Source organism: Telluria sp. AZSoR62, assembly GCF_058111565.1.
The window spans coordinates 1-223,342 of sequence record NZ_JBYTST010000009.1 but is presented as its reverse complement, the minus strand read 5'-3'; the positions used below and the strand labels follow the sequence as shown (position 1 = coordinate 223,342).

The following is a 223,342-nucleotide window of genomic DNA, read 5'->3' as shown; positions in this document are numbered from 1 at the left end:
GGGCAGCGACAGCACCGACAGCAGCATGTGCAGGTTGTTGATACGGCCCGGATCGAGCCGCGTGAGCGCCTTGCCGAGGAAGTCGGCCTGCTTCTGGTTGTTGCCTTCCAGGCAGACGCGGTCGCCCGGCTCGAGCACCTGGTGCAGCAGCTCGACGATGTGCGAGGACGCGACGATCTTGCCGTCCAGCGCATCGCCCAGCGCCGCCCGGGCCCGTCCCAGGCGGTCGCTGCGGTTGCTTTGCTGGCTGGTCCAGCGGCCTTCAGCATGGTTCATGGTGTTTCCCGAAAAGTGATGGCGCCAGGTTGCCGGGGTGCCCGACGATCAGAACACCACGAACAGCAGCCAGACGACGACCGGCGCGACCAGCGTCACGATACCGCCATAAATCATCAGCTGGCGCAGGAAGACGTCGCGGTCGACGTGCTGGGCACTGGCCAGTACCAGGGCGCCATTGGTCGAGAACGGGCTGACGTCGACGATGGTGGAGGCTACCGCCATGGCGGCGATGAAGCCGATCGGGTCGACCCCGGTGCCCGAGGCCAAGAAAGGCACGGCCAGAGGGATGAGCGAGCCGAGCACCGCGGTCGACGAGGCAAAGGCCGAGACGATGGCGCCCACGAACAGCAGCAGCAGCGCCACGGTCAGGGGCGAAGTCAGGCTGGCGACGCTGTCGCCGACCCAGGTGATGGTGCCCATCTTCTGCATCACGCCGACATAGGTGGACACGCCGACGATCAGCATGATCTCGGGCCAGGACACCTGGCCGATGGCGCGTTTTTGCACCTGCGGCGACAGGATCGAGATCAGCAGGCCGATCGAGATGGCCACGAAGCCGATGTCGAGCTTGTACATCAGGGTCAGCACGGCCAGCGCGACCAGGCCCACCACCGTGACGATCTGGTGGAAGGTCGGGCCTTCGGCGGCCGCGGCGCCGCTGGCCCTGGCGCCCGCGGCCATGCTGCTACCCATCGCGCCGCCCAGGGTACCGGTAGCAGCGCCCCCTGCCGCCGCGCCCATGGCGCCGCCCGCGCCGCCCATGCTGCTCCCCATCGCGCCGACCGCCTTGCCAGACCCCTGCTGGGTGAGTTTTTCTTCGCTTGCCGCTTCGCTCTCGGCGTCGCCGTAGATCTGCGGTCCCTGCGCGGCCACCGCCACATTGGTGCCGAAGGGCCCGCCCGGCAGGCCCAGGCCCGATTTGGGCACCTGCTGCTTCATCAGCTTCAGGCCGCCGAAGGCGAAGAACAGCAGCACCGACACGGCCAGGTTCACGCCCAGGCTGGTGAAGGCCGTGGTCAAGGGGGAAATCGGCAGGCCGGCTTCGAGCACCACCTTGTTGGTGATGCCGCCGTAGATGCTGATCGGCGAGAAGCCGCCGCCCTGGGCGCCGTGGATGACCATCAGGCCCATCATGAGCGGGTTGATGTTGTACTTGGCGGCGAATCCGAGCGCGATCGGGGCGATGATCGCCACCGCCGCCGGGCTGACCGCGCCCACCGAGGTGAGCAGCGCGGTGATGGCGAACATCACCCACGGGATAGCCGCGATGCGCCCGCCCACCGCACGCACGGCCAGCCGCACTAGCCAGTCGATGGTGCCGTTGTTCTGGGCCTGGGCGAACAGGAAGGTGATGCCGACCAGGGTCAGGAAGAGTTCGGCCGGGAAACCGGCCATGATGGCCTTGGTTTGCATGCCGGCGACGACCGTGCCGACCAGGAAGGCCCCGACAAAGGCGATGACGCCCATGTTGATGGGCAGCGCGGTGGCCAGCACGAACATCAGGGCCAGCACGCAGATTGCAATCATGTGAGAGGACACGGCAGTGCTCCTTCAACGCGCGGATGCCGGCGCCAACCGTCTCCGCTGGTGATACGTCTCCAAAGCATCCCCGGCTCCACTCGCCACCGAACAGGCTGGCGAAGGTCGGGCATGCACTTTTGTTATGCTATTTTGTGAGGTAAAGGTAGCGTCGAATGCTGCCGCGATCAATTAGGCTCGGGGCTTGACGTTTACTTTCAGCGGAACTATTCGGGCCAAACCTGATACATCTACTTAGGCAGACTCGTGCTTGAGCATGCGGCAGACCGCGGCAAGGGCCAGCAGATTGGGGTCGCGCTCGCGCACCCGCAGGAAGCTCAGCCCGATGGTCTGGCGCATCCGGTAGTCGTGCTTGAGCGGGATGAGCTGGACCTTGTCGCCGAAGGCATGGCGCACCCGCCCCGGCAGCAGGGTGTAGCCGATCCCCGCCCCCACCAGGTTCATCAGCGAAAAGATGTCGCCCACCCGGGTCACGATGGTGGGCGCGAAGCCGGCGATGCGGAAGGCTTCCTGGAAGCCGCTGAAGGTGACGAAGCCGTCGCGCAGGCAGACGAACTTCTCGGCCGCGCAGTCGCGCAGGTCGACTTCGTCCAGGCCGGCATAGGGCGAGCCCGCGGGCGCGGCAAAGAACACCTCGTCCTCGAACAGCGCAATCGATTCGACGTCCGGATCGAGCTCGGGCAGCGCCATCAGGGCGGCGTCGACCGCGTTCTGCCTGAGCTTGTGCAGCAGCTCGTCGTTCGAGCCCAGCACCAGCTCGGTCTCGAGTTCGGGTTTGCGCAGCTTGATGCCGATGAGGACCTTGGGGATGACGCCGGTGGTGAGCGAATACAGCGAGCCGATCTTGAGGTGGTCGGCCGAATAGCCGGCCGCCGAGCGGGTCGCGGCGATGCCGTCGGCCATCAAGCGGATCACGTCGCGGCTGACGTCGGCCAGCACCTGCGCGGCTTCGTTCGGGATCAGGTTGCGGCCCTGCAGGCTGAACAGCTGGCAGCTCATCGCGTCTTCCAGCGAATGCAGGGCCCGGTGCACGCTCACCGCGCTGATGTCGAGCAGGCGCGCCGCGGCGTTCAGGTTGCCGCCTTCCATATAGGCCAGCAGGACCTCGAGTTTGCGGAAGGTGATGTCGTCGCTGATCCGGCTGCGCATGGATGTCCTCGGAATGAAGTCGGGTAAGGAGGCAGGCCCGTGCTAGGCGCGGGCGCCAATGCCCTGCACGAACAGGTCCGGATGACTCTCCGCGCACTCGCGCAGCAGGTCCCACACCACCTTCACCCGGCGCAGCCGGTACAGGTCGGTCGGCGCCGCCAGCCAGAACGAGCGCTCGGCCTGGAAGCCGGGCAGCACCCGCACCAGCCGGCCGTTCTCCGGCACCGCATAAGGCGGCGCCATCATCAGGCCCATGCCCAGCGAGGCTGCCTCGAGCTGGGCGGTCATGCCCGAGCAGCACATGCGCCGGCGCGGCGTGAAGCCCAGCTCGTTCAGGTAGGACAGCTCGCGGCTGGCCAGCCGGTCCTGCACATAGTCGACGAAGTCGTGGCCGGCCAGGTCGGCCTGGGTGCGGATCGGCGGGTGCTTGGCCAGGTAGATCGGCGAGGCGTACAAATAGAAATGAAAGGACGCCAGGCGCGTGACCATGTAGCGGCCGGTGGTGGGCGCGTCCATCATGACGCCGAGATCCGCCTCGCGGTTGGCCAGGTTGGCGAAGCTGGGCAGCGCCAGCAGGTCGATCGACAGGTCGGGATTCTGCTCCAGCAGCCGCGCCAGCAGGGGCGCGACCACCCGCACCCCGAACACTTCCGGCACCCCCAGCCGCACCACGCCGTGGGCCGCGACCTCGGCGCCGCCGATCTGCTCGGCCGCTGCCAGGGCCGCGCCTTCCATTGCCTCGGCATGCGGCAGCAGCGCCTGGCCGACCTCGGTCAGCTCATAGCCTTCGCGCGAGCGGTCGAACAAGGTGGTTTCCAGCTGCGACTCGAGCCGGTCGATGCGGCGCGCCACCGTGGTGTGCTCCACTTCCAGCCGGCGCGAGGCCCCGGACAAGGTGCCGGCGCGCGCCAGCTCCAGGAAGAAACGCAGGTCGGTCCACTCGGGCAGCGTATTCATCGGATCACTTGTTCATTATCAAGACTTCATATTGTGCACCAGTGCACATTCCCCCTGCAATCATTTGTCGCATCGCGCGCGCCGCTGCGCATTCTTCGTGCGCCACCTGCCGCTCCCGTCTGCTGCCCGCTCCGTGAATGACAGGAGCATGAACGCACAGCGCTGGTGCAGGCGCCTGTGCATTTTTGCACAAAGGGGTGGGCGATTGTTGACTATCTAACCAAACTCAACCGAGGCACACTGCTCGGCATGCGACAACCTGAACGCATGCCGCTATCAAAAATTAGGAGACAACGATGCGTCTGACCAAGAACAAAATGAAGCTGCTGAACCCTGCCATTCAATCCGCGATCGCGGTACTCGTCCTGTCGGGCGGTGCCACTGTCCACGCCCAGGAAACCGGCGGCGCCGCGCCTGTGGCCAATGCCTCCGAAGGCGGGGTCAACAAGGTGGTCGTGACCGCCCGCCGCCGCGAGGAAACCCTGCAGGACGTGCCGGTCTCGGTCACCGCCTTCAGCGCCGACCAGCTCTCGAAAGTGGCCACGCCGGACATCACCGCCCTGGCCACCGCCCTGCCGAATACCACCCTGAAGGCCTCGCGCGCCACCAATTCGACCTTGACGGCGTTCATCCGCGGCGTCGGCCAGGCCGATCCGCTGGCCGGCTTCGAAGCGGGCGTGGGCATTTATATCGATGACATCTACCTGGCCCGCCCGCAAGCCGCCGTGGCCGACATCTACGACGTCGAGCGTATCGAAGTGCTGCGCGGCCCGCAGGGCACGCTGTACGGCCGCAACACCATCGGCGGCGCCGTCAAGTACGTCACCCGCAAGCTGGCCCCGCAGACCGACGCCCGCCTGCGCGCCACTATCGGCCAGTACGGCCAGAAGGAAATCGTCGCTACCGCCAGCACCCCGGTGTCGGAGACCGCCCGCATCGGCGGCACCTTCGCCCGCTTCAAGCGCGACGGCTTCGGCAAGAACCTGACCACCGGCGGCGAGAACTACGACAAGGACGTGACGGCAGCGCGCCTGTCGGCCGAATTCACCCCGACCCCCGACCTGTTCATCCGCATCGCCGGCGACGCCACCCAGGACGATTCCAGCCCGAAGAACGGCCACCGCCTGATCGTCGGCCGCACCAGCGGCGCCCCGATCCTGGGCAACGTCTTCGACACCCGCGCCAACCTGATGAAGGCCCTGGGCCAGGACCAGGAAGTCAAGGCGCACGGCGTCTCGGCCACCGTCGAATACACCATCAACAACCAGTGGTCGATCAAGTCGATCACCGCTTCGCGCAAGGACAAGTCGTACGCACCGATCGACTTCGACTCGCTGGCGGTGACCGACATGGAAGTGCCGGCCCTGTACACCAACAAGCAGTTCAGCCAGGAATTCAACCTGACCTACTCGGGCGACCGCCTGCAGGGCGTGGCCGGCATCTACTACATCGATGCCAACGCCTTCAACAAGTTCGACACCATCCTGGCCGGCGCGGTTCCGACCTCGACCTTTACCAGCGGCGACATCGACACCAAGGCCTGGGCGATCTACGCCGACGGCAGCTATAGCATTACCGATGCCCTGAGCCTGTCGCTGGGCGGACGCTACACCGTCGACCAGCGCGACGCCGAAGTGCTGCGCCAGATCTACCTGGGCGCCAACGGCTCGCCAGGCCTGGGCAATGCCGGCGCGGTGCTGTTCCGCACCGATACCGACCTGCGTGGCGGCGTCCTGAGCCGCGAGGACAAGAAGTTCACCCCGCGCGTGGCCCTGAACTACAAGTTCAACCAGGACCACAACATCTACGCCTCGTATTCGGAAGGCTTCAAGGGCGGCGGCTTCGATCCGCGCCTGAACGTGGTCGGCACCCGCATCCCGCTGGCGGTCGCGCGCGCCGGCTATGCGCCGGAAACCATCGAGACCTATGAGCTGGGCCTCAAGTCCGCCTTCGCCGGCAACCGCATCACCACCAATGCCGCGGTGTTCTACAGCGACTACCAGGACGTGCAGATCCCGGGCTCGGTGGCGATCGACACCAACGGCGACGGCAAGGACGACAGCTTCGCCGGCGTGACCACCAATGCCGGCAAGGCCAAGATCAAGGGCGCGGAACTGGAAGCGGTGGCGAACATCACCCCGAACTTCATGGTCGCCGGCATGTACAGCTACATCGATGCCGAGTACAAGGAATACTTCGCCGCAGGCGTGAACGTGGCCGGCGCGCGCAAGTTCCAGAACACCCCGAAGAACTCGGCCAACCTGCGCGTGAACTACGACATCCCGCTGCCGATCATGGGCCGCGACGGCAAGCTCTCGCTGATCGGCAGCGCTTCGCACAAGGGCGCCACCGCGCAGTTCGAAACCGCATCGCTGATCGACCAGGAATCGTACAAGCTGTATGACGCCTCGATCGTCTGGACCCGCGCCGACGGCAAGGTCCGCGCCGGCCTGCACGGCAAGAACCTGGGCGACAAGCACTACAAGACCGGCGGCTACCTGTTCCCGACCCTGGGCAACGAAGGTACGCTGACCGCCTTCTACGGCAACCCACGCCAGGTTTCGGCCACGCTCGAGTACCGCTTCTAAGCGTTTCGTTTCACCAGGCAGCACCGCCTGGCTGGCGCCTTTTCGCCCGAAAAGTCGCCGGCCGGGCCGGTTGCAGCCTGTTTTTCCTGAACCACCCTATCTAGACCGACCCACAGGATAAGCCAGCGTGTCCACCTTCACACCAATCAGCTACACCAGCAGCGACGGGCTGGCGCTGTATGCGCGCGACTATCCGGCCGCGAAGGGGCCTGCGCGGCTGCCGGTCATCTGCATCCACGGCCTGACCCGCAATTCCGCCGATTTCGACGAGCTGGCCCCCGAGCTGGCCGGCATGGGCCGCCGCGTCATCGCGGTCGACGTGCGCGGGCGCGGCAATTCGGCGCGCGACCCGCATCCCGAGAACTACAACCCGGTGGTCTATGCCGGCGACATCGTCAAGCTGATGAACGACCTCGGGATCGCCCGGGCCGTCTTCGTGGGCACTTCGATGGGCGGCCTGATTACCATGACCCTGGCGGCGCGCCACCTCGACCTGATCGCGGCCGCCATCATCAACGACATCGGCCCGGTCATGTCGCTGCGGGGCCTGGCCCGCATCGCCGGCTATGCGGGCCGCTGCGGCCCGCTCGCCTCCTGGGACGAGGCCGCGGCCTACCTGCGCGACATCAATGCCTGCGCCTTCCCCGCCAACAGCGACGAAGAATGGGGCAAGTGGGCGCGCCGCGCGTTTGAACAGAAGGATGACGGCCAGCTGGCCCTGCGTTACGATCCGAATATCGCCACGGCGATCCAGACGGGCAAGCTGCGCCCGACCTCGCTGGCGGCGCGCATGGCGTTCCGCCGCCTGGCACGGCGCCGCCCTACCCTGTTGGTGCGCGGTGCGCTGTCCGACCTGGTCGAACCCGAACAGGCCAGCTGGATGCGCAAGGCGGCCCCCGAATTGCAGTATGCCGAAGTACCCGACGTCGGCCACGCGCCCATGCTCACCGAGCCTGCCGCACTGGACGCCATCCGCCAATTCCTGGCCAGGGTACCCTGAGGAACATAGAAGGAGACTACATGACACACCTGATCAAACCCCTTTCCGCCGCCATGCTGGCCGCTTTCGCGGCGCTCGCGGCACCGAACGCCCTGGCCCAGGGCAAGGACCTGAAGATCGCCCTCATCGCGGGCAAGACCGGCCCGCTCGAAGCCTATGCCAAGGAAACCGAGACGGGTTTCATGATGGGCCTCGAATACCTGACCGGCGGCACCATGACCGTCAACGGCCGGAAGATCAAGGTCATCGTCAAGGACGACCAGAGCAAGCCTGACCTGGGCCGCACCCTGCTGGCCGAAGCCTATGGCGACGACAAGGTCGACATCGCTGTGGGCACCTCGTCCTCCGGCTCGGCGATCGCCATGCTGCCGGTCGCAAAGGAATACAAGAAGGTGCTGATCGTGGAGCCGGCCGTGGCCGACGCGATCACCCAGGAAAAGTGGAACAAGTACATCTTCCGTACTGCGCGCAGCTCGATGCAGGATGCGCTGGCCGCGGCCAGCACCCTGAAAAGCGGCAGCGTGGGCTTCCTGGCCCAGGATTACGCCTTTGGCCGCGACGCCATCAAGGCCGGCAAGGAAGCCTTGGTCACCACCGGCAGCAAGGCGCGGGTGATCCACGAGGAATACGCACCGGCCACCACCACCGATTTCACCGCCTCGGCCCAGCGCCTGTTCGACGCCCTGAAGGACAAGCCGCAGCCGCGCATCCTGCAGATCGTCTGGGCCGGCCCGAACCCGCTGAACAAGATCGCCGACATGAAGCCGGAACGCTACGGGATCACGCTCGCCCCAGGCGGCAACATCCTGCCGGTGATGAAGACCTGGAAGCAGTACGCGGGCACCCAGGGCACCATCTATTACTACTACAGCTTCCCGAAGAACAAGATGAACGACTGGCTGGTGGCCGAGCACACCAAGCGCTACAAGATGCCACCCGATATGTTCACCGCCGGCGGCATGGCGGCGGCCGGCGCCGTCCACGCGGCCCTGCTGAAAGCCCCGAACGCGAAGAACGGCGACGAGATGGTGGCGGCGATGGAAGGCTTGAGCTTCGATACCCCGAAGGGCAAGATGAGCTTCCGCAAGGAAGACCACCAGGCGATCCAGCCGATGTACCACTTCCGCATCAAGAAGGACCAGAAGAGCGAATGGGACCTGCTGGAGCTGGTGCGCGAGATCCCGGCAGCCGAACTGCCGCTGCCGGTACGGAACACGCGCTGACATGCAGGGCTCCACGACGCAACAGCCGTCCCTGTCGACCCGCGACCTGACGATCCGCTTCGGCGGCCACGTCGCGGTGAACGCGGTCACGGCCGACTTCTATCCGGGCACCCTCACGGTCATCGTCGGCCCGAACGGCGCCGGCAAGACGACCTATTTCAACCTGGTGTCCGGCCAGCTGCCCGCCACCTCGGGCCAGGTGCTGGTCGACGGCCACGACATCACCCGCGCGGGCGCCGCCAGGCGTACCCGCCTGGGCGTGGGACGCGCCTTCCAGCTCACCAACCTGTTCCCCAACCTGACCGTGGTCGAGAACGTGCGCCTGGCGGTGCAAATCCGCGCCGGCATGGGCCTGAACTTCTTCTCGATCTGGTCCAGCCACAAGGAGCTGATCGAGCGCGCCGGGCATTACCTGGAGCGCGTGTCGCTGGCCGGCCGCCGCGATGCCCTTGTTGGCACCCTCTCGCACGGCGACCAGCGCAAGCTGGAAGTGGCGATCTTGTTGGCGCTGGAGCCGTCCATCATGATGTTCGACGAACCCACGGCCGGCATGAGCGTGGACGAGGTGCCGGTGGTGCTCGACCTGATCCAGTCGGTCAAGGCGGAGCGCAACAAGACCGTGCTGCTGGTCGAGCACAAGATGGACGTGGTGCGCGCGCTGGCCGACCGCATCATCGTGCTGCACAACGGCACCCTGGTCGCCGACGGCAATCCGGCGCAAGTCATGCAATCGAAGATCGTACAGGAAGCCTATCTTGGAACACCCGAAACCGAACATGCTTGAACCGCAGAACGCGGCGAGCCCGCTGCTCGCGATGTCCGGCGTGCACACTCACATCGGCCAGTACCACATCCTGCAGGGCGTGGACCTGGCGGTGCCGCGCGGCGGCCTGTCGGTGCTGCTGGGCCGTAACGGCGCCGGCAAGACCACGACGCTGCGCACCATCATGGGCCTGTGGAAGGCCAGCGCCGGGTCCATCACCTTCGACGGCCGCGACATCACGAAGATGGCCACGCCCGACATCGCCCGGCTGGGCATTGCCTATGTCCCGGAAAGCATGGCCGTGTTCTCCGACCTGACCGTGCGCGAAAACCTGTACCTCGCCGCGCGCAGCGGGCCGCTGGACCAGGCGCGCGTCGACTGGATCTGCGGCTTCTTCCCGGCCTTGCGCAAGTTCTGGAACTACCCGGCAGGGAACCTCTCGGGCGGCCAGAAGCAGATGGTGGCGATCGCCCGCGCGATCGTCGAGCCACGCAAGCTGCTGCTGGTGGACGAGCCGACCAAGGGCCTGGCGCCGGCCATCATCCAGAGCCTGATCGCGGCCTTCCGCGAACTGAAGGAAACCGACACCACCATCTTGCTGGTCGAGCAGAACTTCAATTTCGTCCGCTCGCTGGGCGACACCGTCAGCGTGATGGACGACGGGCGCGTCGTGCATGCCGGCTCGATGGATGAACTGGCGAACAACGAAGAGCTGCAACAGCGCCTGCTCGGGCTGTCGCTGGATTCACACCAATAGGAACGACTATGAGCGCAACCCTACCCCTGGCAGTCCAGGACACGCCGCTGCCCAGCGCGCCGCGCGACCTGGCGCCGCTGCTGCTGGTGCCCGCCTTGATGCTCTTGACGCTGCCGCTGGTCGGCAGCTTCCCTACCTGGATCACCCTCACCGTCGCCGGCCTGGCGATGGGCATGATGATCTTCATCATGGCCAGCGGCCTGACCCTCGTCTTCGGCCTGATGAGCGTGCTGAACTTCGGCCACGGCGCCTTCGTGTCGGTCGGCGCCTTTGCCGCGACCATGGTCCTGATCCCGATGCGCGGCTGGCTCGAAATGGATTCGCTGTTGATCAACCTGGGCGTGCTGGCGCTGGCGGTTACCTTGGCGATGCTGGTCACCGGCCTGATGGGCTGGGCTTTTGAACGCATCATCATCAAGCCGGTCTACGGCCAGCACCTCAAGCAGATCCTGATCACCATGGGCGGCATGATCGTGGCCGAACAGCTGATCCACGTGATCTGGGGCGCCGAGACCATCGCGCTGCCGCTGCCGACCGCGCTGCGCGGCGCGATCTTCCTGGGCGACGCCGCCATCGAGAAATACCGCCTGGTGGCGGTCGTGGTCGGGCTGGTGGTGTTCGTCGGGATGTTCCTGACCCTGAACCGCACCAAGATCGGCCTGCTCATTCGTGCCGGCGTGGAGAACGGCGAGATGGTCGAGAGCCTGGGCTACCGCATCGGCCGCCTGTTCGTGGCGGTGTTCGCTGCAGGGTCCGCGCTGGCGGGCCTGGGCGGCGTGCTCTGGGGCCTATACAAGGAGACGCTGACGGCGGCGATGGGCGGCGAGATCATGGTAATGATCTTCATCGTCATCATCATCGGCGGCCTGGGCTCGGTGGGCGGCTGCTTCATCGGCGCCCTGCTCATGGCGCTGGTGGCCAACTATGCCGGTTTCCTGGCCCCGAAGGTCGCGCTGGTCTCGAACATCATCCTGATGATCGCGATCCTGCTGTGGCGCCCGGCCGGCCTGTACTCGAAAATGCGGAGCTGACCCCATGCTGCATCGACTTCTTTCCGGCGACCTGCCGCGCAGCCGCGTCCTCACCGGCGTCCTGCTCCTGATTTTGCTGGGACTGGCGTTCGCGCCCTTCCTGACCACCGGCGCCCGCCCACTCAACACCGCCGCCACCATCTGCATCTACATCGTGCTGGTGGCGTCCTACGACCTGCTGCTGGGGTACACCGGCATCGTCTCGTTCGCCCACACGATGTTCTACGGGATCGGCGCCTACGGCATCGGCCTGGGGCTGGCGCGGGTCGACGACGCGACCTGGGGCGCGGCCCTCGGCGGCCTTGCCATCGCCCTGGTGCTGGCGCTGGCCCTCGCCCTGGTGGTCGGCCTGTTCGCGCTGCGGGTACGCGCCATCTTCTACGCCATGATCACGCTGGCCGTGGCGTCCTCGTTCGCGGTGCTGGCCTCGCAATTGTCGGACTTCACCGGCGGCGAAGACGGCGTGACCTTCAGCGTGCCGGAAGTACTCACCCCCGGCTATACCTTCATGGAAAACGAGGTCTTCGGGCGCTCGATGGACGGCAAGCTGCTCAGCTACTACCTGGTGTTCTTTGGCTGCCTGCTGCTCTTCCTGTTCCTGCTGCGCCTGGTGAACTCGCCTTTCGGGCGGGTGCTGCAGGCGATCCGCGAGAACGAGTTCCGCGCCGAGGCGCTGGGCTACCGCACCGTGGTCTACCGCATCTGGGCCAACTGCCTGGCCGCGCTGGTGGCGGCGCTGGCCGGCGCGCTGATGGCGCTGTGGCTGCGCTACGTGGGCCCCAAGACCTCGCTGGGCTTCGAGGTGATGACCGACATTTTGCTCATCGTCGTCATCGGCGGCATGGGCACCATGTACGGCGCGGTGGTCGGCGCGGCGCTGTTCATCATTGCGCAGAACTACCTGAAGGAGCTGATGGGCGCCGGCTCGAGCGCCCTGGAGGGCGCGCCGATCCTGGCGGCGGCCCTGCATCCGGACCGCTGGATGCTGTGGCTGGGCGTGCTGTTCATCCTGTCGATCTACTTCTTCCCGATCGGGATCGTGGGGAAGATGCGCTTGCGTGCTTACATGGCGCGGCAAAAAAAATAGTCGATCGCTGATCGAAGCGCGCATGCAAGACCCCACGGCCTCCCTTCGCGGAGGCCGTTTTATTTCCCCCAAGATTTCCACCCTCTTCCTCCCTTGCGCCGTGCTCAGCGCTCGTCTCCAGATATTGAACATACGTCAATATTTCTAATCTTCTTGCTCTTACCATAAAAACAACTATGGCCTCGTCGTCAGCCAGCGCGAGCGGACCGCCATCCTTCTGGCTAGCTTGAAAGGGGAATCATGAACCGACTTACCTCGCTCTCCGGCGCGGCGCTGCTTGCCGCGGCTGCCGTGGCGCCGCTGCCCAGCCACGCCGCCGACATCGTCGTACTCAACGAAGGCTTCCGCAATGTCGCCAACCTGTCGGACTGGGCGCAAATCAACCGCAGCGTCCCGCCCGGGACCGGCTGGTTCCAGGGCAATCCCGACGTCTTCACCTCGTACAACGGGCCGGACAACGCCTATATCGCCGCCAACTACCTCAATGCCCAGAACGGCATGGGCACGGTCGACAACTGGCTGATCACCCCGACCCTTACGCTGGGTGGCCTGACCACGCTGTCCTTCTTGACCAACCGCAGCGGCGAGCCGGGCTTCTTCGACCAGCTCGAGGTGCGCTTCGGCCTGGGCAGCAACACCAGTGCCGACGGCTTCGACACGCTGCTGCTCACCATCGGCGGCGACGCCACTTTTCCCAGCGACTGGGCGCGATGGACCACCAACCTCGATGTCCAAGGAGAAGGCCGCTTTGCCTTCCGCTACCTGGGCGAGGCCGCCACGCTCGACTATGTCGGCATCGATGCCGTCCGGGTCGTGACCGCGGTGCCGGAACCCTCGTCCTGGCTGATGCTGCTGGCCGGCCTCGGCGCGGTCGGGGCGACCGCCCGCCGCCTGCGCAAATAACCGCCCTCAGGAGAATGCCATGCCCAACCTGAAACTGATGCTCCTCCTCCCGCTCGCCGCGCTGGCCTTGCCGGCCAAGGCCGGCGGGCAGGCCGCCCCTGCGGCACCGGCCGCATCTGGCCAACAGGGAATGGTCGTCGTGCGCGATGCCGACACCGGCCAGTTGCGCGCCGCCACCCCGCTCGAAGCACGCGCCCTGCAGCCACGCCGCAGCGCCGCGGCGGCCGCGGCGGCCCCGCCCAAGGTAGTGGTCGGCCCCGGCGGCCGGCGCTCGGTACGCCTGGGCGAGCGCCACATGGTGTATTCGGTTGTGACCCGCGACGGCAGCGGCAAGCTGACCGAAGCCTGCGTCCACGGTGAGCAGGCCGCCGAGAGCACGCTGGCCAAGCCGGCCCCCGCCACCAAGCCAGAGGAGCACCGCCATGAAAGCCGTTAAGACCCTGTGCCGCAGCCTGGCGGCAGCGCTGGCCTTCACGCTGGCCGGCATCGGCGCCGCCCAGGCCGCGGCCAATATCGTCATCGTCAACCTGAACGAGCCGGGCGTGGGCTTCAACGACCCGACCCCGGCCGCGCCGGTGGGCGGCAATGCCGGCACCACGCTGGGCGAGCAGCGCTTGACCGCGTTCCGCCATGCCGCCGGCATCTGGGGCGCAACGCTCGACAGCAGCGTGACGATCCGGGTCGGCGCCGCCTTCGTGCCGCTGTCCTGCAACGCCACCGGCGCCGTACTCGGGTCGGCCGGCCCGACCGAAGTATGGACCGATTTCCCCAACGCGCCGCGCGCCGGCACCTGGTACGTGAATGCGCTGGCCTCCAAGCTGGCCGGCGAAGACCTGACCGCCCCAAGCGACCCGCATATCATCGCGCGCTTCAATTCGCGGCTCGGCCTGTTTCCCGACTGCCTGCCCGGCTCCCCCTTCTACCTGGGGCTGGACAACCGGGCCGGCGACCAGATCGACCTGGTCGCGGTGCTGCTGCATGAAATCGCGCACGGGCTCGGCTTCCTCTCGCTCACCGACGAGGAAACCGGGGAGCTCTTCCTGGGCATCCCTTCGGTCTGGGACTACCACCTCGTTGACAACCGCCGCAACATTCCCTGGGCGGCGCTCACCAATGCCCAGCGCGCGGCCTCGGCCGTCACCTGGCGCGGCGTGTCCTGGGACGGCCCCAACGTGAACGCGAACGTGTCGCGGGTGCTGGCGCCACGCTCGAACCTGGACATCGGCGGGGCCAACGCCGGCTCGGCCAGGGGCGACTACTACGTCGGCGACGCGAGCTTCGGCCCGCCGCTGGGCAGCACGCCTGTGAGCGGCCAGCTCATGCCCGTGGTCGACCAGCCCGACGGCACCGGCCTGGCCTGCACGCCCCTGAATGCGGTCAACGCGCTGGCGGTGCGCAACAACGTCGCCCTGGTCGACCGCGGCGCCTGCGATTTCGTGACCAAGGCGCGCAATGTGCAGGACGCAGGCGCCATTGCCATGGTGGTGGTGGACAATGCGCCGGGCGACGTCATCGGGCTCAGCGGGGACGATCCGTCGATCACGATTCCGGCGGTGCGCATCACCCGATCCGACGGCGTCGCGATCAAGGCCGCGCTGCAGCAGCGTTCGCGCACGAAATCCGGCGTGATCGCGACCCTGGGCCTGGACCCGACCCGTCTGGCGGGCACCGATGCAAGGCAGCGCATCCTGATGTACACGCCCAGCATCTATTCGCCCGGCTCCTCGGTGTCGCACTACACCACCGAAGCCAAGCCGAACCAGCTGATGGAACCGTCCATCAATTCCGACCTGGAGCACGAGGTCAAGCCGCCGCGCGACCTGACTTTCCCGCTGCTGGAAGACATCGGCTGGTAACGCTGACCCGGCGAACAGGCGAAAAAAAAGCCGGCGTCCCCACGAGGGGCGCCGGCTTTTGCTGAGGATCAGGCAATCAGGCCTGGGCCTTGTTCTTGAATGCCGCCACGCCGGCGACGATCTCTGCCTGGGCGGCTTCCTTGTCGGCCCAGCCTTCGATCTTGACCCACTTGCCCGGCTCCAGGTCTTTATAGTGCTCGAAGAAGTGCTGGATCTGCTGCAGGCGCAGCTCTTCCACGTCGTCCAGCGACTGGATCTTCTTGTACATCGGCAGGACCTTCTCGACCGGCACCGCGATCACCTTGGCGTCACCGCCGCCGTCGTCGGTCATCTTCAGCACGCCCAGCGCGCGGCAGCGCACCACGACGCCTGGCGGCAGCGGGAACGGTGTGATGACCAGCACGTCGCACGGGTCGCCGTCGTCGGCGATGGTCTGCGGCACGTAGCCGTAGTTGCACGGGTAATGCATGGCGGTACCCATGAAGCGGTCGACGAAGATCGCGCCGCTGTCCTTGTCGACCTCGTACTTGACCGGGTCGGCGTTCATCGGGATTTCGATGATGACGTTGAAGTCGTTCGGCACGTCTTTGCCGGCTGGGACGTTATTCAGGCTCATGGATGTTCCTTGGTTGCTGGGATTCGGTGAAAGTTTGACATTATAGCGAAAGGGACATCGGAATGGCGCGTGGGGAGGGCGTGCTGCGATACACCGTAGGTGGGCAGGTTTTTTGCCCACGCGTTCAACCGGAGGATGAACAGCCGCGCGGCCATTCTCGAGCTGGTTGGACGCGTGGGCAGAATCTGCCCACCCTACGATGATCGACGGATCAGAGGATGCTGGCCAGTGCGCACTGGCGATAATGATTGGCCGCTTCGGCTTCCTGTCCCAGCGCCTCATGCATCTGCGCCAGCTTCAGGTGCGCCTCGCGCACCATCGGCGCCTCGGTGGCGTCCGACAGCGCGCCTTCCAGGTGGCGCTGGGCCTTGCCCCACAGTTTCTGCTTCAGGCATAGCGAGCCCAGCGTCAGGGCCAGCCCGGCGTCGCGCGGACGCTCCTTGAGCCAGGCTTCGCAATGCTCGATCTGGGTGAGCAGGGTCGGCGAGCCGGCCGGACCCGCCGCTTCGCGGTAGGCGCGCACCACGCGGTCGTCCCAGTTGGCGCGCAGCGCGTCCTCGGCGATCGCACGCGCCTCGTCGTGCAGGCCGCGCGCATTGAAGGCGCCGGCCGCGCGCGCCGCGATGTAGGGCACGGTGCGGTCCTGCGACGGCACGCCGGCCCAGACGCGGCGGATCGATTCGGGGTCGTGGCCCTCGGCGCCGAGCAGCGCATCGTAGGCCAGTTCGCGCAGGCGCGTGGACAGCGCCGGGTGCAGGGCCTTGCGCTTGTCCAGGATGCGCACCAGGCGCAGCACTTCCGGCCAGTTGCGGGCCTGCTGGTTGGCCTTCATCGACCATTGCAGCGCGTGGATGTGGCGCTGGCCGCTGGCATTGAGTTCGGCCACGGCTTCGAGTGCAGCTTCCGGCTGGTGGTCGTCGACCAGCAGTTCGGTGACCGTCATCAGGCGCGCGACCTTCAGGCTGTTGTCGTGGACCACGCCGGCCAGCCAGGCATCGCGCCGGGCGGGTTCGCGCATGCGGTGCGCGGCCCGGGCGCCGATCAGCGCGGCCAGCCCGGTGTTCTCGGGCAGCTCGGCGGCGCGCATCGCGGCCTTTTCGGCATGGCCGAAGCGGCCCTCGAACAAGGCCTTGAGCGCATCGCGCAAGCCCTTGTTGCCTTCGCGCTCGCGCTTGCGCTGGCGGTAGGCGGCCACGCGCTGCGGCATCTTGCGGGTGGCGTTGAGCGCGCGCACCAGGCCGTACATGACCAGGAACAGCAGCGCGAGCAGCACCACGAACAGGTTGAGCGACATGTCGAGCCGGTGCGGCGGGTAGAACAGCACCACGTTGCCCGGATTGAAGCGCGCCGTCACGGCGATGCCGATGGCGGTGGCCATCAGGGCGACTAACCAGAGAAGAAGCCGCATCTCAGCCCTTCGCCTTGTAGTTGCGCACCGCGTTCAGGCTTTCCGACAGGGTCGGCATCTCGATGGTCAGGTTGTTGGCCTGCACCTGGCGCAGCGCGCTTTGCGCCGACTGGGTGACCCGGGCGCGGGTATCGAAATACTTGAGCATGATGTCCTGCGCGCTGTTGAGGTCATCGCGGAAGGCCACTTCGTTACGCGACAGCAGGGCCAGGCGGGCGTTGAGCAGGCGCAGTTTCAGGTTTTCGCGCACGAAGAAGGCTTCGCTCGGCGAGAGCATCAGCGCTTCCGGCGTGTCGACGCTGCGCACGCGCACCAGCTGGCGCACGTCGTCCCACATCTCCTGGCTCCAGTTGCGCCAGGTCTGGGTCACGCGCTCGCCCAGGCTGAGCGACTCGAGCGGCGCATCCTTCCTGCGCGTGTTGCGCACCGGGGCGGCCGGCAACAGCGGCTTTTCGTCCGACAGCATCGGCAGCGTGTCGACGTGGGCGATCACGCTGTCCAGGCGCAGGGCCACGCCGGCCAGGTCGACCGCCGGCATCGCCTTCAGGCGCTCGATGTCGGCGCCGATGGCGCGGCGGATGTTCAGGAATTGCGGCTTGTCCGAGCGCGACAGCGAGCGCTCGGCGTTCTGCAGCGCGATCAGGGCGCCCTGCACGTTCCCGGCCAGCTGCAGCTGCTGGCTGGCAGTGGTGAGCACCTGTTCGATCTCGGCCAGCGCCCACTCGTCGCGGTTCTTCGACAGGTCCTGGTAGAGCTGCTCGAGCGCCAGGGTCTGGGTCTGGGCTTCGGACTGCCGGCTTTCCAGCACGCCGACCTTGACCTGCAATTCTTTCGCGGTGTCGGCCACGTCGCGCGCCAGCAGCGCGGTCTCGGCATTCATGGCGTTGCCTTTTTGCAGGCTCTGCGCCATGTCGCGGCGCAGCGAATTGATGCGGCTGTGCGAACTCCAGGTCTGCAGGGCCAGCAGCACGGCCAGGACGGCGACCGCCGCCGGCAGCGGACGCTGCAGGGTCTGCAGCAGGCCCTGGGCCTGCGACGGGCGCAGCGGCGCCTTTTGGACCGCAGTGGCAGCCGGCGGGAGGTGTTCTTGGTTGTCTGGTATTTCGTTCATTCTTATGATTGTATCGCGGCAAGTAGGCGTGCGTCGCCAGATCCGGTGAGCGTGATGCGTTCGAACCCCAACGCGCGCGCGGTGTCGGCAATGCGGGCATGGGGCACGACCAGGTGCTGCGCGTGCAGGCGCGCCATGCCGCCCTGCGGGTCGAGCTCCCGTACCAGCGCGGCCAGCCCGCGCAATGCTTCCGAACTCGTGATTATCCAGTCGTTTGGCCCGGCCAGCAAGACGGACAACTGCCCGGCAAGCAGATCGTCAAGCGCCGGCACGGTGCGGCGGTAGGCGGCGACCGTCTCGACCCGCGCTCCGGCGGCGCGCAGGGTATCGGCCATCAGCTCGCGCCCGCTCTCGCCGCGCACGATCAGCACGCGCCGGCCCGCCAGCCGCGCCAGGTCGAGGCTGGCCAGCAGGTGTTCGGAATCGCTGTTGGCGGGATCAGGCGGGCAATGAATGACGGCGTTCTCCAGCGTGACGCCGTGGCGCGCCAGCGCCGCGCGGCTGCCTTCGCCGACGATGCCGATCGCCACCCCGGCCGGCCAGGCCTCGAGGTGGGCAAAGGCGGCGTCGACCGCGTTGGGCGAGACAAAGGCGACCAGCGCGTAATCGGCCAGGTGGGCCAGCGCGGCGCGCAGCGCGGACTGGTCTTCCAATGGCGCGATCTCCAGCAGCGGCAGCACGACCGGCCTGCGGCCGATGCCGGCGACGCCCTGCGCCAGCGCGTCGGCCTGGGCGCGCGGGCGGGTGATGACGACCAGCCGCTCAGGCATCCTGGCTGGTGGCCGGGGCGGCGTTGGCGTCCGCGGCGTCCTGCTTGCAGGCTGCCAGGATCGCGTGTGCGTCCTGGTCTTCGAGCAGGATCGCCACCTGCTCGCCGAGGAATTCCGGATGCTCCCACGAGCCGGCCACTTCGCCATGGGCGCTGCGCAGGCCGTCCGGGGTGGCGACCATCGCGCGCAGGCGCATGGTGCTGCCCTCGACGGTGGCGAAGGCGGCCAGCGGGATCTGGCAGCTGCCGCCGAAGATCTTCGAGACCTTGCGCTCGGCCGCGACCGCGCGCGCCGTGGCGTCGTGGTTCAGCGGCGCCAGCACCGCGCGCAGGTCGACGCCGTCGCTGCGCGCCGCGCCGAGGATCTCGATCGCCATCGCGCCCTGCCCGGCTGCCGGCAGGCTGTCTTCGGGTTCGAGCACGGCGCGGATGCGCTGGGGCAGGCCGAGGCGAATCAAACCTGCGGCGGCCAGGATGATGGCGGCATATTCGCCGCGGTCGAGTTTGCCCAGGCGGGTGTCGAGGTTGCCGCGCAGCGGCTTGATGACGAGCTGCGGATAACGCGCCGCGATCAGGGCCTGGCGGCGCAGGCTGCTGGTGCCGACCACGCTGCCCGCCGGCAGGTCGGCCAGGCTGGCGTAGTCGTTCGACACAAAGGCGTCGCGCGGGTCTTCGCGCTCGAGCACCGCGGCCAGCTCGAAGCCTTCGGGCAGGTCCATCGGCACGTCCTTGAGCGAATGCACGGCCAGGTCGGCGCGGCCTTCGGCCATTGCCACTTCGAGCTCTTTCACGAACAGGCCCTTGCCGCCGACCTTGGACAGCGCGCGGTCCAGGATCTGGTCGCCGCGTGTTGTCATTCCGAGAATTTCAACACTACACTGCGGATATAATTGGGCGAGACGATCGCGTACGTGCTCGGCCTGCCACATGGCCAGGCGGCTCTCGCGGGATGCGATAATAAGCTTGTGAGGCGTCAGCTTCGCGGGCGCTCCCTGCGCCGATTGGGTTGCATTCAACACGGATTCTTTCACTGTCATCTAACCCACCAGGACGATGCCGGTACCTGGCCCTTGCATAAGATCATAAATTTTAGCATGGGCCCTCTTGCAGACGATGGCCAACCGCCATGGCACAATCAATTTACATGTGGTCGATATGGATAATCCTGCTGCATCAGTTACTCCCGGCGCGTCTTCCCTTGACAAGGACGCGCCCCTGAAAGAAGACATCCGCCTGCTCGGCCGCCTGCTCGGCGACGTGCTGCGCGACCAGGAAGGCGATGACGTGTTCGAGGTGGTCGAGACCATCCGCCAGACCGCCGTGCGCTTCCGCCGCGAAGACGACGCCGAGGCCGGCCGTGAACTTACCGCCCTGCTGCACAAGCTCACGCGCGACCAGACCATCTCGGTGGTGCGCGCCTTCTCGTATTTCTCGCACCTGGCCAACATCGCCGAAGACCAGCACCACATCCGCCGCCGCCGCGCCCACATGCTCAAGGGTTCGGGCGCCCAGCAGGGCAGCGTGGGGTTCGCGGTCGGCAAGCTGGTCGATGCCGGCGTGCCGCGCGACCTGGTCGAGGGCTTTTTCAAGGACGCCCTGATTTCGCCGGTGCTCACCGCCCACCCAACCGAGGTGCAGCGCAAGAGCATCCTGGACGCCGAGCACGACATCGCCCGCCTGCTGGCCGAACGCGACCGAGGCCTGACGCCCAGGGAATTCCAGCGCAACGGCCAGCTGCTGCACGCGCGCATCGCCACGCTGTGGCAGACCCGCATGCTGCGCTATTCGAAGCTGACCGTGGCCGACGAGATCGACAACGCCCTGTCCTATTACCGCATTACTTTTCTGCGCGAAGTGCCGGCGCTGTACGACGACATCGAAGCCGAGATCGCCGCGCGGTACCAGGGCGGGGAAAGCACCGGCAAGTCCGGGCTGGGCGAGTCCCTCTACCTGCAGATGGGCAGCTGGATCGGCGGCGACCGCGACGGCAATCCGAACGTCAATGCCGACACCATGCGCCACGCGCTGGTGCGCCAGTCGACCACCATCCTCGATTTCTACCTCGATGAAGTGCACGCGCTGGGCGCGGAGCTGTCGATCTCGACCCTGATGGTGGAAGTCACGCCGAGCATGCAGGCGCTGGCCGATTCGTCCACCGACGCCTCGCCCCACCGCAGCGACGAGCCTTACCGGCGCGCCCTGATCGGCATCTATGCGCGCCTGGCCGCCACCGCGCGCGAGCTGGGCGTCGACCACATCCTGCGCAAGGAAGTCGGCCACGCCCCGCCCTATCTCGATGCCGGCCTGTTCGCGGCCGACCTGGAAGTGCTGGCCGATTCGCTGCGCAGCAACCATGGCGCCGTGCTGATCCAGCCGCGCCTGGCCGGCTTGATGCGCGCCGCGCGCATCTTCGGCTTCCACCTGGCTTCGCTCGACATGCGCCAGAGCTCGGACGTGCACGAGCGCGTGCTGGCCGAGCTGTTCGCGCGGGCCGGGGCGGAAAGCGACTACGCGGCCCTGCCCGAGGAAGGCAAGATCGCGCTGCTGCTGGCCGAACTGACCCAGCCGCGCCCCCTGTACTCGGCCTTCGAAGCCTATTCGGAAGAGACCAATTCCGAGCTGGCGATCCTGCGCACCGCGCGCGAGATCCGCCTGCGCTACGGCAGCCGCGCGATCCGCAACTACATCATCTCGCATACCGAAACCGTCTCCGACCTGCTGGAAGTGCTGCTGCTGCAAAAGGAAACCGGCCTGCTGCGCGCCTCCACCGGCGGCTGCGACGTGATGGTGATCCCCCTGTTCGAGACCATCCCCGACCTGCAGAGGGCCGCCGGCATCATGGACGAATGGATGTCGCTGCCGCTCGTCGACAAGGTGATCGAGCAGCAGGGCCGCCTGCAGGAAGTCATGCTGGGCTATTCGGATTCGAACAAGGATGGCGGCTTCCTGACCTCGAACTGGGAGCTGTACCAGGCCGAGCTGAAGCTGGTCGACGTGTTCGCGGCCAGGAACGTCAAGCTGCGCCTGTTCCACGGCCGCGGCGGCACGGTCGGGCGCGGCGGCGGCCCGAGCTACGACGCGATCCGCGCCCAGCCGCCCGGCACCGTCAATGGCCAGATCCGCCTGACCGAACAGGGCGAGATCATCGCCTCGAAATTCTCGAACGCCGAGATCGGCCGGCGCAACCTCGAGCTGCTGGTGGCCGCCACGCTGGAAGCGAGCCTGAGCCCGCGCGCCGCGGACGACGCGACCAATGCGCGCCTTTCACAGTTCGAAGCGGTGATGGCCGGGCTGTCCGAACGCGCCTACCGCGCCTACCGCAACCTGGTCTACGAGACCCCGGGCTTTACCGACTACTTCTTCGCGGCCACCCCGATTGCCGAGATCGCGGAGCTGAACCTGGGTTCGCGCCCGGCGTCGCGCAAGTCGACCCGCCGCATCGAAGACCTGCGCGCGATTCCCTGGGGCTTCTCCTGGGGCCAGTGCCGCCTGCTGCTGCCGGGCTGGTACGGTTTCGGCACGGCCGTGAGCGGCTGGCTGGCCGATGGCGACCCCGACCTGCGCGCCGCGCGCCTGGAGCAGCTGCAAACCATGTACCGCGAGTGGCCCTTCTTCGCGACCCTGCTGTCGAACATGGACATGGTGCTGGCCAAGACCGACCTGGCGATCGCCTCGCGCTATGCCGAGCTGGTGGCGGACGTGGAACTGCGCGAGCGGATCTTCCGCCGCATCACGGCCGAGCATGGGGAAACGCTGCGCTGCCTGGTGTCGATCACGGGCGCGAGCGAACGGCTGGCCGGCAATCCGCTGCTGGCGCGCTCGATCCAGAACCGGTTTGCCTATCTCGATCCGCTGAACCACCTGCAGGTGGAGCTGATCCACCGCCGCAGGTCGCTGGGCGACAACGAAGACCCGCGGGTGCACCGGGGAATTCATCTGTCGATCAATGGGGTGGCGGCGGGCTTGCGTAATACGGGGTGAGGAAGGCTTGCATGTCACGCTAGCGGTACGCGTGGAACTTGGGCCCCGGCCTTCGCCGGGGCGACCGTTTTCACGCTAACAATAAAAAACGTTGCCAGGTCAACTCAACCTGCACACGCCCCCAGCACGCTCCCCTTCTTCAACAAGGCCTTCACCGCGCTCGGCGCTACGCAGACCTGGGTCGATGGATTGCTTTCGCTGCCCGTCTTGTGGCACACCGCGACCTTGCCCTCGCCGCAGCTGGCGTCCACCACGTTCACCGTCACGGTGGCGGCAGCGAAGCAGCCTTCCGGGCTGGCCGCCTGCGCAGTGAAGCTGAACACGCCGGCACCAGTCGGCGCAAAGCTGGTCACCGCGCCCGTCGTCGCCGACAGGCCAGCCGCCGGGCTCCAGGTAAAGCTCGACGTCCCCGCCGCATCGCTGGCCGTGAGCTGCACGCTCTGCGGCCCGTAGCCCAGCGTGATCGTCGTGGCCGGCAAGCCGGTCGCCTCGCCTGCCGCCGGCAGCGCGGCGATCGACGGCTGCGGCACATGGCCCGCCACCGTCACCAATGCCTCGGCGCTGGCGCTGTTGCCGCCCTTGTCGACAGCCGTGAGCAGCACCTTCCGGGCGCCGATGTCCGCGCACGAGAAACTGCTGCGCGAGGCGGCCAGCGACTCCACGCCCCAGTTGTCGCTCGTGCCGCCATCGAGCTGGGCCGGCGTGACCGCGGCCGCGCCGCCGGCCAGCGTGACGGCCACGTCGCGGGTGCGCACGACGGGCGCCTCGAAGTCGTTGCTGACCGTGTTGGCGCGCGGGCCCTCCACGCTCAAGCGGTTCAGGCTCGTCACCGTGTAGTAGTAATACTGGCCGTTGGTGGCGGCGTCGACGAAGCCGGTGGTGGCGGTATCGGTCACGCCCAGCAGGTTGGCCGCCGATTCCAGGTCCATCTCGCGCTGCTGCGAGCGGTAGATGGCGTACTTGCGGGGCTTCTCGAATTCGTCCGCGCTGGCTGGCGCCGGCGTCCAGGCCAGCTGCACCGCGCCGTTGCTGCTGCTCGCGGCAAGGTTCGACGGCGCGCCCGGCGCCTGCAAGCCCTTCCAGCCCATCACCGGCAGCAGCGCCGGGCGCGCATAGGTGCTGTTCTTCAGCGAGGTGCGGTAGCCCAGCAGGTCGCCCTGCAGGAAGGCGTGGCGGAAGTGGACCTGGCCCGAGACCTTCGACTGCGCGCGGTTCAGCGCGATCTGGTTGTTGATCTGGTTGGGGTCAAGCCAGCCGGCGGTATTCATCTTGTAGTCGGCCAGGCCGATGTACATGTGGCGCTCGTAGGCATTGTCGTTCCACCACGGTACCAGCAGCTTGTAGTCCGAACCGGCCTGGCCGATATACCAGTAGACCTGGGGAATCAGGTAATCGACCCAGCCCTGCTCGATCCACTTGCGGCTGTCGGCGAACATGCTGCTGTAGTGCTGCGAGGCGCCGCTCGAGGTCGGCGAGCCGATCGCCGGGTCGGGACTGCTGCGGTAGATGCCCGAAGGCGAGACGCCGAACTTCACCCAGGGTTTCACGGCGCGGATGCTGTCGTTCACGCGCGCGATCAGCATGTTGACGTTGTCGCGCCGCCAGTCGGCGCGGCCGGCCGCGGTGTTCGGGAAGCCGCGCGGATCGGCGTTGTAGGCTTCGTCGTCGAGGATGGTGCCGGCCGGGTAGAAATAGTCGTCGAAGTGGATGCCGTCGACGTCGTAGCGGTTGACGATTTCCATGATCACGTTCACCACGTGGTCGCGCACGGCCGGCAGGCCCGGATTCAGGATCTTCACCGTGCCCACCGTCAGCATCCACTCCGGGCGGGTGCGCGAGACGTGGGTGGCCGCGTACTGCGCCGTATTGCCCTGGTTGGCGACGGTGGCCACCGCGCGGTAGGGATTGATCCAGGCGTGGAATTCCAGGCCGCGCTTGCGGGTTTCAAGAATCGCATAGTCCAGCGGATCCCAGGCCGGCGACGGCGCGCTGCCCTGGTTATTGGTCAGGTAATAGGACCAGGGCTCGTAGCTGCTCGGGTACATGGCGTCGGCCTGGCTGCGCACCTGCAGGAAGGCGGCGTTCATGCCGGTGGCCTTGTTGTGGTCGAGGATGGCCCTGAGCGCGGCCTGCTGCTGGGGCGGGGTCTGGGTGCGGTTCGGCCAGTCCAGGCTCAGGTGGGTGCTGATCCACACGCCGCGCAATTCGCGCTTGGGACTGATGCCCTGGGCATCGGCGGGGGAATGGGAAGCGACGAGCAGCGCGGCGGCCGCGGCAAGCAAAAGTTTATTCATGTTGTGGATTTTTTGCGGGTTGAGTGAACGCCCAGGCAGCAGCGCGCCGGTGGCAATGCGGGCGCCTCTCCAAGCACCGGTGCATTGCCATCCGCAAAAAAGGGTACGCCCGAGCAATTTTGACAACCAATGAATTTCAGGCTGTGCGGCATAACCCGGATGCATGGCGGCATCCGGCCAGCCATTGCCGGGCGAAGGACAGGTACAGCGTGGTGTTGCTGGAAAACCTCAGTGCAGCGCGAGTACCGGCGCGTGCGACGCCACCGGACGGTGCGCGGCCACGGTGTCGGCAGCGCCCAGCTTGAACACGCCCACCAGCTCGGCCAGCTTTTCGGCCTGCATCTGGAGCGACTCCGCCGCTGCCGCGGCCTCTTCCACCAACGCCGCGTTCTGCTGCGTGGCCGCGTCGATCTCGCCGATGGCCTGGTTGACCTGGCCGATCCCCGCTTCCTGTTCGCGGCTGGCGGCGCTGATCTCGGACATAATGTCGCTCACGCGCTGCACGCCGGCCACGACGTCGTGCATCGTGCCGCCGGCCTGGCCGACCAGGCGGTTGCCCTCGCCCACGGTGCCGGTGGTGGAGTCGATCAGCACCTTGATTTCCTTGGCGGCGGAATTGGAGCGCTGCGCCAGCGCACGCACCTCGCTGGCCACCACCGCGAAGCCCCTGCCCTGCTCGCCCGCGCGCGCCGCTTCGACGGCGGCGTTCAGGGCCAGGATATTGGTCTGGAAGGCGATGCCCTCGATGACGCCGATGATGTCGCCGATCTTGCGCGAGGCTTCGTCGATCGCGCCCATGGTCTGCACCACCTGGTTGACCACGACCCCGCCCCGGGTGGCGACTTCGGTGGCCGAGGCGGCCAGCTGGCTGGCCTGGCGCGCGTTGTCGGCGTTCTGGCGCACGGTGGCGGTCAGTTCTTCCATCGAGGACGCGGTTTCTTCCAGCGAGCCGGCCTGGGTTTCGGTGCGGCGCGACAGGTCGTGGTTGCCGGCCGCGATTTCCTGCGAGGCGGTGCCGATCGAGTCGGTGCCGTCGCGCACGGCGCTGACGATCCCGTGCAGGCTCGCGCGCATCGCCTCCAGCGCGCGGCGCAGGCGTCCGGTTTCGGTCTGATCGGCTTGGTCCACGGATGCGCCAGCACCGGACAGGTCGCCGCCGGCGATACGGTCGGCAAAGAGCACCGCCTGCTCGAGCGGACGCACGATGCCGCGGATCAGGAAGTAACCCATCGCGATGGTGGCGATCATGGCCGCCAGCGCGGTCAGCTCGATGCGCAGCAAGGCCGAGCCCACCACGGCGTCGCCATCGGCGCGCACGGCGTCGGAATCCTGTTCGATCAATTCGCTCAAGGCGCCCATCGTGTCTTCGAGCTTGCGAAAGCCATCCATGAAGCCGCCGAATGCCTGGCGTGCCGCGGGCTGGTCGGCGCCGGCCTGGGCCACGATGGCGGCGGCGCTTTTCAGGTAGGCGTCGACGTCCGGACGCACCTTGTCGACCGCGGCCTTGACGGCGGCGTTGGTGGCCTGGGCGTCGAGCGCGGCCAGCGTCTTGCGGAAGATGGCGGCATGCTCGTCGGCGTCGCGCCTGGCCGCGGTGTGTTCCTCCGGCGTGGCCGCCATCAGCGCGGCCAGCACGTCGGCGCGCAGCGCGTCGTGCATCATGTCGGCCTGCATCTGGTCGCGCAGCGCCGCGCCATTGACGCTGATCGCATCCATCGAGCGGTCCAGCGACTGCACGGACAGGTAGCCGATCAGGCCGACCACGCTGCAGAAGACCAGCGTGACGAGGTAGGACAGGCGCAGCTGGTGCTTGATGCTCAGTTTCATCGCTGACTCTTAAAGTTTGAACGACAGGCCGAGGGTAAAGGCCAGGTCGGGGGTACGGCTGTTCAGGCCGCGCGAGACCATCGCGTCGAGCTGGACAGTGTTGGACAGCAGGTAGGCGCCGCCCAGGTCGAAGCTGGCCTGGGTGCCGCCGTCGACGCTGCGCGCGATCTGCGGCATCGCTACTTCGACGAAACCGCGCAGGCGCTCGTTGATCGATTTGCCCAGCACCACGCCGAGGATGGCGTAGCGGTAGCGGCCGGCGTCGCCACGCTCGATGCCGACGCCCGGCATCACGCCCAGCGACATGTCGTTCGGCAGGTCCCACTCGCCGACCACGCGCAGCGACGGGCGCAGGCCCTGGCCGCGATAGGCGCGCGAGCCGCTGTCGAGGTCCGCGTGCAGCAGCACGCCGACCGACGGCAGGTTGCCGGCCGCATCCATGGCATGCCATTTCACGCCGAGCGAGGTGTCGGCATAACCCTTGTCGGTCGTGCGCAGGCCGCCTTCGGTATGGCGGGCGTTGATGCGTCCATCGGTCTCGGCGCGCAGCTCGAAGGTTTCGCCGATGCCATAGCGCAGCAGGGTCGGCGTGGACACGGAGCGGTCGCGCGCTGCGCCGCTGCGGTCGCGCTCGAGCAGCAGGCTGGTTTCGACCTGCAGGCGGCCGTGTCCTACGACGTTGCTGGACTCGACGAAATCGGGACGGTCAGTGGCGATCTCGTCCTGGGCGTGGACTGCCGGGGCGGCGCACAGGGCGAGCGTGGTGATGAGGGCGAAGTGCTTCATGGGCTTCCAAATAGACGGGGGCGCGAACGGTTTGCCGGGGAGCGACAAAAGTTGCATTGAAGAATAATCGGTTGTTTATTCCACCCGCGTCAACATATGCATGCCACATCGTTTGCAAACAACAAACGAAGCGTTGCTGCTGGGCTGCATCAGGCGAAAAAAAACCGCCCGGTCGTCGACCGCGCGGTTTTTTTTACCAACTGGCAAAACTTTTTTAGTGATTGTGCAGGAAGGTCTTGAGCTTGTCCGAGCGCGACGGCTGGCGCAGCTTGCTCATCGCCTTGGCTTCGATCTGGCGGATGCGCTCGCGGGTGACGTCGAACTGCTTGCCGACTTCTTCCAGCGTGTGGTCGTTCGACATCTCGACGCCGTAGCGCATGCGCAGCACCTTGGCTTCGCGCGGGGTCAGGGAGTCCAGCACTTCCTTGATGACGTTGCGCATCGAGGCGTGCAGCGCGGCGTCCAGCGGCGCCAGCGTGGTGTTGTCCTCGATGAAGTCGCCCAGCTGCGAATCGCCGTCCTCGCCCATCGGGGTTTCCATCGAAATCGGCTCTTTCGCGATCTTCATGATCTCGCGAACCTTGTTCTCTGGCATTTCCATCTTCAGGGCCAGGGTCGGCAGGTCCGGCTCGCTGCCGGTTTCCTGCATGATCTGGCGCGAGATGCGGTTCATCTTGTTGATGGTCTCGATCATGTGCACCGGCACGCGGATGGTCCGCGCCATGTCGGCGATCGAACGCGTGATCGCCTGGCGGATCCACCAGGTCGCATAGGTCGAGAACTTGTAGCCGCGGCGGTATTCGAACTTGTCCACGGCCTTGAGCAGGCCGATATTGCCTTCCTGGATCAGGTCGAGGAACTGCAGGCCGCGGTTGATGTATTTCTTGGCGATCGAGATCACCAGGCGCAGGTTGGCCACGGTCATCTCGCGCTTGGCCTGGCGGGCGCGCTTCTCGCCCGCCGCCATCTGCTTGTTGATGCGGCGCAGGTCGGCCAGCGGCAGCGCCACGCGCGCCTGCAGGTCGATCATGCGCTGCTGCAGTTCCTTGATGGCCGGCAGGTTACGGCTGAGCACGGCGCTGTAGGCGTAGGCGCAATCGACTTCGCGGTCGCCCCATTGCAGGTCGGTTTCGTTGCCCGGGAAGACCTTGATGAAGTGGGCGCGCGGCATGCCGCAGCGGTTCACGCAGATGTCCAGCACGGCGCGCTCGATGGCGCGCACTTCGTCCATCTGGTGGCGCAGCGTGTCGCACAGCTTTTCCACGATCTTGGCGGTGAAGCGGATGCCCAGCAGTTCGTTCGAGATGATGGCCTGCGCCTCTTCATACTCGTCCGAGCCGTAGCCGACGGTCTTGAAGGCGTGGCCCATGCGGTCGAACTGGGTTTCGATCAGCGCGAACTTTTCCAGCGCGCTCTTGCGCAGTTGCGCCAGCTGCTCGGTCGAATAGCCGGCCGCGCCGCCGCCGACGGCGCCGTCTTCTTCCTCTTCCTCGACTTCTTCCTCTTCCTCTTCCTCGTCGTCGCCGGCGCGCGTGCTGGCCGGCGCCGCCACCGGGGCCGGGGCCGAGGCGTTATGGTCGACGAAGCCGTCCACCACGTCGTCGATCTTCATGTCGTCGGCGGCGATCTTGTGCGACAGCGCGATGATTTCCGAGATCGTGGTCGGGCAGGCCGAAATTGCCTGCACCATGTCCTTCAGGCCGTCTTCGATGCGCTTGGCGATCTCGATCTCGCCTTCGCGGGTGAGCAGCGACACCGCGCCCATTTCACGCATGTACATGCGGACCGGGTCGGTGGTGCGGCCGAAGTCCGAATCCACGGTCGACAGCGCGGTCGCGGCGGCCGCTTCCACTTCGTCTTCGCTGGTCGCGGTCGGCACGTTGTCCGACAGCAGCATCATTTCCGCTTCCGGGGCGCGCTCGTAGATCGCGATGCCCATGTCGTTGAAGGTCGCGATGATGCCCTCGATCGCTTCCGGATCGACGATGTTTTCCGGCAGCTGGTCGTTGATCTGGGCGTGGGTCAGGTAGCCGCGCTCCTTGCCCATGTTGATCAGGTTCTTCAGCTGGGTGCGGCGCTTTTCCAGTTCCTCGGCAGAGAAATTGGCGGCGGTCGCGCCCGGCAAGCCCTTGGCGCGGCGCTCGCGCAGCTTCGATGCGGCCTTCAGTTCCGAACGCTCGATGGTGTTCAGCGCCGCGACTTCGTCGTTCTCCGGCACGAACTCGCTCGGCTTGCGCCCGCGGCGGCCCGGGACCTTGACCTGCGGCAGCAGGTAACCGGTGGTGTCGATCGCGGCCAGCTTGGCCGCGTCGGTGGTCGAGCTGACCGTGCCCACTGCCGTGGCAGGAGCCGCGGCGACCGGCGCATCGGTGCGGCGGCGGGCGCGCACGGCCTTCGGCGCGTCTTCCGCGGTGTCTGCAACGGCGACCGGCGCCGCGACGGCTTCAGGCGCCGGCGCCGCTTCGGCCTGGGCCGAGTCCGAGGCGGGCTCGGAAGCGGCTTTCAGGGCAGCCAGCTTCGAGGCGCGCTTGCGCACGATTACGGGCGGCGCAGCCGGCGTGGCGGCCGCGGCCGGCTGGTCGTCGCCGGCCGCATCGCTGGCCAAGACCGGCTCGGGAGCGGCCTGCACCGCTTCGACGGCTTCCACCTGCGCCACGACTTCTTCCACCGCCTCGTCCTGCTGGGGCTTGACCGAGGCCAGGCGCGAGCGGGTTTTCACCACCGTGACCTTGGCCGCCGCTTCCGTTTCGAGGAAGTAGGAGGTCGCGGTTTTCGGCACTGCCAGCTGGGCCGTTGCCTTGGCGGGCGTTTTCTTGGCGGTCAGTGTCAGTGTCTTGGCGGTGTTTTTCATAGTCAAACTCTCTCCAGTCGAGGCCGGTGGAAGGCCTGCGAGGTCAATAATCCAGCGGGACCCGCGTGCGGGTCGGATACGGGGAACGGAAGTGGCCCTAGCTGAGGGCAGGCAGGCGGACTTCAAGCACGCATTTCCTCAAGCCGCCCGCATTCGATCGGACGTGGCAGCAGGCAGGCAAGGCAGGTATGGTGTCTAAAATCACGGTATGCATGTCGAAACGAAAAAAAGCCCGTTCGGATCTAACGGGCTTGCTTCTATAGTTCAGGGAACATAGAGGGAAGCGAGATTATGCCGTATTGCAAGAATTGGTGATAATTGATATATCCCATAATGGATATCACCGTGTTGAATATGACACCGCCTGTCGACTTCCCGGCAGGTCTGCGACGGCGCAAGCCGTGCGCAAGGCAAGAGGCGGATCATACACGTTTTTCCGCCAGCACGCCGCGCGGCTGTGGCTGGGCTCGCAAGATTAATAGAAGAAGTACAATACGGCCGCGCTGGCGCACGGGCGCCGTGCTATCCTTCGCATTCCCGTTCTTACCATGAAGTCAATGAATACCATTACTGCAGCAGAGTCCGTCGATACCAACGCCCCCGCCACCCCTGACCTGCCTGCCGAGGCCAGCTCGCCATCCGCCGCTCCGGCCGCCGATGTCGCGGACGAAGCCGGTTCGGCCGACGGGACTGGCGCCGCACCGGTGGCCGAGGCCGTTTCCACCGACGCTGCCGCTCCCGCTGCCGCCGCCCCCGCAAGCGGCCAGCCGGGTTCGGCCCGCGCCCTGCTCAAGCAGCTTCAGCAAGCCTTCCCGGCCTTCCGCGACTGCCTGCCGCTGGCGATCGGCATCGACAAGCAGCTGCTGGCGCGCATGCCGGGCCTGGACCGCAAGACCATGCGTGCCGCCCTGGGCATCCACACCGGCTCGATGCGCTACCTGCGCGCAATGGAAAAAGCCAAGGTGCGCTTCGACCTCGACGGCGCTGCCGGCGCCGAAGTGACCGACACCCACCGCCTGCACGCGAAAGAACTGCTGCAGCAGCGCTTCAAGAAGGAGGCCGACCGCAAGAAGGCCGAGCGCGAAGCGGCTGCCGAAGAAGAAGCGAACCGCCAACGCCAGGAAAAGCTCAAAGCCCTTGCTTCCAAGTTCTCCAAGAATTGATCCGGCGCCGGTGAACGTCGACCCGGAGCTGCTGCCGCCCTACGACGGCATCCGGCTGGCGGACGTGCGCCTGGTGCGCACGCCGCTGGACGCCGCCGCCGCCCTGGCGGCCTTGTCCGCTGCCGACACGATCGGCTTCGACACCGAATCCAAGCCCACCTTCGCCAAGGGCGAAGTCTCGACCGGTCCGCACCTGGTGCAGCTGGCGACCGACGAACTGGCCTACCTGTTCCAGATCGGCAGCGCGGCCAGCGCGCAGACCGCCCTCGCCGTGCTCAAACCGGTGCTGGAATCGGAGGCTATCTTAAAAGTCGGATTCGGCCTGGGGGACGACCTCAAGCGCCTGCGCGCCAAGCTCGGCATCGACACCCGCAATGTGCTCGACCTGTCCACGGCCATGCGCCGCCGCGGCGAGCGCAATACCCTGGGCGCCAAGACGGCCGTGGCGCGCTTCTTCGGGCAAAAGCTCCAGAAGTCGAAACGCATCACCACCACCAACTGGGCCCTGCCCCAGCTGAGCGACAAGCAGGTGCTGTACGCTGCCGACGACGGACACGTGGCGCTGCGGGTGTACCGCCTGTGGAAAGCCAGTCCCGAGCAATAAGCCCGGCTGCGCTCACACGCTGCGTTTCCTCGCCACGAAATAGGCTTCCGGATTGGCCATCGTCCCCAGCAGCGGGAACGGGCTGGCGCTGGCCTTGACCAGCGAGAACCGCTCCGCGATCGCCTTGCGGAATACCCGGTGGTCGAACCCCATGTGCTCGTTGTGCACCTGGACGTCCGGCGGCAGGATCCCGACCGGGCGCTCTTTCGGCGGCATGCCCAGCGCCGCCAGCAGCACGTTTTTCGGCCGCGCATCGAAGGCGCCATAGCGCCGGCTCATGCGGAACATGCCCTTGTACAGCGCCGGCAGGCCCACTTCGACCGGCACCCCGAACACGACTTCCGCATCCGGCCGCAAGAGCGCGTCGACTTCGCCCAGCGACCTGGCGCGCATGGCCAGCGGGATGTGCTCGAAGACCTCGAGGCAGAACAGGACGTCGACCTGCCCTTTCGGCAGCGCGTCGTAGGACGCGTGGAAGGCGATGCGCGGCAGGCCGGCCAGCTCGCGCCTTGCTTCTTCCAGCAGGTCCGAACAGGGCTCGTAGCAGATGATGGTGGCGTTCGGGTAGGCCTGGACCAGGTGCTTGCACAGCTCCCCGCTGCCGGCGCCGAAATCGAGCACGCAACGAACCGCCTCGCGCTGTTTCTGCGTAAAACCCAGGGCGCTGACCAGGCGCTGGCGCTGCAGCCAGCGCTTGATGGGATTCTTGTCCCTGAAGACACCTTCCGTATAGCTCACGCCCATGCCGCACCCCAGTGGCCCAAAGGGGGGCGATTATAGCAAGGGCAAGCCCCGCCGGCCTTGATCCGCGTTATCATCACAGCATCCCCACAATCGGTGCATCCATGAGTGCTTCCCGCATGCGCGTTGCCGCCTTCCTGTCCTTCCTTGCCTGCGCAGCCCAGGCCGCGCCCCAGGCAGTGCCGGACACCCTGGCCCAGCGCCTGGTCGCCTGCACCAGCTGCCATGCGCGCGTCGACGCCGCAGGCAAGCCGGTCAACGACAGCTACTTCCCGCGCATCGGCGGCAAGCCGGCCGGCTACCTGTACAACCAGCTGCTGAATTTCCGCGAAGGCCGGCGCCAGTACCCGCTCATGACCTACCTGGTCGACCACCTGCCCGACGCCTACCTGCGCGAGATCGCCGGCTTCTACGCGGCCCAGGCCCCGAGCGCGCACGCCGCCGCGGCCTCGAACCTCACCCCGCAAGCGGCCGAGCGCGGCCGCCAGCTGGTCTTCGACGGCGACGCCGCGCGCAAGCTGCCGGCCTGCGTGGCCTGCCACGGCCAGCGCCTGCTGGGCGTCGAGCCAGGCATCCCCGGCCTGCTCGGCCTGCCGCGCGATTATGTCAACGCGCAGTTCGGCGCCTGGCGCAACAAGGCGCGCCGCGCCCACGCGCCGGACTGCATGGCCACCATCACCGCCCGCCTCTCGCTCGAGGACGTCGCCGCGGTCTCCGGCTGGCTCGCCGCCCAGCCGGTGCCGGGCGACCCGCGCCCTGCGTCCTCGATCGCGCGCCCACTGCCGATCGCCTGCGGCAGCGCCCCGGAGGCGCCATGAAGAAACGCATTGCATCCCTGGTGCTTGCCGCGATGGCCGCCGCCGCGCTGGCCATCGCCTGGCCGCGCGACGAATTCATCGCCTCGACCTCGCCCGCGGCCTGGGCCGCGACGCCCGACAACATCGCGCGCGGCGCCTATCTGGCGCGCGCCGGCGATTGCGTCGCCTGCCACACCGTGCGCGGCGGCCCCGCGTATGCCGGCGGGCGCGCGCTCGATACGCCCTTCGGCCGCCTGTACGGCCCCAACCTGACGCCGGACCGCGAGACCGGCATCGGCAACTGGAGCGCCGACGACTTCTGGAGCGCCCTGCACAACGGTAAGTCGCGCGACGGCCGCCTGCTCTACCCGGCCTTCCCCTACACGAACTACACGAAGGTCTCGCGCCCCGATTCGGACGCGCTGTTCGCCTATTTCCGCAGCCTGCCGCCAAGCCGCCGGCCCAACACCCCGCACGAACTGGACTTCCCCTACAACCAGCAAGCCATGCTGGCCGGCTGGCGCCTGCTCTATTTCAAGCCGGCCGGCTTCACGCCCCTGCCCACGCGCGGCGCCGAATGGAACCGCGGCGCCTACCTGGTCGAGGGGCTGGGCCACTGCAGCGCATGCCACAGCACCCGCAACCGCCTGGGCGCCGCGGGCGACACGCTGTCGGGCGGCCTGATTCCGACCATCGGCTGGTATGCGCCCTCCTTGACCTCCGGCGGGGAAGCGGGACTGAAAGACTGGGACAAGGAGCACATCGTGGCGCTGCTGCAGACCGGCGTCTCGCCGCGCGGCACCGCCACCGGCCCGATGGCCGAAGTGGTGGCGCGCAGCCTGCAGCACTTGTCGACCCAGGACGTGGGCGCGATGGCCAGCTACCTGCAGTCGCTGCCTGCGCAGGAAGCGCCGGCGCCAAGCGAGGTGCAGCGGCCGGGCGAAGCGCTGCTGGCCGAGGGCAAGCGGCTCTACGGCAGCCATTGCGTGGACTGCCACGGGGCCGACGGCAAGGGCAAGGCGCCGGCCTACCCGCCGCTGGCGGGCAACCGCGCGGTCACGCTCACGCCGGCCGTGAACGCGATCCGGATCGTGCTCAATGGCGGCTTCCCGCCTGGCACGAAAGGCAATCCACGTCCCTATGGCATGCCGCCCTACAGCCACGAGCTGAACGACGCCCAGGTGGCGGCGGTGCTGACCTATGTGCGCGCCAGCTGGGGCAATGCGGCGCCGCCGGTGGCCACGCCGGACGTGAACCGCTACCGCAGCGTGCCGCTGGACTGAGGCGCCCGCCAGGTGGCAGCTGCCGTCACCTGGCAGCGGATTTCCGCCGCCTTTGCTCCGGAGCTTGCCCTGATGTGACAGTTGTCGTATGATTGCGTCACCAGTCACAAAGGAGGCTATCATGTCCATCCCTTCCGTTACCGAACTGACGCTGCTGAAATGCCTGTGGCGCCAGCACCCCCTGTCCGCCCGCGAGCTGCACGAGCAGGCCGAGCCCGAGCTGCAGTGGTCGTATTCTTCCACCCGCAAGACGCTCGAGCGGATGGTGGAAAAGCAGATGGTCATCCTGGCCACCAGGCATGGCGTCAACGTCTATACGGCGGCGCTGGACAAGATCGAAACCCTGGCCGCCTTCACCCGCGATTTCGGGCGCCGCGTGATGGAGATGGACGCGCCGCTGCCGGTCAACATGTTCACCGGTTCGAAGCTGGTCAACCATACCGAGCTGGCCGAGCTCGAACAGCTGCTGCAAGACTGGCCCGAGGCCAAGGAGTGAACATGAGCTTGTCGAACTTCCCCTTGCTGTTCCTGCAGGCGAGCCTGACTACCCTGCTCGCGTCCAGCCTGGCCTGGGCGCTGCTGCAGCTGGCGCGCCGGCACTGGCCGGGCCTGGACGCCCGGCGCAGCCCCTGGCTGGCCGCGCTGCTGGCCGGCGTCCTCGCGCTGGTGCTGCTGCCCGGCGCCGCGCAACTGAGCCTGTTCGCGGCCGCGCCGCAGTCTTCCAGCGCGGGGCCGGCTTCGGCCAATCCGGCGCTGGCGGTCATGGACCTGCTGCCGGGCGGCGCCGACGACCTGGCCGCCGACGACAGCGTGAGCACGCTGGCCTGGTTCTGGCTGGCTATCTACCTGGCCGGCGGCGCCTGGCAGGCATGGCGCTGGCGGCGGGTGCGGCGCAAACTGACTGCGCTGCTCGGCCTGGCCGACCGCCTGGACGGCCCGGCCCTGTCGGCCCATCCCGCCTTCGCCCGCCATCGCGGCCTGCTTCCGCCGGTGCTGGAAATCGATGCGCCGGTGTCGCCGATGCTGGCGGGCCTGCTCCACCCTGTCCTGCTGCTGCCGCGCCATGTGCGCAGCTTGCCGCCGGCGCAGCAGGAACTGGTCGTGGCCCACGAACTGGCGCACCTGCGCCGCCGCGATCACCTGTGGCAGCACGTCGCCGGTTTGCTGCAGGCGGCGCTGTGGTTCGTCCCGGCCGCCCACGGCTTGCGGCGCCGCCTGCAGTGGTCGCTGGAACTGGGCTGCGACCGCGCCGTGCTGGCCGGCCGTTCGGCCGGCGAGCGCCGCCACTACGCCGCTGCCCTGCTGGCGCAACTGGGCGTGCAGGTCCGCGCGGGCCCCGGCCCTGCCTTCGGACTGCGCGGCGGCGAGGCCGTGGCCCAACGCATCGGCCTGATCCGCGACGCCAGGGCGGCGGCGCATGCACCCTGGGCCGGCACGGCCGCCCTGCTGCTCCTGCCCGGCCTGTGCGGCGCCAGCGTGCTGCTGCAGCCGCAGTTCGCGTGGAACCAGGCGGCGCCTGCCACGCCCTCGATGGCTGTCGGCACGCCAGCGCAGGCAAGCGCAGCAACATGGCAGGCGCCGCTGGCCACGCTGCGCGTGACCAGCCCCTTCGGCTCCGTCAACCGTCCCGGCGGCAAGCCGCATGGCGGCATGGACCTGGGCGCTGCCCGCGGTACGCCCGTCGTGGCGCCGGCCGCCGGCAGGGTCGCGGCCTCGACCGACCGCTACTCGGGCGGCGCGCGCTACGGCAAGGTCGTCGTGCTCGAGCACGGGGACGGCACCAGCAGCCTGTATGCCCACCTCGACGCCCGCCTGGTGCAGGCGGGCGACATGGTGCGCGCCGGCCAGCAAATCGCGCGCACCGGCGCCACCGGCAAGGTGACCGGTCCCCACCTGCATTTCGAGGTCGCGCGCCACGGCGCCAACATCGATCCGCAAGCCTTGCTCGGCAGCGCTCCCGACTGATCCCTGGACTGGATACCGATGCTTCGCACAACCAAGAAACGACTGCTGCTGGCGCTGCCGGCGGCCCTGGCGGCCTACCTCGCCCTTGTCGCCTGCTGGGCCTGGGCCAGCTTCGACCAGGCCATGGCCGGCGCAGGCGCCCCGGCGGCCGGCCAGCTCTCGGCGCGGCAGACCGCGATCCTGACCATGGTGGAAGATCCCAGCTTCTTCAGCCATCGGGGCGTGAGCCTGGCGCCGGGCCAGGGCCTGGCCACGATCTCCTCGGCCGTGGCGCGCGACGTCTACCTGTACGGCGCACCCTTCACCGGCGGCGCCGGCGCATTGCAGGGGCTCTACCGCGGCGTCTTCGATTGCTGCAGGAAGATCGATTTCGGACGCGACGTGATGGCCATGGTGCTCGACGCCAGACTGCCCAAGGAGCAGCAGCTGGCGCTGTACGTGTCCCAGGTCTACATGGGCACCCACGAAGGCCGCCAGATCCGGGGCCTGCCCCAGGCCGCCGAAAGCTACCTGGGCAAGCCGCTGGACGCCACGACGACGGACGAATTCATCGGCCTGGTCGCCATGATCAAGGCGCCCAACGCCTTCCATCCGCTCAAGCACCCTGGCGCCTACGACACCCGCGTGGCCCGGGTACGCGCCCTGGTCGCCGGCACCTGCCGTCCCGCCGGCTGGTTCGACACGAAGCTCGAACACTGCAGCCCGGCTGCACCGGGCTCTTCCACACCCACTCCTTAAATCACCATGCACACCATTCGAACCGGCAGCGCCTGCGCGCTGCTGCTGGCGGCGCACGCCTGTGCCTGCGCCCAGTCCATCCCGATCCAGCAGGTCGTCGTCACGGCCGACGCCGCCAACGGGCGCGCGCAGTCGACCACCACCAGCATCGTCGTCGGGCGCGACGAACTGCTGCGCCAGGGCGACACCAGCCTGGCCGACGTCCTGAAGCGCCAGCCCGGTATCACCATCGACGCCGGCGCCGGCAAGGCGCCGGAAGTGCGCATGCGCGGCATGGGCGCGGGTCATGTGGCGATCCTGCTGGGTGGCCTGCCCGCGCCCAGCGGCTTCTCGCTCGAATCGATCAGCCCCGACCTGGTCGAGCGCATCGAGGTCAAGCGTGTTGCCACCGCCGAGACGAGCAGCCAGGCGATGGCGGGCACCATCAACGTGATCCTGCGCCGCGCCGCCACGCCGCGCGGCGCCAGCGCCAACGAACTCAAGGCCGGCGGCGCGATGAACTCAGGGCGCCTGGCCCCGCAACTGGTGGTCCAGCACGGCGGCCGCGCCGGGTCGCTCGCCTATTCAGGCAGCGCCACCTTGCGGCGCCAGGTGAACCCGGTTGCCGCCCTCACCCTGGAGCAGGGCGGCAATCCGGCCCTGCTGCGCCGCACGCAATGGACCGACCGCCAGGTCGAAGACCTGCTGGAACTGGCGCCGCGCCTGTCCTGGCAGGCGACGGCGGCCGACACCGTCACCGCCAGCGGCTACCTGCGCACGCGCCATATCGACAACGCCAAGCGCGAAGAAGAAAGCACCGAGATCGGCGCGCCGACGGCCTTCCCGCACGCCGACCATCGCTACGAAACCCGCCCGCTCAACGCCTATGCCGACCTGGCCTGGACCCGCAGGCTGGACGCCGGCGCCAGGCTGGCCATGACCCTGTCGGGCTTCTACACGAAGCGCGACGCCGCATTCGCGTACCGCGGACAGGACCTGCAGGACCGCCTGCTCGAATCCCACCTGGTCGCCTCCGGTCCCATCGAGCGCGACCTGAGCTTCAGCGGCAGCTGGCGCCGCCCACTGTGGGGCAGCCATGCGCTGGCCGCGGGCTGGCAAGTCGGGCGCAAGGGCCGCAGCGAATACCGGCGCGAGCGCCACCTCGACCCTGGCGGCGCCCAGTTGCTCTTCAGCGACGAGTCCTACCGCGCCACCGTGGCGCGCAGCGCCTTCTTCATCCAGGACGAATGGGATATCGGCAGCAGCTGGTCCGCCTATGCCGGCCTGCGCCGCGAAGACCTGCATACCAGCGGCGAAGGCAATGCCGACGCCCCGGTGGACGTGGACGCGGGCGCCTGGAGCCCGGTGTTCCAGGCGCTGTTCAAGCCTGCCCGGCCAGACACCGACACCGGGCCGCGCGACCAATTCCGCCTGGCCGCGAGCCGCACCTACAAGGCGCCGAACATCGTCCAGCTGATGCCGCGCCGCTACACGGTCGACAACAACAACAGCGCCACCAACCCCGACCAGCAGGGCAATCCAGGCTTGCGTCCGGAACTGGCGCTGGGGATCGACCTGGCCTGGGAACGCTATTTCGGCAAAAGCGACATGGTGAGCGTCAGCGCCTTCCACAAGCGCATCGGCGACATCACGCTCACGCGGGTCGAGCAGAAGCAGGGAATATGGACCGCGACGCCGGTCAATGCGGGCGACGCCACCGTGAGCGGGATCGAGTTGGAGGGCCGCGCCACGCGCGGGGCGCTGGCGGGCCGCATCAACCTGGCGCGCAACTGGTCGCGCGTGGACAGCGTGCCGGGGCCGGATAACCGCATCGAGGGCCAGGCCGCCTTCAGCGGCAATCTTGGAGTGGACTACACCGCGCCGGCGGCCGGCGTCGACCTGGGCGGCAACTTCAGCTACCGCGGCCGGGTCGCGCAGCGCTCGAACGCCCTCTTCTTCAGCGACAAGGCCGCGGACCGCCAGCTCGACCTGTACGCCTTGTGGAAGCGCCCCGGCGGGTCGCGGCTGCGGCTGTCGGTCTCGAACCTGCTGCAGCGCGACTACAGCGAGCGGCTGCTGGTCGAGGGCGAGCGCGCGCTGGGCCGGACCACGCTCTACCGCCTGCGGCCGGTGTGGCGCCTGATGTAGGAACAGGCGCTGTAAGCCGGCCGGCTAGACCATGTCCGCGAACGACACCCGGTCGGTCGTGGCATTGCGCGCATCTTCGACCCGCACCTTGTGCGAGGCCAGCAGCTGCTCGAGCGACGCATTCATCGTGTGGCAGCCGGCGTCGCGCCCGGCATTCATGTGGGCGCGGATGCCGCCCACGTCGCCGCTTTCCAGCATGCGCATGATCGCCGGGCTCGGGGTCAGGCATTCGGTGGCCAGGTGATAGCGGTTGCCTTCGACGGATGGCAGCAGCGCCTGGCACAGCACGCCGCGCAGCGCGTGGGCCAGCGCCTGGGCCTGGGCTTCGGAATTACCCAGCAGGCGCAGCATCTTCTGCAGGCCCAGTTCCGTCGAGCGTGCATGCAAGGTGGCCAGCACCAGCGGGCCCGATTCGGCCAGGGCCAGCGCTTCCTGGGCCGTTTCGGCGTCGCGGATCTCGCCGATGACGATCACGTCCGGGCGCTCGCGCAGGGCGTCGAGGGCGCCGAGGTAGTAGCTTTCGACGTCGCCGTCCACGCCCACCTCGCGCTGGGTGATGATGCATTTGCGCTGCGGGATCAGGGTCTCGACCGGGTCTTCGATGGTGATGATGTGGCCCGAGCGGTGCTTGTTGATCTCGTCGATCATCGAGGCGATGGTGGTCGACTTGCCCTGGCAGGTGTCGCCGATGATCAAGACCAGGCCGCTGTTGAGGCGGGCGAATTCCTGCTCGTCCTTCCACAGGCCCAGCTCGGACAGCGCCACCGGCTCCTTCGGGAAGCGGCGGATCACGCAGCCCAGGCGCTTCTTGCCCTGGAACGAGAAGCAGTTGGCGCGGATGCGCGCCGTGTGCAGGTCGATCGAGCGGTCGAATGCGCGCACCTGGATGCGCTCGTTCCAGTTCGGCTCGATCACGTCGAAGAATTCTTCCAGCTCTTCCTTGGTGATCGGCGAATCGGTCACCGCCACCAGCCCTTTCGGCTGGCGCAGCATCAGCGGGCTGTTCTGGTGAATGATGATGTCCGAGAACACCAGGCGCGAATTGAGCAGGTGGAGGATCTGCTCGACCAGGGTGCCGAATACCGGATGGTCTTCGTTCTCGATATACGACAGGGTGGGGATCTGCGAGGACTGGTGATGTTCCATCTGGCCGGCACTTAGGAAAAGGTTAACTGGTGCCGGATATTATAGAACCATGCTTCGCCGAAAGATTGCAAAACTGAAAGAATAATTTCGGCGCGGCCGTCAGCGTCCCAAACTCGCAACGATGCGCTCGCCGAACAGGGTCACCGCCACGCCCAGCGCCACCACGCCGGCGCCCAGCATGCGAATGCCCGACACCTTCCTCGCGGCCATGTGGATCAGCCCGAAGTGGTCGATCGCCATCGAAGTCACCAGCTGGCCGGCGATCACCAGCACGATCAGGCTCAGCAGCCCGATCCGCGGCGCCAGGAACACCGTGCCGAAGACAAAGGCCGCGCCCAGGAAGCCTCCTGCGAACTTCCACGCAGGCTGGACGGCCAGAGCCGCTAAGGTCGGGCCCAGCCCGCCGCGCGAGATCGCCATGCCACCGAGCACGATGGTGCCGCAGGCAAAGGACACGAAGGCGGCGACCACGGAATTGGCGCCGATCGACGAGGCCAGCTGGGTATTGACGGCCGCCTGGACCGACATCGCGACGCCGACGCAGAAGGCCATCACTAACAGGATTACGTTCATGCTTGCTTCCTCCGGCATGGAACCGGGGCAAAAAGCGCACGATTCTAGTGCAAACCGGCCGTTCCGGATAGGGATGCCGTGCGCATGCCCAGGCTGCAGCCTGTCCCGCCACGGCGCATTCTGGGCCGTAAGCTGTGCAATTCGCGCATGGGGCATGCGCCAGGCCCGGCATTTGCCTAGGATGGCTTCATCGACAAACGCTTTTAACGGAGACCACCATGAACAAGACCACCTCGTCCGCCACCGGCCTGCGCGCCGTCGCCCTGGCCACCGCCCTCGTGGCCGCCATCGCCTGCGCCGCCACCCCGACCTACGCCGGGGAGTGGCCGTGGGGCGGCGAACAGGTGCAAGGCAGCGGCAGCATCAAGCGCCAGCAGCGCCAGGTCTCGCATTTCACCGGCCTGGCCTTCGAAGTGCCGGGCAAGCTCGAACTGCGCCTGGGCGACACGGAATCGGTCACCATCGAAACCGACGACAACCTGTTGCCGCTGGTCGAAACCGTGGTGGAGAACGGCACCCTGAAGATCCGTCCTTCCAAGCGCAACATGAACCTGAAGACCCGCAACCTCAAGATCGTGGTGCAGGCGCGCCAGATCGAGCGCCTGGCGCTGGGCGGCTCCGGTTCGGTCGATGCCGACGTGCTGCGCGCGCCGCGCCTGGACATCGACCTGGGCGGCTCGGGCGAAATCAACGTGCGCAGCCTGGAAAGCGAGGCCGTGGCGGTGAGCCTGGGCGGCAGCGGCGACTTCAAGGCCGCCGGCGGCAATGCGCGCAAGCTGTCGGTGTCGATCGGCGGCTCGGGCACGGTGGACATGGGGCGGGTGCAGTCCGACAGCGCCAGCATCAGCGTAGCCGGCTCCGGCGAAGCCACCGTCTGGGCGCGGCATGAACTGAGCATGACCATCGCCGGCTCGGGCGACGTCAATTACTACGGCGACCCGCGCGTGAGCAAGTCGGTCATCGGCTCGGGCGATGCGCGCCGGATCGCGGCGGCGCCGCGCTAAGCGGGCGCGCAACGAACATGGCCGGCAGATGCCGGCCATTTTTTTTGAGATCAGTGCCCCGCGTGGGCGCTGTGCGTCAGCGGCTTGACCGGCACCTTGACCGTCACGTCCTGGCGCTTGCCGGCTGCATCCTGCACGCTCAGGGTCAAGGCGACCGTCTCGCCCTCCTTCACCTGGCGCTTCAGGTCCATCAGCATGACATGGTAGCCGCCGCTGGCCAGGTTCACCGCTTTCCCCGCCGGCAGCTCGATGGCCTCGACGCGGCGCATGCGCATGGTCTGGCCGTCCATCGCCATCTCGTGCAGCTCGGCGCGGCCGGCCACCTCGGCCTGCACGCCCACCAGGCGCATCGGCTGGGCCGACTGCACCCGCATGAAGGCGCCGGTCACCTTCTGCTGCGGCACCGTGGCGCGGATCCAGGGATCGAGCACGCTCACCTGGGCGAGGGCGGAAGCGGAAATCAGGCTGCCTGCAAGCAGGGCGAGAAGCTGTCGGGTCATGTGCGGCACCAGGTAGTCATGGAAGGGGAATTAAATTATAGCGAGCCGCGCAGGTATTCGCGCTCGACCAGCACCGTGTCGGCGCCGTCGGTCAGCCAGATCTGGCTGTCCTGGATCGTGCACTGCAGCTGCATGTTGCGCTTGGCCATCTTCTCGAGCTGGCTGCTGGTCTCGCTCGGGATGTTGATCACCGAGACGTTGCGCGCGCGGTCGATCTTGTTGGCGATCCCCTTGAACCAGATGTCGCTGGTGGCGCTGTAGCTGTACACCACGACCTTGTCGGAACGCCCGGCCGCCTTCAGGATGCGCTTCTCGTCCGGCTGGCCGACTTCGATCCAGGTCTGGATCGCGCCGGTCAGGTCCTTCAGCCACAGGGCCGGCTCCTCGACGTCGAACAGGTCCTTGGTGAACGCCAGGGCCGGGTCGGCGTGCAGCGCAAAGGCCAGCACGCGGATCATCACGCGCTCGTCGGTTTCCGACGGGTGGCGCGCGATGGTCAGGGTGTGGTCGCCGTAGTAGTTGCGGTCCATGTCGGCAATCGACAGGTCGGCCTTGTAGATGGTTGCTTTGATAGCCATGGTGCCTGGTGAGTGGGGTAGCGGGTCTGGATTAACCCGCTATTGTCGCATGCGCCGCACGCCGGCGCGACCTTGGAGGTATAGTCTCGTTGCCAACATTGACCAGGAGACCAGCATGACCAACGCATTCCCGCCGAACCAGCAGTTCCGCCTTGCCGCCCGCCCGCTCGGCATGCCGCGCAGCGAAGACTGGCTGTTCCACGAAGAAGCCGTGGCGGAACCGGGCGACGGCGGGATCGTCGTCAAGGTGCTCTACCTGTCGCTGGACCCGGCCATGCGCGGCTGGATGAACGAAGGTAAATCCTATATCCGCCCGGTGGCCATCGGCGAAGTCATGCGCGCCGGCGGCCTCGGGATCGTGGTCGCATCGAGGTCCCCGCGCTTCGCCGTGGGCGACCATGTGGTCGGCGGCACCGGCGTGCAGCGCTACTGGTCCGGCCCGGCCGACGACAAGACCGCCGCGTTCACGAGGATCGACCCCACCCTTGCCCCGCTCACGGCCTGGCTCAACACCCTGGGCACGCCCGGCATGACGGCCTACTTCGGCCTGCGCGAAGTCGGCCAGCCCAAGGCCGGGGAGACCGTGGTGGTCTCGGGCGCGGCCGGCGCGGTCGGCATGACGGTCGGCCAGGTGGCGAAAAAGATGGGTTGCCGCGTGGTCGGCATCGCCGGGGGCGAAGACAAATGCCGCTACGTAGTCGAGCAGCTCGGTTTCGACGCCTGCATCGACTACAAGGCCGGCCCGGTCCACGCAGGACTGAAGCAGCACTGCCCGCAGGGCGTGGACGTCTATTTCGACAACGTCGGCGGCGACATCCTGGACGCGGTGCTCACCCGCATCAACATGAAGGCGCGCATCGTCATTTGCGGCGCCATCTCGCAGTACAACGCGACCGCCCAGGTCAAGGGCCCGGCCAACTACCTGTCGCTGCTGGTGAACCGGGCGCGCATGGAAGGCATGGTGGTGTTCGACTACGCGCCGCGCTATGCCGAAGGCGTCGCGGCGCTCGCAGGCTGGATGCAGGAAGGCAGCGTCAAGAGCCATGAACATGTGACCGAAGGCTTCGAGCGCTTCCCGGAAGCGCTGCTCATGCTTTTCGAAGGCAAGAACCTGGGCAAGCTGGTGCTGAAGGTGGCCGACGCCTGAGCGCCTGCCGATTGATACAGGAAGGCCGGTTTGCAAGCTCAACTGGCGTTCCTTTTGATCCATCGCATATTCAGGATGGATGGACTAAACTTGTTCTCCTAAGGCGCGTCTATATCGCTTTGGCGCGGCGCGCCAAATTCCTGATGCGAGGAGACCATGATTCCATTCCCCGAACCCGTCCGCGGGCCAGGCGCCGGCCGGGAGGCGCCATGCATCCGCTAGACGCGCCCGAGCCGCCCGACGGCATCCTGGCCCAACTGCGCGCCGACCATGCGCGCGTGCGCGCCATGTTCCACGAATTCGCCATGCTCGATGGCGAGGAAGAAGAGCGGCGCGAGCGCCTGGTCGACGACCTGTGCGACGAGCTCACGCTGCATGCCACGCTCGAAGAAGAGCTGTTCTACCCGGCGCTGCGCGCCGTGGTCGACGACAGCCTACTCGACAACGCGGAGCTCGAGCACGACAGCGCGCGCGAGCTCATCGCGCAGCTCGAGACCCTGTTCCCCGAAGACGACTTTTTCGACGCCACCGTCGCCGTGCTGGCCGAAGAAGTGGCGCACCACGTCGCGCAGGAAGAAACCCTGCTGTTCCCTGCCCTGGCGCGCGCCGGCGTCGACCAGGTCGCGCTCGGCCAGCGCCTGCGCGCGCGGCGCCTGCAGCTGCAGATGGACGCCGCCTCGCCGCCGCCGGCCATCGACGGCGCCGAACCGCGCGGGCTGCTGCGCGGCGCCCTGGGCCAGCTGCGCGAGCGGCGCGCGCGGCCGCGCTAGCGCCGGCCCGCGCAGGTTCAGTCCGACGGAACTAACGCCCAAGGCGTGCCTCTAAACGGCACGAGCGCAGCCATACAGGCGTTCGCGGGTTCCCACTTCGACAGCACACAGGCAGACAAGGAGAGCGACATGGCGACGAGTAAAGAGAACGGCAAGGGCGCGGGCAGCCAGTCCGGCAGCGTACAGAAAGCCGGCAGCGGCAGCGGCACCCCGGCCAAGCGCGGTTTCGCGGCGATGGACCAGAACCAGCAGCGTGAAATCGCCAGCAAGGGCGGCCAGGCGGCACACCAGAAAGGCACCGCCCACGAGTTCGATTCCGAAGAAGCACGCCGCGCCGGTCAGAAAGGCGGCGAGGCAGTAAGCCGCAACCGCGCCCACATGGCCGACATCGGGCGCAAGGGCGGCGAAAGCCGGCAATCCGCACAGCGCGCCGCGGCGGCAGCGAAGAATGCCGGCAACCGCCAGGGCGGCAAGGAAGGCTAGGCCCACGGCGCAATCCCATCCCCATGCGGTCTTTCTCCCTGACCGCCGATGCCACACCACGGCGCGCAGCCCGGCGCCGTGGCCCTCGGGACCGCAAGCGCACGCTGTGTTACATTGCGGCCCCTATGCACAAGCTTCCCTACCTCACGGCCTATCCCGACGCGCTGCGCACCCAGGTCGCCGCGCTGGTCGACGCCGGGCGGCTCGGCGAAGTGCTCCTGCAGCGCTATCCCGCGGCCCACGGCATCCGCACCGACAAGGCGCTCTACGCCTACGTGCAGGACCTCAAGGACAACTACCTGCGCCAGGCCGAGCCGGTCGCCAAGGTCGCCTTCGACAGCAAGATCCACGTGGTGCAGCATGCGCTCGGGCTGCACACGGCCATCTCGCGGGTGCAGGGCAGCCGTCTCAAGGCCAAGCACGAGATCCGCGTGGCCAGCGTGTTCCGCGACGCCCCGCTGCCCTTCCTGCGCATGATCGCGGTACACGAGCTGGCGCACCTGAAGGAAAAAGACCACGACAAGGCCTTCTACAAGTTGTGCTGCTGGATGGAGCCGGCATACCACCAGCTCGAATTCGACCTGCGGCTCTACCTCACCTGGCTGGACCTCGGCGGAAACCGCCTGTGGATGGCGGGCGAAGAGCGCGTTGCCATCTCACAACAAAGCTTGTCAGACTGATTCATTGCCACATGTAAAGATCTCGACTTTCCCATGTCCCTTGGGTAAAGTCTGAGGCGTCGCGTTCTCCGGTCGCGCATCCCTCAGCTCCCGTGCCGCCCGGCCGCAATATTAAACACGATGACGTACACAATTCTTCATGACGCCGCCTACCTGCCGGCCGTGCTGCGCGCTGGCATCCTCGGCTGCAGCCTGCTGGGCGCCGGCGCACAGGCGGCCGACGCCACGGCCTGGAAGTTCTCCGGTTTCGGCACCCTCGGCGCCGTGCACGCCAGCACCCGCACTGCCGACTACACCTCGACCATCCTGCGCGCCACCGGCGCCGGCGCCAGCGAGCGCTGGAGCCCGGACGTGGACAGCCGCCTCGGCGCCCAGCTCGACGTGTCCCGGGGCAGCTGGTCGGGCGTGGTGCAGCTGGTGAGCGAGCAAAGCATGACCGGCAGCTACCGCCCGCGCATCGAATGGGCCAACGTGAAATACCAGCTCACCCCGGACGTCGCCGTGCGCGTCGGCCGCATCGCGCTGCCGGTGTTCCTGGCCGCCGACTACCGCAAGGTCGGCTACACCCTGCCCTGGGTGCGCACCCCGGTGGAAGTCTACGGCGCCCTGCCGCTGTCGAGCAGCGACGGCGTCGACGCCACCTGGCGCTGGAGCACGGGCGACGTGCGCCATGCCACCCAGGCGTTCTACGGCCGCACCGACACCGAACTGTTCGACAACAACCGCCTGCGCGCGCGCGGTATTGCCGGGCTCTCGCACAGCATCGAACGCGGCGCCCTGAGCGCGCGTGCCTCGCTCCTGAGCGGCAAGCTGACCACCGGGGTCGCGGGCGAGGTGTTCAGCGCCCTGCGCGCCTTCGGCCCCCAGGGCGCCGCGATCGCGGAACGCTACGCAATCGACGACAAGCGCGTGGCCATGGTCAGCGCCGGCCTGAATTACGACCCGGGCCAGTGGTTCGTCAGCGCGGAAGTCGGCAGCAACTACACCCGGACACTGCTCGGGCGGACCACCTCGATGTACCTCGGCGGGGGTTACCGCTTCGACGCGCTGACGCCCTACCTTGGCTACGCCAAGGTGCGGGCCCACGGCGCCGTCAGCGATCCGGGCTTGCCGCTGGCCGCCCTGCCGCCGCGCTTGCGGCCCACCGCGGCCCTGGTCAACGCCGGCCTAAACTCCTACCTGGCGACTATCCCGGTGCAGAGCACCCTGAGCGCCGGCCTGCGCTGGGATGCGGTCGACAATGTCGCGTTCAAGGCCCAGTACGACCGGGTGCGCCCCACCGGCGGCTCGCGCGGCACCCTGATCAACCGGCAGGCCGATTTCCGCTCCGGCGAGACGGTTCATGTCGCGAGCGTCGCGCTCGACTTCGTGTTCTGAGGCGGCGCATGGGTATCCCACTCCACTCCCTGCTCGCCACCGCCGCGCTGCTGCTGGCCGTCTCTAGCAACGCCGCGGCCGAACTGGTGGTCATCGTGTCGGCGCGCAGCCCGGCCCCGGCGCTCTCGGGCGACCAGGTCGCCGCGATCTTCCTCGGCCAGGCCGGTCGCTTCCCCGACGGCGCCGAGGTCATGGCGCTGGACCAGCGTATCGGCTCGATCGAACGCAACCATTTCTACCAGCAGGTCGCCGGCAAGACCCCGGCCCTGCTCAAGGCGCACTGGTCGAAAATGGTCTTCACCGGCCGCGGCCAGCCGCCGCGCGAAGCCGCCGACAGCAGCGCGGTGCGGCGCATGGTGGCCGACAATCCGTCCCTGATCGGCTATATCGACCGCTCCGCCCTGGACGGCAGCGTGCGCCCGGTCCTGGTGCTGCGCTGAGGCGATGAAAGCCGTCCTGGCCGAACACCCGCTTCCGCGCCCGGCGCCGCCTGCCGCGCGCCGCACGGCCTTCGCGCGCCTGCTCGGGCGCGGGTTGGAAACCCATATCTCGCTGCCGCTGTTCGCACTGGTGCTGATCGTGGCCCTGTGGATCGCGACCCTGCAGGTGATCCGGGCCGATGAAACCGCCGCGCGCGAGGCCGCCCGCAACGCCACCCGCGAGCTGGTCGACACCTATGAAGCGCAGATGGCGCGCAGCCTGAGCAGCATCGACCAGACCCTGCGCGTGATGCAGTACGCGGTCGCCATGAACGGCCCGAACCAGGCGCTGGGCGCGATGAGCGCCAAGGGCCTGCTGCCGCCGGGGCTGGTGTTCCAGGTGGCGATCACCAACGACGCCGGCCGCGTCCTGGCCAGCAATCCGGGCACCACCATCGGCGGCGACGTCTCGCGCGCCCCCTGGTTCACTTTCCACCGCGACCGCGACAGCGATACGCCTTTCGTCAGCGAGACCATCGGGCGGGACGAGCCGCACGTGGTCTTCTCGCGCCGCATCGACGACGCCGACGGCCGTTTCGCCGGCGTCGCCACCCTGGCCGTGGACCCGGCGTATTTCACCAGTTCCTACGAATACTCGCGCCAGGGCCAGCGCGGCCTGCTCGGCGTGGCCGGACGCGACGGCGTGGTGCGCGCCGTACGCACCGGCGAGCAGGTCGGATGGGGCCAGCGCATCGCCGCCGGCAAGCCGGACCAGGTGCTGCTGGGCCCCAGTCCGCTCGACGGCGAACCACGCTATCGCAGCGTGCGCCCCCTGAACGGCTTCCCGCTGGTGGCGATGGTGGGCCTGTCCGAGGCCGAGCAGATGGCCGATTTCCACCAGCAGCGCCGCGCCTTGCTGCTGGGCGCCAGCGCCGGCAGCGCGCTGCTGGCGGTGGTGGTCCTGCTGGTCAGCGCCTGGTCCTGGCAGCTGGCCAAGGCGCGCCGGCGCGAGCGCCTGGCGCAGGAAACCTATGCCGCCGCCTCCGAGGCCAGCCTGGATGCCTTCTTCGTGCTGCGCACGCTGCCGGGCGCCTGCGGCGCGGTGGCCGACTTCATCATCGAGACCACCAATACCCGCGCGGAGCAGCTCACCGCGCTGCCCAAGGCGAAGATGGAAGGCCGGCCGATGTCGGTCATGCTCCCGGCCCACATCGGCGAGGGGATCTTCGGCGACCTGGCGGCGGTGGCCACCGACGGCGTCGCGCGCGAAGCCGAGTGGCTGGCCGAACTGCCGCACAACCCGGCCTGCTGGCTGCACCGCCAGGTGGTGCCGGTCGAAGGCGGCGTGGTCGTCATCGTGCGCGACATCACCGAGCGCAAGCTCGCAGAGCAGCGCATCCGCCACCTGGCCCACCACGACGAGCTCACCGGCCTGCCCAACCGCAGCCTGCTGCGCGACCGCCTCGGCCAGGCCATCCGCGACGCCGAGCGCAAGGGCGGCAGCGTGGGCCTGGCCTTCATCGACCTTGACGGCTTCAAGCTGGTCAACGATGGCCTCGGCCACAATGCCGGCGACGAGCTGCTCAAGGTGGTGGGCGCGCGCATGGGCCGCTGCCTGCGCCGCAACGACACGCTGGCGCGCTTCGGCGGCGACGAATTCGTGATCCTGCTGCCCGAGCTGTCGGGCGACCCGCTGGCCATCACCCCGTTGCTGGAAAAGGTGCGCCAGGCCGTGACCGAGCCGGTCGAGCTGGAAGGCCAGGAAGTACAGGTCAGCTGCAGCATGGGCGTGGTGCTCTACCCGCGCGACGGGCTCGATGCCAATGCGCTGATGATGAACGCCGATGCGGCCATGTACCGCGCCAAGGAACACAAGAACAGCTTCCAGTTCTACGCCAGCGAGATGAATGCCAGCGTCGAGGAAAAGCTGGTGCTGCTCGAAGGAATGCGCACCGCGCTGGAAACCTGCGCCGGCCCGTCCTGCCAGTTCCAGCTGCTGTACCAGCCCAAGGTCGACCTGCGTACCGGCCAGGTGTTCGGCGTCGAGGCGCTGATCCGCTGGAACCACCCCGAACACGGCCTGATCTCGCCGCTGCGCTTCATCGGCCTGGCCGAGGAAAGCGGCATGATCGTGGCGCTGGGCGAATGGGTGGTGCGCACCGCCTGTTTCCAGGCCCAGGCCTGGCGCGCCGCCGGCCTGCCGCCGCTGGCGGTGTCGGTCAACGTCTCGGCCAGGCAGTTCGAGGAAAAGCGCCTGGTCGAGCGCATCGCCGGCGCCCTGCGCGACAGCGGCCTGCCGCCGCAGGCGCTCGAAGTCGAAGTCACCGAAAGCTCGATCATGCGCGACCTGGCGCGCTCGGTGGACAAGATGCGCGAGCTCGAGGCGATGGGCGTGTCGCTCTCGATCGACGATTTCGGCACGGGTTACTCCAGCCTGTCGGCGCTGAAATCCTTCCCGATCAGCCGCCTGAAGATCGACAAGAGTTTTGTCAGCGACCTGGCCGAGAGCCTGGACGACCAGGCCATCGCGATGGCGGTAATCTCGCTCGGCCACAAATTGAACCTGCGCGTGATCGCCGAAGGCGTCGAGACCGCGCAGCAGCGCGACTTCCTGCGCGCCAATGACTGCGACGAGATGCAGGGCTACCTGTTCAGCCGCCCGGTGCCTGCCGAGCGCATTGCGGAGATGCTGGCCGCCCCGACGACTTGCGAGGAGTCTCCTTGACCCTGCTGCACCGTTTCACCCTCCTGCTGTGCGGTAGCGATCCGGGGATGCGCCGCATGCTCAAATACTGGGCCGCCACCTGCGTCCTCTACGTCGCCTGCATCGGCCTGCTGCTGGTGCAGGTCGAGCTGGGACTGAGCCGCCCTGCCGCGGCGAACGGCCTGATCGTCTTCGGCGGCTGCGGCGCCTTCCTGTTCTACCTGCTCATTCGCGCCAATGCCCGGGTCCAGCTCGCGGCCGACCAGCTGGCCGTCGCCCAGGCCGTGTTCTCGCTGGTGTGCGGCTGCTGGGCCTATGCGATCTCGGGCCCACTGCGCGCGGCCATGCTGATCATGACGGTGGTGATCATCGTGTTCTGCATGTTCGCCCTGCGCCCGCGCCAGACCCTGGTGCTCACGGGCGCGGCCATTGCCGGCATGGGCGCCACCATGTGGTGGCTGCAGGCGCACGACCCGCTGCGCTTCCCGCCGGCGAACGAAGCGCTGACCTTCGGCTACCTGGCAGGCGCGCTGGTCTCGACGGCGCTGCTGAGCGGCGAGATGAGCAAGCTGCGCTCGCGCCTGAAGCGCCAGAAGCGCGAGCTGACCGAAGCGCTTGGCACCATCCGCGTGCTGGCCACCGTCGACGAGCTCACTTCGCTGGTCAACCGCCGCCACATGAACGAAGTGCTGGAAGCGGAAGAGCGGCGCCATGCCGCGGGCGCCGCCACCTGCATCGCCCTGCTCGACATCGACTTCTTCAAGCAGGTCAACGACCGCCACGGCCACGCCGTCGGCGACGCCGTGCTGCGCTGCTTCTCAAGCGCCGCACGCGCCTGCCTGCGCGAAGGCGACGTGCTGGCGCGCTGGGGCGGCGAGGAATTCCTGCTGCTGCTGCCCAACGCTCAGCCAGCCGACGCGCGCGCCGTGCTCGAACGCATGGCCGAGCGCGTGCACACGATGCTGGTGCCGGGCCTGGACGAACGCCGCATCAGCTTCTCGGCGGGCCTGGCCACGCGCTGCGTGGGCGAACCCTTCGCCGACGCCATCAGCCGCGCCGACAAGGCGCTCTACCAGGCCAAGGAGGCCGGTCGCGACCGGATCGTGCTGGCCTGAAGCGCCGCCCGGCCCCTCAAGCCGGCGACGCCGCCCGCAGGCGCCGGATCAAGGACCCGGCATCCGCATCCACCTGCATCAGCCCCAGGTGCTCCGGCCTGACGAAGCCCTCCTCGCTCTGGTGGCGCACGAAATTCACCAGGCCGTCCCAGAAGCCGTTCGGGTTGTACAGCCCGATCGGCTTGGCGTGGATCCCCAGCTGGGCCCAGGTCACCATCTCGAACAGTTCTTCCAGCGTGCCCATCCCGCCGGGCATGGCGATGAAGCCTTCCGACAGGTCGGCCATCATGGCTTTGCGCTCGTGCATGTCCTTGACCACGAACAGGCGGGTCAGGCCGGCGTGGCCGACCTCGCGCTCGACCAGGGCCTTGGGGATCACGCCGGTGGCTTCGCCGCCCAGGCGCAGCACCTCGTCGGCGATCACGCCCATCAGGCCGACCTTGCCGCCGCCGTAGACCAGGCCGATGTTGTGCTCGACCAGCGCTGCCGCCAGCAGGCGCGCCGCGTCGGCATAGAGGGAATTGGCGCCGTGGGCGGCGCCGCAATACACGGCCAGTGTCTTCATCGTGAGCGCAGTAGGGTTACAGGAAATCGGCGCCGGGCCTGGCCTCGGCGGAGAGCTTCTTGAGGTATTCCTCGGACAGCTTTTCGAACAGCAGGCGGGTGTCGCCGCGCAGGTAGGGCCCCAGCATCGACAGCACCTGGTAGCAGCCGCGCGCGAGCGCATCGGCGATGGCCTGCTGCTCGCTGTACTTGCGCGGGTTGCGCACGTATTCGTAGGACAGCCAATAGGTCGCCACCACCACCATGTTGGTGGCCATGGCGCCGATCTGCTGGTCGCCCGCGTCGAGCGAGCCTTCGCTGCGCAGGTCTTCGCACAGCTGGCGCGCGACCTTGATCTTGTGGGCGAGGATGGCCTTGAAGTGCAGCTCGAGCTTGCGGTTGCGCGAGAGCAGGTCGTTCAGGTCGCGGTAGAAGAAGCGGTAGCGCCAGATCAGCTCGAACATCAGGTGCAGGTAGAGCCAGACGTCTTCCATGTTCGAGCGGCGTCCGGCCGGCACGGTGAGGATGCGCTCGATCTCCGCCTCGAACTGGACAAAGATCGAATTGACGATGTCGTCCTTGTTACGGAAGTGATAGTAGAGGTTGCCGGGCGAGATATTCATCTCCTCGGCAATGACGGTCGTCGTGATGTTCGGCTCGCCGAATTCGTTGAACAGCCTGAGCGAGAGCTCGAGGATGCGTTCACGGGTCCGGCGCGGAGCTTTTTGTTGCATGAAGGGCGAAGTTTATGGTGCCAGCCCGGAGAATAACACCAAATGATGCCATTGCGACAGCGCGGGAGGCCCCGTTTCAGGCCCCGTCGCCATCTTCCTGCACGATCGTGCCTTTTTGGCCGCGGCGGGGGCGCGGTCTGGGGGCCGGTGTCTGCAGTTGCGAGGCCAGGCCGGCCAGCATGCTCTCGAGTTCGTCGACGCGCCGGCGCAATGCCTCGACCTCGCTGGCGGCCGGCACGCCGATGGTGGCCAGGGCCCGCGCCACGCGCTCTTCGAACACCTGTTCCAGCTTGCCCCAGGAGCCCCCGCTGCGGCGGCTGGCGCGTTCGGCGGCGCGGGCCACGGTGCCGGTGGCTTCTTCCACTTCGCGTGCACGCTTTTGCAACGCGCTGCCGTCGCGCACCAGGCGGGTGAAGGAGCGGCCGCCCTCTTCCTGGGCCTTGGCAAAGGCGCCCAGGCCAGCCTGCCAGATCTGCTGGGCGGAGTCGCGCACGGCGCGCGCGAGCGCCTCGTCGTCGTCGGGTGCGGGGAGTTTCTTGGTCATGGCGAAGGCCTCCTGGAGCGGGTCCCGCCATTGTAGGCACGCACAGTAGAAACCGGCTTCTAAAGGGGCTGGCGCCGGCCCTTCAGGTGGCTGCGCGCCGCTGCTGCAGCGCGACGGCCTCGCGGATGCTCAGGCGCAGGCCCTGGGCCGACACCGGCTTGGCGTAATGGGCATCGGCGATGCCGGCGCGCAGTGCCGCGTCGATCGCGGCCAGGTCTTGCTGGCCGGTGAGCATCAGGCGCGCCGTGCGCGGATAGCGCTCGGCTACCTGGGCCAGCACCTCGGTGCCGCTCATGCCCGGCATCGACTGGTCGCACAGGATCACCTCGACCGGCTCGCGCGCCAGCACGGCCAGCGCCTCGGCGCCGGAAGCGGCGGTGAGCACGCGCCAGGGTTCGGCCTCGAGCATTTCTGCCAGCACGGCCAGCATGAAGGGGTCGTCGTCCACCAGCAGGACGGTGGCCGGGGCTGCCGCGGGCACCGTGTCGCCTGGCAGCAGGAAGGCTTCGAGCTCGGCGACGAAGCTGTCGGGCTCGATGGGTTTGCTGATATAGCCGTCGAAGCCGGCCGCCAGCACCTTTTCGCGGTCGCCCGCCATCGCCAGCGCGGTCACGGCCAGCACCGGCACCCCGGACAGCGCCGGCTCGGCCTTGAGCGCGGCCAGCACGGCGAAACCGTTCATGCCCGGCAGGTTGACGTCGCAGGCAACCAGGTCGGGCGGTTCGGCCCTGGCCAGGGCGATGCCGCGCGGGCCATCCGGTGCGGACAGCGCCGCGTGGCCGTAAGCGGTCAGCAGGAACGTCATCAGCTCGACGTTCGCTGGATTGTCTTCGATGATGAGGATGCGGGCCAAGACGGCGCTCCCAGTACGCGTTGTGGCTACTGTAGCATGGCCTTCGTAAATACGGCCAGCGCTACCCGCTGCGCATAGGAGAGAGCTCCCGCATGAGGGCCTCGAGCACGCGCCGGTTGCGTCCCAGGGCCACGTGGCCGACGCCGCCGAAGGCGATGTTGTGCGCACCCGGCAGTTCGCTCGAGGTCTGGGGCGAAATGATGTTGTCGTGGTGGGTATAGATCGACGTGACCACCGCCCGCGTGGCCGGGTGTTCGCTGGCCGCCAGGGCCCGCAGCCAGTCGCATTCGGGCAGCCCGGCAGGGTCGCCGGGATATGCACGGCGCATCTGCGCGGCGTTCAGGCCGATGCCGAAAGCGGCCAGGCAAGTGCCGTGGTGGGGCGTGCCGAGCGTGATGACGCGCGCCGCCTTGCTGGTGCCGCAGGCGCGCATCCAGGCGCGCGCCACCAGGCCGCCCATGCTGTGGGCGACGATCACCACCCGGTCGGCACCGGTGGCTGCGCGCAGCGCATCGACTGCCCGCTCGACCAGGGGCGCATAGGCATCGATGTCGGCGGTGAGCGGCTCCAGGTCGACCGCGGCATGGCTGATGCGGGCCGCGTCCAGCAAGGGCATCAGGCGCGACCAGTAGCCGCTGTTGCAGCCGTAGCCGTGCAGCAGCAGCACGGGCGCCGCCCTGGAGTCCGGATGGATGCGCGTGCAGGGCCGCGCGCGCGGCATGGTCCACGAGGACTGCAGCATGCTCGACGCGAATTCTTCGGCGAACATGCGCAGGCGCGCAGCCATGCCGAGCCGGTGCTGGCTCGGCGTCGGGCTGGCGTAGCGCGCGCTCATCAGGAAGTTGTTGGCGTTGATGAGCAAGCGCACCAGCAGCACGCTGCCCAGGCCCGCGGCACAGGCCTGCCAGCGCGTGGCGCCGAAGACTTCGATGGCGGCAGCGCCGATGCCGAGGGCCGCCAGGGCCTGCAGCACCAGGATCAGGCGCAGCAGCGAGCGCGCGCTCAAGGCCTTCATGCGAGCCGCGCGGCCGGGCGGCCGGTGAGCTCGGTGGCCAGGCCGCTTGCCAGCTTGGCCGTCAACGCGTAGATCGACAGTTGCGGGTTGGCGCCGAGCGAGGTCGGGAACAGCGAACCGTCGTGCACCGAGACGTTGGACAGGCCCCGGTAGCGGCCGTCCGAAGCAGTCACGCCGAGTGCTTCGTCGCCCGACATCGCGCAGCCGCCCATGACGTGGGCCGAGGCCACGCGCGTCAGATGCACCTGCTGCGGCAGCGCGGCGATTGCCGTCTTCGCTTCTTTCCAGGAGCGGTAGCGTCCCGCCATCTCGTGCGCCGGCAGCACCTCGCGCGCGCCGGCCGCGAACTGGATCTCGGCCATGGACAGCAGGGCGCGCCGGGCGCCGTCCCACAGGTAATCGGTCAGCGGGTAGTCGAGCTCCGGGCTGCCGTCGGAGCGCAGGCGCACCGCGCCGCCGGCCGCATCGTCATGGAAGCCGTCGCGCAGCAGCGCCAGCATGCCCTGCAAGTGCGGGAATTTGCGCATCACATGCGCATGCTGCGCCCCGAAGCCGTTCATGGTGGTGGCCAGCAGCAGCGGGTGCAGGGGCGGCGCTTCCAGCTTGTAGCCGATCGGGCCGTCCGGGCTGCCCTGCAGGAAGTGGTCGGAATAGACGGTCTGCGGCGCGCCGGCCCAGGCTTCGACGCGCTGCGGGAAGAAGGCGGCCGAGATCAGGGTGGGATGGAGGAAGGTGCGTCTTCCCAGTTGCCCGCTGGGGTCCGGCGCCTTGGAGCGCAGCAGCAGCGCGGGCGAATTGATGGCGCCGCCCGCGACCACGTAATGGCGGGCGCGCAAGGCCAGCGTGCGGCCGTTCGGGACGATGCCGGCCGCGTCGAGCGCATGGCAGAGCAGCATATCGGCTCGCTCGCCTTTGAATACGAGTTGGTGGGCGCGGGCGCGCGTGACCAGCGTGGCGCCGTGCTCCAGCGCGGCCGGGATGGTCGTGACCAGCATCGACTGCTTGGCATTGGTGGGGCAACCCATGCCGCAGTAGCCGAGGTTCCAGCAGCCCTTGACGTTGCGGCGGATCAGGCCAGTATCGATGCCGAGCTGCCGTGCGCCGCGGCGCAGAACGTCGTTGTTTTCGTTGGGCGCGCCGGCCCAGTCCCCGATGTGCAGCCGCGCTTCCATCATGGCGAACCATGGCGCGAGCGCTTCCGGCGTGGCCTCGGGCAGCGCATGGCGCCGGCGCCACCAGTCCAGCGTGACGGGCGGCGTGCGGAAACTCGAGGTCCAGTTGACGGTGGTGGAACCGCCCACGGTACGGCCCTGCAGGATGTTGATGCCCTTGTCCGCCGTCTTGCGCGCGGCCGATTCCTGGTACAGCGAAGGATAGGCGTCGGCCTCGCGCATCTTGAAATCGCTGGAGGACTTCAGCGCGCCCTCTTCCACGACGATGACCGACAGGCCCGAACGCGCCAGGATCTCGGCGGTGACGCCGCCGCCGGCGCCGCTGCCGACGATGACGACGTCCGCTTCCAGGGTGCGGTCGCTGGCGATGGTGGAAGCATCGACGATCTTCCAGCCTTTGGCCAGGCCTTCACGGATCGGATCGGGGATGATCGGTGCACTCATGCGAGTTCCTTCATCGGTCCCGGATAGCCGGTCGCCGCCCAGCTGGACGGCTGCGCATACCAGGCGCCCAGCACCAGGTCGTGCAGCGCGTGGTAGGCAGTGCGCAACAGGCCCAGGCGATGCAGGCGCCAGTCCTGCAGGAAGGCGCCGACGTCCTCGGTGCGGGCGCCTTCCCAGCCGCCGGCGATCCCGGTCAGGAGGCGCCGCGCCGGCGCCAGCGCAAGCAGCCCGAAGAGGTCCTGGATCTCGGCCTGGGTGCCCGGGGGCAGGCCGAGGATGGCGGCGTGCACGCCCTCGATCGTGGCCGACAGGGCGGCCGCGCGGCCGGCGTCCTGCGGCAAGGCGCCGGCCAGGATCGCGGGAACGATCGCATGCAGCGCGGCGCGCGCTTCGCCATCGAGTGCGAAGCGGTGCGGACTGGCTGTGTGCCCAGCCCGGTACCATGCACCGGCGGCGGCCAGCGCCAGCGCGGCAGCTCCCGTAGCGCTCAGGAAGGTCCGGCGCGTTGTCCCCATGTCGTTGCCCCGTGTGTTTCTTTTAGTGTACAACAAAGAGAAAACGGGGCGGCCGGTGCAATGACGGGGGTTCGCAGCGCCGTGCGATCAGCCGGGTTGGCTGCGGTAAAGAGGATTGGCGTCTGCCGGCGGAGGACGCAAGGCCTCGAGGGGATTGGGTTGGGCCAGGAAGGCCGGCAGCAATGCGGCGGCCGGCGCTTCGTTCCCCCTGGCGAACAGCGCCTGCCTGTGCGGGGCGAGCGCACGGGTCACGCGCGCCACGTTGGCGCCGTGGTGGTAGCCGGCCGCCAGCGCCTCATCGGTCAGCCAGAGCGGCTCGAGCTTGAGGCCGGCGCTCCGGCCAACCGGACCCCAGTGGCATCCGGCGACATCGGCGCCGGGCGTGGTCTTGGGCAGGGGAACAATGATCATCCCATTCGCGGCCATGGCCGCGAGCATGCCGAGCTGGCATTGCTCGGCGCCGGCGCCGGTGCCGCCATGCCCGCCTCCTACCGAGAATACGCCGCCGACCATGCCCACCATCGAATCGGTGAGCCACAAAGATTCGATCACGCGTTCGATGAAGAGCTTGACCCGGTGGTGCATATTGCGGTGACGCGTCGGCGTGCCAAGGATGAGCCCGTCGAAAGGCGCCATGTCGGCCGGGGTCAGGTCCTCGCCCGTTTCCAGCAGCGTGACCGTCAGGTCGATCCCATCGACCGAGCGGGCGCCGGCCGCCACGCTCTGCGCCATCTGCCGGGTCGAATTGGTATCGGTGGTGTACACCAGCAACAGCCTGCATGTCGTGTCGTTCATCGCATTCCTCCGTCACTTCCATCAGGGCGCGACGGGGACAGCTGTCCCATCTCGCCCGCCGCAAAACGGCGCTTAGCATCGATCAGCTGCTCGCGGTCGTTCATCACGAACGGCCCGGACACGGCGATCGGCTCGAGCAGCGCAGGACCGGCCAGCAGGACGGCCGTGGCCGGCGTTCCGCCCGCCTCGATACGCAACAGGTCGCCGTGGCCGAAGCCCAGCACCGAACCCAGGGGATGCCCGTCGCCTTCGACGCCCACCTGTCCGCCGGTGACCAGCAGGCTGGCATTCCAATCGGCCGGCAATGGAAGGTCCAGCCGGGCGCCGGCATCGAGTTCGATGGTCCACAGCGCCATCTCGGTACGCGGACGCGCCGCGCCGCGCCGCACGCCTGCGAAATCGCCGACGTAGCAGTGAACTCGCGCGCCCTCGAGCACAACCGGATCGATCTGTGCGCGCTCGACATGGTAGACCTGCGGGGCGGCGAGCTTGAACGCCGCGGGCAGGTTGACGAAGATTTGCAGGCCATGGCATTCGACGCCATCGACTTGCGGGACTTCTTCGTGCAGCAGGCCGCGCGCCGCTTCGGTCCAGTGCATCGTGCCGGGATCGATGCGCGAGGCGTTCGCCTGGCTGTCACGGTTCAGGAAGCCGCCGGCCGAATCGGGCAGCATGAGCGTGACCGCGGAAAATCCGGCATGGGGATGCGGAGGGAAAAAGGGCTTGCTCATCTTGAACCAGTCGATCTGCAGCACCGGATCGAGCTCCCAGCCCAGCGTGGCGGGATGCAGCTTGGCGATGCTCAGGCCGTCCCCCATCGCATGCCGTGCAGGCAGGCTGGCGCCGCGCAGCGGCCGCAGCGCCGGTCCGGTATCGGTCCGCGGCGCCATCATCCGGCCACGCCTGCCAGCACGTCCTCGAACAGCAGCTTCTGCAGCGCACCGCCCTCCTTTCCGCTCCAGTCATGCGCCAGTTCCGCGAACACCGTGATGGTGGCGGTCAGGACCACGCCCGCGTTTTCCATGCGCTGGCGGGCGGTCTGTTCCGACAAGGCGAACGGGGAGCCGGAGGCGTCCAGCACTGCCTGCACCTCGAAGCCTTCCTGCACAGCGCTAATGGCAGGAAACACCAGGCAGACATCGGTGGTGACGCCGGCCAGGATCAGCTGGCGCCGGCCCGTCGCGCGCACGGCGCCGGCAAATGCCGCGTCGTCCCAGGCGTTGACCAGGCCGCTGCGCTTGATGCGCGCGGCATGTGCCGCGGGCAGGATCGCTTCCAGTTCGGGCATGAGGGGGCCCTGGAACTGCTTTTCCTGCGACGTGGTGAGCACGGTCGGGATGTCGAGGATGCGCGCCATGCGCGCCAGTGCAAGCGTATTGCGCCTGACCAGCTCCAGCGAATGGTTGTGGATTAAACCCATGGTGCCGACCTGGTGGTCGATCAGGATCAGTGCGCAGGTGGAGGTACTGAAGTTGCTCATGATGGCGTCCGTTCGGATAAGGGAGCCGTCATGCTATGCTTGTTCGATCAAACTTACGCTGAACGAACATCATGTTCGCTCAGGCGAACAATGCCCACCAGTCCCCTGCACTTCCAGCTCGACCATATCCGCATCTTCGTCACGGTGGCCCACTACGCGAGCATCACCAAGGCCGCGCAGGCCCTGGGCATGGCCAAGTCGACGGTCAGCAACCAGGTACGCGAGCTCGAACTCCAGCTGGGATCGAAATTGATCAGCGCGACCACCCGCAAGCTCATCCTGACCGAAGCGGGACGCGCCTATTTCGAACGCTGCCGCGAGGTGCTGGCTGGACTCGAAACCGCCAACGCCGAAGTGATGTCGCTGCAGACGCGGGTGAGCGGCACGATCCGCGTGAGCGCCCCCGTCGAGCTGGCGGTACATGTCATCGGACCGGCCATCGAAGCGTTTCTCGCCTTGCATCCGGCGGTCAGCATTCATCTCGATCTCGATAGCAGGAACGTCGACTTGAGCGGTGAAGGATTCGACCTCGCCGTGCGCATGGGCGCCGTCCGCGACCAGCAGGTGGTCGTGCGCCGCATCTGCAGCATTGCGCGACGCGCCTTTGCGAGCAAGGACTATATCGCCGCACATGGCCTGGCGCGCAAGCCCGCGGACCTGGCCCGGCACCGCTGCATTCTGTTTCCACGCATCGCCGATCACGCCGAATGGCGCTTCATCGGCAAAAAAACCGAGCAGGCCGTGTCGGTCACGGGCGCCCTCTCGGTGAACAATATCGGCTTCGTCAGGGAGGCCGTGCTGGCCGGTGCGGGAATCGGCATCCTGCCGGGATTCCTGAGCGACTCCCTGGCCGCGAACGGCAGCATCGTACAGGTATGCAAGCAGTGGGAGTTCATGCCGATCGACGTCAGCCTCGTGACGCCGAGCCGGCACGTCCTGGCGAAAACGCGGGCATTGATGGAATTCGTTTCAAGGACGATCCTGGCCGCGGAAGGGGCGGCAAACGGCACGCGCCGGATCGACGCCTAGCACAGTGGGCAAGCCTGGTCCATGCCCGTTCAGGCAGGCGGCAGCCGCTTGAGGATGTGACTGGCGACGCCGCGCAGGATGTTGACTTCTTCGGTCTCCAGCCCGGTGCGCGAGAACAGGCGCTTCAGGCGCGGCATCAGCTTCTTCGGGTTGTCGGCATGGAGGAAGCCGATCGCCACCAGCGCCTGCTCCAGGTGCGCATACATGCCCTCGACCTGGGCCAGGCTGGCGGCGTCGCCATGGAAGCCCACGCCGCGCCCGTCGACCGCGCCGGCCGGGTCGACCAGGGTCGCCATCCGGCACTCGTAGGCCAGCACCTGGGCCGCCTGCGACAGGTTGAGCGACGAGTAATCGGGATTGGCCGGGATGTTGATCAAGACATTGCAGCCCTCGACGATCTCGTTGGGCAGGCCGACGCGCTCGTTGCCCAGGATGAGGGCGGGACGCAGGTCCTGCTGCCCGGCCACGTGGCCGGCGAAAGCGCGCGGGGTCCAGACCGGCGGCGAGAATTCACGCAGGCGGGCCGAGACGGCGGCCGCGAAATTGCAGCCCTCCAGGGCTTCCTGCATGCTGCCGACGATGCGCGCGCCCTGAAGCACGTCGATCGCGCCACTGGCAAAGGCCACCGCTTCCGGGTCGTGCAAGGGGTCCGCGCAGCGCGGCGTGACCAGCACCAGCTCGCTGAAACCCATCGTCTTCATGGCCCGCGCGACCGATCCGACATTGCCGGCGCGGCTGGTTTCGACCAGCACAAAACGCAGGCGTTTAAAAAGAGACGTGTTGATTTCGGTCGGGTTCATTTAAAATAGCGCTATCGCGCGGTGCGGACAAATGGAATGCATGGACACCAAGTCATGGATTTTAACGGGTTCGACACCGCTTTGCTCTTTGTCATCCTCTAATTAGCTGACCGTTCACGGCGCTTTCCTGCGTGGTGGGCGTTCGCGTTTTTCTCGGAAAGCCTCCATGCATCCAATGCTCAATACGGCCATCAAGGCCGCACGCCGCGCCGCCACCGTCATCAACCGGGCGTCCTTCGATATCGACCGCATTACCGTTTCTGAAAAACAACACAACGATTTCGTCACCGATATCGACCAGGCGGCCGAGCAGGCCATCGTGGAGACGCTGCTGAAGGCCTATCCGGGCCACGCCATCCTGGCGGAAGAAAGCGGTGCGTCGGCTAACCTGAATGACGAGAGCCAGTTCGTGTGGATCATCGACCCGATCGACGGCACCACCAACTTCCTGCACGGCTATCCCAACTATTGCATCTCCATCGCCCTGCAAGAGCGCGGCGTGACCACCAACGCCCTGGTCTACGACCCGGTGCGCAACGACCTGTTCACCGCCACCAAGGGCGCCGGCGCCTACCTGAACGACAAGCGCATCCGCGTGCGCAACCACGACCGCCTGGGCAAGGCCCTGCTGTCCTCGGGCCACGGTCCCGACCCGCGCGCGCTGGCAGAATACCTGCGCATGTACGAAGTCGTGGCCTCGCGCTGCCACGGCGTACGCAGCAGCGGCTCGGCCGCGCTGGAACTGGCCAACGTGGCCGCCGGCCGCATCGACGGCTTCTATGAAAAAGGCCTGAAAGTCTGGGACATCGCTGCCGGCGCCCTGCTCGTGACCGAAGCCGGCGGCATCGTCGGCGAGTTCAGCGGCGAGTCGGACTACCTGCACAAGGGCGACGTGGTGGCGGCCGGCCCGAAGGTTTTCGGCGCCATGATCCCGCTCCTCTCGCCTTTCGCGTAAAATACCAGCTGTGCTTCTGGGGCGTGCGCCGTATTTGCCTGCATCGCCCCGCTTCACCGGACGGAAAGTCCCGGTCAGAAACTTTCCACTGAGAAATAACTTCTCTATAATCCCGGCTGACTACGCTTGAATCTTCAGGTGTGGCAGCGTCCGGCGTTCCCGCGGTATCCACTGCGTCCCGCCTGCAATGACTAATCCGATTTTCCTGGACTGGCGCTGAGGCTAGCGGTGGGCCCACTTTTATATAAAGAATTCATGTCATTTTCTACTCTCGGTTTGTCCGACGCGATTGTTCGCGCCGTCACTGAACAAGGCTATACCACGCCGACCCCGATCCAGGCACAGGCGATTCCCGCCGTGCTGGGCGGCGGCGACCTGCTGGCCGGCGCACAGACCGGCACCGGCAAGACCGCCGGCTTTACCCTGCCGATCCTGCAGCGCCTGTCCACCGACAAGGTCGGCGCCGCACTTGCCAGCAAGACCGCCCCGCGCGCCATCCGCGCCCTGGTGCTGACCCCGACCCGCGAACTCGCGGCCCAGGTCGAGGAAAGCGTGCGCCTGTACGGCAAGTACACCAACCTCAATTCCGCCGTAATCTTCGGCGGCGTCGGCATCAACCCGCAGATCAAGCTGCTCAAGCATGGCGTCGACGTCCTGGTCGCCACGCCGGGCCGCCTGCTCGACCACGCCGGCCAGCGCACCGTCGACCTGTCGAAAGTGGAAATCCTGATCCTGGACGAAGCCGACCGCATGCTGGACATGGGCTTCATCCACGACATCAAGAAAGTGCTCGCCCTGCTGCCGCCGAAGCGCCAGAACCTGCTGTTCTCGGCAACCTTCTCGGACGACATCAAGGCCCTGGCCGACAAGCTGCTGGACAACCCGGCCTCGATCGAAGTCGCCCGCCGCAATTCGACCGTGGAAGTCATTTCGCAGAAGATCCACCCGGTCGACCGCGACAAGAAGCACCCGATGCTCTCGCACCTGATCAAGGAAAACGATTGGGAGCAAGTGCTGGTCTTCACCCGCACCAAGCACGGCGCCAACAAGCTGGTCGAGCAGCTGGGCAAGGACGGCATCGGCGCGATGGCGATCCACGGCAACAAGAGCCAGACCGCCCGTACCAAGGCCCTGGCCGAGTTCAAGGATGGCAGCCTGCAAGTGCTGGTCGCCACCGACATCGCGGCGCGCGGCATCGATATCGACCAGCTGCCGCACGTGGTGAACTACGACCTGCCGAACATCCCGGAAGACTACGTACACCGCATCGGCCGCACCGGCCGTGCCGGCGCCACTGGCGAAGCCGTGTCGCTGGTCTGCGTGGACGAGCACCAGATGTTGAAGGACATCGAAAAGCTGATCAAGCAGACCCTGCCACGCCACGTCATCCCCGGCTTCGAGCCTGACCTGAACGCCAAGGCCCAGCCGATCCAGCTGCGCAGCGGCGCACCTGGCCATGGCGGCCGCGGCGGTGGCGGCGGTGGCCGTGCTGCGGGCAACCGCGGCGCCGGCGGTGGTGGCGGCGCAGGCGGCAACCGCGGCGGCAACGGCGGCGGTGGCGGCAAGCCCCGCAGCCCAGGCGGCGTCCCCGCCTCGGCAGGCGCCAAGCGCCCGAGCGGCCCCCGTCCAGCCAGCGCTTCGCGCCCAGGCCGCGACCGCTAAGCGTTACTCCGTGGCTCTTACTGGAGCCCGTTAATGAGGGTCAGAGTCGAATTACCGAGCAACTTCCAAAAGTTGTCAAACAATTCGACTCTGACCCTCATTATTTTGCAACAGCCTCTGCCGCCAGCTAATTGGGGTCAGAGTGCAATTAATGGGAAAGATCGTTAAATTTCCCGATAATTGCACTCTGACCCTCATTGCTTTTCGAATGGCTGCTCATTTTTCGCTTGCACGCGAATCGAAGGAGGCATATAGTTGCAAGCTCAATGATCTATTGAGGACACCGAAAGGATAATGATGAGTTCCGCTCCCCTGCCCCCCGAGACCGAGTTCTGCCTGCGCATGGCGCGGGTCACGACTGCGCTGGTGCGCCGCTTCGATTCGGCGCTCGGCAGCCACCACGGCATCAGCTTTTCCGATTACCAGATTCTGCGCCACCTGAACCTGGCACCTGGCGGTCGGCTGCGCCGGGTCGACCTGGCCGAATGCCTGGGCCTGACGGCCTCGGCGGTGACGCGGGCGCTGCTGCCGCTCGAGAAGATCGGGCTGGTCGGGCGCGAAAGCGATCCGCGCGATGCGCGGGTCGGCTTTGCGATCATCACGCCGGTCGGTAGCGAACTGGTCGGCAATGCGGAGTCGGTGGTCAATGTCGTCAGCAATAACCTGGTGGGCAATGTGCGCGCCGAACTGCAGTCCTTGAACGCCGCGCTGGCGCAGATGTCGGGCAATCCGGGTGCAAGCATCTAGATGCGGCGACCTCGCAGGTTTCCTGCCCCGGGCGGCGGTTTGGTTTAGGATAGGACTCCGTTTCCCGACGAGTCCACGATGCCCAAATTCGCCGCCAACCTGAGCACCCTGTTTACCGAAGCCGCCTTCCTCGAGCGCTTTGGCCTGGCCAGGGCGGCTGGCTTCGATGCCGTCGAATTCCAGTTCCCGTACGCCTTTGAGCCGCGCCAGATCACCCAGCGCTTGCAGCGCTACGGCCTGGAGCTGGTGCTGCACAACCTGCCGGCGGGCGACTGGGCCGGCGGCGAGCGCGGCATGGCCTGCGACCCGCGCCGCGCGCGCGAATTCGAGGAAAGCGTCGCGCTGGGCCTCGAATACGCCACCGAACTGGGCGTGCGCCGCCTGCATTGCCCCGCCGGCAAGCTGCCGCCGCATGTCCCGCCAGAGCGCGCCCACGCCGCCTATGTCGACAACCTGCGCTACGCGGCGGCACAGTGCGCAGCGCACGGCATCGATCTCTTGATCGAGCCGATCAATGCCCGCGACATCCCGGGCTATTTCCTCACCGGGACGCGCCAGGCCGCGGCCGTCATTGCCGAATGCGCTGCGCCCAACCTTTTCCTGCAGTACGACATCTACCACGCCCAGCGCATGGAAGGCGAGCTAGCCGGCACCATCCGCGAATACCTGTCCCTGATCCGCCACATGCAGCTGGCCGATGTGCCGGGACGCCACCAGCCCGGCACTGGGGAGATCAATTTCCCCTACCTGTTCCGCCTGCTGGACGAGCTGGGCTACGAAGGCTGGATCGGCTGCGAATACAGCCCGCAGGGCGCGACCGCGGCCTCGTTCGGCTGGTTCGACGAAGTGCGCGGCCGTACGCCAGAGACGCTGGACACAGCGTGATCAGTCAGGCAACATCGACGCTTTCACCACACCAGGAGCCAGCATGATCCAGGGATTGCGCACCGTCATTTACCCCGTTACGAATTTGCCCGAGGCCACTGACTGGTATGAACAGGTCGTCGGGCACGCGCCCTATTTCAATGAAGTCTTCTATGTCGGTTTCCAGGTCGGCGGCTTCGAACTGGGCCTGATTCCGGACGGCGAACCCGGCGCCACCGGCGCCACCGCCTACTGGGGCACCGAGGACGCCGACGCCGAGCTCGCGCGCCTGGTGGCGCTGGGCGCGGAAGTCGACTCGCCCGTCACCGACGTCGGCAGCGGCATCCGCGTGGCCACCGTGCGCGACCCCTACGGCAACCTGTTCGGCGTGATCCAGAATCCACACTTCGACCTCGCCAAGGCCAGGTGATTGACCATAAGCAAGGTCGCTCCGGACGGAGTTTGAAACAATGGACCTTTCGGGCCGCCTCATGCGGCCAGGAAGGAGCCCATGCTGCGATATTGTTCACCCCGTCTGCTCCTGCTCTTCGTCCTGTGGCTGGGCGGCTGCGCCTCCACCGGCGGGCCGGTCAGCCTGCAGGAAGTCCGCGCATTCGCCGACGCCTCGGCCAAGCTGGGCGGCTATGCCGAACTGGCGCGCCGCTACCGCGACACCTACGAGCGCGAGCAACCCTACCTCTCGCCCGCCACCGACAAGCTCGGACGCGAGAACGACGCCAAGCGCAAGGCCGTGTACGAGGACTTCATCGCCATCCAGAAGACCCTCGTGCTCTACATGCAGACCCTGAGCCTGCTGGCCGGCGACACCCGCTACGATCTGTCGGCCCGGATCGATGACCTCGGCAATGGCCTGAAGGCGAATGCCGAATCTGGCCTGCAGCAGCGGCACATCACGGCCTACACCGGCATGACGCGGCTGCTCACGCGCGTGATTGCCTCCGGCTACCAGAATCGCAGCGTCGAAACGATGGTGCGCGACGGCGACGCCGATGTGCAGGTGCTGCTCGACGCCATGATCCAGCTCACCCGGCTCTACTACAAGACCAACGAGAATGAAAAGAAGACCATCCTGGGCATCTTCGATGTCGAGATCCCGTTTTCGACGCGTAACTCCGACCGCATGCTGGTGACGCTGGCCAAGGTGCATTACCTGAACAAGGCCACCGAGTACAAGCTGGTCGACCGCCGCTACGAGCTGGCGCTGCAGGGCCTGACCAAGGTCGCGCTGGGGCACCAGAAGATGCGCGAGAACCTCGGCAAGCTGTCCACGGATGAATTCCGGCGCCTGCTGGAAAACTACGGCCGCGACCTGCGCATGATCCGCGACGGCCTATCGGGCGAATGACAGGAGAGCACATGGCACCGACCCCACCCCGCACCGAAGCCGGCGCGCCCGCATCCGGCCCTGCACCGGACGATGCCGGCGCCGCCCTGGCCCCCGAACAGGCCCTCGATGCCGCCGAAACCGCCGCGTCCGCACCGTCCGCCGAAGCCAGGCTGGACGCAGCACCTGCGTCGGGCGGCGGCGGCCTGGCCACGCCCGGCCAGATCGTCGAGCTGGCCGACCAGCTCTCGGCCTGCGCCGACCAGATCCACGAGCGCGTCATGCGCGAGATCCGCGCCTATGCAGGCGGCCCGGTGCCGGAAAAAGTGCAGGCCACGGCGCGCGCCCTGCTCGAGGACGAAGTGCTGCTGCGCCAGCGCGCCAACGGCCTGTATGCGGACGCCGCCACCTTCATCGTGCGCGCCCTGGGCAAGCCGCAGGCGCAGCTGGTCAAGCTCACGGCGGACGCGGCCGAGAAGATCCGCCGCATCGGCGTCATCGGCGAAGTCACGGGCCTGGTCAGCGGCTTGCTGGCCCTGGCCGGCGCCGCAGCGACGGGCCAGGCCGTGCCGGTGCTGGTGGCCCTCGACAAGATCCACAAGCAGGTCAAGGCAATCGAAGCCCTGGCGCCGAAAAAACCGCCCGCCAAGGCGAGCTGACCACCCCGCGGCGCGTTCGCCGGCGAACACCAGCCTTGCCGGGCGCCCGCCCAGTCCCACGACTGGCCGGCCGCTGCCTCATCAAGACATGTGCTGTCCGCCATTGATCGCCAGGTTGGCGCCCGTCACGAAACCGGCCTCTTCCGACACCAGCCAGGCCACCATCCCCGCCACCTCCTCCGGCTGGCCGAGCCGGCCCATGGGGATCTGCGGCAGGATCTGCTCATGCAGCACGTCCGGCCGCAACGCGTGCATGCCGCGCGTGTCGAGCAGGCCCGGCGACACGGTGTTGACGGTGACGCCATGGCGCGCCATCTCCAGCGCCAGCGCGCGGGTCAAGCCGTGCATGCCCGCCTTGGCCGCCGCGAAATTGGCCTGGGCTAATCCGCCGCCCTGGGCGCTGGCCGCGGCGATGTTGACGATCCGCCCCCAACGCCGGGCGATCATCGGTTCCAGCACGTGCCGCGTCATGTTGAAGGCGCCGTCGAGGTTGACGCCCATCACCGCATGCCACTCGTCCAGTCCCATCTTGCGCATGCTGGCGTCGCGCTGCAGGCCGGCATTGTTGACCAGCACGTCGATGCGCCCGGCCTGGGCCAGCAACCGTTCGACGGCGCGCCCGCAGGCGGCGAAGTCGGCCACGTCGGTCTCGACGGCGATGAACTCCATGCCGTCGCGCCGGTGGCGGGCCAGCCAGGCTTCGTGGTGATGGTTGGAGGGAGAAAAGGTGGCGGCGACGGTATAGCCGTCGAGGTGCAGGCGGCGGCACAGCGCGGTGCCGAGTCCGCCCATGCCCCCGGTAACGAGGGCAACGCGATTGGTCATGAAGTATCCCCTGAACGTGGTTGTCCGCGTTCATCGGAAATAGCTTGGCCGCCGAGCGCGAGCTACCGAGTGTAGGGAAGCGGCCGGCGTGACTTATTGATTAAAATCAAGCCCGCCGGCGGGTGTTGCAGCGCCGTCAGGCGATCAGCTGGGGAAGGCTGCTCGGGTCGAAATCGGCCCAGTCGCCATTGACGATGTTGCCGTTGGCGCGCTCGAGATGGTGGGCGCCGAGACCGCGCAGCACGTCGACCGCACGGTCGGCCATGCCGGCATCGTCGAAGGCGACCGCCACCAGCATGCCGGCTTCGCGCGGCGGAATGCGGTTCTCGCCGCCCTCTTCCGGCTCGCCGCGCTCCTTCATCTTGGAAAAGCTGAACAGCGAGCCGACGTGGCCGCCGACCAGGCCGCCGACGATCGGGCCCAGCGGTCCGGTCACCGGGGACGTGGCGGCGCCAATGGCGACACCGACGGCGCCGCCGGTGGCGACACCCTTGACCACGCCCTCCGGCGTTTCCTTGGCGCCCGGCGACTGGATGTTGTCGCCGCCGATCGGGGTCTGGTTGTGCTGGCCCGGCTGGCTCAGGTAAAAGCCGCTGATGCGGTTGTTGTCGAAGCCGGCTTCGGCCAGTGCCTGGCGGGCGCGGTCGATGTCTTCCTGAAGCTGGAAGCGCCCTGCGATGATTGTGGACATATCGATTTCTCCTTGATCGTTGTAGCTCGACTATGCGCCCTGCGTGCCGCGCCCTCTGTACGCGGACGCACGCAGCTTACCGCCACTGCCCGTAGACCACCTGCTCGCCGAACCCCTCGTCCACCAGCACGGCGGGCTCCGGCATCCAGGCGCGCGGATCGAGCCGGTAATACTTCAGGAATTCCCCGTACAGCTCGGGATGGCGGCCGGCCAGCGCATGCGGCTGCTCGAAGAAGCTTTCGGTGGCCACGGCAAAGAACTCGGCCGGGCTGCTCGCGCCGTAATGGTCGAGCACGCCCTGCTGGCCCCACATCGCATCGCGCCGCAGGTTGGCGTAGTCGCGCGACAGGACTTGCGACCAGCTGCGGTAGCGCTCGGTGCTGCCGAGGTAAGGCGCCCCATTCGTGCTGCCGGACTCGCTGTCGAGCTGGTGGGCGAACTCGTGCAGCACCACGTTGTGCGAAGGCGCGTCCATCATGCCGGCGCGGCGCACATGGTCCCAGGACAAAATCACGCGGCCATCGCCCCAGGATTCGCCCAGCAGGTCCTGGCGCTGCTCGGAGACGACCCCAGCGGCATCGACCTCGCGCCGCGGCACCAGGAAGGCGCCCGGGTAGACCAGCACCGCATGCAGCGAGGGGTAGACCTTGGCCGGGACCGCGTCGCCGGCCCGTCCCAACACCAGCAGGCAGGCCTGGGCGGCAATCGTCAGGCGCATCTCGTCGGTGACCTCCAGGCCGGCGCAGCCGACGAAGGTCTTTTCGTGCAGGAATTGCTGGACCAGGCGCTGCAAGCGGGCTTGCCCGGCGCCGTCCATGCCGCCGTACTGGGCGACATTGCGCTCGATGACGGCCAGCTGGGCCGGCGCGAGCGGACGCGCCAGCGCCCGCCGCAGCCGCCAGCGGGGCAGCTGCCAGGCCGCCAGCAGGCCCGCTGCCAGCAGGCCGACGATGATGCCTTCCATTAGCGCCCCTTGGTAGCGAGATAATCCTGCAGGTCGTCCGCGCCGCCGATCAGGCGCCCGCCAATGAAGACCTGCGGCCACGTAAGGCTGCCGGTCACGGCGCGCAGCACGTTGGTGGTGATTTTCTGGTCTTCCGAAATATCGGTAAACACGATGCCATTGTCGCTTAGCGCCGCCTTGGCGCGCGCGCAATGCGGGCAGCCGGGACGCGAAAACACCACCACCGCTTCCGGCACCTTCGCGTCCGGGTTGATATAGCGGAGCATGGTGTCGGCGTCGGACACCTCGAACGGATCGCCTTCGCGGTCGGGCTCGATGAAGACCTTGTCGATGATGCCGTCCTTGACCAGCATCGCATAGCGCCAGGAGCGTTTGCCGAAGCCGAGGTCGCGCTTGTCGACCAGCATGCCCATGCCTTCGGTAAAGTCGCCGTTGCCGTCCGGGATCACCGTGATATTGGTCGCGTCCTGGCCGGCCTTCCACTGGTTCATGACAAAGGCGTCGTTGACCGAGATACACAGGATGTCGTCGACCCCGTTCTCGCGCAGCACCGGCGCCAGCTCGTTATAGCGCGGCAGGTGGGTCGAGGAACAGGTGGGCGTGAACGCCCCGGGCAGCGAGAACACGACCACGGTCTTGCCCTTGAACAGTTCGTCGGTGCTCAGGTCCTGCCACTGGTCGTCGGGGCGAGCCTTGAAGGTGACGCGCGGGACCGGCTTGCCCTGGAGGGTTTCCGGGGTCGGCAGGGTCATGGAGGGGGTCGCTTGCATGGGTCTTCCTTTCCTGTGAGCGGCAGGCGGACGCCGCGGTGAAAGGGAGGTAAGGCTCATTGACGGGATTTCAACGCACGGACCGCAAATAATTGTTCAACTGAAAAAACAAAGCCGCGCCATTAGGCGCGGCATGAAGGACGACAGCGATCGTCGGACCGGCAGCTGCCGCGGGTCTCGGCCGCGGCGTACCGGGTCGCGCACTGGGGCGCGTCGGTCGGACGATTACTTGGCGGCGGTCTGGCCTGGCGGTGGGCCGAACAGCGCTGCGACCAGCGGATCGCGGGTGACCGGGCTGCGGTTCACGCGGATGGCGTAATGGGTGTCGTCCGCCAGGATGTGGAAGTGGCGGCCGCTGCCGGCCATGTTCTGCTCGCGCAGGCCTGGACGTTCCTTGCGCGGGGCGGCGCCTTCGCGCTTGGGCTGGCAGATCGCTGCCAGGAAGGCTTTCACGCGGTCCTGGTCGGGGCAGATCTGGTACACGGCCTTGCCCAGGTAGGTGGCGGTGCCTTCGATGTAGCGTGCCAGCTCGATGACGCCGGCTTCGCGCAGGTCGCGGATGTACTTGCGGGCGCCCGATGGCGAGAACTTCAGGAACCAGGCGATTTCGTCGGCCAGCATTTCGTGGGTCGAGAGCTCGTTGATCAGCTTCTGCATGTTCTCGATCCGGCGCTGCGTGGCCGAGGTGGAGCGGACACGTTCGATCGGCGCCAGGGAGATGGGCGCGCGTTCGGTAGGCTGCGGCGGGACGCGCTCGATCAGCGCCGAGTTGCTGGAAGTGTGTACTGCGCCGATGTCGCCTTGCACCGCGTTGTGATGAGTCGTTGCATGCATATTGGTGAGCTCCAATGAAAGAGAGAGACTGTGTGGTCCGGGTCGCTGTGTGTCGTTTGACACCCTGACAACACCTCGGTTCCGCTTAACTGGGCTCAAGATTGCCTGCGTCACCCCCTCTTGGTCTGTGCGCCATCCCACATTCGAGATCATTCCCGCAAGCATTTCTGACAAGCAAGCTTGCCAGTGCAATTTTTCATTGAAGAACTAGACCCTACCGGTTTGCGCCAACACGGTGCGCACGGGAGGGATTTTTGTAGTATTTTTGCCACTGTTGTAAATCCGCACAGCATAAATCGCATTGGTGCGGTACCGCACGAAAGCTGCGGAACTTGGACTGTTATTCTTTATCCAACACCTGCGCTTAAGCTTGCGATGTCAACAACCCTTCACCTTATGGGAGTTACCTGTGAATAATACGAAGAAGATCGCCCTGGCCGTGGCCATCCTGTGCTCGGCTGGCACCACCATGGCCCAAGAGATCAACCCATCGTGGTACATCCAGCCAAACGTCATCCACGCCAAGCCGGACAGCGACTTTGGCGTGCGCGACCGTGACTGGGGTGGTGGCCTGAAGTTCGGCAAGGCAGTCTCGCCAATGTGGGACATCCAGTTCGGCGCCAGCCAGGTGCGCTTCGAAGACGGTGCGGCAAATTATCGCCAGACCCTGCTGGGCGCGGACGCCCTCCTGATGTTCTCGCGCGACCGCTTCCGTCCATTCGTGCTGTTCGGCGTGGGCCTCGAGCGCGACAAGGTGGAAAACCCACTGCGCCGCGTCGGCAAGAATTCGCCTTACCTGACCGCCGGCATCGGCTTCCAGGCTTCCCTGACCCCGCAATGGTCGCTGCAGGCCGACCTGCGCAGCGTGCGCGGCCACCTGCGCGACGAAGAGCAGTTCGGCTTCCAGCGCAGCAACAACAAATACTTCACCCTGGGCCTGAACTACGCGTTCAACCCGCCGCCGGCCGCCGCCGTGGTCACCCCGGCAGCCGCACCGGCCCCGATGGCCGAAGCCCCGGCAGCCGCCCCAGCGCCGGCGCCGGCGCCTGCGCCGCAGGCCCGCTTCGAGAAAGTCACCCTGGAAGCGACCAAGCTGTTCGAGTTCGACAAGGCCGACATCATCATGCCGTCGCCGAAGCTCGACGAGATCGCCGCCGCCTTGACGGCCGACACCAGCATCACCGATGTCGACATCACCGGCTACACCGACCGCCTGGGTTCGGAACAATACAACCTGAAGCTGTCGGAGCGCCGCGCCAACGCCGTGCGTGACTATCTGGTCAGCAAGGGCGTCGACGGCAACCGCCTGAAGGCCTACGGCAAGGGCGAAGCCAACCCGCTGGTCCAGTGCACCGAGAAGAACCGCAAGGCCCTGATCGACTGCCTCGAGCCGAACCGCCGCGTCGAAGTCGAGCAGATCACCGTCGAAAAGCGCGTGCAGTAATGACCGGCCGGCCCTGCCCGGATGGTGGGCCGCCCGCGGCCCCGGCTAGCGGCAAGGCATGCTGATACAGGGGGCTTCGGCCCCCTTTTTTACTTGGAGGATGAAACATGGATGTCAAAAAGTGGCGACCGTATTCGCGTCAGCTGGTGGGCGTCCTGCGCTGCGCTGCCACCGAATGGCTGGCGCACCGCGCCGCCAGCAAGGGGGCCGCGCTGGCCTTCTATACCCTGTTCTCGCTGGCGCCGATCCTGGTGCTGGTGATCGCCGTGGCCGGCCTGTTCTACGGGCATGAAGCTGCCCAGGGCCAGCTGCTCGACGAATTGCGCGGCCTGGTCGGCACCCAGGGCGCCGAAACCATCCAGGCCATCCTGGCCGGGGCGCGCAACAAGGAAGACGGCCTGTGGGCCACCCTCGTGGCCGGCGCCCTGCTGCTGATCGGCGCCACCAGCGTGTTCGCCGAGCTCAAGGACAGCCTGGACGAGATCTGGGGCGTGCCCCCGCCCAAGGATGCCGGCTTCTGGGACCTGGTGCGCACCCGCCTGCTGTCGTTCGGGCTGATCCTGGTGCTGGGTTTCCTGCTGATGGTCTCGCTGGTGGTGAGCGCCGCGCTGGCGGTCGTCGAGAACTATATCGGCGGCATGTGGAAGGAAGCCGCGGTCGTCATGAGCTGGATTGCCCGGGGCATCAGCTTCCTCGTGATCGCGACCCTGTTCGGTGTGATCTACAAGCTGCTGCCGCGCATCAAGCTGTCCTGGCACGACGTGATCATCGGCGCCGTCGGCACCGCGGCCATGTTCACGCTGGGGAAATTCCTGATCGGCCTATACATCGGCAACAGCGGCGCGGCGGACAGCTTCGGCGCCGCAGGGTCCCTGATTGCGCTGCTGTTGTGGGTGTATTACTCGGCGCAGATCTTCTTCCTCGGCGCCGAGTTTGCGCGGCAGTATGCGCTCAAGCTGGGGAGCCTGAAGCACAAGCCGAAGGAAGAAACCGGCGATGTGCCGCGGGATCAGCCCGGGAAGAAAGCCGCGGTGCCGACAGGTACCTGGAAGGACGGCCGCGCCGTGTAAGTCACACGTGGCCGGGCGCGCTGCCCGGCCAACGAATCAAAGGTGGGCAGAAGTTTTACTCCCCCAACAACTCCGCCAGCACTTCCATCCCCTCTACCCGCTCCGCAATCACCTTCAGCACCACCACCACCGGTATCCCCAGCAGCAAACCCCACATTCCCCACAGCCAGCCCCAGAACAGCAGGCTGACGAACACCGCCGCCGGGTTCATCTTGGCGATCTTGCCGGTCATCCAGGTGGTGACCACCATGCCGACCAGGGTCGCGATGCCCAGCGAAGAGCCGGCCACCAGGATCACCATGCGCAGCGACTCGAACTGGAAGAAGGCCACGGCGCCGGTGGCCATGGTGATGAGCAGCGGCCCGAAATACGGGATCACGTGGGCCACGCCGGCAAAGGCGGCCCAGGCGCCGGCGTTTTCCAGGCCGATGGCGCGCAGCGCCGCCCAGGTCAGAAGCGCCAGCAGGATGTTCGTCACCAGCAGCATGAACATGTAGTTCTGGATCGAGCTATTGATGTCGTCCAGGATATGGACCGTGACTTTCTTGCGGGTCAGCGAGGGGCCGGTCAGCTTGACCAGCTTGCGCTTGAAGGTGTCGCCCGCCAGCAGCAGGAAGAACACGAGGAAGATCACCATGGTGGCTTGCGACAGGAAGGTCGCCAGGCTGACCGAGCCGGCCAGCACCCAGTCCATCACGCGGATGCCCGGGGCGGCCGTACCCGGCGCCGGCGGCACGCTTTGCGTGCGCTTCTGGATGACGCGGCGCTGCTCGCCGCTGCCGGCATTCGACGCGGCGCGTTCGATCTCGGCGGCGGCGGCCTGCACCTGCTGGATGGTCGAGCGCTCGCCCGGGGCCCCGCTGCTGGTCAGGATGCGCGTGATCTTGTGAGTGAGCGTGGGCAGCTCGTCGATGATGTTGAAGAATTCGTCCTGCAAGCGGTACAGGGTGCCGCCCATGGCGCCGAGGATGAGCACGGTCACCAGGGTTGCGCCGATGGCGCGCTTGACATGCCAGCGCTCGAGCCAGCGTACGACCGGATTGAGGGTATAGGCGATGAAGATGCCCAGCAGGAGCGGCACGAAGAATTTCTGTGCCCACTGCAGTGCAAAGATGGAAGCGATGGTGGCGAGGATGCCGAGCGAGAGTCCGCGTGCGTTGACGTGGATCGGCAGCCGCAGGCCGCCCACATGCATGGTGAGCTCGTCGCCTGCAGGGCCGGGCTCGGCGCCGGGCCCGCTTGGGGCCGGCGCCGCCGGGGCGGTATTGTCGGGCGCTATCGCGGCAGGTTGTGCCGGTTCAGGTGGTGCAAGCTGCATGGATGGTGCCTTGACAATGGAGCCGGGCCGCCCCGGCGCAGTACATTACTTGACGCGGATGTCGTTCTTCACCGAGGTTACACCTTTCACGCCGCGTGCGATTTCCACCGCGCGCTGGGCATCGCCAGGCTGGGCCACGAAGCCCGACAGCTGGACGTCGCCCTTGAAGGTTTCGACGTTGATTTCGGTGGCCTTGACGGTTGGGTCTGCAGCGAAGGCAGCCTTCACCTTGGTGGTGATGACGGCATCATCGACGTACTCGCCGGCGCTGGTGCTGGTCGCGGTCGAAGCGCAGCCAACCGAAGTGATGGCGATGACGGCAGCGAAGGAAGCGGTGACGAGGCGTTGTGCAATTTTCATGATAGCTCCTGGATAAAGGTGGTCAAACTACGGGTAAAACTACTGGACTAAGCCCATGCGGGCGGTGTGGGCGGTCCGGCACGCCGGACCGCTTGATTACTTCCGGAAGGCGGTCTTGGCGGTGCTGACGCACTGGTCCTTGACTGCCCCGGCATAGGCGTCGCATTTTTCAATGGCGACGCGGTATTCGGCGGCGAGCTTGTCTTCGCGCGCATCAAGGCGCGCTTCGATGCTCTTGCGGTCGGCCTTGGCATCGGCCTGGGCAGCGACCAGGGTGGCCTTGGCCTGCTCGAGGCAGACGTCGCGGTCGTTGCCGGTCACGGCTGCGCAGCGCACCTTGTCGCGGTCGAAGTTGGCCGACGCGATCTTCATGCGGGCCTGGGTATAGGCCGACAGGGTGTTCTTGTAGGCGGCCTCGGCTTCTTCGTCGATGCGGACGCGGGCAGCCTTGGCTTCGGCCATGCACAAATCGTGCGGATTGCCGGCGATCAGGTCGCAGCGGGCGCGGGCGCCCTTGTAATTGGCTTCGGCGGTGGCGCGCGCCTGTTCGTAGACAGCTTTCGGATCCTGCACAGCCTGGGCTTGTGCTGCATTGGCCCAGGCCAGCGCTGCACCGACCAGCAGGAAAGCATGGGTTGTTTTCATTTTTTATTCTCCATTTATCAACACGCTAAGGACGTTTTACACGTGGCGCCGGAGATCTTCTGTTCGCTGCCGAACACATGAGCATTTACACAACAATTGCATGAAAAACTATGAATGTTCGACAAACAAAACGTAGAGCAAGGACGGTTAGGCAACGCACAGACCCCAACCGTGGCAGTGCTATTCTGAACTCACACTTTTGTCAGGAGAACAACATGAAAGCAACCCGTACCCTTGCTGCTGCTGTACTCGCAACCTCGGCACTGCTCACCGGCTGCGCCAGCACCTCGTCGCCGCCGTATAACGACGGATACAACACCGGCTACAACAACAATGTGTCGATGGGCTATGGCACGATCGAATCGATCCAGGTGACCCAGGGCGCCAACCGCACCAGCGGCGCCGGCGCAATCCTGGGCGGCGTGGTCGGCGCACTGGCCGGCAACCAGGTCGGTAGCGGCAGCGGCCGTACCGCTGCCACCGTCGCAGGCGGCGTAGCCGGCGCGGCGATCGGCAACAATGTCGAGCGCAACCGCAATACCAACGGCGGCATGGAGCAGTATCAGATCAATGTGCGCATGGATAACGGCGAATACCGCGCCGTGACCCAGGACAGCGTGTACGACCTGCGCGTGGGCAACCGCGTGCGCATCGTCGACGGCCGCGTCTACCGCTATTGATCAAGCGCCCGGGTACGGGATGGCGCAAGTACGCGCCCTCCCCCAGCCCTGCTGCTGGCCCCGCCCGGTAAATGCCGCGCGGGCGCCACAGCCTTCCTCAGGCGTCAGCCCGGCAGGAAATCCGCTCGTTGCCGCGCCCGTCCTGGCCTTGCTGCCAGTCGCTACTGGCCGCGCAACCCTGGCCACCCCAGCGCCAGTTCATTCCTCCCTGGAGGCAAGCATGCGTTACCTCACTCCCCTATTCCGTGGCGCCTGCGCCTGCCTGCTCGGCACCGCCCTGTTCGCCCATGCACAGACCCAGGCACCGGCTTCTACGCCAACGCAAGCGCCAACGCAGACGCAGGGCGACACCCTGGTCGAGCCGATGGCGGCCCAAAAGCAGGCGCGCGAGATCGCACAAGGCGATCCGGCCCGCTGGTATCGCGAAGACGCCACCAGCCAGGCCCGAATGCGTACCCTGCACAAGGAACTCGGCGCGGCGCTGCAGGAAGCGAAGAATGCCTGCAAGCGCAGGCCTGCCGCGGAGCGCAGCAGCTGTCTGCAGGAAGCGCAGGCCGTGTATCGGCGCGATATGGCGCAGGCAAAGGCAGCTGCGGCTGGTCAGACGCCCGAATAGCCAAGCTTGGCGTTGCCGCACAGCGTAGGGTGGGCAGATTCTGCCCACGCGTTCAACGTACGCATGCGGTTCGCTATCCTCGCCCAACATGATCGCGACCGGCCGAGACCGGCTCCGATACCACGCGCGCCAAGCGCGCCGCTAACTACCTTGCCCATCCAACGGACCGGCGGCATATAAGGCCTGCCTCCGCTTCGAACAAAACCCTGGACGCAAAAAAAAACGGCGTCCAGTCCATGCGACGCCGCTCAAGCCCCACCATATTGATTTCAGGGCGATGTTCTCTCGCCCTTGTCTATCAGGTGCGCGCTCCCTGCTGGCGGCGCTTGTTGAGGTAATACCCGATCGCGCCCAGCACCAGGGCGGCGCCGGCGGCCTGCTTGCCCATGCGGCGCTGGCGGATGAAGTTATAGGCCGCCATACCGTAAGGCATCAGGGCCGACACGCTGGTGCCGGTCGGGCGCAGCAAGGCGTCCGCGCGTACCCGCAGCGCCGAGGTGGCGTGGTCGAGCACGCCGTGCAGCATGACCTCGGGATGCGCCGCGTGGCGGATCTGCGCCTTGGCGTGGGCGACATTGCTGCGGAAATATTCGCCCTCACGCAGCAGCTCCTGCTTGCGGATTGTCGGATCGGTGCTGTGCTTGTGTCCGGCCAGGCCGGTCTTTTCTTCATGATTGTGCATGGTTCCCCTCCTTCGTGGCGCCGCTCAACGCAGCATGTCGCGGTCGTTCTTGAGTTCTTTCATCGTGGCCGGCAGAGCGAGCTTGCCCTGCTTGATCAGCGCCAGGCCCTTGGCCACCAGCACGCCGGTAATGACGAGGAACACGAGGAACATGATCAAGAGGATCTTCCAGCCCATCTCGTCCCAGGCCAGCGCGACGATGGTCACGGTGCCGTAGGCGATGGCGAACCAGATGGCGAGCAGGGCCGCGCCGAAGATGGCGACCAGTTCGATGACGTGGTTGCGCACGTCGGCCAGCTCGAGCGAGGCCAGCTCGACCCGCGAGACGACCAGGCCGAACAGGCTCTTCATGAGGCTGGAGATCCCGCCCATGAGGCCGGGGTTATGCTGGACGGTATCGTCGTTTTGCATGGCAGTCCCCGGCGGCGCTTATTGCTTGCGGCTCAGCAGGACGCCGAGCAGCACGCCGACCCCGGCAGCCACGGCCATGGTGCGCCATGGGTTGTCCTTGACGTAGACGTCGGCTTCGTGGGCCAGCTCGCGGCCCTTTTCCATCGCCTGGCCCTGGTAGTGGCCGGCGCGGCCGAGGGCGCGGTCGAGCATTTCCATGCCGCGCTCGCGCAGCTCGTCGGCCTTCACCCCCGTCAGCGAGGCAGCGGCGGTCAGCATCGACTGGGCGTCGCGTACCAGCGCCTTGACGTCCGACTGGGCATCCTGCATGTTGCTGTCGAAGGATTGGGCGTGGGCCTGGGTCTTGATGGTGCGGGTGGTGTCGTACATGGTTTACTCCGTTGTTATTGATTGGTGAGTGAAATAGTTCCCCGGCCCAGGGCCGGGGGGGTGCGCAGCGTCAGGCCAGCAGGTCGGACATATCGTCGGCATGCTCTTCCTCGACGGCCATGATGTCGACCAGCATGGCGCGGGTGGTCGGATCCTTGTCGCCGATCGCGAGGATCATCTGGCGGTAGGATTCGATCGCCACGCGCTCGGCGATCAGGTCGGCGCGGATCATGGCTTGCACGTCGTCCGAATCGTCGTATTCGGCATGGCTGCGCGCAGTGAGCGTGGCCGGGTTGAAGTTCGGCGAGCCGTTGAGCTGCACGATGCGTTCGGCGATGCGGTCGGCGTGGTCTTGCTCCTGCTGTGCGTGCTCGAGGAACTCGGCCTTGATGTGGCCGGTATTCGGGCCGCTGACCGTGTAGTAGTGGCGCTTGTAGCGCAGCACGCACAGCAGTTCGGTCGCGAGCGCGTCGTTGAGCATGGCAATGACGGCTGCGCGGTCGGCCTGGTAGCCCTCGGTGACGGCGCCGTCATCGAGGTTGGCCGCCGCGCGGCGGATCGCCGCGATGTCGAAGCCATGCGCCAGGTGTTTCGTGTCTTCCATGATGTTTCCTTATGACTCGTATGTGCCGGCCTTAACGGGCGCCCGCGCGTGGCGGAATCTGCGCACCTTCGTTGGACAGCACGATCTCGACACGGCGGTTGCGCTGGCGGTTGCTGGCCGTATCGTTGGCGGCGACCGGGAACGCTTCGCCGTAGGCCTTCATGGCGATGCGCTCGCGCGGCACGCCCATTCCGCCCAGGGCCGAGGCCACTGCTTCGGCACGGCGCTGCGACAGTTCCTGGTTATACGAGGAGCTGCCGACGCTGTCCGTAAACCCTTCGACCAGCACGGTACGGTTCGGGTTCTGCGCCATCACGTCGGCAAGCTTGCGCAGGGTCGACATTCCGTTCGGGGTCAGGCTGGCCTGGTTGGTGGCGAACAGCACGTCGCCGATCGTCACGACATAGCCGCGCTCGGTCTTGACGGCCTGCAGCTCGACCAGGATGGCCTCCAGCATGGCGGCGCGCTGCTGCAGCGCGGCGTTCTGCTCCTGGGTGGCGGCGGCCTGCTGCTGGGCGGCCTGGGCCTGCTGCTGGGCCGACTGGGCCTGCATCTGGGCCTGGGCGGCCTGCGCCTGCGCGGCTTCGGCTTCGCGCTTGGCGCGGTCGGCCTCGGCGGTGCGTGCCTCCAGGCGCATTTCGGTGCGCTGGCGCGAGGCGTCCGCGATGTTCGCTTCCGCCGTCTTGGCCTTGGCCACCTCGATGGCGGTGGCGATGCGCTGCTTGGCCACATAGGCCAGGCGGTCGACATCGCTCAGGCTTTCGCGGCGGGCGGCCGCGGCATTGGCCTGGTCGAGCGCATCGCTGGCCTGCTTGAACTCGAGCGGCGCATATTGCGACACGTACGGGTTGTTGTTGGCGGCGACGAAATCGGCGCGCGCCTGGTCCAGGGTTGGCGTGCTCATCGGGGCGGTGGCGCAGGCTGTGGCGAGCACGGCGGCGGCCAGCAGCGACATCATGGAACGGGTTTTCATCTGCTTGTCCTTTATTCCTGGGCGCCGCGGGCTGCGGCGATCGGTGGATGGAACTTCTTCTTGGTTCGTCCTTGCCACATGCCAGCAGCAGGGACAGGGACGCTTACTTCTGCGAATTGGCGCGGTCGACTTCTTCCTGGAGGACGCGCAGGTCTTCGTTCAGCGCGTTCGAGGCGGCGCTGGCCTTGGCCGAGGTGGCCTTGCTCTGCGCCAGCTTGGCGTCGGCCTGGGCCTGGATCGCCAGTTCGCGCGCCAGCTTGTAGTCCTTGGCGGCAAGCGCCTGGTTGGCGCGCATCATCTTGGCGCGGGCCAGATTGATCTCTTCCGGCGCCAGCTCGGCGGCGCCCGCCGACACGGCGTTCTCGACTGCATTGCGCGACACGGCCACGTCGGCGGTCGCCGGGGCTTTCTGCGGGCTGGCGCAGCCGGCCAGCACCAGCAGGGCAAGGGTGGCGGCCGCCAGTGGGGTCATCGGGTGTTTCTGTTTCATCGCGTTCCTCCTGTGATGAGTCGGGTACTGCATGCGGATTAAAGTTCTATGGTTGAGGCAATGTCCTTGATAACGTTATAAACCTGTTATCGTTGTCCTTCGGTTCGGTGCCGCACATTGTCCATGCCACGGCCCCTGCTCAATGGCAGAGCGTTAGGCAGCGCACATTGACCGCGCTGCGCTTTGCGCTAAGCTGGACTGCACCACACCTCATAATGGAAGGACCGCCATGGCCGAGACCCACACGCCGGCGGCGCAGGGCCGGTCTCCGGCGCGCCGCAAGTCGAACAAGAAAATATTGATGAGCATCCTGGGCATCCTGGTGGCGCTGCCCATCATTGCCATCGTCATCATCGCCACCTTCGACTGGAACCGCGCGCGTCCCTGGATCAACAACAAGGTGAGCGACGCCATCGACCGCCCCTTTGCCATCCGCGGCAACCTGGACGTGGAATGGGAGCGCCCCGCCAAGACCATGCTGCCGGAAGAGCGCACCTGGCGCGACCACATCCCCTGGCCCCACCTGATCGCCAACGATGTCCATGTCGGCAACCCGGCCGGCATGCCCAGGCAGGACATGGCCAGCGTGCGCCAGTTCTCGTTCTCGCTCAATCCCTTCGGCCTGCTCAAGCGCACCATCGGCATTCCGCTGCTGCGCTTCGACGGCCCGCGCGTGGACCTGCTGCGTACCGATGCGACCCGCAACAACTGGACCTTCAAGCGCAACGAGGAAAAATCGCGCTGGAACCTCGACCTCGAGCGCGTGGTGCTGACCGAAGGCGTGGTGCACATCAAGGATGCAGTTACCAAGTCGGACGTCACGGCGCTGGTGCGCACGCTCGACAAGGACAAGCGCTACGGGGTCGGCTGGACCTTGGATGGCACCTATAACGGCGCCAAGGTGGTGGGCGGCGGCAAGGCTGGCGCGGTGCTCTCGCTCAAGCAGCAGGGCACGCCCTATCCGGTACAGGCCGAGATGCGCTCCGGCCGCACCCGCATCGCCGTGGAAGGCACGGTCACCCGGCCGTCGAAACTGGCGGCGATCGACCTGAAGCTGGAACTGGCCGGCGCCAGCATGGACCAGCTGTATAACTTTACCGGCGTGGTGCTGCCGACCACCGGGCCGTTCTCGACTTCGGGCCGCCTGACCGGCACGCTCGGAGAGGACCGCAGCCGCTGGGTCTACGACGGCTTCAAGGGCAAGGTTGGCGCCAGCGATATCGGCGGGCGCCTCGAATACGCCACCGGCTCGCCGCGGCCCAAGCTGTCGGGCAATGTGCGCTCCAAGCAGCTGGTGTTTACCGACCTGGCGCCGCTGATCGGCGCCGATTCCAACGCCGCCAAGAAAGAACGCAATGCCGAGGTGGTCCAGCCCACCGGCAAGGTACTGCCGGTCGAGGAGTTCAAGACCGAGCGCTGGAACAAGCTCGACGCCGACGTGCGCTACGCCGCCGACCGCATCATCCGCGACACCGCCTTCCCGATCAGCAAGCTGTCGACCCACCTGAAAATGGAGAACGCCGTGCTGACCCTCGAGCCGCTCGAATTCGCCATGGCCGGCGGCACGGTGCGCTCGAACATCCGGCTCGACGGCCGCGGACGCGAAGGCCCGAAAGCCATCAAGGCCCAGGCCAAGGTGGCGGCGCGCAACATCGAGATCGCCAAGCTGTTCCCCAAGATCGAGCAGATGAAGGCGACGGTCGGCAACATCGACGGTGAAGCCAACCTGACCGCGCAGGGCAATTCGGTGGCCAGCCTGCTGGCCGGCTCCAACGGCGAACTCAAGACCCTGATCAGCAAGGGACAGGTAAGCAAGATGCTGCTCGAGATGATGGGCCTGAACGTGGCCAATATCGTGATCACCAAGCTGTTCGGCGACAAGCAGGTGCAGCTCAACTGCATGGCCACCGATTTCGCGGTGACAGGCGGCATCGCGCGCACCCGTATCTTCGTCGTCGACACCCAGGAAGCCTTGATCACGGTGGCCGGCGCCATCAACCTGGCCGACGAGCAGATGGACCTGCGTATCGACCCGAAGACCAAGGCGGTGCGCATCTTCTCGCTGCGCTCGCCGCTGTACGTGCGCGGCCCGTTCAGCAATCCGGACGTGTCGATCGACAAGGGCGTGCTGGCCATGAAGGCCGGCGGCGCCGCCCTGCTGGCCGCCGTGGCCGCGCCGATCGCGGCACTCATCCCCCTCATCAATACGGGCCCGGGCCAGAGCACCGACTGCGCCCGCCTGCTGGCCGTGGCCCGCGAAAAGCCCCAGGCCCCGCCGCCGGGCAAGACCCAGCGCCGCTGAGCATTTCCTCGCCCTCGACGATCAATTTCGTTGAGGGCGAGAAATTTAGCTGGACTGTGTGTTGTCGAACAGATCAGTTCGCCTGGAAAACATATTCTGCATCCATGGACTCGACAAACACCTTGGCAGCATGAAACGACTTGTGAGCATCACCGCCCTGCTGGCCACCGTGGCCCTGGGCCAGGTCGCAGGGTGTGCGATGTCAGGCAGCGTTGGACCGGCGGCGCAAACCGTCGACGACGCCACCATCACCGCGGGTGTCAAGGCCGCCATCGTGCGCGATCCGGCACTGAAGGTGACCGAGATCGGTGTCGAGACCGCGCAGGGCGTAGTACAGCTGAGTGGCTTTGTAAGCTCGGCGGATAGCGTGGCAGCTGCAGCGTCGGTTGCCCGTACCGTTAAAGGCGTGAAATCGGTCAGGAATGACCTGCGCCTGAAATAACCCACCATTGAGGAGATTACTATGAAAACCATCAAACAACTGATCGTTACCGCATCGCTGGCAACCGTGGCCCTGGGCCTGACCGGCTGCGCCGGCATGTCGCAGCAGGACAAGAACACCGCCATCGGCGCCGGCGCCGGTGCAGTGGTCGGCGGCGTGCTGACCGGTGGCAGCCCAGTGGGCACCGTTGGCGGCGCAGCAGTCGGCGGCGTGATCGGCAACCAGGTCAACAAGACCAACTAAGCAGTACCCCCCAAGAGCGACACGAGAAAGCCCGGCTAGCCGGGCTTTTTTGTTTGCGATGCCGCCTTCGCGACTTCCAACTTCGGGGTCAGGTCTGACATTCGGACACGAGCCCAGCCGCAACCTGGTTGAGCCCGTGTCTGAATGTCAGACCTGACCCCGGTTTCACGCGGCGAGCCGGGCTCTTTTTGCTGGCGCGGATTCGTATTGTTTTCACACCGCACAGCCCTTCCTGCGGGGGGCACAATAAAAAACGCATATGCTTTCTATGAGCACATGCGTCGCGCCGCCTCATTCGATCGTTGAACGCGCGGGCGGTAGGCCCGCCCACCCTACATCACGCTCAGCGCTGGCTGCGCGCCCGCCTCCTTGACGATCTCGTAGCAGGTGCACGACGCGGCCGCCAGGCCTTCGGGATCGAGGATCTCGATATTGCCCCGGCTGTAGATGATCAGCCCCTGCTGCTGCAGCGCGCTGGCCGCCTTGGTCACGCCGACCCGCCGCACCCCGAGCGCGTGGGCCAGGAATTCATGCGTCAGGTGGAATTTATCCGACTCGAGCCGGTCGCGCGTGACGAGCAGCGACCTTGCCAGCCGCGCTTCGAGTACGTGGAAGCGGCTGCACACGGCGATCTGGATCGCCTGCGCCAGCTGGGTATCGGTGTAGCGATAGAGCACGCGCTGCAGGGCAGCGTTGCGCGCGACCTCGGCGCGAAAGCGCGCGCTGTCCATGCGGCTGGCGCTGCCGGCGCGTTGCACGACCGCGCGCACCTGCGTCGTGTCGTGGCCCAGCGCGACGGTGGCGCCGACCATGCCTTCGCGCCCGACCAGGCCCACCTCGAGCGTCATGCGGCCCTCGGCCACGCCCATCAGGGAAATCAGGCAGTCGTGGGGAAAATAGATGTAGTGCAGCGGGTCACCCGCTTCGCACAGCACGTCGCCGACATCGACCTTGACCGGGTCGAGCAGTGGCAGTACCTGCGCCAGTTCCTGCGGCGGCAGCGCGGCCAGCAGCAGGTTGCTGTTGTGCTCGACGATCTGCGGCGGTACGGCAAAATTCATTGGATCCTCGGAGTGGGACTGCATGGTGCAAACCGTTGATCGGTGTGATGGATACATTTGCAAACAATTTTAGTCAGCGTAACCGTAGCCCTGCGGGCGGGTATGTACGGTGACGCACGGAACCCCCTGTTGTTCCTGAGGACAATCGGGTCATGAACAGGCCGCCCGATGTTTGCACGCCGGGCCCACACAAGACGAACCCGAAAGGACGCACATGAACACTTCCCCTCACCCTCACGCACGGGGCCGCCTCCATCCCATGATGATCCTGGCCGCGCTCGCGGTACTGCTGTTCTGCCTCGTCGGCACGGCGGCGATCCTCGGCTGGATTCCCTCCTCGATCGGCGGCACCTCCGAGCGCCAGCTGAGCGACGCCGACCGCCTCGCCCTGGCGTCGACCCTGCCGCAGGGCGCGCCGCCGGCGCCGGGCACGATCGTTGCCGCGCCGGCCCAGCAACTGGCGCCGGGCTATGTGCAGGCCCAGCCTGCGCCATCGAACTACCAGCCACAGGCTGATGCGCCAGCGCCGGCCTACCCTGCCGCCCAGGCACTGGCCGCGGTGCCCGCTCCTGCCCCGGCGCCAGTGCGCGTGTATGACGAACCGGTACGCGAGCCGGCGAAGAAGACCATCCAGGTAGCGGCCGCCGACAACGGCCGCAACTGGTGCTCGAACTGCGGCAACGTGGAATCGGTGCGCACCATCAAGCACCGTGCGCAAGGCAGCGGCCTGGGCGCGGCTGGCGGCGCCGTGCTGGGCGGCCTGCTGGGCAACCAGGTCGGCAGCGGCTCCGGCCGCACCATCGCCACCGCGGCCGGCGCGATCGGCGGCGCCGTGGTCGGCAACCAGGTCGAAGGCAACATGAAGGCCACCACCACCTATGAAATCCGGGTCCGCCTGGACGACGGCAAGGTGCGTACCTTCAACCAGAGCAACCCGCCCGCATGGCGCAGCGGCGACCGCGTGAAGATCGTCAAGGGCCGCCTGCGTTCGGTTGCCTGATCCAGGTCGCAACTGCTGAATAAGGCCGGGTTTCCGCAAGGAGCCCGGCCTTTATTACTTTTGAATAATTTTCTCAAATGCAATGTGCGCCATCGCACGGAACTATTGCTGAGCTAACCCGACAATGGAAACACGCGAACAATGCGTGCGGTGCAGACAATAACCATTCAAGGGGGAACGCATCATGAACAGCATGGCGTGGATCGGCATCATCATTTGGGGCATGGTCGTGGCAGGTTTCGGTCTGCTGTCGGCGCCCCATCCCAGCGACATCCCGTCGGGCACGCTGCAAGCCCAGGACATCGTCTTCCTGGTGGCCGGCGGCCTCGTCACCTGCCTGATCGGTTTCACCGGGCTGCTCGGTTTCATGGGCTGGATTCCGGGACTGAGCAAGGACAAGCGTTGTGCCTAAATGTGCGGTGCGTTCGCCATCGAACAGAGGCCAGCAGTAAGGCTGTCCATACTGGAATCACGACGCCAATGCGCGTAATTCGAGTGAGGACACTGTCATGCTTTATACAATCGCTGTCATCCTGATCGTCCTGTGGCTGCTGGGCCTGGTGACCTCGTACACCATCGGCGGGTTCATCCATATCCTGCTGGTCGTGGCCGTGATCATGATCCTGGTGCGCCTGATCAGCGGACGGGGCATCTAGCCCTTGATGAACATTTCGTACTACCCGATCCGTTTCGCAGTCGCGCCCCGACGGGTGCGATTCCGAAACGGATTTTTGCTTGTTTTGTAAGGAGAACACTATGCATACCAAACTGACCAAATCGGCAATCGCCGCCACCATCGTCATCATGACCGCCACCGGTTGCGCGGACATGAGCCCGACACAGCGCGGCACCGCACAAGGCGCCGGCATCGGCGCAGGCCTGGGCGCCATTCTCGGCGCCACCACCAGCGGCGGCGGCAGCGGGCGTGCAACCCGCGGCGCCGTGATCGGCGGCGCGCTTGGCGCGGTCGCCGGCAACGTCTGGTCCAAGCGGATGGAGCAGCAGAAGCAGGCCATGGAACAGGCCACCCGCGGCACCGGCGTGCAGGTCAGCCAGACATCCGACAACCGCCTGAAGCTCGAGATCCCGAGCGACGTGTCGTTCGACACCGGCCGTTCGGACATCAAGTCCAACTTCCAGCCGGTGCTGCAACGCTTCGCCTCCACGCTGCAGGAAAACCCGGCCACCACGGTGGTGATCATCGGCCACACCGACAGCACTGGCACGCCGGACATCAACCAGCCGCTGTCGGTCGACCGCGCCGCGCGCACCCGCGACTACCTGGCCGGACGGGGCGTGAACCCGAACCGCATCACCATCGAAGGCCGCGGCGAGCGCGAGCCGATCGCCTCCAACAACGATGCATCGAGCCGCGCGCGCAACCGCCGCGTCGAGATCTACGTGGCCGAGCGCGGCCAGGGCTAAGCACCAGCCTGCCCGTTCGAACGATTGAAAGCCGCTTGGTGCCAACCGGGCGGCTTTTTTGTTGGGCGGCCGGTATAGTCGTCGCATGCAAGAGGACCCGATCCGCATCGTCCGCGAACAGACCATCTCGGACCAGTATTTCAAACTGAAGACGCTCACCTACCGGCAGCGCCGGGCAGATGGTAGCTGGCAGGAAGCCACGCGCGAGGTCTACGACAATGCCTCGGGCGCCGCCGTGCTGCTGTACAACCGCAGCAAGCACACGGTGCTGCTGGTGCGCCAGTTCCGCCCGGGGGCGCGCCTGGCCGGGCATGACGGCTTCCTGCTCGAAGTGCCGGGCGGGATGCTCGACGGCGCCGATCCCGAACAACGGGTGCGCGCCGAGCTGCGCGAAGAAACCGGGTTCGAAGTCGGGAAGCTGCGCAAGGTGATGACCTTGTTTGCCAGTCCGGCGTCCTTGACCGAGCAGGTGCATTACTTCATGGGCGAGTACGAGGAGCGCGACCGCACCGGTGACGGCGGCGGCAAGAAGGAAGAAGGGGAAAGCATCGAGGTCATCGAGATGGGTGTCGACGAGGCGCTGCAGATGGTGAAGGATGGCGGGATCTTGGACGCCAAGACGGTGATCCTTCTGCAATGCCTGCGTCAGGATTTGCCGTAGGGGCGGCTGCGCCGCCCTCCACTGGCCTTACGTGGTCTCGGTGAACGCCAGATACAGCTCGCGCGCACGGCGCGCCACCGGCCCGGCCTCCATCGTGTGCTCCTCGAAGCGCGTGCACGGCGTGACCTTGCCATAGTTCCCGGTGCTGAAAATCTCGCGCGCGGCCAGCAATTCTTCCGGCTTCACGACCCGCTCCTGTACCGTCACGCCTTCCTGCGCCAGCAGTGCGATGACGCGCGCGCGCGTGATCCCAGCCAAAAAGGTGCCGTTGAGCCGGGGCGTGACCACCGCCCCATCCTGCGCCACGATGAACAGGTTCGAGGACGCGAATTCAGCCACATTGCCCTCCGCATCGAGCACGATGGCCTGGTCGAAGCCGCGCGCCTTGGCTTCGCGCATGGCGCGGGTCGAGTTGGCGTACAGGGCCGAGGCCTTGGCGTCGGTCGGCGCCATGCTCGGCTGCGGGCGGCGCAGGGTCGACAGGCAGGCCGAGAAGCCGGCAAACGGCGGCAGCGGCGCATCGAACAGGGTCAGCGCAAACTGGCTGGCTTCGGGCACGGGAATCAGAAAACCGTCGGTACCGAACACCAGCGGGCGGATGTACAGCTCGGCATCCGCCGGGAATTTCGCCACGCCTTCGCGCACCAGCGCTTCCATCTCGTCGACGCTCAAGGGGCAGCGCAGGCCGAGCTTTTCGCTTGATGCAATGACGCGTTCCAGGTGCGGGCGCAGGTCCGGCAGCTTGCCGGCCATGGCACGGGCGCCGTCGAATACCGACGAGCCCAGCCAGAGGCTGTGGTCCATCGCGCCATAAAGCGGAACATTGCCTTCGTTCCAGTTTCCGTTGAAGTAGGTCAGGTACATGGATTCCCCAAAGCTCGTGTATTGCACAGTGCTCCAGTGTAACCGAGCCGCCAATCCATTGTTCGGTGGCGTACCAAGTTTCACTGATGACTCGCGTACACTGGGGCTTTCACGGTCAACCTTGCCTATGCTCGACATTCTCGAACGGATCGATCCCGACAGCGAACGGATTGACCTGCTGGTCGACCTGGTCGATTGCCTGCGTCCGCGCGACCGCTGGCTGTGGCAAAAACCGGACGATCCTGCCCAGGCCGTGCGTACGCTGACCCAGCTGCTCAAGGGGAATCCGGCACAGGCCTGGTCGCTGCGCCATTACATCACGGTGCTGCTCGAAAAACGCCGACATACCAGCCTGTACAGCGACATCGGCATCCTGTCCAACGACGGTTTCGTCACCGAACTCAAGCGCCGCATCACCTACCGCTTCCTGCCGCCGGCGCTCAACGACCTCTACCTGTCGGACGCGCTCAACCAGGTCCTGTACGCCGAGAACGACTACGAATGGATCCGTGCGGTGCCCAACGCCGATTGGATGGAACTGTTCGACGTCATCGCCGACGCCCCGCCACCACTGGACGCCACGCCCGACCGCGCGCGCTATGTCACCGTGATGGGCATCCTGGACGCGATCCGCACGCTGTCCTGCCGCATCTGCGCGCTGGGCCTGGAGCCGCGCCTGGTGCACAGCTACAGCGAGATCGAGGATTTCGACTCGCCCTTCCTGATGCAGAACATCGAGGTCAACCACTACCTCGACGAATACGGCCGCTTCCTCGACGGCAAGTGCAGCGAGCCGGAGCCGGCCCGCCACCTCCTGGTGATGCTGGACCAGTGCGAGGACGTGGTGCTCAAGATCCGGCGCGGCGCGCAAAGCAGCGGCACCAGCGTGGCCCTGACCTACCTGCTCGTCGCCCTGCAGCAGAGCATCGACCGCCTGCACAAGCTGCTCTACCTGGTCGACGTCAGCGGCGAGCTGCCCTCCGCCCCCACGGTCGATCTGGACGCGGTGGCCAGCTCGGTCGCCACGGCCGGCGGCACCGTGGCCAGCGACCGGCGCCTGGCGGCGATCGCCCTGGCCGAAGAATTGATCGAAGCCCACAACACCAAATACCAGGTGCGCGGCCTGATGCGCGACAACGTCGACCTGCTGGCCCGCAACGTCACCGAGAACGCCAGCCGCACCGGCGAGCACTACGTGGCCGAAACCCGGCGCGAGCTGCGCCACATGTTCACGGCGGCCGCCGGCGCCGGCTTCATCGTCGGCTTCATGGCGATGTTCAAGATCATGCTGGGCTATCTGCGCACCGCGCCGTTGGTCGAGGCCTTCCTGTTCAGCATGAATTATTCGGTCGGCTTCATCCTGATCTACGTGCTGCACTTCACGGTGGCGACCAAGCAGCCGGCCATGACCGCCCAGCACATCGCCGCTTCGCTGCAGAACGCCGAGAACGGGCGCGGGATCGATGTCGACAGCCTGGCCGTCCTGGTCAACAAGGTGTTCCGCACCCAGATCGTGGCCGTGCTCGGCAACGTGATGCTGGCCTTCCCGGTGGCTTGGGCGATCGCAGTCGGCTACAAGGCCATCAGCGGCCGGCACATGGTCGATCCAGCCAAGGCGCACCACCTGCTGGCGGACATCGATCCCTTTCATGGCCCGGCCCTGTTCTATGCGGCCATCGCCGGCGTCTGGCTGTTCGTGGCCGGCCTGATCTCGGGCTACTACGACAACAAGGCGCTCTACACCCGCGTCGGCCAGCGCGTGCGCCAGCTGCGCCGCCTGCGCCGCCTGCTGGGCGAGGCGCGCCTGGGCCGCTTTGGCGACTATGTCGAAGATAACCTGGGCGGCCTGATGGGTAATTTCTTCTTCGGTTTCATGCTCGGCATGACCGGCACCATCGGCTACCTGCTGGGCCTGCCGCTCGACATCCGCCACGTCACCTTCTCGACGGCCAATTTCGCCACCGCCCTGGTGGGCCTGGACTACCGGATGACGCCGGAGGCCATGCTCAACGCCGCGGCCGGGGTGGCGCTGATCGGCGCCGTCAACCTGTGCGTGAGCTTCGGGCTGGCGCTGTGGGTGGCCATGCGCGCCCGTAATATCCGTTTCAAGCGCGGCATCCTGCTGGTGCGCGCCCTGGGCAGGCGCCTGCTGGCGGCGCCGGTCGACTTTTTCCTCGGTCCAAAAGACCTTCCTCAAAGCATCGAACAACGCAGTGAACTCATCGTGAGGGACACGAAATGAACAACACCCGCCCGGGCAGCATCGTCGCCCTGCTCGCCTTCGTCTGCGCCCTTGTCTCGTGCAAGACGCTGCCCGATGCCGAATCCCTGCCGGATGCGCCCATCAAGCGCACGCCCACCGTAGCTACACAGCGAGGCATGCTCGACGCCAAGCAGGCCTCGCAGCTGCTGAGCAAACGCTGGTCGAACGCGACGGCCGACCTCAAGCAGCTGGCCGTGCTCGAGGAACAGGCCACCGGCGCGCCTCTGATCCCCGGCAACAAGGTCACGCTGCTGTTCGACGGCCCGGCCACCATGCGCGACATGATGGATGCGGCGCGCAATGCCAAGACCTCGATCAACCTGGAAACCTATATCTTCGACCAGGACCCGGTCGGCCTGGAATTTGCCGAGGTCCTGATCGAGAAGCGCCGCCAGGGCGTGGTGGTCAATATCATGGCCGACGGCGTGGGCACCCTGGGTACACCCAAGGAATTCTTCGAGCGCCTGCGCGCGGCCGGCATCACGGTCCTGATCTTCAACCCGGTCGATCCGACCAAGCGTCCCGGCAACTGGCAGCTGAACAACCGCGACCACCGCAAGATCATGATCGTCGACGGCAGGATCGGCTTCACCGGCGGCATCAACATCAGCGAGACCTACGCCAACAGCTCGCTGTTCCGTTCGAAGCAGAAGGCCAGTACGGCCGACAGCAAGAAGGTGGGCTGGCGCGACACCCATATCCGCATCGAGGGCCCGGCCGTGGCCACGCTGCAGTGGGCCTTCATCGACAACTGGGTGCGCCAGGACGCGGGCGAACTGCCCCAGGTCGACTACTTCCCGCGCCTGGCCCCGGTGGGCGACAAGGTGTTGCGCGTGCTGGCCACGACCCCGGACCGCGATTCGGAAATCTACAAGTCGCTGATGATCGCCATGAACGAGGCGAAAAAGTCGATCCACATCACCTCGGCCTATTTCGTCCCGGATCAGCAGATCGTCGACGCCCTGATCGCGGCCGCCCGGCGCGGCGTGGACGTCAAGCTGGTGCTGCCGGGGGTGTCGGACCACGACCTGATCAAGTATGCGGGCCAGGCCTTCTACGACCAGCTGCTCTCGGGCGGGGTGAAGATCTACCAGCTGCAGGTGGCGGTGCTGCATGCGAAAACCGCGGTCATCGACGGCATTTGGTCGACCATCGGCTCGGCCAATATCGACCGCCGCAGTTTCATCCACAACTATGAACTGAACGTGGTGGTGCTCGATCCGGCCTTCGGGCAGGACATGGAGAGCGCGTTCAACGAGGACTTGCGCGATTCGAAGGAGATCACGCTGGACCAGTGGAAGCACCGGCCGTGGAAGGACCGGCTCCGCGAGTGGATGGGGCGGCTGGCCGAGTACTGGATCTAAGCTGGACGCGCACAACCGGGGTCAGGTCTGACATTTGGACACGGGCTCGACCAGCGTAAGGCTGGGCTCGTGTCTGAATGTCAGACCTGACCCCGACGTTGGAACCCGTAAGGCTGGGCTCGTGTCCGAATGTCAGACCTGACCCCGAAGTTGGGGCTTTACAAGCCCGCGGCCATCAAGCCATCGTTATGCGCCGTCCACACGTTCCCGCTGCGCAGGAATTTGTCGGTATCGACCAGTTCGAAATGGCCGTGCACCGAGTCCCACCCATAGCGGTCGATCTCGACCTTCTCGGACTCCACCCGCAGCACGTTGAATGAATTGACCTCCCCGCGCCCGCGGGTGGAGGTGGCGGTGCCGGCCTGCACCACCAGCGCCGCGTATTCGCTGATCTGGTAGCGCCCCGCCGTGCTGCCGGCATGGCTGGCGTGCATGTGCCCGCCCATCAGGATGTCCACGCCGCTTTCCGCGAAGGCCTTCATTGCCCGCGGCGCCCGGTCCACCAGGTCGCGTTCCTCGAAGTGGTCGGGCAGGTCGAAGGGATGGTGGCCCACCACGATACGGGTGACGGAGGCCGGCACCCCCGCAAGCTGCTGCCGGATCACTGCCAGCTGCTCGCGGCTGACCCGGCCATCCTTGATGGTGAGCGAGCGCGCCGTGTTCACGCCCACCACCGCGATCTCGTCGTCGATATACACCGGGTCGAGGTCGTCGGTGATGTAGCGCTTGTAGCGCGCCAGGGGTTTCACGAAGCGGCGGAACACGTCGTACAGCGAGATGTCATGGTTGCCCGGCACGATGATCTGCGGCCCGGGCAAGGTGTCCAGGTAGGCCCGCGCCTCCTCGAACTGCTCCGCCTTGGCGCGCTGGGTCAGGTCGCCGGAGACCACCAGCACGTCCGGGTCGATCTGCTCGATGAGCGTGCGCAAGGGCGCGAGCAGCGTGGTATCGACGCGCCCGAAATGCAGGTCCGACAGGTGTACGAGTGTACGCATCCGTTTTCCTCAATGGTTCAAATGTCCTGGGGCTCGACCGGCTCCCCCTCGCGCCGCGCCCGCGCACGGCTGCGCCGGTTGAAGTGGGCGGCGCCGGCGATGCAGATCGCCAGCCATCCGCAGCCTTCGGCGGCGGCAGCCAGCACGTCGGACAGATAATGGACTCCAAGATACATCCTTGAGAACGCGACCGTCGCCACCATGAGCAGCGCCAGCACGAAGGGCAGCACCCTGCCCGCCCAGCCGCGCGCATGGCGCGACGCATAGCAGGCGACGAAGCCATACAGGACGGTGGCCGCCATCGAATGGCCGCTGGGGAAACTGTAGGTGCTTAACTCGAGCAGCGGCTCGACGAAATGCGGACGCGCGCGCTCGAAGGTGTGCTTGAGCAGGACATTGAGCACCAGCCCACCCGGGACGGCGCTGGCCAGCGCGATCACCCAGTAGCGATGGCCGCGCCGATGAAGCCAGATGCCGACCGCCAGCGCCATGGCCAGGATGCCCGGCGTGCTGTGGAGATGCGTCACGGCCATCAGGAACTGGCGCAGGCCGCCATTGGCGCGGGCATGCGCATGCAGCCAGTTGGCCATCTCCACGTCCAGCCGGGTGATGGGGGCGCCGGCCACCACGGCGCCGGCCAGCTGGGCGAAGACGGCGGTGGCGATGACCAGTATCGCGATGCCCAATGTCAGGTGCAGGCCGTATTCGCCCTCGGGTGAGAAGCGGTTGGCGGCGAAGCGGTGCAGGCGGGGAGGAAGTTTGTTTGGCATACGGGACGATATAGGGCCAGTTGGCGAAAAAACTACAGAAATAAATTTTTACTGTACATCCGAACAGTAACTGTGGATTCATACAGTAGTTGTGCTATTCTTTAGTTACTCCAACGAATTTAATAAAAGGAAAACGCAACATGACCACTCTGAACAGCTCCTTCGGCCTGGAATATGCCCCTATCCCTTTTATGCTGCGCATCGGCCAGCGTGAACTGCTCGTCACCCGCGACTTCCGCAAGCGCTTCTATGCGGTGAACCCGGTCATCGAATGCGATACCGGCGTCGAAGCTGGCCACGTGGAAATCCTGCTGTTCCGCCGCTGGCTGTTGATCCTGTCGAAGGCGCATTGAAGCGCGCTGTCTCGCAGGCCAAGGCGGACGAATCAGAATCCGCATATTGTTAAGCGAATAAATTCGTTCCTTCAGGGGGAACTGAGCCGTAGTCTACAGGTTCCAAACTGCCCTCTGAAAGAACGACATGCTCCGCAAAACTTTCCTGCACTCGCTGGCCGCAACTGCGCTGCTGGCGCCGCTCCTTGCTGCAAGCCCAGCCTTTGCCGCGGACGTCACCCTGCTCAACGTGTCCTACGACCCGACCCGTGAGCTCTACCAGGATGTCGACGCCGCCTTTGCCCGCCACTGGAAAGCCAAGACCGGCGACAACGTCACGGTCAAGCAATCGCACGGCGGTTCGGGCAAGCAGGCGCGCGCCGTGATCGACGGCCTGCCGGCCGACGTGGTCACCCTGGCGCTGGCCTACGACATCGACGCCATCAGCGAGAAAGGCCTGATCGCGCAAAACTGGCAACAGCGCCTGGCGCACCGCAGCTCGCCCTATACCTCGACCATCGTGTTCCTGGTGCGCAAGGGCAACCCGAAAGGCATCCGCGACTGGGGCGACCTGGTCAAGCCGGGCGTTGCCGTGATCACTCCGAACCCGAAGACCTCGGGCGGCGCACGCTGGAATCACCTCGCGGCCTACGGCTATGCCCTGCGCCAGCCGGGCGGCTCGCCGGCCACCGCCAAGGATTTCCTGGGCAAACTGTACAAGAACGTGCCGGTGCTCGATTCCGGCGCACGCGGCGCCACCACCACGTTCGTCGAGCGCGGCATCGGCGACGTGCTGCTGGCCTGGGAAAACGAAGCCCTGCTGGCCCTGCGCGAACTCGGTCCCGGCAAGTTCGAGATCGTCGCGCCTTCGCTGAGCATCCTGGCCGAGCCGCCGGTGGCCGTCGTCGACAAGACCGTGGACAAGCGCGGCACCCGCAAGGTGGCCCAGGCCTACCTCGAATTCCTGTACGGCGACGAGGGCCAGGAAATCGTCGCCAAGAACTACTACCGCCCGACGGTGGAGCGCTTCTCGAAAAAATACGCGTCGCAATTCCCGAACATCAAGCTGTTCCCGATCACCGAGCTCGGTGGCTGGACGCAGGCGCAGAAGGTGCACTTTGCGGACGGCGGGCTGTTCGACCAGATCTACGCGCCCGGGAAGTAGGCTTGTCGACGAAGCCCAGCGACATTCGCTTCGTCGCACCCCGTAGGGTGGGCAGGTTTTCTGCCCACGCATTCAACCAGCGCCAGAACGGCCCGACCCTCACGTCGGGCCGTTTTCGTTTTTGCTCCGTCCAATCAAGCATCGAGCCAGCGTCCCCAACCGAAATCCCCGTTTTTGCCAGCCGGGCTAGGATAGTCATCGTTCATTCCACCTGCCCTGCCGGCTGGACGCCGCGGGCAGTCCTCTTCACCCACCTTGAAAAGGATCACGTCATGGCAATCAGACTCCGGAAACTTCACGACCAGGTGATGGTCATCACCGGCGCCACCAGTGGCATCGGGCTCACCACCGCGCGCATGGCCGCCGAACGCGGCGCGCGCCTGGTGCTGGCCGCCCGCAGCAAGGACGCACTCGACGAACTGGCCGGCGAATTGCGCGGGCGCGGCGTGCAGGTCGAGACCGTGGCCGCCGACGTCGGCGAGATCGGCGACGTCGAGCGCATCGGCGAGAAAGCCATCCACCGCTTCGGCCGCATCGACACCTGGGTCAACAATGCCGGCATCTCGGTGTTCGGCCGCCTGGAAGAAGTCAAGCCGGAAGACCACCATCGCCTGTTTCAGACCAATTTCTGGGGCACCGTCAACGGCTCGCTGGAAGCGGTGCGCCGCATGAAACACCGCGGCGGGGGCGCCATCATCAACATCGGCAGCGAAGTGTCGGAGCGTTCGATCCCGATGCAGGGCATGTACGCCTCGTCCAAGCATGCGGTGAAGGGCTTCACCGATGCGCTGCGCATGGAGCTGGAAAAGGAAGGCGCGCCGCTGCAGGTCACCCTGGTCAAGCCGGCCGCGATCGACACGATGTTCGCGGTCCATGCGCGCAACTATATGGAGATGGAGCCTGCGCTGCCGGCGCCGATCTACGCACCCGAAGTGGTGGCCGACGCCATCCTGTACTGCGCCGAGCATCCGAAGCGCGACATCTTCGCCGGCGGCGCCGCCAAGATGATTTCGGCCGGCTCGAAGGCGATGCCGCGGCTGTTCGACCGCTACATGAACGCCACCATGTTCAAGCAGCAGAAATCGAACCGACCGACCGCGCCCAACCGCCGCGACGCGCTGTACAAGCCGGACGAAGCGAACGAGCTGCGCCAGCGCCAGGGCATGCCGCAGAAAGTGCACGAGCGCAGCGTCTATACCCAGACTTCGCTGCGCTCGTCGCCGCTGGTGACCGCCCTGGTGGGCGGCGGGGCCTTATTTGCGGCCTTCACCCTGTCCCGGCGGCTGGCTCGCTAGGAAGTCGGTGTCTTCCTCGGTCAGCGGCAGGTCGGGGATGGAGATGATCTGGTCGGTGTCGATATCGGCACCGTCCTTGGCGACGGTGTCGCGGCCGGCCGAAGCACGTTCGCCGGTGCCGCCCATGTCGCTGTCGCCCGAGAAGTTGGCGTCGCCGACGTCGGGGCCGGCGGTGCCGTCGGCGTGACTCGCTTCCATGTCGGACGTGGTGCCGCCATCGAAGTCGAGGATCTGGTCCGGGTCGAGCGCATCGGCAAAGCCGGGGCCGCCAACGACGTCGCTACCGGTATCGGAAATATCGCTCGGGCCCAGGGCGTCGATGCCATGTCCCTTGCCGAGACTGCGGTCCGGACCTTCCGGGAAGTTGTCCGGATCAAGTGTGCTGCTGCCTGTCATGTTGCCTCCAAAACGTTAAGTTGCCATGTCAGTCAGGCTACCGTTTTTTGCAACATTGCGTCGCCGCGCACGGCGGGCCAACGCGTCAGCCCTGCGCCTCAGAAACCGCGCCGCATCCCGACGTTGATCGCCCCGCCGCCCCCGGCGCGGATGGCGGCATCCTGCAGGCCGGCGGTATGCCGGATATGCGAATAGGCAGCGTAGAAATCCATCCGGCGCGAGACGGCATAGGTGGCGCCGATGGCGACCTGGCGCGCGTCGCGGTTGGCCGGGTCGCGGTCGTTCTTGCGGATGAAGGAGGCCAGCAGCGTGGTGGCGTGGCCCAGCGGGACGGCCACGCCCGCCAGCACGTCGCGGCTATTGGTCGACAAGGTGGTGGAGATCACGCCGGCGCCGTAGGGATTGTCCGGATTGAACAGCGGCGAGCTGCCCCAGCCGCGGTTGGCGCTGTAGGCGGCGTAGGCCGTGCCCCAGCCCAGGCGCAGGTTGGCGGCGATGATGGAATTCTTGGCCGCCATGGTGATGCCGGTCTGGTCGTAGCGGGTAATCTTGGCCACGTTGCGGTTCTGGTGGGCGGCGCGGATCGTGAAGGGGCCGGCGTTGAAACCGACCGTCATGCCCCAGGCGCGTCCGGAGGGCGAGCCGTCGATGTCGCCCTTGCCCCAGGACGAGCCGGCCGTGAAATTGCTGTACCGGCCTTCGTAGTTGACGCTGTCCTCCGTGCGGCGCGCGCCCGCGGCGCCGCTGGCGCTGCCTGCCAGGCCCCCATGGAAGGGGTCGCCCACATCGTTGAGCGCCTCGTAGTCGAGGGTGTACTGGCGCCCGACGCTCAGGACGGCCGCTTCGCCGGCGCGCCGCGCCTCGGCCTCCTTCGCCGTTTCCAGCATGAAAATCGCTGGCGCATCGCCCGGAATATTTCCCCCGCTCTGGGCAGGCAGGGTCTTGCTGCCGGCAGCAGCAGGCGGCGTGCACCCGGCGGTGCAATCGGCTTGCCTGGCGACCCCTGCCGCCGCACCCGCTTCAAGCGAGGCGGCATTCTGGGCCGAGGCGCAAGCCGCACTCGCTCCGAGTACGGCGCATGCAATGGACATCTTCATGGCGTCATTCCCTCTCTGAAGCTTCTTTATCCGCTTCTTCGACGAACTGATCTGTCTGATTACGCACATAAAACAGCACAGGCCAGGTAAACCGGTGCAGCGTGCATGGCTGAGCAGAACTTTCACGGCCATGCCTTGTTCTACACCGTAGAATGAGCGGGCACAAGAGGCTTTTACAAAATACGAGGAGACCGATGAACACACCTTCCCTTTCCCTGCCCGCCCTCGCGCTGGTGCTGTGCGCCGCGCTGGCCCCCCTGCCCTCGCTGGCCCAGCAGGCCGGCAAGGCTGCGCCGATGACGCATGTCGCCTGGTCCAAGAACGCCAACATCTACGAAGTCAACATCCGCCAGTACACGAAGGAAGGCACGTTCAATGCCTTTGCCGCCCACTTGCCGCGCCTGCGCAAGATGGGGGTCGATGTCCTGTGGCTGATGCCGGTGCAGCCGATCGGCATGAAGAACCGCAAGGGCACGCTCGGCAGCTATTACGCAGTGCGCGACTATACCGCCATCAATCCCGAATTCGGCACGATGGACGACTTCAAGCGCTTGGTGAAGCAGGCCCAGGGGTTGGGTATGCGCGTGATCATCGACTGGGTGGCGAACCACACGGCCTTCGACCACCCCTGGACCGTCCAGCACAATGACTGGTACCTGAAGGATGCAAAGGGCGAGATCTTCCCGGTGACCTATACGGAAGGCGCGGAGCCCGAGTACTGGACCGACGTCACGGGCCTGGACTGGAAGCAGCCGGGCCTGTGGAAAGGCATGCGCGATGCGATGGCCTTCTGGGTGCGCGAGACCGGGATCGACGGCTTCCGCGCCGACGTCGCGGCCAAGGTGCCGACCGCTTTCTGGGAACAGACCCGCGTGGAACTGGAGAAGATCAAGCCGGTCTTCATGCTGGCCGAGGCCTGGCAGCCCGAGCTGCACAACAAGGCCTTCGACATGAGCTATGGCTGGGACACGCTGACCATCTTCAAGGACATCGCCAAGGGCAAGGCCGACGGCAAGGCCCTGCGCGCGCTGCTCGACAAGCCGCCGGTGGCCTATCCGGAGCACGCCTACCGCATGCGCTTTACCAGCAACCACGACGAGAACTCCTGGCACGGCAGCGACAAGGAGCATTACGGTCCCGCCTTCAAGGCCATGGCCGTGCTGGCGGCGACGCTGCCGGGCATGCCCTTGATCTATGGCGGCCAGGAAGCGGGGCTGGACAAGCGCCTCGCGTTCTTCGAGAAGGATCCGATCGAGTGGAAGGGGTATCCGCTGGCGTCCTTCTATGCGGGCCTGCTCAAGCTCAAGCACGACAACCGCGCGCTGTGGAACGGCCAGTATGGCGGCAAGGCCGAGGTGCTCGATACCGGCAACGACAAGGTGTTCGCGTTCCGGCGCGAGAAGGATGGCAACCGGGTGCGGGTGACGGTCAATCTCACCGGGGCGACGCAGCAATATGGCTTGCCGGGAGGCGGCTCCAGGCGCGCGCTGGGGGCGTGGGAATATGTGATCGATGCCGGCGTGAAGTGACGCGCTTCGCTGCAGCTTGATGCGTCGTCTTCAGCGCCTCAAGCCTGCAAACGCCGCCGGCTCCCACTCCCGCAGCGCCAGCAGCAAGCCCATCCCGCGCCGCTGCGGCAAGGGCGCGGCCAGGCTCTCCTCGTGCAGCTGCGCAAAGCGCGCGCGCAACTGGCGCAGCTCCAGCTGCAGCTTGGCGCGCGCGCTCTCGGTCAGCATGCCGTGCGCGAAATCGAGCGCATCGCCCTCCTCCCCGAATCTGCTGTCGATGAATTCGGGCATGCCCTGCTCGCGGAAATAGCCGCGGATCGGACCGTCCGCCAGCCAGTCGAAATCGCGCGCCACGTTCAGGCGGATGCGGTTGCCCGGCAACAGGGTAATCAAGGCCAGGCGGTCCAGGCGCAGCAGCAGCTGCACGCATTCGGCCTCGGTGAGCCGGTAGGCCTGCAGCATCTCCGCCATCGTCCAGTGGTTCAGCGCGCACACCGCCACCAGCAGCAGGCGCGCATCCGAGACCAGCTCGCGCTCCTGGGGGGCCGTCAGGGTGCGCAGCCGCTGCTGGACCTGCCCTGCTTCCTGCGCCAGCTCGGCGAGCGTCAAGCCAAGCAGCGCGCAGATCTCGACCAGGCGCTCGAGGGTGAACTGCCCGCTGGCGAACAGGCGCTTGACGCTCGGCTCCGACAGCCCGAGCGCCGCGCCGACGTCGCGGTAGGTCTTGCCCTGCTGCTTGAGCTCGCGCTTGAGCGTGGTAATGAGTCGGGTGATCTCGGACATGCGGCGCCGGGGAAAGGGAGGTGCGCCGATGGTAGCAGCCGGGCCGGCCGGCGGGCAAGCGGCGGCTTACGCCGCCGAGGCCAGCGCCACGCCGTTCTTGCCGGTGCGCTTGACGGCATACATCGCGTGGTCGGCGCGCGCCAGCCAGGCGTCGAGGTCCGGCTTGTCCTGCGGCGCATGCAGCGCCACGCCGATGCTCGCGCCCACCGTCACCGTGGCGGTGCGCAGCACGAAGGGTTCCTTCAGGCGCGCCAGCAGCTTGCGCGCCGTGTCTTCGGCGTGCGCGGCGTCGGTCAGCATCTCCAGCACCACCACGAATTCGTCGCCGGCCAGGCGCGCCACCATGTCGGTCTTGCGCACGCCCTGCAGCAGGCGCTCGCCGAACTGGCGCAGCAGCTCGTCGCCCTCTTCGTGGCCATGGATGTCGTTGACGGCCTTGAAACCGTCCATGTCGAGGAACAGCAGCGCGCTCGGGCGCCCCACGCGGCGGGCGCGGCTCATGGTCTCGGGCAGCGCCTCGAGCAGCGCGCGCCGGTTCGGCAGGTTGGTGAGCACGTCGCGCAGCAGCAGTGCCTGCAATTCGGCGGTGCGTTCGGCCACGGCGGCTTCCAGCCGCTCGTTCAGGGCGATCAGGGCTTCGCGATGCGTGGTCTCGCTGCGCACCAGGTCGCGCATGGTGCTCGACAGGATCTGGGCTTCCAGGAAGCCGTCGATCCGCGGAATCGGCGGCGGCTCCTTGCCGGCATCGGTGGCCTCGGTCACGCGCTCGATCGCTTCGCGCAGCACCGCCATCGGACGCATCAGGCGGCGCGCCAGCACCACCGCGGCGCAGGCCAGCACGAGGCCCAGCAGCGCGCTCCAGCCGAGCATGCGCTGCTTCAGGTCGACCGCGCTTTCGAGCGCCTTGTCTTCGGTCTGGCGCACCAGCACGGTCCAGCGCAGCGACGCCGGGTCGAGCATGTCGCCGGTCTGGCTGTAGCCGGTCAGGTAGACGCGGCCGTCCGGCCAGACTTCGCGCAGCGAGCCGGTCATGCCCTTTTGCGCCAGGCGCAGGCTGGTGGTATTGAGCTTGTGTTCGACCAGCGACTGCGGTCCGAGCATGACGGTGCCGTCGTCGCGGATGACCAGGATCTCGGCGCCGTATTCGCGCAGCGCCGGCGTGAGCAGCGTGCGCGCATGGCGGCGCGCCCACTCCCAACTCAGGTGCATGCCCAGCACCCCGACCGTCTTGCCCTTGCGGTCGAGGATGGGGCCGGAGACGTCCACGAAGCGCCACGGATCGGGCGTCTTGGGCAGCATTTTTTCGAGCAGGACCGCCGGATGGTAGTCGCTGGCGTGCACGCCCTGGATGCCGGCCACGAACCAGGGACGCTTGCCGACGTTGGCGCCTTCGAGCATGCGGCCGGTGGAAGCCGTCACGGCGCCGTCGATGTCGGCGATGCCGATCCAGGCATAGTCGGGAAAGGTGCGCTGCAGGCTTTCCAGCACGGTGCGTGCTTCGTCGGGATTCCTGGCGTGCCGCACCTGCGGCAACTGGGTGAGCAGCCTGGCGTCGCCGATAGCCTGCTCGATCACGCGGTTGAGCGAGTCGCGCATCTGCCACGACAGCTGCTGCAGGCGCAGCTCGGCTTCCTCGGAAGACTGGCGCACGGCGAAGTGATTGACCAGCGCGAGCTGCAGCGCGACGGTCAGGACGACCGTCGCGCACACCGCCAGGGTCATCAGGCTGGACAGCCGCAGTTTGCCGAAGAGGCTGTTCATGGACGAAATTAACTCGGAAAGTCTAATTGTCGCACATTGTAACAAGCTTACTGGCTAGAAATAAATACACATAGGCATGAATTGTTGCCGAACTGGCCATTTTCGGCATGCTTACAACAGGGCGACTCCGACGGAGGGAGCAAGCCGCCCATATGAAGCCGGATCAGTTGCCGAAGTAGCGCCCCGGGCGGTGCCAGGCCATGACCATGCTGCTCATGGCGATCGCACTGAGCGAGGACCAGCCCACCAGTTCCGGCGTGACGATGGCCAGCGCCACAAGGAGGACGACGGCGTCGATCAGCACCTGGGTGCGGCCGGCATTGATGGCGTATTTCTTCTGCAGCCAGAGCGTGACGATGCCGGTGCCGCCCACGCCGGCGCCATGGCGCGCCAGGGCCAGGATGCCCATGCCGCAGAAGGTGCCGCCGCCCAGGGCCGCCAGCATCGGCTTGACGTGCCCGATGACCAGACCGTAGGGCACGAGCTTGAGCATGGCCATGATCAGGACGCTGACGGCGAGCGACTTGATGGTGAAGCGCGCGCCCATGAACAGGTAGCCGAACAGGAAGAACGGCAGGTTGATCAGCATGAACAGCATGCCGACCGGCAGGCCGGTGGTATAGGACAGCAGCAGCGCGATCCCGGCCACGCCACCCGTGATCAGGCCGGCGGCCTGCAGCAGCAGGACGCCCATGACGACAAACAGCACGCCCACCGCGATCCCGTAGAGATCGTCCAGGAAGGAATGCGGCTTGACGGACACCGGGCGGTTCGACTGCACGCGCGAGGATGGCAAGGCGCCCTGCATCATCGGGCCACCACTGCGGACAAGCACGCACGCAGGGCGTTGCTGGCGCAAGGGGAAGACAGCGGGCCGGACGGGAGACAGGGATTCATTTTCCTCATGGTTCACAAAGTAGCTGCCGCAGTGCCGGGAATGGCAGTTGCGATAACAAAAGACGGGAACGTGGATGGTACTGCTGGGTATAGCCGCTTATTATTACCCATGTTGCAGCGCAATGTAAGACGAGGAAACGATATGTCGGTCATTCGGGAAACGAATAACCGGAGGACTGCGGGGGGAGAACTTGGCCGGCTACGCGGCGAACCGTGTCGTATCGCCGGCAGGGATGTCCAAGGCGGGACGCCCCTACGGCAAGGAGGTGAAGCGGGTCAGGCCTGGCGGACGATCAGGGCGGGTGCCTGCAGCCGGACCGAATCCATCTGCATCTGTTTCGAGCGCACGGTGTAATCGTGGTAGGCCGGAATCGCGATGGCCGCAACGATGCCCAGGCCGCAGACGCCGAAGATCAGGACCACGGCCCACACGGACCAGCGCCGCTGCACGCGGTTGAAGTGCTCGACGCTGTCCCACTGCGCGTTCTTCCAGGCCATCTCGCGCCCTTTGACGCCGAGCCAGATGGCGACGAAGAAGCCGATATAGGGAACCAGCGCCAGCAGCCCGATCCAGGTGCGGTTGCCGAGCGCCCAGATCCAGCTCAGCAGGAAAGCGCCCCAGCTCCAGCCCTTCACGCCCTCGGGGATATCGCCGTCGAGCCGCGACGACATCATCGGCTGCTTCATCGGCGCGCCGTATGCCTGGGCCGCGGGACCGGCATGTGCCCCGCCTGTGACTGGCTTGCCGCAGTTGCTGCACAAGGCATCGGCCCCGGTGGCCGGGGTACCGCAGGATGTACAAAACATGGCTTCCTCACACAATGATTAGAATTCTTATCGACGCACGTGCTGCGTCAGGCGCGTATGCATGCGCAGATAGTCATTCTAATAAATGTTGGCGAGAGGAAATCTATTGAATAGTCACGACCTGCCCGGCACATACCGGGCAGGCCGTGAAACCGCAAATTACTTGTATAGCACGTTCGGCAGCCACAGGCCGATCGCCGGGAAGGCATACAGCAGCACGATGCCCAGCACCTGGATCGCCATGAAGGGCAGCATGCCCATGAAGATCTGGTTCAGGGTCACGTGCGGCGGCGCCACGCCCTTCAGGTAGAAGGCCGACATCGCCACCGGCGGCGACAGGAAGGCCGTCTGCAGGTTCATCGCCACCAGCAGGCCGAAGAACAGCGGATCGATATTGAAGTGGGCCAGCAGCGGCACGAAGATCGGCATGAAGATGACGATGATTTCGGTCCACTCCAGCGGCCAGCCGAGCAGGAAGATGATCACCTGCGCCAGCAGCATGAACTGCACCGGGGTCAGGTTCATCCCCAGCACCCAGGCATTGATGATTTCCTGCCCGCCCAGCAGCGCGAACGCGGCCGAGAAGATGCTCGAGCCGACGAACAGCCAGCACACCATGGCCGTCGTCTTGGCCGTCAGGTGGGCCGATTCGCGCAGCAGGTTCACGTTGAACCGCCGGTAGGCGATGGCCAGCACCATGCCGCCGAAGGCGCCCATGGCCGCCGCCTCGGTCGGCGTGGCCAGGCCGAACACGATACTGCCCAGCACCGCCATGATCATGATCGCCAGCGGGAACAGCGACCCGAGCAGCATCTTGAAGATCTCCAGGCGCGCGAAGCTGAAGAACGCATAGAACACCAGCAGCGCCGCGGCGCCCACTCCGAACACGGTCCAGTAGGTGGACGACGCAGGGCGGGCCACGGCTTCCCGGGCAGGCTCGGTCGCTGCCGCCTCCATGGCCTGCGGGCCGGCCGGCGCCGCGGGAGCGGCGACCGTCGGCGACGCAGCCGCACCCTCGGCGGCAGGCTCGACCGGCGGCGTCTCCAGCGCGCCTTCGCTCGGGGGTTCGGCCAGGCCGCCTTCGGCCGGCGGCTCCTGCAGCCCGCCGCTGTCGCCGCTGCCCGACAGCGCGCTGGTGTCTTCCTGGGCGCCCATCTCGACCAGCTCCGTGGGCGCGGCTTCAGGGGCGGTCACCATGCGGTAGCTCACGCCCATGATGGCGGCAAAGGCCAGCGCCGGCAGCAGGGCCACGAACAAATTCGTCAGCAGGGTCCGGCTCGGCACGCCGGCGGCGCGCGGGCCCTTGATCGCTCCCACCAGGCCCGGCACTGCGCTCTTGTGATAGGCGCCAGGGATGGACTGGGCAAAGGCGGGCAGCGCGACGATGCGCTCGGCGGCGGGCAGCGGCGGCGCCATCGAAGGCTTGAGCTTGGCGATGATCACCACATAGGCCACGTAGAGGGCGGCGAGCATGATGCCGGGGAACAGGGCTCCCGCATACAGCTTGACCACCGAGACGCCGGCCGTGGCGCCGTAGACGATCAGCAGCACCGAGGGCGGGATCAGGATGCCCAGGCACCCGCCGGCCGTGATGGCGCCGCTGGAGAGCTGGGTGCTGTAGCCGGCCTTGAGCATCGCCGGCAGCGCCAGCAGGCCCATCAGCGTGACCACCGCGCCGACGATGCCGGTGGCGGTGGCGAAAATCGCGCAGGTAACGATGGTGGCCACTGCCAGCGAACCGGGCACGCGCGCCATGGCCAGGTGCAGGCTCTTGAACAGGCGCTCGATCAGGTTGGCGCGTTCGACCAGGTAGCCCATGAACACGAACAGCGGGATCGAGATCAGCACGTCGTTGGCCATCACCGAATAGGCACGCTGCACCATCAGGTCCAGCGTGAGCTGGATTGCCTGGCTGGGGTCGGTGCTGTGGAAGGCGAACCACGCGAACATCATGCCCATGCCCATCAGGGTAAAGGCAGTGGGGAAGCCGAGCATGATGGCCACCACCACCAGCGCCAGCATCAGCAGGCCCAGGTGGCCGTTGGTCATGTCGGCCGGCGCCGGCATCAGCACGAACAGGCCGACCACGATGGCCAGCAGGATGGACAGGCCGAACCAGATTTCGCGCCTCATGTCGCCCTCCCCTCGTCCACATGCACCATGGCCTTGAGCTTGTCGACGTCGACTTCCTCGACATCCGGCTCGCGCGCGGGCCAGGCCCCGTTGCGCAGGCAAATCACGCAGCGCACGATCTCGACCAGGCCCTGCAGCAGCAGCAGGATGCCGGCAAACGGTATGACCATCTTGAAGGGGTACAGCGGCGGGCCGTTGGCGGTGAGCGTGGAATGCTCGCGGATCGCGAAGGATTCGGCGGCATAGGTGTAGCCCGCCCAGCACAGGGCGACCACGCCCGGAATGAAGAAGACGATATACAGCAGCAGGTCCAGACCGGCCTGCAGGCGCGGCGGGAAGAAGCTGTACAGCACGTCCCCGCGCACGTGGCCGTTCTTGGCCAGGGTGTAGGCGCCGGCCATCATGAAGGCGGCGCCGTACATCATGATCATCAGATCGAACGCCCAGGGATTGGGCTGGTTCAGCGCATAGCGCGAGAATACTTCCCAGGTAATGAGGAAGGTCAGCGCCACGATCAGCCAGGAAAAGGCCTGGCCGACCCAGCTGCTGACCCGGTCGACGAAAAACAAGACGTTCTGCATGGAGCTGCTCCCGGTCGCGAAAAAAGCGCCACCCTCGTCTGGCCGGGGGTGGCGCGCATGAAGCCCAAGACGTGCTTACGCCTTCTTTGCCGGGGGCGCCTTGCGGCCGAAGTAGTGGTTGTAGGCCATGCGGCGCGGGTTGTTGGTGTCCATGTCCCACTTCATCGCGCGCTCGGCAAAGGCGCGCATCGACGCCTCGACCTTCTTGAACAGCGGGTTGTCGGCCCCCTTCTTGGCCACCACCTGGTCCCAGATCGCGAGCTGCTGCTGCAGGATCGCGTCCGGCGTCTTGTAGAACTTGACGCCGTCCTTGGCCTGCATGTCGCGGTAATCCTTGGAATAGCGGTCGACCGCTTTCCAGGACATGTCGCTCGAAGCCGCTTCGACCGCGTTCTCGATGATCGACTTGAGCTTGGCCGGCAGCGCGTTGTACTTGGCCTTGTTGAAGGTGATCTCGAAGGTTTCGGAACTCTGGTGGAAGCTTTGCAGCATGCAGATCTTCGACACGTCCGGGAAGCCGAGCAGGCGGTCCGAGCTGGCGTTGTTGAATTCGGCGCCGTCGAGCAGGCCGCGGTCCATGGCCGGCACGATCTCGCCGCCCGGCAGCGCATTGACCGCCGCGCCCATGGCCGTGAACAGGTCGATCGCCAGGCCGTTGGTGCGGAACTTCATGCCCTTGAGGTCGTCCGCCTTGCTGATCGGCTTCTTGAACCAGCCCAGCGGCTGGGTCGGCATCGGGCCGGTGAGGAAGGACACGACATTGGCGCCGATGCCGTTGTACAGTTCGGCCAACAGCTCCTTGCCGCCGCCGTACTTGTGCCAGGCCAGGACCATGTTGGCGTCCATGCCGTAGGCCGGCCCCGAGGTCCAGAGCGCAATGGCGCTCTGCTTGCCGTAGTTGTAGCCCATCACGCCATGGCCGCCGTCGAGGGTGCCCTTGGAGACGGCGTCGAGCAGGCCAAAGGCAGGCACCACGGCGCCGGCCGGCAGCACCTCGATCTTGAGTTCGCCGCCGGTCATGTCGTTGACCTTCTTGGCGAAGTCCAGCGCGTACTCGTGGAAGATGTCCTTGCTCGGCCAGGTGCTCTGGAAGCGCATCTGCTTGGGCGTCTGCGCAGTGGCGATCATGGGAACGGCCAGCGCGGCCCCGGCGGTGCCGGCGGCTGCATTGCCCAGGAACTTACGACGGCTAGGAACTGACTGCTTCGACTCTTTGTCACCCTTCTTCATGCTTATGTCTCCTGTCTAGTTTTATTTACACGGACTGAATCGATACACGCACAAATTCTGGCTTCGAGAAAACACCCTCTCGATACGACGCCGCACATCCGTTCGCAGAATGTGCCTGTTTCCTTACGGATTGCTTACGGAGTACATACGGAGAATGGAATCGTTTTAATGTTGTGTCAAGGACATGTTTGCGGGTCAGTTCTGGCAGCGTGAACAGTACGGTCAGCGCGCCAGCAGGTGGGGACCGATCTCCGCTACCGACTGCACGCCGGTCAGGACCATGTTGGTGCGCAAGTCCTTTTCCATGATGGCCAGCAGCCGCTCGACGCCGGCCTGGCCCTGCGCCGCCAGCGCGTAGACGAAGGCGCGCCCGAGCAGCACGCCGTCGGCGCCCAGGGCCAGCATGCGGAACACGTCGGTGCCGGTGCGCACGCCGCCATCGGCGAAGATCGTCATCTTCCCTTTCACGGCATCGGCGATCGACGGCAGCGCCCCGGCGGTGGACAAGGCGCCATCGAGCTGGCGGCCGCCGTGGTTGGAAACGACGATGCCGTCGGCGCCGAAGCGCAGCGCGGCCTGTGCGTCCTCGGCATCGAGGATGCCCTTGAGGATGAGCTTACCCTTCCACTCGTCGCGGATCCACTGCAGGTCGTGCCAGGCGATGTCGGGATCGAAGTTCTCGCCCAGCCAGCCGATGTAGTCTTCCAGGCCGGTGGCGTGGCCGCGGTAGGCCGAGATATTCCCGAGGTCGTGGGGCCGGCCGTGCAGGCCGACATCCCAGGCCCAGTGCGGGTGCAGCATCGCCTGCACCATGCGGCGCAACGGGCCGTTCGGGCCGCTCATGCCGCTGTGGGCGTCGCGGTAGCGGTTGCCCGGCACCGGCATGTCGACCGTGAACACCAGCGTGGTGGCGCCCAGCTCCCAGGCCCGCCGCATCACGTCGCGCATGAAGGCGCGGTCCTTCAGGACGTAGAGCTGGAACCAGATCGGTTTCGATGCCTGGGCGGCGACTTCCGACAATGGACAGACCGAGACGGTGGACTGGATGAAGGGGATGTTCCGGTGGCAGGCGGCGCGCACGGCCTGCACTTCGCCGCGGCGCGCGAACATGCCGGTCAAGCCGATCGGCGCCAGCGCGATCGGCAGCGCGTAGCGCTCGCCGAACCACTCGGCGGCCAGGTCGAGCTGGGAAGAGCCGCGCAAGACCTTCTGGCGCAGCTTGACCATCTGCAGGTCGTCGACGTTGGCGCGCAGCGTTTGCTCGGCGCCGGCGCCGCCGTCGAGGTAGTGGAACAGGAAAGGCGGCAGGCGGCGCCGGGCCGCTTCGCGGAAATCAAGAGCGGACGAGATGATCATGGCTGTCCGATGCGGGCCAGGATCGCGGACAGCGCCTTGATGTCGACCGGCTTGACCAGGTGATGGTCGAAGCCCGCGGCCATCGACTGCTCGCGGTCCTTGTCGTGGCCGTACCCCGTGATGGCGACCAGCAGCGAGCCCGCGGTGGCCGGCAAGGCGCGCAGCTGCTGCGCCAGCGCGTTGCCGTCCATGTCGGGCAAGCCGATATCGAGCAGGCAGACCTGCGGCGCTTCCTGCGCGGCGCGCGCCAGGGCACGGCGGGCACCGTGCTCGACGGCGACACGGTGGCCGGACGCTTCCAGCAGCATGGCCAGCATGGCGGCGGCATCGACATTGTCGTCCACCACCATGATGCGCAAGCTGTCCGCCGGCGCGGCATGCAGCTCGGCGCCGGCCTGGCTGCCTGCGTGCGCGTCTTCCTGCGCCTGCAGGCGCGACAGGCAGATGGTGAAGGTGCTGCCCCGGCCCGGCCCTTCGCTCTCGCAGGAGACCGTGCCGTGGTGCAGCTCGACCAGGCTCCTGACCAGGGCCAGTCCCAGTCCCAGCCCGCCGAGGGAGCGGTCCGAAGAGCGCTCGGCCTGGGCGAACAGGTCGAAGGCGCGCGCCACCAGCTCGGGCGCCATGCCGATGCCGTTGTCCGACACTTCGATCAGCACCTGGCCGCCGCGCGCCAGGGTGCGCAGGGAAATGATGCCGCCTTCGTGCGTGTACTTGGCCGCGTTGTTGAGGATATTGGCCAGCACCTGCACCAGCCGCTTGCGGTCGCCCTCGACCAGCGTGGCCTCCGGCGCCAGGCGCAGCTCGAGCTGGTGGCCGCGCGCGCGGATCAGGGGATGGACCTGCTCGACGGCGTCGGCCACGATGTGATCGATGTCCAGCGGCGCGCGGTCGAGCTCCACCAGGCCGCGCGTGACCCGCGACACGTCGAGCAGGTCGTCCACCAGGCTGGTCATGTGCCGGACCTGGCGGCCGATGATCTGGCTGGTGCGGCTCACCCGCTCCTGGTCGAGCCGGCCCATCTGCAGCAGCTCGGCGGCGGCGCTGATCGGCGCCAGCGGATTGCGCAATTCGTGCGCCAGCATGGCCAGGAATTCGTCCTTCCTGCGGTCGGCCTGGCGCAGCCGCTCCTCGCTCTCGCGCAAGGCCTGTTCGGCCGCCTTGCGCTGGGTGATGTCGATGGCGCTGCCGATCACGCGGATGCACTCCCCCGCCTCGTTGAACAGGCCCCGGCCCTTGGCGGCGACCCAGCGCACCACGCCGTCTTCCTTGCCCACGGTGCGGTATTCCGCCTCGTACTGCACCCGCAGCGCCGGGTCGGCCGCGCGCGCGTAGGAGGCCAGCGTACGCTCGCGGTCCTCGGGATGCACGCCATTGTAATAATCGTCCAGCGTCACCGGGCGGTCGGCGCTGATGCCGAACATGGCCTTGACCCGCGGCGGCCAGTGCATCGCGCCGCTGGCCATGTCGACGTCCCATTCGCCGACATCGGCGGCATCGACGGCCAGTCGCAGCTGCTCTTCGCGCGCGCCCAGGGCGGCCTCGGCCAGCTTGCGGTCGTGCACGTCGGTGGAGGTGCCGAACCACATCGTGATCTTCCCCGACTCCGGATCGCGGTAGGCCTCGGCCCGCGCCAGGAACCAGCGGTATTCGCCGGCCGCGGAACGGATCCGGTGTTCGATGCTGAAATGGCCGCCGCCGGCCAGCGCGCGTTCCCACGCCCGCACGGTCGACGCGCGGTCGTCGGGATGCACGAAATCGTCGGAGACGTCCTGCGGCGTGGTGCTGTCGATCGGCACGCCGGTGTACGCAGCCCACTGCTTGTTGAAATACACGCCGCGGCCCTGGTCATCGATGACCCAGACGATCTGCGGGATCGAATCGGCCATCAGCCGGAACCGCAGTTCGCTGTCGCGCAGCCTGGTTTGGGTCTCGTGCTGCTCCCGGGTGCGCGCCTCGACCCGCTGCTCGAGCGTGTCCTTGGCCTCGCGCAGCCGCCGGTTGGCGACCTCGATCTCGAGCGCCTGTTCGTCGATCCTGGAGGCCATGCTGGCGCTGCCGCTGTGCGACTGGACGAAGCCGGTCACGTCCTCGGCCCGGTGGATGATGTAGTCCACTTCGCCATCCGCGCCGAGCACCGGCGCATTGACCGTGCTCCAGTAGCGCTCCTCGAATACCAGCCCGCCCGGGCTCATGACCGGCAGGTCGTAGCGCTGGATCCCCAGGGTGTCGGCGCAGCCGCCCTGCAGGACCCGATCGAGAGATGCCTTCACTGCCTCCATGCCGCTGGCGGCGGGGTCGCCAGGGTTGTCGGGGAAGACCTCGAACAGCGCGCGCCCGAGGATATCCCCGCGCTCGGTCAGGGTCGCGGACAGGTAGGCCTGGTTGACCGCCACGATGCGCAGGTCCGGCGCCAGCACCAGGCAAGGCGAAGGCATGGCCTCGAAGATCGCGGCGAAATCGGGCTGCGCGGGCGCGGGAAAATGTAGGGTCGAGGCCATCTGCGATTACCTGTTGTCTAGCGTGAAGTGCTTATCTTACAGATAGTCGGCATGTGGCCGATGTCCTAGAGGAGGCCGAGCGTCAGGCCCTTGAGCGTGGCGGCGGTCCGGGTGGAGCACCCCAGCTTGCGGAAAATGCTCTCGACATGGGTGCGCACCGTCGACGGACTGACCTCCAGCGCGCGCGCGACCTCCTTGTTGCTCTCGCCCAGGCTCAGGCGCCGCAGCACGGCGGTTTCGCGCTCGGACAGCAGTTTTTTCGCCGGCGCCGCCGTCATGGGTACGGCGCGCGCGCCGTCGGCCGCGGCCAGCACGGCGTCCACGGCCTGAGGATCGAAGCGCCCGGCCGCGGCATCGGCGGCCAGCAGGTCCGCCGATGCCGGCGCGGCAAGGGCGCCGCGCCAGGGACGCGGCATGCGCAGGGCGGCGTAAGCCGCGGCTGCGGCGAGGATGCGGTGCGGCAGCGCCAGCGCGGCGGCGTCGAGGTCGCGGAAATACCCGCTGCCGTCGCAGCGTTCGTAGACGTGCGAGGCCAGCAGCGCTTCCGCGCGCAGTGAAGGAATCTGCACCGCGGCCCGCGCCGTCCAGTAGGGCGCAAGGCGCACCTTCTCCCAGTCCGCCGCGCCCAGCTTGCCGTCGCGCTGCCAGACGCTGTTGGGCACGGAAGCACGTCCGATCCCGTGCAGCAGCGCCGCGCGCGCCAGGCAGCCCTGCTGTTCCGGCCCCAATCCCGCCAGCAGCGCGGCCCGTTCGGCCAGGGTAGCCACGCTGCGCGAATAACCGAGCAGCCAGGGGAGCTTTAGCTCGATCATGTCGGCCACGATGCTCAAGGGCACCCGCCGGTCCAGCGCCGGCACCACGGCCGGACAGGATGGCGCCTCGACCGCCTCCAGCCAGGCCCCGGCATGCGCGGCCAGCAGGCGCACCAGGGCCGCCGGATACTTGCGGTCGGCGCGCGCGCCCATCATGTCCAGGGCCTCGGGCAGGCCATGGGCCCGCGCCAGGATGTCCAGGTCGCTGCCCAGGTTGACGTAGTAGACCAGGCGCGGAATGTCCGGATCGGCCAGGCGCTCGGGCATGCCGCCGCCGTCGTAATGTTCCCAGACCCGGCGCAGGCCGGTCTCGACTTCGCCAGGCAAGCCGATTGCCTGGGCGATCGCGCCGGACACGTCGCAATGGATGCGCGCCAGCGGCGCCACGCTGGTAAAGCTCATGCGCGTGCCGGGCGGCAGCGTGTGCGTGAGCATGGCATCGCGCCCGCCCACGTCGTCGCCGAGCAATGCAGAAAATCCGCTGGCATTGGCGGTGCAGCCGGACCAGCGCAGCAGGGTGACCAGGCGCGCATGCGCGCAGGCGCCCTGCTCCGCCCCGTCGGCCAGCGCCAGCCGCTCGGCCAGGCGCGCGGCGCGGATTGAGCCGTCGGTCGGCTGGCCCATGCTCAAGTCACCCACCAGGGCCAGTACCTGGACGGCTTCCTCGACGGTGACAGTGTGGTCTAGTTGCATTTTTGCACTGTAATCGAGAAGCCCATGCCGGGCAAGACCGGCCGGCCTACAGTCCGTGGCTGGCCTTGATGAGGTCAGCAGCGCGCTCGCCGATCACCACGCAGGGCGCCATCGTGTTGCAGGTCGTGATGCGCGGCATGATCGAGGCATCGGCGATGCGCAGCCTGTCGATGCCGTAGACCTGCAGGCGGGCGTCCACCACCGACATCGCATCGCGCCCCATCTTGGCGGTACAGGACTGGTGCCAGTAGGTGACCGCCGCGCTGCGCACCCAGCTTTCCATCTGCTCGCGCCCCAGCTTGCCGGGCATGACCTCGCCCTTGACCAAATGGCGGAAAGCGCCGGCATTGCCCAGGTCCCGGCACATCTCGACGCTGGCCAGGGCCGCGCGCATGTCGTCCGGATCCGACAGCGTATTGGCGCGGATGACCATGGCGTCGTGTACCCTGGACCCGGACAGCAGCAGCTCGCCGCGGCTCTTCGGGTGCGCCAGCCCGGCGAACATGGTCCAGCCGTGCGCAGGCACGCCGAGCGCCGCGGTTTCGGCGCTCGGCACCGGGAACTCGACCTGGCAATGCAGCATGTCAGGCGCGTCCAGCGAGGAATCGCTCTTCCAGTACAGCGTCGCCTCCGATCCGCCATTGCCCACCTGCTGGGGCTCGGCATACTCCCAGATGCAGCCGAAGGAGACGTGGTCCTGGTGGTTCCGGCCCACGCCCGGCAGGTGCTGGCGCACGGCGATGCCGTGCCGCGCGAGCTCCTGCTCGGGACCGATCCCCGACTGCATCAGGACCTTGGGCGTGTTCACCGCGCCCAGCGACAGGATCACTTCGCCCGTAGCGCCGAACCAGTGCCGCTGCCCGTCGACCAGGGCTTCGACGCCGGTCACCGCACGGCCGTCGAAAGTCAGCTTCGCCACCAGCGCGCCGGTGAGCACCGTCAGGTTGGGCTGCGCCATGCGCGGGTAGGTGTAGGAGCGGAACACCGAGAGCCGCTTGCCGTCGCGGATGCGCAGGTCGTTGATGGCGGCGCCGCCGTCGCCTTCCATCATGGCGCCGTTCGGGCTGTCGAAGGTCGGCACGCCCAGCGAACGCGCTGCCTCGAGCATCAGGGTGGCGGTTGGCTGCGGCGCGTGCGCCGGGGCCACATAGACCGGGCCGCCCTGCCCGCGCCGCGTCGGGTCGGAGGGGCCGTGCCAGTCCTCGATGCGGCGGTAGATCTTCAGGACTGATTCGTAGTTCCAGCCGTCGTCGCCGGCGTCGGCGGCGAAATAATTCCAGTCGCTGCGGTGACCGCGCGCCCACAGCATGACGTTGATGCTTGAGCCGCCACCAAGCACCCGGCCCATGTTCATCGGCAGCGCACGACCTCCCAGGTGCGCATTGGGCTCGGCCGTGAATCCCCAGTCGCGTTCGGTGCCGAAATTGAGCGGCCACTGCGCGGGATCGGTGACGCTGTCGGCCTCGTCGCTGCCGCCGGCTTCGAGCAGCAGGACCCGCACGTCCGGATTTTCCGCGAGCCTGGCGGCGACGACGCAGCCCGACGATCCGGCGCCGCAGACGATGAAGTCGTAATGGGTGTACAGGTTGGCGCGCAGGGCCGCCTGGTTGCGGCGCACGGCTTGCGCAAAGGCGTGTTCATTGGTGTGGGTGTCGTGCATGTGTCGGTTGTCTGAAGTTGAAAATGCCGCCGCCCGATGGACGGCGGCCGGTTGGAAAAGCTAGACGGTGGGCAGCGTGCCGCCGTCGATCACCAGCTCCGCGCCATGGATCGACGCCGCCAGCGGCGAGAGCAGGAAGGCCACCAGCTCGGCCACCTCTTCCGGCCGGCCGGGGCGCCCGATCGGGATACCGCCCAGTGAATCCATGAGCTGCTGCCTTGCTTCGTCCTCGCTGCCCTTGCGGTGCGCCGCCATGCGCTGGATCAGCGCCTGGGTGGCCGTGGTCTCGATGAAGCCCGGCGCGACGCTGTTGACGCGGATGCCGCGCGGCCCGAATTCGTTGGCCAGCGACTTGCTGTAGTTGGCCAGCGCCGCCTTCGCGGCGGCATAGGCCACGGTCGATTCGAACAGGGGCAGGCGGCGCTGGATCGAGGTGACATGGACGATGGCGCCGCTGCCGCGCGCGAGCATGGCCGGCAGGAAGGCGCGGTCCATCCGTACCGGCGACATCAGGTTGACCTGCAGCGCCGCCTCCCACATGGCGTCGTCCAGGGCAAGCGCCCCGCCGCTCGGTGCGGACGACGCCCCGACGTTGTTGACGAGGTAGTCGAGGTGGCCGAATTCGCGCCCCACGACCTCGGCCACATGCGCCGCGCCTTCCGGCGTGCCGATGTCCGCCTCGATGTAGCGCACCGCGGCGACCGGATCCTGCGGCAGGCTGCGCGCCGTCGCGATCACCGAGGCGCCGCGTGCGGCCAGCAGCTGCACGATCGCTTCGCCCATGCCCTTGGTGCCGCCGGTGACCAGCGCATGCTTGCCCGCGAATGCCGCGCCGCTCATGGCTTGATCTCCAGCGTAGCGATGGCGCCCGCGCGCAGCTGGAAGCGGAAGTTCAGGTCGATCGGGCTGCCCGGGAAGTTGCCGCTCACGGTGGCGCGCAACAGGTGCGCATCGTTTTCCATGCGCAGGCCGAGCGGCTCCATCGTGGCCTGGTAGCGCGCGCAGCTTGCGGCCGCCCATTCCTGGATCTGCGCGCGGCCCTCGTGCACATGGGCTTCGTCGACCACCTTTGCATCCGGATGGAAGCAGGCGGCGATCCGCTCCGGGGCTTGTTCGTTGCTGGCGTCGATATAGGCCGTGATGGCCTGCGGTAGTGTGCTCATTGCGTTTCTCCTTAAAAGTTGTGCAACCAGTGTAGGTTCAGGCATCATGTTGAAAAAGTATGGCAATGGACATGCGCTATGAACCAACAGTTCACAATGAGGTGACATGAGTTCGCTCGATCTGATCCGGCTGTTCCTGGCAGTAGCGGAGGAACGCAGCTTTACCCAGGCCGCCAGGCGCCTGAACATCACCCCGACCGCGGTAAGCAAGGGCGTGCGGGCCCTCGAAAAACAGCATGGCGTCCAGCTGCTGGTGCGCACGACCCGCAGCGTCTCGCTGACCGAAGCCGGCGCCGCCCTGCTGGGCGTGCTCAAGCCGGCGGTGAGCCAGATCGAGCAGGCCTTCTCCGATCTGGCGCACTACCAGACCCGCCCGTCGGGCCACCTGCGCATCACCGCGCCGCGCAGCTTCGGCTTCCTGCTGGCGCGCCTGCTGGTGCCACGCATGCGGGAGGCGTATCCGGAAGTGAGCTTCGACCTGTCGCTCGACGACGGCCTGGTCGACCTGGTCGCCTCCAGCTACGACGCCGGCATCCGGCTGGGACAGGCGATCGCACAGGACATGGTGGCCATTCGCCTGAGCCGGCCCCTGTCATGGTCGCTCGTGTCCGCCCCCGCCTACTTCGAGCGCGAAGGCGTCCCCGCGCACCCGCGGGACCTGCTGCGCCACCGCCTGCTCCGCTACCGCTTCTCGACCTCCGGCCTGCTGCCGCCTTTGCGCATGCGCAGCCCCGAGGGCGACCTCCTGCTCGACGCCAGGGCCGCCCTCACCGCCGACGACACCCAGATGCTGGCCGAATGGGCGCGCCAGGGCCTGGGCATCGCCTACCTCCCGGACCTGGAAATCGCCGATGACGTGCGCAGCGGGCGCTTGACGAGGGTGCTGGCGCAGTACGTGCCTGATACCTCGGCGCTGTTCCTGTACTTCCCGGTGCGCACCCAGAACCAGCCGAAGATGCGCGCCCTGATCGAGCAGGCGAACCGGCTGGCCGGGGAAGGCGCGCTCGATATCCGTTGCGGCGCTTAGCCCTCGCCAGCTTTGCTCAGCGGGTGGCGGCGACGGCGTCGAGGATCACCTTCGCCACCTCGGCCGGGCGCGACTGCTGCGGCACGTGGCTGGCCGGCAGTTCGGTGGTCTTGGCACCGATCCTGGCCGCCATCGCGCGCAGCAGGCCAGGATCGATCATGCGGTCGCGCGAGCTGACGATGAACCAGGACGGCTTGGTCTTCCAGGCCGCGACGCTGACCTTGTCGCTGAAGGCCTTGGCCTGGATCGGGCCCTGGGTGGCGGTCATGACGGCGGCTTGCGCTTTCGAGACATCCTGCGCGAAGTCTTCGCGCATCGCCGCTTCCGGCAGGCTCAGGAAGCCTTCGGCGTCGGCGACCAGGCGCTTGATGCCGGGCGCGGTCGGATAGCCCTCGCCCGTCTCGGCGGTCGATTTGCCGGCCTCCGGCGCGAACGCTGCCACGTACACCAGGCTGCCCACCTTGTCGTGCTGGCCCGCTTCCGTGATCACGGTGCCGCCCCACGAATGCCCCACCAGCACCACCTTGCCCGGCTGGGCCGCGATGGCGCGGCGGGTGGCGGCGACGTCGTCGGCCAGCGAGGTCAGCGGATTCTGGACGGCGGCAACCTGGATGCCCTTGGCCTGCAGCAGCGGGATCACCTTGGCCCAGTCGGAGCCGTCGGCGAAGGCGCCGTGGACGATGACCACGGACGGCTTGGCGCTTGGCTCGGCGGCCTGGACCTGGGGTGCGGTGGCGGCAGCTGCGAAGGCGGCGGCGGCGGCGATCTGGCGGAGCGAAGTCTTGGTTGCGGACATGGTGTTCTCCTTCTGGTGTGGTGGGTAAGTGAAACCAGTGTAGGGAGAACAGGGATGCGGCGGTATCGGTTGAATGACCGATACGGGAGCTTGGCGCGCCCTGCAAAAAAAAGGACGCCGAAGCGTCCTTTCCAGGGCAATCAGGCAGGGATTAGTTGCCGCAGCCCAGCGAGGCGATACGGTCGCGCGCCGCCTTTGCCTGCACCAGGCCAAAGCCGTACTTGGTGTCGCGCCCGGCGGTACCCAGGTCCTGCGCGCTCTTGCCCAGCGTGCTGCGGATCTGCGCAGCGGAGCAGGTCGGGTAGTAGCTCCAGACCAGCGCGGCAACGGCCGCCACGTGCGGCGTGGCCATCGAGGTGCCGCTCTTGTAGCCGTACTTGCCCCGGCTGGTCGGAATGGTCGAATACACGCTCACGCCAGGACCGGCCAGTTCGACCTTGCTGTTGTATTGCGAAAAGCTGGCCCACTGCTTGAACTCGTCGACCGCGCCCACCGACACCACGCTGCTGTAGCCGGCCGGGTAGGACATCGAGGTATTGCCCGCGTTGCCGGCGGCGGCGATGCTCAGGATGTTGGCGCTGGCCAGGGTGGCGAAGGCATTCGATTCGGTCGTGGTGCCGCTTGGGCCGCCAAGCGACATGCTGATGATGTTCGCACCCGCCGCACGGCACTTGTTGGCCGCGCTGGCCAGGTCGGACGAATAGGCCCAGCCGCTGGCGCCGAACACCTTCACGATGTGCAGTTTCAGGCGGCGGTTGGCGTTCACGCCGACCACGCCCAGTCCGCTGTTGTTGATGGCGGCGATGGTGCCGGCCACGTGGGTGCCGTGGCTGTTTTCGTCGGTGTACCAGTTGCCGGTGCCGGCATCGTATTCGCCCGTGTGGATATTGCCCGACAGGTCTTCGTGTGCACGGTCGTAGCCCGAATCGATGATGCAGACCTTGCGGTTGCCGACGTTGACGTCGCTGAGCAGGTCGGCCTGAACCTGCTTGATGCCGTAAGGGACAGCCTGGCCGCTTGCATACGGCGTGCCGGTGGACGGCGTGGTCAGGGCGATCGCATAGCGCTTCTGGTCTTCTTCGATGTACTCGACGTTGGGATTGTTCTCCAGGCCTTTCAGGGCAGTGCGCGGCACTTCCATCGCCACGGCATCCATGCCGAAAATGTCGTTTTTCACCGTGGCATTGGCGCTGGCGGCCACCGAGTTCATTGCTGCCTTCGCACCGGGCTTGAAGGCCACGATGACACGGGTAGTGTCTGCGGGGGCCGCGGCCGCCGAGCCGCACAGGATGCTGACGGCGGTGGCAACGACACACATGCGAAGGTTGTTTGCAGCTTGCTTGGTCATCTGTTTCTCCGTAAGTAAAACCTATAGGAGTGCCGCGAATTTTCCCTTCGCGTGCACGTATCGTGAAACGCTTGCTGGCCGCGGTAACGGCTGAGCCAGTGTAATTACGGAAACAGCAAATGACAATCGGTGTTTCCGATAGCTGGTGTTTCTGGTGGATTTACGCAACTAATTGCACTGCAAACAATAACAAGAAGGAAAAGTATTAACTTGGAAGAAAGTAGGGATACCCGGCGATCATCGCTTCCGAAGCGGGGCAAGCGATGCCGGACCGGATCAGGACGAAAAAAAGCCCCAGCATGTGGGGCATTTTTTTGGGCAAGCTGGCGGAAGCGGTGAGATTCGAACTCACGAACGGGTTCCCCCGTCGGCAGTTTTCAAGACTGCTGCCTTCAACCACTCGGCCACGCTTCCTTGAGGAACCGGCATTATACATAAATCATCCCCGCCGGACAGGACATTCCAGCGCGGGGGGCGGGCTACTTCAGCTCACCAACAGCCAGTTTTCCCGCAAGCTGCGCTCGAAGTCGAACGCCGGCACCGGCTTGCTGTACAAATAGCCCTGCACCTCGTCGCAGCCCGCCTCGCGCAGGAATTCGAGCTGTTCCAGCGTCTCGACGCCCTCGGCGATCACCCGCAAATTCAGCTGGCGCGCCATGCTGACGATGGTCCCGGCAATCGCGCAATCGCTCGGATCCGATGGGATCCCGGTCGTGAACGAGCGGTCGATCTTCAGGGTGTGGATCGGGAAGCGCTTCAGGTAGGACAAGCTCGAATAGCCGGTGCCGAAATCGTCCAGCGACAGCGACACGCCCAGCTGCGTGATGCGGTCCATGATGGTGGTCACGCGCTCGAAGTCGTGCATCAGGGTGCTCTCGGTGATCTCCAGCTCCAGCCACGATGCATCGAGCTGGTAGCGCTTGAGCGTATCGTCCACGCGCGCCGGCAGGGTCTGGGTGAACTCGCGCGCCGACACGTTCACGGCCAACCGGAACGGCGGCAGGCCGGCGCGCTGCCAGATCGCGGCCTGGGCGCAGGCCTGCTCCAGCACCCACTCGCCTACCTGCACGATCAGGCCGGTGGTTTCGGCCAGCGGGATGAAGTCGCCAGGCGGCACCAGGCCGCGGGTCGGATGCAGCCAGCGCACGAGCGCTTCGGCGCCGACGATGCGGCCACTGCCGATCTCGAATTTGGGCTGGTAGTACAGGATCAATTCACCGTTGCCCAGCGCCTGGCGCAGATCGGATTCGATGCGCATGCGCTCCTGCATGCCCTGGTTCATGTCCTGGCTGAAGAAGGCGACGCTGCGGTCCGGGTTGTCGGCGGCCTGCTTGGCGCGTTCCATCGCGATGTCGGCCAGGCCCAGCAGGGTCTCGGCGTCGCTGCCGTCCTGCGGGTAGACGCTGATGCCGATGCTGGCGCCCAGGCGCAGGTCGTGGCCGCCGATCAGGAAAGGCGCGTCGAGCGAGGCTTGCAGCTTTTGGGCGACCGTGGTGGCTTCGAAGTGCTGGCGGATGTCGAACAGGCCCACGGCGAATTCGTCGCCCGACAGGCGCGCCACCACGTCTTCGTCGCGCAGGGTCGCGCGCAGGCGCTGGGCAACCTGGCGCAGCAGCTCGTCGCCGATGCGGCGGCCCAGGGTGTCGTTGATGCGCTTGAAGCGGTTCAGGTCGACGAACAGCACGCAGCCGGTGGCTTCGTTGCGCTGAGCGACCATCAGGGCCTGGTCGACCAGGCGCGCGAACAGGGTGCGGTTGGGCAGGCCGGTGAGTTCGTCGTAATAGGCCAGGTGGTGCAGCTGTTCCTCGGCCTGCTTGCGTTCGGTGATGTCGGTGAGGTAGGCGATCAGGCCGACCGGGCGTTCGGCCATGTCGCGCAGCAGCGACAGCGACAGGCTGGCCCAGAACACCTCGCCCGACTTCTTGCGGCGCTTGACTTCCATCATGCGCCCGCCCTGCTCCGCGAATACGTCGTGGAAGCCCTCGTCTTCGTCGGCGTACAGGAACAGGATGTTGCGGCCGATGGCTTCCAGCGCCGTGTAGCCGAACAGCTGTTCGGCGCCGCGGTTCCAGCTGGTGATATAGCCCGTCTGGTCCATGGTCAGCACCGACTCGTGGATCTGGTCGAGGATCTGCGACTGGTGCGCGAGCTGGGCTTCCATCTGGGCATAGGCGTGGGTCGAACGCTGGGCCAGCGAGTGCACCTGCATCAGGGACGCGGTGAGCTGGGCCAGCGCGGCCAGCAGCTGCGCGTCCTGGGCGGAATAAGCGCCCTTGCCTGCCACCTCATAGATGCCGAACTGCTCCGAGACGCCCGCCACCGCCTGGCGCAGCGCCGGGGTGGCGCCGATCGGCGCGGCGACGCCGGCGCCGGGCAGGAAGCGGCCCAGGGGGCTGCCCAGCAGGCCGGCTGCGATCGCGCCTAGCGTCTCGTGCAGGGCCGCGCCGCGCAGGCGCAGCACGGCGTCGCAGACGGCGTTCGAGCCGCCGATGAAGTCGGGCGATGCGTCAAGGGAGAGGGCTTCGGGCATCTCAGACATTCCGGCCGACCTGGATGGCCCAGTGGTAGGCATTCAACTGGCTGGTCCACCAGTCGGCGGGGGCGATGCCCGCCGCATCGAGTTCGCTGCGCGACGGTTGGGATTCGGTCATGCGCAGCCAGGTTCCCAGTTTGCCGCTGCGCGCCAGCAGCGCGCCGGAGACGTGCTGCGGCAGGTGCAGTTCGGCGACGATGTCCGTCATCGGCATGTGCAGCAGCCGGTCGAGCAGCGAGAACACCCCGGTCATGAAGGCCAGGTCGCAGTCGTCGCGCTGGCCGCCGTCCATCTTGCACAAGGCTTCCAGCTGCGCGCCGCGGCGCGCGGCCAGGGGCAGCAGCAAATTCGGCAAGCCGTCGGGCTGCTGGCGTGCGTACAGCAGCAGTTGCAGCCAGCGCTGCAGCTGGCGGCGGCCGAGCAGGCTGATGGCCTGGTTGAAGCTGGTGATCTGGGTGCTGACCGCGAATGCCGCCGAGTTCACGAGCTTGAGCAGGTGGAAGGACAGCGCCGGGTCCTGCTTGAGCTGCAGTTCGATGTCGCGCGAATCGGCATCGCGCGACAACAGGCCAAGCAGGGTCAGGATGCGGCGGCGCGAGGTGCCGTCGTGGGCTTCGCTGCCGGCGAGCAGCGGGTCGTAGGGATAGTCGCCGCTGAACCAGTCGAAGCCGGCCGCCGCGCAGGCCTCGAAGCGCTGCGCGGTGTCGACGCGGCGCGCCAGGTGCGGGCCGAACAGCGCCATGAGCCGGCCAGGCGGCGGCGCGTCCAGCGCGCAGTCGCGCGCGCTGCTGCGCAAGGACGACGGCAGCGTCACGCCTTCCGGCGCCGCGCCGTCGAGCCAGATGCGGTAGCCGATTTCGTGCAGCTCGGCCAGGCGGCGCGGCACGCCCTCTTCCAGCAAGGCGCCGGCGGCGATGACGAAGCCGATACGGTTGGCCGGCATCAGCGCCAGCACCGGTGGCGTGAGCGCGGCAGGATGCTCGAGCATGACCAGGCCGTCGAGCGGCGCGATCGCGGCCAGCAGGTCGGGCGAGCCGAACAGGGTCTGCAGGCGCTGGGACGGGTCGGCTTCGCCTGAGACATGCAGGCACAGCGCGACCCATTCGTTCTGCCCATTGGCGACCGGATCGACTGCTACCAGCGGAAATGGGTGGGGGTCCAGCTCGGCCATTGTGTGAGGCTCTCAGTGATTATTCAGTCAATCTTATTGCACCGATTATCAGAAAGCAACACCTTTTGTTTCCATGCGGATACATTTGAGGCCAACTGCCCACATACTTATGCAGATTCGTCGAATCCGGCACGTTGGACCGCGAATCGAATCAGCTCCGCCTGCCCTTCGATGCCCAGTTTGCGCTTGATGTTCAGGCGGTGGGTTTCCACCGTTCGCACCGATAAATCGAGGTCGCGCGCGATCTGCTTGTTCGACTGGCCGGTGGCGATATGGCGCAGCACTTCCTGCTCGCGCAGGGTCAGGCTGCCGGGCGCGGAGCCCGGGGGCTGCGCCAGCGGGCCGGCCAGCTGGCGCGCCAGCGCGGCGCTGTAATAGATGCCCCCGCCCATCACGGTGTCGATCGCCAGCACGATGTCCTTGCCCGGCGCATCCTTGAGCACATAGCCGCGCGCGCCGGCCCCCATCGCCTGGGTCACGTATTCCGGCTTGTCGTGCATCGACAGGATCAGTACCGCGATGCCGGGATAGCGCGCGGTGAGCAGGGCGGTCGCTTCGATGCCGCTGCCGCCACGCATGTTCACGTCCATCAGCACCAGGTCCGGGCGGCACAGGCCGACCTGTTCGAGCGCTTCCTGGCTCGATCCGGCCTCGCCCACCACGCGCAGCTGCGGCGCCGCTTCCAGCCGGGCGCGCAGTCCGTCGCGCACCAGCGGGTGGTCGTCCACCAGCAGGATGGTCGTTTGTGCTCCGTTCATGCGTGCTCCTTCAGGTCGATGCTGGCCACCACGCGGGTGCCCTGGGGCGACGAGTCGATGGTCAACACGCCGCCGATCGCCTCCATCCTTTCCATCATGTTGCGCAGGCCGATGCCGCGCTGCGGATGCACGGCCACGCTGTCGGCATCGAAGCCAAGGCCGTCGTCCTCCACAGTGAGGCTCAAGCAGCGGCGCTTGCGGCTCAGGCTCATCTCGATGCTGCGCGCGCCGGCGTGGCGTTCGGCATTGGTCAAGGCTTCCTGCGCGATGCGAAACAGCACCGTGCCCGCCATCTCCGGCAGCACGTCGACCGCGCCTTCGGTGCGAAAGCGCACCGGGGTGCCGCCCTCGTCGCCGAATTCGCCGGCCAGGTGCTGCAGCGCCGGCGCCAGGCCCAGGTCGTCCAGCAGCGCCGGGCGCAGGTCGTGCGAGATGCGGCGCACTTCGCCCAGCACCGATTTCACCTGTTCCACCGTGCGGTCCAGGTTGGCGCGGGCGGCCTGCTGCTGCTCGGCGTTGCCGGCCAGCCGGATGATGCCCGCTTCCAGTTGCAGCTTGACCGAGACCAGCGCCTGGCTGATCCCGTCGTGCAGGTCGCGCGACAGGCGCGCGCGTTCGTCTTCCTGCGATTTGACCACGCGCTGCGCCAAAGCCTTGAGTTTGGCGTCGGCCACGCGCAGCTCGCGCAAATTCAGCGCCAGGCCGGCGCCGGCCACCGCGCATGATGCCAGGATCGCCAGCCCGGCAATCCACAGCAGGGTCTCTTCGATATTGCGCGACTGCTGGGCATCGACCTGGGCCAGCGCGCGCTCCACGTCGTCCAGGTAGATGCCGGTCCCCATCACCCAGCCCCAGTTCGCCACCGGCACCACGTAGCCGAGCTTGGGCGCCTGCTGGTTGGAAGACGGCTTGGCCCAGGTGTAGCGGTGGAAGCCTCCGCCGGCGCGGGCGCGCTCGATCAGGCGCTGGATGGTGGGCGTGCCGGAGGCGTCGACCCAGTTCCACATCTCGGTGCCCACCAGCTCGGGCTGGCGCGGGTGCATCAGGTTGCGCCCCTTTGTGTCGTAGACGAAGAAATACCCATCGTCGCCGAAGCTGAGCGACCCGAGGATGCGCTTGGCTTCGTCGAGCGTTGCCGCATCGTTGCGGCCGGAGCGCACCAGGTGGCCGATCGACTGGGTGGCCAGCGCCACGTAATGGCGCAGCTCGGCTTCCTTGCTGGCCAGGTAGGCGCGCTGGATGGTGGCGCGCTGCTGCTGGGCCAGTTCGGCAGCCTGCTGGCGCACGAACAGGGCGATTGCGCACAGGGCCACGATCAGCGGCGCGATCGCCAGCACGATGACTTTCTGCCTCAGCCGCATGTTCCTGACTCCCCTTACTCCAAGCCATCTATTCTAAGGCGTAACGGGCTCGGCAGCCTGCGTACTACTACGGAGCCGCTGCGTAATCATGCGCTTGTGGTGCTGATAGTCATGCAACATACTCCGCGGTACGCTGTCAAAAAACCGCTGGTAGTCGTGCTCCCTGGGGTCAGGCTGCCGGTCAAAACAAGAATCATCCCATCTTCGGAGGAGCACCATGAAACGAATGTCGAGCACGCTCGGCTGGGCCGCGCTTGCGGTCCTCGGCGCCTTTTCGCTCGGTTATATCGCAGTCAAGCGCGGTGAAACCATCAATGCGATCTGGATCGTCGCCGCCGCCGTCTGCGTCTACCTGATCGCCTACCGCTTCTATAGCCGCTTCATCGCCTACAAGGCGCTGGGCCTGGACGCCACGCGCCAGACCCCGGCCTACAAGTACAACGACGGCCTGGACTATGTCCCGACGAATAAATACGTGCTGTTCGGCCACCACTTCGCGGCCATCGCCGGCGCCGGCCCGCTGGTCGGCCCCGTGCTGGCCGCGCAAATGGGCTATTTGCCGGGCATGATGTGGATACTGGCAGGCGTCGTCTTTGCCGGCGCCGTCCAGGACTTCATCGTGCTGTTCATGTCGACCCGCCGCGACGGCCGCTCGCTGGGCGACCTGATCAAATCGGAAATGGGCGAGGTCCCGGGCCTGATCGCGCTGCTGGGCACCTTCATGATCATGGTGATCATCCTGGCCGTGCTCGCGCTCATCGTCGTCAAGGCGCTCACCGGCTCGCCCTGGGGTACCTTCACCGTGATGGCCACCATCCCGATCGCGCTGTTCATGGGCCTGTACTCGCGCTACGTGCGCGTGGGCCGCATCGGCGAGATCTCGATCATCGGCTTCGTGCTGCTCATGCTCGCCATTATCGGCGGCCAGTGGGTGCACGATTCGCCGACCCTGGGCCCGATGTTCACCTTCACCGGCACCGAGCTGACCTGGATGCTGATCGGCTACGGCTTCGTCGCCTCGGTCATTCCCGTGTGGCTGCTGCTGGCGCCGCGCGACTACCTGTCGACCTTCCTGAAGATCGGCACCATCGTGGCGCTGGCGATCGGCATCGTGATCGTCGCACCGGACCTGCGCATGCCGGCCATGACCAAGTTCATCGACGGCACCGGCCCGGTATGGTCGGGCAGCCTGTTCCCCTTCCTGTTCATCACCATCGCCTGCGGCGCGGTGTCGGGCTTCCACGCCCTGATTTCGTCGGGCACCACGCCCAAGATGATCGAGAACGAAACCCACGCTAGATTGATCGGCTACGGCGGCATGCTGATGGAATCGTTTGTGGCGATCATGGCGCTGGTGGCGGCTTCCACCATCGACCCGGGCATCTACTTCGCCATGAACAGCCCGGCCGCCGTGCTGGGCACCACCGCGCAGACCGCGGCCGCGGCCGTGTCGCAGATGGGCTTCGTCATCACCCCCGAATCGCTCGAGCAGATGGCGCGCGACGTCGGCGAGCACACCATCATCTCGCGCGCCGGCGGCGCACCGACCCTGGCGGTGGGCATGGCCCACATCCTGTCGAACGTGGTCGGTGGCCAGGCCATGATGGCCTTCTGGTACCACTTCGCGATCCTGTTCGAGGCGCTGTTCATCCTGACCGCGGTCGATGCCGGCACCCGCGCGGGCCGCTTCATGCTGCAGGACTTGCTGGGCGCCTTCGCTCCCTCGCTCAAGCGCACCGAGTCGCTGCCGGCCAACCTGCTGGCCACCGGCCTGTGCGTGGCGGCCTGGGGCTACTTCCTGTACCAGGGCGTGGTCGATCCGCTGGGCGGCATCAACACCCTGTGGCCGCTGTTCGGCATCGCCAACCAGATGCTGGCCGGTATCGCGCTGATGCTGGGCACCTGCGTGCTGTTCAAGATGAAGCGTGCGCAGTACGCCTGGATCACGATCGTGCCGACCCTGTGGCTGCTCGCCTGTACCCTCACCGCCGGCTGGCAGAAGATCTTCGACGCCAATCCGAAGGTCGGCTTCATGGCCCACGCCAACAAGTTCCAGGACGCGCACGATGCCGGCACGGTGCTGGCGCCGGCCAAGTCGCTCGAGCAGATGGAGCGCATCATCTTCAACGACTACGTCAACGCGACGCTGGCCGGCTTCTTCATGTTCGTGGTGCTGGCGGTGCTGGTCTACGGTATCCGTACCGTCATGGCCGCCCGCAACAACAACACCCCGACCGCGAAAGAAACCGCCTACGTCGCCATGAACCCGCAGGTGCAATGATGTTCAGCGACCTGGTAGATGCCGGACTTCAGGCAACCAAGCAGGCAGGCAAGTACCTTGGGCAGAGCATGCGCCTGATGGTCGGCCTGCCCGAATACGACACCTACCTGGCGCACATGGAACGTACCCATCCGGACCAGGCGCCGATGAGCTACGAGGAATTCTTCCGCGAGCGCCAGGAGGCCAGGTATGGGGGAAATCGGGGAACCTGTTGTTGAAGGTTGCTGATTGATCGACAGGAAGGGACGCTGCGGCGTCCCTTCCTGTTTGCCGTCCCGCCCCTGCCCCGCGCTTCACCTTCCCTATGTTGACTTCCATCAACGCCCCCCACCTCCCTTAAACGTATATTTTTTTCTTGCGGGAATTTGCATTCCGCAAAGGAGGTTCTGTTTCGTCCGAAGCAGGACCGCTCCGCCGTGCCTGCGGGATCAGAATGCCGAACTTCGAGCGCTCCAGCCTGAACCAGAAGCTGACCATCATCTCGCTGCTCTCGACGGCGACCGCGCTGCTGTGCGTGTTCGTTGCCTTTGCCGCGACCTCGGTGGCCAACCACCGCAAGGCCGAGGCCATGCAGCTGGCCACCTTTGCCAAGGTGATCGGCGCCACCAGTGCTGACGACCTGCTGCTGCGCGACCGCAAGCGCGCCGCAGCCGCCCTGGCCGCCCTGGGCGCCAAGCGCGAGATCTCCTCGGCCGTGCTCTACGACCGCCACGGCCAGCCCTTCGCCTGGTACCCGGTCGACAAGGATGTCAAACCGGATGCGCTGGACGGCGTCGACGACGCGGCGCTGGACGGCGCCAATGCCCAGGGCCAGCGCCTGGCGTCGCGCAGCCTCAGCCTGTACCAGCCTGTGCTCGACGGCGAGCTGCAGGTGGGCGTGATCATGATCGAGACCGACCTGGTCTCGACCTGGATCGACATCCTGGCAGGCCTGGCCATCATGGGCCTGGCCATGCTGGCCTCGCTCCTGGTGTCGATCGCCATGGCCGGCCGCTTCAAGCGCGCGATCGCCGAGCCGGTGACGAAACTGATCCAGGCGGCGCAAAAGGTCTCCACCAGCCAGAACTACAGCCTGCGCATCGCCCACCAGCGCACCGACGAGCTGGGCCAGCTCATCGACAGCTTCAACACCATGATGGCCCAGATCGAAGACCGCGGCGCGGCGCTGCTGCACCACCGCGACGAGCTGGAACGCCAGGTCGGCGTGCGTACCGAGCAGCTGGAAAAAGCGAAGAATGCCGCCGAAGCGGCCAGCCGCGCCAAGAGCGCATTCCTGGCCACCATGAGCCACGAGATCCGCACCCCGATGAACGGCGTGCTGGGGATGACGGAAATGCTGCTCGCAACAGGGCTCACCGAGGCCCAGCGCAACTACACCACCCTGGTCAAGCGCTCGGGCGAGCACCTGCTCGTGATCATCAACGACATCCTGGATTTCTCCAAGATCGAGGCCGGCAAGCTCACCATCGAGTACATCAACTTCAACCTGTGGGACCTGCTGGACGACATCCACAACGTCTACACGCCGCAGGCGGCCTCCAAGGGCATCGGCTTCGACTTCGACATCGCCAACGATATTCCCGTGGCGATCTGCGGCGACCCGAACCGGCTGCGCCAGATCATGGCCAATTTGCTGGGCAACGCCATCAAGTTCACCGACCAGGGCCGCATCCTGGCGCGGGTGCGCGTGGCCAGTGAAGACACCCAGTCGGTGGTGCTGCGCTTCGAAGTGCACGACACCGGCATCGGCATTTCGCGCGAGGCGCGCGCACGCCTGTTCGAAGCCTTCTCGCAGGCCGACGATTCCACCACCCGGCGCTACGGCGGCACGGGCCTCGGGCTGGCCATTTCCAAGCAGCTGGTCGAGCTCATGAAAGGCGCCATCGGCGTGGACAACGCGCCCACGCGCGGCTCGATCTTCTGGTTCACGGTCAGCTTCGACAAGCGCCGCGTCGATCCGGACGCACCCGGCCACCGCCAGCACACGCTGGACAACCTGCGCGTGCTGATCGTCGACGAGGACGAATCGAGCCGCCTGGACGTGGTCCAGCAGCTGCAGGCCTGGCGCGCCACCGTCGACGGCGCGGCCACCGCGGCCGGCGCCTACGAGCGCCTGCTCAATGCCGCCAAGGCCGGGCGGCCCTACGACGCGGCCGTGCTGGACATGGAGATGACCCATACCAGCGGCCTGGCGCTGGCCGCCTCGATCAAGGCCGAGGCGGCGGTGCGCGCCACCCACCTGGTGCTGATCAGTCCCGAACGGCTCGCGGCCGACCCGGGGCAGCGGCGCAATGCCGGCGTGGCCTACCAGCTGGTCAAGCCGGCCAGGGGCGCCGACCTGTATGCCTGCCTGGCGGCCTGCGCGGCGCGCCTGCACGCGCCGGCGCCCGCGCCGGCCGAAGGTCCGGCCTGGTCGGTGGCGCCCGCCACCAGCGCGCACCTGCAGCGCGCCGTGCCGGCGGGCGGCGCCGCGCCGCGCCCGGCCAAGCGCGCCCGCGCGCGGCGCGTGCTGCTGGCCGAGGACAACCCGGTCAACGTCGAAGTGGCGAAAGCCATGCTCGAGAGCCTTGGCATGGAAGCGCATTGCGCGCGCAACGGCCAGGAAGCGCTGCAGGCGGTGCGCGACGCCAGCTGGGATGCGGTGCTGATGGATTGCCAGATGCCGGTGATGGACGGCTTCGCCGCCACCGCCGCGATCCGCCGCCACGAACGCGAAGCGGGCCGCGCGCGCACGCTGCCGGTCATTGCGATTACCGCCAACGCCCTGCAGGGCGACCGCGAGGCCTGCCTGGCCGCCGGCATGGACGACTACCTGTCCAAGCCCTTCACCCAGCAGCAGCTGGCCGCCGTCATCGGGCGCTGGCTGGCGGTGCCGCTGGCCGCCACCGCCCACCACGGCGATGTTCCGCCGCGCCTGCCGCCGGAAACCGTCGAGGTGATCCAGCGCGAAGCGGTCAACCGCGCGGCGCTCGAGAACATCCGGGCGCTCAGCCGCGACGGCGGCGACGCCCTGGTGCAGAAAGTGGTTGCCGCCTACATGGGCGACACGCCCAGGCACCTGGCGACGCTGCGCCAGGCCGTTGCCGGGATCGATCCCGGCAGCGTGCGCCGCGTGGCCCATGGCCTGAAGTCGTCCAGCGCGAATATCGGCGCGGCGCGGCTGGCAACGCTGTGCAAGGAACTCGAACAGCTCGGACGCGCCGAGACCGTCGATGGGGCCGACCGCATCCTCGCCGACATGGAGCACGAATTCCAGTCGGTACGCCATTCGCTTCACGCCATGCTTGAAAAGGAAACCTGAGATGCGATCTTCCTCTCCCCTGAAGCGCGGAACGGTGCTGGTCGCGGACGACGATCCCGTCATGCGCCTCTTGATGCTCGAAATGCTGGCCCAGGTCGGGCTGGACGCGATCGAGGCGCTAGATGGCGCGGCGGCGGTCGAGCTGGCGCAAAGCCGTTCGCCCGACCTGATCCTGATGGACGTCGAGATGCCGCGCATGGACGGCTTTGCCGCCTGCGAAGCGATCCGCCGCAACGAAGCGGCCCAGGGCGGCGACGGCGCCAGCGTGCCGATCGTGATGGTCACCGGCGGCGACGACCTGGAAGCGGTCACGCGCGCCTACGAGATGGGCGCGACCGATTTCATCTCCAAGCCGATCAACTGGCCGATCCTCGGGCACCGCGTGCTCTACGTGCTGCGCGCGAGCGACGCCATCGCGCGCCTGCGCATCGCCGACGCCCAGAACCGCGCGGTGCTGGCCGCGATTCCCGACACCTTCTTCCGGCTCGACCGCGACGGTTTCTACCTCGATTACGAGCCGGGGCAGGAGCAGCCCGGCCGCGGGCGTACCGCGCCCAAGCCCCAGCCCTGCATCGGCAAGCATATCGGCGACGTGCTGCCGGCGGACATTGCCAGCCGCATGCTCGAGCAGATGCACGCCGTGCTCACCACCCAGCAGGTACGCTCGGTCGAATACGAACTGGAACATTGCGGCGAGTCCCAGCATTTCGAGGCGCGGCTGGTGGCCACCAGTACCTCGCAGGTGCTGGGCCTGGTGCGCGACATCAGCGAGCGCAAGCGCGCCGAAGAGCAGATCCGGCGCCTGGCCTATTGCGACAGCCTGACCGGCATCCCGAACCGCCAGGCCTTCCTCGAGACGCTCGAGCGCGAGCTGCAGCGCTCCAAGATCGGCAACAAGAAGTTCGCGGTGCTGTTCATGGACCTGGACGCATTCAAGCGCATCAACGACACGCTCGGTCACAATGCCGGCGACGCGCTGCTCAAGATGGTGTCCGAGCGCCTGCGCGAGACCACCCGCCCGAGCGACCTGGTCTCGCGCGGCGACGGCACGGGCGCCGGTACGGCCGACCACACCTCGAACCTGGCGCGGCTGGGCGGCGACGAATTCACCATCCTGATCCCCGACCTGGAACGGGTCGAGCATGCGCTGAACGTGGCGACCCGCGTCAAGGAAGCGATGCGGCGGCCCTTCCTCATCGAGGGCAACGAAATCTTCGTCACCGCCAGCATCGGCATCTCGCTGTTCCCGGAAGACGGCGACGACTGCGGCTCGCTGCTGAAATTTGCCGACACCGCCATGTACCACGCCAAGAACTGCGGCAAGAACAACGCCAAGTTGTACAGCTCTTCGCTGACGATGCAGATCATGAGCCACGTGAAGCTCGAAGTGGGGCTGCGCCGCGCGCTGCAGAACGACGAGCTTTACCTGGTCTACCAGCCGCAGCGCGACGTGCGCACCTCCGAGATCGTCGGTGTCGAAGCCTTGGTGCGCTGGCGCCATCCCGAGCGCGGCCTGGTGCCGCCCACCGAGTTCATCCCGCTGGCCGAGGAGACCGGCCTGATCGTGCCGATCGGCGAATGGGTGCTGCGCACCGCCTGCCGCCAGGCGCGCACCTGGCAGCGCCTGGCCCAGCGCACGCTGCGCATGGCCGTGAACCTGTCGGCGCGCCAGTTCAAGGACGAGAATTTGTCGCAGATGGTGCACTCGGCGCTGCTCGATGCGGGACTGGAACCGCGCCTGCTGGAACTGGAACTTACCGAAGGCACCCTGATGGACGACGCGCGCGCCACCATGGTCACGCTCGAGCGCCTGCGCGGGATCGGCGTCTACCTGTCGATCGACGACTTCGGCACCGGCTACTCGTCGATGAACTACCTGAAGCGCTTCGACGTGCGCGCGCTGAAGATCGACCGCAGCTTCATCAACGGCCTGCCCCAGGATTCAGAGAACGCGGCGATCACGCGCGCCATCATCGCGATGGCGCACGGGCTGAAGATGGTGGTGGTGGCCGAGGGCGTCGAGACCGGCGAGTAGCTCCTGATGCTGGAGCAGTATGGCTGCGATATGGTGCAGGGTTACTTCCTGGGGCATCCGTCGAATGCCGACGACATCACGGGGATGCTGAAGACGCCCCTCCTGCTGCCGGACCGGCTGGCGCTGCCGGCCAAATAGCTTACCGGGTGGGCGGCGCAGCCGCCCACGCTACGGCACGAGCCGCAAGGTATGGCGCGCCGCCCCCGGCAACAGCGGCACCGGCTTCCCCTGCGCCCACTCCTTGTGCCCCGCCAAAAAGAACGGCGACAGCGGATGCCCGCTCTGCCCGCCCGGCATGTTGTACAGCCCCTCCTCTTCGCGCCCCGGCGACACCGTCATGCGCTCGGACTGGCCGAAGTTCGGCCCGGCCACGCGCGGCATGTGGGCGTCTCCCGCCAGCTGGTCGGGCGGCGCCGACAGGAGCGACTTCAGGGCCGGCACCGCCATCCCGATCGGATGCCCGATCGCCGCCGTATTGCGCTTGCCCCAGGTGGCCTCGGCCAGCGGCTTGCCGTCCTTGCCCAGGTCGCGGATCACGCGGTCCACCGCCGCCAGCTCCACCGCGCGCCAGTCGGCGTAGCCCTGCGGCAGCCAGCCGGCGGGACGCGCTTCCAGCAGGCGCGCGATCACGTCCGGCCAGCGGCTCGATGCCGCGCCTGGTGTGACCGTGCGGCCAAGCGCGCGCATTTCCTTGCCGGCGCCGCCGTACAGCAGGTCGTGCAGCGCCCACATATAGCCGCGCGCCAGGCGGAAACCCACGGAATCGACGCTGGCGCGGCCGGTCCAGCTGGTTTCCAGCAGGCGGCGGAACTCGGCGCGGTCCGGATGGCCGGCCAGCGCCTTCCCGTCCAGCGCGGCCAGCGCCCGCTCGCGCCAGGGCGCCACGAACAGGGCGCGGTCGTCGAGCGCCGCGTCGAACACCTGGCGCACGCCGGTTGTCGGCCCGAGCGCGCGCAAGCCCTCGGCCAGCTGGCGGTTGCGGGCGCCGATGTCGAAGCCGCCGTCGCCGATCAGGGCCGCGCCCTCGTTCATCAACTGGCGGCTGTTGGCGGTCGAGAGCTGGCCGTCGGCGGGGTTCACCACGCGCGGGTAGCGCGCCGGCGGCAGCAAGGCAGTCCAGGTCGGGACGGGGCCATCGGCTGCCAGCGGGAAGGTGGCGTCGACCGGCGCGGTGGCGCGCTGCGGCAGCAGGCCGGCGATGGTCCAGCCGATATTGCCCGCGGCGTCGCCGGCCACGAAGTTCTGCGCCGGGATGCCGTCGGTGGCGGCGATCGCCAGCGCCTCGTCGACGCTGGCCGCGGTTTCCAGCTTGAGGTGGTTGAAGTTGAGCGCGGCCGGGTCGTGGGCGATCCAGTGCAGCGCGTACTGGCGCCCGCCCACCTCGCGGATGGGGCCGAGCGAGGTGTCGCGCACCTCGAAGCGCTCGCTTGCTGCGCCCTTCACCGCGATCGTCTCGGCATGGACGGCCGGGGTCTCCCAGCCGTTTGGCGTGCGCACCTGGCCTGGGCGCGCCGGGTCGAGGCCGAGCGCCACCAGGTCGACCAGGTCGGCATAGCTGTTGGTGAAGGACCAGGCGACCTGCCCGTTGCTGCCGACGATGATGGCCGGCGGCGCGCCCGCCAGGCTCACGCCCACGACGCGCCGCTGCCGGCCTTGCGCGTCCGGGTAGCGCAGCGCCAAGCGGTACCAGATGTTCGGCAATTGCAGCCCGAGATGCATGTCGTCGGAGACGATGGCCGCGCCGCTGGCGCTGCGGCTGCCCGCGACCGCATAGTTGTTGCTGCCGACCGAATCGACGTAGCTTGCGGACGCCAGCCGCTGGGCCGCGTCCGGCGCGGCGGCCTGTCCCCACCAGCCTGGGGCGCGCGCGGGAATCGGCTCCGGGGCCGGGGGTGCGCCGCCGTCGAGCGTGGCGTCCCAGCTGCTGGCCTCGGGCAGCAGGAAGGCCAATTGGGCCGCATCGCTGTGCTCGCGCAGCCAGCCGCGCGCCAGCTCGCGCGGCTCCTGGTTGTTCTGCAGGTCGAGGTACATCGCCCACACCACCAGCAGCGAATCGGCGGCGCTCCAGGGACGCAGCTCGGCGCCGGTCAGCGCGTATTCGAAGGGCTTGGCGCCCAGCGCCTTGACCCCGTCATTGACACCGGCGACGTAGCGCTCGAGCAAAGCACGCTCCCTCGCGGGCAGGCGCGCCAGGGCCAGCGCGGCGCGGGCGCGGAATCGGTGCAGGCGGTGGCCGCGGTCCATCGGCACGGCGCGCGGGCCGAACAGCTCGGCCAGTTCGCCCGCGGCGGTGCGGCGCAGCAGATCCATCTGGAAGAAGCGTTCCTGGGCGTGGACGAAGCCGGTGGCATAGGCCACGTCCTCACGGTTGGCGCCGCTGATCAGGGGCACGCCGGCGGCATCGCGCGCAATCGTTACCTGTGCTCCCAGGCTGGGTGCGCGGCGCTCGCCGTCGAGCTGGGCCAGACTGGCGCGCAGGTAGAGCCAGGCGCCCGCGGCCGCGAGCAGCGCGAGCAGTAGCAACCCGGCCAGGGTGCGCAGGGTCCAGGTCTTCCATCGGCGCTGACGCATGGGTGTGTCTCCTTTGTTTTTAGGGGGAATATCTTGCCAGAAAATCCCTTTGCTGGGCGGACAGACGGCGCTTGCAAGGCCGTGCACGATTGATTTACCCGCGACGGGTGGTGCTCCGCAGTTCTATACTGGCATCGCGACGCCAGGACGGCGGGCAAAGGAGGCAATCATGCGCATTTCGAGTATTCCCGTAGTGGCCTTGACGCTTGCGTTGGCGGCATGCACCACGCCGCAACAGCGTGCCGAACGCATGCAGGCGGAGATGGCCCAGATGATGGCGATTTATGGTCCGGCCTGTTCGGGCCTGGGCTATGCGCCCAACAGCGACCCGTGGCGCCAGTGCGTGCTGCAGCTCAGTACGCGCGAAGAATTGCGCCAGATCGGCAACAGTCCATCCTTCTATGGAGGCTGGGGCGCCCGTCACTGGCGTGGGGGCGGCTATTGGGGTCCGTACTGGTAAGCAGGGCCAGGGCGAAAGCGGCCTTGGTCAGGGCGGTGCGCGTCGCCGCCACCCGGCCCACGCTTGCCTGTGCGTGGCGCAGCAGGCGCGCATAGCGCAGGTCGGGCGGGTGCAGCCCCAGGCGCACCAGCGGCTGGCTGCCCAGGGCCATGGCCAGCAGGTCCGCCAGCACCGGCGAGGCCAGGCGTCCGCTGCGGTTGCGGGCCGCATACACCAGCGATGGCGACAGCACCGATGATGACCGCCCTGCCCCTGCGGCGCCGCCACGCCAATGCCGCAGCAGGTGGAAACGCCTGAAGGTCGTCGTGTAATCGAAGTCGAAACGGCCCAGGGCTTCCCAGGCCCCCTCCCCCATCAGCCAGGCCGGCGGCACGAAGCCGCGCACCGGCCAGCCGCGCTCGGCGAACCAGTCCAGTCCCATGTCGATGCGGCGCGCGGCTTCCCCTGCATCCAGGGCGGCAAACTCGCCTTCATGGGTGTAGGCGCCGCGAAAGAAGCGCTCGATCATGCCGCCTCCGCGCGGCGCCGTGTCGAGATGGGTGTAGCCGTGCAGCGCCAGCTCGTCGCCGCGCGCCAGCATTTGTTCCAGCCCCGCTTCCATGCGCGCCAGGTCGCCGCCGCCCCGGTGGTAATGCGGCACCACCAGCCAGGTCAGCGGAATGTCGGCGGCTGCGCGGATGGCGCCGGCCAGGCGGGCGCACTCCTCCCAGCTCGATGGCGCCACGTCATGGATCGACACGCACAGCGCGCGCAGGCCGGCGCCGCCCGCCGCACCCGTATGCGTGGTTGCACAGGATTGGCCGCCACCGGGCAACTTCATATGCGTGGGCGCAATCGCCTGCGGCGCCCCTGGCTCAGTCGCTGACACAGAACCGCTCCACTGCCCGCGGGGCGCCCGGGCGCGCCGCCAGCAGGCTGCCGTAGCGGTGCATCAGCTGCGGGAAGATCTGCTTCCAGTCGTAGTGCTCGTGCGCCTTGCGCCGTGCGTTGGCGCCGAGGCGCTCGCGGTCGCGGTCGCCGGCGTAGACGGCCTCGATCGCCCCGGCCAGGCTGGCGGCGTCGTTCGGGCGCGCCAGGATGCCGGTCTCGTCGTCCACCAGTTCGGCCACCCCACCCGCCTTGACCCCCACCACCGGCAAGCCGCAGGCCATGGCCTCGAGCACGATCAGGCCGAAGGTCTCGCAGTCGCCCGGATGCACCAGCAGGTCGCAGCTGGCCAGCACCCGCGCGAGCTCGCGCTGGTCGCGCTTGAAGGGCAGGATGCTCAGCTGCGGATGCGCCGGCAGCGGCGCCCCGCCCCCGACCAGCAGCAGGTGGTAGGGCTGGCCGAGCTTGCCCACTGCCTCGATCAGCAAGGGCAGCTTCTTGTCGGCGGTGAAACGGCCCGCATACACCAGCAGCCGCGTGTTCTCGGAAAGTCCCAGTTCGGCGCGCAGGGTCTCGCTGCGGCGCCTGGGATGGAAGATCGCGCTGTCGATGCCCAGCGGCTGGTGCATCGCATGGCCCACGCCCATGTCGGCCAGCTGGTGCACCATCAGGCGGCTGGGCGCGAGCACGGTATCGAATTCGCGGTACAGGTGGGCCAGGTATTTGCAGCTGCCCTGGGAAATAGCGTCGCCAAAACGGTTTTGCATCAGGCGCGGCAGGTCGGAATGGTAGAAGGCGATGGCCGGGATGCCGAGTTCCTGGCGCAGGCGCAGCGCGGCCCAGGCACTGTGGCCGGCGTCGCCCGCCTCGATCAGGTCTGGCCTGGCCGCGCGCAGGCGGCGCGCCGCGCTGGCGACCGAGACCGGCATGCGGTAGCCGTTGATGCCGGGCAGCGCCACGGCCGGCACCCGCACCAGCCTGGGCAGGCCGCTGCCATCCTCGTCTTCGTCGCAGACGTTGGGACTGAAGATGCTGTGCCGCGCCCAGCCGTAGCGCGACAGCCAGCGTGCCTTGGCATTCAGGTAGGTGCTGACGCCGCCGCCTTCGGCCGCGTAGAACATCGTGATGTCGACAAGATGCATGGTGGGTCCGCTGAAAGTGCCAAGATAGCAGCGGTCCGATGGCCAGGCTTGCGCGCACGCAGGCGCGCATTCAGGCTGCTCGCGTAGAGCAGCTGCAAGCAAGGTTCAGCGGTCCCTGCTACCGGGTCGTCATGCAGTGGATTATGCGCTGCGCCGATCGAGCATGGCGCGCGCTATCGTGCCGGCGTCGACATACTCGAGTTCGCCACCGACGGGCACGCCGCGGGCCAGGCGGCTGACCTTCAGGCCGCGCGCCTTGAGCATCTCGCTGATGTAATGGGCGGTCGCTTCGCCCTCGTTGGTGAAATTCGTGGCCAGCACCACTTCGCCCACCACGCCGTCCGTGGCGCGCCCGACCAGCTTGTCGAGGTGCAGGTCGCGCGGGCCGATGCCGTCGAGCGGCGAAAGCCGTCCCATCAGCACGAAGTAGAGGCCCTTGAAGGTCATGGTCTGCTCGATCATCAACTGGTCGGCAGGGGTTTCGACGACGCACAGCAGCGCACGGTCGCGCGCTTCGTCGGCGCACAGCTCGCACACTTCGGTGTCGGAGAAGGTATTGCACATGGCGCAGTGGTGCACTGTGTCCACTGCCTGGTAGAGCGCGCGCGACAGCATGGCCGCGCCTTCGCGGTCATGCTGCAGCAGGTGGAAAGCCATGCGCTGCGCCGACTTCGGACCGATGCCCGGCAGGCGCCGCAATGCCTCGGTCAGGAAGTCGAGCGACTTGGACATGGAGTGGTGGGTCCGCTCAGAACGGCATCTTGAAGCCCGGCGGCATCGGCATGCCGGCGGTCAGGCCGCTCATCTTCTCGCTGGAGGTTGCCTCGGCCTTGCGCACCGCATCGTTGAAGGCGGCCGCGACCAGGTCTTCCAGCATGTCGCGGTCGTCGCCCAGCAGCGACGGGTCGATGGTGACGCGCTTGACGTCGTTCTTGCAGGTCATGACGACCTTCACCAGGCCGGCGCCGGACTGGCCTTCGACTTCGATCAGGGCCAGCTGCTCCTGGGCTTTCTTCATGTTGTCCTGCATGGCCTGCGCCTGTTTCATCAAGCCTGCGAGCTGGTTTTTCATCATGGTCTGGGTCTCCAAAAAGTTCCGGATGGGTTGAATGGGGTAGATCTGGATCAGGTCAGGCTGCGGGCGCGGCCGGCTTCACCGAGCCGGGCACGACGAAGGCGCCGAAGGCCTGCTCCATGGCCTGCACGAAAGGCTCGGCGGCAACGATGGCCTCGGCCTGGCGCTGGCGCTCCTCGCGGTCGGCCTTGGCTTCGGCCGCGGCCGTGTACCAGGTCGGGCCGATTTCGGTATCGAGGGCCACGCGCACTTGCGGGAAATGTTCTTGCAGCGCGGCGGCCAGCTTCTCGCTGTTGCCGCTGGCGCGCAGGGTGTCGACCGGCACGCGCAGGCGGAAGGTCGCCGCATTGTCATGGGTGACGCATTCGATCAGTTCGGTCTGCAGCGCCAGTTGCTGCGACACGCCGCGCAGCGGCAGGCTGGCGGCCAGGGCCGGCCAGTTGCCGTCCCAGCCGATCGCCGGCACCGGCGTGATGACATAGGCGTGCGGCGGCCTGGCCGGGGCGCGCACCGGCGCGGCGGCCTGCACGGGGGCGGCGGCGACTGCCGGCGCATCGGCGGCGAGCGCCGTATCGTCGGAAAATTCGGTGACCCAGGACGGCGGCTCGTCTTCCGCGGGCGCCCCACCCATGCGCGCCTGCGGCTGCGCCGGCGCGGCTGCCTGCGGCTGGCCGCTGTCCCATGGCGGTGCGGCGCCCGGGACGGCATTCGCGGCCGGGGCTGGCGCCATGCCGGCCGACGGTCCGGGGGCCGACGGCGCGGCGGGCGCCGGCGCGGCAACAGGCGCCGGCGCTTCCGGCGCAGGACGGCGTGCGCCGCCACCGCCGCCACCCGGGCGTCCGGAGGCGGCGCGGGCCGCTTCCAGCGCCGCATTGATCGCGGCGCGGGCCGAGGTCATGGCCGGCGCCGGGCTGGCGCTCGGTGCAGGCGGCGCGGCTTGTGCTGCCGGGGCCGGGCGAACCGGCGCCGGGGCTGGCGCCGCGGGTGGCGCGAACGAAGCCGGCGCCGGCCGCGCGGGCGCTACCGCCGCATGGCTGGCCGCGGCCACGGCCGCCGCGCGCGCCGCAGGGGCTGGCGCAGCTGCGGCTACGCTGGGCGGCTCGGCGCCGCCCTGTCCGGGGCGAAAGGCAAGCATGCGCAGCAAGGTCATGGTGAAGCCCGCGTATTCGTCCGGCGCCAGGCCGATCTCGTTGCGGCCATGGACGGCGATCTGGTAGTACAGCTGCACTTCCTGCGCATCGAAGGCTTGCGCCAGGCGCAGGATGTCGCTGAGCTCCGGCAGGTCTTGCGGGACGGCCGCGGGCACCGATTGCGCCAGCGCGATCCGGTGCAGCAGGGTGCCGAGGTCTTGCAGCGCGCCGTTGTACGACAAGCTGCGGCTGGCCATCTCGTCGGCCACCGCCATCAGGTCTGCGCCGTCCTGGGCCAGCAGTGCGTCGAGCAGGCGCACCAGGTAGGACTGGTCGAGCGCGCCCAGCATGCCCTGCACGGCTTCCAGGGTCACCTGGCCGGCGGCGTAGGCAATCGCCTGGTCGGTCAGCGACAGCGCGTCGCGCATCGAGCCGTGCGCGCCTTGCGCCAGCAGGCGCAGGGCCGGCTGCTCGAAGCTCACGCCTTCCTGCCCCAGGATGTTCTCGAGGTGGCCGACGATATGGCCTGGCGGCATCTGCTTGAGGTTGAACTGCAGGCAGCGCGACAGCACCGTGACCGGGATTTTCTGCGGGTCGGTGGTAGCAAGGATAAATTTCACATGCGGCGGCGGTTCCTCGAGCGTCTTGAGCATCGAGTTGAACGCGTGGTTGGTGAGCATGTGCACCTCGTCGATCATGTAGACCTTGAAGCGTGCATTGCTCGGCGCATACACCGCCTGTTCCAGCAGCTGGGCCATCTCGTCGACGCCGCGGTTGGAGGCCGCATCCATCTCGATATAGTCCACGAAGCGCCCGGCATCGATCGCGCGGCAGGCTTCGCAGGCGCCGCAGGGCTCGGGCGTGATCCCGCCCTGCCCGTCCGGGCCTGTGCAATTGAGCGACTTGGCCAGGATGCGCGACAGCGTGGTCTTGCCGACCCCGCGCGTGCCCGTGAACAGGTAGGCGTGGTGCAGGCGGCCGGTCTGCAACGCATGGGTCAGGGCACGGACGACGTGCTCCTGGCCAACCAGCGTGTCGAAGTTCTTGGGACGGTATTTGCGGGCGAGGACTTGATAGGACATGCCGGGATTTTACCGCAGTTGGCGGCCGCCGCGGACAATCCGCGGCGTGCCCGGCAACAACATCAAGGGCGGCTCAGCGGATCGCCAGCACCGGCCGGCTGTCCAGGCCATTGAGGCGGAACACGCTGACCACCTCGGCCAGGTGGCGCGCCTGCTCTTCCAGCGAATCGGCCGAGCTGGCCGCCTGCTCGACCAGGCGCGCATTGTCGCGGGTCGAGGCATCCATCGCATTGATGGCTTCGCCAATGGCGGCGATGCCGCCGGCCTGCTCGCGGCTGGCGTTGCTGATGCCGGCGATCAGGGCCGAGACCTGGCGCACGCTGCCCACCACCTGCTCCATGGTGGCGCCGGCCTGACGCACCAGTTCGCTGCCCGCCTCGACTTCCGCCACCGACTGGCCGATCAGGGCCTTGATCTCGTGCGCCGCCGTGGCCGAGCGCTGGGCCAGGTTGCGCACTTCCCCGGCCACGACGGCAAAGCCGCGGCCCTGCTCGCCGGCGCGGGCTGCTTCCACGGCCGCGTTGAGCGCCAGGATATTGGTCTGGAAGGCAATGCCGTCGATCACGGCAATGATGTCGGCGATCTTGCGCGAGGATGCATCGACCGCTTCCATCTTGCGCACCGCCGCGGTGACGATGTCGCCGCCGCGCGCCGCGATATCGGCAGCGCTGCCGGCCAGCTCGTTGGCGGCGCTGGCGCTGTCGGCGTTCTGGCGCACGGTGCCGGTGAGTTCGGCCATCGAGCGCACGGTGGCGTGGATCGAGGACGCCTGGGCGGTCGTTCGCTGGGCCAGCTCGGCATTGCCGGCGGCGATCTGGGCCGAGGTGGCGCTGGTGCTCTGAACGCTGTGCTGCACGCTGGCCAGCGCGCCTTCGAGCAGGCGCACCACGTCGCGCAGCGCCCGGCCGCTCTGGCTGGCACCCGGCAGCTCGCCGGCGCGCAGGTCGATCTTGCCGCCCTGGTTGGCCACCGCGGCCACGCTTACCCGCAGTTCGGCCGACTGCAGCGCCTCGCGCCGCAGCACCTGGGCCAGGAAGCACAGCACCGCGCATTCGGCGCCGACATAGGCGACGTGGATCAGGACGACGCCAAAACCCGGCTCGCTCAGGCACAGGGTCGGATAGCCGAGTTCCTGCATGTAGCTGAAGCTGGCGTGGTGCAGCGCCACCACCCCGGCCGCCGCGACGATCACGGCCCAGTCGCGGTAGCACAACAGGAAGGCGAGCAGCACGAAAATGCCGAAATGCAGCTCGGTACGGGCGCCGGCCTGGTGGATGTGCAGGGCGCAGAACACCATCATGGACATCGCCACCAGGATGCGCGAGACGCGGCTGCCGCCATGGACGACCGCGGCCAGGGTCGGAATGAGTGCGGCCGGCAAGCCGACCACGAGCGCGAGCTGCAGGCTGTCGCGCATGCCGGACAGGCCCAGGGCCATGACGAACAGTCCCCAGAGGATCGCGCACATGAAGCGGTCTGCCTGCCGATAGCTGGCCTCCAGTACGCCATTGACACTCTGCTTTTCCACGCCTGTCTCCAGTTGATATATGCAAGGATGCACATTCAATCAGAAAACAAACTTGCCGACAGGAAATTCGATGAAATCGCCGATGCAACAGCGGTTCATGTGCCGCAATGGCAACGCGAGCAATCGATAGGCAGCTGAAATGCAAAAAGCCGCTTGCGCGGCTGGATGTCTATACGGGGAAAGATGAAAGAGGCGAGCCTGATCTGCGGCACTTGCGGTGAACGGCTTTGGCTGCTTCGTTCCCGACCTGACCAGGTTAACCATGCCACAATGCGCAGGGGCCCGCCAGCGGCCATTATACCGCACGGCGGCAAGAATGGGGACATGCCTTTGCAGGGCGGCCGGCGTCGCCGGCCACCCCATATCAAATCCCCAGTTCCCCCCACAACCCATCGATGCGCGCCTTCACCTCCGGCGTCATCACGATCGGCGTGCCCCACTCGCGGTTGGTCTCGCCCGGCCACTTGTTGGTGGCGTCGATGCCCATCTTGCTGCCCAGGCCGCTGATCGGCGAAGCGAAGTCGAGGTAGTCGATCGGGGTATTGTCGACCATGACCGTGTCGCGGGTCGGGTCGACCCGGGTCGTGATCGCCCAGATCACTTCCTTCCAGTCGCGCACGTCCACGTCCTCGTCGACCACGACGATGAACTTCGTATACATGAACTGGCGCAGGAAACTCCAGACCCCGAACATCACGCGCTTGGCATGGCCGGCGTACTGCTTCTTCATCTGCACCACCGCCATGCGGTAGCTGCAGCCTTCCGGCGGCAAATAGAAATCGGTGATCTCGCTGAACTGCTTCTGCAGCAGCGGGATGAAGACTTCGTTCAGCGCCACGCCCAGCACGGCCGGCTCATCCGGCGGCTTGCCGGTGTAAGTAGAGTGGTAGATCGGGTCGCGCCGCATGGTGATGCGGTCGACCGTGAACACCGGGAAGCTGTCCTGCTCGTTGTAGTAACCGGTATGGTCGCCGTAGGGGCCTTCCAGTGCGTGCTCGAAGCCGGAGGGGTGGTTCGCATCCGGATAGATATGCCCTTCCAGCACGATCTCGGCGGAGGCAGGCACCCGCAGCTCGCTGCCGATGGCTTTGGTGAGCACCGTGCGCTGGCCGCGCAGCAGGCCGGCGAACTGGTATTCGGACAAGGAGTCCGGCACCGGCGTGACCGCGCCCAGGATGGTGGCCGGATCGGCGCCCAGGGCGACCGCCACCGGATAAGGCTGGCCCGGGTTGGCCAGCGCATGCTCGCGGAAGTCGAGGGCGCCGCCGCGGTGGGCCAGCCAGCGCATGATCAGCTTGTTCGGCCCGAGCACCTGCTGGCGGTAGATGCCCAGGTTCTGGCGCTTCTTGTGCGGCCCCTTGGTGATCACCAGGCCCCAGGTGATGAGGGGGGCGACGTCGCCCGGCCAGCAGTGCTGGATCGGCAATCTGCCCAGGTCCACGTCCTGCCCTTCCCAGACGATCTCCTGGCAGGGCGCGCCGCGCACTTCTTTTGGGGCCATGTCCCATACGGCCTTGACGAGCGAACCCATGCCCATGATGTCCTTGAATCCCTTGGGAGGCTCCGGTTCCTTCAGGCGCGCCAGCACGTGGCCGATCTTGCGCAGTTCGCTGACGTCGTCCGCGCCCATTCCCAGCGCCACCCGGCCGGGCGTGCCGAACAGGTTGCCCAGTACGGGAATCGTGTGCCCGGTCGGTTTTTCGAACAGCAGCGCAGGCCCGCCGGCGCGCAAGGTGCGGTCGCAGACCTCGGTCATCTCGAGATGGGGCGATACCGAAATGCCAACACGCTTGAGCTCGCCCATTTTCTCGAGCTGAGCCATAAAGTCCCGCAAATCTGAATATTTCATCAAGTTTTGATCGTTATCTCGACCGTAGAAGGTTGTTCAAGGCACCATCACAAGTGACTGATTTGACAAGCCTTTTCAAAATTTCGGCCAGGCAATCAGATCTAAAAGTAATAAGAGCGGATCGTGCTAGGGTTGACTTGGTATAAGCCAGCCCCTACAATCCGTCCTACTTGATGAGGCAGGCAAAACGTTTCGACATGATTTTAGCTTGTTCTCATGCATTCACGGGGTCGGGGCCCCACATGACATTTTAAGGAGTGTTCTCACTGGGCGTCTGCCCAACCCCCGAGACAGTTGTTGAGCCACTGGATCCGCCACCCCCACTGGGCCTGGCGGCCAGCTGAAGCAAAGCAATGACGGCGTTAGTCGGCCGCTAGGCGGCGACCTACGATATTTCTGATGCACGGCGATCAGTCCAGACACAGCGCAAATTTTCCATGTGCGCCGTGACGGGAATCTTTTTGCCGCGACAAGGGGAATTCGATGATCCATCGTTTCATCACGAGCGCAAGGCTCGTGCAATCCATGGCCAACCAGCCGGTGAGCTGGTCTTCCATGGGCAAGGCAGTACGCGGCGCAGCAAATGCCGCACGTAACACCCTGACCGTCTTCGGTCTCTCGGCAATCGCGATGCTCGCGCTGCTCTATACCAACGAAGGCGTGGCCAAGCGCGTCTCGGACGTGCTGGATCCCCAGCCTGAAATCGTTGCCGTCGCCGCTGCCGCGCCGGTCGCACCCGTCGTCGCCGAAGTGGCGGTCGAAGAACCTGCCCCGGCCGGCGCCTACAACGCGGCCCGCAACAGCAAGCAGCAGCAATTCGTCACCTCCTGGCTGAGCAAGCGCTACCGTGTTGCCAGCGATGCCGCCAACATGCTGGTCTCGACGGCCTACAGCACGGCGCACGACGTCAAGATCGACCCGCTCCTGATCCTGGCAGTCATGGCGATCGAATCGGGCCTGAACCCGTTCGCGGAGAGCCAGGCAGGCGCCAAGGGCTTGATGCAGGTCATGGCCAAGGTCCACCACGACAAGTTCGAGCAGGTGGGCGGCCAGAAGGCAGCCCTGGACCCCGCCGCCAACATCCGCGTCGGCGCCCTGATCCTGAAGGATTACGTCAAGCGCACCGGTTCGGTCGAAGGCGGCCTCAAGACCTATGTCGGCGCCGCCGACATGGAGACCGACCAGGGCTACGGCTCCAAGGTGCTGGCCGAATACCACCGCCTCAAGCAAGTGGCGCGCGGCCAGAACGTGCCGACCCGCACCCCGCCGTCGCTGCCTGCGCCGATCATGGTGAAGCAGGCCCCGGCCGCCGCTCCGACGGCTGCTCCAGTGGAAGCGCCTGCCGCGGCGCCTGCCGCGGCCGAGAGCCACACGGCGGAGACGCTGGCGACGCTGTAAGACGTGTTGATGGATGAATGAAAAACCACCGTTGCTGCGGTGGTTTTTTTTCGCCGGTCGAAACCCGGGCGTCGTCGCTACCCCGTAGGGTGCGCAGATTCTGCCCACGCGGTCAACGACGATGTGCGCCGATTCACAAGACAACAAAAAAGCCACCGGACATCGTCACGGTGGCTTTTTTAAGACCCTCTACTATATATAGAGGAAAGTAACGTCAGCGGCGCGTATCGCCACCCACCTCATCCGGCCGCATGCTCGAGGCCAGCTTGTCCAGCACGCCATTGACATACTTGTGGCCGTCGATGCCGCCGAAGGACTTGGTCAGCTCGACCGCTTCGTTGATCACGACGCGGTACGGGATTTCCGGGTGGTTCTTCAGCTCGTAGGCGCCCAGCAGCAGGACGCCGTGCTCGATCGGCGACAGGTCGGCGACATTGCGGTCGATCAGCGGGGAGATCGATTCGCGCAGCTCGACCGAGGTGCTGATGGCGCCGTTGAGCAGGTCGGCAAAATACTCGCCGTCCGCCTTTTCGAAGCCATGCGCGCCGCGGATGTTGGTGACGATGGTGCGCGCCGCTTCGTTGTTGAGCAGCCACTGGTACAGCCCCTGCAGCGCGAACTCGCGCGCGCGGTGGCGCGGGGTGCGGTTCTTGCTCGGGTTGGCGTGCAAAGTCTTGTCGTTCATGTGCGTGTTTCCTTATTCTTCTTCGGCCTGCAGCTCTTCCAGCGCAAACAGCAGGTTCGCCATCTCGACCGCCGCGCGCGCCGCTTCCAGGCCCTTTTCAGCCATGCGGGCCTCGGCCTGCTCGTCGTTCTCGGTGGTGAGCACGGCATTGGCGACGGGGATGCCGTAGTCCAGGCCGATGCGGGTGATGCCGGCGCCCGACTCGTTCGAGACCAGCTCGAAGTGGTAGGTCTCGCCGCGGATCACGGCGCCCAGGGCGACCAGGGCGTCGAACTGCTGGGTCTCGGCCATCTTCTGCAGCGCCAGCGGGATTTCCAGCGCGCCCGGCACGGTGATGTGAAGGATGTCTTCGTCCGCCACGCCCAGGCGCTTGAGCTCGGCCAGGCAGGACGACAGCAGGCCGTGGCCCACGTCGGCGTTGAAACGCGCCTGCACGATGCCGATGCGCAGGCCTTCACCTGCCATATTGCTTTCAAAAGTTCCTACCGTCATGGCTGACCTCTTCTCTTTATGTATTGGTTCTATATTAGTGTGTGTTCGGATCGGGCGTCGCGTACCGCGGCGCCTTAACCGGCCGGCTGCGGCAGGTAGCCCGTCACTTCCAGGTCGAAGCCCGTCATCGACGGCATCTTGCGCGGATTGGCCAGCAGCTGCATCTTGCCCACGCCAAGGTTGCGCAGGATCTGCGCGCCGATGCCGTAGGTGCGCAGATCCATCGAGGCGGCGCGGGCGCTCTTCAAGCTGGCGTCGCGCGGGGCGAACTGCGCGAACAGTTCGTCGGCGGTCTCGCCGGCATTGAGCAGCACGATCACGCCGCAGTCGCTGCCCTGGACCGCCTTCATGGCCGAGGCCAGGTCCCAGGAGTGCGTCGAGGCGCAATTGCCCAGCACGTCGAGGATCGACACCGGCTGGTGCACGCGCACCAGGGCTTCGCGTTCGGGCGCCAGCTCGCCGTGCACCAGCGCCAGGTGGGCCGCGCCGCTCGGCTTGTCGCGGAAGGCAACCAGCTTGAACTCGCCGTAAGGCGTGGAAAGCGGACGCTCGGCCACGCGCTCGACCAGGCTTTCGTTCTGGCTGCGGTAATGGATCAGGTCGGCGATGGTGCCGATCTTGAGATTGTGTTCCTTGGCGAACTCGATCAGGTCCGGCAGGCGCGCCATGGTGCCGTCTTCCTTGATGATCTCGCAGATCACCGAGGCCGGGTGAAGTCCGGCCATCGCGGTCAGGTCGCAGCCGGCTTCGGTGTGGCCGGCGCGCATCAGGACGCCGCCGTTCTGGGCGCGCAGCGGGAAGATGTGGCCGGGCTGCACCAGGTCGTCCGGGGTCGTGCCCTTGTTCACGGCCACCTGGATGGTGCGCGCGCGGTCGGCCGCCGAGATGCCGGTGGTCACGCCCTCGGCCGCTTCAATCGAGACCGTGAAATTGGTGCCGAAGGAGGTGCCGTTTTTCGAGGTCATCATCGGCAGCGCCAGCTCGTCGCAGCGCGCTTCGGTCAGGGTCAGGCAGACCAGGCCGCGTGCGTGGCGGATCATGAAATTGATCGCTTCCGGGGTGACGAAGTCGGCGGCAAGCACCAGGTCGCCTTCGTTCTCGCGATCTTCTTCGTCGACGAGAATGACCATGCGCCCGGCGCGCAATTCGGCAACGATTTCTTCGGTGCTGGAAATAGACATGCGGATTCCTTGAAACGGGAGGAGTTTTGCGTAATCCGTTATTTTAAAGGATTTACCGCCTTTCAACCTGACTCCCTCAGCCGGTCCGGCTTACAGCCCGGCGCTGCGATATCGTCAATCATTGTTGCCGAATAGCAACGTGCAATAATTTGTGTACATGTGTAGAAACTAAATTGTTAAGCTTCACATTCCTGCACGCAACAAGACGGCATGTCCACGCTTGACTAGATTATGATTAACACATTGCGGCCATTGATGTCGCCGAGGGTTGTCCCCGGCTACGCCGGCCCCTTTTGCGGAGTTGCCATGGCGGTAGTTCCATCATCTTGTGGTCCATGCGGCGCTTTCCCGGGAAGGCGTTGCTGATGGCCACGATCCTGATCGTCGACGACCGGCCCAGCAACCGCGCCTTCCTCAATGCCCTGCTCGGCTATACCGGGCACCGCCTGCTCGAAGCCGAAGACGGCGCCCAGGCCCTGGCCCTGACCCGCGCCCACCATCCCGAACTGGTCATCACCGATATCCTGATGCCGATCATGGACGGCTACGAGCTGGTCCAGAGAATCCGCCAGGACCCTGACCTGCGCGCCACCCGCATCATCTTTTTCTCGGCCGTCTACGCCGAGCGCGAGACCCAGGCCATGGCGGCGCGCTGCGGCGTGGCCACCGTGCTGCCCAAGCCTTCCGACCCGCACCAGATCCTCGACGCCGTCAACGCCGAACTCGGCGTGATCGAAGGCAGCCCTCCGGCGCCGCAGGCCGCGCCCGAAGAACGCGACCGCGGCCTGCCCTTCGACCTGTCCGCGCGCCTGGGCGAACTCGAGCGCATGTGCCTGTCCCTGATCGGCGAGCGCCGGGTCGACACCCTGGCCGCCTCCTTCCTCGACGCCGCCCGCCGCGTGCTGCACGCCGACTGCGCCGCTCTCTGCCTGCTCGACCGGGGCGAGCGCAACGTGCGCCACCTTGCGGCCTGGGCGCTCGATCCGGAACTGCTGGCCGGCCATGCCCAGGACGAGACCCGGCTGCCCGGCATGCTGCTGCGTGCGCGTGCGCCGCTGCGCCTGGTCGAGGGCGACACCTACCTGGGCACCCTGCCGTCCTGCCATCCGGGTCTGGGCAGCTTCCTCGGCCTGCAGGTGCACGACCTGCAGCACCCGCACGGCTGGCTGTACTGCGCCCGCCATCCGGGCGCGCCGGCCTTTACCGAGGAAGAAGAGCGCTGGGCCACGGCCCTGGCCGCCCAGCTGGCGGTGGCCTATGAAAACCTGAATTTGTACGACGTGGTGCAGCGCCACGCAGCCCAGCTGCAGCTCGAAGCGCTGGCACGCGCCGACGCCGACGTTGCCCTGCGCGAGAGCCAGCACCGGCTCGAGCTGAACCGCCAGGTCTTCGACAGTACCCAGGAAGGCATCATGATGACGGACGCCGAGGCCAATATCGTGGCCGTGAACCCGGCCTTCGAGCAGATCACGGGCTACCGCGAAGCCGACGTGCTGGGCCTGAACCCGCGCATCCTGCGCTCCGGGCGGCACGACGCCACCTTCTACCGCAGCATGTGGCATTGCCTGGAAAACGACGGCCAGTGGCGCGGCGAGCTCTGGAACCGCCGCAAGAACGGCGAAGTCTATCCCGAGCGCACCAGCATCAGCGCGGTGCGCGACGAGGCCGGCCGGCTGACGGCCTACGTGTCGGTGTCGACCGACCTGTCGGCGCTGAAGGCTGCGCACCACCAGCTCGATTTCCTGTCCAACCACGACGCCCTGACCCTGCTGCCGAACCGCTCGCTGTTCAACGACCGCCTGCAGCAGGCGATCGCCGCGGCGCGCCAGGGCGACGGCCAGCTTGCGCTGCTGCTGTTCAACGTGGACCGCCTCTCGCGCATCAACGACAGCCTGGGCCATGCCGCAGGCGACGCCGTGCTGCGCGAGATCGCGCACCGGGTCGGCGGCATCGCCGGCCCCACCGATACATTGGCGCGCCTGTCGGGCGACGAATTCGTCCTGCTGCTCACCGCCTGCGACGACAACGACGACATCATCCTGGCCGCGCGCCGCCTGATCGACGCCATCGCCCAGCCGCATGCGGTGGGCGGGCACGACGTGGTGGTCACCGGCAGCGTGGGCATCAGCATCTTCCCACGCGACGGCGGTGCGGCGGGCGACCTGCTCAAGTCGGCCGACGCCGCCCTGACCGACATGAAGGAGTCGGGCCGCAACGGCTTCCGCTTCTTCAAGGGCGAGATGAACGTCCAGGCGCTGCGCTGGCTGGCGCTGGAAACCCGGCTGCGGCGCGCCATCGAGCGCGGCGAGCTGGCCCTGCACTACCAGCCGCAGATCTCGCGCCTGGACGGCACCGTGGTGGGCATGGAAGCCCTGCTGCGCTGGCGCAGCGAGGAAATCGGCATGGTGCCGCCGGGCGACTTCATCCCGCTGGCCGAAGACACCGGCCTGATCCACCCGATCGGCGAATGGGTGATCCGCCAGGCCTGCCTCCAGAACAAGGCCTGGCAAAGCGCCGGCCTGCCGCCGGTGCGGCTCGCCGTCAATGTCTCGGCCAACCAGTTCAAGGCCGGTTCGGTCAGCGGCATCGTGCGCGCCGCGCTGGAGGAAAGCGGGCTGGCGCCGCGCTACCTCGAGGTGGAACTGACCGAAAGCGTGATGATGGGCGACAGCGCGGTGGCCGAAGCCCAGATGGCCGAGTTGCGCGCCATGGGGGTGTCGCTGTCGCTGGACGACTTCGGCACCGGCTATTCCTCGCTCGGCTACCTGTCGCGCTTCCCGCTGGATAAACTCAAGATCGACCAGACCTTTGTGCGCAACATCACCACCGAGCAGCGCAGCGCCGCCATTGCCCAGGCTACCATCGCGCTGGCCCAGGGCCTGTCGCTGTCGGTCGTGGCCGAAGGCGTGGAAACGATCGGCCAGCGCGACTTCCTGGGCATGATCGGCTGCGACGTGATGCAGGGCTACCTGTACAGCCGTCCCCTGCCCTCCCATGACATGGCGCAATTGCTGGCCAAGGGGCGCGTTGCCGTCTAAATATTGCTGCCTGTACGCAACATCCGGCTGCCAACACGCGCCCGCGCGATATTTCGTGGGGCGCGCGCGGTAGAATGCGTGCTCTTCTATAAAAAAGTTCCCTAAATGAGCAACAATTTCGTGCGCGGCCTGATGTTGGCCGCCGTGCTGTGCGCGCACCTGGCGGCGAATGTTGCGCATGCGGCGGCTGCCGCCCCAGCGGCCAAGTCCCGGGACGCCGGCGCGCTGCGCCTGGACGCCCCGATCCCGGTCGGTCCCCAGGTCAAGGTCGGCAAGCTGGCCAATGGCCTGACCTACTACATCCAGCGCAATGCCCGCCCGGAACGCAAGCTCGAACTGCGCCTGGTGGTCAAGGCCGGTTCCATCCTCGAAGACGAGGACCAGCGCGGCCTGGCCCATTTCGTCGAGCACATGGCCTTCAATGGCTCGACCCATTTCCGCAAGCATGAGCTGGTGTCCTACCTGCAGTCGATCGGGGTGGGCTTCGGCGCCGACCTGAACGCCTATACGGCCTTCGACGAAACCGTCTACATCCTGCCGATCCCGACCGACAAGCCCGAGCACGTGGGAAAGGCCTTCCAGGTGCTGGAAGACTGGGCCCATGGCGTGCGTTTCGATCCGGCCGACATCGACAAGGAACGCGGCATCATCCTGGAAGAACTGCGCCTGGGCAAAGGCGCCTCGGACCGCATGAGCAAGCAGATCATGCCGAAGATCTTCAACGGCTCGAAATATGCCGAGCGCCTGCCGATCGGCACCGAAGAAGTCCTGCGTAATTTCACGCCGGACGCGCTGCGCCGTTTCTACCGCGACTGGTACCGTCCCGACCTGATGGCGGTCGTGGTGGTCGGCGACATCGACCCGGCGCGCGCCGAGCGGCTGGTCAAGCAGCATTTCGCCAAGCTGAAGAACCCGCAGCCGTCGCGTCCGCGCCCCTATGCCGAGATCCCGGCGCGCCAGGCCGACGAGGCCGTGGTCGTCCTTGACCAGGAAGCTACCGGTAACGACATCCTGATCCGCTACCCGGTCCAGCCGGTGCATGAAGCCGGCACCATCCGCGCCTACCGCGACGACCTGGTCCAGGCCCTGTTCTCGGCCATGCTCAACCAGCGCCTGCAGGAACTGGCCCAGCTGCCCGAGCCGCCTTTCATGGGCGCCAGCAGCTCGCTGGGCAAGCTGACCCCGCGCTACCGCTCGTACAACGCCTCGGCCGCGCTGGGCCCGCGCAGCGCCGACGCCGCGCTCACCGCCCTGGTCCAGGAAAACGAACGCGCCCGCCGCCACGGCTTCGGTGCGAACGAGCTCGAGCAGATGAAGAAGAACATGATGCGCACCTACGAAGCCGCCTGGAACGAGCGCGCCAAGAGCGATTCGGCCACCTATGCCGCCGAATACATCCGAGCTTTCCTGCAGCAGGAAGCCATTCCCGGCATCGATACCGAATACCGCTACGTCAAGCAGCTGGTGCCCGGCATTACGCTGGAAGAAATGAATGCCTACGCGCGCCGCACCATTCCCGCCGACTCGGGCAAGCTGGTGCTGTACACGGGCGTGACCCGCCCCGACACGCCGCGCGGCGAGCAGCTGCTGGCCACGGTGGCGGCGGCCCAGCGCGCCGACGTGCAGGCGCGCGACGAGAAAGCCGTAGCGGCGCGCCTGATGGAACGCCCCGCGAACCCCGGGACCATCGTGGCCCAGAGCCAGGACAAGGCGCTCGGCCTGACCCGCTTGACACTGTCGAACGGCGTCAAGGTGATCCTGAAACCGACCGACTTCCGCAACGACCAGGTGATGATGAGCGCGGCGCGTTTCGGCGGCCAGAGCCTGTTCCCGGACAAGGACGTGCTCAACGCGCGCTTTGCCAATGCCATCGTGGCCAGCATGGGCGTGAAGGATTTCACGCCGCTGGACATGAACAAGATCCTGGCCGGCAAGGCCGCCCAGGTGAACGTGGGCCTGGCCAACTACACCGACGTGGTGGTCGGCGCCTCGGGCGCGACCGACATCGAGACCATGCTGCAGCTGACCTGGCTGAAATTCCACGGCGTGCGCCGCGACGAAGCCCTGTTCCGCTCCTACGTCGGCAAGCAGGCCGAGCAGGCACGCAACCAGACCTCGCAGCCGGGCGCGCACTTCGGCGACGCCGTCATGGCGGCCCTGTACAACAACCACCCGCGCGCGCCGCGCACCCTGCGCGCGGAAGAATACGAACAGATCGACCTGGACCGCAGCATCGACATCTTCCAGCAGCGTTTTTCCAGCGCGAAGGACCTGACCTTCATCCTGGTCGGCAGCTTCGACGCGAATGCGATCAAGCCATTGCTGGCCGCCTACCTCGGCAGCCTGCCGACCCCGGACCTGCCGGTGGCCTACCGCGACGTCGGCATGCGCCCCGCCACGGGCGTGGTCAAGCGCGAAGTGCGCAGCGGCTCGGAGCCCAAGAGCACGATCTCGCTCACGTTTACCGGAGCGGCCGAATTCACCGAAGCCGAGCAGCTGCGCCTGTCGGCCCTGCTGGAAGTGACCAACCTGCGCATCATCGAGGTGCTGCGCGAGCAGATGGCCCTGATCTACGGCGGCGGCGCCAATGGCGTGCTGAGCAAGATCCCGTACGGGAATTACTCGATCGGCGTGACCCTGCCGACCGGGCCGGAACACGTGGACAAGGTGATTGCGACGACCTTCGCGGAAATCCGCCGCCTGCAGGCGCAGGGACCGGATGCGGCCGACCTGGAAAAGGTCAAGAGCAACTGGATCCAGAACCACCGCCGCTCGCTGCGCGAGAACGGTTACTGGCTGGGGCATTTGCAAACCGCGCTGAGCGAAGGCACCGACCCGGGCGCGATCCTGGAGATCGAGAAGCAGGTCGCGGCGCTCACCGCAGACGAGATCCGCACGGCGGCCAAGCGCTATTTCAACGACCAGAATTATGTGCAGGTGGTGCTCAATCCCGAGACGTCGGCGCCCAGCACGGTGGCGGCGTCTACTAGCAAGGCAGCCGCGCCGGGCGGCTAAGGTCAGCACGCGACGTATGACCGTCGTTCCGGCGAAGGCCGGAACCCACGTTTTCACGCATTACCCGACTCGACAAACCTTGGGCACCGGCCTTCGCCGGTGCGACGGTTTCGCAGCTGAGGGGACATCCTCAGGCGGCGTACTTCGGGGTCAGGTCTGACATTCGGACACGAGCTTAGCCTTAGCCAGGATGAGTCCGTGTCCAAATGTCAGACCTGACCCCGGTTTTACGGTTTTACGGTTTTGCGTTGCAAGACCGCCGCCAGGGGCTATTGCAGGCGCGGGAAGCCGGCCATGGCTAGCAGCTCGGCGCCCATCGGCGAGAGCAGCCAGGCCAGCCCGGCGATATTGAGGATGACCGTGGTCCAGAAGCCGGTGCGGAAGGCGAGTTTCTTGGATTTGTGGCGCAGCACCTGGCGCGCCACCAGCGCCCCCGGCCAGCCGCCGACCAGCCCGAGCAGGTGCAGGACCGATTCCTCGGTGCGCCAGCGCCCGTTGCGGGCTGCCGATTTGTCGTGGGCGTAGACCAGGAAGGCGAGCATGCTCAGGCCCAGGTAGGCATACAGGACCTGCAGCGGCAACTGCCCGGCCAGCACGCAGGCGCCCACGAAGGCCAGGAACAGCACCGCCACGGTCCAGGCCGTGGCAATCGAGGGGCGCATGCCCTTGCGGCGTACGAAACTGACGTTCTCGGCGCGGGGCTGGCCCTTGTCGGTCGTGAACAGCGCATAGGTGACGGTTTCGCCGCCTGTCGGCCGGCCGCCATGGCCGTTGAAGGACTTGATGTGCAGGAAAACCTCGGGGCCGCCACCGTTGGGCGTGATGAAGCCGAATCCCTGCTCGTCCTTCCAGCTGGTGATCTTGCCTTGGTACCGGGGCGGTTTGTGCACGCTCACCTCGCCATTCTCGTTGGTTTGTTGAGAATAGTGTAATGCGAGACTTACGGTGAGGCAACAACCCTTTCGCCGGGCAGGCGCGCGCGCGGGCATGCCTGCTACAAAACCGGGTCGCCGGTCTAGGCTTGCCTGGACAGCATGCGCTCGACGTAGCGCGCAATCAGGTCGATTTCCAGGTTCACTTTCGAACCGGCATGCAGGTGCTTGAGCGTGGTGACCTCGATCGTGTGCGGGATCAGGTTGATCGAGAAGCGGCATACCTTGCCGGCCTGCGTGTCGAGGTCTTCGACCCGGTTCACGGTCAGCGACACGCCGTTGACGACGACCGAACCTTTATAGGCCAGGAATTTCGCCAGCTCGGCCGGCGCGTCGATCACCAGTTCGCGCGATTCGCCCACCGGCTCGAAGCTGTGCACGGTGCCCAGGCCGTCGACGTGGCCGGACACCAGGTGCCCGCCCAGGCGCTCGGCCAGCGTCAGCGCCTTTTCCAGGTTGACCTCGCCCGTCGCATCCAGGCCGGCGGTCTTGCTCAGGCTCTCGCGCGACACGTCGACGCTGAAGCTGCCGGCAGTCTTGGCCACCACGGTCATGCAGGCGCCGTTGAGCGCGATCGAATCGCCCAGGCCGACGTCGCCGAGCGGCAGCGGGCCGGCGTCGACGTCCAGGCGCACGCCGGCGAACGAGCCGCCCTCGAGCGGAGTAACGGAAGTGATCTTGCCGACAGCGGCGACGATTCCAGTAAACATGGGGCTTATTCCTCAGTAGTATTCAATCTTGCCAGGATGCGGATGTCGTCGCCGACCCGCGTCACCTCGTGGAAGCGCAGTTGCCGCTTGTCGCCCAGCCGCGCCAGAGGCTGCAGGGCGAACATGCCCTGCCCCGGCCCGACCAGGCTCGGGGCCAGGTAGACCAGCAGCTCGTCGACGCAGCCTTCGCGCAGCATCGAGGCATTCAGCTTGGACCCTGCTTCGACATGCACTTCGTTGATCTCGCGCCGGCCCAGTTCGCGCATCAGCGCCGGCAGGTCGACCTTGCCGCCGGCGTTCGGCAGCAGGATCACGTCGTGGCCGGCCGCGCGCAGGGCCGCGGCTTTGTCCGGAACCTCGCTCGCCGCCACGATCCAGCACGATTCGCCTTGCAGGATACGCGCGTCGAGCCGGATCTCGAGCCGGCTGTCGACGATCACGCGGCGCGGCGGCAAGGGCGTGTCGATGCCGCGCACGGTCAGCTGCGGGTCGTCCGCCATGACCGTGCCGATGCCGGTCAGGATCGCCTGCGCCCTGGCGCGCCATGCGTGGCCGTCGGCGCGCGCCTGCGGCCCGGTGATCCACTGGCTTTCGCCGTTGGCCAAGGCGGTGGCGCCATCGAGGCTGGCGGCGACTTTCAGGCGCACCCAGGGCAGGCCGCGCCGCATGCGCGAGAAAAAGCCGATGTTCAGTTCATGGGCGGTGTCGGCCAGCACGCCGGAGGTCACCGCGATGCCCGCGGCTTCCAGCTGCGCCAGGCCGCGGCCGGCGACCAGCGGGTTGGGGTCGAGCATGGCCGCGACCACCCGTCCCAGGCCGGCTTCGACCAGCGCGTTCGAGCAGGGCGGCGTGCGGCCGTAGTGGCTGCACGGTTCCAGCGTCACATAGGCGGTGGCGCCGCGCACGTCATTGCCGCGCGCCTGAGCGTCGCGCATGGCCTGGATCTCGGCATGCGCCTGCCCGGCCGGCTGGGTGTGGCCGGCCCCGATCACGACGCCATCGCGCACGATCACGCAGCCGACCCGCGGGTTGGGCGCCGTGATGTACATGCCCTTCGCGGCCCAGGCCAGGGCCAGCGCCATGCCATCGGTATCGTTGAGAATATGCTCGCTGTCCTGTGCCAAAGTATGTCCTGCTGTTGTATGCTGCAGCCTGCTGCTGGCGCTACTGCGGCGCCTGCGCGCCCTCGCAGCCCTCGTCGCGCTCCGGATTGCACATCCGTACGCGCCCGAGCATGTTGATTTTAATACGGCGCACATGCTCGCCGTGAAACAGCGACAGCGTACCGAGCCGGGAAGCATTGGCATTCGTATCGCTGCAGCTGCGCCCGGCGCCATTGTAGGCGATGTATTGGGGCGGCGCTGACTGGGTGAAGGAATAGTCGACCCGCAGGCCCGGGGCCAGCGGCCCGTGCACCGACAGGATCTCGTCGCCTTCGCTGGGCGCGCGGTCGCCGTCGCGGTCGACGAAGATGGTCCAGCCCTGGGTCCAGTCGGCGCCCAGCGGGTCGCGCGGCATCAGCTTGACCCGCCCGTTGCGCGCGATGGCCTGGGCGCGGGTATGGGCGATCGCGCCCAGCAGCTCGCTGGACGCGGCGCGCATCTGCTGGGCCGTGACGAGTGCGTGCAGGTCGGGGCCGGCCGCGGCCAGCACGAGCGCCGAGATGCCGAGCACGACGACCAGTTCGGCGAGTGTGGCGCCCGCGTGGCCTGCTCGTCCGGCGCATGCGCCCCTGCCGGCTCGTGCATTGGCTCTCATGGCCAGCAGCGCGGGCCGTCCCCGCTCGCGCCTTGCGCCCCGGTGCTGTCGAAGGTGAGCGTGCCGCAGGCGGGGTCGTCGAAACCGGCATCGACATTGACCGTGCCTGGCTGGGCGCGCAGCTCGATGCACTGGCTGATGTCCCGGCCTTCGCAGGCATGGCCGTCGAGCTCGTAGGCGCTGGTGTCCGGCTGCGAACCGAGCCACCAGCGGAACTGGCGGCTGTCCGGGTCGTCGGTGTCGACCGAGAAGGCGACATAGGTATGGTGCTGGGCGCGGTAGGCTTCCTGGCGCTGCATGGCTTCGACCAGCGCCAGCTGCGCTTGGACACGCCGGGCCTTGACCCGGTGCGCCGCGTAGCCGGGATAGGCGATCGCGCCCAGGATGGCCACGATCGCGAGCACGACCATCAGCTCGACCAGGGTGAAGCCGCCGCGCGTCGAGAAGCGTGGCGCCTGCATGGTGCGCCTCATTCGGCCTCCGTTGCTGCGGCGGCGACGCCATCGTGCCAGTTGGCGATCTCGCGCCAGCCCACGCGTATGCCGCGGCCGCCGGGCGTGCCGGGTGCGGGTGGTGGCGTGGCTTCGGGGCTCTCCGGTTCCAGTGGCGGCGGCCCGGCAGGGTTGGGCGGCTCTCCCGGTGCAGCAGGATGCGCGGGCGGCGCAGCCACCACCAGCAGCTTGCGATAATAGGCCTGGACCCCGACCTGGGTCGTGCCGGCGCTGCCGAAGCCGAGCGCCGTGATCCGGTACAGCAGCGCGTCCGGCGCCGACGGCATGCGTTCGATCAGGTAGCGTGGCGGCCGCGCCGCCAGCGCCCCGGTTCCGGACGGGATCCGGGCGCCGGTGAAGGCGCCGAACACGATGCCCGGCCCGCCGCCGTCGGCCAGCGCAAAGTGAATGTCGTGCGCATTGGCGGCATGGGCGCACAGCCCCTGGTAGGGTGCGTCGCCGAGGCATCCGTCGCTGAAGGCAGCCGCGCCTGCGCTGGCCAGTGCAGCGGCGCGCGCGGAAGCCGGGTCGGCGCCGCCTTCGATGTCCTGCTCGGCGTCGGCGAGTGCGGCCATGGCGCCATGCAGGGCCAGCAGGCGGTCGCGTTCGTTGCTCGCTGCCAGCGCGCCATGCAGGGCGCTGCGGGCCGAGGCGATCCCCGTCAACAGGATGGCGAGCATCAGCAGCAAGGCGGTGAGCAGCGCTGCGCCGTGCTGCTTCAGCCGGACTCGCATCGGCGTGGTGGCCTGCATGCGGCCCTCACCCGCCGCGCGCGGGCAGCGCGATGGTGGTGGCGAACACCTTGCGGTGGCGCGGCGCCTCGCGCCCGGCCAGGCTTGCTTCCGGCAGGCGGGTGCCGGCGTCCAGCACGCCCGCCATGTCGCCGTACTGCGGCCCGAACAGGTCGTAGCTGGCGCTGCCCGCATTGGCCAGCCGGCTGGGCGCGCCGTGCAGCAGCAGGGCCACCCGCACGCTGGCCAGCTTCTTCCAGTGGGTGCGCCGGCGCAGGTCGGCGTCGCGCTCGGCGGGCGTTGCGCCCGCCAGCGCCAGGCCGGCGTCGAGCGCATGCAGGGCGCTGGCATGCAGGTAGCGCTCGGGCGCGCCGTCGGCGTCGAGATCGAGCCCGTACAACACTTGGAAGCTGTCCACTGCGCCGACCACGGCATCGGCCGACCAGCTGCTCGCGCCCCGGTACTTGCAGCGCAGCTCGGCCTGGCCCTGGGCATTCCGGGCGACATAGAAGATGCTCCAGCCCTCCTCGTTGCGGTGCACGGAAAAGCCCGCGCAGTCGAGCGTGGTGCCGTCCCCACTGGGCGGAGCGCCGCTGCCGGGATAGCGCACCGCCAGCACGTCGCTGCCATGCACCACCGCAGTGGCGATCGGGTTGTCGATGGCGAAACCGGTCTGCGCCACCCGCCGCGCGTCCAGGCCGGCGAGCGCCGCCGGCGCGGCCGCGTCCGGGCCGCTGCCGTGCGTTTCCCAGTCGACGGCGGCGGACTGCCGCACCGCGCGCGCCACGACCTCGAGCGCATAGCGTCCCGCATCGTCCATGGCCGCCGTTTCCACCTGCGCGGCAAAGGCGCGGGTGGACCAGACGAACAGGCTGCCGGCAGCCAGCAGCACGACCAGGCCGAGCGTCATGGCCACCAGCAGTTCGGCCATCGTCATGCCGCGCTGGCGGCAAGTGGACACCCTCATTGCAGCACCGTCACGTAGCCGGGCGCGCCGTCGGTGCCCTGCCAGCCCAGCTTGACGACCGGCAGCGCAGCGGGGTCGCCGTCGCAGCTCCAGCGAAAGCTGTTGGTCGCGCCATCCCAGGGCGAGCCGTCGCGGCAGACTTCGACCCGTCCGCCGGGAAAGTGCGCGTGCACCGCCTGGCGGATCTCGTGCAGGTCGAACTCGGCCAGTTGCTGGGGGCTGCATGCCGTGCTGCCGAAGCACGCCGGCGGCGCAAGCGGCGCGCCGTCGGCGGCGTCGTAGCGCAAGGCGAGATAGGGGTTGCCGGCGTCGGGCAGGCCGGCCACCGGCCCATTGGCCCGCATGCGCGCGGCCAGCGAGGCCGCCAGCTGCGCCGCTTCCGATGTGCGCGCCGCGTGCTGGCGCAGGCGCTCGGCCGTCAGCTGCGTGGCGCCGGCGCCGACGATGCCCACCGCCAGCACGAACAGCGCGGCCAGCACTTCGACCAGCGTGAATCCTTGCATTGCCCCATGCGAGCGCACACCCACCTCCTTCGTCAGCGTCGAGAAACCGGCAAGGGATGAGAAAACCCTGCCGTCTGCGAGCTGCGAAGTTATCAGGCGAGCACCTGCACGCCGTGAGATGGCGCAATCGTTTTCGGGGAACCGATGAGCGGTGTTACTTGCGCGGGTGGCCGACTTCGGCCAGCGCTTCCTGGAACTCGGCCAGGTCTTCGAAATTCTTGTAGACCGAAGCGAAGCGGATGTAGGCGATCTTGTCGAGGCGCTTGAGTTCCTGCATCACCAGCTCGCCCACATAGCCGGTATCGACTTCGCGGCGGCCGCTGGTCAGGAGCTTTTCCTCGATGGTGGCCACCGCCGTGTCGATGGCTTCGGCGGCCACCGGACGCTTGCGCAGGGCCAGCATCAGGCTGCCCCGCAGCTTGGCGGGCGCGTACTCGGTACGGCTGCCGTTCTTCTTGACCAGGATCGGCATCGACAGCTCGATGCGCTCGTAGGTGGTGAAGCGCTTGTCGCACTTGGCGCAGCGCCGGCGCCGGCGAATGGCGTCCCCTTCCTCGGACACGCGCGTGTCGAGGACCTGGGTATCTTCATGCTGGCAGAACGGACATTTCATGGGCGCCGGGGGTGCTAGCGGGACCGGCAAGCGCCGGCCCCAGGGTGGTTGCTGCTTTACGCGGCGTAGACCGGGTACTTGTCGGTCAGCTGCTTGACCTCGGCCTTCACGCGCTCGATGGTCGCCGCGTCGTGCGGGTTGTCCAGCACGTCGGCGATCAGGTGGCCGACCTTGACCGCATCTTCTTCCTTGAAGCCGCGGGTGGTGAAGGCCGGGCTGCCCAGGCGAATACCCGAGGTGACGAAAGGCTTCTGCGGGTCGTTCGGGATGCCGTTCTTGTTGCAGGTCATGTGCGCCTGGCCCAGGATCGCTTCGGCTTCCTTGCCGGTCAGGCCTTTCGAGCGCAGGTCGACCAGCATCACGTGCGATTCGGTACGGCCCGACACGATGCGCAGGCCGCGTTCGGTCAGGGTGTTGGCCAGCGCCGCGGCGTTCTTGACGACCTGCTTCTGGTACTCCTTGAACTCGGGCGTCAAGGCTTCCTTGAAGGCCACGGCCTTGCCGGCGATGACGTGCATCAGCGGACCGCCCTGGATGCCGGGGAAGATCGCCGAGTTGATCTGCTTCTCGAACTCGGCCTTCATCAGGATGATGCCGCCGCGCGGGCCGCGCAGCGACTTGTGCGTGGTCGAGGTCACGAAGTCGGCATGCGGCACCGGGTTCGGGTACTCGCCCGCGGCGATCAGGCCGGCGTAGTGGGCCATGTCGACCATGAAATAGGCGCCGACTTCCTTGGCGATCTTGGCGAAGCGCTCGAAGTCGATGCGCAGCGCGAAGGCCGAGGCGCCCGCGATGATCATCTTCGGCTTGTGCTCGCGGGCCAGGCGTTCCATGGCCTCGTAGTCGATGTCTTCCTGCTCGGTCAGGCCGTAGGAAACGACGTTGAACCACTTGCCCGACATGTTCAGGGCCATGCCGTGGGTCAGGTGGCCGCCTTCGGCCAGCGACATGCCCATGATGGTGTCGCCAGGCTTGAGCATGGCGAAGAACACGCCCTGGTTGGCCTGGGAACCGGAGTTCGGCTGCACGTTGGCCGCTTCCGCGCCGAACAGTTGCTTGAGGCGGTCGATCGCCAGCTGCTCGGCGACGTCGACGTATTCGCAGCCGCCGTAGTAGCGCTTGCCTGGATAGCCTTCGGCATACTTGTTGGTCAGCTGCGAGCCCTGCGCTTCCATGACCGCCGGCGAGGTGTAGTTCTCGGACGCGATCAGTTCGATGTGGTCCTGCTGGCGAACGTTTTCCTTCTGGATGGCATCCCACAGTTCCGGGTCGACATTGGCGAGCGTGTGATTCTTTGCAAACATGTAAAACTCCAATCGAGAGAAATACCAGGCAACGGGCCAGCGCAGGATGGGCGGCCGGGCGGGCGCAAGGCAGCCGCGAGGCCGCGCGCGACACGGCGCGGTCAGTTGGTGGCTGCCCAGGCGAACGGCGATGACATCTCACGTTCCCCGGTGGGTGCCCACCTTTGCCGTGCCTCGCGCATTCGGATGCGGCACGGTGTTTCGCCAGTTACGTGAGACGTAAATGACTCCAGATTGTATGTGATCCGAGCCCCTTAGGGCAAGGAAACTGCTGTCTTGATGACAAGTGACGGGGCCGCAGCAAGCTTGTAGCCATTTCGGCTACAATTTTCCCTTCCTTCCACTTCGCCGCCCCAGGACCCACCATGATCGTCTTCATCACCGGCGCCTCGGCCGGCTTCGGCGCCGCGATGGCCCGCGTGTTCGTCGCCAACGGCCACAAGGCCATCCTGGCGGCCCGCCGTACCGACCGCATCGCCGGCCTGGCAGCCGAACTGGGCGACGCCGCCCTGCCCGTCACCCTGGACGTGACCAGCCGCGCCTCGATCGATGCCGCGGTTGCCGGCCTGCCGGACGGCTGGCGCGACATCGACGTGCTCGTCAATAACGCGGGCCTGGCGCTCAACACCCTGCCCGCCCACGAAGTGCCGCTGGAAGACTGGGACACGATGATCGCTACCAATTGCCAGGGCCTGGTGACCATGACCCGCGCGGTGCTGCCCGGCATGGTGGCGCGTGGCAGTGGCCTCGTGATCAACCTGGGCTCGGTGGCCGGCCACTACCCTTACCCGGGCGGCAATGTGTATGGCGCGACCAAGGCTTTCGTCGAGCAGTTCACCCTGAATTTGCGCGCCGACCTGGTCGGCACCGGCGTGCGCGCGACCAACCTGGCGCCGGGGCTGTGCGGCGGGACCGAATTTTCGAACGTGCGCTTCAAGGGCGACGATGCGGCCGCGGCCAAGGTCTACGAAGGCACCACGCCGCTGAGCGCCGAGGACATCGCGAATACGGCGTACTGGATCGCGACCTTGCCGCCGCATGTGAACGTGAACAGTATCGAGCTGATGCCGACTTGCCAGGGCTTTTCGCCATTTACCATTAAGCGCACGTAATTCGGGGATGCCAGCGTTCACCGTGACGTTCGATTCGTGTCTGCTTGTAGGGTGGGCAAGAGACTTGCCCACCCTACCACTGCGAGCTGTACCGTATGCTTGGACTCGAGCCGTTGACTTCCCGTATCGCGCGCTCGGCAATTGTTAGAAAGTGTTACAGTCATTGGCCTTTCGGCTATGTTTCACGTCTACTACTGCCGCAGCGTAGTGCCTGAACGAAAGGCACGTCCGACCTTTTTCCGGCCCCTATGTTCTTAAGCGCACATAGGGTCGGCAAAAATCGCGTAAAATGTTTCCTATTTACATTTAAATGGCAGGGGAAATGCCTTCAGCTTTTGACTGGACAGTCAGGATCTATTACGAAGATACGGACGCCGGTGGCATCGTGTTTTACGCCAATTACCTGAAATTCTTTGAACGTGCCCGCACCGAATGGCTGCGCGCCCTGGGTGTCGGCCAGCAGGAGCTGCTCGACCTGGAGGGCGCCGCTTTCGTCGTCAAGAGCGCCTCCCTGGATTACCATGCGCCCGCCCGGCTCGACGACGTGCTGACCATTCGCACGACAATCGAGAAGCTCGGCCGCGCCTCCGTCCAGTTCGCCCAGCAAGCCTGGAAAGGCGAGCTGCTCCTGACCAGCGCCCACGTGAAGGTGGGCTGCGTCGATACCGCGACGATGCGCCCACGGTCGCTTCCCGACAGCGCTGCTGATAAAATGCGCGCCGCGTGAGTTGGCACAACGTTCGCCCATGCCTGCCTGAATAATCCGACAACAGAATCCACCCGATGACCGCAACCCAAGACCTCTCGTTTATCCACCTGATCAGCAATGCCCACATCCTGGTGCAGCTGATCATGGCCCTGCTGTTGATCCTGTCGGTGGTGAGCTGGACCTATATCTTCCGCAAGGTGTTCGCGCTGAAAGCCGCGCGTACCCAGACCGAGCAGTTCGAACGCAGCTTCTGGGCTGGCGGCAACCTCAATACCCTGCACCAGAGCGCCAGCGCACAGCGCGACCAGAGCGGCCCCCTGGCCCGCATCTTCGAGTCCGGCATGGGTGAATTCATCAAGGGCAAGCAGGCCGCGCGCGACGTCAACGACATGGGCCCGGTACTCGACGGCGCCCGCCGCGCGATGCGCGCCGCCTTCCAGCGCGAGCTCGACGCCCTCGACATCCACCTGAACTTCCTGGCCTCGGTCGGCTCGGTCTCCCCTTACATCGGCCTGCTCGGCACCGTGTGGGGCATCATGAACGCCTTCCGCGGCCTGGCCAGCGTCCAGCAAGCCACGCTCGCCATCGTCGCGCCCGGCATTGCCGAAGCCCTGATCGCCACCGCGATCGGCCTGTTCGCGGCAATCCCTGCCGTGGTGGCCTACAACCGCTTCACCCACGACATCGATCGCCTGGCGATCCGCTTCGAGAGCTTCGTCGAGGAATTCTCGAACATCCTGCAGCGCCAGGCGCGCTGAGCAAGCGGAGTATTCTCAATGGCCTTTTCCAGCAGCCTGCGCAGCGGACGCAAACGCAGCTTCAAATCCGAGATCAACGTCGTGCCCTACATCGACGTGATGCTGGTGCTGCTCATCATCTTCATGGCCGTGCCGGCCAACGAAGCGCCCAGCGTGGTCAACCTGCCGAGCGCGGAGAAATCCGCGCTGCCGCCGGACACCTATATCCAGATCTCGATCCAGCCGGAAAACAAGCTGTCGATCGGGGTCGGCGGCAAGCAGAAGGTGGCGGCCGAAGAAGTGGCCGACCGCACCGCGCTGCTGGCGCGCCTGCGCACCTTGCACGAAGAAAATCCCGACTACCCGGTCTTGATTGCCGGGGACCGCGACAGCAAATACGACGATGTGATCCAGCTGATTTCCGAAGCGAAGAAGATGGGTATCAACCGGGTGGGACTGGCCACCAAGTGATGAAGCCCGAGACGCATCCATGCCCGCAATGAAGCCTGCCACTGCCGGCGCGCCCTACAGCGTGCCGCCCGAACCGAGCCGCCTGCCCGCTTTCCTGCTGGCGGTGGCGGTGCATGCCGTCCTGGTGAGTTTCCTGTGGTTCGGCATCAGCTGGCAGAACAACGAACCGGTCGCGGTCGAGGCCGAAGTCTGGGACATGTCGGTCCAGACCGCCGCCGCGCCCGCGCTGCCGCCCCCGCCCACGCGCGAACCCGAGCCGGAACCGGCACCCACCCCGCCGCCACGCCAGGCCGAGCCGCCGCCCGTCGAGCGCCCCGCCCCGACCCCGCCGGACATCAACCTGCAGCGCGAGAAGGAGTTGAAGGAAAAAGCGCGCAAGCAGGAGCTGCTTGAGAAACGCGAACTCGAGCGCAAGGAACTGGCCGAGCAACAGAAGAAGGACGAGGCCGAGCGCAAGAAGGAACTGGCCAGGAAGGAAGCGGACGACAAGAAGAAGCTCGAGAAGCAGGCCGCCGAGAAAAAGCTGGCCCAGGAAAAGGCCGCCAAGGACAAGGCCGAGAAAGCGGAAGCGGCCAAGCTGGCCAAGTTCCGCGACGACGAATTGAAACGCATGGCTGGCGCCATGGGCAGCAGCGGCAGCGCCGAGAAGTCCACCGCGCCGAAGGCCGATGCCGGCTACGTGGCCGCGATCACCGCCGCGATCAAGAGCGCCACCGCCTATGCCGGCAGCACCACCATGCCGGGCAACCCGAAGGCCGTGTTCAAGGTCGACCAGTTGCCGACCGGCGAAATCATGTCGGTGCGCCTGGTGAAAAGCAGCGGTGTGCCTGAGTTCGACCGGGCAGTTCAAAATGGTATCAAGAATGCTTCTCCCCTCCCCAAGAAAAAGGACGGGACCGTGGAGCGCACGCTCGACGTCAATTTCTCGATGAAGGATTACGACTGATCCGTTTAGTCCAAACGAAAAACTATGAAAAAACTCCATTTCCTGCTGTTTTCCGCTACCGTCCTGATGGGCTCCGCCCAGGCCCAGCTCAAGGTTGAAATCGCCGGTGTCGGCAGCAACCAGATTCCCGTTGCCGTGGCGGCCTTTGCCGACGAATCGGTGGCCCCGGAGCAGGTCTCCGCCATCATCCGCGCCGACCTCGAGCGCAGCGGCCTGTTCAAGGTCACCGATGCGGGCCAGGCCATCAGCGACAGCGCCAATCCCGACCTGGCCGCCTTCAAGGCGCGCGGCGTGCAGGCCCTGGTGGTCGGCAGCGTGGCGCGCCAGCCGGACGGCCGCCTGGCCGTGCGCTACAAGCTGCACGACACCGTCGGCGGCGCCCAGCTGTCGCAGCTCGGCGGCGAAGTCCAGCCCAAGTACACCCGCCTGCAGGCCCACCGCATCGCCGACGACGTGTACGAGAAGCTGACCGGCACCCGCGGCATCTTCTCGACCCGCATCGCCTATGTAAAGGAAGACCGCGCCAACCGCAACTACACGCTGGCCGTGGCCGACGCCGACGGCGAGAACGAAATCGTCGCCACCCGCGGGCGCGAACCGATCATCTCGCCGGCCTGGTCGCCCGACGGCAGCAAGGTCGCCTATGTCTCGATGGAAGACCGCAAGCCCGTGGTCTACCTGCAAGACCTGATGACCGGCCGCCGCAACGTGATCTCCAACGTCAAGGGCAACAACTCGGCGCCGAGCTGGTCGCCCAACGGCAACATGCTGGCCGTGGCCCTGTCGAAAGACGGCAATACCGAAATCTATACCGTCGGCTCCGACGGCAGCGGCCACCGCCGCCTGACCAACAGCCCGTCGATCGACACCGAACCGCAGTTCTCGGCCGATGGCCAGACCATTTACTTCACCAGCGACCGCAGCGGCGGCCCGCAGATCTACAAGATGAGCGTCTCGGGCGGCAATCCGACCCGCGTCACCTTCAACGGCAACTACAACATCAGCCCGCGCGTGTCTTCGGACGGCAAGACCCTGGCATGGATCTCCCAGCGCAGCGGCGGTTTCTCCCTTTATGCGATGGACCTGGCCAGCGGCCAGGAGCTGCGCCTGGCCGACGGGGCCACCGAACCGAGTTTTTCGCCTAACGGCAAGTACATCATGTATGCGACCAAGGGCGGCGGGCGTGTCTCGCTGGCCGTGGTCTCGGTGGATGGGCGGGTAAAGCAGCGCTTGACGACCAAAGCGGGAAACATTCGGGAGCCCAGCTGGGGTCCCTTCATGAAGTAAAGAAGTACAACAAAAGCAGCACCTTTTATTAGACAAGGAGAAAAACCATGCGCCACTTCCATAAAGTAGCCCTCATCGCTTCGGCCGCCCTGCTCACCGCTTGCTCGTCGCCGACCAAACTGAACGAGACCCCGGTGGTCGAGAAGAGCCCGACCCCGGTGGCCCAGCCGGACGCGCGCGACATCCGTCCAGTGGAAACCGGCAGCGTCGATCCGCTGAACGATCCAAAAGGCGTGCTGGCCAACCGCAGCGTCTACTTCGACTACGACAGCTTCGTCGTGCGCGAAGACGGCAAGCCGGTCGTGGCCAACCACTCGGGCTACCTGACCAAGAACACCGGCCGCAAGGTCCTGATCCAAGGCAACACCGACGAACGCGGCGGCACCGAGTACAACCTGGCCCTGGGCCAGAAGCGTGCCGAAGCCGTCCGCCGCTCGATGGCCTCGCTGGGCGTGTCGGACAACCAGATGGAAGCCGTGTCGCTGGGCGAAGAAAAGCCGAAAGCCACCGGCAGCGACGAAGCTGCATGGGCTGAAAACCGCCGCGCCGACATCGTTTACCAGTAATCTGGTCGCTGCCGGAGCGCCTGGCCCTTCCATCGGGAGGATTCCCGGGCGTTCTTAAGGCAAGGCTGATTGACAGCGGGGCGGATAGCAGTGCAGACTGCATCCGCCCCGTTTTACTCTGCAACCGGAAAGATCCCTGCCATGATGAAATTGTCCCCGTCCCGCCTCGCCTGCCTCGTCCTGATGGCCTGGATGCCATTGCAGGCCTCCGCCGGCCTGCTCGACGACGACGAAGCGCGCAAGGCCATCCTCGACCTGCGCACCAAGGTCGACGCCATTGCCCGCGACCTGAACGCCCGCATCGACACCAAGTCGGACAAGACCGTCCAGCTCGACATGCTGAACCAGCACGAGCAGACCATGCAGGAAATCTCGCGCCTGCGCGGCCAGATCGAAGTGCTGGCCAACGAGATCAGCAAGGCCCAGAACAGCCAGAAGCAGCTCTACGCCGACCTCGATGCGCGCATCAAGAAGATCGAGCCGCAGCAGGAAGTCGTCGACGGCCAGGCCGCCGAGGTGCTGCCGTCCGAGAAAACCGCCTACGAGAGCGCCACGGCCATGTTCCAGTCGGGCGACTACAAGGGCGCCGCCACCGCGCTGCAGGACTTCGTGCGCCGCTATCCGGAATCGCCCTACGCCTCGAACGCCCAATACTGGCTGGGCAACGCCTACTACGCGCTGGGCGACTACAAGAAGGCGATCGCGGCCCAGGAAGTCGTCACCAGCACCTACGCCTCCAGCCCCAAGGCGCCGGACGCCATGCTCAACATCGCCAGCAGCTACGCCCTGCTCAAGGACAGCAAGAACGCCAAGAAGGCGCTGCAGCAGCTGGTGTCGAAATACCCCGGAACGAGCGCGGGCAAGACCGCAAAAGACCGGTTGGCGTCGCTGAAATAAGTTCCCGATCTTTCGCCGGGGTTTGACAGGATGCCATCTGCATCCTATAATCTCGCTTCTTCGGGTCGTTAGCTCAGCTGGTAGAGCAGCGGACTTTTAATCCGTTGGTCGCAGGTTCGAATCCCGCACGGCCTACCAAGTTTCAGCAAAAACGCCAACCTTCACGGGTTGGCGTTTTTGTTTGCCAATCCTTTTCCCGCTCGATTCGGACGCGCCTGGCCTCGCCCGCCGTAGAATACGACCTTGAACCCTCACCTACCGCACACCAGCATGGAAACCATCGACCAGCGTTACCTCGTCCAGCAGAACAAGATCGCCGACAAAGAAAACAAGGCGCCCGTGTTCGCCAAAGTCATGCGCAGCAAGGAAGGCAGGTTCGAGGGCGTCTCCTTCATCCGGAACAAGGAAAAAGCGACCGTCATGACGGTCGCCGACGCCCAGGAAGTCATCGACTGGGCCACGAAGAAGAAAAACAGCGCCCACGAGTACACGACCAAGATCATCTGCGTCGGGCAGTAAGCGCTGCGCAGGATGGGAAAGACAACGCCAGCCTCCAGGGCTGGCGTTGTCGTTTGCGGCTTGGCGCCGGGCTTCAGCGCTGGGCCAGGGTCGCCTTCACCACGATCACCTGGGCGATGCGCGAGTCGGCCGGTACATAGCTCATCAGCATGTCCTCGCCCTGGTCGCCCCGGTTGAAGACCATTTCCACGTTACCGTCGCGCGAGACGAACTTGTCCTTGGATAGCGCGACAAGGTGGATCGGACGCTGCTTGTCGATGCGCGCTGTAATGCCGCTTGCCGCCGGGTCGACCTTCAGGCGCCAGCCGTTGGACAGGGCGTACTGGCCGCGCACGGTGTCGAGGTCTTCCTGGAAAATACGGCGTGCCGGGGCGGTCACCTGCACGCTCGACATGGCGCTGTCGGTGCTCACGGGGTATTGGCTGGTCTGGGCGCCGGTGCTGGACGACAGCAGCAGCAGGCCGGCGGAAACTGCCAGGGATAGGGAACGCATGATTGCTCCTTCGCGAAAATGGATGGGCCTGGGCCGGACATCGGCGCGAGCGGAGACGGACGCGGTGCCTGGCGCATGGGTTGCGCAACTGGCCATGCCAGAGGTGCTTTATCCAGTCTAGGGCGGCGTCCGCCGCGCGCAAGGACGGCGTCCCCAACATCACGAAACGGTCTCGAAGCCGCGAAAATCAGATCGGGACGACATGATCCATGAAACGTGCAGGGCGGCGGTTTTTCGCATCGCGACCCAGTCCGGTAGCCGGATGCAGGCGACTGCGGATGTTGGTTCTCGTGGACGCAATGCACGCGGGACTTGACTTTCTGCAGGCAGGGCCGGATATTGTTGATTCAGGGCAATTAGTTGAGTCTGTAACGAATCGTGTGCGGTCTTGAATTCGCCGGGCCAACATGTAAAATAAATAACATATTGTGCAATTGGGCCATCAGCTCGTCGCACCAACCGAATACGACGTCGACGCTCGATACTGGCAAATGCATGTCCACACACGAGCCTGCGCCCACCTGCCTGGAACGATCCAGCCACCCCTGCGCTGCTCGTCTGAGCCTGGCGAGCGCGGCAAGGAACAGCCCTTGCGCAGCCGTCAGGCTTGCAGCGTCGCATCCAGTACATTCATCAACGCCAGTCTCCGGTGGAGACGGGAACAAGGAACCATCATGAACACCGAACATTCGCATCCAAGCATTCATCCAGCCACGGTCGACCGCAGCAACCCTGCCGCACCGAAGCGCACTTTTGCCAAGAGCATCGTCTCGAACAGCCGCCGCCTGCGCCAGCGCATGGGCGTGGCAGCCGGCTTGTGCCTGGGTGTGGCGGCGCTCGTCATCGCAATGGAATAACACCGGACTCGAGTATCAGCCGCAGCACTTCCCTTCGCACGAGCTGCACCGCACGATGTGGATCCGGCTGGTCGACGGCAAGCTTTATGTCGACCTGGGCCGGAATAAACGGCAAACCCTGTCGGCGCGCGACCAGTACACCTTCACCTCTACCGACCGCGCCATTTCCCTGGTCTTCGACCGCGGCGGCAGCGGCCGGGGCGACATGCGCCTGGCACAGTACCGCGACGATCCCCTGCTGCGCTTCAGTTCCCTGTAACCGTCCCGTAGACCAGGCGCAGGGTCTCGTATTCGGCGAGCGAGCGCTCGTAATCGGCTTTGGCCACATCCTGCTGCAGCTTGATCAGTTCGCCGCCAAGGGCGCCGACCGGCCGGAAGCTGCGCGACATTTCGCCGCTCACCAGTTCGCCGGCCCGGACCATGTCGCCGGCGCGCACTGCGGCCACGGCAGGCATCAAGCCTTGCGAAAGGAAGGCCTTGCGGGCCTCGACGAACTTGCCCGCCAGGGCGGCCTCATCGACTGTCAGCTCGGTCGCCTCGTAAGCCTTCCAGGTAGCGGAAACGGCAACGATATTGGTGTCGACCTCCTGCATCAGGGCGCCGCGCTGGGCGCTGTCGGCCACGCTGTCGCCATCGCGCCACGGAACTTTGACAGGAAGACACCGGCTGTAGCCGCCTTGGCTAGGTATTTGTGCAAGCCGGCCTGAGGTAGCTGCCCCGTGGCTGGTCGCGCCTTATCCGGCGGCAATATCGGTTTGCCTATAAAATGCCGCGATAGGTTTCCGCAGCGCACTAGCTTTCGCGAGGCGCTTCATACAAAGGCTCGAATGAACTTTTCTCTTCTACTCAACCTGGCCGTCGCGCTGGCCGCCTGCGCCCTGCTCTACCGCATGCAGGCAAGCCATGCCTCGTTCACCAAGCGCGTCTTCACTGGCCTTGGCCTGGGCGTCGTGTTCGGCGCCGCCCTGCAGGCGATCTACGGCGCGACCTCGCCCGGGATCGCGGCCACCAATGCCTGGCTGGACGTGCTCGGCAGCGGCTACGTGAAGCTGCTGCAGATGATCGTCATTCCCCTGATCATGGTGTCGATCGTGCAGGCCATCCTGAAGCTGCGCAACGCGTCCTCGCTGGGCACGATCAGCACGCTGACGATCGGCATCCTGATCCTCACCACCATCGTGGCGGCCGCGATCGGCATCCTGATGGCCAAGGTCTTCGGCCTGACGGCGGTCGGCCTGACTGCTTCGGCCGCGGAAGTGGCGCGTGGCGATTACCTGCAAGGCAACCTGGCGGCGGCAAAGGAGATTTCGCTGCCGAGCATGATCCTGTCCTTCATCCCGGCCAACCCTTTCCTGGACATGACCGGCGCGCGCAAGACCTCGACCATCGCCGTGGTGGTGTTCGCGATCTTCATCGGGATTTCGGCCACGGGGATTGCGGGCAAGAAGCCGGAAGTGTTCCGCTCGTTCAGCGACTTCGTGCACATGGCGCACGTGATCGTCATGCGCATGGTGACCCTGGTGCTGCGCCTGACCCCGTTCGGCGTGTTCGCGCTGATGGCCAAGATGGTGGCCGGCTCCAGCCTGCAGGACATCCTCAGCCTGGCGAACTTCGTCGTCGCCTCGTACTGCGCGCTGGCGCTGATGTTCTGCGTGCACCTGCTGCTGGTCGCGGGCAGCGGCCTGAACCCGCTGCGCTACGTGAAGAAGATCTTCCCGGTCCTGGCCTTCGCCTTCACCTCGCGCACCAGCGCCGGCGCGATCCCGATGAGCGTGGCGACCCAGACCGCGCGCCTGGGCACGCCCGAGGGCATCGCCAATTTCGCCGCCTCGTTTGGGGCGACCATCGGCCAGAACGGCTGCGCCGGCATCTATCCGGCGATGCTGGCGGTCATGATCGCCCCCACCGTCGGCATCGACCCGATGACGGCCTCCTTCCTGCTGCCGCTGCTGGCGATCGTCGCCTTCGGCTCGATCGGCGTGGCCGGCGTCGGCGGCGGCGCGACCTTCGCCGCGCTGATCGTCCTGTCGGCCATGGACTTGCCGGTGGCGCTGGCGGGCCTGTTGATTTCGGTGGAGCCGCTGATCGACATGGGCCGCACTGCCCTGAACGTGAGCGGCTCGATCGCCGCCGGCACGGTCACCAGCCGCGTGCTCGGACAGACCGACTTACGCGTGTTTCAGAGCGACGCGGAAATCAATCTGGACAGCGAAGAGCAGGTCTCCTGACGGGGCGACCTGCGTCGCCCGACCGTTCAATCTGGAAGCCTTGTAAGACCCCTCCCACGCGGCCGCGAGCCGCGATGGAAGGCCAGCAATCGTGCGCTTTGCGGCCGTAGAATCCGTCTATGATGACGCCATGTCAACATCATCGATGGACTGTTAATGGAACAGAAGTGGCCGCAGGAAATCTGGCTGGTCAGGCATGGCCAGAGCGCCGGCAATGTCGCGCGCGACCTGGCTGAAGCCGCCGCCGGACACCGCATCGACATTGCCGACCGCGACGTCGACGTGCCCCTGTCCGAGCTCGGCGAGCGCCAGTCGCAGGCGCTCGGTTCCTGGTTCGCCTCGCTGCCGCCCGAGCAGCAGCCGACCGTCGTGCTGCACTCGCCCTATGTGCGCGCCGCCGAAACGGCCAACATCATGATGCAGCGGCTCGACCGCAACAATCTCGTGGTCGAATCCGACGAGCGCCTGCGCGAAAAAGAATTCGGCATCCTCGACCGGCTTACCACCTACGGCATCGCCCACCACTATCCGGAGCTCTACGAGCAGCGCCAGCACGTGGGCAAGTTCTATTTCCGCCCGCCCGGCGGCGAGAGCTGGTGCGACGTCATCCTGCGCCTGCGCAGCGTGATCGACACGCTCAACCGCGAATACTGCAAGGAGCGCGTCCTGATCGTCGCGCACCAGGTCACGGTCAATTGCTTCCGCTATCTATTCGAGCGCCTCAGCGAAAAGACCATCCTCGATTTCGACCGCGCCGGCGACGTGCCGAACTGCTCGGTCACGTCCTACCAGTTCGATCCCGATCTCGGCAAGGGCGGCCATCCTGCCCTGCGCCTCGTGAATTTCGTGGCGCCGCTCGAAGCGACCGGCACCCCCGTTACCGCCAGCAAGGACCTGCCAGCCGCCCCGAAGGCATAAGGCCCACCCCATGGACACCCTCATCGATCCGCGCGCCCGCGCCACCGCCGTGCTCGACGTCGACACCGCCCTGCTGCGCAGCTGGCCGGTGCCGATGCCGGCCGTCGAAGGCGACAAGGAAATCCGCGGCCATGTGCTGGTACTGGGCGGTTCCTGCGAAATGCCGGGCGCCATTATCCTGGCCGCCACCGCCGCCCTGCGCGCCGGCGCCGGCAAGCTCACCATCGCCACCGGCCAGAGCGTGGCCCAGCTGGTCGCGCTGGCCATGCCCGAGGCGCGCGTGATCGGCCTGCCGGAACACGACAGCGCCGGCCTGTGCATCGACGCCGTCGCCAGCCTCGACCCGCTGGCCGACCGCGTGGATGCCGTGCTGATCGGGCCGGGCATGCAGGACGAGCCGGCCACGGCCGCGCTGGTGCATGCGCTGCTGCCGCGCCTGGCGGACTCGCACGTTGCCGTGGTGCTCGATGCCTGCGCCATGGGCGCACTGCTGCACCCGCCCGCGGGCTGGCCGATCGGCACGCCCTGGCGCTTCGGGCGTCCGGTGATCGTTACCCCGCATGCGGGCGAAATGGCGCACCTGACCGGCATTCCGAAAGACGAGGTCAATGCCGGGCCCGACCCGAAAGCGCTCGAGGCCGCGCAAGCATGGAATGCGGTAGTCGCATTAAAAGGTGCGCGCACTGTCATCGCAACGCCGGGTGGAACGTTGTACCAGCATGAAGGCGGTAATGTCGGCCTGGCGATCTCCGGTTCCGGCGATGTGCTGGCCGGGATCATCGCAGGCCTGGCGGCGCGCGGCGCGCCGCTCGACCAGGCAGCCTGCTGGGGCGTGGCGCTGCACGCACGTGCCGGCGAACGCCTGGCGCAGCGTATGGGAACACTCGGATATCTGGCGCGGGAAATTTCTCAGGAAATCCCCGCCTTGCTCGAACAAGTCGCCGGCAAGCTTGCCGGCGACGGCGAAACCATCCGGCCACAACCGGTGGGTTGGGGAGTGGGGGCCTAGCACCTGCTCCCTGAACAATCCGCAGCAGCATCGCGGAAACGAGTACGAGGTATGCGATCCGGCGACCTGGCAGCTTCACCGCCAGTTGAGCATCACCGCCGGTTCGTGTGCTGATGGGGCCGCGTATTGCGTCGGTTCCCTGATGGTTCCACTGCTGGGTTCAACGGACCCTCGGAGGACCTAACCCTGGCGCCGCCGGGACTCCATGACCGACCGGAGCCCGCGGCACAAGATAGACGTGAACGAGGAGTTTAAACAATGAAAGCACTGACTCAAGCACCAAAAATCCTGCTGACTGCTGCCGTGTTGGCCTCCCTGCTGGGCGCCTGCCGCAAGAACGAGCCGGCAACCGACACCACCACCCCAACCGACACGTCGGCGACCACCCCAAGCAGCACCTCGGGCACCACCGGCACCACGGGTGACACCGGCACGGGCGCAACCGGCACCGGCGCGACCGGCACCACCGGCACCACCGGCGACATGGGCACCGGCGCGACCGGTACCGGCGCAACCGGCACGGGCGCAACCGGCACTACCACCGATCCTGCTGCAACCGGCACCGGCTCCGCAACGGGCACCGGCGCGACCGGCACCACCGGCACGGGCACGGGCACTGGCGCCACCGGCACTTCGGGTACCTCGGGCACGACCGGCACCACCGGCACCGGTTCGTCGACCACCCCGCCAGCAACCGGCACCACCGGCCAGTAAGCTTGGCCGCAACACCAGCGACGGGGTCCGCGACGCGGGCCTCGTTACTGGCGGAAGGCGGGCACTGTCCCGAGCCTTCGCACCTTCGATCGCCAGCCTTCGCGGCTGGCTTTTTTTTTTGCGCCGTGCGCGCTACGGGTGGATCATGCCGGGCCCGGCGCGCGGCAAGCGCCCGGGCGAGGACATGCGCTCGCCAAGCAGTTCGCGTTCCACAGCTTGCGGTGACAATGCCCAAAAAAAAGCCAGCCCGAAGGCCGGCTTCCAGAACGGCGGACCCGGGTCCGCCTTCGTTCAGGCCGGCTGGACCTTGCCGCGGCCGGTGGCCATGCGCGCACCGCGCATGATCGTGCGGTAGACCAGGCGCACGAAGGTCAGGGCCAGGATGGCCTCGACGAAGGTCATGAAGAAGGCCACGACCACGTTGCGGCGCTCGGCACGGCGGTTGAACTTGGCGAACATGCGGTCGCGGGCGATCTCGATGCTGTCGTAGAAGGTCGGCACGACCAGCAGGGTCAGGAAAGTCGAGGTGATGGTGCCGCCGATGATCGCGATGGCCAGCGGCTGGTAGAACTGGCCGGCGTCGCCCAGGGCCAGCGCCACCGGCAGCATACCGGCGATCAGTGCAAAGGTCGTCATCAGGATCGGACGCAGGCGCTTGCGGCCGGCCTGCATCAGCGCGTCCTCGCGGTTCATGCCCTCCTTTTCCAGGGCGCGGGCGGCGTCCAGCAGCAGGATCGCGTTCTTTGCCACCAAGCCCATCAGCATGATGACGCCAATCAGGCTCATCAGGTTGAGGGTGTTCTTGGTCATCAACAGGGCCAGCACCACGCCGATCAGGGACAGCGGCAGCGACAGCATCACGCCCAGCGGCGCGGTGAAGGAGCCGAACTGCATGACCAGGATCAGGTACATCAGGCCGATGCCCGAGATCAGCGAAATGCCCATCGCGGTGAACACTTCCTGCTGGTCCTGGCCGGCGCCGCCCAACTGCAGGCCATAGCCCGGCGGGAAGTCGAAGCTCTTGGCCAGTTTCATGGCGTCGGCCGTCACTTCACCAGGCGAGCGGCCCTGGGCATTGGCCGACACCGTGATCATGCGCTCGCCGTTCTTGTGGCGGATGGCGGCCGGGCCCTTGCCCATCGTAATGGTGGCGATCTGCTCGAGCGGCACCATCATGCCGGTACCGGCAACCGCGATCGGCAGGCGTTCGATGCTGTCGGTATTGACGCGGTCGTCCGGATGCAGGCGCACGGAGACGTCCCGTGTTTCATTGCTCGGATCGACCCAGTCCCCCACTTCGATGCCGGCGAAGGCCACGCGCAGCGATTGGGCGGCGTCGTTGATCGAGATGCCCATGGCATTGGCCAGGCCGCGATCGAGCACGATTTGCAGCTCGTTCTTCGGATCCTGCTCGGACAGGGTGACGTCGACCGCGCCCGGGACCTGACGCAGCTTCTCCATGTAAGCGGTCGTCAGTTCCATCAGCTTGCGCGAATCCGGTCCCGTGAACTGGATCTGGACCGGCTTGCCGCCGCCGTTGAGATCGTCGATCACGGTATATTCGGCGCCCACCAGGCGACCGACCTTCTCGCGCAGTTCGACCGCGATCTCCGCACCGCTGCGCTTGCGGGTGCTGCGCTTGCCGATGTCGATATAGATGCGTCCGCCGCTGGACCTGGCATCGCTGTTGGTATCCTTGACTTCCGGGATCGCACGAGCGATCTCGGCAGCCGCTTCCACCTTGCGGCGAGCATATTCCACGCTGGACGAGGCCGGCACGCGGATATCGACCTGCAGGGTGCCCTGGTCGGATTTCGGCAGGAAGCTCGACCCGCCGAACTTGGCGTGCAGGGCAATCGCCGCGACGAAGCTGGCGACGGCGATCGCGGCCATCCAGCGGCGGTGGTGCAGCGCCCAGGCGATCACGCGGCCATAGCGGTCGGCCTGCTGGTCGAACCAGTGGTTGAAGCGGTCCAGCACCTTGCCGATGCCCTTCTTCTCGATCTTGTGGTGATCGACCGGGTCGCCCCAGTAGGCCGACAGCATCGGGTCGAGCGTGAACGAAATGAACAGCGACACGATCACCGAGCAGGTCACGGTCAGTGCGAACGGACCGAACCATTGGCCGGACATGCCCGGCATGAAGGCCACAGGAATGAACACGGCCATGATCGAGAAGGTGGTCGCGGCCACGGCCATGCCGATCTCGGCGGTGCCTTCCAGCGCCGCGGTGCGGCGGTCGGAACCGAGTTCCATGTGGCGAACGATGTTTTCACGCACAACGATCGCATCGTCGATCAGGACGCCGATCGCCAGCGACAGGCCCAGCAGGGTCATGAAGTTGAGGGTGAAACCGCACAGCCAGACCGCGATGAAGGCCGCCAGCACGGAGGTCGGCAGCGACAGCGCGGTGATCAAGGTGGAGCGCCATGAATTCAGGAAGGCATACACCACGAAGATGGTCAGGATCGCGCCCAGCACCAGGGCCTCGATGACGTTGTTCAGGCTCATCTGGGCATCTTCGCCGCCGTCGCGCACGACTTCCAGCTTGGTGCCTTCCGGCATTTCCTTGTTCGCTTGCTTGACGACCTCGTGCACTTTTTTCGCCAGCGACACCGTGGAGGCATCGCGCGAGCGGGCAATCTGCAAGCCGACATTAGGCTTGCCGCTACGCATCGACAGGCTGTTGATGTCGGCATAGGCGTCCTTGATCTCGGCAACCTGGTTCAGGCGAACGATCTGGTCGCCGTTACGCTTGACGACGACTTGCGAGAAGTCTTCCGGACGCTCGATGCGGCCGACCAGGCGGATGCCCTTCTCGTCCAGTTCGCTGCGCAGCTTGCCTACCGGTGCATTGGTGTTCTGGGTGCGCAGGGCGTTGGTCACGTCCGATGCGGACACGCCGAATTCGCGCATCTTCTCCGCGCGCAGCAGCACCGACAGTTCGCGGCGCAGGGCGCCATTGACGCTGACGGTCGAGACGCCGTCGATCGCGCGGAATTGGTCCGCCAGCACGTCTTCGGCATAGCGGGAGATCTCCGCATGGCTCTGCGTACCCGAGGACAGCGCCAGCGACATCACCGGCTCGGACGCCGGGTCGATCCGGCGCAGGATCGGCTCGCGCATCTCGACCGGCAGCTTGTAGCGTACCGCGGCGATGGCGTTGCGGACGTCGTCCGAGGCCTCGATCAGGTTGCGGTCGAAGTCGAATTCCATCCAGATCGAGGCGCCGCCTTCGTAGGAGTTGGAGTTGACTTCGGTGACGCCCTGGATCGCCAGCATCTGCTTCTCGATGCGGTTGGTGATCTCGCGCTCGGCGGTCTCGGGCGAGGCGCCCGGATAAGGAATGTCGACCACGATGATCGGCACTTCGACATCCGGGTTCTGGTTGACCTTCAGCTTGGACAGGGCCAGCAGGCCCATGGCCATCATGGCCACGATCAGTACGATCGTGGCGACCGGATTCTTGACACTGAAATTGGAGAGGAACATGGGTTGTTTTCCTTATTTCCCTTGCACCGGGGCCGGGCTGGCCGCACTGGCGACACGCGCCGCCGGCATCTCGACCTTCTGGCCGTCCTTCAGGTTCGAGGTGGGAGCGCGCAGCACGACGTCGCCGACGGCCAGGCCCTGCTTGACCTCGATGTTGCCGGTGCGCGGGTCGCGCGCGCCCACCACCAGGTTCACCTGGTTCAGGGTCTTGTCCTTGATGCGCCAGGTATAGGCCTTGTCGCCGGCCTTCACGACCGCCGCTTCCGGCAGCATCAGGGCGTTGGCGGTCTGGGCGTCGATGCGGCCTTCGGCGTACAGGCCGGCCACCTTCGGCTGGACCTTGTCGGAGAACTCGACCACCACTTCCACCTGGCGGGTCACGGCATTGGCGGCCGGGTCGATGCGCTTGACGATGCCGGCGAACTGCTGGTCGCCGTACCCATTGACGCGGAAATTGACCTTCTGGCCGAGCTTCACGGTGGCGATCGAGTCGGCCGAGACGCGCGCCTGGAAGCGCATGCTGTTCGGATCGATCACCTTGACCAGTTCCTTGCCGATGGTGGCGGTGTCGCCGGCCGAGACCTTGCGCTCGGAGACGATGCCATCAAAAGGTGCGCGCACCACGGTGCGGTTGAGCAGCTGGCGCGCCGTGGCGGCCCGGCTCTTGGCAGCCGACAATTCGCTCTGGGCGCTGTTGAGGCGCACTTCGGCGTCGTCCAGGCCGACGGCCGAGGCCATGCCGGAGGCGCGCAGGGTTTTCATGCGCTCGAGCTGGCGGTTGGCCTGGTCCAGCGCCTGGCTGGACGAGCGCACGCTGGCCTCGGCCGAGACCAGGCTGTCGCGGATCGCGGTCTCGTCCAGGCGCACCAGCACGTCGCCGCGCTTGACCGGCTCGCCGTTCTCTTTCAGCACCTGCAGCACCACGGCCGAGACTTCGGCGCGCAAATCGGCCTTGCGCTCCGGCTGGATCGAACCGGTCACCACCGGGCCGCTGGCCAGGGTGTCGCTCTGGACGGTCAGCACGTCTTCCGGCGCCACCTGCAGCTGCGAAGGACGCTTGTCCTTGGGATCTTTGCCGTCGGCTTTTGCGCTGGTTTCAGCGCCCGGTTTGGCAGGCTCCTTGGCTTCCTTGCTGCAGGCGGCGAGCGCCGTGGCGATGGCAAGGACGAGTAGTGATTTGCGCAGCATTGTGGTTCTCCAGAGAAGGACTCAGTGATCTTGTAAATATTAGAATATGGACAGCCAGCGCGCAGTATCGAGTAGTGCCCTGTGGGCGTCAATTGACGACTCTGCATAACGCGGAAATCGTGGGATGAACTGCGATATTTGGCGATGAGCTGCATTCCGGGTCGCTGGAATGCAGCGTTGTTGCGGACGGGCGGACGTCCGCCCTGTCCGCCCGGCGCCCTGTCAGGCGCCGAATACCGCCGCAGTGAATACCGCGTTGATCAGGAAACCCATGCCGATGCCGGTGGCGATGCCGCCGGTGATCTCCACCAGGGTGTGGCCCATGCGCTCGCGCAGGACCACGTGCCCCACCGTGTCGCACGCCAGCCTGTTGATGGCCGCCGCCTGGCGGCCCACGTGCTGGCGCAAGCTGTTCGCGTCGATCATCACGATGAACGCAAGCGTCACCGCGACCCCGAACGCCGGATGGCCCATCCCCTCGCGCAGTGCGATCAGGGTGGCCATGCTGGTGACGACCGAGCTGTGGTTGCTGGGGAAGCCGCCATTGCCCACCAGGTTGAAGGCCCAGCGCCGCTGGCGCGCACTGGTAATCAAGAACTTGATCGGGCCGACCACCATCCAGGTCAGCACGGGAGTAACTAAGTAAACAAAATCCATGTCTCGGTCCAGGTGAATTGATGCCGGGCGGAATTATCTCAGAAGCAAGGCTTCGTAGATACACCCGTGATGGTCCGGTAGTGCATTCCCGCGCCGCCGTTGGGCCTGGAACGGTAATATTCCTCCAACGCGGCTACACAGGCAAGGGGGCGTCATGCGGCATTTCCGGTTGTCGATCGGGGTCACGGTCATCCTCATGGCCCTTGCCGGCTGGTGGGGCTACGAGCACCGGGGCATCGGCGGCATGCTGCAGGCGCTCTGGATCACGGCCGTGCTCGGCGTGCTGGAAGTATCGCTTTCTTTCGACAATGCGGTCGTCAACGCCTCGGTCCTGCGCGGTTGGAACGAGTTCTGGCGCAAATTATTCCTGACCGTGGGCATCCTGGTGGCCGTGTTCGGCATGCGGCTGCTGTTCCCGCTGGTGATCGTCTCGGCCGCGACCGGGCTGGGCCTGGTCGAAGTCTGGCAGATGGCCATCGACAACCCGCGCGAATACTCGCGCCACCTCACCGAAAAGCACGCCGAGGTCGCCTCGTTCGGCGGCGCCTTCCTGATGCTGGTGTTCCTGAACTTTTTATTCGACGAAGAAAAGCAGTTGCATTGGCTCGGCTGGGTCGAGGAAAAGGTCGGCAAGTACGGTACCGAGGGCCTGGCCATCCTGATCACCCTGTCGGCCGTGTGCGGCGCGATGTCGCTGATGCCGGCCGAGCGCAAGCTGCCGGTGCTGGTGGCCGGCGTCACCGGCGTGCTCATCTATATAGGGGTGCAATGGCTCAGCGGCCTGCTCGAGCACGAGGAAGAAGACCCGGCGGTGGGCAAGATGATCGCCCAGGGCAGCATCGGCGGCTTCCTGTACCTGGAGGTACTGGACGCCTCGTTCAGCTTCGACGGCGTGATCGGGGCCTTTGCCATTACCAACGACGTCGTAATCATCATGCTGGGACTGGCGATCGGCGCCATGTTCGTGCGCTCGATGACCGTGTTCCTGGTCTACAAGGGCACGCTGGAAGAATTCGTCTTCCTCGAGCATGGCGCGCACTACGCGATCGGCATCCTGGCACTGATCATGTTCGGGAGCGTGCACTACCACATCCCGGAATGGTTCACGGGGCTGTCGGGCCTGGCCTTCATCCTGGTGTCGCTGTGGTCCTCGGTGCGCTACCGCAAGCGCAAGGAACGCGAACAGCACGAGGAGGCCCAGCACCGCACCGCGCTGGGCAAGTCCTGAAGACCTGCAACTGATTTTGTTATTTTGCCAAGGCGTGGCAGAATGGGCGCGGCTGCCCTTGCTGCCACGTTCACCCCCTTTAACTTCTCACCATTGCCGCCATGCCCAACGCCCTGCCAAAACGCGCCACCGCCCTCCTGCTCTCCGCCATCGCCGCCTTGCTGGTGCTGTTCGCGCTCTACACCTGGTTCACGCTGAGCTGGTCGTACTCGGAAGGCGAACGGGCGGGCTACCTGCAGAAATTCTCGAAAAAGGGCTGGCTGTGCAAGACCTGGGAAGGCGAGCTGCTGCTCTCGAGCATGCCTGGCGCGATTCCCGAGCGCTTCACCTTCACCGTGCGCGACGATGCCGTGGTCAAGCAGCTGCAAGGCGCGATGGGCCAGCGCGTGCAGGTGACCTACGAACAGCACCGCGGGATCCCGACCACCTGCTTTGGCGAGACGGAATATTTCGCGACCAAGGCGAGCATGGGGCCGGTCAATCCGGTGGGGGCGGGTCAGACTGCTCAGTGATACGCTGGGCGACTTGATCGACCCCGTCTGATATGCGGGGCGTATCACCGTGACCTGGGTCCCGGCCTGCGCCGGGACCCAGGTCGACGCTACCGCCTATTCCTGCTCGTTCTTCCTCTGATTCATAATCACCTCCGCCAGCCTGGTCACCGCCTGCGAAGCCGATGCCGGCGGCGACTGCTTGAACCGTCCCAGCACTTCGCGCGTGATGTTCACCGAGGCCACCCGGTGCTCGGCTTCGGCCGTGCGCGCGCCGATCGCCCGGTCCAGGGCGGCCAGGTCGGCTGACACTTCCTCGAAGCGATGCGTCTCCAGGTCGGCCAGCGCCTTGCGCGCGTCGGCCATGCGCTGGGTCGCTTCGGCGGCCTTGCGCTGCATGCCGGCGTGGCGCTGCGCGTGCTCCAGCAAGGCGCGCTGGGCTTCCCGTTTTTCGACCGCAGCGCGCAGGGCATCCTGCTCGGCCGCTTCGCGCTCGCCCGCCAGGCGTGCCTGTTCTTCTTCGGCAGCCGCCCGGGCCAGCGCCGCCTGCGCGGCGGCCTGCTCGGAGGCCAGGCGCGCGGCAGCCGCTTCGCTGGCGCGGGCGTCGGCCGCGGCCTGCTGGCGCTGGGCTGCCAGTTTGCGCTCGCCCAGCGCCAGCGCTTCGCGCGCGGCCTCGGTGGCGGCGCGTTCGGCGGCGATCGAGGCGTCGAGCACGGCCAGTTGGCGGCGCTCGGCCTCGGCGCGCTCGGCCTGGGCCGCCGCCAGTTCCAGCGCGCGGCGCGCCCCTTCCTGCTGGGCCGCCGCTGCCGCCTGGGCGTGTTCGGCTTCCTCGATGGCGGCGCGCGCCTGCGCCTGCTGCGCCTCGAGCATGATCTGCTGCTGCTGTTCGGCGCGGCGTTCGGACTCGCCCTGTTCGCGCAGCTGCGCAGCGAGCGCCTGCGCGGTGCGGGAGCGCGCCTCGGCCGCCTGCGCCAGCGCGCGCTCGGCCTCAACCTGCTCCTGTTCCTGCGCCATGGCGGCTTCGTCCAGCGCCGCGCGCGCGCGCTCCGCCTCCACCCGCTCCCTGGCCGCCTCGGCGCGGCGCTGCGCGGCGTCCAGCGCCGCCTGCTCGGCCGCGGCATGCTCGCGCACGGCCAGCATTGCCGCCTCTTCGGCCGCGTTGGCGCCGGCGCGCGCTTCCAGCGCAGCCTGCGACAACGCCGCGCGCTCGGCGGCCAGCGCCCGCTCGTGTTCCTGTTCTTCGGCCTCGCGCCGGGCGGCCAGGGCCGCGGCTTCGTCGGCGGCGGCGCGCTCGCGCGCATGCGCGGCGGCGATCGACTCGGCTTCCAGGCGCGCCTGGACCTGGGCGCTGGCTTCTTCTTCGGCGCGGGCGCGCTCGCCCGCCAGCTCGCGCAGCTTGCGGTCGGCCTCGATGCGCGCCTCGGTCGCGGCCAGGATGCGGGTCTCGGCCTCGCGCCGCGCTTCGGCGCCGGCGGCCGCCATCTGCTCCAGGCGCTCGCGGTGGGTGGCGGCGTCGCGCAGTTCTTTTTCGGTCTGCAGGCGCATGCGCATCGACTGGGTGGCCACGCGGTCGGACTCGGCCTGGGCCAGCGCGATCGCTTCGCGTTCCTGCTCGATGTGGGCCATGGCGCGCGCTTCTTCCAGTGCGCGCGCCTCGGCCGCCGCGCGGGCAAAGCTCGAAGCCAGCGCCACCTGGTCGGCGCGTTCGCGCTGCAGGGTCAGTTCCAGCGCCTCGGCTTCGGCCTGCACCAGCAGCTCGGCGGTCTGGCGGGCGCCCCGTTCGGCGCGCTCGCGCTCGCGCGCCAGGATCGCCACGCGCGCATCGGCGCTGGCGTTGTGCAGCACTTCTTCGCGCGCTGCTTCCACCGCCGCCATGCGCTCGGCCGCCTGCAGGCGGGCGCGCTCGGTCTGCACCATCAGTTCGTCGGCCGCTTTTTCGGCCTGCACCGCCATCTCGGCCTGGGCTTCGACCTGGGCCGCGGCCCGGCGGCGCGATTCGTCTTCCTGGCGCGCGCGCGCTTCGGAGGCCATGCGGGTTTCGGTTTCCAGCTGCACGCGCGAGCGCAGCTCGGCGGTTTCCTGGCGAATCGCTTCCAGCCGCTCGCTCGATGCCTTGGCCGCCGCGTGCAGGGATTCGATGCGCTCGCGGTTGGCGGCGATCGCGTCTTCGGACGCTTGGGCGTTGGCCAGGGCCGCGGCGGTGGCGGCGGCGTCGAGCGCGGCGCGCTCCTCGGCCAGGGCGCGCGCGCGCGACTCGGCATGGGCGCGGCTCTCGGCCGCCACGTTGGCCTTGGCCTCGGCTTCGACCCGGGCGATGGCTTCCTGGATCTCGTGCATCTCCATCGGCGCGCGGCCTTGCGGCTGCGGCGGCCTCGCCGTCTCCTGGCCCAGTTTCCGCGGCACGGCGCTGCCCGCATGGGACAGGTCTATCGTGAAATCGATGTCGTCGGTGTCGGGCTTGATGGGTTCCATGGTCGTTCTCGTTGGCTCGGTTCCAGGCCAGGTCGGCTCCAGCCGATTATCCGGCAAATCGCGGCTGCGTGTCACGCCGAACTGGACCGCGAAAGCGCGGCAGTTCCGGCTTTAGCCGTTCACACCTGCCACAGCGGCGGCTCGTCCATCAGCGCCACCTGCTCGCGCAGCTCCAGGATGCGGTCCTGCCAGTAGCGCTGGGTGTTAAACCAGGGGAAGGCCGCCGGGAAGGCCGGGTCGTCCCAGCGCATCGCCAGCCAATACGAATAATGGATCAGGCGCAGCGTGCGCAGGGCCTCCACCAGGTAGAGCTGGCGCGGGTGGAATTCGCAGAAGTCCTCGTACCCCGCCAGCACGTCGGCCATCTGGCCCACCATCTCGTGGCGCTCGCCCGAGAGCAGCATCCATAGGTCCTGGATCGCCGGGCCCGTGCGGCTGTCGTCGAAGTCGACGAAATGCGGGCCGTCGGGGGTCCAGAGCACGTTGCCGGCGTGGCAGTCGCCGTGCAGGCGCAGCAGCGGCAATTCGCCCGCGCGCTCGTAGCAGCGCGCCACGCCTGCCAATGCCTGCTCGACCACGCTGGCGTAGGTTGCGGCCAGTTCCGGCGGAATGAAACCGTGGCTGCGCAGCCAGGCGAAGGGTTCGACGCCGAAGCTCTGCTGGTTCAGTTCCGGGCGCGCCGTGAACGGTGTCAAGGCGCCGACCGCGTGGATGCGGCCGATGAAGCGTCCGATCCATTCCAGCGTGGCCGGGTCGCCCAGTTCGGGCGCGCGTCCGCCGCGGCGGGGAAAGACCGAGAAGCGGTAGCCGCCGAAGCTGTGCAGGGTGCGCCCGTCGATGGTCTCGGCCGGCACCACCGGGATTTCGCGCTCGGCCAGCTCGGCCACGAACGCGTGTTCTTCCAGGATGGCGTCGTCGCTCCAGCGCTCGGGGCGGTAGAACTTCACGACCACGGGGCTGCCCTCTTCCAGGCCGACCTGGTAGACGCGGTTCTCGTAGCTGTTCAGGGCCAGCAGGCGGCCGTCGCAATAGAGGCCGACGCTTTCGACCGCCTCCAGGACGGCCTGCGGATCGAGCCGCGCATAGGGATGCGCCGGGGTGGTGTCGGGTGAAGTCGGGTTATCCATTTGGACATTGTAAGCGCCGCGCCGCCTCCCGTCCTCACCGCGACTTGAAATTTGACGAATTTGGTGCGCGCGCGAACAGTTCATGATTTTTTGCCATGAAATTATCGAATCCTCGGCCATCAACCGGCCTTCTCCCAAGGAACAACAAGATGAAAAAAGCACTCCCCCTGGCCTTGAGCGCCGTCGCCGCCGCCCTGGTCTGGAACGTGGCCCAGGCCCAGTCGCCGCAGCCGCCCAAGGCCGATGCCGACATGCAGAAGGTGCTCGACGCCCATGCGTCGCTGAAACCCAAGCCGATCGAGACCTTGACTTCGGCCGAGGCGCGCAAGCAGCCGACCCCGGCCGACGCGGTCAAGAAGGTCTTGACGCAGATGGGCAAGAGCACCGCGCCGGAAGCGGGCGTGACGATGAAGACCATGAGCGTGCCGGTCGCCGGCGGCAGCATCCCGGTGCATATCTTCACGCCGGAGGGCAAGGGCCCGTTCCCGGTGATGGTGTACTACCACGGCGGCGGCTTCGTGATCGCCGACACCAAGGTGTACGAAGCCTCGCCGCGCGCACTCGCCAAGATGGCCAAGGCGATCATGGTCTCGGTGGATTACCGCCAGGCGCCCGAGCACCCCTTCCCGGTCGCGCCGGAAGACTCGTACGCGGCCTACCTGTGGGTCACCCAGCACGCAAAGGAATTCAACGGCGACCCGGCGCGCGTGGCGGTCGGCGGCGAATCGGCCGGCGGCAACCTGGCCACCGTGGTGTCGATGATGGCGCGCGACAAGAAGGCCCAGATGCCGGTGCACCAGCTGCTGGTCTATCCGGTCGTGAACGACGACATGAACAACGAGTCCTACAAGCGCAACGCCAATGCCAAGCCGCTCAACAAGCCGATGATGGGCTGGTTCTTCAAGCACTACGCGGGCGACCCGAAGAACCCGTACGCGCTGCCGATGAAGGCCGCCTCGCTCAAGGGCCTGCCGCCGGCGACCATCGTCGCCGCCGAGATCGACCCGCTGCTCACCGAGGGCAAGCAGTACGCGGACAAGCTCAGGAAAGACGGCGTGGCCGTGGACTACCGCGTGTGGAAGGGCGTGGCGCATGAGTTCTTCGGCATGGGCGCGGTGCTGCCGAAGGCGAAAGAGACGGAGCAGTATGCGGCCGATGCGCTGGTCAAGGCGTTCGCGGCGAAGAAGTAAGGCAAGCGATCCCGGTGGAGGCGGCAAGGCTTGCTGTCGCCCCTGCCGGGAGACCGTCATGTACGATTTCCGTACTCTCCCAGTCCACAGGGGTTAAACTGTCGCCTTCAAACGCAACAAGAGCCCCACATGCATCTCGACCAGCCCCTTACCGACAAAGAATTCGACGAACTCGACCAGTTCCTGCTGTCCGACCGCTCCCCCGAGGATGCGATGACGATGGACACCCTGCACGGCTACCTGACCGCGATCGCGATCGGCCCGGAAACCATCATGCCGGCCGAGTGGCTGCCACGCGTGTGGGGCCAGGACGGCAAGCAGGCGCCGAAATGGAAGAACAGCCGCGACGAAGAAAAGATCATCAACCTGATCATGCGCTTCATGAACGAAGTGCTGGTCACCTTCGAGGTCGCCCCGAAGGAATTCGAACCGCTGTTCTGCGAGCATGAAGTCGCCGGGACCAACCTGATCGACGGCGAAGCCTGGTGCTGGGGCTTCTGGGAAGGCATGGAGCTGCGCCCGGGTTCCTGGGAACCGATCTGGACCTCCGACGTCGCCGAACTGATGCGCCCGATCTACCTGCTCGGCGCCGACGAGATCGAAGAATCCGAACTGCCCGAAGTCGAAGACCCGAAGAAGGCGCACCAGCTGGCGCTGCAGATCGAAGCGAACCTGCCGGCGATCCACCGCTACTGGCTGCCGCTGCGCAAGCCAGCCGTGGAAACCGTCGTGCGCGAGGAGCCGAAGGTCGGCCGCAACGACGATTGCCCTTGCGGCAGCGGGAAGAAGTACAAGAAGTGCTGCGGCGCCGACGCGGCCGAGTGATGCGCTTGCCGCAGCAAATCGTGTGCGGCATCGGTGCCGTAGGGTGAATCCTGGTCAGCGGCTCATGCTCGGCCGCAAACCGTAGGGTGGGCAGATTCCGCCCACGCGTTCAACCAGCTCCGAATCCGCCGCGCTGCATGCCTCAGGCAGCCGTTTCCTGCACCCCCAGCTCCAGCCCCACCAGCACATCGCGCGGCTGCACCACCCCCGCCAGCCTGCCGCCTTCGTCCACCACGAACACCTGCTGCGCCCCGTCGTGAAAGCGCGCCAGCAGCGCCGCCACCGGCGCATCCTGCCCGAGCGCGACCAAGCCGGTCTCCATCAGCTGGCCCACGGTCGGCGCCATGTCGTGCCCGAACAGCAGCGCCGTGGCGCGCCGCGCGCGGGCCGGCAGCGGGCGGCTGGCGCTGCCGCCGGCGGCGACCAGGCCGGCCATGCTGAGCACACCGAGCGGGCGGCCGGCGGCGTCCACCACCGGCAGGGCCGGCACGCCGTGCCGCACCAGCAGCGCGCGCGCCATGGCCAGCGGCATACCGGGGTCCAGGGTCGCGGGCACCGGGCGCGCCAGCCCGGCGCAGCGGTGCAGGCGCGCGCGCCGCTCGGCCGCGCGCTGCTCGGTGTCCAACAGGATGGTGGCCAGGTCGTCGCGGCTGACGTCGAGCGTCTCGCCATAGCTGTCCAGGGCCGCGTCCAGGTCTTCGCTGGCGAATCCGGCGGCCATTTCGGGCACTCGCGCGGCCGGCTGCACATGGGGATAATGGTGGCCAGACAGGCGGTTCCAGGCCACCGCGCCGATCACCAGCAGCACGGAGTTCAGGCCCACCGGCGCCAGGGCGAACCAGTAGCCGGCGTCGTGCACCGCCGCCCCGCCCAGCACGGCGGTCACGGCCACCGCCCCGCCGGGCGGATGCAGGCAGCGCAAGGCCGCCATGGCGGCGATCGACAGGCCGCCGGCCAAGGGCGCGGCCACCAGCGGGTCGCCCAACCGGGCGCAGGCCACGCCCACCAGGGCCGAGACGACGTTGCCGCCGATGACGGGCCAGGGCTGGGCCAACGGCGCCGCGGGCAGGCAGAACAGGAGGACGGCGGACGCCGCCATCGGGGCGACCAGCAAAGGCAGGGAATCGAGGGCGGCGGCATCGAGCACGATGCTGCTGGCCAGCTCGGTGAGCAGCAGCACCAGCAGGGCTCCCAGGGCGGCAGGCAGCTGCCTGGCGAGCGAAGTCGGTCCGGCCGGGCGAAGGCGCCGCAGCCTGTCAGTGAGCATCGGGAACATGGAAACGCGTCGTGCAGCTATGAAGCCCGCCATTACACCACAGCTCGCTGTAGCGCGCCTCATGCTTGTCGCAAGCCCAGCATGAGGCAGTGCAATCATGTACGATATGCAACGCTTGCGGCCGGCCTGCGCCGCATACGACAACAAAAGGACCTGCGATGACATTACGCCCGTACGCTACCATCCTCGCCACCGCCGTGGCCGCCGCCTGCCTGGCCAGCCCGGCCTGGGCCGCCGCGCCGATGGCCAAGACCCCTGCTCCCGGCTGGTCGCGCCTCATGCTCGGCCAGTTCGAGATCACCCCGCTGTCGGACGGCACGGTCGACCTGCCGGTGGACCAGCTACTGGCCCAGGATGCGAAGAAGACTGTCGCTGCGCTGGCGAAGGCGCACCTGAAGGCGCCGCTGGAAACCTCGGACAATGCCTACCTCATCAACACCGGCAGCAAGCTGGTGATGGTCGACAGCGGCGCCGGCACCTTCTTCGGCCCGACCCTGGGCCGCCTGGTGGCCAACATGAAGGCCGCCGGCTACCAGCCGGAACAGGTGGACGAGATCTACATCACCCACTTCCACGGCGACCACGTCGGCGGCCTGGTCAGCAATGCGGCGGCGGTCTTCCCGAACGCCACGGTGCGCGCCAGCAAGGCGGAATCCGACTACTGGCTGAGCAAGGAGAACCTCGACAAGGCCAAGGACAAGGGCTCGTTCCAGGGCGCGCAGGCGGCGCTCGGGCCGTATGTGAAAGCGGGCCGCTTCAAACCCTTCGAGGGCAGGACCGAGCTGGTGCCGGGCGTGACCGCGAACCCGACCGGCGCGCACACGCCGGGCCACACGACCTACATGGTGGAGAGCGGCGGCCAGAAGCTGCTCCTGATCGGCGACCTGATCCACGTGGCGGCGGTGCAGATGGCTAACCCAAGCGTGACGATCCAGTTCGATTCCGACCAGAAGGCGGCGGCTGTGGCGCGCAAGCAGGCCTTCGATGCCGCAGCCAAGGGCGGCTACCTGATCGGCGGCGCCCACCTGCAATTCCCGGGCATGGGCTACCTGGCGAACGAGGGCAAGGGCTACCGGTTCATCCCGGTGAACTACACCCAGATGCGTTAAGCCGGCTGCGTGCGCGCCCTGGGGCGCACGCCGTCGAGCAGGCGCACCAGCGCATCCATGTCGACCGGCTTGACCAGGTGGTGCTGGAAGCCGGCCGCGAAGGCCTCGTCGCGGTCCTGCTGCTGGCCGTAGCCGGTGACGGCCACCAGCACCGTGCCCGCGGTCTCGGGCTGGGCGCGCAGGCGCCGCGCCAGTTCGCGGCCATCGATGTCGGGCAGGCCGATGTCGAGCAGGCAGACATCCGGCGCCATGGCGCGCGCGCGTTCGAGCGCCTGCAGCGAGCCGTGCTCGATGCCGACCTCGTGGCCATGCGCGGCCAGCAGCAGGCCCAGGGTCTCGGCGGCGTCGACGTTGTCGTCCACCACCAGCACCGTCAAGGGCCCGGCCTGCGGCGGCATCGCCTGCGCCGCCAGGGCCGCCGGCAGCGCGCCCGGCAACAGCGGCAGGCGGATCTCGAAGGTGCTGCCCAGCCCCAGGCCGGCGCTGGCGCAGGCCACCGTCCCGCCATGCAGCTCGACCAGGTTGCGGGCCAGCGCCAGTCCCAGGCCCAGGCCGCCCTGCGAGCGGTCGGACGAGCGTTCGGCCTGGGTGAACAGGTCGAACACGCGCTTGGACAGCTCGCGGTCCATGCCGATGCCTTCGTCCTTCACGCTGATCACCAGGCTGCTCCCGATGGCCTGCGCGCCCAGGTCGATGCCGCGGTGCTCCGGCGTGTACTTGCTGGCGTTGCCCAGCACATTGGCCACTACCTGCACCAGCCGCGCCTTGTCGCCTTCGATCACCGCCCAGGCCGGGGGCAGGTGCACCGCCAGCTGCTGGTGGCGCGCCGCGATCATCGGGCGCACCTGCTCGACCGCTTCCTGGATGACCACGCGCGCCGGCACCTGCGCGCGTTCGAGCGTGATCAGGCCGCGCGTGACGCGCGAGACGTCCAGCAGGTCGTCCACCAGCCGCGTCATGTGGCGCACCTGGCGCCCGATGATGTTGCTGCTCTGGCGCACCCGCGCTTCGTCCATGCGGCCGATGCCCAGCAGCTCGGCGGCCGCGCTGATCGGCGCCAGCGGGTTGCGCAGCTCATGCGCCAGCATCGCCAGGAATTCGTCCTTGCGACGGTCGGCTTCCCTGAGCTTTTCCTCGGCCAGCTTGCGGTCGGTGATGTCGCGGAAGAACGCGGCCAGGCCGCCGTCCTGCATCGGGTAGGCGCGCACCTCGGTCCACACGCGGGTGCCGTCCGGGAACACGTGCGTATGCTCGGCGGAGCCGGCCACGCGGGTGCGCATCACCTCGCGGTACATCGGGCCCGGCTCGGTATCGACCGTATGCGGGAAGACCTCCCAGTGGTTGCGTCCCAATACCTCGGCCGCGTCCATGCGGCAGATGCGCAGGCCCTCGGCATTCATCTCGACGACGTTCCAGTCGGCGTCGAATACGGCGAAGCCTTCGGCGATGGTGTCGAAGATGTCGCGGCTGCGGTCGCGTTCCGCGCGCAGTTCGGCCTGGGCGCGCGCTGTCTCGACCGCCGACCAGGTGCGCTCGGCCACGTCGCGCGCCAGCTGGATGTCGTCTTCGCTCCAGTAGCGCGGCTGCGGGCAGTCGATTCCCAGGCAGGCCGCCAGCCGGTTCGATTTCACCAACGGCACGATCAGGAGCGCGCCGATGCGCTCGGCCACGAAAGCGCTGCGGTAGCCGATGGTGCGCACGTCGTGGGCGGTGTCGTGGATGCGCACCACGCTGCCTTCGCGCAGCGCCGCGCCCACCGCCGGGCCGAAGGCATCCAGCCGGAAGCCGGGCTGCGGGGCCTTGTGCGCCTGCGCCGGCAGGTTCGGGTGCAGGCTGGCGCGCTCGTCGCGGGTCCACCAGCGCGGCGCGGCGAAGCGCCCGCTGCCCGGGTCCAGTTCCGCATACACCACCCGGCCCGCATGCAGCTCGCCGCCCAGCAGCGCGCTGGCGGTGGCGACCACCTCGTCGCCCGAGGACAGCGCCCGCAAGGCGTCCGACACCGTCAGCTCAAAAGCCGCGCGGCGCTCGGCCGCGACCCGGCGCGTGGTCTCCATCACGGTGCAGTACAGGCCGGCCACCTGGCCGTCGTCGCCCATCAGTGGCGCGTGCGAGAAGGTGAAGTGGGCGCGCTCGGGGTAGCCGCGCCGGTTCACCGTCATCGGCATGTCCTCGAAGTACACGGGCTTGCCCGACAGCGCGCGGTCGATCAGGGGCACCATCTCGGACCAGACCTCGGCCCACAGGTCGCAAAAGCGCTCGCCCAGCGCGCGCCCGTGCTTCTGCCCGAGCAGCGGCACATAGGCGTCGTTGTAGAGGAAGACCAGGTCCGGCCCCCAGGCCAGGAACATGGGAAAGGCCGAATGCAGCATCATGTCGACCGCGGTGCGCAGGCCGGCCGGCCAGGCCTCGGACGGGCCGAGGGCGGTCTGGTTCCAGTCATGCCGGCGGATGCGGGAGCGCATCGATGCTTCGCCGGTGGGGTCGGGAAGCGCGGTCTGCGGGGCGTGGGTCATGCGGACGATTGTCGCATAACTTGTTGCCTGTTACTCATGTTTCATGACAGGCCGCCAAGGACGTTCGCCGCCATATTTACAGCTTGATGAAGTGCTCGCGGTAGTAGCGCAGCTCTTCGATCGATTCGACGATGTCGGCCAGCGCGGTGTGCTTCTGGTGCTTCTTGAAGCCCGATGTGAGTTCGGGCTTCCAGCGGCGGCACAGTTCCTTGAGCGTGGACACGTCCAGGTTCCGGTAGTGGAAGAAGGCTTCCAGCTTCGGCATGCCGCGCGCCATGAAGCGGCGGTCCTGGCAGATCGAATTGCCGCACATCGGCGACTTGTTGGCCGGGACGTACTGCTTCAGGAAGGCGATCAGTTCCAGCTCGGCTTGCGCCTCGGTCACGGTGGAGGCCTTGACGCGGTCGATCAGGCCCGACTTGCCGTGGGTGCCCTTGTTCCAGTTGTCCATCTTGTCCAGGGTCGCGTCCGACTGGTGGATGGCGAACACCGGGCCTTCGGCGATGATGTTCAGGTCCGGGTCGGTCACGACCACGGCCACTTCGATGATGCGGTCGTTGTCCGGGTCCAGGCCGGTCATTTCCATATCGAGCCAGACCAGGTTGAACTCGTTCGGACGCGCCGGCTTGGCCGTCCCTTCGGTTTGTGTCGCTTGTGACATAATTCTCTCTTCGCCTTTTTAGTACTGCACTTCGTGTGCAAGCTTATCCTGCATTTTCTCACAGGCACAGAATGTCTTCATTCGGGTTTTCGGTATTGTTCGTTGTTTTCTTTGCGCTGACCCTCGGCCTGCGCTTCTGGCTGGCCAACCGCCATATCCGCCACGTGCTGCGCCACCGCGCCGCCGTTCCGGCCGAGTTTGCGCCAAAGGTGCCGCTCGCGGCGCACCAGAAGGCGGCCGACTACACGGTCGCCAAGACCCGCCTCGGCCTGGTCTCGCTCCTGTGGGGCGGCCTGGTGCTGGTCGGCTTCACGCTGCTGGGCGGCTTGCAGGCCTTGTCGAACGCACTCCTGAACGTGACCGGACCGGGGCTGTACCACCAGCTGGCGCTGGTCGCGGCCTTTGCCGTGCTCTCCGCCCTGCTCGACCTGCCGCTGGACTGGTACCGCCAGTTCGTGCAGGAAGAACGCTTCGGCTTCAACAAGATGACGCCCGCCTTGTGGCTGGGCGACCTGGTCAAGGGCGCGCTGATGGGCGCCGTGATCGGCCTGCCGCTGCTGTGGGTGATCCTGGCGCTGATGGAAAAGAGCGGGGAACTGTGGTGGCTGTGGACCTGGTGCGTGTGGAGCGGCTTCCAGCTCCTGATGATGGTGCTCTACCCGACCGTGATCGCGCCGATGTTCAACAAGTTCACGCCTTTGCAGGACGCCAGCCTGCAGGCGCGTATCGAGGGCCTGATGGCGCGCGTGGGCTTTGCCTCGAAAGGCCTGTTCGTGATGGACGGCAGCAAGCGCAGCGCCCACGGCAACGCCTACTTCTCCGGCTTCGGCAGCAATAAACGCATCGTCTTCTTCGACACCCTGCTCTCGCGCCTGGACCCGCACGAGATCGAGGCGGTGCTGGCGCATGAACTGGGCCACTTCAAGCTGCGCCACATCGTCAAGCGCATCGTCGTGATCTTCGCGCTGTCGCTGGCCTTCCTCGCGCTGCTGGGCTACCTGAAGACGCAGGCCTGGTTCTATACGGGCCTGGGCGTGACGCCCCTGATGAACGCCTCGAACGACGGCATGGCCCTGATCCTGTTCATGCTGGTGCTGCCGGTGTTTACCTTCGTGCTCTCGCCACTCAATTCCATCACCTCGCGCAAGCATGAATTCGAGGCCGATGCCTTTGCGGCCAAGCACACCGACCAGGCCCACCTGGTGTCGGCCCTGGTCAAGATGTACGAAGACAATGCCTCGACCCTGACGCCGGATCCGCTGCACTCGGCCTTCTACGATTCCCACCCGCCGGCTTCCGTGCGGGTCAAGCACCTCACCATGGCGGCCGCATGAAACTCCTCGAACGCCACTGCACCCACGGCGCCCCCGCGCTCGACCCGGACGCGATCCGCGCCCTGCTGGCCCAGGTACCGGGCTGGCAAGAGCATGACGGGCGCATCGAACGCGCCTTCGACTTCGCCGACTACCGCGCCACCATCGCGTTCGTGAACGCGATCGCGGCCATGGCCGAAACCGAAAACCACCACCCGGACATGCTCGTCGCCTACCGCCGCTGCACCCTGGTCTACACCACCCATTCGGCCGGCAACGCGCTCAGCGCCAACGACTTCATCTGCGCGGCCAAGGCCGGCTCGCTGTACGAGCAAGGACGCGCTGCATGAGCGGAACGACCGACAGCTTGAGCGGCACCATCATCGCCGCGCACGGCCGCCACTACCTGGCCGACGCCGGTGGCGAAAAACTCCAGTGCGTCACGCGCGGCAAGAAGACCAATGTGGCCGTGGGCGACATCGTCCACCTCAAGAAGACCTCCGAGAACCAGGCCGTGATCGAGCGCATCGCCGACCGCACCACCCTGCTCTACCGCTCGGACCAATACAAATCCAAGCTGCTGGCGGCGAACATCTCGCGCCTGTTCATCGTGGTGGCCACCGAACCCGGTTTCGCCGACGACCTGGTCTCGCGCTCGCTGGTGGCGGCCGAAGCGGCCGGCATCGAGGCCCACATCATCCTCAACAAGATCGACGTCGAAGCGCCGCTGGCGCGCGCGCGCGAACGCGCCGGCCTGTATGGCTCGCTCGGCTATCCGGTGCATGAGCTGTCGGCCACCGCCCAGCCCGAACACGCGGTCGCAACGCTCATGCCGCTCTTGGCAGGCCAGTCGTCGATCTTCATCGGCCAGTCGGGCATGGGCAAGTCTTCCCTGATCAACCTCCTGGTGCCGGACGCCGACATCGCCGTGCGCGAGATCTCGGAAGCGCTCGATACCGGCAAGCACACCACCACCTTCACGCGCCTGTACTGGCTGCCCGGTGGGGACGGGAAAAGCGCGATCATCGATTCGCCCGGCTTCCAGGAATTCGGCCTGTACCACCTGAGCGAAGGCATGCTGGAACGCGCCTTCGTCGAGTTCAAGCCCTACCTGGGCGGCTGCAAGTACTACAACTGCCGCCACCTGCAGGAGCCGCAGTGCGCGGTGCTGGACGCCGTGGCCGCCGGGAAGATCGCGAAGATGCGCCACACCTTGTACGGGCAGCTGCTGCACGAGTCGGCGCAGACGCTGTATTGACCGGATCAATACTGCTGTTCAGAAGTATTGACATGATGAATATGCCTTTATGCTGCTTTCCCTAGCGTAAAGCAAAACCCCTTATAATCGTGGGGATAACAAGTTAAGCAAAGACGCTATGCCAGTCGCACAAGTAAAGCACTTCCTGCAATTCTCCGATTTCACGCGCGACGAATTCGAGTACGTGATCGAGCGCGCGAAAGTCATCAAGCGCAAGTTCAAGGCCTATGAGGTCTACCACCCGCTGGTGGACCGCACCCTGGTGATGGTGTTCGAGAAGAGCTCGACCCGCACCCGCCTGTCGTTCGAAGCGGGTATGCACCAACTGGGCGGCGCCGCGATCTACCTGAACACGCGCGACAGCCAGCTGGGACGCGGCGAGCCGGTGGAAGACGCGGGCCAGGTCATGTCCCGCATGTGCGACATCATCATGGTGCGCACCTTCGGCCAGGAGATCATCGAGCGCTTCGCCGCGCATTCGCGCGTCCCGGTGATCAACGGCCTGACCAACGAACACCATCCCTGCCAGGTGCTGGCCGACATCTTCACCTTCTACGAGCACCGCGGCCCGATCGCCGGCAAGACGGTGGCCTGGATCGGCGACGCCAACAACATGCTGTACTCGTGGCTGCAGGCGGCCGAGGTGTTCGGCTTCCACCTGAACGTCTCGACCCCGAAGGGCTACGAGATCGACCCGGCGCTGGTCTCGACCGAGCGCTATACGCTGTTCGAGAATCCATCGGACGCCTGTACAGGTGCGCACCTGGTCAGCACCGACGTCTGGACCAGCATGGGCTTTGAGGAGGAAAACGCCTCGCGCCTCAAGGCTTTCGACGGCTTCATCGTCGACAGCGCCAAGATGGCGCGCGCCACCCCCGACGCGATCTTCATGCACTGCCTGCCGGCACACCGCGGCGAAGAAGTCTCGGCCGAGGTCATCGACGGCCCGCAGTCGGTCGTCTGGGACGAGGCGGAAAACCGCCTGCACGTGCAGAAGGCGCTGATCGAATACCTGCTCCTCGGACGCATCGAGGACAAGTAAAGCAGTAACCGTGTTTCACCAACCCATTGTTTGATCGTTGGCGCGCCGTTCCCTTCGGGAGCGGCGGCAAGCGCCAGCTGACCATCTGAACCCCACCTCCCTCCACACTGGAACCATCCATGAGCGACATTAAAAAAGTAGTCCTCGCCTACTCCGGCGGCCTCGATACCTCGGTCATCCTGAAATGGCTGCAAGACCACTACAACTGCGAGATCGTCACCTTCACCGCCGACCTCGGCCAGGGCGAAGAACTCGAGCCGGCACGCGCCAAGGCCATCAAGTTCGGCATCAAGCCGGAGAACATCTACATCGACGACGTGCGCGAGGAATTCGTGCGCGACTTCGTGTTCCCGATGTTCCGCGCCAACACCGTCTACGAGGGCGAATACCTGCTGGGCACCTCGATCGCGCGTCCGCTGATCGCCAAGCGCCTGATCGAGATCGCCAACGAAACCGGCGCCGACGCCATCTCGCACGGCGCCACCGGCAAGGGCAACGACCAGGTCCGCTTCGAGCTCGGCGCCTACGCGCTCAAACCCGACGTCAAGATCATCGCCCCATGGCGCGAATGGGACCTGCTCTCGCGCGAGAAGCTGCTGAAATACGCGGAAGACGCCGGCATCGCCGTGGACATGAAGCACAAGAACGGCGGCGCGCCGTATTCGATGGATGCGAACCTGCTGCATATTTCGTTCGAAGGCCGCCACCTCGAGAACCCGAGCGCGGAAGCCGAGGAATCGATGTGGCGCTGGTCGGTGTCGCCGGAAGCGGCGCCCGACGAAGCCGAATACCTCGACCTCGAATACGAGCGCGGCGACATCGTGGCCCTGAACGGCGTGCGCATGAGCCCTGCGACCGTGCTGACGGAGCTGAACCGCCTGGGCGGCAAGCACGGCATCGGCCGCCTGGACCTGGTGGAAAACCGCTATGTGGGCATGAAGTCGCGCGGCTGCTACGAAACCCCGGGCGGCACCATCATGCTCAAGGGCCACCGCGCGATCGAGTCGATCACCCTGGACCGCGAAGTGGCGCACCTGAAGGACGACCTGATGCCGCGCTATGCGTCCCTGATCTATAACGGCTACTGGTGGGCCCCGGAACGCGTCGCGCTGCAGACCCTGATCGACCATACCCAAGCCACCGTCAACGGCTGGGTGCGCGTCAAGCTCTACAAGGGCAACGTGATCGTGGTCTCGCGCGACTCGAAGACCGATTCGCTGTTCGACATGAACATCGCGACGTTTGACGAAGACGGTGGCGCGTACAACCAGGCCGATGCGGGTGGGTTCATCAAGCTCAACGCGCTGCGCATGCGCATTGCGGCGAAGGCCAGGGCCAAGCGCGGGCAGTAAGCGCGTCTTGCTCCGAAAAAGCCGCCCGCGGGCGGCTTTTTTCATGGGCATGCGACACCCAAGGCCGCGCGTGGTCCCTGCCTACACAATAGCTGTCGAGAATATTTACACCCGGCCTGACCCCAACATTCTCCCCACGGCCAAGTCCTTGATTATTTGAAACAATTTCTTAGTGGCACACTTGTTGCTTACATGACAGAGAAGTATCTCAAAGGGAATTCAGCAAACGGGCCGCGCCGGGACAATGCTCCAGCATCGACCACAGTGCGGAACCCAGACAGAAGATATTCGTATTCAGTCGAGCAGGCGCGGTCCCGGGAACGATACCAGGCCAGGACGCGCCGCTTCACTGAATTGTCCTCCAACTCAGGGAATGGAAAAAATGAAAAAGCTTATCTTGAACGCCATGATGCTCTGCGCAGTCGCCTTCGCCGGCAGCGCCAACGCAGGCGTGGTCCACAATGTGCAAAACGGCAAACTGGTCGGCGCAAGCGGTATCACGATCGCGGGCGAATCCTACAGCGTCACCTTCGGCGATTCCTGCGCCTCGATGTACGATGGCTGCAAGAGCTCGCTGTTCGACTTCAAGACCCAGAACGAGGCCGTCGCCGCCCTCAATGCCCTGTTTGCCCAGGTTTTCGTCGACAACGTCATGATCAACGGTGTCCGTTACAACTTCGACAGCAAGCCGGAACTGGTCAAGAGCTGCGACTGGGCAGGATTCTGCGAGACCTGGGTACCATACCTGGATCTTGGCAACAACCAGGTCCAGTCGGCTTGGCACGTCAACGTGTCGGGTGGCGACTACGTCGGAGACAATCAATGGACTGGTCCTTACACTTACGGTAATGGTGAAGACTATATGGCCTTCACTAATTTCGAGAAGATGTCGGCTGCCGTCCCGGAGCCGGCTTCGCTGGCCCTGCTCGGCCTCGGCCTGATGGGCATGCGCTTGTCGCGGAAAAAGAAGACGGCCTGATCCGGCGTTCTTCGTCCCATCGTAAAGACCCGGCGCATGCCGGGTTTTTTCATTGCGTGGTCGTCAGCCGCGCAAGTCGTCCACCGGCTCCAGACCGAAGCGCTTGCCCAGCAGGTAGTCCACCAGCGCCACCGCGCAATCTGCCGGCGCCACCAGCACCCCGCTCCGCTTCATCTCCACGAAACGCTCCCGCATTGGAAAGCGTTCATCGGGCGTGGCCCGGATCTCGGCCTGCATGTCGGTATCGATCACCCCCGGCGCCAGGCTGCACGCCAGCACGCGCGGGTCCGCGTCCAGCGCCACTGCGCGCGCATGCTGGTCGAGCGCGGCCTTGGTGGCGCAATAGACGCTCCAGCCGGGGTAGGCGCTGCGCGCCGCGCCGCTCGACACATGCAGGATGCGGCGCTCGGCCCCTGGCGCGGCCTGCACGAAGGCGCTGGACAAGGCCAGCGGCGCGCCCACGTTGACGATGGCTGCGCGCAGTGCCGCCACCGGGTCCTGCTCGGCCAAGGGCCCGACCGGGCTGACCACGCCCGCATTGTTCACCAGCAGTGCGGTATCGCAGCCGCCCAGGAAACTGCGCAGCGTGTGGCCTTCCAGCCAGTTGGCCAGGGCCGCGGCGTCGCCCAGGTCCACGACCGCCTGCTCCATGCCTTCGCTTGACCCCGCATGCCCGCGCGCCACGCCCAGCACGGGAATGCCGCGCGCCATCAGCTCGGCCGCCACCGCGGCGCCCAGGCCGCGGGTGTGGCCCGTCACGACTGCCTTGATCATGTCGCCCTCCTTAGATGAATACCGGTTCCGGCTCCAGTTCCACGCCGTAGCGCGCCTTCACGTCCGCCTGGATCGCGCGCGCCAGGCGCACCACGTCCTCCCCCAGCGCCCCGCCCAGGTTGACCAGCACCAGCGCCTGTTTCGGATACACGCCCGCCGCGCCCAGCGCGCGGCCCTTCCAGCCGCACTGGTCGATGAGCCAGCCGGCGGCCAGCTTTTCGCTCCCGTCCGGTTGAAGGTGGTGCACCAGCGCAGGATACTGCTCCAGCAGCTGCGCACACTGTTCGCTGGAGACCACCGGGTTCTTGAAGAAGCTGCCGGCGTTGCCGATTTCCGCAGGGTCGGGCAGCTTGCGGCGCCGGATCGCTTCCACCGTCTGTCCGATGTCCTGCGGCGTGGGCGAGACCAGGCCTGCCGCCTCCACCGCATTGGCCAGTTCGGCGTAGCGCAGGTTCGGGGTCCAGTCGACGGGCAGCGCAAAGGTCACGTCCAGCACGACCAGTTCGCGCCCTTCCGGATGCTTGAAGATGCTGTCGCGGTAGCCGAAGCGGCAGGCCGCCGCGTCCAGCGTGCGCGTCTGGCCGCTGGCCATGTCGTAGGCCGTGAGCGAATGAAACGTGTCTTTGGTTTCAGTGCCGTAGGCGCCCACGTTCTGGATCGGCGCGGCGCCCACGGTGCCCGGGATCAGCGACAGGTTTTCCAGGCCACCGAAGCCCTGGGCCAGCGTCCACTGGACAAAAGCATGCCAGTTCTCGCCGGCCTGGGCACGTACCAGCAGCTTGCCGTCCTGCTCGCCCAGCACTTGCTTGCCCAGGCCCGTCATGTGCAGCACGATGCCGTCGAAGTCGCGCGTGAACAGCATGTTGCTGCCGCCGCCGAGCACGAGGCGCGGCAGCGCGGCCAGCACCGGGGCGGCGCGCACGGCGTCCAGGTCGGCGGCGCCGGTGACCGCCAGGTAATGCCGGGCCCGGGCCGGAATGCGGAAGGTGTTGAGGGCAGCGAGCGGAAAATCGTCGAGGAGGGGCAGGTGTGCGTGCATGGCGTTCCGGGGTTTTTGGCCATTATAGAGGGAACTCGGGGGCAAGCCGCAGCGTGGGCCGGGCGCACCTGTTGCCCACAGGGCAAATTGTGGTCGCGTGCGGGCGTGGTTGTCCGTTAAAATAGAGGGATTCATCTATTAGCAACATCAGAAAAAGGAACCCGCCATGCCATCGTTTGATGTCGTCTGCGAAGCAGACATGGTCGAAGTGAAGAATGCCGTTGAACAATCGAACAAGGAAATCACCACCCGCTTCGACTTCAAGGGCAGCTCGGCCAACGTTGAGCAGAAGGACAAGGAACTGACCCTGTTCGCCGATTCCGACTTCCAGCTCAGCCAGGTCAAGGACGTCCTCATCAACAAGATGGCCAAGCGCAAGGTCGACGTGCGCTTCCTCGACGAAGGCAAGGTCGAGAAGATCGGCGGCGACAAGGTCAAGCAGGTCATCAAGGTGCGCAACGGCATCGAGACCGAGGACGCCAAGAAGATCACCAAGCTGGTCAAGGAAAGCAAGATGAAGGTGCAGGCCAGCATCCAGGGCGAATCGGTGCGCATCACCGGCGCCAAGCGCGACGACCTGCAGGCCGCCATGGCCATGCTGCGCAAGGATGTCGAAGACCTGCCGCTGGCCTTCAACAACTTCCGCGACTGATTTGCCGGGGCCTGCCGGCCTTGCCGCGCAGCCAATGCTGCGCAAGCCATGTCCCGCCTTGGGGTAGAATGACGACCGTGTACGCGCACGGCCGTTGATGCATTTGTACGCGTAGGGAACTACGGTAGTCTAAGGATTGCAATGAAACGTGTTGATGATTTCCGCCTGCGAATGGGCAACAAGGAATATGTGCCCATCATGATCGGCGGGATGGGCGTGGACATCTCGACCTCGGAGCTGGCGCTGGAAGCGGCTCGCCTGGGCGGCATCGGCCACATTTCCGACGCCATGGTGCAGGACGTGTCCGACCGCAAGTTCGACACCACCTTCGTCAAGGAAAAGACCAAGCTCTACAAGTTCAACATCAACAACATGAACAAGGCGGTGGTGCAGTTCGACCTCGACCGCCTGGCCGAAGCGACCCGCCTGCACGTGGGCGCGACCATGCAGGCCAAGCAAGGCAGCGGCCTGATCTTCGTGAACTGCATGGAAAAGCTGACCATGAACGCGCCCAAGGAAACCCTGCGCACCCGCCTGTCGTCGGCGCTGGACGCCGGCATCGACGGCATCACCATGTCGGCCGGCCTGCACCTGGGCTCCTTCGAACTCATCAAGGACCACCCGCGCTTCCGCGACGCCAAGCTGGGCATCATCGTGTCCTCGGTGCGCGCGCTGCAGCTGTTCCTGCGCAAGGTCTCGCGCCTTGACCGCCTGCCCGACTACATCATCGTCGAAGGCCCGCTGGCCGGCGGCCACCTCGGCTTCGGCATCGACGACTGGAAGCAGTACGACCTGCACACCATCATGGACGAGATCCATGTCTACATGCGCGCCGAGCAGCTCGACATCCCGGTGATCGCCGCAGGCGGCATCTTCACCGGTTCGGATGCGGCCGGCTTCATGGAAAAAGGCGCGGCCGGCGTGCAGGTGGCGACCCGCTTCACGGTCACCCACGAATGCGGCATGCCGGACCATGTAAAGCAGGAATACTTCCGCGCCAGCGAAGAAGACATCATCGTCAACGGCGTCTCGCCGACCGGCTATCCCATGCGTATGCTGAAAAGCACGCCGGCGATCGGTTCCGGCATCCGCCCGGGCTGCGAATCCTATGGCTACCTGCTGGACGCCACCGGCAACTGCGCCTACATCAACTCGTACAACCGCGAAGTGCAGGCCAGCCCGGACGGCAAGAACATCTCGGTGCTGGATAAAACCTGCCTGTGCACGCACATGCGCAACTTCAATTGCTGGACCTGCGGCCACACGACCTACCGCCTGAAGGACACCACGCATCGCCTGGCGGACGGCAGCTACCAGATCCTGTCGGCCCAGCACGTGTTCGAGGACTACCAGTACAGCGTCGACAACCAGGTGGCCCTGCCGCCGAAACAGGAAATCGCCGCCGCCTGAGGGTAGCGGCCCGCGCGCCCGGCGCTGCGGGCTTTTCCACCGCTCTATATCCAAGAAGCCAAGGCCTGCCTTGGCTTCCTTCTTTGCGCCACCCCGGTGCGAAGGCGTGTAAGCTGGGCTCCCAGCGAGCGCTTTTCACGAAGGGTGCCGGCATGTCCATCGATCCATCTGCCCAGGTCACTTTCCTGACCGACGACGAAGGCAAGGTCACCACGTGGAATCCCGCATGCGCGCGCCTGTTCGGCTGGACGCTGGAGGGTGCGGCCGGCCGCGAGCTCACAGGACTCCTCTCGGGCGAGGCGAACTGGCCGGCGCTGGCCGCCGCCGGCGGCGCGCGACTCAAGATGCGCTTCTCCGGCGGCCGCGAAGGTCCCGCTACCCTGAGCCTGTCGCGCCAGTACGACGCCGCGGGCGCGCCGCGCGGTTGGAGCGCCGGCATCGTCATCCATCCGTCCGAATCCGCGCGCGAATCCGACCGCGTCGGAAGCACGCCGCTGTCCGAGGTAGTCGACCTGCTGCCCGGCACCTTCTACGCGATCAACCGCGAAGGCCGCTTCGTGCTCTGGAACCACAACCTCGAACGCATGACCGAGATGACTCCGGACGAACTGGCCGCGGCCCAGGTGCTCGACATGTTCGAGCCGCGCGAACGCGAGGCTGCCATGGAGAACCTGCGCAAGGTCTTCGACGAAGGCGCCGAAGTGTCGATGGAGATGAACTACGTCGCCCGCAGCGGCCGCGAAACCCCGATCATGGTGGGCGGCGCGCTGGTCGCCTGCAATGGCGACAAGTACCTGTTCGGGATGGGCGTGAACATCGCCAAGCGGCGCGAAAAGGAACGCCGGCTGCTGCTGAGCGAACGCGCCCTGCACGCGGCCAGCAACGGCATCGTCATCACCCGCTGCTTCGGGCGCGACAACGTCATCGAATACGTCAACCCGGCCTTCGAGCGCATCGCCGGCTATCCGGCGGCCGAAGCCATCGGGCGCGACCCGCGCTTCATGGCCGCGCGCGAGTTCGACGCCCACGAGCGCAGCCAGGTCCGCATCGCCCTGGCCGAGCGGCGCCCGGTCAGCGTGGTGTTCCGCAACCTGCGCAAGAACGGCGAGCTGTTCTGGAACGACCTGAATATCACGCCGGTGCGCGACGAGTACGGCGAAGTCACCCATTTCATCGGCATCCTGCAGGATGTCACCGCCACCAAGCAGCGTGCCGACCACCTCGAGCACGAGATCAACCACGACGCCCTCACCGGCCTGGCCAACCGCACCCTGCTCTGGGACCGGCTCGACCATGCGGTGCACCTGGCCCAGCGCCACAAGGCCATGGCGGCGGTCGTCCTGATCGACCTGAACAACTTCAAGACCATCAACGACACCTTCGGCCACGAGGCCGGCGATGTCGTGCTCATGGTGGTGGCGCGGCGCCTGCAGTCGGCGGTGCGCGAGAGCGATACGGTGGCGCGCATGTCGGGCGACGAGTTCGTGCTGGTGCTGGTGGACCAGCCTTCGCTGCGCTTCACGCTGCGCATGGTGGAGCGCCTGCGGCGTTCGATGACGATGCCGGTGGCGTTCGGGGGCAACGAGATTCCCGTGGGCGCCAGCCTGGGCGTGGCGATCCATCCGCACGACGGACTGTCGCCGGCCGAACTGGTGCGCTCGGCCGACATGGCCATGTACCACGCCAAGGGCAATGGCGGGGGCGTGCATTTCTTCTCGCCCGAGATGCGCTCGGCCAACGAGAAGCGCGCCGCGCTGGCCAACGGCATCCGCGCCGCGCTCGACCACGACGAGCTGTTCCTGCTGTTCCAGCCGCGCATGGATGCCAGGAGCGGCAAGGTGCGCGGCTTCGAGGCCCTGCTGCGCTGGCGCCATCCCAAGAACGGGGTGATGCTGCCGGCTACTTTCCTGGCCGAGGCCGAGGAATCCGGCCAGATGGTCGAGATTGGGCAGTGGGTGCTGGACCAGGCCTGCGCCTTCCAGCAGCAGCTGCGCCAGCTCGGCTACACCGGCCTGCCGGTGTCGGTCAACGTTTCGCACCGCGAGTACAGCCAGCACGGCTTCGTCGCCGGCATCGCCGAGCGCATGCAGCGCCACAGCCTGCCGCCCGGCAGCCTGGAAATCGAGATCCCCGAGGCCGACCTGATCCGTAATCCAGGCCTTGGGTGCGACCTGTCGGCCCAGCTGCGCGAAACCGGGGTGGCGCTGTCGCTCGACGAGTTCGGCAAGGGTATCTCCGACCTCTCCTTCCTGCAGCAGCTGTCGGTGCGCCAGGTCAAGCTGTCGAAAGCGGCCGTGCACGACATCGCCGGCGAGGGCCGCGGCAGCATGCTGGCCAAGACCCTGATCGACATCGGCCACAACCTCGACCTGTCGGTGGTCGGCGAGGCGGTGGAGACCGAGGCGCAGATGGCCTTTCTTACTTCGCATGGCTGCGACCAGCTGCAGGGGCAGTGGTTCAGCGAGCCTCTCGCGGCGGATGCGGCCTGCCAGATGCTGGGGCAGCGGTATCACGCATAGGGCGGGGTTAGAGAGGATTGTAGGGTGGGCAAGACACCTGCCCACCCTACGAGTACGCTGCAACTCATCATCTGATGACTCAGCCGTCCTTGTTGATCCGGTTGATCAATGCCCCCAGCACATCTTCCGCCAGGTCGTTGTCCACCTGGCAGGTGCCGGCGTTCTCGTGCCCGCCGCCGCCGTATTCCAGCATCAGGGTGCCGATGTTGGTGTTGGACGTGCGGTTCAGGATCGACTTGCCGGTCGCGAATACGGTGTTCTGCTGCTTCACGCCCCACAGTACGTGGATCGAGATATTGGTTTCCGGGAAGAGCGCGTAGATGATGAAGCGGTTGCCGGCATAGATGGTCTCCTCCTTGCGCAGGTCGAGCACCACCAGGTTCTTGTGCACGCTGGCGCAGCGCCGGATCTGCTCCTTGCACAGTTCGCTGTGCTCGAAGTAGAGCGCGGTGCGCTCGCGCACGTCGGGCAACTCCATGATCTGCTCGATCGAGTGCTGCGCGCAGTAGTCGATCAGGGCCATCATCAGCTGGTAGTTCGAGATGCGGAAGGTATGGAAGCGCCCCAGGCCGGTGCGGGCGTCCATCAGGAAGTTGAGCAGGTTCCAGCCCTGTGCGAACAGCACTTCGTCGCGCGAGAAGCGCGCGGAGTCGCCCTTGTCGACCGCCGCCATCATGTCGCTCCACGCCGCCGGGAAGGTCTTGGCGCCGCCGTAGTGGTCGTAGACCACGCGCGCCGCCGACGGCGCTTCCGGGTGGATGATGTGGTTCGCACGGGCGCCCGTGTTGCGGATGGTTTCCGACGAATGGTGGTCGAAGGACAGGTGGGCGGCCGCCACGTACGGCAGGTTGGTCGTGATGTCGCGCCCGGAGATGGCGATTTTGCCGTCCTGCATATCCTTCGGGTGCACGAACAGGATGTCGTCGATCAGGTCGAGGTGCTTGAGCAGGACTGCGCACACCAGGCCGTCGAAATCGCTGCGGGTAACGAGTCGGAATGTTTCGTGAACGGCTGACATCGGCAGATCCTTTCGAGAACGGGAATTCGGATTGCGAGCAAGTGGCCGGGCCGTGCAGGACTGCTGCCGGCAGGCCGACCTCAAAGATCATACCTTGCAATGTTTCCAAATGACAGCCTTTGCGCTGGCGCATTCTGGCTTGAGGTGGCGCAGCCTGTGCCCCGGATCGTGCAGGCTGTCGCACGGGGCTGGCTCCCCGGCGGCGCCCGGCGTAAAGTTGCATCATCCCAACAGTCGCGGACGCCGGGGATGTTGTATTTCCGGCACGCGCAGGCAGCGACGCAGTACACTCGCCGCTTGCCCAGCACCGTCGACAAGAAACACACAGCAGCCATGCAAGCACGTCATACAAGCCAGCATTATTTCTCGAGCGTCCTGTCGTGGATCTTCCGCGGCTTCGACGCGGTGGCGACCTGGGTCACCCAGCTGTCGTGGTGGAAGTTTTTCCTGTTCGCCCTCCTGACCCTGGCGGCAGGCGCCATCCTGCAGGAAGAATTGTTCTCAGGCCCGGCCGAGGAAGACGTGGCGCGCGCCGAGCGCGATGCCGGCCGCCGCAGCGACGCCGCGATCCTGATCGACGAAAGCGGCATCCGTTTCAATCCGCGCCGCAAGCCGCGTAACGGCGCGGCCACCGTGCCGCCCGAGCCACCGCCGGCGCCCGAGGCGCCATCGGCGACGCCGCCCGACGCGCCCCCGGCGCCGGACGCCCCGGCGCTGCCGGCGCCCGGCAGCACGCCCGCGCCGGCCGCCTACCCGAGCGGCGAATCGGTCCACATCGAGTTGCCGCCTCAGATCGGCGAAGAGCTGTCGAACGCCATCGAGATGGCGGTCGAGGACGCCGCCGAGCAAAAAGTGTCGCGCTACCACAAGCAGGCCTCGACCTGGTTCATGAACTTCGTGCTGCTGTTCGTGCTGGCGCTGTTCGGCACCAAGGCCCTGGTCGGCGGCAAGAAGCGCGCCGTGGCCGAGGCCCAGGTCGCCAATGCCGCCGCCGAGCGCGAAGCGATGCAGCGCCAGCTGTCGGAAACCAAGATGCAGATGATGCAGGCCCAGGTCGAGCCGCACTTCCTGTTCAACACCCTGGCTTCGGTCGAGCACCTGATCCAGGTCGACCCGCCGCGCGCCTCGGCCATGCAGCGCAGCCTGATCCAGTACCTGCGCGCGGTGCTGCCGCAGATGCGCGACAACGCGGTCGTCACGGGCCTGGGGCGCGAAGTCGACATGGTCACGGCCTACCTGGCCCTGCTCAAGATGCGCATGGAAGAGCGCCTGAACGTGGTCATGCAGATTCCCGACGGCCTGCGCAGCGCGGCCTTCCCGCCGATGATGCTGCAGTCGATGGTCGAGAACGCGATCAAGCACGGCCTCGAGTGTAAACCCGAGGGCGGCACCCTGAAAATCACCGCCGAAGTCGTCGACAGCAAGCTGCGCGTGACCGTCGCCGACGACGGCGTGGGCTTCGGCGTGGTGCCGAGCGACGGCACCGGCCTGGGCCTGCAGACCATCCGCGACCGCCTCAAGCTGCTGCACGGCGAAGCCGGCCAGCTGCACATCGCCGCCAACAGCCCCACCGGCGTGATCGCGATGATCGAAGTGCCCTACCAGTTGTCGAAGCAGGCTTGACCCCCTGCCCGCGGGGCGCATGCAGGGTGACTTGCCTGCTGCGCTGTTTCATTGAATAATTGTCACCTTCCTTCTGCCACGAGAGAATCATGCCTACCGCGATTATTGCCGACGATGAAAGACTGATGCGCGACCAGCTGCGCATGCGCCTGTCCGAGGCCTGGCCGGAACTGGAGATCCTGGGCGAAGCGAAAAACGGCGAAGAAGCGGTGGAACTGGTCGAGCAGTTGCGGCCGGACCTGACCTTCCTGGACATCCGCATGCCTGGCAAGACCGGCATGGAAGCGGCGCGCGACATCGGCGAGCGCAGCCAGGTCGTGTTCGTCACCGCCTACGACCAGTATGCGGTCGAAGCCTTCGAGCGCGGCGCGGTCGACTACGTGCTCAAGCCAACCGAGCCGGACCGCCTGAAGATCACCGTCGACCGCCTCAAGCAGCGCCTGCAGCAGCCCGCCGCCAAGGTCAACGACAGCGTGCAGGCCATGCTCTCGCAGCTGGCCGAGAAGATCGGGGCGCCGAAACCGAAACACCTGCAATGGATCCAGGCCAGCATCGGCCAGGACCTGCGCATGATTCCCGTGGAAGACATCCTGTTCTTCCGCTCCGACGAAAAATACACCTGCGTGCAGACGGCCAGCTTCGAGGCCCTGATCCGCAAGCCGGTGCGCGACCTGGCCGACGAACTCGACCCGTCGCTGTTCTGGCAGATCCACCGCGCCACCCTGGTCAACGTCAACGCGATCGAAGGCGTGACGCGCGACATCCGCGGCCGGCACCTGGTGCTGGTCAAGGGACGGCCGGAGAAGCTGGAAGTGAGCAGGAGTTTCCTGCATTTGTTCAAGCAGATGTAGACGGCCACGGCGGCCCCTGCGGGCGGCCATCCCCCTTTGTCGGGCATCAACGCCCCTCCCCGCCCCGCCACGTAATGTAGAGCTTCCGGCCTCCCCGGCCATCTTCGTGGCATTCCCGCATGACTCCTCAGCGACGCCAACGCCGCGGCCGCGCGGGCACGGCGGTTCTCGTGTTCGGCTTTCTCAGTGGCTATTGCACCGGCACGACCGTCGCTGCCCTGCGCCGCGCCCGCAGCGTACGCCGCACGGTGCGAGAGCTCGACGGCCGCCGCATCGTCCACAGCGCCAGCGACGCCATCCTGTCGATCGACGAGCAGGCCTTTATCCTGTTCGCCAACCCGGCGGCGGCCCACATGTTCGCCACCAGCGTCGCCGCCATGCAGGGCCACTCGCTGGCGCGCTTCATCCAGGCGCCCGGCAAGGATGCGCGCAGCCCGCTCGATTATTTCTCGGCCGGCGCCGGCCGCGCCGGACGGCGCGCCACCGACTACGCCGTCACCGGCATCCGCGCCAACGGCCAGCTGTTCCCGATCGAAGGCTCGATCTCCAGCGCCCTGCAGAACGGCCAGCAGATCTGCACCGTGATCCTGCGCGACGTCTCCGAGCGCCACCTGGTGCAGCAGAAGCTGTCGCGCTCGCACGACCAGCTGCGCCAGCTGTCCTCGGCGCTGCAGACCATCCGCGAAGAAGAACGCACCCATATCGCGCGCGAGCTGCACGACGACCTCGGCCAACTGCTGGCCTCGCTGCGCATGGACTTAACCCTGCTCCAGCGCAGCGACGACCTGCCCGATCCCGGCCGGCGCCTGATCGAGGGCATGGAATCGAACCTGATGACGGCCATTACCTCGCTGCGCCGCATCGCCACCAACCTGCGCCCGCGCGCGCTGGACGAAGGCGGCCTGTATTTCGCGCTGCAGGGCCTGCGCGACGAGTTCGTCGAGCGCCACAACATCGACTGCGTGCTGCTGGCCGACGAGGCCGAGCTGCGCCTGGACGACGGCGCCAGCACCGCGATCTTCCGTATCGTCCAGGAAGCGCTCACCAATATCGCGCGCCATGCGCAGGCCACCAGCGTGGTGCTCAACCTCGGCCGCATCGACGGCGAGCTCCTGGTAACGATCCGCGACGACGGCCGCGGCATCCGCGCCGAAGACATGGAAAAAGCCGCTTCGCTCGGCCTGGTCGGCATGCGCGAGCGGGTCTGGGCCATGAACGGCGAGATCACCATCAGCGCCGACGAGCCCTCCGGCACCCGCATCGACATCGTCCTGCCGCTCGCCGAGCGCAGCCTCTAGCCTTTCTTGCCTCCGCTCCGGCGCGCCGCGGCCTCGCGGCGCACGCCTGGCGCCTGCCTGCCACATATCAGCTTGTCAAATATCAAGCTGTCACTAAGCGGAAATATTCGCTCGGTAAGATCCGTCTCGATCCGGGCTCATCGACGAACCCGGGATCCTGTCCAAACCAACTGGAGATTTGCATGAAGTTCAAGTACCTGGCAGCTGCGCTGCTGTCCACCCTCCCGCTGCTGGCCCACGCCCAGACCAACGTCACCATCTATGGCGTGATGGACGCAGCGGTCGCTGTGGAAGACACCGACGCACCGGGTGAAGACCGCCGCACCGTGATCAATTCGGGCAACCAGTCGAGCAGCCGCATCGGCTTCCGCGGTACCGAAGATCTGGGCAATGGCCTGAAGGCACTGTTCAACATCGAAGCCGGCGTCGCCCTCGACACCGGCGCCGCCGACTCCTCGCTGTTCGGCCGCCGCGCCGTGGTGGGCCTGCAAGGCGCCTTCGGCACCGTGACCGTGGGCCGCGAATACAGCCCGATCGCCGCGGTCGCCGCCGCCAGCGACATCCTGGGCCAGGGCATGTTCGGCACCAACCTGTCGGCATTCGCCACCAACCGCCTGACCCGCCGCCTGGCCAACTCGGTCAACTACAAGAGCGACGCCATGAGCGGCTTTACCGTCAACGCCGCCTACTCGGCCGGCGAGCGCGCCGTCGATCCGTCGCTGGACCTGATGGGCGTGTCGGTCGAGTACAAGAACGGCGGCCTGTATCTGGGCGCCGGCTATCACAACATCGAGCGCCTGGCCACCGGCGACGACAAGGAAATCGCCTTTGGCGCGGGCTTCACCATGGGCGCCTTCGAGATCAAGGGCAACTACCTGGAGGCGGACCAGACCGGCGCCAACAACGAGTACACCAACGCCAACCTGGGCGCGGCCTTCACCACCGGCCCGAACAAGTTCTTCCTGAACTTCCAGCAGCAGAAGATCGAGAGCGGCGCCAAGGGCAATACCGTGTCGCTGGCCTACACCTACTCGCTGTCCAAGCGCACCAACATCTACACGACCTACGCCCAGCTGCGCAACAACGGCCGCGGCACCTTCGGCATCAGTTCCTCGTCGACCGCGGTCACCCCGCCGGCCACCGCGCTGGGCGCCGATCCGACCGTGTTCACCGTGGGCGTGCGCCACACGTTCTAAACCCTCCCCTCCGGCGCCGCCGCCCGGCCGCGCCGCCTTCCGGTCCCGTAAAACGGACCGGACCGATGCCGGCCCATGCCGGCATTGTCTTGTCCGCGTCCCAGTGTTGTCCCACTTAGGTGTTCGCAGAGGGCGAAACGGGCAGATATGGTATTTTGTTCAAGCTTACTATGTCGGCACCGGCATGCGGCAGTACGCGCAGGCGGGTGCACGATTGAAAAAACATGATTGTTGACAAATCGATCATGTATCATCGGCGTCGAATTCATCAAATTTTCATTCCTTGCAGCGGCAAAAGGAGCAGCACATGACGACAGCGACACGGCGGATGGACGGCATCGGCGGACTGGCAGAGTTCGCCAAACCCGGGCATGGCGACAACCATGTCGACCTCGATCGCATGCGCGAGGCCATCGAAGAACGCATCACCGAACTGCTGGCCGAATCGGGCAGCCAGGCCGACATGCTGGCCGCGGCCATGCGCGCCGGCGCCCTGAGCGCGGGCAAGCGCATGCGTCCCCTCCTGGTGATGCTGGTGGCGCGCGACCTCGGCTGCACCTCGCCGGCCCTGATCGACGTCGCCTGTGCGGTCGAGATGGTGCACGCCGCCTCCCTGATGCTCGACGACATGCCCTGCATGGACAACGCCCAGCTGCGCCGCGGCAAGCCGGCCATCCATGTCGAATACGGCGAGGACGTCACCATCCTGGCCTCGGTCGCCCTGCTCAGCCGCGCCTTCGGCGTGCTGGCCGCGGCCCAGGACATCCCGCCGATCACCCGCACCCGCCTGGTGGGCCGCCTGGCCGAGACCATCGGCACCCAGGGCCTGGTGCGCGGCCAGTACGAAGACCTGCACGGCGCCGGCGCGCGGACGGCCGATGCGATCGCCACCACCAACGAACTCAAGACCGGCGTACTGCTGGGCGTGGCGGTCGACATGGCCGCGATCATCGCCCAGACCGGCGAAGGCGTGTCGCAATCGCTGCGCGCCTTTGCGCTGGCGGCCGGCCACGCCTTCCAGATCCGCGACGACTTCTACGACCTGCCCGGCACCGACAGCGCCGTCACCGGCAAGGATACCGGCAAGGACCTGGGCAAGGCCACCCTGCTGGCCTCGCTCGGCCAGGAAGAAGCGCAGCGCCGCCTGATGGCTTACCTGATGGACGCCGACCGCCACCTGGGCGACGCCTTGGGCGCCGGCGGCGGCACCCGCCGCTTCGTCGAGAGCCTGTTCGCGCAGGGCCGTTCGCGCATGCGCCTGGCCGCCGACGCCGGCCTGGCCTATCCCGAGACGGCGGCCGCGCGCGTGCGCGAAGTCCACGTCAACTGAAGCCGGGGCAAGGCAATCGCATGGCGCATTTCGGGGTCGTCGCACCGGCGTTCTACAGCCACTTCAATGCCCTCGAAGCGCTGGCCGGCGAGCTGGTCGAACGCGGCCACCGGGTCACCTTCCTGCACCGCCCGGACGCCCGCCGCTTTGTGCGCGATCCGCGCGTGGCTTTCCATGCCGTCGGCGCCGCCACCCACCCTCCCGGTTCGCTCGAGGCCTCCCTGCAGCTGGCCGCCAACCCCGGCGGGCCGCTGGGACTGCGCCGCGTCATCCTCGACATGGCGGCCAGCACCGACATGCTGTGCCGCGAACTGCCGCGCGCCATCGAAGCGCTCGACATCGACGTGCTCATCGCCGACCAGATGGAAGCGGCCGGCGGCCTGGTGGCCGAAGGCCTGGGCATGCCTTTCGTGTCGGTGGCCTGCGCGCTGCCGGTCAACCGCGAGCCGGGCATCCCGCTGCCGGTGATGCCCTTCGGCTACGAAGACAGCGAGCGCGCGCACCAGGTCGTCGACGGCAGTACCCGGGTCTACGACTGGATGATGGCGCCGCACCGCCGCAGCATCGAAGCCAATGCCAGGCGCCTCAAGCTGCCCGTGCGCGGCGCCCTGCACGACTGCCTGTCGCCGCTGGTGCAGCTGAGCCAGACGGTCGAGGGTTACGATTTCCCGCGGCGCGCGCTGCCGGCGCATTTCCACCAGGTCGGCCCGCTGCGGGCGGCCCAGGCGCGCAGCGATGTCGCCCCGCTGCCCGAGATCGCGCCCGGCCGCCCGTTCATCTTCGCGTCGCTCGGCACCCTGCAAGGCCAGCGTTTCAAGCTGTTCAAGCGCATCGCAGCGGCCTGCCGCCGTCTCGACGCCCAGCTGCTGGTCGCCCATTGCGGCGGCCTGGATGCGGCACAGGAGCGCGCATTGGTGCACGCCGGCGCCACCTGGGTCTGCGCCTTTGCGCCCCAGCAGGCTGCGCTGGCGCGCGCCGACGCCGTGGTGTCGCACGCGGGCCTGAACACGGTGATGGACGCCATCGCGGCGCGCACGCCCATCCTGGCCCTGCCGATCGCCTTCGACCAGCCCGGGGCGGCCGCGCGCATCGTCCATGCCGGCATCGGCCTGAAGGCCTCGCCCCATTTTTCCGGCAGCGCCCACCTGGCGGCCCAATTGCGCCGGCTGCTCGACGACGGCAGCTTCGCCACCCGGCTCGAGGCCCTGGCCGGCAGCGTGGCTGCCAGCGGCGGCGCCCCGCGCGGGGCCGACCTGATCGAAGACGCATTGCGCCTGGGGCGTCCCCGGCATTCCCTGGAAGGCGTGGCTTCCGGTGGATAAGCCCTACGACCTGATCCTGGCGGGCGGCGGCCTGGCCAACGGCTTGGCCGCGTGGCGCCTACGCAGCCTGCATCCGCGGCTGCGCATCCTGCTGCTCGAAGGCGGCGAGCATATCGGCGGCAACCATACCTGGTCGTTCCACGACAGCGACCTGACGCCGGCCGAGCTGGACTGGATCGCGCCGCTCGTCTCGCAGCGCTGGCCGCGCTACGAGGTGCTGTTCCCGGACCTGGCGCGCACGCTCGAAGGCGGCTATGCCAGCATCGCCTCCGATGATTTCGCGCGCGTGATCGAAGCCGCGCTGGGCCCGGCCCTGCGCCTGGGCGCGCACATCGAGGCCCTCACCCCGACCACGGTGCGGCTGCGCGGCGGCGAGACCTTGGCGGCGCGCGCCGTCATCGACGGCCGCGGACCGCGCCCGAGCCCGCACATGTCGCTCGGCTACCAGACCTTCCTGGGCCAGGAACTGCGCCTGGCCAGGCCGCACGGCCTGGACGCGCCCGTGATCATGGACGCCAGCGTCGAGCAAAGCGGCGGCTACCGCTTCGTCTACCTGCTGCCCTTCGGCCCCGACCGCATCCTGGTCGAGGACACCCATTACGTCGATACCGCGGCCTGGGAACCGGAGCGCCTGCGCGCCAACATCGCGGCCTATGTGCGCGCACGCGGCTGGGAGGTGAGCGAAGTGCTGCGCGAGGAACACGGCTCGTTGCCGATCGTGCTGGCCGGCGACGTCGACGCGCACTGGGCGGCCTTGAACGGCCAGCCCACGGCCGGCCTGCGCGCCGGCCTGTTCCACCCCACGACCGGCTACTCGCTGCCGCACGCCGTGCGCCTGGCCGACCGCATCGCGGCCCTGGGCGCCGCGCCCGAGGCCTTGGCGGCGCCGGCGCTGTTCGCCGCGATCCGTGACGAGGCGCAGCAGGCCTGGCAGGGCCAGCGCTTCTTCCGCCTGCTCAACCGCATGCTCTTCCTCGCCGGCCGCCCCGAACAGCGCTGGCGCGTGATGCAGCGTTTCTACCGTTTGCCGGCGCCGCTCATCGCGCGCTTCTACGCCGGGCGCCTGCGCCTGGCCGACAAGGCGCGCCTGCTCAGCGGCAAACCCCCGGTGCCAGTCGGACAAGCCTTGTCCGCCGCCCTCAAAATCCATCCCGACCAGATCAGGAAAGCCGCACAAGCATGAGCAACAACGACAAGAAACAGGCCGTGGTCATCGGCGCCGGCTTCGGCGGCCTGGCCCTGGCGATCCGCCTCCAGGCCAGCGGCATGCAGGTGACCCTGCTCGAAAAACGCGACAAGCCGGGCGGACGCGCCTATGTGTACGAAGACCAGGGCTTCGTGTTCGACGCCGGGCCCACCGTCATCACCGATCCGTCCTGCATCGAGGAGCTGTTCACCGCCGCCGGCAAGCGCATGAGCGACTACGTCGAGATGCTGCCGGTCGCGCCTTTCTATCGCCTGTGCTGGGAAGACGGCAGCCATTTCGACTACCTCAACGACCAGGAGGCGCTGGACCGCCAGATCCATGCGCTCAATCCGGCCGACGTCGCGGGCTACCAGCGCTTCCTGGCCTACTCCAAGGCCGTGTTCGACGAAGGCTACCTGAAACTCGGCGCCGTGCCCTTCCTGTCCTTCCGCGACATGATCGCGGCCGGCCCGCAGCTGGCGCGGCTGCAGGCCTGGCGCAGCGTGTACAGCCTGGTCGCCAAGTTCATCCAGAACGAACACCTGCGCCAGGCCTTTTCCTTCCACTCGCTGCTGGTGGGCGGCAATCCGTTCGCGACCTCGTCGATCTACACCCTGATCCATGCGCTGGAGCGCAAGTGGGGCGTGTGGTTCCCACGCGGCGGCACCGGCGCCCTGGTGCGCGGCATGGTCAAGCTGTTCGAGGACATCGGCGGGCGCATCGAACTGAACGCCCCGGTGGCGCGCATCGAAGCGAGCGGCGCGCGCGTGTCCGGCGTGCGGCTCGAGGACGGGCGCCTGTTCGCGGCCGACGCGGTGGCGTCCAACGCCGACGTGGTGCACACGTACGCGCGCCTGCTGGGCCAGCACCCGCGCGGCGAATCCGAAGGCCGGGCGCTACAGAAGAAACGCTTCTCCAATTCGCTGTTCGTGATCTACTTCGGCCTGAACCACCACCACGAGCAGCTGCAGCACCACACGGTGTGCTTCGGACCGCGCTACCGCGAGCTGATCTCGGACATCTTCAAGGGCCAGAGCCTGGCCGACGATTTCTCGCTCTACTTGCACGCTCCTTGCGTGACCGACCCATCGCTGGCCCCGCCCGGCTGCGGCAGCCACTACGTGCTGGCGCCGGTGCCGCACCTGGGCACCGCGGCGATCGACTGGGAAGTCGAAGGCCCGCGCTACCGCGACCGCATCTTCCAGTACCTGGAAGAGCGCTACATGCCGGGCCTGCGCAGCCAGCTCGTCACCAGCCGCATCTTCACGCCGGTCGATTTCCGCGACCAGCTCAATGCCCATGTCGGCTCGGCCTTCTCGCTCGAGCCGATCCTGACCCAGAGCGCCTGGTTCCGGCCGCACAACCGCGATGCCGAATTGACCAACCTCTACCTGGTCGGCGCCGGCACCCACCCGGGCGCGGGCGTGCCCGGCGTGATCGGCTCGGCCAAGGCCACCGCCGGCCTGGTGATCGAAGACATGAAACAGGGACTGCCCGCATGAGCCAGGCCTTGATGGAGCATGCGACCCGCACCATCGAGGTCGGCTCCAAGAGTTTCGCCGCCGCGGCGCGCCTGTTCGATCCAAGCACCCGGCGCAGCGTGCTGATGCTGTACGCCTGGTGCCGCCACTGCGACGACGTGGTCGACGGCCAGGAGCTGGGCTTCAACGTCGCCCAGCAGGCGCACGATCCGGCCGCCGAGCTGGCGCTGCTGGAGGACCGGACCCGGCGCGCCTATGCGGGCGAGCCGATGGCCGACCCGGCCTTTGCCGCCTTCCAGGAAGTGGCCCTGCGCCACCGCATCGAGCCGCGCTACGCGCTCGACCACCTGGCCGGCTTCGCGATGGACGTGCACGACGCGCGCTACGAGACCCTGGACGACACCCTGCGCTACTGCTACCACGTGGCCGGCGTGGTGGGCCTGATGATGGCCTCGATCATGGGCGCGCACGATGCGCGCGTGCTCGACCGCGCCTGCGACCTGGGCCTGGCATTCCAGCTGACGAACATCGCGCGCGACATCGTGGAAGACGCACGCATGGGCCGCTGCTACGTGCCCGCGCAATGGCTGCGCGAGGCCGGCATTCCCCCGGATGAAGTGGCCGACCCGCGCCACCGCGCCGCCCTGGCGAAGGTGGCGGCGCGCCTGGTCGACGAGGCCGAGCCGTATTACGACTCGGCGCTGGAAGGCGTCGCCGCGCTGCCGCTGCGCTCGGCCTGGGCGATCGCCAGCGCGCGCAACGTGTACCGCCAGATCGGGATCGAGGTCAAGCGCCGCGGCGCGCATGCCTGGGACGAGCGCGCCGGCACGGGCAAGGCGATGAAACTGTGGCTGCTGGCCAGGGGCGCCGGGCTGGCGCTCAGCTCGCGCGTTCGCCCAGCGGGCGTGATGGCGCGGCCGCGTCCTGCGCGGCTGTGGCAGCGTCCGGGCGGCGCTGCAGGCGTCCCCCATGCTGCGCCTGCAGCTGCCGTTTGAGACGCTCTACCGGCGGCGCATACAGGAAACCGAAGGACACCGCGCCGTCCTTGCCCTCGACCGCATGGTGCATGCGATGGGCCTGGTACAAACGCTTGGGGTAGCCGCTGCGCGGCGTGACCTTGAACGGCCAGCGCCGGTGCACCAGGCCGTCGTGGGCGACGAAATACAGCAGGCCGTAGGCCATCATGCCGGCGCCGATCCATTCGAGCGGATGGGCGCCTTCGGTGCCGAACCAGACCAGTGCGATGGCCACGCCCGCGAACACGACGGCGTACAGGTCGTTCTTCTCGAACCAGCCGGTGCGCGGCTCGTGGTGCGACTTGTGCCAGCCCCAGCCGATTCCGTGCATCACGTACTTGTGCAAGGCGATGGAAAACACTTCCATCAGCACGACGGTGAGCACGACAATGAAGGCATTGAGCAACATGAAAAGAACCGGTGAATACTATGGCAAGAGCCTACCATAAGGCCCTTCCGCGCGCCCCGCGACGCCAGTGACGCGCGGGTCATCGACAGGACAACCACATTGAACAAGGATAGGAACACGATGCATCGCCAACTTACTTCCCTGCTGTGCTGCACGCTGCTGGCGGCCATCCCGGCGCACGCCGCCACGGTCGAGGTCCGGGTGTCGGGCGTGACCGCCGGCAAAGGCAAGGTCGCCGTCGCCGTCTGCGACCGCGAGCGCTTCCTCAAGCAATGCGCCTTCAGCGCTTCGGTTCCGGCGCAAGGCAGCGAAGTCGTCGTCAGCCTGAAGGACATCCCGCCGGGCACCTGGGCCGTGCTGGCCTACCAGGACGCCAACGAAAACGGCGAGCTCGACCGCAACTTCATCGGCATCCCGAGCGAGAACTATGGTTTCAGCCGCAACGCCGCCGGCCGCTTCGGCCCGCCCGGCTTCGACGATGCCGCCATCGAGGTGCGCGAAGGCACGACGACGGCGGTGCGGCTGCGCTGAGCAACACTCTAAAAATAACGATAGGAAACAGATAACTCTTGAGGTATCTTTGTGACCCACAAGCGGCCGGGCAGCGTTCCCGGCCATGATCGATCACCGGCACGCGTCTAGCTGCCAGTTACGGGGAACTAAGCAATGAACGAGTTGGTCACTGCCATCAACGGCTATGTCTGGAGTCCTGCGCTGATCGCGCTATGTTTGGGCGTCGGCCTGTATTTTTCCATCCGCTCGCGCTTCCTGCAGCTGCGCCATGTCGGGGAAATGGTACGCCTGATGTGGGACGGGAAAAGTTCCGACCAGGGCGTCTCCTCCTTCCAGGCGCTGACGATGACCCTGGCCGGCCGTGTCGGCACCGGCAACATCGCGGGCGTGGCCACCGCGATTACCTTCGGCGGCCCCGGCGCCGTGTTCTGGATGTGGGTGATGGCCTTCCTGGGCGCGAGCTCGGCCTTCGTGGAATCGACCCTCGGCCAGGTGTACAAGGAGCCGATCAACAAGGAATTCCGCGGCGGACCGGCCTTCTATATCGAAAAAGGCCTGGGCATGAAGTGGTATGCCGTGACCTTTGCCCTGGTCACCATCTTCGCGACCGGCGTGCTGCTGCCGGGCGTGCAGGCCAACTCGATTGCCGAGAGCCTCAAGACCGCCGCCGGCATCGACACCACCTGGACCGGCATCGCGCTGGCGCTGGCGCTGGCCTTCATCATCTTCGGCGGCGTGCGCCGTATCGCCACCTTCGCCGAGTTCGTGGTGCCCTTCATGGCAATCGGCTACATCCTGGTGGCCTGCGTGATCGTCGCCATGAACATCGACAAGCTGCCGGGCGTGCTGCAGCTGATCTTCAGCTCGGCTTTCGGTGCGGACGCGGCCTTCGGCGCCATCATCGGCCAGGCCATCATGTGGGGCGTCAAGCGCGGCGTCTACTCGAACGAAGCCGGCCAGGGCACCGGGCCGCACGCATCGAGCGCCGCGGAAGTGAGCCACCCCGCCAAGCAGGGCCTGGTGCAGGGCTTCTCGGTCTACATCGACACCCTGTTCGTGTGCTCGGCCACCGCCTTCATGCTCCTCATTACCGGCCAGTACAACGTCGAAGCGCCGAACGGCACCCCGATGTTCGTCGGCGTCCAGGGCGTGGCCTCCGGCCCGGGCTATGTCCAGACCGCGCTGGAAAACGTGATGCCGGGCTTCGGCGCGCTGTTCGTCGCGATCGCCCTGCTGTTCTTCGCGGGCACCACCATCGTCGCGTACTACTACATCGCCGAGACCAATATCGCCTACCTGAACCGCGCGACCAACCGTCCGTGGATGGGCGTCGTGCTCAAGGTCGCGATGATCGGCGCCACCATCTACGGCGCGGTCAAGACCGCCGACGTGGCCTGGGCCCTGGGCGACCTGGGCGTGGGCCTGATGGCCTGGCTGAACCTGGTGGCGATCGTGCTGATGCGCGACGTGGCGTTCAAGTGCCTGCGCGACTATGAAGCGCAGAAGAAGCTGGGCAAGGATCCGGTGTTCGATCCAAGCGCGCTGGGCATCAAGAACGCGCACTTCTGGGAGCAGCGCGTGGCGCTGGACAAGCAGAGCAAGGCTGGCGATACGGCCAAGGCCGATACGGTTGGCTGAACCCGATTGCGCTGGATGGAAGACTGCCGCATTTGCGGCAGTTTTTTGGCGCTGTACCCGTTAGGTGTGGAAGATGCCCAGCGCCGCCCGCAGCAGCATATCGGGAGAAGTAATGCGCTCGCCATCGAGCGCCCAGCGCCAGCCCAGGTA

General features: G+C 66.8%; 204 protein-coding genes, 2 tRNA genes, 1 other RNA gene, 1 pseudogene and 1 riboswitch (1 of these 209 cut by a window edge). Of the genes and pseudogenes, 103 read left to right on the top strand and 105 right to left on the bottom strand.

Translation table 11 applies throughout. From position 1 onward, the window contains the following. From mdcA to AC3XQU_RS15735, 4 genes are all read right to left on the bottom strand, one after another. A protein-coding gene (gene mdcA, locus AC3XQU_RS15750; RefSeq protein WP_489875104.1) for a malonate decarboxylase subunit alpha crosses the window boundary here: on the bottom strand, positions 1 to 276 show its 5' end (the start). It extends 1,392 nt beyond the left edge of the window; the window shows 276 of its 1,668 coding nt (coding positions 1–276); the start codon lies at positions 274 to 276; the stop codon falls past the left edge of the window. 48 nt (positions 277 to 324) lie between these two features. Then, the gene (locus tag AC3XQU_RS15745; protein ID WP_489875103.1) at positions 325 to 1,818 is read right to left on the bottom strand and encodes an SLC13 family permease; all 1,494 of its coding nucleotides are present in this window, start codon (positions 1,816 to 1,818) and stop codon (positions 325 to 327) included. A gap of 234 nt (positions 1,819 to 2,052) precedes the next feature. Continuing rightward, on the bottom strand, positions 2,053 to 2,967 hold the full coding sequence (locus AC3XQU_RS15740) for a LysR family transcriptional regulator (protein WP_489875102.1): 915 nt from the start codon (positions 2,965 to 2,967) through the stop codon (positions 2,053 to 2,055). A 42-nt stretch (positions 2,968 to 3,009) separates the two neighbouring features. Then, entirely contained in the window at positions 3,010 to 3,924 is a 915-nt protein-coding gene (locus tag AC3XQU_RS15735) for a LysR family transcriptional regulator (protein ID WP_489875101.1), read from the bottom strand. 296 nt (positions 3,925 to 4,220) lie between these two features. Between AC3XQU_RS15735 and AC3XQU_RS15730 the strand changes: the two genes are divergently transcribed. From AC3XQU_RS15730 to AC3XQU_RS15685, 10 genes are all read left to right on the top strand, one after another. Next, positions 4,221 to 6,512 (top strand): TonB-dependent receptor, encoded by a 2,292-nt coding sequence (locus tag AC3XQU_RS15730; protein ID WP_489875100.1) that lies wholly within the window; start codon positions 4,221 to 4,223, stop codon positions 6,510 to 6,512. A 127-nt stretch (positions 6,513 to 6,639) separates the two neighbouring features. Then, positions 6,640 to 7,512, top strand: coding sequence for an alpha/beta fold hydrolase (locus AC3XQU_RS15725; RefSeq protein WP_489875099.1), 873 nt, complete (start codon positions 6,640 to 6,642; stop codon positions 7,510 to 7,512). Positions 7,513 to 7,532: 20 nt separating this feature from the next. Next, positions 7,533 to 8,735, top strand: coding sequence for a substrate-binding domain-containing protein (locus AC3XQU_RS15720; protein ID WP_489875098.1), 1,203 nt, complete (start codon positions 7,533 to 7,535; stop codon positions 8,733 to 8,735). Between the two features lies 1 nt (position 8,736). Continuing rightward, positions 8,737 to 9,519: an ABC transporter ATP-binding protein gene (locus AC3XQU_RS15715; protein WP_489875097.1), complete on the top strand. Its 783-nt coding sequence runs from the start codon at positions 8,737 to 8,739 to the stop codon at positions 9,517 to 9,519. Beyond that, positions 9,512 to 10,255 (top strand): ABC transporter ATP-binding protein, encoded by a 744-nt coding sequence (locus AC3XQU_RS15710; protein ID WP_489875096.1) that lies wholly within the window; start codon positions 9,512 to 9,514, stop codon positions 10,253 to 10,255. The genes AC3XQU_RS15715 and AC3XQU_RS15710 overlap by 8 nt, the downstream gene beginning before the upstream one ends. Positions 10,256 to 10,263: 8 nt before the next feature. After that, on the top strand, positions 10,264 to 11,286 hold the full coding sequence (locus AC3XQU_RS15705; protein WP_489875095.1) for a branched-chain amino acid ABC transporter permease: 1,023 nt from the start codon (positions 10,264 to 10,266) through the stop codon (positions 11,284 to 11,286). Positions 11,287 to 11,290: 4 nt separating this feature from the next. Beyond that, complete coding sequence (locus AC3XQU_RS15700; protein ID WP_489875094.1) at positions 11,291 to 12,373, top strand: branched-chain amino acid ABC transporter permease; 1,083 nt, start codon at positions 11,291 to 11,293, stop codon at positions 12,371 to 12,373. Between the two features lie 240 nt (positions 12,374 to 12,613). Then, a complete protein-coding gene (locus AC3XQU_RS15695; protein WP_489875093.1) occupies positions 12,614 to 13,276 on the top strand; it encodes a choice-of-anchor J domain-containing protein in 663 nt (220 codons plus the stop codon). A 19-nt stretch (positions 13,277 to 13,295) separates the two neighbouring features. Next, complete coding sequence (locus AC3XQU_RS15690) at positions 13,296 to 13,712, top strand: post-PEP-CTERM-1 domain-containing protein (protein WP_489875092.1); 417 nt, start codon at positions 13,296 to 13,298, stop codon at positions 13,710 to 13,712. Next, positions 13,699 to 15,132 (top strand): PA domain-containing protein, encoded by a 1,434-nt coding sequence (locus tag AC3XQU_RS15685; protein WP_489875091.1) that lies wholly within the window; start codon positions 13,699 to 13,701, stop codon positions 15,130 to 15,132. The genes AC3XQU_RS15690 and AC3XQU_RS15685 overlap by 14 nt, the downstream gene beginning before the upstream one ends. 76 nt (positions 15,133 to 15,208) lie before the next feature. Here AC3XQU_RS15685 and ppa read toward each other — a convergent pair whose 3' ends face one another. The 5 genes from ppa to hemC all read right to left on the bottom strand — a co-directional run bounded on the left by ppa (position 15,209) and on the right by hemC (position 20,013). Further along, a complete protein-coding gene (gene ppa, locus AC3XQU_RS15680; protein WP_489875090.1) occupies positions 15,209 to 15,748 on the bottom strand; it encodes an inorganic diphosphatase in 540 nt (179 codons plus the stop codon). A 211-nt stretch (positions 15,749 to 15,959) separates the two neighbouring features. Then, positions 15,960 to 17,156, bottom strand: a complete 1,197-nt coding sequence (locus AC3XQU_RS15675; RefSeq protein WP_489875089.1) for a heme biosynthesis protein HemY — start codon at positions 17,154 to 17,156, stop codon at positions 15,960 to 15,962. 1 nt (position 17,157) lies between these two features. Beyond that, entirely contained in the window at positions 17,158 to 18,267 is a 1,110-nt protein-coding gene (locus AC3XQU_RS15670; RefSeq protein WP_489875088.1) for a uroporphyrinogen-III C-methyltransferase, read from the bottom strand. Between the two features lie 2 nt (positions 18,268 to 18,269). Then, positions 18,270 to 19,037 carry a uroporphyrinogen-III synthase gene (locus AC3XQU_RS15665; RefSeq protein ID WP_489875087.1) on the bottom strand — a complete coding sequence of 256 codons (768 nt, stop codon included), beginning with the start codon at positions 19,035 to 19,037 and terminating at the stop codon, positions 18,270 to 18,272. Continuing rightward, positions 19,030 to 20,013: a hydroxymethylbilane synthase gene (gene hemC, locus AC3XQU_RS15660; protein WP_489875137.1), complete on the bottom strand. Its 984-nt coding sequence runs from the start codon at positions 20,011 to 20,013 to the stop codon at positions 19,030 to 19,032. The genes AC3XQU_RS15665 and hemC overlap by 8 nt, the downstream gene beginning before the upstream one ends. Positions 20,014 to 20,191: 178 nt before the next feature. On the opposite strand from hemC, the gene ppc reads away from it, so the two are divergent. After that, positions 20,192 to 23,017 (top strand): phosphoenolpyruvate carboxylase, encoded by a 2,826-nt coding sequence (ppc, locus tag AC3XQU_RS15655; RefSeq protein WP_489875086.1) that lies wholly within the window; start codon positions 20,192 to 20,194, stop codon positions 23,015 to 23,017. 104 nt (positions 23,018 to 23,121) lie between these two features. Here the strand turns inward: ppc and AC3XQU_RS15650 are convergent, their stop codons facing one another. From AC3XQU_RS15650 to rpoD, 4 genes are all read right to left on the bottom strand, one after another. Continuing rightward, the gene (locus tag AC3XQU_RS15650) at positions 23,122 to 25,311 is read right to left on the bottom strand and encodes a family 10 glycosylhydrolase (protein WP_489875085.1); all 2,190 of its coding nucleotides are present in this window, start codon (positions 25,309 to 25,311) and stop codon (positions 23,122 to 23,124) included. 228 nt (positions 25,312 to 25,539) lie between these two features. Next, a complete protein-coding gene (locus AC3XQU_RS15645) occupies positions 25,540 to 27,138 on the bottom strand; it encodes a methyl-accepting chemotaxis protein (RefSeq protein ID WP_489875084.1) in 1,599 nt (532 codons plus the stop codon). Between the two features lie 9 nt (positions 27,139 to 27,147). Next, positions 27,148 to 27,924 (bottom strand): transporter, encoded by a 777-nt coding sequence (locus tag AC3XQU_RS15640; protein ID WP_489875083.1) that lies wholly within the window; start codon positions 27,922 to 27,924, stop codon positions 27,148 to 27,150. A 214-nt stretch (positions 27,925 to 28,138) separates the two neighbouring features. Then, on the bottom strand, positions 28,139 to 30,775 hold the full coding sequence (gene rpoD / locus AC3XQU_RS15635) for an RNA polymerase sigma factor RpoD (protein WP_489875082.1): 2,637 nt from the start codon (positions 30,773 to 30,775) through the stop codon (positions 28,139 to 28,141). A 704-nt stretch (positions 30,776 to 31,479) separates the two neighbouring features. Between rpoD and AC3XQU_RS15630 the strand changes: the two genes are divergently transcribed. Together AC3XQU_RS15630 and AC3XQU_RS15625 are read left to right on the top strand one after the other, a co-directional pair. Beyond that, positions 31,480 to 31,938, top strand: coding sequence for a ProQ/FINO family protein (locus tag AC3XQU_RS15630; RefSeq protein WP_489875136.1), 459 nt, complete (start codon positions 31,480 to 31,482; stop codon positions 31,936 to 31,938). 10 nt (positions 31,939 to 31,948) lie between these two features. Continuing rightward, a complete protein-coding gene (locus tag AC3XQU_RS15625) occupies positions 31,949 to 32,542 on the top strand; it encodes a 3'-5' exonuclease (protein ID WP_489875081.1) in 594 nt (197 codons plus the stop codon). Between the two features lie 12 nt (positions 32,543 to 32,554). Here AC3XQU_RS15625 and AC3XQU_RS15620 read toward each other — a convergent pair whose 3' ends face one another. Continuing rightward, positions 32,555 to 33,280, bottom strand: a complete 726-nt coding sequence (locus AC3XQU_RS15620; RefSeq protein ID WP_489875080.1) for a class I SAM-dependent methyltransferase — start codon at positions 33,278 to 33,280, stop codon at positions 32,555 to 32,557. Positions 33,281 to 33,387: 107 nt separating this feature from the next. Between AC3XQU_RS15620 and AC3XQU_RS15615 the strand changes: the two genes are divergently transcribed. From AC3XQU_RS15615 to AC3XQU_RS15590, 6 genes are all read left to right on the top strand, one after another. Beyond that, on the top strand, positions 33,388 to 34,101 hold the full coding sequence (locus AC3XQU_RS15615) for a c-type cytochrome (protein ID WP_489875079.1): 714 nt from the start codon (positions 33,388 to 33,390) through the stop codon (positions 34,099 to 34,101). Further along, entirely contained in the window at positions 34,098 to 35,363 is a 1,266-nt protein-coding gene (locus AC3XQU_RS15610; protein ID WP_489875078.1) for a c-type cytochrome, read from the top strand. Before AC3XQU_RS15615 ends, AC3XQU_RS15610 begins: the two co-directional genes overlap by 4 nt. Positions 35,364 to 35,484: 121 nt before the next feature. Next, a complete protein-coding gene (locus AC3XQU_RS15605) occupies positions 35,485 to 35,859 on the top strand; it encodes a BlaI/MecI/CopY family transcriptional regulator (protein WP_489875077.1) in 375 nt (124 codons plus the stop codon). Positions 35,860 to 35,861: 2 nt separating this feature from the next. Further along, positions 35,862 to 37,328: a peptidoglycan DD-metalloendopeptidase family protein gene (locus tag AC3XQU_RS15600; protein ID WP_489875076.1), complete on the top strand. Its 1,467-nt coding sequence runs from the start codon at positions 35,862 to 35,864 to the stop codon at positions 37,326 to 37,328. Between the two features lie 18 nt (positions 37,329 to 37,346). After that, on the top strand, positions 37,347 to 38,066 hold the full coding sequence (locus AC3XQU_RS15595) for a transglycosylase domain-containing protein (RefSeq protein WP_489875075.1): 720 nt from the start codon (positions 37,347 to 37,349) through the stop codon (positions 38,064 to 38,066). 6 nt (positions 38,067 to 38,072) lie between these two features. After that, on the top strand, positions 38,073 to 40,193 hold the full coding sequence (locus AC3XQU_RS15590; protein ID WP_489875074.1) for a TonB-dependent receptor plug domain-containing protein: 2,121 nt from the start codon (positions 38,073 to 38,075) through the stop codon (positions 40,191 to 40,193). 24 nt (positions 40,194 to 40,217) lie between these two features. Here the strand turns inward: AC3XQU_RS15590 and AC3XQU_RS15585 are convergent, their stop codons facing one another. Together AC3XQU_RS15585 and AC3XQU_RS15580 are read right to left on the bottom strand one after the other, a co-directional pair. After that, positions 40,218 to 41,339, bottom strand: coding sequence for a type IV pilus twitching motility protein PilT (locus AC3XQU_RS15585; protein ID WP_489875073.1), 1,122 nt, complete (start codon positions 41,337 to 41,339; stop codon positions 40,218 to 40,220). 99 nt (positions 41,340 to 41,438) lie between these two features. Beyond that, positions 41,439 to 41,912: a DMT family transporter gene (locus AC3XQU_RS15580; protein WP_489875072.1), complete on the bottom strand. Its 474-nt coding sequence runs from the start codon at positions 41,910 to 41,912 to the stop codon at positions 41,439 to 41,441. A 218-nt stretch (positions 41,913 to 42,130) separates the two neighbouring features. On the opposite strand from AC3XQU_RS15580, the gene AC3XQU_RS15575 reads away from it, so the two are divergent. Further along, the gene (locus AC3XQU_RS15575) at positions 42,131 to 42,916 is read left to right on the top strand and encodes a head GIN domain-containing protein (protein WP_489875071.1); all 786 of its coding nucleotides are present in this window, start codon (positions 42,131 to 42,133) and stop codon (positions 42,914 to 42,916) included. 50 nt (positions 42,917 to 42,966) lie between these two features. Here AC3XQU_RS15575 and AC3XQU_RS15570 read toward each other — a convergent pair whose 3' ends face one another. Both AC3XQU_RS15570 and AC3XQU_RS15565 read right to left on the bottom strand, forming a co-directional pair. After that, on the bottom strand, positions 42,967 to 43,416 hold the full coding sequence (locus tag AC3XQU_RS15570; RefSeq protein ID WP_489875070.1) for a copper chaperone PCu(A)C: 450 nt from the start codon (positions 43,414 to 43,416) through the stop codon (positions 42,967 to 42,969). A gap of 35 nt (positions 43,417 to 43,451) precedes the next feature. Beyond that, complete coding sequence (locus AC3XQU_RS15565; protein ID WP_489875069.1) at positions 43,452 to 43,994, bottom strand: YaeQ family protein; 543 nt, start codon at positions 43,992 to 43,994, stop codon at positions 43,452 to 43,454. A 115-nt stretch (positions 43,995 to 44,109) separates the two neighbouring features. On the opposite strand from AC3XQU_RS15565, the gene AC3XQU_RS15560 reads away from it, so the two are divergent. The 8 genes from AC3XQU_RS15560 (at position 44,110) to AC3XQU_RS15525 (ending at position 52,689) form a co-directional block, all read left to right on the top strand. After that, entirely contained in the window at positions 44,110 to 45,141 is a 1,032-nt protein-coding gene (locus AC3XQU_RS15560; RefSeq protein ID WP_489875068.1) for an NADP-dependent oxidoreductase, read from the top strand. Between the two features lie 209 nt (positions 45,142 to 45,350). Beyond that, positions 45,351 to 45,911 (top strand): hemerythrin domain-containing protein, encoded by a 561-nt coding sequence (locus AC3XQU_RS15555; RefSeq protein ID WP_489875067.1) that lies wholly within the window; start codon positions 45,351 to 45,353, stop codon positions 45,909 to 45,911. A 129-nt stretch (positions 45,912 to 46,040) separates the two neighbouring features. Beyond that, positions 46,041 to 46,394: a KGG domain-containing protein gene (locus tag AC3XQU_RS15550; RefSeq protein ID WP_489875066.1), complete on the top strand. Its 354-nt coding sequence runs from the start codon at positions 46,041 to 46,043 to the stop codon at positions 46,392 to 46,394. Between the two features lie 125 nt (positions 46,395 to 46,519). Then, a complete protein-coding gene (locus tag AC3XQU_RS15545; protein ID WP_489875065.1) occupies positions 46,520 to 47,074 on the top strand; it encodes a YgjP-like metallopeptidase domain-containing protein in 555 nt (184 codons plus the stop codon). A gap of 120 nt (positions 47,075 to 47,194) precedes the next feature. Then, complete coding sequence (locus AC3XQU_RS15540) at positions 47,195 to 48,451, top strand: hypothetical protein (RefSeq protein ID WP_489875064.1); 1,257 nt, start codon at positions 47,195 to 47,197, stop codon at positions 48,449 to 48,451. Between the two features lie 8 nt (positions 48,452 to 48,459). Further along, positions 48,460 to 48,891: a phosphate ABC transporter substrate-binding protein gene (locus AC3XQU_RS15535; RefSeq protein ID WP_489875063.1), complete on the top strand. Its 432-nt coding sequence runs from the start codon at positions 48,460 to 48,462 to the stop codon at positions 48,889 to 48,891. 4 nt (positions 48,892 to 48,895) lie between these two features. Further along, on the top strand, positions 48,896 to 51,595 hold the full coding sequence (locus AC3XQU_RS15530) for a bifunctional diguanylate cyclase/phosphodiesterase (protein WP_489875062.1): 2,700 nt from the start codon (positions 48,896 to 48,898) through the stop codon (positions 51,593 to 51,595). After that, on the top strand, positions 51,592 to 52,689 hold the full coding sequence (locus AC3XQU_RS15525) for a GGDEF domain-containing protein (RefSeq protein WP_489875061.1): 1,098 nt from the start codon (positions 51,592 to 51,594) through the stop codon (positions 52,687 to 52,689). The genes AC3XQU_RS15530 and AC3XQU_RS15525 overlap by 4 nt, the downstream gene beginning before the upstream one ends. Positions 52,690 to 52,705: 16 nt before the next feature. Here the strand turns inward: AC3XQU_RS15525 and AC3XQU_RS15520 are convergent, their stop codons facing one another. The 10 genes from AC3XQU_RS15520 to AC3XQU_RS15475 all read right to left on the bottom strand — a co-directional run bounded on the left by AC3XQU_RS15520 (position 52,706) and on the right by AC3XQU_RS15475 (position 60,784). After that, positions 52,706 to 53,254: an LOG family protein gene (locus tag AC3XQU_RS15520; RefSeq protein ID WP_489875060.1), complete on the bottom strand. Its 549-nt coding sequence runs from the start codon at positions 53,252 to 53,254 to the stop codon at positions 52,706 to 52,708. 16 nt (positions 53,255 to 53,270) lie between these two features. After that, entirely contained in the window at positions 53,271 to 53,966 is a 696-nt protein-coding gene (locus tag AC3XQU_RS15515) for a TetR/AcrR family transcriptional regulator (protein WP_489875059.1), read from the bottom strand. A gap of 76 nt (positions 53,967 to 54,042) precedes the next feature. Continuing rightward, positions 54,043 to 54,510 carry a phasin family protein gene (locus AC3XQU_RS15510; protein WP_489875058.1) on the bottom strand — a complete coding sequence of 156 codons (468 nt, stop codon included), beginning with the start codon at positions 54,508 to 54,510 and terminating at the stop codon, positions 54,043 to 54,045. Positions 54,511 to 54,592: 82 nt separating this feature from the next. Next, positions 54,593 to 55,363 carry a response regulator gene (locus AC3XQU_RS15505; protein ID WP_489875057.1) on the bottom strand — a complete coding sequence of 257 codons (771 nt, stop codon included), beginning with the start codon at positions 55,361 to 55,363 and terminating at the stop codon, positions 54,593 to 54,595. Positions 55,364 to 55,424: 61 nt separating this feature from the next. After that, positions 55,425 to 56,378, bottom strand: coding sequence for an esterase/lipase family protein (locus tag AC3XQU_RS15500; RefSeq protein WP_489875056.1), 954 nt, complete (start codon positions 56,376 to 56,378; stop codon positions 55,425 to 55,427). Then, the gene (locus AC3XQU_RS15495) at positions 56,375 to 57,994 is read right to left on the bottom strand and encodes a GMC family oxidoreductase N-terminal domain-containing protein (RefSeq protein WP_489875055.1); all 1,620 of its coding nucleotides are present in this window, start codon (positions 57,992 to 57,994) and stop codon (positions 56,375 to 56,377) included. Before AC3XQU_RS15495 ends, AC3XQU_RS15500 begins: the two co-directional genes overlap by 4 nt. After that, positions 57,991 to 58,509, bottom strand: coding sequence for a hypothetical protein (locus AC3XQU_RS15490; RefSeq protein ID WP_489875054.1), 519 nt, complete (start codon positions 58,507 to 58,509; stop codon positions 57,991 to 57,993). Before AC3XQU_RS15490 ends, AC3XQU_RS15495 begins: the two co-directional genes overlap by 4 nt. An 87-nt stretch (positions 58,510 to 58,596) precedes the next feature. After that, positions 58,597 to 59,304 carry an NADPH-dependent FMN reductase family protein gene (locus tag AC3XQU_RS15485; protein ID WP_489875053.1) on the bottom strand — a complete coding sequence of 236 codons (708 nt, stop codon included), beginning with the start codon at positions 59,302 to 59,304 and terminating at the stop codon, positions 58,597 to 58,599. Next, entirely contained in the window at positions 59,301 to 60,197 is an 897-nt protein-coding gene (locus AC3XQU_RS15480) for a pirin family protein (protein ID WP_489875052.1), read from the bottom strand. Before AC3XQU_RS15480 ends, AC3XQU_RS15485 begins: the two co-directional genes overlap by 4 nt. After that, complete coding sequence (locus AC3XQU_RS15475) at positions 60,194 to 60,784, bottom strand: isochorismatase family protein (RefSeq protein WP_489875051.1); 591 nt, start codon at positions 60,782 to 60,784, stop codon at positions 60,194 to 60,196. The genes AC3XQU_RS15480 and AC3XQU_RS15475 overlap by 4 nt, the downstream gene beginning before the upstream one ends. Positions 60,785 to 60,874: 90 nt before the next feature. Between AC3XQU_RS15475 and AC3XQU_RS15470 the strand changes: the two genes are divergently transcribed. Next, positions 60,875 to 61,813: a LysR family transcriptional regulator gene (locus AC3XQU_RS15470; RefSeq protein WP_489875050.1), complete on the top strand. Its 939-nt coding sequence runs from the start codon at positions 60,875 to 60,877 to the stop codon at positions 61,811 to 61,813. A gap of 29 nt (positions 61,814 to 61,842) precedes the next feature. On the opposite strand, the gene AC3XQU_RS15465 is transcribed toward AC3XQU_RS15470, so the two are convergent. Next, the gene (locus tag AC3XQU_RS15465; protein WP_489875049.1) at positions 61,843 to 62,613 is read right to left on the bottom strand and encodes an RNA methyltransferase; all 771 of its coding nucleotides are present in this window, start codon (positions 62,611 to 62,613) and stop codon (positions 61,843 to 61,845) included. Positions 62,614 to 62,788: 175 nt separating this feature from the next. Between AC3XQU_RS15465 and AC3XQU_RS15460 the strand changes: the two genes are divergently transcribed. The 7 genes from AC3XQU_RS15460 to AC3XQU_RS15430 all read left to right on the top strand — a co-directional run bounded on the left by AC3XQU_RS15460 (position 62,789) and on the right by AC3XQU_RS15430 (position 68,845). Next, the gene (locus tag AC3XQU_RS15460; RefSeq protein ID WP_489875135.1) at positions 62,789 to 63,568 is read left to right on the top strand and encodes an inositol monophosphatase family protein; all 780 of its coding nucleotides are present in this window, start codon (positions 62,789 to 62,791) and stop codon (positions 63,566 to 63,568) included. A gap of 255 nt (positions 63,569 to 63,823) precedes the next feature. Beyond that, positions 63,824 to 65,230: a DEAD/DEAH box helicase gene (locus AC3XQU_RS15455; protein ID WP_489875048.1), complete on the top strand. Its 1,407-nt coding sequence runs from the start codon at positions 63,824 to 63,826 to the stop codon at positions 65,228 to 65,230. Between the two features lie 297 nt (positions 65,231 to 65,527). Further along, positions 65,528 to 65,977: a MarR family winged helix-turn-helix transcriptional regulator gene (locus tag AC3XQU_RS15450; protein ID WP_489875047.1), complete on the top strand. Its 450-nt coding sequence runs from the start codon at positions 65,528 to 65,530 to the stop codon at positions 65,975 to 65,977. 78 nt (positions 65,978 to 66,055) lie between these two features. Continuing rightward, positions 66,056 to 66,862, top strand: coding sequence for a 2-oxo-tetronate isomerase (gene otnI, locus AC3XQU_RS15445; RefSeq protein WP_489875046.1), 807 nt, complete (start codon positions 66,056 to 66,058; stop codon positions 66,860 to 66,862). Between the two features lie 43 nt (positions 66,863 to 66,905). After that, complete coding sequence (locus tag AC3XQU_RS15440) at positions 66,906 to 67,271, top strand: VOC family protein (RefSeq protein ID WP_489875045.1); 366 nt, start codon at positions 66,906 to 66,908, stop codon at positions 67,269 to 67,271. A gap of 81 nt (positions 67,272 to 67,352) precedes the next feature. Continuing rightward, positions 67,353 to 68,207, top strand: a complete 855-nt coding sequence (locus tag AC3XQU_RS15435; protein ID WP_489875044.1) for a hypothetical protein — start codon at positions 67,353 to 67,355, stop codon at positions 68,205 to 68,207. Between the two features lie 11 nt (positions 68,208 to 68,218). Further along, complete coding sequence (locus AC3XQU_RS15430) at positions 68,219 to 68,845, top strand: hypothetical protein (protein ID WP_489875043.1); 627 nt, start codon at positions 68,219 to 68,221, stop codon at positions 68,843 to 68,845. 81 nt (positions 68,846 to 68,926) lie between these two features. Here the strand turns inward: AC3XQU_RS15430 and phbB are convergent, their stop codons facing one another. The 5 genes from phbB to AC3XQU_RS15405 form a co-directional block, all read right to left on the bottom strand. Next, complete coding sequence (phbB, locus tag AC3XQU_RS15425; protein WP_489875042.1) at positions 68,927 to 69,670, bottom strand: acetoacetyl-CoA reductase; 744 nt, start codon at positions 69,668 to 69,670, stop codon at positions 68,927 to 68,929. Between the two features lie 136 nt (positions 69,671 to 69,806). Next, complete coding sequence (locus AC3XQU_RS15420) at positions 69,807 to 70,361, bottom strand: hypothetical protein (protein WP_489875041.1); 555 nt, start codon at positions 70,359 to 70,361, stop codon at positions 69,807 to 69,809. Positions 70,362 to 70,437: 76 nt separating this feature from the next. Then, positions 70,438 to 71,325 carry a M90 family metallopeptidase gene (locus AC3XQU_RS15415; RefSeq protein WP_489875040.1) on the bottom strand — a complete coding sequence of 296 codons (888 nt, stop codon included), beginning with the start codon at positions 71,323 to 71,325 and terminating at the stop codon, positions 70,438 to 70,440. Next, a complete protein-coding gene (locus AC3XQU_RS15410; protein WP_489875039.1) occupies positions 71,325 to 72,095 on the bottom strand; it encodes a glutathione peroxidase in 771 nt (256 codons plus the stop codon). The genes AC3XQU_RS15415 and AC3XQU_RS15410 overlap by 1 nt, the downstream gene beginning before the upstream one ends. Positions 72,096 to 72,320: 225 nt before the next feature. Beyond that, complete coding sequence (locus tag AC3XQU_RS15405) at positions 72,321 to 72,929, bottom strand: winged helix-turn-helix domain-containing protein (protein WP_489875038.1); 609 nt, start codon at positions 72,927 to 72,929, stop codon at positions 72,321 to 72,323. 409 nt (positions 72,930 to 73,338) lie between these two features. On the opposite strand from AC3XQU_RS15405, the gene AC3XQU_RS15400 reads away from it, so the two are divergent. Next, complete coding sequence (locus AC3XQU_RS15400; RefSeq protein ID WP_489875037.1) at positions 73,339 to 74,373, top strand: OmpA family protein; 1,035 nt, start codon at positions 73,339 to 73,341, stop codon at positions 74,371 to 74,373. 107 nt (positions 74,374 to 74,480) lie between these two features. Beyond that, a complete protein-coding gene (locus AC3XQU_RS15395) occupies positions 74,481 to 75,443 on the top strand; it encodes a YihY/virulence factor BrkB family protein (protein ID WP_489875036.1) in 963 nt (320 codons plus the stop codon). A gap of 55 nt (positions 75,444 to 75,498) precedes the next feature. Here the strand turns inward: AC3XQU_RS15395 and AC3XQU_RS15390 are convergent, their stop codons facing one another. The 3 genes from AC3XQU_RS15390 to AC3XQU_RS15380 form a co-directional block, all read right to left on the bottom strand. Next, positions 75,499 to 76,761, bottom strand: a complete 1,263-nt coding sequence (locus AC3XQU_RS15390) for an AI-2E family transporter (protein WP_489875035.1) — start codon at positions 76,759 to 76,761, stop codon at positions 75,499 to 75,501. A 45-nt stretch (positions 76,762 to 76,806) separates the two neighbouring features. Further along, positions 76,807 to 77,121 (bottom strand): BON domain-containing protein, encoded by a 315-nt coding sequence (locus AC3XQU_RS15385; protein WP_489875034.1) that lies wholly within the window; start codon positions 77,119 to 77,121, stop codon positions 76,807 to 76,809. 96 nt (positions 77,122 to 77,217) lie between these two features. Beyond that, positions 77,218 to 77,766 carry a hypothetical protein gene (locus AC3XQU_RS15380; RefSeq protein ID WP_489875033.1) on the bottom strand — a complete coding sequence of 183 codons (549 nt, stop codon included), beginning with the start codon at positions 77,764 to 77,766 and terminating at the stop codon, positions 77,218 to 77,220. 215 nt (positions 77,767 to 77,981) lie between these two features. Here AC3XQU_RS15380 and AC3XQU_RS15375 point away from each other — a divergent pair, with 215 nt between their 5' ends. Both AC3XQU_RS15375 and AC3XQU_RS15370 read left to right on the top strand, forming a co-directional pair. Then, positions 77,982 to 78,446, top strand: a complete 465-nt coding sequence (locus AC3XQU_RS15375; RefSeq protein ID WP_489875032.1) for an outer membrane lipoprotein — start codon at positions 77,982 to 77,984, stop codon at positions 78,444 to 78,446. 220 nt (positions 78,447 to 78,666) lie between these two features. Further along, positions 78,667 to 79,062 (top strand): hypothetical protein, encoded by a 396-nt coding sequence (locus AC3XQU_RS15370; RefSeq protein ID WP_489875031.1) that lies wholly within the window; start codon positions 78,667 to 78,669, stop codon positions 79,060 to 79,062. A gap of 298 nt (positions 79,063 to 79,360) precedes the next feature. Here the strand turns inward: AC3XQU_RS15370 and AC3XQU_RS15365 are convergent, their stop codons facing one another. The 6 genes from AC3XQU_RS15365 to AC3XQU_RS15340 form a co-directional block, all read right to left on the bottom strand. Further along, entirely contained in the window at positions 79,361 to 79,744 is a 384-nt protein-coding gene (locus AC3XQU_RS15365) for a hypothetical protein (RefSeq protein WP_489875030.1), read from the bottom strand. A 24-nt stretch (positions 79,745 to 79,768) separates the two neighbouring features. Beyond that, positions 79,769 to 80,155 carry a phage holin family protein gene (locus AC3XQU_RS15360; protein WP_489875029.1) on the bottom strand — a complete coding sequence of 129 codons (387 nt, stop codon included), beginning with the start codon at positions 80,153 to 80,155 and terminating at the stop codon, positions 79,769 to 79,771. 18 nt (positions 80,156 to 80,173) lie between these two features. Then, on the bottom strand, positions 80,174 to 80,464 hold the full coding sequence (locus AC3XQU_RS15355) for an ElaB/YgaM/YqjD family protein (RefSeq protein WP_489875134.1): 291 nt from the start codon (positions 80,462 to 80,464) through the stop codon (positions 80,174 to 80,176). Between the two features lie 130 nt (positions 80,465 to 80,594). Next, positions 80,595 to 81,128 carry a ferritin-like domain-containing protein gene (locus tag AC3XQU_RS15350; protein ID WP_489875028.1) on the bottom strand — a complete coding sequence of 178 codons (534 nt, stop codon included), beginning with the start codon at positions 81,126 to 81,128 and terminating at the stop codon, positions 80,595 to 80,597. A 31-nt stretch (positions 81,129 to 81,159) separates the two neighbouring features. Then, the gene (locus tag AC3XQU_RS15345; protein WP_489875027.1) at positions 81,160 to 82,101 is read right to left on the bottom strand and encodes an OmpA family protein; all 942 of its coding nucleotides are present in this window, start codon (positions 82,099 to 82,101) and stop codon (positions 81,160 to 81,162) included. A gap of 103 nt (positions 82,102 to 82,204) precedes the next feature. Then, positions 82,205 to 82,591 carry a DUF4398 domain-containing protein gene (locus AC3XQU_RS15340; protein WP_489875026.1) on the bottom strand — a complete coding sequence of 129 codons (387 nt, stop codon included), beginning with the start codon at positions 82,589 to 82,591 and terminating at the stop codon, positions 82,205 to 82,207. Between the two features lie 229 nt (positions 82,592 to 82,820). On the opposite strand from AC3XQU_RS15340, the gene AC3XQU_RS15335 reads away from it, so the two are divergent. From AC3XQU_RS15335 to AC3XQU_RS15325, 3 genes are all read left to right on the top strand, one after another. Beyond that, positions 82,821 to 84,893, top strand: coding sequence for an AsmA family protein (locus tag AC3XQU_RS15335; RefSeq protein ID WP_489875025.1), 2,073 nt, complete (start codon positions 82,821 to 82,823; stop codon positions 84,891 to 84,893). Between the two features lie 130 nt (positions 84,894 to 85,023). Continuing rightward, on the top strand, positions 85,024 to 85,335 hold the full coding sequence (locus tag AC3XQU_RS15330; RefSeq protein ID WP_489875024.1) for a BON domain-containing protein: 312 nt from the start codon (positions 85,024 to 85,026) through the stop codon (positions 85,333 to 85,335). A 21-nt stretch (positions 85,336 to 85,356) separates the two neighbouring features. After that, positions 85,357 to 85,578: a YMGG-like glycine zipper-containing protein gene (locus tag AC3XQU_RS15325; RefSeq protein WP_171084329.1), complete on the top strand. Its 222-nt coding sequence runs from the start codon at positions 85,357 to 85,359 to the stop codon at positions 85,576 to 85,578. Positions 85,579 to 85,910: 332 nt separating this feature from the next. Here AC3XQU_RS15325 and AC3XQU_RS15320 read toward each other — a convergent pair whose 3' ends face one another. Beyond that, positions 85,911 to 86,639, bottom strand: coding sequence for a Crp/Fnr family transcriptional regulator (locus tag AC3XQU_RS15320; protein ID WP_489875023.1), 729 nt, complete (start codon positions 86,637 to 86,639; stop codon positions 85,911 to 85,913). A gap of 214 nt (positions 86,640 to 86,853) precedes the next feature. On the opposite strand from AC3XQU_RS15320, the gene AC3XQU_RS15315 reads away from it, so the two are divergent. The 5 genes from AC3XQU_RS15315 (at position 86,854) to AC3XQU_RS15295 (ending at position 89,725) form a co-directional block, all read left to right on the top strand. Next, positions 86,854 to 87,639 (top strand): glycine zipper 2TM domain-containing protein, encoded by a 786-nt coding sequence (locus AC3XQU_RS15315; RefSeq protein WP_489875022.1) that lies wholly within the window; start codon positions 86,854 to 86,856, stop codon positions 87,637 to 87,639. 184 nt (positions 87,640 to 87,823) lie between these two features. After that, a complete protein-coding gene (locus AC3XQU_RS15310; RefSeq protein WP_489875021.1) occupies positions 87,824 to 88,051 on the top strand; it encodes a hypothetical protein in 228 nt (75 codons plus the stop codon). 97 nt (positions 88,052 to 88,148) lie between these two features. After that, the gene (locus AC3XQU_RS15305; RefSeq protein ID WP_020652694.1) at positions 88,149 to 88,295 is read left to right on the top strand and encodes a lmo0937 family membrane protein; all 147 of its coding nucleotides are present in this window, start codon (positions 88,149 to 88,151) and stop codon (positions 88,293 to 88,295) included. Positions 88,296 to 88,395: 100 nt separating this feature from the next. Then, positions 88,396 to 89,064 carry a YiaD family glycine zipper/OmpA-like lipoprotein gene (locus AC3XQU_RS15300; RefSeq protein WP_489875020.1) on the top strand — a complete coding sequence of 223 codons (669 nt, stop codon included), beginning with the start codon at positions 88,396 to 88,398 and terminating at the stop codon, positions 89,062 to 89,064. An 85-nt stretch (positions 89,065 to 89,149) separates the two neighbouring features. Further along, entirely contained in the window at positions 89,150 to 89,725 is a 576-nt protein-coding gene (locus AC3XQU_RS15295) for an NUDIX domain-containing protein (RefSeq protein ID WP_489875019.1), read from the top strand. A 27-nt stretch (positions 89,726 to 89,752) separates the two neighbouring features. Here AC3XQU_RS15295 and AC3XQU_RS15290 read toward each other — a convergent pair whose 3' ends face one another. Beyond that, positions 89,753 to 90,589: a branched-chain amino acid aminotransferase gene (locus AC3XQU_RS15290; protein WP_489875018.1), complete on the bottom strand. Its 837-nt coding sequence runs from the start codon at positions 90,587 to 90,589 to the stop codon at positions 89,753 to 89,755. A 127-nt stretch (positions 90,590 to 90,716) separates the two neighbouring features. Here AC3XQU_RS15290 and AC3XQU_RS15285 point away from each other — a divergent pair, with 127 nt between their 5' ends. Beyond that, positions 90,717 to 92,831: a site-specific recombinase gene (locus AC3XQU_RS15285; protein ID WP_489875017.1), complete on the top strand. Its 2,115-nt coding sequence runs from the start codon at positions 90,717 to 90,719 to the stop codon at positions 92,829 to 92,831. Continuing rightward, positions 92,828 to 94,216 carry a cardiolipin synthase gene (cls, locus tag AC3XQU_RS15280; protein ID WP_489875016.1) on the top strand — a complete coding sequence of 463 codons (1,389 nt, stop codon included), beginning with the start codon at positions 92,828 to 92,830 and terminating at the stop codon, positions 94,214 to 94,216. The genes AC3XQU_RS15285 and cls overlap by 4 nt, the downstream gene beginning before the upstream one ends. 158 nt (positions 94,217 to 94,374) lie before the next feature. Here cls and AC3XQU_RS15275 read toward each other — a convergent pair whose 3' ends face one another. Together AC3XQU_RS15275 and AC3XQU_RS15270 are read right to left on the bottom strand one after the other, a co-directional pair. Continuing rightward, positions 94,375 to 95,211, bottom strand: coding sequence for a metallophosphoesterase family protein (locus AC3XQU_RS15275; RefSeq protein ID WP_489875015.1), 837 nt, complete (start codon positions 95,209 to 95,211; stop codon positions 94,375 to 94,377). Positions 95,212 to 95,228: 17 nt separating this feature from the next. Next, positions 95,229 to 95,981: a phosphatase PAP2 family protein gene (locus tag AC3XQU_RS15270; RefSeq protein ID WP_489875014.1), complete on the bottom strand. Its 753-nt coding sequence runs from the start codon at positions 95,979 to 95,981 to the stop codon at positions 95,229 to 95,231. 140 nt (positions 95,982 to 96,121) lie between these two features. Here AC3XQU_RS15270 and AC3XQU_RS15265 point away from each other — a divergent pair, with 140 nt between their 5' ends. From AC3XQU_RS15265 to AC3XQU_RS15255, 3 genes are all read left to right on the top strand, one after another. Next, entirely contained in the window at positions 96,122 to 96,334 is a 213-nt protein-coding gene (locus tag AC3XQU_RS15265) for a hypothetical protein (protein WP_489875013.1), read from the top strand. Positions 96,335 to 96,461: 127 nt separating this feature from the next. Further along, complete coding sequence (locus AC3XQU_RS15260; RefSeq protein ID WP_489875012.1) at positions 96,462 to 97,478, top strand: sulfate ABC transporter substrate-binding protein; 1,017 nt, start codon at positions 96,462 to 96,464, stop codon at positions 97,476 to 97,478. A gap of 272 nt (positions 97,479 to 97,750) precedes the next feature. Then, positions 97,751 to 98,773, top strand: coding sequence for an SDR family oxidoreductase (locus AC3XQU_RS15255; protein ID WP_489875011.1), 1,023 nt, complete (start codon positions 97,751 to 97,753; stop codon positions 98,771 to 98,773). On the opposite strand, the gene AC3XQU_RS15250 is transcribed toward AC3XQU_RS15255, so the two are convergent. Beyond that, the gene (locus tag AC3XQU_RS15250) at positions 98,732 to 99,169 is read right to left on the bottom strand and encodes a hypothetical protein (RefSeq protein WP_489875010.1); all 438 of its coding nucleotides are present in this window, start codon (positions 99,167 to 99,169) and stop codon (positions 98,732 to 98,734) included. The genes AC3XQU_RS15255 and AC3XQU_RS15250 overlap by 42 nt on opposite strands. A gap of 98 nt (positions 99,170 to 99,267) precedes the next feature. Then, the gene (locus tag AC3XQU_RS15245) at positions 99,268 to 100,266 is read right to left on the bottom strand and encodes a porin (RefSeq protein ID WP_489875009.1); all 999 of its coding nucleotides are present in this window, start codon (positions 100,264 to 100,266) and stop codon (positions 99,268 to 99,270) included. A gap of 194 nt (positions 100,267 to 100,460) precedes the next feature. On the opposite strand from AC3XQU_RS15245, the gene AC3XQU_RS15240 reads away from it, so the two are divergent. Continuing rightward, positions 100,461 to 101,795: an alpha-amylase family glycosyl hydrolase gene (locus tag AC3XQU_RS15240; protein WP_489875008.1), complete on the top strand. Its 1,335-nt coding sequence runs from the start codon at positions 100,461 to 100,463 to the stop codon at positions 101,793 to 101,795. 30 nt (positions 101,796 to 101,825) lie between these two features. On the opposite strand, the gene AC3XQU_RS15235 is transcribed toward AC3XQU_RS15240, so the two are convergent. The 13 genes from AC3XQU_RS15235 to AC3XQU_RS15175 all read right to left on the bottom strand — a co-directional run bounded on the left by AC3XQU_RS15235 (position 101,826) and on the right by AC3XQU_RS15175 (position 118,148). Then, a complete protein-coding gene (locus AC3XQU_RS15235; protein WP_489875007.1) occupies positions 101,826 to 102,557 on the bottom strand; it encodes a helix-turn-helix domain-containing protein in 732 nt (243 codons plus the stop codon). 66 nt (positions 102,558 to 102,623) lie between these two features. After that, positions 102,624 to 104,318, bottom strand: coding sequence for a diguanylate cyclase domain-containing protein (locus AC3XQU_RS15230; RefSeq protein ID WP_489875006.1), 1,695 nt, complete (start codon positions 104,316 to 104,318; stop codon positions 102,624 to 102,626). A 163-nt stretch (positions 104,319 to 104,481) separates the two neighbouring features. Continuing rightward, positions 104,482 to 105,129 (bottom strand): YitT family protein, encoded by a 648-nt coding sequence (locus AC3XQU_RS15225; RefSeq protein ID WP_489875005.1) that lies wholly within the window; start codon positions 105,127 to 105,129, stop codon positions 104,482 to 104,484. A 362-nt stretch (positions 105,130 to 105,491) separates the two neighbouring features. After that, a complete protein-coding gene (locus AC3XQU_RS15220; protein WP_489875004.1) occupies positions 105,492 to 106,022 on the bottom strand; it encodes a hypothetical protein in 531 nt (176 codons plus the stop codon). A gap of 159 nt (positions 106,023 to 106,181) precedes the next feature. Further along, positions 106,182 to 108,155 (bottom strand): TRAP transporter large permease, encoded by a 1,974-nt coding sequence (locus AC3XQU_RS15215; protein ID WP_489875003.1) that lies wholly within the window; start codon positions 108,153 to 108,155, stop codon positions 106,182 to 106,184. Further along, positions 108,152 to 108,736 (bottom strand): TRAP transporter small permease subunit, encoded by a 585-nt coding sequence (locus tag AC3XQU_RS15210; protein WP_489875002.1) that lies wholly within the window; start codon positions 108,734 to 108,736, stop codon positions 108,152 to 108,154. Before AC3XQU_RS15210 ends, AC3XQU_RS15215 begins: the two co-directional genes overlap by 4 nt. 75 nt (positions 108,737 to 108,811) lie before the next feature. After that, complete coding sequence (locus AC3XQU_RS15205; protein WP_489875001.1) at positions 108,812 to 109,966, bottom strand: TRAP transporter substrate-binding protein; 1,155 nt, start codon at positions 109,964 to 109,966, stop codon at positions 108,812 to 108,814. 222 nt (positions 109,967 to 110,188) lie between these two features. Then, a complete protein-coding gene (gene lldD / locus AC3XQU_RS15200) occupies positions 110,189 to 111,322 on the bottom strand; it encodes an FMN-dependent L-lactate dehydrogenase LldD (protein ID WP_489875000.1) in 1,134 nt (377 codons plus the stop codon). Continuing rightward, positions 111,319 to 113,820 (bottom strand): hybrid sensor histidine kinase/response regulator, encoded by a 2,502-nt coding sequence (locus AC3XQU_RS15195; protein ID WP_489874999.1) that lies wholly within the window; start codon positions 113,818 to 113,820, stop codon positions 111,319 to 111,321. The genes lldD and AC3XQU_RS15195 overlap by 4 nt, the downstream gene beginning before the upstream one ends. Positions 113,821 to 113,885: 65 nt before the next feature. Continuing rightward, complete coding sequence (locus tag AC3XQU_RS15190) at positions 113,886 to 115,325, bottom strand: HD domain-containing phosphohydrolase (RefSeq protein WP_489874998.1); 1,440 nt, start codon at positions 115,323 to 115,325, stop codon at positions 113,886 to 113,888. 46 nt (positions 115,326 to 115,371) lie between these two features. Then, positions 115,372 to 116,985: a GMC family oxidoreductase gene (locus tag AC3XQU_RS15185; protein ID WP_489874997.1), complete on the bottom strand. Its 1,614-nt coding sequence runs from the start codon at positions 116,983 to 116,985 to the stop codon at positions 115,372 to 115,374. Between the two features lie 60 nt (positions 116,986 to 117,045). After that, positions 117,046 to 117,825, bottom strand: a complete 780-nt coding sequence (locus AC3XQU_RS15180; RefSeq protein WP_489874996.1) for an SDR family oxidoreductase — start codon at positions 117,823 to 117,825, stop codon at positions 117,046 to 117,048. Beyond that, positions 117,822 to 118,148, bottom strand: a complete 327-nt coding sequence (locus AC3XQU_RS15175; RefSeq protein ID WP_489874995.1) for a nuclear transport factor 2 family protein — start codon at positions 118,146 to 118,148, stop codon at positions 117,822 to 117,824. The genes AC3XQU_RS15180 and AC3XQU_RS15175 overlap by 4 nt, the downstream gene beginning before the upstream one ends. A gap of 106 nt (positions 118,149 to 118,254) precedes the next feature. Here AC3XQU_RS15175 and AC3XQU_RS15170 point away from each other — a divergent pair, with 106 nt between their 5' ends. Next, positions 118,255 to 119,175, top strand: a complete 921-nt coding sequence (locus AC3XQU_RS15170; RefSeq protein WP_489874994.1) for a LysR family transcriptional regulator — start codon at positions 118,255 to 118,257, stop codon at positions 119,173 to 119,175. Positions 119,176 to 119,191: 16 nt separating this feature from the next. Here AC3XQU_RS15170 and AC3XQU_RS15165 read toward each other — a convergent pair whose 3' ends face one another. From AC3XQU_RS15165 to AC3XQU_RS15135, 7 genes are all read right to left on the bottom strand, one after another. Further along, positions 119,192 to 119,971, bottom strand: a complete 780-nt coding sequence (locus AC3XQU_RS15165) for an alpha/beta fold hydrolase (RefSeq protein WP_489874993.1) — start codon at positions 119,969 to 119,971, stop codon at positions 119,192 to 119,194. A gap of 151 nt (positions 119,972 to 120,122) precedes the next feature. Next, positions 120,123 to 121,319 carry a S8 family peptidase gene (locus tag AC3XQU_RS15160; RefSeq protein WP_489874992.1) on the bottom strand — a complete coding sequence of 399 codons (1,197 nt, stop codon included), beginning with the start codon at positions 121,317 to 121,319 and terminating at the stop codon, positions 120,123 to 120,125. Between the two features lie 324 nt (positions 121,320 to 121,643). Next, positions 121,644 to 121,733 (bottom strand) — tRNA-Ser (locus AC3XQU_RS15155). Positions 121,734 to 121,803: 70 nt separating this feature from the next. Further along, the gene (locus tag AC3XQU_RS15150) at positions 121,804 to 123,849 is read right to left on the bottom strand and encodes a putative bifunctional diguanylate cyclase/phosphodiesterase (protein ID WP_489874991.1); all 2,046 of its coding nucleotides are present in this window, start codon (positions 123,847 to 123,849) and stop codon (positions 121,804 to 121,806) included. Position 123,850: 1 nt separating this feature from the next. Beyond that, on the bottom strand, positions 123,851 to 125,023 hold the full coding sequence (locus AC3XQU_RS15145; RefSeq protein WP_489874990.1) for an EAL and HDOD domain-containing protein: 1,173 nt from the start codon (positions 125,021 to 125,023) through the stop codon (positions 123,851 to 123,853). A gap of 107 nt (positions 125,024 to 125,130) precedes the next feature. Then, positions 125,131 to 125,781, bottom strand: a complete 651-nt coding sequence (locus AC3XQU_RS15140) for a response regulator (RefSeq protein WP_489874989.1) — start codon at positions 125,779 to 125,781, stop codon at positions 125,131 to 125,133. After that, positions 125,778 to 127,142, bottom strand: a complete 1,365-nt coding sequence (locus tag AC3XQU_RS15135; RefSeq protein ID WP_489874988.1) for a cache domain-containing protein — start codon at positions 127,140 to 127,142, stop codon at positions 125,778 to 125,780. The genes AC3XQU_RS15140 and AC3XQU_RS15135 overlap by 4 nt, the downstream gene beginning before the upstream one ends. 217 nt (positions 127,143 to 127,359) lie before the next feature. On the opposite strand from AC3XQU_RS15135, the gene AC3XQU_RS15130 reads away from it, so the two are divergent. From AC3XQU_RS15130 to AC3XQU_RS15115, 4 genes and pseudogenes are all read left to right on the top strand, one after another. Beyond that, on the top strand, positions 127,360 to 129,423 hold the full coding sequence (locus AC3XQU_RS15130; RefSeq protein WP_489874987.1) for a carbon starvation CstA family protein: 2,064 nt from the start codon (positions 127,360 to 127,362) through the stop codon (positions 129,421 to 129,423). Continuing rightward, a complete protein-coding gene (locus AC3XQU_RS15125) occupies positions 129,423 to 129,641 on the top strand; it encodes a YbdD/YjiX family protein (protein ID WP_489875133.1) in 219 nt (72 codons plus the stop codon). The genes AC3XQU_RS15130 and AC3XQU_RS15125 overlap by 1 nt, the downstream gene beginning before the upstream one ends. A 215-nt stretch (positions 129,642 to 129,856) precedes the next feature. Next, on the top strand, positions 129,857 to 132,724 hold the full coding sequence (locus AC3XQU_RS15120; RefSeq protein WP_489874986.1) for a response regulator: 2,868 nt from the start codon (positions 129,857 to 129,859) through the stop codon (positions 132,722 to 132,724). Between the two features lies 1 nt (position 132,725). Further along, positions 132,726 to 134,897: pseudogene (locus AC3XQU_RS15115) on the top strand (putative bifunctional diguanylate cyclase/phosphodiesterase). A gap of 30 nt (positions 134,898 to 134,927) precedes the next feature. On the opposite strand, the gene AC3XQU_RS15110 reads toward AC3XQU_RS15115, so the two are convergent. From AC3XQU_RS15110 to ubiD, 9 genes are all read right to left on the bottom strand, one after another. Then, on the bottom strand, positions 134,928 to 137,330 hold the full coding sequence (locus tag AC3XQU_RS15110; protein WP_489874985.1) for a penicillin acylase family protein: 2,403 nt from the start codon (positions 137,328 to 137,330) through the stop codon (positions 134,928 to 134,930). A 353-nt stretch (positions 137,331 to 137,683) separates the two neighbouring features. Beyond that, complete coding sequence (locus AC3XQU_RS15105) at positions 137,684 to 138,610, bottom strand: DUF2334 domain-containing protein (protein ID WP_489874984.1); 927 nt, start codon at positions 138,608 to 138,610, stop codon at positions 137,684 to 137,686. 34 nt (positions 138,611 to 138,644) lie between these two features. Then, entirely contained in the window at positions 138,645 to 139,799 is a 1,155-nt protein-coding gene (locus AC3XQU_RS15100; RefSeq protein WP_489874983.1) for a glycosyltransferase family 4 protein, read from the bottom strand. A 141-nt stretch (positions 139,800 to 139,940) separates the two neighbouring features. Next, entirely contained in the window at positions 139,941 to 140,531 is a 591-nt protein-coding gene (recR, locus tag AC3XQU_RS15095; protein ID WP_489874982.1) for a recombination mediator RecR, read from the bottom strand. 16 nt (positions 140,532 to 140,547) lie between these two features. Further along, on the bottom strand, positions 140,548 to 140,874 hold the full coding sequence (locus tag AC3XQU_RS15090) for a YbaB/EbfC family nucleoid-associated protein (RefSeq protein ID WP_489874981.1): 327 nt from the start codon (positions 140,872 to 140,874) through the stop codon (positions 140,548 to 140,550). Between the two features lie 55 nt (positions 140,875 to 140,929). Next, positions 140,930 to 143,086, bottom strand: a complete 2,157-nt coding sequence (locus tag AC3XQU_RS15085) for a DNA polymerase III subunit gamma/tau (RefSeq protein ID WP_489874980.1) — start codon at positions 143,084 to 143,086, stop codon at positions 140,930 to 140,932. A 73-nt stretch (positions 143,087 to 143,159) separates the two neighbouring features. Next, positions 143,160 to 144,614 carry a methyl-accepting chemotaxis protein gene (locus AC3XQU_RS15080; protein ID WP_489874979.1) on the bottom strand — a complete coding sequence of 485 codons (1,455 nt, stop codon included), beginning with the start codon at positions 144,612 to 144,614 and terminating at the stop codon, positions 143,160 to 143,162. 188 nt (positions 144,615 to 144,802) lie between these two features. Further along, positions 144,803 to 144,901, bottom strand: an RNA gene (ffs, locus tag AC3XQU_RS15075) — signal recognition particle sRNA small type. A gap of 77 nt (positions 144,902 to 144,978) precedes the next feature. Beyond that, complete coding sequence (ubiD, locus tag AC3XQU_RS15070) at positions 144,979 to 146,463, bottom strand: 4-hydroxy-3-polyprenylbenzoate decarboxylase (RefSeq protein WP_489874978.1); 1,485 nt, start codon at positions 146,461 to 146,463, stop codon at positions 144,979 to 144,981. 483 nt (positions 146,464 to 146,946) lie between these two features. Between ubiD and AC3XQU_RS15065 the strand changes: the two genes are divergently transcribed. Beyond that, positions 146,947 to 147,861, top strand: a complete 915-nt coding sequence (locus tag AC3XQU_RS15065) for a transglycosylase SLT domain-containing protein (RefSeq protein ID WP_489874977.1) — start codon at positions 146,947 to 146,949, stop codon at positions 147,859 to 147,861. 214 nt (positions 147,862 to 148,075) lie between these two features. Here the strand turns inward: AC3XQU_RS15065 and nusB are convergent, their stop codons facing one another. The 3 genes from nusB to ribBA all read right to left on the bottom strand — a co-directional run bounded on the left by nusB (position 148,076) and on the right by ribBA (position 150,219). Continuing rightward, positions 148,076 to 148,546: a transcription antitermination factor NusB gene (gene nusB / locus AC3XQU_RS15060; protein ID WP_489874976.1), complete on the bottom strand. Its 471-nt coding sequence runs from the start codon at positions 148,544 to 148,546 to the stop codon at positions 148,076 to 148,078. 12 nt (positions 148,547 to 148,558) lie between these two features. Beyond that, complete coding sequence (gene ribH / locus AC3XQU_RS15055) at positions 148,559 to 149,038, bottom strand: 6,7-dimethyl-8-ribityllumazine synthase (RefSeq protein ID WP_171084426.1); 480 nt, start codon at positions 149,036 to 149,038, stop codon at positions 148,559 to 148,561. Between the two features lie 74 nt (positions 149,039 to 149,112). After that, positions 149,113 to 150,219: a bifunctional 3,4-dihydroxy-2-butanone-4-phosphate synthase/GTP cyclohydrolase II gene (ribBA, locus tag AC3XQU_RS15050; RefSeq protein WP_489874975.1), complete on the bottom strand. Its 1,107-nt coding sequence runs from the start codon at positions 150,217 to 150,219 to the stop codon at positions 149,113 to 149,115. A 365-nt stretch (positions 150,220 to 150,584) separates the two neighbouring features. Between ribBA and AC3XQU_RS15045 the strand changes: the two genes are divergently transcribed. Together AC3XQU_RS15045 and AC3XQU_RS15040 are read left to right on the top strand one after the other, a co-directional pair. Continuing rightward, complete coding sequence (locus AC3XQU_RS15045) at positions 150,585 to 153,257, top strand: two-component system response regulator (protein ID WP_489874974.1); 2,673 nt, start codon at positions 150,585 to 150,587, stop codon at positions 153,255 to 153,257. 105 nt (positions 153,258 to 153,362) lie between these two features. Next, entirely contained in the window at positions 153,363 to 156,272 is a 2,910-nt protein-coding gene (locus AC3XQU_RS15040) for a M16 family metallopeptidase (RefSeq protein WP_489874973.1), read from the top strand. A gap of 269 nt (positions 156,273 to 156,541) precedes the next feature. On the opposite strand, the gene AC3XQU_RS15035 is transcribed toward AC3XQU_RS15040, so the two are convergent. The 10 genes from AC3XQU_RS15035 to glyA all read right to left on the bottom strand — a co-directional run bounded on the left by AC3XQU_RS15035 (position 156,542) and on the right by glyA (position 164,281). Further along, positions 156,542 to 157,162 (bottom strand): DUF1294 domain-containing protein, encoded by a 621-nt coding sequence (locus tag AC3XQU_RS15035; protein ID WP_489874972.1) that lies wholly within the window; start codon positions 157,160 to 157,162, stop codon positions 156,542 to 156,544. 125 nt (positions 157,163 to 157,287) lie between these two features. Continuing rightward, positions 157,288 to 157,914: a riboflavin synthase gene (locus tag AC3XQU_RS15030; protein ID WP_489874971.1), complete on the bottom strand. Its 627-nt coding sequence runs from the start codon at positions 157,912 to 157,914 to the stop codon at positions 157,288 to 157,290. Positions 157,915 to 157,919: 5 nt separating this feature from the next. Next, a complete protein-coding gene (ribD, locus tag AC3XQU_RS15025) occupies positions 157,920 to 158,996 on the bottom strand; it encodes a bifunctional diaminohydroxyphosphoribosylaminopyrimidine deaminase/5-amino-6-(5-phosphoribosylamino)uracil reductase RibD (protein ID WP_489875132.1) in 1,077 nt (358 codons plus the stop codon). Between the two features lie 82 nt (positions 158,997 to 159,078). Further along, entirely contained in the window at positions 159,079 to 159,672 is a 594-nt protein-coding gene (locus AC3XQU_RS15020) for a GspH/FimT family pseudopilin (protein ID WP_489874970.1), read from the bottom strand. Next, on the bottom strand, positions 159,669 to 160,145 hold the full coding sequence (locus AC3XQU_RS15015) for a type IV pilin protein (RefSeq protein ID WP_489874969.1): 477 nt from the start codon (positions 160,143 to 160,145) through the stop codon (positions 159,669 to 159,671). Before AC3XQU_RS15015 ends, AC3XQU_RS15020 begins: the two co-directional genes overlap by 4 nt. Continuing rightward, a complete protein-coding gene (locus AC3XQU_RS15010) occupies positions 160,142 to 160,915 on the bottom strand; it encodes a pilus assembly PilX family protein (protein WP_489874968.1) in 774 nt (257 codons plus the stop codon). Before AC3XQU_RS15010 ends, AC3XQU_RS15015 begins: the two co-directional genes overlap by 4 nt. Before the next feature lie 7 nt (positions 160,916 to 160,922). Continuing rightward, entirely contained in the window at positions 160,923 to 161,861 is a 939-nt protein-coding gene (locus AC3XQU_RS15005) for a PilW family protein (RefSeq protein ID WP_489874967.1), read from the bottom strand. Beyond that, positions 161,858 to 162,364 (bottom strand): type IV pilus modification protein PilV, encoded by a 507-nt coding sequence (pilV, locus tag AC3XQU_RS15000; RefSeq protein ID WP_489874966.1) that lies wholly within the window; start codon positions 162,362 to 162,364, stop codon positions 161,858 to 161,860. The genes AC3XQU_RS15005 and pilV overlap by 4 nt, the downstream gene beginning before the upstream one ends. A gap of 154 nt (positions 162,365 to 162,518) precedes the next feature. After that, positions 162,519 to 162,977 (bottom strand): transcriptional regulator NrdR, encoded by a 459-nt coding sequence (gene nrdR, locus AC3XQU_RS14995; protein ID WP_159695734.1) that lies wholly within the window; start codon positions 162,975 to 162,977, stop codon positions 162,519 to 162,521. 56 nt (positions 162,978 to 163,033) lie between these two features. Beyond that, positions 163,034 to 164,281, bottom strand: coding sequence for a serine hydroxymethyltransferase (gene glyA, locus AC3XQU_RS14990; RefSeq protein WP_489874965.1), 1,248 nt, complete (start codon positions 164,279 to 164,281; stop codon positions 163,034 to 163,036). Positions 164,282 to 164,388: 107 nt separating this feature from the next. Further along, a riboswitch (ZMP/ZTP riboswitch) is annotated at positions 164,389 to 164,503 on the bottom strand. A 143-nt stretch (positions 164,504 to 164,646) separates the two neighbouring features. On the opposite strand from glyA, the gene AC3XQU_RS14985 reads away from it, so the two are divergent. The 10 genes from AC3XQU_RS14985 to AC3XQU_RS14940 all read left to right on the top strand — a co-directional run bounded on the left by AC3XQU_RS14985 (position 164,647) and on the right by AC3XQU_RS14940 (position 171,525). After that, on the top strand, positions 164,647 to 165,393 hold the full coding sequence (locus tag AC3XQU_RS14985) for an SDR family oxidoreductase (RefSeq protein WP_489874964.1): 747 nt from the start codon (positions 164,647 to 164,649) through the stop codon (positions 165,391 to 165,393). A 322-nt stretch (positions 165,394 to 165,715) separates the two neighbouring features. Beyond that, positions 165,716 to 166,120, top strand: a complete 405-nt coding sequence (gene ybgC / locus AC3XQU_RS14980; RefSeq protein WP_489874963.1) for a tol-pal system-associated acyl-CoA thioesterase — start codon at positions 165,716 to 165,718, stop codon at positions 166,118 to 166,120. Between the two features lie 56 nt (positions 166,121 to 166,176). Continuing rightward, entirely contained in the window at positions 166,177 to 166,860 is a 684-nt protein-coding gene (gene tolQ / locus AC3XQU_RS14975) for a protein TolQ (RefSeq protein WP_489874962.1), read from the top strand. A gap of 18 nt (positions 166,861 to 166,878) precedes the next feature. Next, positions 166,879 to 167,310 carry a biopolymer transporter ExbD gene (locus AC3XQU_RS14970; RefSeq protein ID WP_489874961.1) on the top strand — a complete coding sequence of 144 codons (432 nt, stop codon included), beginning with the start codon at positions 166,879 to 166,881 and terminating at the stop codon, positions 167,308 to 167,310. A 19-nt stretch (positions 167,311 to 167,329) separates the two neighbouring features. Beyond that, complete coding sequence (gene tolA, locus AC3XQU_RS14965) at positions 167,330 to 168,256, top strand: cell envelope integrity protein TolA (RefSeq protein ID WP_489874960.1); 927 nt, start codon at positions 167,330 to 167,332, stop codon at positions 168,254 to 168,256. A gap of 24 nt (positions 168,257 to 168,280) precedes the next feature. Continuing rightward, on the top strand, positions 168,281 to 169,543 hold the full coding sequence (gene tolB, locus AC3XQU_RS14960; protein ID WP_489874959.1) for a Tol-Pal system beta propeller repeat protein TolB: 1,263 nt from the start codon (positions 168,281 to 168,283) through the stop codon (positions 169,541 to 169,543). Positions 169,544 to 169,590: 47 nt separating this feature from the next. After that, entirely contained in the window at positions 169,591 to 170,109 is a 519-nt protein-coding gene (gene pal / locus AC3XQU_RS14955; protein WP_489874958.1) for a peptidoglycan-associated lipoprotein Pal, read from the top strand. A gap of 141 nt (positions 170,110 to 170,250) precedes the next feature. Further along, entirely contained in the window at positions 170,251 to 171,006 is a 756-nt protein-coding gene (ybgF, locus tag AC3XQU_RS14950; protein WP_489874957.1) for a tol-pal system protein YbgF, read from the top strand. Between the two features lie 62 nt (positions 171,007 to 171,068). After that, positions 171,069 to 171,144: transfer RNA gene (locus AC3XQU_RS14945), tRNA-Lys, on the top strand. A 105-nt stretch (positions 171,145 to 171,249) separates the two neighbouring features. Next, positions 171,250 to 171,525, top strand: a complete 276-nt coding sequence (locus tag AC3XQU_RS14940; RefSeq protein ID WP_489874956.1) for a hypothetical protein — start codon at positions 171,250 to 171,252, stop codon at positions 171,523 to 171,525. Between the two features lie 73 nt (positions 171,526 to 171,598). Here the strand turns inward: AC3XQU_RS14940 and AC3XQU_RS14935 are convergent, their stop codons facing one another. Further along, entirely contained in the window at positions 171,599 to 172,018 is a 420-nt protein-coding gene (locus AC3XQU_RS14935) for a hypothetical protein (RefSeq protein ID WP_489874955.1), read from the bottom strand. Positions 172,019 to 172,692: 674 nt separating this feature from the next. Here AC3XQU_RS14935 and AC3XQU_RS14930 point away from each other — a divergent pair. Together AC3XQU_RS14930 and AC3XQU_RS14925 are read left to right on the top strand one after the other, a co-directional pair. Continuing rightward, positions 172,693 to 172,875, top strand: coding sequence for a hypothetical protein (locus AC3XQU_RS14930; protein WP_489874954.1), 183 nt, complete (start codon positions 172,693 to 172,695; stop codon positions 172,873 to 172,875). A gap of 55 nt (positions 172,876 to 172,930) precedes the next feature. After that, on the top strand, positions 172,931 to 173,134 hold the full coding sequence (locus AC3XQU_RS14925) for a hypothetical protein (protein WP_489874953.1): 204 nt from the start codon (positions 172,931 to 172,933) through the stop codon (positions 173,132 to 173,134). Here the strand turns inward: AC3XQU_RS14925 and AC3XQU_RS14920 are convergent. Then, positions 173,121 to 173,498 (bottom strand): Tar ligand binding domain-containing protein, encoded by a 378-nt coding sequence (locus AC3XQU_RS14920; RefSeq protein WP_489874952.1) that lies wholly within the window; start codon positions 173,496 to 173,498, stop codon positions 173,121 to 173,123. The genes AC3XQU_RS14925 and AC3XQU_RS14920 overlap by 14 nt on opposite strands. A 204-nt stretch (positions 173,499 to 173,702) precedes the next feature. Between AC3XQU_RS14920 and AC3XQU_RS14915 the strand changes: the two genes are divergently transcribed. From AC3XQU_RS14915 to AC3XQU_RS14900, 4 genes are all read left to right on the top strand, one after another. Next, positions 173,703 to 175,103 (top strand): L-cystine transporter, encoded by a 1,401-nt coding sequence (locus AC3XQU_RS14915; RefSeq protein ID WP_489874951.1) that lies wholly within the window; start codon positions 173,703 to 173,705, stop codon positions 175,101 to 175,103. A gap of 156 nt (positions 175,104 to 175,259) precedes the next feature. Further along, complete coding sequence (locus AC3XQU_RS14910) at positions 175,260 to 176,021, top strand: histidine phosphatase family protein (protein WP_489874950.1); 762 nt, start codon at positions 175,260 to 175,262, stop codon at positions 176,019 to 176,021. 10 nt (positions 176,022 to 176,031) lie between these two features. Continuing rightward, positions 176,032 to 177,030: an NAD(P)H-hydrate dehydratase gene (locus AC3XQU_RS14905; protein WP_489874949.1), complete on the top strand. Its 999-nt coding sequence runs from the start codon at positions 176,032 to 176,034 to the stop codon at positions 177,028 to 177,030. Positions 177,031 to 177,288: 258 nt separating this feature from the next. Continuing rightward, complete coding sequence (locus tag AC3XQU_RS14900) at positions 177,289 to 177,744, top strand: hypothetical protein (protein WP_489874948.1); 456 nt, start codon at positions 177,289 to 177,291, stop codon at positions 177,742 to 177,744. Positions 177,745 to 178,035: 291 nt separating this feature from the next. Here AC3XQU_RS14900 and AC3XQU_RS14895 read toward each other — a convergent pair whose 3' ends face one another. The 3 genes from AC3XQU_RS14895 to AC3XQU_RS14885 form a co-directional block, all read right to left on the bottom strand. After that, positions 178,036 to 181,236 carry an efflux RND transporter permease subunit gene (locus AC3XQU_RS14895; RefSeq protein ID WP_489874947.1) on the bottom strand — a complete coding sequence of 1,067 codons (3,201 nt, stop codon included), beginning with the start codon at positions 181,234 to 181,236 and terminating at the stop codon, positions 178,036 to 178,038. A gap of 12 nt (positions 181,237 to 181,248) precedes the next feature. After that, positions 181,249 to 182,424: an efflux RND transporter periplasmic adaptor subunit gene (locus AC3XQU_RS14890; protein WP_489874946.1), complete on the bottom strand. Its 1,176-nt coding sequence runs from the start codon at positions 182,422 to 182,424 to the stop codon at positions 181,249 to 181,251. Positions 182,425 to 182,646: 222 nt separating this feature from the next. Beyond that, entirely contained in the window at positions 182,647 to 183,081 is a 435-nt protein-coding gene (locus AC3XQU_RS14885) for a divergent PAP2 family protein (RefSeq protein ID WP_489874945.1), read from the bottom strand. 154 nt (positions 183,082 to 183,235) lie between these two features. On the opposite strand from AC3XQU_RS14885, the gene AC3XQU_RS14880 reads away from it, so the two are divergent. Beyond that, complete coding sequence (locus AC3XQU_RS14880; RefSeq protein WP_489874944.1) at positions 183,236 to 184,309, top strand: DUF475 domain-containing protein; 1,074 nt, start codon at positions 183,236 to 183,238, stop codon at positions 184,307 to 184,309. Positions 184,310 to 184,410: 101 nt separating this feature from the next. Beyond that, positions 184,411 to 184,821 carry a DUF8785 domain-containing protein gene (locus AC3XQU_RS14875; RefSeq protein WP_489874943.1) on the top strand — a complete coding sequence of 137 codons (411 nt, stop codon included), beginning with the start codon at positions 184,411 to 184,413 and terminating at the stop codon, positions 184,819 to 184,821. 96 nt (positions 184,822 to 184,917) lie between these two features. Here AC3XQU_RS14875 and AC3XQU_RS14870 read toward each other — a convergent pair whose 3' ends face one another. Together AC3XQU_RS14870 and AC3XQU_RS14865 are read right to left on the bottom strand one after the other, a co-directional pair. Further along, positions 184,918 to 187,272, bottom strand: coding sequence for a coiled-coil domain-containing protein (locus AC3XQU_RS14870; protein WP_489874942.1), 2,355 nt, complete (start codon positions 187,270 to 187,272; stop codon positions 184,918 to 184,920). 119 nt (positions 187,273 to 187,391) lie between these two features. Then, positions 187,392 to 188,399 (bottom strand): serine/threonine protein kinase, encoded by a 1,008-nt coding sequence (locus AC3XQU_RS14865; RefSeq protein WP_489874941.1) that lies wholly within the window; start codon positions 188,397 to 188,399, stop codon positions 187,392 to 187,394. A gap of 149 nt (positions 188,400 to 188,548) precedes the next feature. Between AC3XQU_RS14865 and AC3XQU_RS14860 the strand changes: the two genes are divergently transcribed. Beyond that, a complete protein-coding gene (locus tag AC3XQU_RS14860) occupies positions 188,549 to 189,589 on the top strand; it encodes an alpha/beta hydrolase (protein WP_489874940.1) in 1,041 nt (346 codons plus the stop codon). A gap of 129 nt (positions 189,590 to 189,718) precedes the next feature. After that, entirely contained in the window at positions 189,719 to 190,414 is a 696-nt protein-coding gene (locus AC3XQU_RS14855; RefSeq protein ID WP_489874939.1) for a UPF0149 family protein, read from the top strand. A 142-nt stretch (positions 190,415 to 190,556) separates the two neighbouring features. Here AC3XQU_RS14855 and AC3XQU_RS14850 read toward each other — a convergent pair whose 3' ends face one another. Next, positions 190,557 to 191,690, bottom strand: a complete 1,134-nt coding sequence (locus tag AC3XQU_RS14850) for an HPP family protein (protein ID WP_489874938.1) — start codon at positions 191,688 to 191,690, stop codon at positions 190,557 to 190,559. Positions 191,691 to 191,848: 158 nt separating this feature from the next. On the opposite strand from AC3XQU_RS14850, the gene AC3XQU_RS14845 reads away from it, so the two are divergent. After that, complete coding sequence (locus tag AC3XQU_RS14845) at positions 191,849 to 192,799, top strand: MBL fold metallo-hydrolase (RefSeq protein ID WP_489874937.1); 951 nt, start codon at positions 191,849 to 191,851, stop codon at positions 192,797 to 192,799. Here AC3XQU_RS14845 and AC3XQU_RS14840 read toward each other — a convergent pair. Together AC3XQU_RS14840 and orn are read right to left on the bottom strand one after the other, a co-directional pair. Then, on the bottom strand, positions 192,796 to 195,312 hold the full coding sequence (locus AC3XQU_RS14840; protein WP_489874936.1) for a PAS domain-containing protein: 2,517 nt from the start codon (positions 195,310 to 195,312) through the stop codon (positions 192,796 to 192,798). The genes AC3XQU_RS14845 and AC3XQU_RS14840 overlap by 4 nt on opposite strands. A gap of 76 nt (positions 195,313 to 195,388) precedes the next feature. Then, positions 195,389 to 195,973, bottom strand: coding sequence for an oligoribonuclease (gene orn / locus AC3XQU_RS14835; RefSeq protein ID WP_489874935.1), 585 nt, complete (start codon positions 195,971 to 195,973; stop codon positions 195,389 to 195,391). Between the two features lie 71 nt (positions 195,974 to 196,044). On the opposite strand from orn, the gene AC3XQU_RS14830 reads away from it, so the two are divergent. The 6 genes from AC3XQU_RS14830 to AC3XQU_RS14805 all read left to right on the top strand — a co-directional run bounded on the left by AC3XQU_RS14830 (position 196,045) and on the right by AC3XQU_RS14805 (position 201,917). Next, positions 196,045 to 197,307 carry a M48 family metallopeptidase gene (locus tag AC3XQU_RS14830; RefSeq protein WP_489874934.1) on the top strand — a complete coding sequence of 421 codons (1,263 nt, stop codon included), beginning with the start codon at positions 196,045 to 196,047 and terminating at the stop codon, positions 197,305 to 197,307. Next, a complete protein-coding gene (locus AC3XQU_RS14825) occupies positions 197,304 to 197,636 on the top strand; it encodes a 4a-hydroxytetrahydrobiopterin dehydratase (RefSeq protein WP_489874933.1) in 333 nt (110 codons plus the stop codon). Before AC3XQU_RS14830 ends, AC3XQU_RS14825 begins: the two co-directional genes overlap by 4 nt. Then, complete coding sequence (rsgA, locus tag AC3XQU_RS14820; protein WP_489874932.1) at positions 197,633 to 198,544, top strand: ribosome small subunit-dependent GTPase A; 912 nt, start codon at positions 197,633 to 197,635, stop codon at positions 198,542 to 198,544. Before AC3XQU_RS14825 ends, rsgA begins: the two co-directional genes overlap by 4 nt. Before the next feature lie 118 nt (positions 198,545 to 198,662). Then, positions 198,663 to 199,586 (top strand): ornithine carbamoyltransferase, encoded by a 924-nt coding sequence (argF, locus tag AC3XQU_RS14815; RefSeq protein WP_489874931.1) that lies wholly within the window; start codon positions 198,663 to 198,665, stop codon positions 199,584 to 199,586. Positions 199,587 to 199,705: 119 nt separating this feature from the next. Then, on the top strand, positions 199,706 to 200,938 hold the full coding sequence (locus tag AC3XQU_RS14810) for an argininosuccinate synthase (protein WP_489874930.1): 1,233 nt from the start codon (positions 199,706 to 199,708) through the stop codon (positions 200,936 to 200,938). Positions 200,939 to 201,320: 382 nt separating this feature from the next. Further along, positions 201,321 to 201,917, top strand: a complete 597-nt coding sequence (locus AC3XQU_RS14805) for a PEP-CTERM sorting domain-containing protein (RefSeq protein WP_489874929.1) — start codon at positions 201,321 to 201,323, stop codon at positions 201,915 to 201,917. Positions 201,918 to 201,980: 63 nt separating this feature from the next. Here the strand turns inward: AC3XQU_RS14805 and AC3XQU_RS14800 are convergent, their stop codons facing one another. After that, a complete protein-coding gene (locus tag AC3XQU_RS14800; protein ID WP_489874928.1) occupies positions 201,981 to 202,691 on the bottom strand; it encodes an SDR family oxidoreductase in 711 nt (236 codons plus the stop codon). Between the two features lie 10 nt (positions 202,692 to 202,701). Then, positions 202,702 to 203,730, bottom strand: a complete 1,029-nt coding sequence (gene murB, locus AC3XQU_RS14795; RefSeq protein WP_489874927.1) for a UDP-N-acetylmuramate dehydrogenase — start codon at positions 203,728 to 203,730, stop codon at positions 202,702 to 202,704. A gap of 166 nt (positions 203,731 to 203,896) precedes the next feature. Between murB and AC3XQU_RS14790 the strand changes: the two genes are divergently transcribed. From AC3XQU_RS14790 to AC3XQU_RS14780, 3 genes are all read left to right on the top strand, one after another. Next, positions 203,897 to 204,382, top strand: a complete 486-nt coding sequence (locus AC3XQU_RS14790; protein WP_489874926.1) for a YajQ family cyclic di-GMP-binding protein — start codon at positions 203,897 to 203,899, stop codon at positions 204,380 to 204,382. A 141-nt stretch (positions 204,383 to 204,523) separates the two neighbouring features. After that, complete coding sequence (locus tag AC3XQU_RS14785) at positions 204,524 to 205,792, top strand: nitronate monooxygenase (protein WP_489874925.1); 1,269 nt, start codon at positions 204,524 to 204,526, stop codon at positions 205,790 to 205,792. Positions 205,793 to 205,944: 152 nt separating this feature from the next. Then, positions 205,945 to 208,311: an EAL domain-containing protein gene (locus AC3XQU_RS14780; protein WP_489874924.1), complete on the top strand. Its 2,367-nt coding sequence runs from the start codon at positions 205,945 to 205,947 to the stop codon at positions 208,309 to 208,311. A 79-nt stretch (positions 208,312 to 208,390) separates the two neighbouring features. Here the strand turns inward: AC3XQU_RS14780 and AC3XQU_RS14775 are convergent, their stop codons facing one another. Continuing rightward, positions 208,391 to 209,329: an exopolyphosphatase gene (locus tag AC3XQU_RS14775; RefSeq protein ID WP_489874923.1), complete on the bottom strand. Its 939-nt coding sequence runs from the start codon at positions 209,327 to 209,329 to the stop codon at positions 208,391 to 208,393. A gap of 333 nt (positions 209,330 to 209,662) precedes the next feature. On the opposite strand from AC3XQU_RS14775, the gene AC3XQU_RS14770 reads away from it, so the two are divergent. The 9 genes from AC3XQU_RS14770 to crtB all read left to right on the top strand — a co-directional run bounded on the left by AC3XQU_RS14770 (position 209,663) and on the right by crtB (position 220,611). Then, entirely contained in the window at positions 209,663 to 210,952 is a 1,290-nt protein-coding gene (locus tag AC3XQU_RS14770; protein ID WP_489874922.1) for a sensor histidine kinase, read from the top strand. Positions 210,953 to 211,041: 89 nt separating this feature from the next. Beyond that, a complete protein-coding gene (locus tag AC3XQU_RS14765) occupies positions 211,042 to 211,803 on the top strand; it encodes a LytR/AlgR family response regulator transcription factor (protein ID WP_489874921.1) in 762 nt (253 codons plus the stop codon). A gap of 119 nt (positions 211,804 to 211,922) precedes the next feature. After that, positions 211,923 to 213,101, top strand: coding sequence for a PAS domain-containing sensor histidine kinase (locus tag AC3XQU_RS14760; protein ID WP_489874920.1), 1,179 nt, complete (start codon positions 211,923 to 211,925; stop codon positions 213,099 to 213,101). A gap of 182 nt (positions 213,102 to 213,283) precedes the next feature. Beyond that, positions 213,284 to 214,297, top strand: a complete 1,014-nt coding sequence (locus AC3XQU_RS14755) for a porin (protein ID WP_489874919.1) — start codon at positions 213,284 to 213,286, stop codon at positions 214,295 to 214,297. 307 nt (positions 214,298 to 214,604) lie between these two features. Then, positions 214,605 to 215,627, top strand: a complete 1,023-nt coding sequence (locus tag AC3XQU_RS14750) for a polyprenyl synthetase family protein (RefSeq protein ID WP_489874918.1) — start codon at positions 214,605 to 214,607, stop codon at positions 215,625 to 215,627. A gap of 20 nt (positions 215,628 to 215,647) precedes the next feature. Next, on the top strand, positions 215,648 to 216,949 hold the full coding sequence (locus tag AC3XQU_RS14745) for a glycosyltransferase (RefSeq protein ID WP_489874917.1): 1,302 nt from the start codon (positions 215,648 to 215,650) through the stop codon (positions 216,947 to 216,949). Further along, positions 216,942 to 218,132 carry a lycopene beta-cyclase CrtY gene (crtY, locus tag AC3XQU_RS14740; protein WP_489874916.1) on the top strand — a complete coding sequence of 397 codons (1,191 nt, stop codon included), beginning with the start codon at positions 216,942 to 216,944 and terminating at the stop codon, positions 218,130 to 218,132. The genes AC3XQU_RS14745 and crtY overlap by 8 nt, the downstream gene beginning before the upstream one ends. Then, positions 218,129 to 219,637 carry a phytoene desaturase gene (locus AC3XQU_RS14735; protein WP_489874915.1) on the top strand — a complete coding sequence of 503 codons (1,509 nt, stop codon included), beginning with the start codon at positions 218,129 to 218,131 and terminating at the stop codon, positions 219,635 to 219,637. The genes crtY and AC3XQU_RS14735 overlap by 4 nt, the downstream gene beginning before the upstream one ends. Next, the gene (crtB, locus tag AC3XQU_RS14730; protein ID WP_489874914.1) at positions 219,634 to 220,611 is read left to right on the top strand and encodes a 15-cis-phytoene synthase CrtB; all 978 of its coding nucleotides are present in this window, start codon (positions 219,634 to 219,636) and stop codon (positions 220,609 to 220,611) included. The genes AC3XQU_RS14735 and crtB overlap by 4 nt, the downstream gene beginning before the upstream one ends. Here crtB and AC3XQU_RS14725 read toward each other — a convergent pair. Continuing rightward, positions 220,496 to 221,041 (bottom strand): sterol desaturase family protein, encoded by a 546-nt coding sequence (locus AC3XQU_RS14725; RefSeq protein WP_489874913.1) that lies wholly within the window; start codon positions 221,039 to 221,041, stop codon positions 220,496 to 220,498. The two genes, crtB and AC3XQU_RS14725, sit on opposite strands and share 116 nt — an antisense overlap. Before the next feature lie 120 nt (positions 221,042 to 221,161). Between AC3XQU_RS14725 and AC3XQU_RS14720 the strand changes: the two genes are divergently transcribed. After that, positions 221,162 to 221,572: a DUF2141 domain-containing protein gene (locus AC3XQU_RS14720; protein ID WP_489874912.1), complete on the top strand. Its 411-nt coding sequence runs from the start codon at positions 221,162 to 221,164 to the stop codon at positions 221,570 to 221,572. Between the two features lie 135 nt (positions 221,573 to 221,707). After that, positions 221,708 to 223,192, top strand: coding sequence for an alanine/glycine:cation symporter family protein (locus AC3XQU_RS14715; RefSeq protein ID WP_489874911.1), 1,485 nt, complete (start codon positions 221,708 to 221,710; stop codon positions 223,190 to 223,192). Positions 223,193 to 223,342: the final 150 nt, after the last annotated feature.

Excerpts from the sequence above, each read along its gene's own strand:
- AC3XQU_RS15740 (WP_489875102.1), bottom strand. The coding sequence starts at position 2,967 with ATGCGCAGCCGGATCAGCGACGACATCACCTTCCGCAAACTCGAGGTC.
- AC3XQU_RS15735 (WP_489875101.1), bottom strand. The coding sequence starts at position 3,924 with ATGAATACGCTGCCCGAGTGGACCGACCTGCGTTTCTTCCTGGAGCTG.
- AC3XQU_RS15730 (WP_489875100.1), top strand. The coding sequence starts at position 4,221 with ATGCGTCTGACCAAGAACAAAATGAAGCTGCTGAACCCTGCCATTCAA.
- AC3XQU_RS15720 (WP_489875098.1), top strand. The coding sequence starts at position 7,533 with ATGACACACCTGATCAAACCCCTTTCCGCCGCCATGCTGGCCGCTTTC.
- AC3XQU_RS15715 (WP_489875097.1), top strand. The coding sequence starts at position 8,737 with ATGCAGGGCTCCACGACGCAACAGCCGTCCCTGTCGACCCGCGACCTG.
- AC3XQU_RS15710 (WP_489875096.1), top strand. The coding sequence starts at position 9,512 with ATGCTTGAACCGCAGAACGCGGCGAGCCCGCTGCTCGCGATGTCCGGC.
- AC3XQU_RS15705 (WP_489875095.1), top strand. The coding sequence starts at position 10,264 with ATGAGCGCAACCCTACCCCTGGCAGTCCAGGACACGCCGCTGCCCAGC.
- AC3XQU_RS15700 (WP_489875094.1), top strand. The coding sequence starts at position 11,291 with ATGCTGCATCGACTTCTTTCCGGCGACCTGCCGCGCAGCCGCGTCCTC.
- AC3XQU_RS15695 (WP_489875093.1), top strand. The coding sequence starts at position 12,614 with ATGAACCGACTTACCTCGCTCTCCGGCGCGGCGCTGCTTGCCGCGGCT.
- AC3XQU_RS15690 (WP_489875092.1), top strand. The coding sequence starts at position 13,296 with ATGCCCAACCTGAAACTGATGCTCCTCCTCCCGCTCGCCGCGCTGGCC.
- AC3XQU_RS15685 (WP_489875091.1), top strand. The coding sequence starts at position 13,699 with ATGAAAGCCGTTAAGACCCTGTGCCGCAGCCTGGCGGCAGCGCTGGCC.
- ppa (WP_489875090.1), bottom strand. The coding sequence starts at position 15,748 with ATGAGCCTGAATAACGTCCCAGCCGGCAAAGACGTGCCGAACGACTTC.
- AC3XQU_RS15675 (WP_489875089.1), bottom strand. The coding sequence starts at position 17,156 with ATGCGGCTTCTTCTCTGGTTAGTCGCCCTGATGGCCACCGCCATCGGC.
- AC3XQU_RS15670 (WP_489875088.1), bottom strand. The coding sequence starts at position 18,267 with ATGAACGAAATACCAGACAACCAAGAACACCTCCCGCCGGCTGCCACT.
- AC3XQU_RS15665 (WP_489875087.1), bottom strand. The coding sequence starts at position 19,037 with ATGCCTGAGCGGCTGGTCGTCATCACCCGCCCGCGCGCCCAGGCCGAC.
- ppc (WP_489875086.1), top strand. The coding sequence starts at position 20,192 with ATGGATAATCCTGCTGCATCAGTTACTCCCGGCGCGTCTTCCCTTGAC.
- AC3XQU_RS15650 (WP_489875085.1), bottom strand. The coding sequence starts at position 25,311 with ATGAATAAACTTTTGCTTGCCGCGGCCGCCGCGCTGCTCGTCGCTTCC.
- AC3XQU_RS15645 (WP_489875084.1), bottom strand. The coding sequence starts at position 27,138 with ATGAAACTGAGCATCAAGCACCAGCTGCGCCTGTCCTACCTCGTCACG.
- AC3XQU_RS15640 (WP_489875083.1), bottom strand. The coding sequence starts at position 27,924 with ATGAAGCACTTCGCCCTCATCACCACGCTCGCCCTGTGCGCCGCCCCG.
- rpoD (WP_489875082.1), bottom strand. The coding sequence starts at position 30,775 with ATGAAAAACACCGCCAAGACACTGACACTGACCGCCAAGAAAACGCCC.
- AC3XQU_RS15615 (WP_489875079.1), top strand. The coding sequence starts at position 33,388 with ATGAGTGCTTCCCGCATGCGCGTTGCCGCCTTCCTGTCCTTCCTTGCC.
- AC3XQU_RS15610 (WP_489875078.1), top strand. The coding sequence starts at position 34,098 with ATGAAGAAACGCATTGCATCCCTGGTGCTTGCCGCGATGGCCGCCGCC.
- AC3XQU_RS15605 (WP_489875077.1), top strand. The coding sequence starts at position 35,485 with ATGTCCATCCCTTCCGTTACCGAACTGACGCTGCTGAAATGCCTGTGG.
- AC3XQU_RS15600 (WP_489875076.1), top strand. The coding sequence starts at position 35,862 with ATGAGCTTGTCGAACTTCCCCTTGCTGTTCCTGCAGGCGAGCCTGACT.
- AC3XQU_RS15595 (WP_489875075.1), top strand. The coding sequence starts at position 37,347 with ATGCTTCGCACAACCAAGAAACGACTGCTGCTGGCGCTGCCGGCGGCC.
- AC3XQU_RS15590 (WP_489875074.1), top strand. The coding sequence starts at position 38,073 with ATGCACACCATTCGAACCGGCAGCGCCTGCGCGCTGCTGCTGGCGGCG.
- AC3XQU_RS15585 (WP_489875073.1), bottom strand. The coding sequence starts at position 41,339 with ATGGAACATCACCAGTCCTCGCAGATCCCCACCCTGTCGTATATCGAG.
- AC3XQU_RS15580 (WP_489875072.1), bottom strand. The coding sequence starts at position 41,912 with ATGAACGTAATCCTGTTAGTGATGGCCTTCTGCGTCGGCGTCGCGATG.
- AC3XQU_RS15575 (WP_489875071.1), top strand. The coding sequence starts at position 42,131 with ATGAACAAGACCACCTCGTCCGCCACCGGCCTGCGCGCCGTCGCCCTG.
- AC3XQU_RS15570 (WP_489875070.1), bottom strand. The coding sequence starts at position 43,416 with ATGACCCGACAGCTTCTCGCCCTGCTTGCAGGCAGCCTGATTTCCGCT.
- AC3XQU_RS15565 (WP_489875069.1), bottom strand. The coding sequence starts at position 43,994 with ATGGCTATCAAAGCAACCATCTACAAGGCCGACCTGTCGATTGCCGAC.
- AC3XQU_RS15560 (WP_489875068.1), top strand. The coding sequence starts at position 44,110 with ATGACCAACGCATTCCCGCCGAACCAGCAGTTCCGCCTTGCCGCCCGC.
- AC3XQU_RS15555 (WP_489875067.1), top strand. The coding sequence starts at position 45,351 with ATGCATCCGCTAGACGCGCCCGAGCCGCCCGACGGCATCCTGGCCCAA.
- AC3XQU_RS15550 (WP_489875066.1), top strand. The coding sequence starts at position 46,041 with ATGGCGACGAGTAAAGAGAACGGCAAGGGCGCGGGCAGCCAGTCCGGC.
- AC3XQU_RS15545 (WP_489875065.1), top strand. The coding sequence starts at position 46,520 with ATGCACAAGCTTCCCTACCTCACGGCCTATCCCGACGCGCTGCGCACC.
- AC3XQU_RS15540 (WP_489875064.1), top strand. The coding sequence starts at position 47,195 with ATGACGTACACAATTCTTCATGACGCCGCCTACCTGCCGGCCGTGCTG.
- AC3XQU_RS15535 (WP_489875063.1), top strand. The coding sequence starts at position 48,460 with ATGGGTATCCCACTCCACTCCCTGCTCGCCACCGCCGCGCTGCTGCTG.
- AC3XQU_RS15530 (WP_489875062.1), top strand. The coding sequence starts at position 48,896 with ATGAAAGCCGTCCTGGCCGAACACCCGCTTCCGCGCCCGGCGCCGCCT.
- AC3XQU_RS15520 (WP_489875060.1), bottom strand. The coding sequence starts at position 53,254 with ATGAAGACACTGGCCGTGTATTGCGGCGCCGCCCACGGCGCCAATTCC.
- AC3XQU_RS15515 (WP_489875059.1), bottom strand. The coding sequence starts at position 53,966 with ATGCAACAAAAAGCTCCGCGCCGGACCCGTGAACGCATCCTCGAGCTC.
- AC3XQU_RS15510 (WP_489875058.1), bottom strand. The coding sequence starts at position 54,510 with ATGACCAAGAAACTCCCCGCACCCGACGACGACGAGGCGCTCGCGCGC.
- AC3XQU_RS15500 (WP_489875056.1), bottom strand. The coding sequence starts at position 56,378 with ATGAAGGCCTTGAGCGCGCGCTCGCTGCTGCGCCTGATCCTGGTGCTG.
- AC3XQU_RS15495 (WP_489875055.1), bottom strand. The coding sequence starts at position 57,994 with ATGAGTGCACCGATCATCCCCGATCCGATCCGTGAAGGCCTGGCCAAA.
- AC3XQU_RS15490 (WP_489875054.1), bottom strand. The coding sequence starts at position 58,509 with ATGGGGACAACGCGCCGGACCTTCCTGAGCGCTACGGGAGCTGCCGCG.
- AC3XQU_RS15485 (WP_489875053.1), bottom strand. The coding sequence starts at position 59,304 with ATGAACGACACGACATGCAGGCTGTTGCTGGTGTACACCACCGATACC.
- AC3XQU_RS15480 (WP_489875052.1), bottom strand. The coding sequence starts at position 60,197 with ATGATGGCGCCGCGGACCGATACCGGACCGGCGCTGCGGCCGCTGCGC.
- AC3XQU_RS15475 (WP_489875051.1), bottom strand. The coding sequence starts at position 60,784 with ATGAGCAACTTCAGTACCTCCACCTGCGCACTGATCCTGATCGACCAC.
- AC3XQU_RS15470 (WP_489875050.1), top strand. The coding sequence starts at position 60,875 with ATGCCCACCAGTCCCCTGCACTTCCAGCTCGACCATATCCGCATCTTC.
- AC3XQU_RS15465 (WP_489875049.1), bottom strand. The coding sequence starts at position 62,613 with ATGAACCCGACCGAAATCAACACGTCTCTTTTTAAACGCCTGCGTTTT.
- AC3XQU_RS15460 (WP_489875135.1), top strand. The coding sequence starts at position 62,789 with ATGCTCAATACGGCCATCAAGGCCGCACGCCGCGCCGCCACCGTCATC.
- AC3XQU_RS15455 (WP_489875048.1), top strand. The coding sequence starts at position 63,824 with ATGTCATTTTCTACTCTCGGTTTGTCCGACGCGATTGTTCGCGCCGTC.
- AC3XQU_RS15450 (WP_489875047.1), top strand. The coding sequence starts at position 65,528 with ATGAGTTCCGCTCCCCTGCCCCCCGAGACCGAGTTCTGCCTGCGCATG.
- otnI (WP_489875046.1), top strand. The coding sequence starts at position 66,056 with ATGCCCAAATTCGCCGCCAACCTGAGCACCCTGTTTACCGAAGCCGCC.
- AC3XQU_RS15440 (WP_489875045.1), top strand. The coding sequence starts at position 66,906 with ATGATCCAGGGATTGCGCACCGTCATTTACCCCGTTACGAATTTGCCC.
- AC3XQU_RS15435 (WP_489875044.1), top strand. The coding sequence starts at position 67,353 with ATGCTGCGATATTGTTCACCCCGTCTGCTCCTGCTCTTCGTCCTGTGG.
- AC3XQU_RS15430 (WP_489875043.1), top strand. The coding sequence starts at position 68,219 with ATGGCACCGACCCCACCCCGCACCGAAGCCGGCGCGCCCGCATCCGGC.
- phbB (WP_489875042.1), bottom strand. The coding sequence starts at position 69,670 with ATGACCAATCGCGTTGCCCTCGTTACCGGGGGCATGGGCGGACTCGGC.
- AC3XQU_RS15420 (WP_489875041.1), bottom strand. The coding sequence starts at position 70,361 with ATGTCCACAATCATCGCAGGGCGCTTCCAGCTTCAGGAAGACATCGAC.
- AC3XQU_RS15415 (WP_489875040.1), bottom strand. The coding sequence starts at position 71,325 with ATGGAAGGCATCATCGTCGGCCTGCTGGCAGCGGGCCTGCTGGCGGCC.
- AC3XQU_RS15410 (WP_489875039.1), bottom strand. The coding sequence starts at position 72,095 with ATGCAAGCGACCCCCTCCATGACCCTGCCGACCCCGGAAACCCTCCAG.
- AC3XQU_RS15405 (WP_489875038.1), bottom strand. The coding sequence starts at position 72,929 with ATGCATGCAACGACTCATCACAACGCGGTGCAAGGCGACATCGGCGCA.
- AC3XQU_RS15395 (WP_489875036.1), top strand. The coding sequence starts at position 74,481 with ATGGATGTCAAAAAGTGGCGACCGTATTCGCGTCAGCTGGTGGGCGTC.
- AC3XQU_RS15390 (WP_489875035.1), bottom strand. The coding sequence starts at position 76,761 with ATGCAGCTTGCACCACCTGAACCGGCACAACCTGCCGCGATAGCGCCC.
- AC3XQU_RS15385 (WP_489875034.1), bottom strand. The coding sequence starts at position 77,121 with ATGAAAATTGCACAACGCCTCGTCACCGCTTCCTTCGCTGCCGTCATC.
- AC3XQU_RS15380 (WP_489875033.1), bottom strand. The coding sequence starts at position 77,766 with ATGAAAACAACCCATGCTTTCCTGCTGGTCGGTGCAGCGCTGGCCTGG.
- AC3XQU_RS15375 (WP_489875032.1), top strand. The coding sequence starts at position 77,982 with ATGAAAGCAACCCGTACCCTTGCTGCTGCTGTACTCGCAACCTCGGCA.
- AC3XQU_RS15370 (WP_489875031.1), top strand. The coding sequence starts at position 78,667 with ATGCGTTACCTCACTCCCCTATTCCGTGGCGCCTGCGCCTGCCTGCTC.
- AC3XQU_RS15365 (WP_489875030.1), bottom strand. The coding sequence starts at position 79,744 with ATGCACAATCATGAAGAAAAGACCGGCCTGGCCGGACACAAGCACAGC.
- AC3XQU_RS15360 (WP_489875029.1), bottom strand. The coding sequence starts at position 80,155 with ATGCAAAACGACGATACCGTCCAGCATAACCCCGGCCTCATGGGCGGG.
- AC3XQU_RS15355 (WP_489875134.1), bottom strand. The coding sequence starts at position 80,464 with ATGCAGGATGCCCAGTCGGACGTCAAGGCGCTGGTACGCGACGCCCAG.
- AC3XQU_RS15350 (WP_489875028.1), bottom strand. The coding sequence starts at position 81,128 with ATGGAAGACACGAAACACCTGGCGCATGGCTTCGACATCGCGGCGATC.
- AC3XQU_RS15345 (WP_489875027.1), bottom strand. The coding sequence starts at position 82,101 with ATGAAAACCCGTTCCATGATGTCGCTGCTGGCCGCCGCCGTGCTCGCC.
- AC3XQU_RS15340 (WP_489875026.1), bottom strand. The coding sequence starts at position 82,591 with ATGAAACAGAAACACCCGATGACCCCACTGGCGGCCGCCACCCTTGCC.
- AC3XQU_RS15335 (WP_489875025.1), top strand. The coding sequence starts at position 82,821 with ATGGCCGAGACCCACACGCCGGCGGCGCAGGGCCGGTCTCCGGCGCGC.
- AC3XQU_RS15330 (WP_489875024.1), top strand. The coding sequence starts at position 85,024 with ATGAAACGACTTGTGAGCATCACCGCCCTGCTGGCCACCGTGGCCCTG.
- AC3XQU_RS15325 (WP_171084329.1), top strand. The coding sequence starts at position 85,357 with ATGAAAACCATCAAACAACTGATCGTTACCGCATCGCTGGCAACCGTG.
- AC3XQU_RS15320 (WP_489875023.1), bottom strand. The coding sequence starts at position 86,639 with ATGAATTTTGCCGTACCGCCGCAGATCGTCGAGCACAACAGCAACCTG.
- AC3XQU_RS15315 (WP_489875022.1), top strand. The coding sequence starts at position 86,854 with ATGAACACTTCCCCTCACCCTCACGCACGGGGCCGCCTCCATCCCATG.
- AC3XQU_RS15310 (WP_489875021.1), top strand. The coding sequence starts at position 87,824 with ATGAACAGCATGGCGTGGATCGGCATCATCATTTGGGGCATGGTCGTG.
- AC3XQU_RS15305 (WP_020652694.1), top strand. The coding sequence starts at position 88,149 with ATGCTTTATACAATCGCTGTCATCCTGATCGTCCTGTGGCTGCTGGGC.
- AC3XQU_RS15300 (WP_489875020.1), top strand. The coding sequence starts at position 88,396 with ATGCATACCAAACTGACCAAATCGGCAATCGCCGCCACCATCGTCATC.
- AC3XQU_RS15295 (WP_489875019.1), top strand. The coding sequence starts at position 89,150 with ATGCAAGAGGACCCGATCCGCATCGTCCGCGAACAGACCATCTCGGAC.
- AC3XQU_RS15290 (WP_489875018.1), bottom strand. The coding sequence starts at position 90,589 with ATGTACCTGACCTACTTCAACGGAAACTGGAACGAAGGCAATGTTCCG.
- AC3XQU_RS15285 (WP_489875017.1), top strand. The coding sequence starts at position 90,717 with ATGCTCGACATTCTCGAACGGATCGATCCCGACAGCGAACGGATTGAC.
- cls (WP_489875016.1), top strand. The coding sequence starts at position 92,828 with ATGAACAACACCCGCCCGGGCAGCATCGTCGCCCTGCTCGCCTTCGTC.
- AC3XQU_RS15275 (WP_489875015.1), bottom strand. The coding sequence starts at position 95,211 with ATGCGTACACTCGTACACCTGTCGGACCTGCATTTCGGGCGCGTCGAT.
- AC3XQU_RS15270 (WP_489875014.1), bottom strand. The coding sequence starts at position 95,981 with ATGCCAAACAAACTTCCTCCCCGCCTGCACCGCTTCGCCGCCAACCGC.
- AC3XQU_RS15265 (WP_489875013.1), top strand. The coding sequence starts at position 96,122 with ATGACCACTCTGAACAGCTCCTTCGGCCTGGAATATGCCCCTATCCCT.
- AC3XQU_RS15260 (WP_489875012.1), top strand. The coding sequence starts at position 96,462 with ATGCTCCGCAAAACTTTCCTGCACTCGCTGGCCGCAACTGCGCTGCTG.
- AC3XQU_RS15255 (WP_489875011.1), top strand. The coding sequence starts at position 97,751 with ATGGCAATCAGACTCCGGAAACTTCACGACCAGGTGATGGTCATCACC.
- AC3XQU_RS15250 (WP_489875010.1), bottom strand. The coding sequence starts at position 99,169 with ATGACAGGCAGCAGCACACTTGATCCGGACAACTTCCCGGAAGGTCCG.
- AC3XQU_RS15245 (WP_489875009.1), bottom strand. The coding sequence starts at position 100,266 with ATGAAGATGTCCATTGCATGCGCCGTACTCGGAGCGAGTGCGGCTTGC.
- AC3XQU_RS15240 (WP_489875008.1), top strand. The coding sequence starts at position 100,461 with ATGAACACACCTTCCCTTTCCCTGCCCGCCCTCGCGCTGGTGCTGTGC.
- AC3XQU_RS15235 (WP_489875007.1), bottom strand. The coding sequence starts at position 102,557 with ATGTCCGAGATCACCCGACTCATTACCACGCTCAAGCGCGAGCTCAAG.
- AC3XQU_RS15230 (WP_489875006.1), bottom strand. The coding sequence starts at position 104,318 with ATGAACAGCCTCTTCGGCAAACTGCGGCTGTCCAGCCTGATGACCCTG.
- AC3XQU_RS15225 (WP_489875005.1), bottom strand. The coding sequence starts at position 105,129 with ATGATGCAGGGCGCCTTGCCATCCTCGCGCGTGCAGTCGAACCGCCCG.
- AC3XQU_RS15220 (WP_489875004.1), bottom strand. The coding sequence starts at position 106,022 with ATGTTTTGTACATCCTGCGGTACCCCGGCCACCGGGGCCGATGCCTTG.
- AC3XQU_RS15215 (WP_489875003.1), bottom strand. The coding sequence starts at position 108,155 with ATGAGGCGCGAAATCTGGTTCGGCCTGTCCATCCTGCTGGCCATCGTG.
- AC3XQU_RS15210 (WP_489875002.1), bottom strand. The coding sequence starts at position 108,736 with ATGCAGAACGTCTTGTTTTTCGTCGACCGGGTCAGCAGCTGGGTCGGC.
- AC3XQU_RS15205 (WP_489875001.1), bottom strand. The coding sequence starts at position 109,966 with ATGAAGAAGGGTGACAAAGAGTCGAAGCAGTCAGTTCCTAGCCGTCGT.
- lldD (WP_489875000.1), bottom strand. The coding sequence starts at position 111,322 with ATGATCATCTCGTCCGCTCTTGATTTCCGCGAAGCGGCCCGGCGCCGC.
- AC3XQU_RS15195 (WP_489874999.1), bottom strand. The coding sequence starts at position 113,820 with ATGGCCTCGACCCTACATTTTCCCGCGCCCGCGCAGCCCGATTTCGCC.
- AC3XQU_RS15190 (WP_489874998.1), bottom strand. The coding sequence starts at position 115,325 with ATGCAACTAGACCACACTGTCACCGTCGAGGAAGCCGTCCAGGTACTG.
- AC3XQU_RS15185 (WP_489874997.1), bottom strand. The coding sequence starts at position 116,985 with ATGCACGACACCCACACCAATGAACACGCCTTTGCGCAAGCCGTGCGC.
- AC3XQU_RS15180 (WP_489874996.1), bottom strand. The coding sequence starts at position 117,825 with ATGAGCGGCGCGGCATTCGCGGGCAAGCATGCGCTGGTCACCGGCGGC.
- AC3XQU_RS15175 (WP_489874995.1), bottom strand. The coding sequence starts at position 118,148 with ATGAGCACACTACCGCAGGCCATCACGGCCTATATCGACGCCAGCAAC.
- AC3XQU_RS15170 (WP_489874994.1), top strand. The coding sequence starts at position 118,255 with ATGAGTTCGCTCGATCTGATCCGGCTGTTCCTGGCAGTAGCGGAGGAA.
- AC3XQU_RS15165 (WP_489874993.1), bottom strand. The coding sequence starts at position 119,971 with ATGTCCGCAACCAAGACTTCGCTCCGCCAGATCGCCGCCGCCGCCGCC.
- AC3XQU_RS15160 (WP_489874992.1), bottom strand. The coding sequence starts at position 121,319 with ATGACCAAGCAAGCTGCAAACAACCTTCGCATGTGTGTCGTTGCCACC.
- AC3XQU_RS15150 (WP_489874991.1), bottom strand. The coding sequence starts at position 123,849 with ATGCCCGAAGCCCTCTCCCTTGACGCATCGCCCGACTTCATCGGCGGC.
- AC3XQU_RS15145 (WP_489874990.1), bottom strand. The coding sequence starts at position 125,023 with ATGGCCGAGCTGGACCCCCACCCATTTCCGCTGGTAGCAGTCGATCCG.
- AC3XQU_RS15140 (WP_489874989.1), bottom strand. The coding sequence starts at position 125,781 with ATGAACGGAGCACAAACGACCATCCTGCTGGTGGACGACCACCCGCTG.
- AC3XQU_RS15135 (WP_489874988.1), bottom strand. The coding sequence starts at position 127,142 with ATGCGGCTGAGGCAGAAAGTCATCGTGCTGGCGATCGCGCCGCTGATC.
- AC3XQU_RS15130 (WP_489874987.1), top strand. The coding sequence starts at position 127,360 with ATGAAACGAATGTCGAGCACGCTCGGCTGGGCCGCGCTTGCGGTCCTC.
- AC3XQU_RS15125 (WP_489875133.1), top strand. The coding sequence starts at position 129,423 with ATGTTCAGCGACCTGGTAGATGCCGGACTTCAGGCAACCAAGCAGGCA.
- AC3XQU_RS15120 (WP_489874986.1), top strand. The coding sequence starts at position 129,857 with ATGCCGAACTTCGAGCGCTCCAGCCTGAACCAGAAGCTGACCATCATC.
- AC3XQU_RS15110 (WP_489874985.1), bottom strand. The coding sequence starts at position 137,330 with ATGCGTCAGCGCCGATGGAAGACCTGGACCCTGCGCACCCTGGCCGGG.
- AC3XQU_RS15105 (WP_489874984.1), bottom strand. The coding sequence starts at position 138,610 with ATGAAGTTGCCCGGTGGCGGCCAATCCTGTGCAACCACGCATACGGGT.
- AC3XQU_RS15100 (WP_489874983.1), bottom strand. The coding sequence starts at position 139,799 with ATGCATCTTGTCGACATCACGATGTTCTACGCGGCCGAAGGCGGCGGC.
- recR (WP_489874982.1), bottom strand. The coding sequence starts at position 140,531 with ATGTCCAAGTCGCTCGACTTCCTGACCGAGGCATTGCGGCGCCTGCCG.
- AC3XQU_RS15090 (WP_489874981.1), bottom strand. The coding sequence starts at position 140,874 with ATGATGAAAAACCAGCTCGCAGGCTTGATGAAACAGGCGCAGGCCATG.
- AC3XQU_RS15085 (WP_489874980.1), bottom strand. The coding sequence starts at position 143,086 with ATGTCCTATCAAGTCCTCGCCCGCAAATACCGTCCCAAGAACTTCGAC.
- ubiD (WP_489874978.1), bottom strand. The coding sequence starts at position 146,463 with ATGAAATATTCAGATTTGCGGGACTTTATGGCTCAGCTCGAGAAAATG.
- AC3XQU_RS15065 (WP_489874977.1), top strand. The coding sequence starts at position 146,947 with ATGATCCATCGTTTCATCACGAGCGCAAGGCTCGTGCAATCCATGGCC.
- nusB (WP_489874976.1), bottom strand. The coding sequence starts at position 148,546 with ATGAACGACAAGACTTTGCACGCCAACCCGAGCAAGAACCGCACCCCG.
- ribH (WP_171084426.1), bottom strand. The coding sequence starts at position 149,038 with ATGACGGTAGGAACTTTTGAAAGCAATATGGCAGGTGAAGGCCTGCGC.
- ribBA (WP_489874975.1), bottom strand. The coding sequence starts at position 150,219 with ATGTCTATTTCCAGCACCGAAGAAATCGTTGCCGAATTGCGCGCCGGG.
- AC3XQU_RS15045 (WP_489874974.1), top strand. The coding sequence starts at position 150,585 with ATGGCCACGATCCTGATCGTCGACGACCGGCCCAGCAACCGCGCCTTC.
- AC3XQU_RS15040 (WP_489874973.1), top strand. The coding sequence starts at position 153,363 with ATGAGCAACAATTTCGTGCGCGGCCTGATGTTGGCCGCCGTGCTGTGC.
- AC3XQU_RS15030 (WP_489874971.1), bottom strand. The coding sequence starts at position 157,914 with ATGTTTACTGGAATCGTCGCCGCTGTCGGCAAGATCACTTCCGTTACT.
- ribD (WP_489875132.1), bottom strand. The coding sequence starts at position 158,996 with ATGGCGCTGGCCCTGGCCTGGGCCGCGAAGGGCATGTACATCACGGCG.
- AC3XQU_RS15020 (WP_489874970.1), bottom strand. The coding sequence starts at position 159,672 with ATGAGAGCCAATGCACGAGCCGGCAGGGGCGCATGCGCCGGACGAGCA.
- AC3XQU_RS15015 (WP_489874969.1), bottom strand. The coding sequence starts at position 160,145 with ATGAGGCGCACCATGCAGGCGCCACGCTTCTCGACGCGCGGCGGCTTC.
- AC3XQU_RS15010 (WP_489874968.1), bottom strand. The coding sequence starts at position 160,915 with ATGCAGGCCACCACGCCGATGCGAGTCCGGCTGAAGCAGCACGGCGCA.
- AC3XQU_RS15005 (WP_489874967.1), bottom strand. The coding sequence starts at position 161,861 with ATGAGGGTGTCCACTTGCCGCCAGCGCGGCATGACGATGGCCGAACTG.
- pilV (WP_489874966.1), bottom strand. The coding sequence starts at position 162,364 with ATGCAAGGATTCACGCTGGTCGAAGTGCTGGCCGCGCTGTTCGTGCTG.
- nrdR (WP_159695734.1), bottom strand. The coding sequence starts at position 162,977 with ATGAAATGTCCGTTCTGCCAGCATGAAGATACCCAGGTCCTCGACACG.
- glyA (WP_489874965.1), bottom strand. The coding sequence starts at position 164,281 with ATGTTTGCAAAGAATCACACGCTCGCCAATGTCGACCCGGAACTGTGG.
- AC3XQU_RS14985 (WP_489874964.1), top strand. The coding sequence starts at position 164,647 with ATGATCGTCTTCATCACCGGCGCCTCGGCCGGCTTCGGCGCCGCGATG.
- ybgC (WP_489874963.1), top strand. The coding sequence starts at position 165,716 with ATGCCTTCAGCTTTTGACTGGACAGTCAGGATCTATTACGAAGATACG.
- tolQ (WP_489874962.1), top strand. The coding sequence starts at position 166,177 with ATGACCGCAACCCAAGACCTCTCGTTTATCCACCTGATCAGCAATGCC.
- AC3XQU_RS14970 (WP_489874961.1), top strand. The coding sequence starts at position 166,879 with ATGGCCTTTTCCAGCAGCCTGCGCAGCGGACGCAAACGCAGCTTCAAA.
- tolA (WP_489874960.1), top strand. The coding sequence starts at position 167,330 with ATGCCCGCAATGAAGCCTGCCACTGCCGGCGCGCCCTACAGCGTGCCG.
- tolB (WP_489874959.1), top strand. The coding sequence starts at position 168,281 with ATGAAAAAACTCCATTTCCTGCTGTTTTCCGCTACCGTCCTGATGGGC.
- pal (WP_489874958.1), top strand. The coding sequence starts at position 169,591 with ATGCGCCACTTCCATAAAGTAGCCCTCATCGCTTCGGCCGCCCTGCTC.
- ybgF (WP_489874957.1), top strand. The coding sequence starts at position 170,251 with ATGATGAAATTGTCCCCGTCCCGCCTCGCCTGCCTCGTCCTGATGGCC.
- AC3XQU_RS14935 (WP_489874955.1), bottom strand. The coding sequence starts at position 172,018 with ATGCGTTCCCTATCCCTGGCAGTTTCCGCCGGCCTGCTGCTGCTGTCG.
- AC3XQU_RS14930 (WP_489874954.1), top strand. The coding sequence starts at position 172,693 with ATGAACACCGAACATTCGCATCCAAGCATTCATCCAGCCACGGTCGAC.
- AC3XQU_RS14925 (WP_489874953.1), top strand. The coding sequence starts at position 172,931 with ATGTGGATCCGGCTGGTCGACGGCAAGCTTTATGTCGACCTGGGCCGG.
- AC3XQU_RS14915 (WP_489874951.1), top strand. The coding sequence starts at position 173,703 with ATGAACTTTTCTCTTCTACTCAACCTGGCCGTCGCGCTGGCCGCCTGC.
- AC3XQU_RS14910 (WP_489874950.1), top strand. The coding sequence starts at position 175,260 with ATGGAACAGAAGTGGCCGCAGGAAATCTGGCTGGTCAGGCATGGCCAG.
- AC3XQU_RS14905 (WP_489874949.1), top strand. The coding sequence starts at position 176,032 with ATGGACACCCTCATCGATCCGCGCGCCCGCGCCACCGCCGTGCTCGAC.
- AC3XQU_RS14900 (WP_489874948.1), top strand. The coding sequence starts at position 177,289 with ATGAAAGCACTGACTCAAGCACCAAAAATCCTGCTGACTGCTGCCGTG.
- AC3XQU_RS14895 (WP_489874947.1), bottom strand. The coding sequence starts at position 181,236 with ATGTTCCTCTCCAATTTCAGTGTCAAGAATCCGGTCGCCACGATCGTA.
- AC3XQU_RS14890 (WP_489874946.1), bottom strand. The coding sequence starts at position 182,424 with ATGCTGCGCAAATCACTACTCGTCCTTGCCATCGCCACGGCGCTCGCC.
- AC3XQU_RS14885 (WP_489874945.1), bottom strand. The coding sequence starts at position 183,081 with ATGGATTTTGTTTACTTAGTTACTCCCGTGCTGACCTGGATGGTGGTC.
- AC3XQU_RS14880 (WP_489874944.1), top strand. The coding sequence starts at position 183,236 with ATGCGGCATTTCCGGTTGTCGATCGGGGTCACGGTCATCCTCATGGCC.
- AC3XQU_RS14875 (WP_489874943.1), top strand. The coding sequence starts at position 184,411 with ATGCCCAACGCCCTGCCAAAACGCGCCACCGCCCTCCTGCTCTCCGCC.
- AC3XQU_RS14870 (WP_489874942.1), bottom strand. The coding sequence starts at position 187,272 with ATGGAACCCATCAAGCCCGACACCGACGACATCGATTTCACGATAGAC.
- AC3XQU_RS14865 (WP_489874941.1), bottom strand. The coding sequence starts at position 188,399 with ATGGATAACCCGACTTCACCCGACACCACCCCGGCGCATCCCTATGCG.
- AC3XQU_RS14860 (WP_489874940.1), top strand. The coding sequence starts at position 188,549 with ATGAAAAAAGCACTCCCCCTGGCCTTGAGCGCCGTCGCCGCCGCCCTG.
- AC3XQU_RS14855 (WP_489874939.1), top strand. The coding sequence starts at position 189,719 with ATGCATCTCGACCAGCCCCTTACCGACAAAGAATTCGACGAACTCGAC.
- AC3XQU_RS14850 (WP_489874938.1), bottom strand. The coding sequence starts at position 191,690 with ATGTTCCCGATGCTCACTGACAGGCTGCGGCGCCTTCGCCCGGCCGGA.
- AC3XQU_RS14845 (WP_489874937.1), top strand. The coding sequence starts at position 191,849 with ATGACATTACGCCCGTACGCTACCATCCTCGCCACCGCCGTGGCCGCC.
- AC3XQU_RS14840 (WP_489874936.1), bottom strand. The coding sequence starts at position 195,312 with ATGACCCACGCCCCGCAGACCGCGCTTCCCGACCCCACCGGCGAAGCA.
- orn (WP_489874935.1), bottom strand. The coding sequence starts at position 195,973 with ATGTCACAAGCGACACAAACCGAAGGGACGGCCAAGCCGGCGCGTCCG.
- AC3XQU_RS14830 (WP_489874934.1), top strand. The coding sequence starts at position 196,045 with ATGTCTTCATTCGGGTTTTCGGTATTGTTCGTTGTTTTCTTTGCGCTG.
- AC3XQU_RS14825 (WP_489874933.1), top strand. The coding sequence starts at position 197,304 with ATGAAACTCCTCGAACGCCACTGCACCCACGGCGCCCCCGCGCTCGAC.
- rsgA (WP_489874932.1), top strand. The coding sequence starts at position 197,633 with ATGAGCGGAACGACCGACAGCTTGAGCGGCACCATCATCGCCGCGCAC.
- argF (WP_489874931.1), top strand. The coding sequence starts at position 198,663 with ATGCCAGTCGCACAAGTAAAGCACTTCCTGCAATTCTCCGATTTCACG.
- AC3XQU_RS14810 (WP_489874930.1), top strand. The coding sequence starts at position 199,706 with ATGAGCGACATTAAAAAAGTAGTCCTCGCCTACTCCGGCGGCCTCGAT.
- AC3XQU_RS14805 (WP_489874929.1), top strand. The coding sequence starts at position 201,321 with ATGAAAAAGCTTATCTTGAACGCCATGATGCTCTGCGCAGTCGCCTTC.
- AC3XQU_RS14800 (WP_489874928.1), bottom strand. The coding sequence starts at position 202,691 with ATGATCAAGGCAGTCGTGACGGGCCACACCCGCGGCCTGGGCGCCGCG.
- murB (WP_489874927.1), bottom strand. The coding sequence starts at position 203,730 with ATGCACGCACACCTGCCCCTCCTCGACGATTTTCCGCTCGCTGCCCTC.
- AC3XQU_RS14790 (WP_489874926.1), top strand. The coding sequence starts at position 203,897 with ATGCCATCGTTTGATGTCGTCTGCGAAGCAGACATGGTCGAAGTGAAG.
- AC3XQU_RS14785 (WP_489874925.1), top strand. The coding sequence starts at position 204,524 with ATGAAACGTGTTGATGATTTCCGCCTGCGAATGGGCAACAAGGAATAT.
- AC3XQU_RS14780 (WP_489874924.1), top strand. The coding sequence starts at position 205,945 with ATGTCCATCGATCCATCTGCCCAGGTCACTTTCCTGACCGACGACGAA.
- AC3XQU_RS14775 (WP_489874923.1), bottom strand. The coding sequence starts at position 209,329 with ATGTCAGCCGTTCACGAAACATTCCGACTCGTTACCCGCAGCGATTTC.
- AC3XQU_RS14770 (WP_489874922.1), top strand. The coding sequence starts at position 209,663 with ATGCAAGCACGTCATACAAGCCAGCATTATTTCTCGAGCGTCCTGTCG.
- AC3XQU_RS14765 (WP_489874921.1), top strand. The coding sequence starts at position 211,042 with ATGCCTACCGCGATTATTGCCGACGATGAAAGACTGATGCGCGACCAG.
- AC3XQU_RS14760 (WP_489874920.1), top strand. The coding sequence starts at position 211,923 with ATGACTCCTCAGCGACGCCAACGCCGCGGCCGCGCGGGCACGGCGGTT.
- AC3XQU_RS14755 (WP_489874919.1), top strand. The coding sequence starts at position 213,284 with ATGAAGTTCAAGTACCTGGCAGCTGCGCTGCTGTCCACCCTCCCGCTG.
- AC3XQU_RS14750 (WP_489874918.1), top strand. The coding sequence starts at position 214,605 with ATGACGACAGCGACACGGCGGATGGACGGCATCGGCGGACTGGCAGAG.
- AC3XQU_RS14745 (WP_489874917.1), top strand. The coding sequence starts at position 215,648 with ATGGCGCATTTCGGGGTCGTCGCACCGGCGTTCTACAGCCACTTCAAT.
- AC3XQU_RS14735 (WP_489874915.1), top strand. The coding sequence starts at position 218,129 with ATGAGCAACAACGACAAGAAACAGGCCGTGGTCATCGGCGCCGGCTTC.
- crtB (WP_489874914.1), top strand. The coding sequence starts at position 219,634 with ATGAGCCAGGCCTTGATGGAGCATGCGACCCGCACCATCGAGGTCGGC.
- AC3XQU_RS14725 (WP_489874913.1), bottom strand. The coding sequence starts at position 221,041 with ATGTTGCTCAATGCCTTCATTGTCGTGCTCACCGTCGTGCTGATGGAA.
- AC3XQU_RS14720 (WP_489874912.1), top strand. The coding sequence starts at position 221,162 with ATGCATCGCCAACTTACTTCCCTGCTGTGCTGCACGCTGCTGGCGGCC.
- AC3XQU_RS14715 (WP_489874911.1), top strand. The coding sequence starts at position 221,708 with ATGAACGAGTTGGTCACTGCCATCAACGGCTATGTCTGGAGTCCTGCG.